The 223,058-nt window shown below is 72.6% G+C and carries 212 protein-coding genes and 2 pseudogenes (1 of these 214 cut by a window edge); 92 read left to right on the top strand and 122 right to left on the bottom strand.

Annotation, left to right across the window (positions count from 1 at the left end):
• The 4 genes from OEIGOIKO_RS07355 to OEIGOIKO_RS07340 form a co-directional block, all read left to right on the top strand.
• Positions 1-491 carry the 3' portion of an IS110 family RNA-guided transposase gene (locus tag OEIGOIKO_RS07355; RefSeq protein ID WP_125053007.1) on the top strand. Its footprint begins 892 nt before the window's first position, so only the last 491 of its 1,383 coding nucleotides appear in the window; its start codon lies off the left edge, out of view; the stop codon is at positions 489-491.
• A 407-nt stretch (positions 492-898) separates the two neighbouring features.
• Positions 899-1,255: an SPDY domain-containing protein gene (locus OEIGOIKO_RS07350; protein WP_371858893.1), complete on the top strand. Its 357-nt coding sequence runs from the start codon at positions 899-901 to the stop codon at positions 1,253-1,255.
• 423 nt (positions 1,256-1,678) lie between these two features.
• Positions 1,679-1,969 carry a hypothetical protein gene (locus tag OEIGOIKO_RS07345; RefSeq protein ID WP_170251614.1) on the top strand — a complete coding sequence of 97 codons (291 nt, stop codon included), beginning with the start codon at positions 1,679-1,681 and terminating at the stop codon, positions 1,967-1,969.
• A 195-nt stretch (positions 1,970-2,164) separates the two neighbouring features.
• Positions 2,165-2,734, top strand: coding sequence for an SPDY domain-containing protein (locus OEIGOIKO_RS07340; protein ID WP_307721218.1), 570 nt, complete (start codon positions 2,165-2,167; stop codon positions 2,732-2,734).
• 78 nt (positions 2,735-2,812) lie between these two features.
• On the opposite strand, the gene OEIGOIKO_RS07335 is transcribed toward OEIGOIKO_RS07340, so the two are convergent.
• The 10 genes from OEIGOIKO_RS07335 to OEIGOIKO_RS07290 all read right to left on the bottom strand — a co-directional run bounded on the left by OEIGOIKO_RS07335 (position 2,813) and on the right by OEIGOIKO_RS07290 (position 12,082).
• Positions 2,813-3,502 carry a hypothetical protein gene (locus OEIGOIKO_RS07335; protein WP_246177249.1) on the bottom strand — a complete coding sequence of 230 codons (690 nt, stop codon included), beginning with the start codon at positions 3,500-3,502 and terminating at the stop codon, positions 2,813-2,815.
• A gap of 81 nt (positions 3,503-3,583) precedes the next feature.
• Positions 3,584-4,018 carry a hypothetical protein gene (locus OEIGOIKO_RS41455; protein ID WP_170251612.1) on the bottom strand — a complete coding sequence of 145 codons (435 nt, stop codon included), beginning with the start codon at positions 4,016-4,018 and terminating at the stop codon, positions 3,584-3,586.
• Positions 4,019-4,101: 83 nt separating this feature from the next.
• On the bottom strand, positions 4,102-5,805 hold the full coding sequence (locus OEIGOIKO_RS07325) for a relaxase/mobilization nuclease domain-containing protein (RefSeq protein WP_125053001.1): 1,704 nt from the start codon (positions 5,803-5,805) through the stop codon (positions 4,102-4,104).
• Between the two features lie 15 nt (positions 5,806-5,820).
• Positions 5,821-6,258 (bottom strand): plasmid mobilization protein, encoded by a 438-nt coding sequence (locus OEIGOIKO_RS07320; RefSeq protein ID WP_246177248.1) that lies wholly within the window; start codon positions 6,256-6,258, stop codon positions 5,821-5,823.
• Between the two features lie 541 nt (positions 6,259-6,799).
• Positions 6,800-6,991, bottom strand: a complete 192-nt coding sequence (locus OEIGOIKO_RS07315; RefSeq protein ID WP_053804461.1) for a hypothetical protein — start codon at positions 6,989-6,991, stop codon at positions 6,800-6,802.
• Entirely contained in the window at positions 6,988-8,313 is a 1,326-nt protein-coding gene (locus OEIGOIKO_RS07310; RefSeq protein ID WP_281288341.1) for a DUF2637 domain-containing protein, read from the bottom strand. The genes OEIGOIKO_RS07315 and OEIGOIKO_RS07310 overlap by 4 nt, the downstream gene beginning before the upstream one ends.
• Positions 8,310-8,924 (bottom strand): WhiB family transcriptional regulator, encoded by a 615-nt coding sequence (locus OEIGOIKO_RS07305; protein ID WP_170251610.1) that lies wholly within the window; start codon positions 8,922-8,924, stop codon positions 8,310-8,312. The genes OEIGOIKO_RS07310 and OEIGOIKO_RS07305 overlap by 4 nt, the downstream gene beginning before the upstream one ends.
• Positions 8,925-9,060: 136 nt before the next feature.
• Positions 9,061-9,762 (bottom strand): ATP-binding protein, encoded by a 702-nt coding sequence (locus OEIGOIKO_RS07300; protein WP_125058544.1) that lies wholly within the window; start codon positions 9,760-9,762, stop codon positions 9,061-9,063.
• Positions 9,763-9,818: 56 nt separating this feature from the next.
• Positions 9,819-10,832, bottom strand: a complete 1,014-nt coding sequence (locus OEIGOIKO_RS07295; RefSeq protein ID WP_125052995.1) for a hypothetical protein — start codon at positions 10,830-10,832, stop codon at positions 9,819-9,821.
• Positions 10,833-11,344: 512 nt separating this feature from the next.
• On the bottom strand, positions 11,345-12,082 hold the full coding sequence (locus OEIGOIKO_RS07290; protein WP_125052992.1) for an SDR family oxidoreductase: 738 nt from the start codon (positions 12,080-12,082) through the stop codon (positions 11,345-11,347).
• Positions 12,083-12,474: 392 nt separating this feature from the next.
• Here OEIGOIKO_RS07290 and OEIGOIKO_RS07285 point away from each other — a divergent pair, with 392 nt between their 5' ends.
• The gene (locus OEIGOIKO_RS07285) at positions 12,475-13,146 is read left to right on the top strand and encodes an MmyB family transcriptional regulator (protein ID WP_125052990.1); all 672 of its coding nucleotides are present in this window, start codon (positions 12,475-12,477) and stop codon (positions 13,144-13,146) included.
• A gap of 15 nt (positions 13,147-13,161) precedes the next feature.
• Here OEIGOIKO_RS07285 and OEIGOIKO_RS07280 read toward each other — a convergent pair whose 3' ends face one another.
• From OEIGOIKO_RS07280 to OEIGOIKO_RS07140, 31 genes are all read right to left on the bottom strand, one after another.
• Positions 13,162-15,150 (bottom strand): ABC transporter ATP-binding protein, encoded by a 1,989-nt coding sequence (locus OEIGOIKO_RS07280; RefSeq protein WP_125052988.1) that lies wholly within the window; start codon positions 15,148-15,150, stop codon positions 13,162-13,164.
• A complete protein-coding gene (locus tag OEIGOIKO_RS07275; protein WP_125052986.1) occupies positions 15,147-15,425 on the bottom strand; it encodes a hypothetical protein in 279 nt (92 codons plus the stop codon). Before OEIGOIKO_RS07275 ends, OEIGOIKO_RS07280 begins: the two co-directional genes overlap by 4 nt.
• A gap of 48 nt (positions 15,426-15,473) precedes the next feature.
• Positions 15,474-15,785, bottom strand: coding sequence for a DUF6087 family protein (locus OEIGOIKO_RS07270; protein WP_246177247.1), 312 nt, complete (start codon positions 15,783-15,785; stop codon positions 15,474-15,476).
• Positions 15,782-16,333: a GNAT family N-acetyltransferase gene (locus OEIGOIKO_RS07265; RefSeq protein ID WP_125058541.1), complete on the bottom strand. Its 552-nt coding sequence runs from the start codon at positions 16,331-16,333 to the stop codon at positions 15,782-15,784. The genes OEIGOIKO_RS07270 and OEIGOIKO_RS07265 overlap by 4 nt, the downstream gene beginning before the upstream one ends.
• Positions 16,334-16,363: 30 nt before the next feature.
• On the bottom strand, positions 16,364-17,935 hold the full coding sequence (locus OEIGOIKO_RS07260; RefSeq protein WP_218039982.1) for an asparagine synthase: 1,572 nt from the start codon (positions 17,933-17,935) through the stop codon (positions 16,364-16,366).
• 69 nt (positions 17,936-18,004) lie between these two features.
• Entirely contained in the window at positions 18,005-18,172 is a 168-nt protein-coding gene (locus OEIGOIKO_RS41450; RefSeq protein WP_170251608.1) for a hypothetical protein, read from the bottom strand.
• Entirely contained in the window at positions 18,169-18,570 is a 402-nt protein-coding gene (locus OEIGOIKO_RS07255) for a hypothetical protein (RefSeq protein ID WP_125052985.1), read from the bottom strand. Before OEIGOIKO_RS07255 ends, OEIGOIKO_RS41450 begins: the two co-directional genes overlap by 4 nt.
• A gap of 62 nt (positions 18,571-18,632) precedes the next feature.
• A complete protein-coding gene (locus OEIGOIKO_RS07250; RefSeq protein WP_125052983.1) occupies positions 18,633-19,481 on the bottom strand; it encodes a helix-turn-helix domain-containing protein in 849 nt (282 codons plus the stop codon).
• A gap of 33 nt (positions 19,482-19,514) precedes the next feature.
• Positions 19,515-20,039, bottom strand: a complete 525-nt coding sequence (locus OEIGOIKO_RS07245) for a DUF6879 family protein (protein WP_125052981.1) — start codon at positions 20,037-20,039, stop codon at positions 19,515-19,517.
• Positions 20,040-20,390: 351 nt separating this feature from the next.
• Positions 20,391-21,380 (bottom strand): hypothetical protein, encoded by a 990-nt coding sequence (locus tag OEIGOIKO_RS07235; RefSeq protein ID WP_125052977.1) that lies wholly within the window; start codon positions 21,378-21,380, stop codon positions 20,391-20,393.
• Positions 21,381-21,640: 260 nt separating this feature from the next.
• Positions 21,641-22,489, bottom strand: a complete 849-nt coding sequence (locus OEIGOIKO_RS07230) for a hypothetical protein (RefSeq protein WP_125052975.1) — start codon at positions 22,487-22,489, stop codon at positions 21,641-21,643.
• A gap of 171 nt (positions 22,490-22,660) precedes the next feature.
• Positions 22,661-24,748, bottom strand: coding sequence for a tetratricopeptide repeat protein (locus OEIGOIKO_RS07225; protein WP_125052973.1), 2,088 nt, complete (start codon positions 24,746-24,748; stop codon positions 22,661-22,663).
• Between the two features lie 251 nt (positions 24,749-24,999).
• On the bottom strand, positions 25,000-25,674 hold the full coding sequence (locus OEIGOIKO_RS07220; protein ID WP_125052971.1) for a hypothetical protein: 675 nt from the start codon (positions 25,672-25,674) through the stop codon (positions 25,000-25,002).
• Between the two features lie 169 nt (positions 25,675-25,843).
• The gene (locus OEIGOIKO_RS07215) at positions 25,844-26,035 is read right to left on the bottom strand and encodes a hypothetical protein (RefSeq protein WP_125052969.1); all 192 of its coding nucleotides are present in this window, start codon (positions 26,033-26,035) and stop codon (positions 25,844-25,846) included.
• Positions 26,036-26,065: 30 nt separating this feature from the next.
• Positions 26,066-26,563, bottom strand: a complete 498-nt coding sequence (locus OEIGOIKO_RS41445) for an NUDIX domain-containing protein (RefSeq protein ID WP_170251606.1) — start codon at positions 26,561-26,563, stop codon at positions 26,066-26,068.
• Between the two features lie 50 nt (positions 26,564-26,613).
• Positions 26,614-27,075: a hypothetical protein gene (locus OEIGOIKO_RS41440; RefSeq protein ID WP_170251604.1), complete on the bottom strand. Its 462-nt coding sequence runs from the start codon at positions 27,073-27,075 to the stop codon at positions 26,614-26,616.
• Entirely contained in the window at positions 27,072-30,170 is a 3,099-nt protein-coding gene (locus tag OEIGOIKO_RS07205) for a lantibiotic dehydratase (RefSeq protein WP_125052965.1), read from the bottom strand. Before OEIGOIKO_RS07205 ends, OEIGOIKO_RS41440 begins: the two co-directional genes overlap by 4 nt.
• 32 nt (positions 30,171-30,202) lie before the next feature.
• A complete protein-coding gene (locus OEIGOIKO_RS07200) occupies positions 30,203-30,466 on the bottom strand; it encodes a hypothetical protein (protein ID WP_125052963.1) in 264 nt (87 codons plus the stop codon).
• A gap of 45 nt (positions 30,467-30,511) precedes the next feature.
• Positions 30,512-30,991: a DUF6624 domain-containing protein gene (locus OEIGOIKO_RS07195; RefSeq protein ID WP_246177246.1), complete on the bottom strand. Its 480-nt coding sequence runs from the start codon at positions 30,989-30,991 to the stop codon at positions 30,512-30,514.
• Between the two features lie 321 nt (positions 30,992-31,312).
• The gene (locus OEIGOIKO_RS07190; protein ID WP_125052961.1) at positions 31,313-31,804 is read right to left on the bottom strand and encodes a hypothetical protein; all 492 of its coding nucleotides are present in this window, start codon (positions 31,802-31,804) and stop codon (positions 31,313-31,315) included.
• Between the two features lie 1,009 nt (positions 31,805-32,813).
• Positions 32,814-33,419 carry a hypothetical protein gene (locus OEIGOIKO_RS07185; protein ID WP_125052959.1) on the bottom strand — a complete coding sequence of 202 codons (606 nt, stop codon included), beginning with the start codon at positions 33,417-33,419 and terminating at the stop codon, positions 32,814-32,816.
• Between the two features lie 2 nt (positions 33,420-33,421).
• Positions 33,422-34,717 carry a cytochrome P450 family protein gene (locus tag OEIGOIKO_RS07180; protein ID WP_125052957.1) on the bottom strand — a complete coding sequence of 432 codons (1,296 nt, stop codon included), beginning with the start codon at positions 34,715-34,717 and terminating at the stop codon, positions 33,422-33,424.
• A gap of 24 nt (positions 34,718-34,741) precedes the next feature.
• Positions 34,742-35,995: a cytochrome P450 family protein gene (locus OEIGOIKO_RS07175; RefSeq protein WP_125052955.1), complete on the bottom strand. Its 1,254-nt coding sequence runs from the start codon at positions 35,993-35,995 to the stop codon at positions 34,742-34,744.
• Entirely contained in the window at positions 35,988-36,614 is a 627-nt protein-coding gene (locus OEIGOIKO_RS07170; RefSeq protein WP_307721217.1) for a GTP-binding protein, read from the bottom strand. Before OEIGOIKO_RS07170 ends, OEIGOIKO_RS07175 begins: the two co-directional genes overlap by 8 nt.
• Positions 36,595-36,933 carry a DUF742 domain-containing protein gene (locus OEIGOIKO_RS07165; protein ID WP_125052953.1) on the bottom strand — a complete coding sequence of 113 codons (339 nt, stop codon included), beginning with the start codon at positions 36,931-36,933 and terminating at the stop codon, positions 36,595-36,597. Before OEIGOIKO_RS07165 ends, OEIGOIKO_RS07170 begins: the two co-directional genes overlap by 20 nt.
• A complete protein-coding gene (locus OEIGOIKO_RS07160; RefSeq protein WP_125052951.1) occupies positions 36,930-37,334 on the bottom strand; it encodes a roadblock/LC7 domain-containing protein in 405 nt (134 codons plus the stop codon). The genes OEIGOIKO_RS07165 and OEIGOIKO_RS07160 overlap by 4 nt, the downstream gene beginning before the upstream one ends.
• Entirely contained in the window at positions 37,331-38,845 is a 1,515-nt protein-coding gene (locus OEIGOIKO_RS07155; RefSeq protein ID WP_125052949.1) for a sensor histidine kinase, read from the bottom strand. The genes OEIGOIKO_RS07160 and OEIGOIKO_RS07155 overlap by 4 nt, the downstream gene beginning before the upstream one ends.
• A 64-nt stretch (positions 38,846-38,909) precedes the next feature.
• Positions 38,910-39,377, bottom strand: coding sequence for a hypothetical protein (locus tag OEIGOIKO_RS07150; RefSeq protein WP_170251602.1), 468 nt, complete (start codon positions 39,375-39,377; stop codon positions 38,910-38,912).
• A gap of 85 nt (positions 39,378-39,462) precedes the next feature.
• A complete protein-coding gene (locus tag OEIGOIKO_RS41435; protein ID WP_170251600.1) occupies positions 39,463-39,975 on the bottom strand; it encodes an STAS domain-containing protein in 513 nt (170 codons plus the stop codon).
• A gap of 41 nt (positions 39,976-40,016) precedes the next feature.
• Positions 40,017-40,733, bottom strand: a complete 717-nt coding sequence (locus tag OEIGOIKO_RS41430; protein ID WP_170251598.1) for a hypothetical protein — start codon at positions 40,731-40,733, stop codon at positions 40,017-40,019.
• A complete protein-coding gene (locus tag OEIGOIKO_RS07140) occupies positions 40,730-41,197 on the bottom strand; it encodes an ATP-binding protein (RefSeq protein ID WP_281288340.1) in 468 nt (155 codons plus the stop codon). The genes OEIGOIKO_RS41430 and OEIGOIKO_RS07140 overlap by 4 nt, the downstream gene beginning before the upstream one ends.
• 828 nt (positions 41,198-42,025) lie before the next feature.
• Between OEIGOIKO_RS07140 and OEIGOIKO_RS07135 the strand changes: the two genes are divergently transcribed.
• The 4 genes from OEIGOIKO_RS07135 (at position 42,026) to OEIGOIKO_RS07120 (ending at position 45,691) form a co-directional block, all read left to right on the top strand.
• A complete protein-coding gene (locus tag OEIGOIKO_RS07135; RefSeq protein ID WP_125052945.1) occupies positions 42,026-42,931 on the top strand; it encodes a helix-turn-helix domain-containing protein in 906 nt (301 codons plus the stop codon).
• Position 42,932: 1 nt separating this feature from the next.
• Positions 42,933-43,139 carry a DUF397 domain-containing protein gene (locus OEIGOIKO_RS07130; RefSeq protein WP_125052943.1) on the top strand — a complete coding sequence of 69 codons (207 nt, stop codon included), beginning with the start codon at positions 42,933-42,935 and terminating at the stop codon, positions 43,137-43,139.
• A 273-nt stretch (positions 43,140-43,412) separates the two neighbouring features.
• Complete coding sequence (locus tag OEIGOIKO_RS07125) at positions 43,413-44,810, top strand: helix-turn-helix domain-containing protein (protein ID WP_125052941.1); 1,398 nt, start codon at positions 43,413-43,415, stop codon at positions 44,808-44,810.
• Positions 44,807-45,691: a phosphotransferase family protein gene (locus tag OEIGOIKO_RS07120; RefSeq protein WP_125052939.1), complete on the top strand. Its 885-nt coding sequence runs from the start codon at positions 44,807-44,809 to the stop codon at positions 45,689-45,691. The genes OEIGOIKO_RS07125 and OEIGOIKO_RS07120 overlap by 4 nt, the downstream gene beginning before the upstream one ends.
• Before the next feature lie 109 nt (positions 45,692-45,800).
• Here the strand turns inward: OEIGOIKO_RS07120 and OEIGOIKO_RS07115 are convergent, their stop codons facing one another.
• The 7 genes from OEIGOIKO_RS07115 to OEIGOIKO_RS07090 all read right to left on the bottom strand — a co-directional run bounded on the left by OEIGOIKO_RS07115 (position 45,801) and on the right by OEIGOIKO_RS07090 (position 52,680).
• A complete protein-coding gene (locus tag OEIGOIKO_RS07115; RefSeq protein ID WP_246177245.1) occupies positions 45,801-47,690 on the bottom strand; it encodes an ABC transporter ATP-binding protein in 1,890 nt (629 codons plus the stop codon).
• A gap of 177 nt (positions 47,691-47,867) precedes the next feature.
• Positions 47,868-48,275 (bottom strand): lasso peptide biosynthesis B2 protein, encoded by a 408-nt coding sequence (locus tag OEIGOIKO_RS07110; RefSeq protein ID WP_246177958.1) that lies wholly within the window; start codon positions 48,273-48,275, stop codon positions 47,868-47,870.
• 5 nt (positions 48,276-48,280) lie between these two features.
• Positions 48,281-48,577: a PqqD family protein gene (locus OEIGOIKO_RS07105; RefSeq protein ID WP_125052935.1), complete on the bottom strand. Its 297-nt coding sequence runs from the start codon at positions 48,575-48,577 to the stop codon at positions 48,281-48,283.
• The gene (locus OEIGOIKO_RS07100) at positions 48,571-50,310 is read right to left on the bottom strand and encodes an asparagine synthase-related protein (protein ID WP_125052933.1); all 1,740 of its coding nucleotides are present in this window, start codon (positions 50,308-50,310) and stop codon (positions 48,571-48,573) included. Before OEIGOIKO_RS07100 ends, OEIGOIKO_RS07105 begins: the two co-directional genes overlap by 7 nt.
• Before the next feature lie 81 nt (positions 50,311-50,391).
• Positions 50,392-50,565, bottom strand: coding sequence for a hypothetical protein (locus OEIGOIKO_RS41425; protein WP_170251593.1), 174 nt, complete (start codon positions 50,563-50,565; stop codon positions 50,392-50,394).
• Between the two features lie 136 nt (positions 50,566-50,701).
• Entirely contained in the window at positions 50,702-51,895 is a 1,194-nt protein-coding gene (locus OEIGOIKO_RS07095; RefSeq protein WP_125052931.1) for a M20 family metallopeptidase, read from the bottom strand.
• Between the two features lie 17 nt (positions 51,896-51,912).
• The gene (locus OEIGOIKO_RS07090) at positions 51,913-52,680 is read right to left on the bottom strand and encodes a helix-turn-helix domain-containing protein (protein ID WP_246177244.1); all 768 of its coding nucleotides are present in this window, start codon (positions 52,678-52,680) and stop codon (positions 51,913-51,915) included.
• A 537-nt stretch (positions 52,681-53,217) separates the two neighbouring features.
• Here OEIGOIKO_RS07090 and fxlM point away from each other — a divergent pair.
• Entirely contained in the window at positions 53,218-54,423 is a 1,206-nt protein-coding gene (gene fxlM, locus OEIGOIKO_RS07085; RefSeq protein ID WP_125052927.1) for a methyltransferase, FxLD system, read from the top strand.
• Positions 54,424-54,759: 336 nt separating this feature from the next.
• A complete protein-coding gene (locus tag OEIGOIKO_RS07080; protein WP_125052925.1) occupies positions 54,760-55,149 on the top strand; it encodes a hypothetical protein in 390 nt (129 codons plus the stop codon).
• Between the two features lie 215 nt (positions 55,150-55,364).
• On the opposite strand, the gene OEIGOIKO_RS07075 is transcribed toward OEIGOIKO_RS07080, so the two are convergent.
• The 3 genes from OEIGOIKO_RS07075 to OEIGOIKO_RS41420 form a co-directional block, all read right to left on the bottom strand.
• Complete coding sequence (locus tag OEIGOIKO_RS07075) at positions 55,365-55,790, bottom strand: NUDIX hydrolase (protein ID WP_125052923.1); 426 nt, start codon at positions 55,788-55,790, stop codon at positions 55,365-55,367.
• A 186-nt stretch (positions 55,791-55,976) separates the two neighbouring features.
• Positions 55,977-57,278 (bottom strand): carbohydrate-binding protein, encoded by a 1,302-nt coding sequence (locus OEIGOIKO_RS07065; protein ID WP_125052921.1) that lies wholly within the window; start codon positions 57,276-57,278, stop codon positions 55,977-55,979.
• A 440-nt stretch (positions 57,279-57,718) separates the two neighbouring features.
• On the bottom strand, positions 57,719-57,943 hold the full coding sequence (locus OEIGOIKO_RS41420; RefSeq protein ID WP_170251591.1) for a hypothetical protein: 225 nt from the start codon (positions 57,941-57,943) through the stop codon (positions 57,719-57,721).
• Between the two features lie 7 nt (positions 57,944-57,950).
• Here OEIGOIKO_RS41420 and OEIGOIKO_RS41415 point away from each other — a divergent pair, with 7 nt between their 5' ends.
• From OEIGOIKO_RS41415 to OEIGOIKO_RS07040, 4 genes are all read left to right on the top strand, one after another.
• Positions 57,951-58,619 (top strand): hypothetical protein, encoded by a 669-nt coding sequence (locus OEIGOIKO_RS41415; protein WP_170251589.1) that lies wholly within the window; start codon positions 57,951-57,953, stop codon positions 58,617-58,619.
• A 406-nt stretch (positions 58,620-59,025) separates the two neighbouring features.
• A complete protein-coding gene (locus OEIGOIKO_RS07055) occupies positions 59,026-59,808 on the top strand; it encodes an aminotransferase class IV family protein (protein WP_170251587.1) in 783 nt (260 codons plus the stop codon).
• Positions 59,809-59,817: 9 nt separating this feature from the next.
• Positions 59,818-60,093, top strand: coding sequence for a hypothetical protein (locus tag OEIGOIKO_RS42545; RefSeq protein WP_246177243.1), 276 nt, complete (start codon positions 59,818-59,820; stop codon positions 60,091-60,093).
• Between the two features lie 103 nt (positions 60,094-60,196).
• Entirely contained in the window at positions 60,197-60,631 is a 435-nt protein-coding gene (locus OEIGOIKO_RS07040) for an NUDIX hydrolase (RefSeq protein WP_125052917.1), read from the top strand.
• Between the two features lie 276 nt (positions 60,632-60,907).
• Here OEIGOIKO_RS07040 and OEIGOIKO_RS07035 read toward each other — a convergent pair whose 3' ends face one another.
• The 4 genes from OEIGOIKO_RS07035 to OEIGOIKO_RS41410 are packed head-to-tail and all read right to left on the bottom strand — an operon-like array spanning position 60,908 to position 63,804.
• Positions 60,908-61,600 (bottom strand): HAD family hydrolase, encoded by a 693-nt coding sequence (locus OEIGOIKO_RS07035; protein WP_125052915.1) that lies wholly within the window; start codon positions 61,598-61,600, stop codon positions 60,908-60,910.
• Positions 61,601-61,634: 34 nt separating this feature from the next.
• Positions 61,635-62,273 carry a class I SAM-dependent methyltransferase gene (locus OEIGOIKO_RS07030; protein WP_170251585.1) on the bottom strand — a complete coding sequence of 213 codons (639 nt, stop codon included), beginning with the start codon at positions 62,271-62,273 and terminating at the stop codon, positions 61,635-61,637.
• Entirely contained in the window at positions 62,270-63,166 is an 897-nt protein-coding gene (locus OEIGOIKO_RS07025) for a phosphotransferase (RefSeq protein WP_125052909.1), read from the bottom strand. The genes OEIGOIKO_RS07030 and OEIGOIKO_RS07025 overlap by 4 nt, the downstream gene beginning before the upstream one ends.
• A complete protein-coding gene (locus tag OEIGOIKO_RS41410; protein ID WP_170251583.1) occupies positions 63,163-63,804 on the bottom strand; it encodes an AAA family ATPase in 642 nt (213 codons plus the stop codon). The genes OEIGOIKO_RS07025 and OEIGOIKO_RS41410 overlap by 4 nt, the downstream gene beginning before the upstream one ends.
• A 94-nt stretch (positions 63,805-63,898) precedes the next feature.
• On the opposite strand from OEIGOIKO_RS41410, the gene OEIGOIKO_RS41405 reads away from it, so the two are divergent.
• The gene (locus OEIGOIKO_RS41405) at positions 63,899-64,915 is read left to right on the top strand and encodes a phosphotransferase (RefSeq protein ID WP_170251581.1); all 1,017 of its coding nucleotides are present in this window, start codon (positions 63,899-63,901) and stop codon (positions 64,913-64,915) included.
• On the opposite strand, the gene OEIGOIKO_RS07010 is transcribed toward OEIGOIKO_RS41405, so the two are convergent.
• From OEIGOIKO_RS07010 to OEIGOIKO_RS43450, 3 genes are read right to left on the bottom strand one after another with little or no spacing between them, the layout of a single operon-like run.
• Positions 64,902-66,173 (bottom strand): glycosyltransferase family A protein, encoded by a 1,272-nt coding sequence (locus OEIGOIKO_RS07010; protein WP_125052901.1) that lies wholly within the window; start codon positions 66,171-66,173, stop codon positions 64,902-64,904. The two genes, OEIGOIKO_RS41405 and OEIGOIKO_RS07010, sit on opposite strands and share 14 nt — an antisense overlap.
• Positions 66,174-66,190: 17 nt before the next feature.
• On the bottom strand, positions 66,191-67,732 hold the full coding sequence (locus OEIGOIKO_RS43455) for a glycosyltransferase family 2 protein (RefSeq protein ID WP_170251580.1): 1,542 nt from the start codon (positions 67,730-67,732) through the stop codon (positions 66,191-66,193).
• Positions 67,729-68,418 (bottom strand): PIG-L deacetylase family protein, encoded by a 690-nt coding sequence (locus tag OEIGOIKO_RS43450; protein ID WP_125052895.1) that lies wholly within the window; start codon positions 68,416-68,418, stop codon positions 67,729-67,731. The genes OEIGOIKO_RS43455 and OEIGOIKO_RS43450 overlap by 4 nt, the downstream gene beginning before the upstream one ends.
• Before the next feature lie 210 nt (positions 68,419-68,628).
• Here OEIGOIKO_RS43450 and OEIGOIKO_RS43445 point away from each other — a divergent pair, with 210 nt between their 5' ends.
• The 5 genes from OEIGOIKO_RS43445 (at position 68,629) to OEIGOIKO_RS06975 (ending at position 75,586) form a co-directional block, all read left to right on the top strand.
• On the top strand, positions 68,629-70,041 hold the full coding sequence (locus OEIGOIKO_RS43445) for a helix-turn-helix domain-containing protein (protein WP_125052892.1): 1,413 nt from the start codon (positions 68,629-68,631) through the stop codon (positions 70,039-70,041).
• 1,197 nt (positions 70,042-71,238) lie between these two features.
• Positions 71,239-72,444 carry a tyrosine-type recombinase/integrase gene (locus OEIGOIKO_RS06990; RefSeq protein WP_246177242.1) on the top strand — a complete coding sequence of 402 codons (1,206 nt, stop codon included), beginning with the start codon at positions 71,239-71,241 and terminating at the stop codon, positions 72,442-72,444.
• 304 nt (positions 72,445-72,748) lie between these two features.
• A complete protein-coding gene (gene pcaDC / locus OEIGOIKO_RS06985) occupies positions 72,749-74,047 on the top strand; it encodes a bifunctional 3-oxoadipate enol-lactonase/4-carboxymuconolactone decarboxylase PcaDC (RefSeq protein ID WP_125052889.1) in 1,299 nt (432 codons plus the stop codon).
• A 75-nt stretch (positions 74,048-74,122) separates the two neighbouring features.
• A complete protein-coding gene (locus OEIGOIKO_RS06980; RefSeq protein WP_125052886.1) occupies positions 74,123-74,776 on the top strand; it encodes an MBL fold metallo-hydrolase in 654 nt (217 codons plus the stop codon).
• Between the two features lie 30 nt (positions 74,777-74,806).
• Entirely contained in the window at positions 74,807-75,586 is a 780-nt protein-coding gene (locus OEIGOIKO_RS06975) for an exodeoxyribonuclease III (RefSeq protein WP_125052883.1), read from the top strand.
• 66 nt (positions 75,587-75,652) lie between these two features.
• Here OEIGOIKO_RS06975 and OEIGOIKO_RS06970 read toward each other — a convergent pair whose 3' ends face one another.
• Complete coding sequence (locus tag OEIGOIKO_RS06970) at positions 75,653-77,452, bottom strand: SGNH/GDSL hydrolase family protein (RefSeq protein WP_125052880.1); 1,800 nt, start codon at positions 77,450-77,452, stop codon at positions 75,653-75,655.
• Positions 77,453-77,584: 132 nt separating this feature from the next.
• Here OEIGOIKO_RS06970 and OEIGOIKO_RS06965 point away from each other — a divergent pair, with 132 nt between their 5' ends.
• Positions 77,585-78,007: a DUF6278 family protein gene (locus OEIGOIKO_RS06965; protein ID WP_125044210.1), complete on the top strand. Its 423-nt coding sequence runs from the start codon at positions 77,585-77,587 to the stop codon at positions 78,005-78,007.
• 27 nt (positions 78,008-78,034) lie between these two features.
• On the opposite strand, the gene OEIGOIKO_RS06960 is transcribed toward OEIGOIKO_RS06965, so the two are convergent.
• A complete protein-coding gene (locus OEIGOIKO_RS06960; RefSeq protein ID WP_125052877.1) occupies positions 78,035-78,790 on the bottom strand; it encodes a GntR family transcriptional regulator in 756 nt (251 codons plus the stop codon).
• A 260-nt stretch (positions 78,791-79,050) separates the two neighbouring features.
• Here OEIGOIKO_RS06960 and OEIGOIKO_RS06955 point away from each other — a divergent pair, with 260 nt between their 5' ends.
• Genes OEIGOIKO_RS06955 through OEIGOIKO_RS06940 form a run of 4 tightly spaced genes read left to right on the top strand, consistent with a single transcriptional unit; the run spans position 79,051 to position 82,246 of the window.
• Entirely contained in the window at positions 79,051-79,794 is a 744-nt protein-coding gene (locus tag OEIGOIKO_RS06955) for an amino acid ABC transporter ATP-binding protein (RefSeq protein ID WP_125058525.1), read from the top strand.
• A gap of 14 nt (positions 79,795-79,808) precedes the next feature.
• Entirely contained in the window at positions 79,809-80,723 is a 915-nt protein-coding gene (locus tag OEIGOIKO_RS06950) for a glutamate ABC transporter substrate-binding protein (RefSeq protein ID WP_125052874.1), read from the top strand.
• Positions 80,724-80,738: 15 nt separating this feature from the next.
• Positions 80,739-81,383 carry an amino acid ABC transporter permease gene (locus tag OEIGOIKO_RS06945; RefSeq protein WP_125052871.1) on the top strand — a complete coding sequence of 215 codons (645 nt, stop codon included), beginning with the start codon at positions 80,739-80,741 and terminating at the stop codon, positions 81,381-81,383.
• Positions 81,380-82,246 (top strand): amino acid ABC transporter permease, encoded by an 867-nt coding sequence (locus OEIGOIKO_RS06940; RefSeq protein WP_125052868.1) that lies wholly within the window; start codon positions 81,380-81,382, stop codon positions 82,244-82,246. The genes OEIGOIKO_RS06945 and OEIGOIKO_RS06940 overlap by 4 nt, the downstream gene beginning before the upstream one ends.
• Before the next feature lie 185 nt (positions 82,247-82,431).
• Here the strand turns inward: OEIGOIKO_RS06940 and OEIGOIKO_RS06930 are convergent, their stop codons facing one another.
• The 4 genes from OEIGOIKO_RS06930 to OEIGOIKO_RS06915 form a co-directional block, all read right to left on the bottom strand.
• The gene (locus OEIGOIKO_RS06930; protein ID WP_170251578.1) at positions 82,432-82,821 is read right to left on the bottom strand and encodes a MetQ/NlpA family ABC transporter substrate-binding protein; all 390 of its coding nucleotides are present in this window, start codon (positions 82,819-82,821) and stop codon (positions 82,432-82,434) included.
• Positions 82,822-82,890: 69 nt separating this feature from the next.
• On the bottom strand, positions 82,891-84,504 hold the full coding sequence (locus tag OEIGOIKO_RS06925) for an alpha/beta fold hydrolase (protein WP_125052862.1): 1,614 nt from the start codon (positions 84,502-84,504) through the stop codon (positions 82,891-82,893).
• A gap of 157 nt (positions 84,505-84,661) precedes the next feature.
• Complete coding sequence (locus OEIGOIKO_RS06920; protein ID WP_125052859.1) at positions 84,662-85,876, bottom strand: globin domain-containing protein; 1,215 nt, start codon at positions 85,874-85,876, stop codon at positions 84,662-84,664.
• A gap of 135 nt (positions 85,877-86,011) precedes the next feature.
• The gene (locus OEIGOIKO_RS06915) at positions 86,012-86,458 is read right to left on the bottom strand and encodes an RrF2 family transcriptional regulator (RefSeq protein ID WP_125052856.1); all 447 of its coding nucleotides are present in this window, start codon (positions 86,456-86,458) and stop codon (positions 86,012-86,014) included.
• Between the two features lie 275 nt (positions 86,459-86,733).
• Between OEIGOIKO_RS06915 and OEIGOIKO_RS06910 the strand changes: the two genes are divergently transcribed.
• Positions 86,734-87,141 carry a hypothetical protein gene (locus OEIGOIKO_RS06910; protein ID WP_125052853.1) on the top strand — a complete coding sequence of 136 codons (408 nt, stop codon included), beginning with the start codon at positions 86,734-86,736 and terminating at the stop codon, positions 87,139-87,141.
• Positions 87,142-87,205: 64 nt separating this feature from the next.
• Here OEIGOIKO_RS06910 and OEIGOIKO_RS06905 read toward each other — a convergent pair whose 3' ends face one another.
• Complete coding sequence (locus OEIGOIKO_RS06905; protein ID WP_125052850.1) at positions 87,206-87,607, bottom strand: DnaJ family domain-containing protein; 402 nt, start codon at positions 87,605-87,607, stop codon at positions 87,206-87,208.
• A gap of 211 nt (positions 87,608-87,818) precedes the next feature.
• Here OEIGOIKO_RS06905 and OEIGOIKO_RS06900 point away from each other — a divergent pair, with 211 nt between their 5' ends.
• A complete protein-coding gene (locus OEIGOIKO_RS06900; protein ID WP_125052847.1) occupies positions 87,819-89,387 on the top strand; it encodes a carboxylesterase/lipase family protein in 1,569 nt (522 codons plus the stop codon).
• 32 nt (positions 89,388-89,419) lie between these two features.
• Here the strand turns inward: OEIGOIKO_RS06900 and OEIGOIKO_RS06895 are convergent, their stop codons facing one another.
• Entirely contained in the window at positions 89,420-90,163 is a 744-nt protein-coding gene (locus OEIGOIKO_RS06895) for a hypothetical protein (RefSeq protein ID WP_125052844.1), read from the bottom strand.
• 250 nt (positions 90,164-90,413) lie between these two features.
• Here OEIGOIKO_RS06895 and ggt point away from each other — a divergent pair, with 250 nt between their 5' ends.
• From ggt to OEIGOIKO_RS06870, 5 genes are all read left to right on the top strand, one after another.
• Positions 90,414-92,258, top strand: a complete 1,845-nt coding sequence (gene ggt, locus OEIGOIKO_RS06890) for a gamma-glutamyltransferase (protein WP_125052841.1) — start codon at positions 90,414-90,416, stop codon at positions 92,256-92,258.
• 143 nt (positions 92,259-92,401) lie between these two features.
• Complete coding sequence (locus tag OEIGOIKO_RS06885; RefSeq protein WP_246177241.1) at positions 92,402-92,875, top strand: MarR family winged helix-turn-helix transcriptional regulator; 474 nt, start codon at positions 92,402-92,404, stop codon at positions 92,873-92,875.
• A gap of 155 nt (positions 92,876-93,030) precedes the next feature.
• The gene (locus OEIGOIKO_RS06880; protein ID WP_125052838.1) at positions 93,031-94,605 is read left to right on the top strand and encodes an amidase; all 1,575 of its coding nucleotides are present in this window, start codon (positions 93,031-93,033) and stop codon (positions 94,603-94,605) included.
• A gap of 62 nt (positions 94,606-94,667) precedes the next feature.
• Positions 94,668-95,303, top strand: coding sequence for a TetR/AcrR family transcriptional regulator (locus OEIGOIKO_RS06875; RefSeq protein ID WP_246177240.1), 636 nt, complete (start codon positions 94,668-94,670; stop codon positions 95,301-95,303).
• 112 nt (positions 95,304-95,415) lie between these two features.
• Positions 95,416-96,006, top strand: coding sequence for a hypothetical protein (locus OEIGOIKO_RS06870; RefSeq protein WP_125052835.1), 591 nt, complete (start codon positions 95,416-95,418; stop codon positions 96,004-96,006).
• Between the two features lie 241 nt (positions 96,007-96,247).
• On the opposite strand, the gene OEIGOIKO_RS06865 is transcribed toward OEIGOIKO_RS06870, so the two are convergent.
• Complete coding sequence (locus OEIGOIKO_RS06865; protein ID WP_125052832.1) at positions 96,248-96,952, bottom strand: beta-ketoacyl-ACP reductase; 705 nt, start codon at positions 96,950-96,952, stop codon at positions 96,248-96,250.
• A 356-nt stretch (positions 96,953-97,308) separates the two neighbouring features.
• On the opposite strand from OEIGOIKO_RS06865, the gene OEIGOIKO_RS06860 reads away from it, so the two are divergent.
• A complete protein-coding gene (locus OEIGOIKO_RS06860; RefSeq protein ID WP_125052829.1) occupies positions 97,309-98,109 on the top strand; it encodes an MmyB family transcriptional regulator in 801 nt (266 codons plus the stop codon).
• Here the strand turns inward: OEIGOIKO_RS06860 and OEIGOIKO_RS06855 are convergent.
• The 4 genes from OEIGOIKO_RS06855 to OEIGOIKO_RS06840 all read right to left on the bottom strand — a co-directional run bounded on the left by OEIGOIKO_RS06855 (position 98,091) and on the right by OEIGOIKO_RS06840 (position 103,942).
• On the bottom strand, positions 98,091-99,023 hold the full coding sequence (locus OEIGOIKO_RS06855; RefSeq protein WP_170251576.1) for an MBL fold metallo-hydrolase: 933 nt from the start codon (positions 99,021-99,023) through the stop codon (positions 98,091-98,093). The genes OEIGOIKO_RS06860 and OEIGOIKO_RS06855 overlap by 19 nt on opposite strands.
• 281 nt (positions 99,024-99,304) lie before the next feature.
• The gene (locus OEIGOIKO_RS06850; RefSeq protein WP_125052823.1) at positions 99,305-100,924 is read right to left on the bottom strand and encodes a VWA domain-containing protein; all 1,620 of its coding nucleotides are present in this window, start codon (positions 100,922-100,924) and stop codon (positions 99,305-99,307) included.
• A 12-nt stretch (positions 100,925-100,936) separates the two neighbouring features.
• On the bottom strand, positions 100,937-102,136 hold the full coding sequence (locus OEIGOIKO_RS06845; protein WP_125052820.1) for an AAA family ATPase: 1,200 nt from the start codon (positions 102,134-102,136) through the stop codon (positions 100,937-100,939).
• 249 nt (positions 102,137-102,385) lie between these two features.
• Entirely contained in the window at positions 102,386-103,942 is a 1,557-nt protein-coding gene (locus OEIGOIKO_RS06840; RefSeq protein WP_125052817.1) for an FAD-dependent oxidoreductase, read from the bottom strand.
• Between the two features lie 286 nt (positions 103,943-104,228).
• On the opposite strand from OEIGOIKO_RS06840, the gene OEIGOIKO_RS06835 reads away from it, so the two are divergent.
• The 3 genes from OEIGOIKO_RS06835 (at position 104,229) to OEIGOIKO_RS06825 (ending at position 107,672) form a co-directional block, all read left to right on the top strand.
• Positions 104,229-105,308 carry a hypothetical protein gene (locus OEIGOIKO_RS06835; RefSeq protein ID WP_125052814.1) on the top strand — a complete coding sequence of 360 codons (1,080 nt, stop codon included), beginning with the start codon at positions 104,229-104,231 and terminating at the stop codon, positions 105,306-105,308.
• Positions 105,309-105,474: 166 nt separating this feature from the next.
• Positions 105,475-106,329 (top strand): nitrilase-related carbon-nitrogen hydrolase, encoded by an 855-nt coding sequence (locus OEIGOIKO_RS06830; RefSeq protein WP_125052813.1) that lies wholly within the window; start codon positions 105,475-105,477, stop codon positions 106,327-106,329.
• Positions 106,326-107,672: an aspartate aminotransferase family protein gene (locus OEIGOIKO_RS06825; protein WP_371858892.1), complete on the top strand. Its 1,347-nt coding sequence runs from the start codon at positions 106,326-106,328 to the stop codon at positions 107,670-107,672. The genes OEIGOIKO_RS06830 and OEIGOIKO_RS06825 overlap by 4 nt, the downstream gene beginning before the upstream one ends.
• 182 nt (positions 107,673-107,854) lie before the next feature.
• On the opposite strand, the gene OEIGOIKO_RS06820 is transcribed toward OEIGOIKO_RS06825, so the two are convergent.
• Positions 107,855-108,058: a cold-shock protein gene (locus OEIGOIKO_RS06820; protein ID WP_030020385.1), complete on the bottom strand. Its 204-nt coding sequence runs from the start codon at positions 108,056-108,058 to the stop codon at positions 107,855-107,857.
• A 297-nt stretch (positions 108,059-108,355) separates the two neighbouring features.
• Complete coding sequence (locus OEIGOIKO_RS06815; protein WP_125052811.1) at positions 108,356-109,411, bottom strand: NAD(P)-dependent alcohol dehydrogenase; 1,056 nt, start codon at positions 109,409-109,411, stop codon at positions 108,356-108,358.
• 211 nt (positions 109,412-109,622) lie between these two features.
• Here OEIGOIKO_RS06815 and OEIGOIKO_RS06810 point away from each other — a divergent pair, with 211 nt between their 5' ends.
• Positions 109,623-110,582, top strand: coding sequence for a helix-turn-helix domain-containing protein (locus OEIGOIKO_RS06810; protein WP_125052809.1), 960 nt, complete (start codon positions 109,623-109,625; stop codon positions 110,580-110,582).
• A 257-nt stretch (positions 110,583-110,839) separates the two neighbouring features.
• Entirely contained in the window at positions 110,840-111,421 is a 582-nt protein-coding gene (locus OEIGOIKO_RS06805) for a TerD family protein (protein WP_031009892.1), read from the top strand.
• Positions 111,422-111,472: 51 nt separating this feature from the next.
• Here the strand turns inward: OEIGOIKO_RS06805 and OEIGOIKO_RS06800 are convergent, their stop codons facing one another.
• On the bottom strand, positions 111,473-112,051 hold the full coding sequence (locus tag OEIGOIKO_RS06800; RefSeq protein WP_125052807.1) for a TerD family protein: 579 nt from the start codon (positions 112,049-112,051) through the stop codon (positions 111,473-111,475).
• Between the two features lie 368 nt (positions 112,052-112,419).
• On the opposite strand from OEIGOIKO_RS06800, the gene hydA reads away from it, so the two are divergent.
• Complete coding sequence (hydA, locus tag OEIGOIKO_RS06795) at positions 112,420-113,811, top strand: dihydropyrimidinase (protein WP_125052805.1); 1,392 nt, start codon at positions 112,420-112,422, stop codon at positions 113,809-113,811.
• A 20-nt stretch (positions 113,812-113,831) separates the two neighbouring features.
• Positions 113,832-114,854 carry a TIGR03842 family LLM class F420-dependent oxidoreductase gene (locus OEIGOIKO_RS06790; protein WP_125052803.1) on the top strand — a complete coding sequence of 341 codons (1,023 nt, stop codon included), beginning with the start codon at positions 113,832-113,834 and terminating at the stop codon, positions 114,852-114,854.
• A 101-nt stretch (positions 114,855-114,955) separates the two neighbouring features.
• Here OEIGOIKO_RS06790 and OEIGOIKO_RS06785 read toward each other — a convergent pair.
• Positions 114,956-115,120: pseudogene (locus OEIGOIKO_RS06785) on the bottom strand (transposase); the annotation flags it as partial.
• A gap of 268 nt (positions 115,121-115,388) precedes the next feature.
• On the opposite strand from OEIGOIKO_RS06785, the gene OEIGOIKO_RS06780 reads away from it, so the two are divergent.
• Together OEIGOIKO_RS06780 and OEIGOIKO_RS06775 are read left to right on the top strand one after the other, a co-directional pair.
• On the top strand, positions 115,389-116,495 hold the full coding sequence (locus OEIGOIKO_RS06780) for an NAD(P)/FAD-dependent oxidoreductase (RefSeq protein ID WP_125052801.1): 1,107 nt from the start codon (positions 115,389-115,391) through the stop codon (positions 116,493-116,495).
• A gap of 179 nt (positions 116,496-116,674) precedes the next feature.
• Complete coding sequence (locus tag OEIGOIKO_RS06775) at positions 116,675-117,376, top strand: DEAD/DEAH box helicase family protein (protein WP_125052800.1); 702 nt, start codon at positions 116,675-116,677, stop codon at positions 117,374-117,376.
• Positions 117,377-117,472: 96 nt separating this feature from the next.
• Here OEIGOIKO_RS06775 and OEIGOIKO_RS06770 read toward each other — a convergent pair whose 3' ends face one another.
• Positions 117,473-118,540: a lipoate--protein ligase family protein gene (locus OEIGOIKO_RS06770; protein WP_125052798.1), complete on the bottom strand. Its 1,068-nt coding sequence runs from the start codon at positions 118,538-118,540 to the stop codon at positions 117,473-117,475.
• A 160-nt stretch (positions 118,541-118,700) separates the two neighbouring features.
• A complete protein-coding gene (locus tag OEIGOIKO_RS06765) occupies positions 118,701-119,468 on the bottom strand; it encodes an SIR2 family NAD-dependent protein deacylase (protein ID WP_125052796.1) in 768 nt (255 codons plus the stop codon).
• Between the two features lie 173 nt (positions 119,469-119,641).
• Between OEIGOIKO_RS06765 and OEIGOIKO_RS06760 the strand changes: the two genes are divergently transcribed.
• The 3 genes from OEIGOIKO_RS06760 to OEIGOIKO_RS06750 all read left to right on the top strand — a co-directional run bounded on the left by OEIGOIKO_RS06760 (position 119,642) and on the right by OEIGOIKO_RS06750 (position 124,045).
• On the top strand, positions 119,642-121,489 hold the full coding sequence (locus tag OEIGOIKO_RS06760; protein ID WP_125052794.1) for a gamma-glutamyltransferase family protein: 1,848 nt from the start codon (positions 119,642-119,644) through the stop codon (positions 121,487-121,489).
• Positions 121,490-121,680: 191 nt separating this feature from the next.
• Positions 121,681-122,586, top strand: a complete 906-nt coding sequence (locus OEIGOIKO_RS06755; RefSeq protein WP_125052792.1) for an inositol monophosphatase family protein — start codon at positions 121,681-121,683, stop codon at positions 122,584-122,586.
• 40 nt (positions 122,587-122,626) lie between these two features.
• Entirely contained in the window at positions 122,627-124,045 is a 1,419-nt protein-coding gene (locus tag OEIGOIKO_RS06750; protein ID WP_125052790.1) for a phytoene desaturase family protein, read from the top strand.
• A gap of 67 nt (positions 124,046-124,112) precedes the next feature.
• Here OEIGOIKO_RS06750 and OEIGOIKO_RS06745 read toward each other — a convergent pair whose 3' ends face one another.
• On the bottom strand, positions 124,113-125,021 hold the full coding sequence (locus OEIGOIKO_RS06745; RefSeq protein WP_125052788.1) for a PDR/VanB family oxidoreductase: 909 nt from the start codon (positions 125,019-125,021) through the stop codon (positions 124,113-124,115).
• 23 nt (positions 125,022-125,044) lie between these two features.
• Positions 125,045-125,677, bottom strand: coding sequence for an MSMEG_1061 family FMN-dependent PPOX-type flavoprotein (locus OEIGOIKO_RS06740; protein ID WP_125052786.1), 633 nt, complete (start codon positions 125,675-125,677; stop codon positions 125,045-125,047).
• A gap of 177 nt (positions 125,678-125,854) precedes the next feature.
• Here OEIGOIKO_RS06740 and OEIGOIKO_RS06735 point away from each other — a divergent pair, with 177 nt between their 5' ends.
• From OEIGOIKO_RS06735 to OEIGOIKO_RS06725, 3 genes are all read left to right on the top strand, one after another.
• Entirely contained in the window at positions 125,855-126,478 is a 624-nt protein-coding gene (locus OEIGOIKO_RS06735) for a TetR/AcrR family transcriptional regulator (RefSeq protein WP_125052784.1), read from the top strand.
• A 180-nt stretch (positions 126,479-126,658) separates the two neighbouring features.
• Entirely contained in the window at positions 126,659-127,195 is a 537-nt protein-coding gene (locus OEIGOIKO_RS06730; RefSeq protein ID WP_125052782.1) for a GNAT family N-acetyltransferase, read from the top strand.
• A 40-nt stretch (positions 127,196-127,235) separates the two neighbouring features.
• Positions 127,236-127,766: an O-acetyl-ADP-ribose deacetylase gene (locus OEIGOIKO_RS06725; protein ID WP_125052780.1), complete on the top strand. Its 531-nt coding sequence runs from the start codon at positions 127,236-127,238 to the stop codon at positions 127,764-127,766.
• A 96-nt stretch (positions 127,767-127,862) separates the two neighbouring features.
• On the opposite strand, the gene OEIGOIKO_RS06720 is transcribed toward OEIGOIKO_RS06725, so the two are convergent.
• A complete protein-coding gene (locus OEIGOIKO_RS06720; RefSeq protein WP_125052779.1) occupies positions 127,863-128,624 on the bottom strand; it encodes a GNAT family N-acetyltransferase in 762 nt (253 codons plus the stop codon).
• Positions 128,625-128,902: 278 nt separating this feature from the next.
• Between OEIGOIKO_RS06720 and OEIGOIKO_RS06715 the strand changes: the two genes are divergently transcribed.
• Both OEIGOIKO_RS06715 and OEIGOIKO_RS06710 read left to right on the top strand, forming a co-directional pair.
• On the top strand, positions 128,903-130,375 hold the full coding sequence (locus tag OEIGOIKO_RS06715) for a DNA-3-methyladenine glycosylase 2 (RefSeq protein ID WP_125052777.1): 1,473 nt from the start codon (positions 128,903-128,905) through the stop codon (positions 130,373-130,375).
• Between the two features lie 7 nt (positions 130,376-130,382).
• Complete coding sequence (locus tag OEIGOIKO_RS06710) at positions 130,383-130,955, top strand: methylated-DNA--[protein]-cysteine S-methyltransferase (RefSeq protein WP_125052775.1); 573 nt, start codon at positions 130,383-130,385, stop codon at positions 130,953-130,955.
• Positions 130,956-131,002: 47 nt separating this feature from the next.
• Here OEIGOIKO_RS06710 and OEIGOIKO_RS06705 read toward each other — a convergent pair whose 3' ends face one another.
• From OEIGOIKO_RS06705 to OEIGOIKO_RS06685, 5 genes and pseudogenes are all read right to left on the bottom strand, one after another.
• Positions 131,003-131,860 (bottom strand): nucleotidyltransferase domain-containing protein, encoded by an 858-nt coding sequence (locus tag OEIGOIKO_RS06705; RefSeq protein ID WP_125052773.1) that lies wholly within the window; start codon positions 131,858-131,860, stop codon positions 131,003-131,005.
• 56 nt (positions 131,861-131,916) lie between these two features.
• Complete coding sequence (locus tag OEIGOIKO_RS06700) at positions 131,917-132,852, bottom strand: LLM class flavin-dependent oxidoreductase (protein WP_125052772.1); 936 nt, start codon at positions 132,850-132,852, stop codon at positions 131,917-131,919.
• Positions 132,853-132,885: 33 nt separating this feature from the next.
• A pseudogene (locus OEIGOIKO_RS42525) lies at positions 132,886-133,223 on the bottom strand (NUDIX domain-containing protein); the annotation flags it as partial.
• 13 nt (positions 133,224-133,236) lie between these two features.
• Entirely contained in the window at positions 133,237-134,511 is a 1,275-nt protein-coding gene (locus OEIGOIKO_RS06690; RefSeq protein ID WP_371858891.1) for a tyrosinase family oxidase copper chaperone, read from the bottom strand.
• Positions 134,512-134,636: 125 nt separating this feature from the next.
• Positions 134,637-136,358, bottom strand: a complete 1,722-nt coding sequence (locus tag OEIGOIKO_RS06685) for a BCCT family transporter (RefSeq protein WP_125052769.1) — start codon at positions 136,356-136,358, stop codon at positions 134,637-134,639.
• A gap of 188 nt (positions 136,359-136,546) precedes the next feature.
• On the opposite strand from OEIGOIKO_RS06685, the gene OEIGOIKO_RS06680 reads away from it, so the two are divergent.
• Positions 136,547-137,671 carry a glycerate kinase gene (locus tag OEIGOIKO_RS06680; protein WP_125058516.1) on the top strand — a complete coding sequence of 375 codons (1,125 nt, stop codon included), beginning with the start codon at positions 136,547-136,549 and terminating at the stop codon, positions 137,669-137,671.
• A 257-nt stretch (positions 137,672-137,928) separates the two neighbouring features.
• Here the strand turns inward: OEIGOIKO_RS06680 and pssA are convergent, their stop codons facing one another.
• The 9 genes from pssA to OEIGOIKO_RS06635 all read right to left on the bottom strand — a co-directional run bounded on the left by pssA (position 137,929) and on the right by OEIGOIKO_RS06635 (position 149,128).
• Positions 137,929-138,783: a CDP-diacylglycerol--serine O-phosphatidyltransferase gene (pssA, locus tag OEIGOIKO_RS06675; RefSeq protein WP_174857133.1), complete on the bottom strand. Its 855-nt coding sequence runs from the start codon at positions 138,781-138,783 to the stop codon at positions 137,929-137,931.
• Positions 138,770-139,417, bottom strand: a complete 648-nt coding sequence (locus OEIGOIKO_RS06670) for a phosphatidylserine decarboxylase (RefSeq protein ID WP_030020415.1) — start codon at positions 139,415-139,417, stop codon at positions 138,770-138,772. Before OEIGOIKO_RS06670 ends, pssA begins: the two co-directional genes overlap by 14 nt.
• 169 nt (positions 139,418-139,586) lie before the next feature.
• Positions 139,587-140,795: an acyl-CoA dehydrogenase family protein gene (locus OEIGOIKO_RS06665; RefSeq protein WP_125052763.1), complete on the bottom strand. Its 1,209-nt coding sequence runs from the start codon at positions 140,793-140,795 to the stop codon at positions 139,587-139,589.
• A 1-nt stretch (position 140,796) separates the two neighbouring features.
• Positions 140,797-141,318 carry a MaoC family dehydratase gene (locus OEIGOIKO_RS06660; protein ID WP_125058514.1) on the bottom strand — a complete coding sequence of 174 codons (522 nt, stop codon included), beginning with the start codon at positions 141,316-141,318 and terminating at the stop codon, positions 140,797-140,799.
• 5 nt (positions 141,319-141,323) lie between these two features.
• Positions 141,324-142,283 (bottom strand): HpcH/HpaI aldolase/citrate lyase family protein, encoded by a 960-nt coding sequence (locus OEIGOIKO_RS06655; protein WP_125052760.1) that lies wholly within the window; start codon positions 142,281-142,283, stop codon positions 141,324-141,326.
• A complete protein-coding gene (locus tag OEIGOIKO_RS06650; RefSeq protein ID WP_281288339.1) occupies positions 142,280-144,424 on the bottom strand; it encodes a protein meaA in 2,145 nt (714 codons plus the stop codon). Before OEIGOIKO_RS06650 ends, OEIGOIKO_RS06655 begins: the two co-directional genes overlap by 4 nt.
• Positions 144,327-145,664: a crotonyl-CoA carboxylase/reductase gene (gene ccrA / locus OEIGOIKO_RS06645; protein WP_125052755.1), complete on the bottom strand. Its 1,338-nt coding sequence runs from the start codon at positions 145,662-145,664 to the stop codon at positions 144,327-144,329. Before ccrA ends, OEIGOIKO_RS06650 begins: the two co-directional genes overlap by 98 nt.
• Positions 145,665-146,313: 649 nt before the next feature.
• Positions 146,314-147,120: a TetR family transcriptional regulator gene (locus OEIGOIKO_RS06640; protein WP_218039981.1), complete on the bottom strand. Its 807-nt coding sequence runs from the start codon at positions 147,118-147,120 to the stop codon at positions 146,314-146,316.
• Positions 147,121-147,256: 136 nt separating this feature from the next.
• Positions 147,257-149,128, bottom strand: coding sequence for a 3-hydroxyacyl-CoA dehydrogenase family protein (locus OEIGOIKO_RS06635; protein WP_125052750.1), 1,872 nt, complete (start codon positions 149,126-149,128; stop codon positions 147,257-147,259).
• A gap of 358 nt (positions 149,129-149,486) precedes the next feature.
• Here OEIGOIKO_RS06635 and OEIGOIKO_RS06630 point away from each other — a divergent pair, with 358 nt between their 5' ends.
• Positions 149,487-150,113, top strand: a complete 627-nt coding sequence (locus OEIGOIKO_RS06630; RefSeq protein WP_125052747.1) for a HEAT repeat domain-containing protein — start codon at positions 149,487-149,489, stop codon at positions 150,111-150,113.
• 3 nt (positions 150,114-150,116) lie between these two features.
• Here the strand turns inward: OEIGOIKO_RS06630 and OEIGOIKO_RS06625 are convergent, their stop codons facing one another.
• Positions 150,117-150,668, bottom strand: a complete 552-nt coding sequence (locus tag OEIGOIKO_RS06625; protein ID WP_246177239.1) for a GNAT family N-acetyltransferase — start codon at positions 150,666-150,668, stop codon at positions 150,117-150,119.
• Between the two features lie 108 nt (positions 150,669-150,776).
• On the opposite strand from OEIGOIKO_RS06625, the gene OEIGOIKO_RS06620 reads away from it, so the two are divergent.
• Positions 150,777-151,661: a GNAT family N-acetyltransferase gene (locus OEIGOIKO_RS06620; RefSeq protein ID WP_125052744.1), complete on the top strand. Its 885-nt coding sequence runs from the start codon at positions 150,777-150,779 to the stop codon at positions 151,659-151,661.
• Between the two features lie 45 nt (positions 151,662-151,706).
• On the opposite strand, the gene OEIGOIKO_RS06615 is transcribed toward OEIGOIKO_RS06620, so the two are convergent.
• Complete coding sequence (locus OEIGOIKO_RS06615) at positions 151,707-152,429, bottom strand: GntR family transcriptional regulator (RefSeq protein WP_125052741.1); 723 nt, start codon at positions 152,427-152,429, stop codon at positions 151,707-151,709.
• A 151-nt stretch (positions 152,430-152,580) separates the two neighbouring features.
• On the opposite strand from OEIGOIKO_RS06615, the gene OEIGOIKO_RS06610 reads away from it, so the two are divergent.
• The gene (locus tag OEIGOIKO_RS06610; RefSeq protein ID WP_125052738.1) at positions 152,581-152,775 is read left to right on the top strand and encodes a hypothetical protein; all 195 of its coding nucleotides are present in this window, start codon (positions 152,581-152,583) and stop codon (positions 152,773-152,775) included.
• A 280-nt stretch (positions 152,776-153,055) separates the two neighbouring features.
• Here the strand turns inward: OEIGOIKO_RS06610 and OEIGOIKO_RS06605 are convergent, their stop codons facing one another.
• Positions 153,056-154,162: a helix-turn-helix domain-containing protein gene (locus tag OEIGOIKO_RS06605; protein ID WP_125052735.1), complete on the bottom strand. Its 1,107-nt coding sequence runs from the start codon at positions 154,160-154,162 to the stop codon at positions 153,056-153,058.
• 140 nt (positions 154,163-154,302) lie between these two features.
• Here OEIGOIKO_RS06605 and OEIGOIKO_RS06600 point away from each other — a divergent pair, with 140 nt between their 5' ends.
• From OEIGOIKO_RS06600 to OEIGOIKO_RS06585, 4 genes are all read left to right on the top strand, one after another.
• A complete protein-coding gene (locus OEIGOIKO_RS06600; RefSeq protein WP_125052732.1) occupies positions 154,303-154,497 on the top strand; it encodes a hypothetical protein in 195 nt (64 codons plus the stop codon).
• Entirely contained in the window at positions 154,497-154,694 is a 198-nt protein-coding gene (locus OEIGOIKO_RS06595; RefSeq protein WP_125052730.1) for a hypothetical protein, read from the top strand. The genes OEIGOIKO_RS06600 and OEIGOIKO_RS06595 overlap by 1 nt, the downstream gene beginning before the upstream one ends.
• 232 nt (positions 154,695-154,926) lie before the next feature.
• Positions 154,927-155,373 carry an SRPBCC family protein gene (locus OEIGOIKO_RS06590; protein WP_125052727.1) on the top strand — a complete coding sequence of 149 codons (447 nt, stop codon included), beginning with the start codon at positions 154,927-154,929 and terminating at the stop codon, positions 155,371-155,373.
• Positions 155,374-155,618: 245 nt separating this feature from the next.
• Positions 155,619-158,102, top strand: a complete 2,484-nt coding sequence (locus tag OEIGOIKO_RS06585) for an MFS transporter (RefSeq protein WP_125052709.1) — start codon at positions 155,619-155,621, stop codon at positions 158,100-158,102.
• An 87-nt stretch (positions 158,103-158,189) separates the two neighbouring features.
• Here OEIGOIKO_RS06585 and OEIGOIKO_RS06580 read toward each other — a convergent pair whose 3' ends face one another.
• Both OEIGOIKO_RS06580 and OEIGOIKO_RS06575 read right to left on the bottom strand, forming a co-directional pair.
• The gene (locus OEIGOIKO_RS06580) at positions 158,190-159,038 is read right to left on the bottom strand and encodes a dioxygenase family protein (RefSeq protein WP_125052707.1); all 849 of its coding nucleotides are present in this window, start codon (positions 159,036-159,038) and stop codon (positions 158,190-158,192) included.
• Positions 159,039-159,144: 106 nt separating this feature from the next.
• Positions 159,145-160,086, bottom strand: a complete 942-nt coding sequence (locus tag OEIGOIKO_RS06575; RefSeq protein ID WP_125058511.1) for an AraC family transcriptional regulator — start codon at positions 160,084-160,086, stop codon at positions 159,145-159,147.
• A 365-nt stretch (positions 160,087-160,451) separates the two neighbouring features.
• On the opposite strand from OEIGOIKO_RS06575, the gene OEIGOIKO_RS06570 reads away from it, so the two are divergent.
• The 7 genes from OEIGOIKO_RS06570 to OEIGOIKO_RS06540 all read left to right on the top strand — a co-directional run bounded on the left by OEIGOIKO_RS06570 (position 160,452) and on the right by OEIGOIKO_RS06540 (position 172,453).
• Positions 160,452-162,995 (top strand): SpoIIE family protein phosphatase, encoded by a 2,544-nt coding sequence (locus OEIGOIKO_RS06570; RefSeq protein ID WP_125052704.1) that lies wholly within the window; start codon positions 160,452-160,454, stop codon positions 162,993-162,995.
• A 53-nt stretch (positions 162,996-163,048) separates the two neighbouring features.
• Positions 163,049-163,771: a class I SAM-dependent methyltransferase gene (locus OEIGOIKO_RS06565; protein WP_125052701.1), complete on the top strand. Its 723-nt coding sequence runs from the start codon at positions 163,049-163,051 to the stop codon at positions 163,769-163,771.
• A gap of 1,110 nt (positions 163,772-164,881) precedes the next feature.
• Positions 164,882-165,715 carry a M55 family metallopeptidase gene (locus tag OEIGOIKO_RS06560; protein WP_125058510.1) on the top strand — a complete coding sequence of 278 codons (834 nt, stop codon included), beginning with the start codon at positions 164,882-164,884 and terminating at the stop codon, positions 165,713-165,715.
• Positions 165,708-167,096, top strand: a complete 1,389-nt coding sequence (locus tag OEIGOIKO_RS06555; protein ID WP_125052699.1) for a M20/M25/M40 family metallo-hydrolase — start codon at positions 165,708-165,710, stop codon at positions 167,094-167,096. Before OEIGOIKO_RS06560 ends, OEIGOIKO_RS06555 begins: the two co-directional genes overlap by 8 nt.
• A 222-nt stretch (positions 167,097-167,318) precedes the next feature.
• Positions 167,319-169,307 carry a S9 family peptidase gene (locus tag OEIGOIKO_RS06550; protein WP_125052696.1) on the top strand — a complete coding sequence of 663 codons (1,989 nt, stop codon included), beginning with the start codon at positions 167,319-167,321 and terminating at the stop codon, positions 169,305-169,307.
• Positions 169,304-170,272 (top strand): S66 peptidase family protein, encoded by a 969-nt coding sequence (locus tag OEIGOIKO_RS06545; protein ID WP_125052693.1) that lies wholly within the window; start codon positions 169,304-169,306, stop codon positions 170,270-170,272. Before OEIGOIKO_RS06550 ends, OEIGOIKO_RS06545 begins: the two co-directional genes overlap by 4 nt.
• Before the next feature lie 270 nt (positions 170,273-170,542).
• Positions 170,543-172,453: a CocE/NonD family hydrolase gene (locus OEIGOIKO_RS06540; RefSeq protein WP_125052690.1), complete on the top strand. Its 1,911-nt coding sequence runs from the start codon at positions 170,543-170,545 to the stop codon at positions 172,451-172,453.
• Positions 172,454-172,474: 21 nt separating this feature from the next.
• Here the strand turns inward: OEIGOIKO_RS06540 and OEIGOIKO_RS06535 are convergent, their stop codons facing one another.
• The 3 genes from OEIGOIKO_RS06535 to OEIGOIKO_RS06525 all read right to left on the bottom strand — a co-directional run bounded on the left by OEIGOIKO_RS06535 (position 172,475) and on the right by OEIGOIKO_RS06525 (position 174,892).
• Positions 172,475-172,669, bottom strand: a complete 195-nt coding sequence (locus OEIGOIKO_RS06535; protein WP_031010843.1) for a ferredoxin — start codon at positions 172,667-172,669, stop codon at positions 172,475-172,477.
• 53 nt (positions 172,670-172,722) lie between these two features.
• Positions 172,723-173,910, bottom strand: coding sequence for a cytochrome P450 (locus OEIGOIKO_RS06530; protein WP_125052688.1), 1,188 nt, complete (start codon positions 173,908-173,910; stop codon positions 172,723-172,725).
• 307 nt (positions 173,911-174,217) lie between these two features.
• Complete coding sequence (locus tag OEIGOIKO_RS06525) at positions 174,218-174,892, bottom strand: TetR/AcrR family transcriptional regulator (protein WP_125052685.1); 675 nt, start codon at positions 174,890-174,892, stop codon at positions 174,218-174,220.
• Positions 174,893-174,943: 51 nt separating this feature from the next.
• On the opposite strand from OEIGOIKO_RS06525, the gene OEIGOIKO_RS06520 reads away from it, so the two are divergent.
• The 4 genes from OEIGOIKO_RS06520 (at position 174,944) to OEIGOIKO_RS06505 (ending at position 177,897) form a co-directional block, all read left to right on the top strand.
• Positions 174,944-175,915 (top strand): DUF2867 domain-containing protein, encoded by a 972-nt coding sequence (locus OEIGOIKO_RS06520; RefSeq protein WP_125052682.1) that lies wholly within the window; start codon positions 174,944-174,946, stop codon positions 175,913-175,915.
• A 110-nt stretch (positions 175,916-176,025) separates the two neighbouring features.
• On the top strand, positions 176,026-176,787 hold the full coding sequence (locus tag OEIGOIKO_RS06515) for a 4'-phosphopantetheinyl transferase family protein (RefSeq protein ID WP_125052679.1): 762 nt from the start codon (positions 176,026-176,028) through the stop codon (positions 176,785-176,787).
• 166 nt (positions 176,788-176,953) lie between these two features.
• Positions 176,954-177,496 (top strand): GNAT family N-acetyltransferase, encoded by a 543-nt coding sequence (locus OEIGOIKO_RS06510; RefSeq protein ID WP_125052677.1) that lies wholly within the window; start codon positions 176,954-176,956, stop codon positions 177,494-177,496.
• Positions 177,496-177,897: a glyoxalase superfamily protein gene (locus OEIGOIKO_RS06505; protein ID WP_125052674.1), complete on the top strand. Its 402-nt coding sequence runs from the start codon at positions 177,496-177,498 to the stop codon at positions 177,895-177,897. Before OEIGOIKO_RS06510 ends, OEIGOIKO_RS06505 begins: the two co-directional genes overlap by 1 nt.
• A 42-nt stretch (positions 177,898-177,939) precedes the next feature.
• On the opposite strand, the gene OEIGOIKO_RS06500 is transcribed toward OEIGOIKO_RS06505, so the two are convergent.
• A complete protein-coding gene (locus OEIGOIKO_RS06500; protein ID WP_125052671.1) occupies positions 177,940-178,275 on the bottom strand; it encodes a DUF6204 family protein in 336 nt (111 codons plus the stop codon).
• Positions 178,276-178,423: 148 nt separating this feature from the next.
• Between OEIGOIKO_RS06500 and OEIGOIKO_RS06495 the strand changes: the two genes are divergently transcribed.
• The 3 genes from OEIGOIKO_RS06495 to OEIGOIKO_RS06485 all read left to right on the top strand — a co-directional run bounded on the left by OEIGOIKO_RS06495 (position 178,424) and on the right by OEIGOIKO_RS06485 (position 183,004).
• The gene (locus tag OEIGOIKO_RS06495; RefSeq protein ID WP_125058509.1) at positions 178,424-179,329 is read left to right on the top strand and encodes an arginase family protein; all 906 of its coding nucleotides are present in this window, start codon (positions 178,424-178,426) and stop codon (positions 179,327-179,329) included.
• A gap of 172 nt (positions 179,330-179,501) precedes the next feature.
• A complete protein-coding gene (locus OEIGOIKO_RS06490) occupies positions 179,502-181,523 on the top strand; it encodes a DUF5107 domain-containing protein (RefSeq protein WP_125052668.1) in 2,022 nt (673 codons plus the stop codon).
• Positions 181,524-182,080: 557 nt separating this feature from the next.
• The gene (locus OEIGOIKO_RS06485) at positions 182,081-183,004 is read left to right on the top strand and encodes an NADP-dependent oxidoreductase (protein WP_125052665.1); all 924 of its coding nucleotides are present in this window, start codon (positions 182,081-182,083) and stop codon (positions 183,002-183,004) included.
• A 143-nt stretch (positions 183,005-183,147) separates the two neighbouring features.
• On the opposite strand, the gene OEIGOIKO_RS06480 is transcribed toward OEIGOIKO_RS06485, so the two are convergent.
• The 6 genes from OEIGOIKO_RS06480 to OEIGOIKO_RS06455 all read right to left on the bottom strand — a co-directional run bounded on the left by OEIGOIKO_RS06480 (position 183,148) and on the right by OEIGOIKO_RS06455 (position 188,655).
• A complete protein-coding gene (locus OEIGOIKO_RS06480; RefSeq protein ID WP_125052662.1) occupies positions 183,148-183,825 on the bottom strand; it encodes a TIGR03086 family metal-binding protein in 678 nt (225 codons plus the stop codon).
• Entirely contained in the window at positions 183,825-184,175 is a 351-nt protein-coding gene (locus OEIGOIKO_RS06475; RefSeq protein ID WP_125052659.1) for a VOC family protein, read from the bottom strand. Before OEIGOIKO_RS06475 ends, OEIGOIKO_RS06480 begins: the two co-directional genes overlap by 1 nt.
• 151 nt (positions 184,176-184,326) lie before the next feature.
• Complete coding sequence (locus OEIGOIKO_RS06470) at positions 184,327-185,490, bottom strand: CapA family protein (protein ID WP_125052657.1); 1,164 nt, start codon at positions 185,488-185,490, stop codon at positions 184,327-184,329.
• Between the two features lie 89 nt (positions 185,491-185,579).
• The gene (locus OEIGOIKO_RS06465; protein WP_125052654.1) at positions 185,580-186,455 is read right to left on the bottom strand and encodes a class I SAM-dependent methyltransferase; all 876 of its coding nucleotides are present in this window, start codon (positions 186,453-186,455) and stop codon (positions 185,580-185,582) included.
• A gap of 81 nt (positions 186,456-186,536) precedes the next feature.
• Positions 186,537-188,018, bottom strand: a complete 1,482-nt coding sequence (locus OEIGOIKO_RS06460; protein ID WP_125052651.1) for a bifunctional phosphatase PAP2/diacylglycerol kinase family protein — start codon at positions 188,016-188,018, stop codon at positions 186,537-186,539.
• Positions 188,019-188,199: 181 nt separating this feature from the next.
• Entirely contained in the window at positions 188,200-188,655 is a 456-nt protein-coding gene (locus OEIGOIKO_RS06455) for a CBS domain-containing protein (RefSeq protein ID WP_125052648.1), read from the bottom strand.
• Positions 188,656-189,036: 381 nt separating this feature from the next.
• Here OEIGOIKO_RS06455 and OEIGOIKO_RS06450 point away from each other — a divergent pair, with 381 nt between their 5' ends.
• Positions 189,037-189,333, top strand: coding sequence for a DUF6158 family protein (locus tag OEIGOIKO_RS06450; RefSeq protein WP_125052645.1), 297 nt, complete (start codon positions 189,037-189,039; stop codon positions 189,331-189,333).
• Between the two features lie 264 nt (positions 189,334-189,597).
• Here OEIGOIKO_RS06450 and OEIGOIKO_RS06445 read toward each other — a convergent pair whose 3' ends face one another.
• Positions 189,598-189,858: a hypothetical protein gene (locus OEIGOIKO_RS06445; protein ID WP_125052643.1), complete on the bottom strand. Its 261-nt coding sequence runs from the start codon at positions 189,856-189,858 to the stop codon at positions 189,598-189,600.
• Positions 189,859-190,196: 338 nt separating this feature from the next.
• Entirely contained in the window at positions 190,197-190,445 is a 249-nt protein-coding gene (locus OEIGOIKO_RS06440) for a hypothetical protein (RefSeq protein WP_125052641.1), read from the bottom strand.
• A gap of 318 nt (positions 190,446-190,763) precedes the next feature.
• Between OEIGOIKO_RS06440 and OEIGOIKO_RS06435 the strand changes: the two genes are divergently transcribed.
• Entirely contained in the window at positions 190,764-192,095 is a 1,332-nt protein-coding gene (locus OEIGOIKO_RS06435) for a tetratricopeptide repeat protein (RefSeq protein WP_125052638.1), read from the top strand.
• 153 nt (positions 192,096-192,248) lie between these two features.
• On the opposite strand, the gene OEIGOIKO_RS06430 is transcribed toward OEIGOIKO_RS06435, so the two are convergent.
• Entirely contained in the window at positions 192,249-193,340 is a 1,092-nt protein-coding gene (locus tag OEIGOIKO_RS06430) for an enolase C-terminal domain-like protein (protein ID WP_125052635.1), read from the bottom strand.
• Positions 193,341-193,708: 368 nt separating this feature from the next.
• On the opposite strand from OEIGOIKO_RS06430, the gene OEIGOIKO_RS06425 reads away from it, so the two are divergent.
• Positions 193,709-194,569, top strand: coding sequence for a SigB/SigF/SigG family RNA polymerase sigma factor (locus OEIGOIKO_RS06425; RefSeq protein WP_246177238.1), 861 nt, complete (start codon positions 193,709-193,711; stop codon positions 194,567-194,569).
• A gap of 45 nt (positions 194,570-194,614) precedes the next feature.
• On the opposite strand, the gene OEIGOIKO_RS06420 is transcribed toward OEIGOIKO_RS06425, so the two are convergent.
• Entirely contained in the window at positions 194,615-195,985 is a 1,371-nt protein-coding gene (locus OEIGOIKO_RS06420) for a PAS domain-containing protein (protein ID WP_125052632.1), read from the bottom strand.
• Between the two features lie 181 nt (positions 195,986-196,166).
• On the opposite strand from OEIGOIKO_RS06420, the gene OEIGOIKO_RS06415 reads away from it, so the two are divergent.
• From OEIGOIKO_RS06415 to OEIGOIKO_RS06405, 3 genes are all read left to right on the top strand, one after another.
• Entirely contained in the window at positions 196,167-196,985 is an 819-nt protein-coding gene (locus OEIGOIKO_RS06415) for an ANTAR domain-containing response regulator (protein ID WP_125052629.1), read from the top strand.
• A 269-nt stretch (positions 196,986-197,254) separates the two neighbouring features.
• Positions 197,255-198,469 (top strand): aminotransferase class I/II-fold pyridoxal phosphate-dependent enzyme, encoded by a 1,215-nt coding sequence (locus OEIGOIKO_RS06410; protein ID WP_125052626.1) that lies wholly within the window; start codon positions 197,255-197,257, stop codon positions 198,467-198,469.
• Positions 198,470-198,683: 214 nt separating this feature from the next.
• Positions 198,684-199,781, top strand: coding sequence for an MBL fold metallo-hydrolase (locus tag OEIGOIKO_RS06405; RefSeq protein ID WP_125052623.1), 1,098 nt, complete (start codon positions 198,684-198,686; stop codon positions 199,779-199,781).
• Positions 199,782-199,820: 39 nt separating this feature from the next.
• Here OEIGOIKO_RS06405 and OEIGOIKO_RS06400 read toward each other — a convergent pair whose 3' ends face one another.
• From OEIGOIKO_RS06400 to OEIGOIKO_RS06390, 3 genes are all read right to left on the bottom strand, one after another.
• Positions 199,821-200,441 carry a DedA family protein gene (locus tag OEIGOIKO_RS06400; RefSeq protein WP_125052620.1) on the bottom strand — a complete coding sequence of 207 codons (621 nt, stop codon included), beginning with the start codon at positions 200,439-200,441 and terminating at the stop codon, positions 199,821-199,823.
• Positions 200,438-201,256 carry an MBL fold metallo-hydrolase gene (locus OEIGOIKO_RS06395; RefSeq protein WP_125052617.1) on the bottom strand — a complete coding sequence of 273 codons (819 nt, stop codon included), beginning with the start codon at positions 201,254-201,256 and terminating at the stop codon, positions 200,438-200,440. The genes OEIGOIKO_RS06400 and OEIGOIKO_RS06395 overlap by 4 nt, the downstream gene beginning before the upstream one ends.
• 108 nt (positions 201,257-201,364) lie before the next feature.
• Entirely contained in the window at positions 201,365-202,297 is a 933-nt protein-coding gene (locus OEIGOIKO_RS06390) for a LysR family transcriptional regulator (RefSeq protein WP_125052615.1), read from the bottom strand.
• An 86-nt stretch (positions 202,298-202,383) separates the two neighbouring features.
• On the opposite strand from OEIGOIKO_RS06390, the gene OEIGOIKO_RS43855 reads away from it, so the two are divergent.
• The 8 genes from OEIGOIKO_RS43855 (at position 202,384) to OEIGOIKO_RS06355 (ending at position 212,234) form a co-directional block, all read left to right on the top strand.
• The gene (locus OEIGOIKO_RS43855; protein ID WP_359130615.1) at positions 202,384-202,578 is read left to right on the top strand and encodes a putative leader peptide; all 195 of its coding nucleotides are present in this window, start codon (positions 202,384-202,386) and stop codon (positions 202,576-202,578) included.
• Between the two features lie 312 nt (positions 202,579-202,890).
• Complete coding sequence (gene sfnG, locus OEIGOIKO_RS06385) at positions 202,891-204,024, top strand: dimethylsulfone monooxygenase SfnG (RefSeq protein ID WP_125052613.1); 1,134 nt, start codon at positions 202,891-202,893, stop codon at positions 204,022-204,024.
• Positions 204,025-204,084: 60 nt separating this feature from the next.
• On the top strand, positions 204,085-205,302 hold the full coding sequence (locus tag OEIGOIKO_RS06380) for an acyl-CoA dehydrogenase family protein (protein ID WP_125052611.1): 1,218 nt from the start codon (positions 204,085-204,087) through the stop codon (positions 205,300-205,302).
• Between the two features lie 69 nt (positions 205,303-205,371).
• The gene (gene ssuE / locus OEIGOIKO_RS06375) at positions 205,372-205,926 is read left to right on the top strand and encodes an NADPH-dependent FMN reductase (RefSeq protein ID WP_125052609.1); all 555 of its coding nucleotides are present in this window, start codon (positions 205,372-205,374) and stop codon (positions 205,924-205,926) included.
• 21 nt (positions 205,927-205,947) lie between these two features.
• Positions 205,948-207,207, top strand: coding sequence for an SfnB family sulfur acquisition oxidoreductase (locus tag OEIGOIKO_RS06370; protein WP_246177237.1), 1,260 nt, complete (start codon positions 205,948-205,950; stop codon positions 207,205-207,207).
• A 41-nt stretch (positions 207,208-207,248) separates the two neighbouring features.
• Positions 207,249-208,439, top strand: a complete 1,191-nt coding sequence (locus OEIGOIKO_RS06365) for an LLM class flavin-dependent oxidoreductase (RefSeq protein WP_246177236.1) — start codon at positions 207,249-207,251, stop codon at positions 208,437-208,439.
• Between the two features lie 132 nt (positions 208,440-208,571).
• Positions 208,572-210,695 (top strand): phage holin family protein, encoded by a 2,124-nt coding sequence (locus tag OEIGOIKO_RS06360; RefSeq protein ID WP_125052607.1) that lies wholly within the window; start codon positions 208,572-208,574, stop codon positions 210,693-210,695.
• Positions 210,696-210,782: 87 nt separating this feature from the next.
• Positions 210,783-212,234, top strand: coding sequence for an amino acid permease (locus tag OEIGOIKO_RS06355; RefSeq protein WP_125058506.1), 1,452 nt, complete (start codon positions 210,783-210,785; stop codon positions 212,232-212,234).
• Here the strand turns inward: OEIGOIKO_RS06355 and OEIGOIKO_RS06350 are convergent.
• The 3 genes from OEIGOIKO_RS06350 to OEIGOIKO_RS06340 all read right to left on the bottom strand — a co-directional run bounded on the left by OEIGOIKO_RS06350 (position 212,224) and on the right by OEIGOIKO_RS06340 (position 214,247).
• A complete protein-coding gene (locus OEIGOIKO_RS06350; protein ID WP_125052605.1) occupies positions 212,224-212,991 on the bottom strand; it encodes an SDR family NAD(P)-dependent oxidoreductase in 768 nt (255 codons plus the stop codon). The two genes, OEIGOIKO_RS06355 and OEIGOIKO_RS06350, sit on opposite strands and share 11 nt — an antisense overlap.
• Before the next feature lie 145 nt (positions 212,992-213,136).
• Complete coding sequence (locus OEIGOIKO_RS06345) at positions 213,137-213,718, bottom strand: TetR/AcrR family transcriptional regulator (protein WP_125044107.1); 582 nt, start codon at positions 213,716-213,718, stop codon at positions 213,137-213,139.
• 85 nt (positions 213,719-213,803) lie between these two features.
• A complete protein-coding gene (locus OEIGOIKO_RS06340) occupies positions 213,804-214,247 on the bottom strand; it encodes a helix-turn-helix domain-containing protein (RefSeq protein ID WP_125052603.1) in 444 nt (147 codons plus the stop codon).
• Between the two features lie 92 nt (positions 214,248-214,339).
• On the opposite strand from OEIGOIKO_RS06340, the gene OEIGOIKO_RS06335 reads away from it, so the two are divergent.
• Both OEIGOIKO_RS06335 and OEIGOIKO_RS06330 read left to right on the top strand, forming a co-directional pair.
• A complete protein-coding gene (locus OEIGOIKO_RS06335; RefSeq protein WP_246177235.1) occupies positions 214,340-216,235 on the top strand; it encodes an FAD-dependent monooxygenase in 1,896 nt (631 codons plus the stop codon).
• A 137-nt stretch (positions 216,236-216,372) separates the two neighbouring features.
• On the top strand, positions 216,373-216,774 hold the full coding sequence (locus OEIGOIKO_RS06330; RefSeq protein ID WP_125052601.1) for a nuclear transport factor 2 family protein: 402 nt from the start codon (positions 216,373-216,375) through the stop codon (positions 216,772-216,774).
• A 49-nt stretch (positions 216,775-216,823) separates the two neighbouring features.
• Here OEIGOIKO_RS06330 and OEIGOIKO_RS06325 read toward each other — a convergent pair whose 3' ends face one another.
• On the bottom strand, positions 216,824-217,645 hold the full coding sequence (locus tag OEIGOIKO_RS06325) for a helix-turn-helix domain-containing protein (protein ID WP_125052599.1): 822 nt from the start codon (positions 217,643-217,645) through the stop codon (positions 216,824-216,826).
• 209 nt (positions 217,646-217,854) lie between these two features.
• Here OEIGOIKO_RS06325 and OEIGOIKO_RS06320 point away from each other — a divergent pair, with 209 nt between their 5' ends.
• On the top strand, positions 217,855-218,214 hold the full coding sequence (locus OEIGOIKO_RS06320) for a YciI family protein (RefSeq protein WP_125052597.1): 360 nt from the start codon (positions 217,855-217,857) through the stop codon (positions 218,212-218,214).
• Positions 218,215-218,260: 46 nt separating this feature from the next.
• Entirely contained in the window at positions 218,261-219,490 is a 1,230-nt protein-coding gene (locus OEIGOIKO_RS06315) for an RNA polymerase sigma factor (RefSeq protein ID WP_125052595.1), read from the top strand.
• A gap of 19 nt (positions 219,491-219,509) precedes the next feature.
• On the opposite strand, the gene OEIGOIKO_RS06310 is transcribed toward OEIGOIKO_RS06315, so the two are convergent.
• Positions 219,510-221,339 carry a hydroxysqualene dehydroxylase gene (locus OEIGOIKO_RS06310; protein WP_125052593.1) on the bottom strand — a complete coding sequence of 610 codons (1,830 nt, stop codon included), beginning with the start codon at positions 221,337-221,339 and terminating at the stop codon, positions 219,510-219,512.
• 219 nt (positions 221,340-221,558) lie between these two features.
• Here OEIGOIKO_RS06310 and OEIGOIKO_RS06305 point away from each other — a divergent pair, with 219 nt between their 5' ends.
• Positions 221,559-221,870 (top strand): 4a-hydroxytetrahydrobiopterin dehydratase, encoded by a 312-nt coding sequence (locus OEIGOIKO_RS06305; RefSeq protein WP_031010939.1) that lies wholly within the window; start codon positions 221,559-221,561, stop codon positions 221,868-221,870.
• Positions 221,871-221,913: 43 nt separating this feature from the next.
• On the opposite strand, the gene OEIGOIKO_RS06300 is transcribed toward OEIGOIKO_RS06305, so the two are convergent.
• Positions 221,914-223,002, bottom strand: coding sequence for a YihY/virulence factor BrkB family protein (locus tag OEIGOIKO_RS06300; protein WP_125052591.1), 1,089 nt, complete (start codon positions 223,000-223,002; stop codon positions 221,914-221,916).
• Between the last annotated feature and the right edge of the window lie 56 nt (positions 223,003-223,058).

Below are 223,058 nucleotides of genomic sequence, written 5' to 3'. Positions count from 1 at the left end.
AACGGTTCGGCAGCGGACGCTCCCTCGCCGCCTACGCAGGAGTGGCCCCGGTCACCTGGGCATCTGGCCGGACGGCTCGCGTCGCGTTCCGCCGCGCGTCGTCGACACACCTGCGAAGCACCCTTCATGCGGTGGCCTTCTCCATGGTCAGTCACTCGCCGGGTGCCCAGACGTACTATCGGCAGCGTCGCACCGCCGGCGATGCGCACGCCACGGCATTGAGAAAGCTGGGGCGCAAGATCATCCTGTGCCTCTACCACTGCATGGCCACCGGCGTGCCCTACGACGACGCCGTCGCGTTCGGCTACAACCCTGCTGTGGCCGATGCTCCCACTCTCCGACGGGAGAAGCCGCTCAACGAGGTCGAGATCGTGCGTGCCCGTGACATGCTCGCCGCCCCCGGCGCGACCGTCACTGCCACAGCGCAGGCCCTCGGCGTGAGCCAGCAGACGGTCTACCGCCACGTCCTCGGCCGCCCCCGAGGGCGGTGACCGGCCGTCAGGGCAGGCTCTGGGCGAGGGCGGAGGTGTTCACCGTACGGCGGTGAAGGCCCCCGCTCTCGGCCGGAGCGGGAGAGGCGGGCGGACCGTGGTACGCCCGAAGACAGCCCCGGGCCCCGAGCCCCAACGTGGGAATGGCGCCCACGGGCCCGCCCGCCTCGCCGACTACTGCAACACCACGGGTAGGGCGCACAACCGCGGGGACAGAGGGCAATCAGGTGTCGGCGGGAGCCCAACAGGCGCGTCCACCTGACTCTTTCGGCGCGTCACGCGCCCGGCTTGCCGAGTTCGCCGGCGGCAGACGGTGAAAGCGCCCAACCGACTGGTACAAGGCCGCAGGGGCATGTCAAGGTTGACGCTTCTTCGAAAGCTGCAGGCCAGAGGAGGGTTTGCCAAACGTGAGCATTGCACAGCCTGGTTTCTCGACCACCGTGGACGCGCTGGGTGTACGGACATGGCAACTGGGGCCGGGGCAACCCACCGACGTCATCGACCAGTTCCGCGAGGAGGGATTCAAGCTCGTCGTCGATGACCGGGCGGACGTCCATATCAATTCCCGCGACGGCCGGTTCTACCTCGGCTGGTTTCCGGGCGGACGGCCCGGAACACACAACGAGGGCTGGAAACTGGCGGTCACCGGCACGGCCAAGGCACCGGGCTACAGCGTCTCGTTCGACACCGAGACGCCCGCCGAAATCGTGGCCGCGGCCGTAGCCGTCGTCCTGGCGGCCGCCCACCCGAGTCGCTCCTCCTGACCAACGCCTCGGTGGACATCATTGCTTCCACCAGTTCTCCCCAACTGCCCGATGGACATCGCAGGGCGCCGTGCGATGGCCTTGTGACCGTCCGGCCCGGCCGACGCATAGACCTTGACGTCGACGCCCTTGAGCGGACTGGCTCGGTATCTCCGCCGAACACCTCAATGCCATCACTCCCGAGCAAGTAGGCCGGTGCCGCCGGCGGGTTTGGTCTCTACTCGCTACGCCTCGCCATCAACGCCAGTACCGCCACGATCACCGCGAACGGTTTCCCCCAGGCCACCGTCACCCACCACGCTGCGCCACGAGCACACCCGTGACCAGGCCCTTCTACGCATCCGCACCATGCCACCGGACCACCGCCCGTGCCCTACCTCGGACCGCCCGCTCAACCGGGCCTTTCCCGCCAAGGAGAACAGCGTGAGCCACAACCTCGACATCACCGTTGGCGACTTCATCGACCAGCTCTCCGCCCTGGACCAGGACGCCGTCATGCGGCTGGCCGTCAACCCCTTCTTCCCCATGTCCCACCACATCCGCGCCGTAGTCCCCGGCACAGACCAACGGGGCCGTCCCGTGGTCTACGTCGCCGACGGGCAGCAGGAGGGCCACCTGCCGCCTGCGGTCGCCCGCCGGCTCACGTGGCACCCGGACACCGAGGCGCCTCGGCGCACTCGCCGCGGCGCCCGCCCGGCCGATCTCGACCAGTAACCGTTCCCTCGACCGCCGGAGGCGCGCCTGAATCCGCACCACCCCTTCGACGACCCGTCCACCCCCGATTCCGACCCGGTCTATTGGGTCGTTCCCCGGCACCTGGCCGGAGATGACGGCGCACTGGCCCAGCAGGCCAGTGCCACCCTCACCGCGGCGGGCTGGTCGTGTTGGACCACAGCCCGGCGCACCCTGGTGTACGTCAGCCCGGATGCTCTGCGCGGCGCCGAATGGGTCCTGCCCGACGTACCGCTCCTGCTCGGCGGCCTGCCGGTGGCCTGGGAGGTCTCGGCCCGGGCCGAGCCGGACCAGGCGCTGGTGGCATGGACGGCCTACTTCACCACCGGCACCCCGCCCGAGGCGCTGAGCGCCTTCGCCCTGGCCCTCGACGCCCGCCCCGATCCGGCCCAGGACACCGGCAGCCCTGACACCGTGGTGGCCGCGCTGACGGCTCAGGGCTGGCAACCGGATGTGGATTACCCCGAGACCACTGCCTGGGATACCGGGCTGACGAGCTGCTTCACCTTGTGCACGCTGCCTGAGCTGATCGAGGACCAGGACCCGCGCGAGGGCCTGGCCGGCTGGCAGGCGTGGGCCGAGCCCATCGCCGGCCAGCCGCACTTGTGGTGCGCCACGTTCAGCCACTCCACGCCCCACGACCTCGTCAGTGCCTTCGCCGACGCCCTTGCCTCACCCGCTCCGGTGATGCGACGTGTCCTGCCGGAGGCAGCGGCCGGCCAGCTCACCCTTGTCTCACCGGATTGACCGCACCCCTACGGCCGATGCGCCGGTGCCCGCCAACCGAAAACGGTTGGCGGGCACCGGCGCATCGGCGTATCCGCGTCAGGTTGCCGCGCGTGCGGTGCTGACAGCCTTGTGCACATGAGCGTCGACCAGGCCCGGGGAACCGGAAACCACCACCAGCACGGTGCCGGTCCGTACGGCCGTCTGCTTGACGACACTGCTGCGCCCGCTCACCGTGAAGGTGAGCGTCTGGCTCCAATGCTCCTCGCCCAACCGGGGAGCGGGCACCTTCTCGGTCGCGACCTCGACGGGGGTGCTGCCGATCGTGACCCGGTAGGCCGGACACGACGCCATCGCGGCGAAGATGCGCCGGCTTGCGGCCGAGAGCTTAGGGGCGCTGTCGCTGTAGAGGTCCTCGCTCACCTCGGAGTCCGCTTCGCCGGTGTAGGCGAAGGACACGCTCGCGCGGCGCGGGAAGTCCAGCACCCCGCCGGCTGCGGCTTCCCCGCCGAGCTTCTCCAGCGCTGGACAGCCCACCACCGTCACTTTCTCGTGGCGGGCTTCCCGTACGGGTTTGACCGTGTAGCCCCGGCCGAGGTCGGCAGCCGTCAGCAGCCGCTCCTGCAACTGGCCAGCAGACAGCGGGGAGGCCGGCTTGTCACCGGTGGAGCGGGCAGGGGAGGCAGCCGCCTTATCCGCCGCGGCGGTCGAAGCGGTCGCGGAACAACTGGACATGGCGAGCACGGAGACCGCGGCGAGGCTGAACAGGGCAGTGGGACGCAGACGCACGGAAGAACCCCCAGGGATAGGCGACAGGGCTGACAGGCCGAGGCGGAAGCAGGCTTCCGCCCGGCGAGCGGGGGCTCGTGGTCAGCGTCCGAGGTGCTTCAGGCCGTCTTGAACCGTGTCGTGCAGACTGTTCAACGGGCCGCTGTTGCGGTTGTACCAGGCGGCATCGAGGCGCGGTTCGAGCGTCTCGTGGCCGGCGGGGCAGCGCAGCCAGATGCTCTCGCGCATCAGGAAGACGACCCAGTCCCGGTACGCTCCGCACTCGGGACAGGCGTGGACCTCACCCTCGACCACCAGCGGCCCGTCCCAGCGCATCATCAGCCCGGCCAGCTTGTCACGCGGGGGCACGCGCAGGTCCCGGGGCAGGAAGTCCTGCTCCGCGTCTTGGCCAGGGGCCGTTTCGGGAAAGTCCGGGATCTCGGCCAGGGCCGGCACCAGGTGCGCGGTCTGCGTCAGCTCCTCGTACTCCCGTTGAGCCGCCTGGTGATTACGGCGTTCACGTATGCGCCGGAACATGTCGCCTCCCTCTCCTCGTCCTGCGGGCCACGAAGATCCTCTCGCACGGGCCGGGCCGGGTTCTACTCACAAACCGGTGACGGTCATCGCGCGCGCCGCCGGGCCCGCTGGCGGCTGGGCTGGGCGGGCGAGGGCGTCGTCGACGCGGCGGTGGGCATCGCGGAGGTGTCCGCGGGCAGGTCCGCCGCTCGGCGCAACCGCCAGACCAGCACATCACTGACCGATTCTGCGCTGGCCAGCTCCCGGCGGGCAGCGGCCTCCGACAGCAAGCCGGCGGGCTCATGCCCTGCGGCCTCCGCGTCGGCAAGGGTGGCGGCCAGCGCGAACCAGCCCGGTTCTGCCAGGATCTGTCCGGCCAGCTCCGGTACGGCCTGCCGGACGAAGTCGGCCTGCCGCTGCTGCAGCGGCTGGGCGAGCTGGCGTCCGCGGCGGTAGAGCACCCCCATCGGCTGGCCGGCTGCGTTTTGGTAGGCGGTGCGCAGGTGTTCGGCGGCCCGTTGGGCGGCGGCGGCCTGCTGGGCGTGGTGGTGCTTGCCGTGCCAGCTCGCGGTCGCGACGGCAAGGAAGAACAGCATGTCGATCAGCATCGCCGTCGTGGCGCCGTCTTCCCCGCGCCCGAGTGCCGGGCCGCTGTGCACGAGGTCGCGAGCGGCTCGGCGCAGGGCACGGTCGTGTTGGCGTACAGCCCGTACGTGCGAGCGCGAGGCGCGTTCGAAAGCGAAGGCGGCGTCACGAAGCTCGCGACGGGTGTGGGCGGCGGACGTCTTGGCGAGCGCGTCGAGAATCTCTCCGCCGGCGGCGATCTGGGCAGCGGCGGCCCCGTCATCACCTCGGTCGATGACCAACACGGCCTGCCAGGTGGCCTGCGTCGCCGCACGGCGCGCGGCGGCCGGGGCCCCGCGCGAAGCCTTCCTTTCCTGTTTCCTGCCGTCCGCACCAGACTGCGTCGTCTCCCCGAAGCGTTCACGGATCCGGGGCAGCGACAGGTCCGGCGCCAGCTTGGAGCCGGAAAAGAACACAGGCTCGTCCTCCCGGTTGCAGTTGTCCGGCAGCGCCACGGTGTAGCCCAGCAGATCACCGGAAGGCGCCACCCGGCGTCGGACCAGCAGGCCCGAGGAGGCGAGCCGGTCGAAGAACTCCGTCTCGTCGGCGGCGCCGGCCACTGCCCGCCGCACGGTCTCCCGCAACTCCTCCCGGGCGGTCCGCTGCTGGCCCTGGCGCGCGGCCTTGTGACGTTCGGCGCTGGTGGGCCGTTGTGCGGCGGTCCGGTCGCCCTTGTTCAGGCGGCGCAGCCCCAGTTCCGTTTCCAGGGCACGGGCGGCGGCCTGGACGCGGGCGGCATCGCGGTCCAGGTCGGGCTTGTAGCCGTCTTCGCGAACCAGGGTGGCGACGATGTGGATGTGGTCGTCGGCATGCCGTACGGCCGCCCATCGGCAGCCCGCACCATCGTGATCGGGGTCGTCGATGCCGGCTGCGGCGACCATGCGGCGGGCGATGTCGCCCCACTCCTCGTCGGTGAGAGGGCGATCCTCGGCGGCGTTGCGGACGGACAAGTGCCAGACGTGTTTCCCCGGCCGCTCGGAGGCGTCGATGTTCTCCAGAGGCTGGTCGAGGAGCTGCTGGAGCTGCTTGAGGGAGGCAGCCTCGTCGAGGCCGGGGTCGGGTGCGTTGTCATCCCAGGATGCGACGAGCCGCGGATTGACGTGTTCTTCGTATTTTCCGGGTCCGTACAGGTAATAGAGGAGACCGAGAGTGCGCTGCCCGCGCTTGTGAATCCTGGGGACCATGCCGGTCGTGCGTTCCTAGTCTTGATCGAGTAGCTGGTCGGTGGCGTGCTGGACGCGCCGGACGGCCCGTTCGGTGGCCGCAAGCACGGCGTCGAGTTCGGGCGGATGGGCGCCGGCGTTGATGGCGCGGGTGAGCTGGTTGAGGTTGTTGCCGACGCGGCCGAGGTGACGGCGGGCGGCGAAGAACTCGGCGATGATCTCTCGTTCGCCGGCGAGCGTGCTGGCGGTCCGGCCGAGATCGCGAGCGGCGCTGAGGGCCGACCGCGCGAGGAAGCCGGCGAGCGTGAGGCCGGCTGCGTAGGCGCCTGCGGTTACGCGAGTGAGTTCGTCGTCACTGAAGCGGGTGTTGCGTACATGGGGGCGCTGGCGGCGTTGGTACTTGCGGCGGCGGGAGCGGTTCTTCGTCGAAGAGGCACACTCGGTGTGGTCTTGCTCGGTGTCCCTCTCCTGCATCTGTGGCTGCGATCCGCCCTCGGTCGCAGCCTCCTCGTCCGGCGTCCCCCGGCGCCGGACACCCCCTTGTCCCGACGGGGCGAGGGGGCCCTTGGATACTCCGCCTCGGGCGGAGTATCCAAGGGGATAACTTGCTCGCGTCACGGTCGAGTTGTCCTGCGTCCGCGCCTGGTCGGATGCTGGGGTGGTACGCGGGTTCGTCATCGGTTGGGGCGCTCCGGGGCGTAGATGCGACGTTGGATCGCGGCGACGAGTTCGAGGACGGCCTGTGGTCCGGCGAGCAAGCACGCGGACCGGGGTGTCGGGGTGGTGCTGGACGAACCACTGGCCGGTGGGCAGGGCAGTAGCCGTGTGCAGGAGGCCGAAGCGGACCAGGACGGTCGTCCAGGCGTCGGCTTCGGCGAAAATGCCAGGGTCGGCGGGTGGGCGAGGCTGCGGCATACGGTGGGATCCGTTACGGAAGTTGCAGGGTCGTGGCCCGGTGCGTGGCCACGGCCGTGAGGTGGGGGAAGACGGCGCGTGACGTGCGCCTATGTCGGTCTCAGCCGCATTCGCGGCAGTGTTGGAAGTGGCGGCTGAGGGCCTTGGCCATCCGCTGACGGGCTCCGAGGGCACTGGTCTGACTGACCTTGCCGGACGTCGAGCCCTGGTGGCGCTCGGCGTGATTGAGCATGAAGCGGATGTCCCGCTCGAACCCGGACTTGATGCGCTCGAAGCGCCGGCATGTTCTCACTGGGACTTCCTTTTCGGGCGGGGGAGATGCGCCAGAGCCTGGTCCGTGTAGAGACGTTCCTGCAGTTCTCGGAAGCGTTCGTTGCTGATCGGGATGTTGCGCTCGCGCAGGTAGGGGCGCAGCGCGGCCCGGGTCATGCGTCCTTCCTCCAGCGCGGCCTGACGCGCGATGGGCAGGAGCACGCTCAGCGGGACCGGATCGCCCGTACCGGTCTGGGCGGTGGGCTTGTCGTTCTGCTCGGACCGGTCCGGGTTCGGTCCGGTGGTCCGGTCTGCGGACAGTGCGGTGGTGCGGTCCGGACCCGGACCGGCCTGGCGGGCAGACTGACCGGAGGGCTGGTCCGGGGCCGGAGCGTCTGCCTGGGCTGCGGACCGGACGTTGGAGAGGTCCGGTGCCGGCCCGGTGGCGCGGTCCGCAGACCATCCGGCGCTCCGGTCCGGGGTTGAAGCACCTTGCCGGTCCGCAGACCGTGCGCTGGGTTGGTCCGCCCGCGATTCCTCGGCACTGTCCGGCCATGCGTGAGCCCGCGCTGCGAGGGCGCTTTCCGCCGGGTGGCCCGCAGTGTCGGACGATGCGGTGCTGTGTCGCGAAGCGGGCCTGGTCCGCCCGTCCGCTTGAACTGTTGGGGCCGGATGCTTGGTCTGCGCCGCCGTGCTGGTCCGCAGTCGGTTCCGTGAGGCGTGGCTGTCCGGGGCCGAGGCGGTCTGCCGGTCCGCCGAGTGGTCCGGCAGACCGGTCCGGCTTGGCTGGTCCGCTGGTGCGCAGACCATCCCAGTCTGCCGGACCGCCTGGTCCGCGGTCCGCGCGCCGCGTGGAGTTCCCCTCCGGGCCGCGGTTTCGGTCCGCCCGTCCGCGGTCCGGCTGGTCCGGGAGCTTTGGTCTGCGGGGTGATGGCGGGTGATGAGGATGTACAGGTGGACCGCGCCGGCCAGGGCGAGCGGGGCGAGGGTGGACAAGATGGCGACGACCATGTCACCGAGTCGCAGACCGGTCTGGTTGGTCTGCTGGTTGAGGCGGACCGCGTGCAGGGCGTTGGCCCAGATGCTGGCGAAGGTGGCGGTGCCGAAGAGCGTCCAGACATACAGCCGGGCCCGCAGGGGGGCTGCGGACAGCACCAGGAGGGCGCGTACGCCGTAGGCGATGAACCCGTCGATGACCAGCGGGAAGAGGTAGGTCAGGAATCCGCGCACGTGGATGGCGACAGCCATCTGCTGCAGGGCGTCGTAGCTCAGGGCGCATCCGGCGGCGCCCAGGGCGATGATGGCCAGCCGGTCCCAGGAACCGATGGGGGCGACGGCGAGTGCCGTGGGGGGCTGCGTCACGCGGCCTCCCGGAGTTCCTCGACCAGCTCGTGGGTGTGGCGCTGAGGCGGAACCTCCACGTTGGGAAGGTCCGTCAGGTCGATGCCGTCCTCCTCGGCCTGCTGGTGGACGGCCCAGCACAGGTCCCGGTACGTGATGTCCTGGCGGGCCTCGCGCAGCAGGTCGCTGGCCCACTCGGTGTTCACGCGCAGCAGGCGAGCCAGGCGTCGAGGGGACCAGTTCCGGCTCGCGGCGTGGCGGGCGACGGTGTTCCGCTCGGCGGCGCTCAGGCGGATGTCGCGGCCGTTGAGGACGGCGTGGATGCGGGCGTAGTCGAGGCGGTGCTCGGCCTTCTCGTGGAAGGGCCGGCGCTCAGCTTCGGTCAGGCCGCCCCAGATGCCTTCCTTGGTATCCGTGTCCAGCGCGGTGGTCAAGCAGAGCTGGCGTACCGGGCAGGTGCTACACATCTGCTTGGCCCGGGCGATGGCCGCTCGGTTGCGCGGCCCGGGGAAGAAGAGGCGGTCTGCGGTGGCAGGGGCCAGGCCGTGGCACCGGCCGCGCCGGTGCCAGCTGTGGTCGGCGAGCCCGCGCAGGCCGCTGAGCGGGTGGTCGCCGGGGGTGATGTTGCGCAAGGGGAGTGCTCCGATGTGCCGTGTGGCCGGCGCGCGGCGCCACGAGCGCCCGTGGCGGGCGAGACATGGCAGGCCGGGGTGCGGCGGGGAAGGCGCGGGGCGAAGGCCGCGCCGAGTGGGCTAGGGCAGGGAAGGGTCAGCCGCGGGGGGCGAAGCGCCGGTCGGGACCGTGGAATTCGACGGCGGTGCACATGCCGGACAGACGGGACAGGACGCGGTCGCCGACCTTGTCGCGCAGGACGGGCTGGCGCGGGTCCATGGCGGTGGTGCGCACCGGTGCCAGGTTGCTGGTGACCAGTGTCGGCAGGCGGTTCTCGTCGCGCCAGGCCAGGAGCCTGAAGGTCAGCTCCTCGGTCCACTCGCTGTTCTTGGCGGCGCCGAGGTCGTCCAGGAGCAGCAGGGGGATGCGCACGATGTCGCGCAGCATCCACTCGACGTCGACTCCCGGGCGCGGGCGCATCTGACCATAGAGGTCGGCGGCCTTGACGGCGTGCCAGCGCACCGCGCAGCCCATGGCGGTCAGCGAGCGGATCGCCCCGTACGCCTGGTGGGTCTTGCCGGTGCCGGTCGGGCCCCACAGCAGCAGGGAGGGCCCGCGGGCGACCACCCGGCGCCCCCCGCCGCCGTGGTGCGGGTGCAGGGAATCGGTGTGCGGGGCGACGGCCGCCGCGGCGATCATATGCACCCACGCGGCGACGTCGGGGTGGTCGGCGCCGGCCTCGCGGTAGGCGTACGGGATGCGGCGCTGGGCGGCCTCCAAGGCGGGCACCGGCTCCGGGGTGTCCGGCAGTTCGGGCCCGTCCGGTGCGATGCCGAGAGCGGCCAGTTTGGCCCGCATCCAGGTCACGCCGGGGCTCTCGGCGGCCGACTGGGGGTCCTGCAGACGTGCGCGGGTCACGGGCGGCCTCCGAAGGTCGTCGGGGCGGGGGCGGCGTTGAAGTACGGGACGTAGGAGGCGGAGTGGTGGCTGGCCCAGGGCCCCGCGCCGGAGGCGGAGGGCGGCACCCCGGCGTTGAGCACCTCGTCCACCAGGCTCGGCAGGACGCTCGGGTGCAGCCCCTTGACCCGCAGCCGCTCCAGGGCGGTACGGATCGGCTCCGGCCGGAAGCCCTCGTCCAGCAGCCGGCGCACCTGACGCCCGAGGTGGCCGAGCTTGTCCTTCGGCGGGCGGTGGGCACAGGCGCTGACGTACTCGGCGACCAGGTGGTTGGCCGTAACCGGCTCCGCAGCGGCATCGGGCGCGGGCGCGGGGCGCCCCGAAGGTACTGATCCAGGATCCGAGATCCTAGGTCCAGACGGCGAACCCTCGCGAGGGCTCGTCGAACCTTCGGCGACAACCTTCTGACCAGCAGGTTCGTCGGGCACTTCCGTGGCTCCTTCGCCAGGTGCCGCCGATTCGCGTGTTCCGCTCACATCGGCGGGCTGCTCGGCCTCGGTTGCGTCCGGTTCACCGGGCGAACCGGACGATACGTGGCGATCGAACCCTCGACGAATGGGACCAGGCGCTGTCGGTACCGCTGCCGGGCACGGCTCGCCGGCACACCCGCCGCACTTCTGCCGCGCCTGGTGCTCGGGGCAGCGGGGCACCCGCGAGGCCGACGGGCGGTCGATCTTCTGGTGCCGCTGCCACGTCACGATGTGCAGGTAGGTACGCCCGTCACAGCCGGTGTAGCGACAGATGAGGCCGGCGTCGGCGAGCTGTTCCAGGTCGGCGGCGACGTGGGCCGCGGTGTGCTCGGCGCGCAGTGCCCACAGCCGCCCGGCGATGATCGCCGGGTGGTCGCGAAAGCGCCCCGAGTCGTCGGCCAGCGTCAGCAGGCCGTAGAAGGTGCGCTCCGCGGTGACGCTGACCGAAGCCAGGTCCTCGGACTCGAAAGCCTCGGGCTTGATCGTTCGGATACGTGCCATCAGGCACCACCCCCACACAGCGGCCCCCACGGCTGCTGAGGAGATACCGACGCGGGGTCGGCAATCAAGGAAGGGGGGTGGACCGCTGCGGAGGCCGGGGCTTTCGGCCTTTTGCGCAGGGCAGTCAACATGCGACACTCTCCCGTGTGATAGCGCCGCTCCGGTTGGTCCTGTGGAAAGGCCCGGGCGGTGCTGGTAGGTGATCTCGCGCCCTTGCCTGGGCGCCACGGTCATCAGCGGTCGGCGTCTGAGAGTTGCCTCTCTCAGACGCCGACCGTGTCCCGTGCGTCAACGCTGCGGGTGTCGGGCTGCCGTAAGGGGACCTTCATGAAATCGCCTTTCTCTGCGTATCCAGCGGGCCTGTTGCCCGGAGGGGGACCAGCAACATACGCAGACAACTGCCCAAGATCCATACTTAGCTCTGCAGAAGCCGAATCGACGGCTAACCGCAGCCAGAACACGTCGACTTGACGAGCAGGGCAGGCCGAGATGCAAGGGAACGGTGGTGAAGCTCAGTGGCCCGCGCCGGCACCGCCGTCAACGGGCAGCACCGCGCCGGAGATATACGACGCTTCGGCGCTGGCGAGGAACTGTACGGCGGCGGCGACTTCGGCGCACAGGCCCGGGCGGCCCAGCGGGATGTCCATCCGGATTTCCTCCCAGAAGGCTGCCTTGCTCAGCTCGTTATGCGTCTTCGTCAGGTAGTCCAACCCGTCCTCGGTCAGGCCGGGGGAGACGACGTTGACGGTGATGGAGCGCTGGCCCAGTTCGCGCGTCAGGGAGCGGGCGAAGCCGATGAGGCCGGCCTTGGCGGCAGCGTAATCCGGCCGGCAGCCCCCGGTCAGGGCACCGGATGAGGCGATGAGAACGATGCGGCCCCGGTGCGCAGGCAGCATGCTGCGCACCGCCCGCTTGACCATTCGGAACGTGCCGGTCAACGCTGTGTCCACAGTTCCCGCGAAGTCGGCCTCGTCGATACGGTTGAGTACCTGGTCACCGTCTAGGTCCGCATGCGAGATCAGCACTTCCACAGGTCCGTGCGCAGCTTCCGCCTGCTTGAAGGCCAGTCCCACCTCTTCGGTGTCCGTGGTGCCGCAGCGGATGGGCAGGCATCCTAGCTGGAGGAGGTCGGCTGGGGGCTCGCCGACGGAGTACAGGATCGCGACCTTGTCCCCCGCCTGAGCGAACAAACGGGCCACGGCGTGCCCTACTCCCAAGTTGCCGTCGGTGACCAGAACCGAGCGCGACACGAGGCGCCTCCGATGAACATAAAGAACGATCGTTTTGCTGCCGACGACCCTAAAACGCGCTGGTCAGGAGAGGAACCGGACAGTAACCAGGATGGGAACTGGCCACTTCCCACGGCGGCGCCATCCGTTCGGGCTAACCGGACCTGGCGTGCCCCGACGCGCCCCTGACCAGCGAAAACGTTCCCCCGTGAGGGTTGTGCGGGCAGGGTCGTGTGTGGCGCACGTCTCCCGGCTGTGCTTTCTGTTCGAATATGGGACAAAGGCGACGCGAGCCAATGATTACGCCTGTACTCAGGAATGCCCGTAAGCGCCGACAACGGAGCGATATTCCCGTTTCCGGATCCCGCCCCGGCGGGCAGGGTGACCGCGGCGTATCCCAGGCAGAAGTGGCCATGCTCATCGGCAGCAAGAACCGACGCTGGTACGGCAATTTGGAGCGAGGGGAACCGGGGAACTATTCCGACGAAATGCTCGACCGTGTCAGGGAAGAGCTGGGGCTGACCAATGCCGAGTGGATCATCGTCTACAAGCAGACCCATCTGGGCCAGGCGCCACCTGAAGAGCGCTTCCCCACTTCCGCGGACACACCGCCGCCCGATGAGCTCTGTATGCTCGTCGAAAAGCTGCAACCATGGCCCGCTTGCCTGTGCGACCAGCGATGGGACGTCGTCCATTACAACGATGCCGCGCTGAACGGAATGCCATGGCTGCGATCCAGGAACAACCTCCTGGAATGGTCCCTGACTGCTCAGGAGGCGCGCCGCCAGCTCACTGGCTGGGAGGAGCACTGGGCGCTCTGGCTGATCAGTCAACTTCGCCAGCAGGCGGACCTGTGGCCGGAGGACTCCCGGCTGCAAGGTGTCGTCGATGTGGCGCTAGCTGACCCGACCGTGCGCCGATTGTGGGACTCCCCCGGCCTGGCGGCAGCAGCCCAGTCCGGTCAGTCCCAGACGCGACGCTTGCTCTTCCCTCGAAAGAAGGGCCAAGAGCCCGAAGGGGCATTCATGCGCCTGCAACTTGCCGATGTGTCACCGTACCGACTCTTTTTCGCCATGCCTATGTAGTCACCGGAGGTGGCCTCATCTCTGGAGGGGCGCAGGTTGCGCCTCATCGTCTGCGGCGAACTGGGCGCGCTGAATCTCGTACATGTCCCGAAATCTGCCGTACGGGGCGGTGGCCGGGTCCATGAGTTCGGTGAACGTGCCGGACTCGGCGACCCGGCCGTCTTCGAGGAGGTAGATGAGGTCGGCGGAGCGTACGGAGTGCAGGCGGTGGGTGATGAGCACGACGGTCTGCCCGCCGGCGGCGAGGGTGCGGATGTTGGCGAACGCCTGCTGCTCGGCCTTCGCGTCGAGGGCGGCGGTCGGCTCGTCCACCACGAGAACCTGTCCGTTGCGGTAGTGGGCCCGGGCGATTCCGAGTTTCTGCCACTGTCCGCCGGAGAGGCTGTGGCCGTCCTGGTAGCCGCGGGCCAGCAGTGTGTCCCAGCCGCGCGGCAGGTCTGCGATCAGGGCCTCGGCGTCCGCGTGCCGGACGGCCGCGGTCAGCCGTTCCTCGGTGACCTCGGCATCGGAGCGGCCGATCGCGACGTTCAGGCGGGCGGTCAGCGGCCAGTGATAGAAGTCCTGGGAGACGTTGGCGATGCGGGAGAACCAAGCTTGCCGGTCGATCTCGCTCGTCGGTACGTCCCCGACGAGGACCTGGCCGTCGTCGGGGACGTAGAGGCCGGCGAGGAGCTTGGCGGCGGTGGTCTTGCCGGAGCCGTTCTCCCCCACCAGCGCCACCGTCGCCCCGGCGGGGAAGTGCAGGTCGATACCGTCGAGGGCGGGCTTGTTGTCCTTGCCCGGGTAGGTGAAGGACACCTTCTCGAAGCGGATTCCGCCGATGTGCTCGGGTACGGGACGGCCGGTGGTGGGAATGGCGCGCCGGTCGGCCTCGTTCTGGATGTGCTCCAGGTCGCCCACGAAGAGCGATTCTTCGTTGAGGAAGTTGATCTGGCGGACGAGGCTGGTCAGGGAGCTGGTGGCGGTGCGGATGGCGATGATGGCGGTGCCGCCGACCGCCAGCGGCATGGCGCCCGTCCACAGCAGCAGACCGAGCACGCCGAAGGTCGCCGCGTACGCGACGCCGGTCAGGGCCGACGCGAGGATCCCCGTACGGGCGGCGAGGCGGGCGAGACGTGCTTGCTCGTCTTCGGCGGTCTCGGACATGCTGCGGAAGTGGTGCAACAGGAAGGCGGCGATGCCGTGCAACCGAATCTCGGCCGCGGCATGGGTGGAGGTCAGCAGTTCCGAGATCAGGCGCCCGGCGCGGGCATGCTGCGTCCACACCTTGAAGGACAGGTAGCGGCGCCGGGCGGTGACCAGGGCAGCCCACGCGCTGGGCAGCGTCATCGTCACGATCATCGGCAGCAGCGCGGGGTGCAGCACGGTCAGCACGCCGATGGAGGCGAGCAGCGACATCAGGGCAGTGATCACCGAGGTGCTGTACTGGATCATGCGGCGGGCCGAGGAGGCGCCGAAGCGGGCGGACTCCGCACGCCGGTGGTAGTCAGGGTCTTCGAAGGCGGCCATCTCCACCTTGGCGGAGGCGGTCAGGTAGATCTCGGTGGCCACGCGTTCCACCGCGGGCTCCAGCCGTCCGGTGGCGGCGGTGGACACCGCGCGCAGTCCGGCGCCGATCACGCTGCACACCGCGACCGCCACCAGCGCGGGCAGCGCGGCGCTCAGGCGCTGCGTCACCGGCCCGGCGGCCAGGAGCACGGCGAGAACGTGGTTGATCGCAATCAGGGTGGCGGCCTGCACCGCACCGCTTCCCACCTCGGCGCCGACGACCTGACCCAGGGCCCGGGCGTTGGCCTGGCGGGCCAGGCGGGCGCTCAGGGCCAGCAGGCGGGGCAGGCGTACGATCATGCTGCGCAGGTTCAGGTCGAGGAGGGCGTCCTCGTGCCGCAGCCAGGCCAGGTCCAGGCGCAGCCGGCAGCCGAACAGCAGCCGCTCGGACTCGGTGAGCGTGTCGGTGTCCGGGGCCGGCCCGGTCTTCGCCGGGCGTGGGCGCGGCCACTTCATGCGGTGCCCTCCTGCGGTTGAATCCTGCAGACATCGGATGCAGCGTCCGGGTGCGGATACACCAGCACCGGCACGGTCGTGCGGTCGGTGCGGTGTTCCTCGGCCCGGCCCCAGGCAGCGGCCGGCACGGTGACTTCGCGGTCGGCCAGGGCCCTGACACCGGGCGGGGCGGGCGGGTGGTCAGCGAGGAAGCAACCCTCCGGCTCGATCAGCGGACGCACGCCGCGGCCGTCGGCGAAGGGGCGGTCCCACTGGTCGCGGGTGGTGTGTTCCACGGTCATCCTTCTTGTCGGGGGCCGGGACAAGACGCGGTGCCGCGCCGCTCAGGCGGGCTTGCGGTGTCTGCCGGTGCCCGCGGTCCCGCCGGCCGGGTGGGCAGACGGCTCACCAGACGGCGGGCCATGAAGAAGCTGTTGCGCGGCGGCGTAGTTGGCCGCTGCCGCCAGGGGCGTCCACTGGTAGCCGTCATGGCGCAGGATCAGCCGCGGCGCCTGCGGATGCAGATGAGCGGCCCGCTGCGCGCCCGGCGCGAGCACCAGGACCCGTAACCGGCCCGCCAGCTTTCGGCGGGTCTCCGCTTGGCGCGCGGCGAGCTGTTCCAACGACTCGGCCGGGGGCTCGTCTTCGGCCCTCATCGGACGTGCCCCGGGGAGCGGAGATGCCGGAAGTCCGCGCGCAGCAGCGCCCCGGTGATCGTCTCGGCGTTGACCGGGCCGGCGGGGCAGGCCATGAGGTAGGCACGCTTCGTAGTGCGCTGCACTTCGCGGATCAGGCGGAAGCGCTGCGCCTGGTAGTAACGGACCAGCTCCGGGTGGAAGCAGCCGCGCCGGACCCACTGTTTTCCGTGCAGGGCGGCGCGGTGGACGGCCCACCAGGCGATGAGGGTGCCGGGCTTGTGGGCGCGGTAGGCCGGGTCCGTGCACGTGGTGTACAGGTAGTCGGCGGGCTCGGCCAGCTCCTGTTCCGTCCACCCCCAGGGCGGCGCGGCGGACTGAACGGTGGTGCAGCCGACCAGGTGCTGGCCGTCCTTTTCCAAGAGCCACATGTCCCCGTCACCGGCCTGGCCGGCGATGTTCTCGGCGGAGCCGCGCCAGCTCGGCAGGCCGCGGTCCTCCTGCCATCGGCAGCGGTTGAGGATCATGGTGGTGAGGGCGGGGGCGTCGGCGGCGGTGGCCGGGCGCATGGCGAACACGGGCTCTCCAGCGGGGTGGGGTCACAGGAAGGCTTCGGCGGCGAGGTGCAAGGTGGTCACTTCCAGCAGTTGCGCGTCGCCGTCCTCGCGGTAGTCGCCCGAGCTGAGCCGGTTGACGGCGCGGCGCAGACCATCGGGGTCAACGAGTTTGTCGTCGAACAGGGGGGAGCCGTCGCGCAGCATCCGGGCGAACAGCGGCCGGGCGTGGACGGTCAGGGCGTGCTGGACCACTTCGGCGAACGACTCCCGCAGCCTGGGCTGGGTGACGTCCTCGTCCAGTGCGAGGGCGGCCAGGCGGCGGCGCTGGAGTTGCTTGAGTTCGCGCCAGTCGATCGGCAGCCACTCGCCGAGCTGGACCATGACCGGGTCGGTGAACGGGTGCACCGGCCAGATGCCCTGCCGCAGCAGGAGCGGGGCGGTGGTCTCCAGGGACAGCAGCGTCATGCTGTTGACCACGGCCGGCGGGGCGATGCCGACGTCACCGAACTGGGCTGCGTTGCGGCCGTGCTCGCCGATCCACGGCAGGTGGGCGGTGTCCGCCGGCTCGCCCATGGGCCGGTGCGGATACTCGTCCTGGGACAGGGCCACCATCTCGTCGCCGCCCAGGCCGGTGACCACGGCGCGGGCGCCGTTCGCGGCCAGCCCTTCGGCCAGCCGCTGGAACGGGTGGTACAGCGGTTCCTCGTAGGGGCTGATCAGTTCCCCGTTGACGCGGGCGCAGTCGCGGTGCAGCGGCGCGGTGACCATCGCGTCCAGCAGGAGGTCGGGCTCGGCGAACCGTACGGCCTCGCGCATCTGCTGGCGGCGGCGCAGCTGCTGGGCGCGGCCGGGCCCGCCGATGAGCAGGGCCGCGGTGGCAAAGCGGTCCGGGAAGCGTTCGGCCACGCGGGTGGCCAGGACGCCGCTGTCGAAGCCGCCGGTCAGATGCAGGGCCGTGGTCACTGTGTCGAGGGGACGCAGGTCCCAGGCCCCGTCCATCGCCCCCACGAACGCCCCGAGCACGTCAGCGTCCTCGGCGAGCTGGCGGGGGCCGCTGTGCAGAGCGGGCTCGGGATAGCGCAGGAACAGGGCGCCGCCGAAATGTGCCGTGGCCCGCTCGGTCAGACGCTGGATGCCGGTGAAGACGGTGTCGCTGCTGTAGCGGGGACGGTAGAGCAGCAGCCGGGCTACCTCCTGAGCGTTCAGGCCACCCGCGAACGGTGCGAGGTCCCCCATCTCCCAGGAGCCGTGCAGCGTACTGCCGCCTGCGGCGAGATACAGCGGGGTGGTGCGGCACGGGCCCGCGGTGACTTGCACCGGCTCATCCGGCACCCACTCGACGAGCACCCAGTCCGCCGGCCACCGCTCGGCCGCCCGCCGGGCCTGGTCGTACTCGGCCCTCGGCACCTGCTGCACGTCAGTCCGTGACGCCGGGTGTCCCGCCACCCGCTCCCGGACCATGATCAGGGAGCGGCGCCCGTCACTGACGGCGGCCTGTTCCACCAGCGGGTGCGCGTAGGGCACCACCTGGTCGTGCCCGCCGCTGGAGGCGTAACGGGTGCCGTCCCACCGCCAGCCTCCGCTGCTGTACGGAGTCAACCGGAACTTGATCACGCAGCCTCCCGGCCACCACCAGAGGCCGGGGCACAGCCACAAGGGCCGCGCCCCGGCGAGAATCGAGGATCAGACGGCCGTCGTGTCGTAGGTTCTCGCCGCATCGGAGGAGCCGGCCACCTTCTTGTACTCGTGGCACTCCCACGGCGCCTGAACCCGGCGCACGACCTTGGTGGTGAACAACGCGTTCACCCGCGAGATGCGGTGCTTCGGCAAGGGCGCGATGAAGTCGTTCATGAGCCTCCCTGGGCAGGCGGGGTACACCGGCCGGACTCCGCGGCAGGCGGGGCCGGTGGGCGGTGCGGTTCGAGGAGGATCAGACACAACTGCGCCAACGCGCGGAGCCGGTGGCATGCCGTCGCGCCCTCGGTGCAGTCAGCAAGTCCCAGCAGCCGGGTGGCGTCCTGGGCGGCGTCCTGGGCCAGGGGCGTCAGCGCACCCGGGTCCTGCGCAAGGAGCAGCTTGAGGTGGCCGTGCAGTGCCTGCGCCGTCTCCGCCAGGCCGGCCTGCGTCAGCAGGCGCCGGGGACGAAGGGCGCGGGCGCAGGTCCCCTCGATCGAGGAGACATCGATGGGCAGCGCGTCGGCTTCCTCGGCCGGCAGTTCAGGGGCGAGCGACGCGGCGACCTCTTCCATGCCAACGAACCTAGAAGGCCACGGTGTTGGGTCTCAAGGAAGTTCTACGAAGTTGCACGCCTTCACTCGAAGGTGGCACGGGCGCCCAGCACCAGGCGCCGGGCCGCATCGCCGTACACCGCCATCTGCTGCAGCTGGTCGAACGCCCTGAGGTACACGCTGATCTCGCCGGGGGCGGTGATGTTGATCTCGGCGGAGAGAGTTTCCACCTGGACCCGCTCCTCGTCGAAGACCATGAACGTCTCCAGGGGCCACATCGAGCGCTGCGTGCTGACGGGGATCACGCCCAGGGAGACGGCGGGAAAGGCCATGGCTTCGAGCAGGAAGTCGAGCTGGGCGGTCATCGGCCCGGGCCCGGTAAGGCGGTAGCGCAGGACGGCTTCCTCGACCAGCAGCAGGAAGCGATGGCGGCCTTCGCGGATGACGTGCGAGCGGGACAGCCGCGCGTCAGCGGCCTCGCAGCCGTCATCGGGGGTGCCCTGGAACCGGTTGATCGCCGACAGTAGCGCGGCGGCGTAGGCGTGGGTCTGCAGCAGCCCGGGGATGACGTTGGAGCAGTACACCCGAAACAGCCGGGTGCGCTCGTAGAGGGGGACGGCCGCTTCCTGGTGGTGGCGGATGCCGCTGCGGTGCAGGCGGCGCCACTCGGCGTACATCGACTCCGCCGTACGCGCGGCCGCGAGCAGATCCTCTACCTGATCGAGCGCCCCGCACGCCGCGCACCAGGCCCGGATGTCCGAGTCCGAGGGCGGCGTGCGGGCGTTCTCCAGCCGCGAGGTCTTCGACTTGTGCCAGCCGCACCGCGCCGCCAGCTCGCTGGTGGTCAGGCCACTGGCGCGCCGCATCTCCCGCAGGCGCACCGCCAGGGCACGGCGGGCTTCTTGTACGGCCGAAGACGAAGATGCGGACACGCGCAGCGTTCCAGTGAAGGCGAGGTGGTCGGATCAGGTCAGCGTGTACTGGTCGTGTGGTACGGCACGCTCCCACACGGCGGTGAACGCCTGCGTGCACAGCCGGGCCACCGCCGCCTCCTCGGTGAACTGCGGGGTGACGGCCCGGCCGTCACCGGCGAAGATGTTGAAGCGCACGGCCCGCTCGTCGATGAGCCAGAAATCGTTACCCGGCAGCGCCAGGCCGGAGGCGTGCGCACGGGGCAGCCACCGCACCTGCTCGCCGGCCGCCACATTGACCGGAGTGATCGCGTGCTCGAAGCGGATGTACGGGCTCACGGGCTCCGAAACGATCCGTGCCCGGCGCATCGTGACCCCGCGAGCGGTGGTCCGCTTCACCAGCTCCACCCACGGCCGCCAGAACGCCGAGTCGGCTGCCGGCACTGTTCCCTCGCGCCGCCAGGCGTCCACCGTCGCCGTCTCCTCCTCGACGGCGTAGACATCGCGCATCTCCAAGTGCACGGCCGAGTGCCGCGCACCGTCGAGCAGTTCAGTGAAGTCCGGCACCGTCTGCGACATCACACGCCTTTCTGAGCTGGGCCGCCATACGGGCGGGGATACGGACCACAGCCTCCCCTTCGGGCCGGGGGCTGTTCACCGCGCACTCCTGGAGCGTCGCGCCGTCAGCGCACCAGCCCTGCACAATGATCTCCCCTCTGGCCTCGTCCACCCACACCGCGGGGCAATTCCCGCCGCCTGTCTCCGGATCGATACCGATGAACCGTAATGCCATTACTGCCTCCCTACCTCCGTGTACTGCTTGACGCGCCTTGGTCGCCATATCGGGGGACCTGGCGACTTCGATGCCGTGTGGGCTTGGTGACCGCCATGAAGCTGTGGGGCGCACATTGTGGTGTTCACGGCGTTTGCTCAGGAGGCGGGAGGCGATCCCGGCTGCGCCGGGCCTGCCGGCATCCGATCGAGGTCGTAGTCGGTGGTCACCAGCAAGTGGTCGCTGGCGGCTTTCGCCTTCGGCCCGTGATGGGTGGTGTGCGCGTAGGCGGTGCGGGCCAGGCGGAGGGTGGCGCGGGTGGTGTCGATACGACGAGGGCCGAAGGCGTCGGGGCGGCCCTGCCCGTCAAGCCAGTGGCCGCAGCTTGGCTCCCAGGCAACGTCGAGCAGCGGAGCCGGGTCGTGCAGACCGCCGGGCTCCTGGCTGAGGAATACGGCCGCGTCCCGGTTCGCCACCGGCGGCGCATCAGGGCGAGCCGGATCGAAGTCGACCTGGTACCGGAGTTTGCGGTGCTGCTGGCCGGCGTAGCGGTCCGCGTCGTAGTAGGAACCGTCGGCTCGCCGGGAGGCGTCCAGACTGTTCCAGTCGGCTCCGATCGCGCCCTGGTCGTCTTCGCCCTGGAAGGCGGACAGGACACGACGCGCCTCTTCGACCCGCCGCGTCGGAGAAAACGGATTCGCATGGTACGCGCCCCACTTGGTGGGGGTCGGGCCGCCAGCATCGAGCGTCACCGTGACCATGCCGTGCCAGAAGTCCACTCCGCCGTCGTAGCGGCGCAGCGAGTTGGGTACGGCTTCGACGTCGGGGGTCCACAGCAGGGCCACATGGAAGCGGACGCTGTCGCAGGTTCCCGGATGCTGGCTGGCCAGGGCGGGGACGATGCGACGCCCCTGCGGCCGGGAGGCTTGCGCCACCAGGCCGGTGTCGTCGGCGAGCATCCTCAGCACCCGGCTGGCGTCGGCCCGGCTGTCACCGGTGATCTCCTGGACCGCCAGTGCTCCCTGGCGGTTGCGGAACGCTTCGGTCACTGTCTCGACGAGATAGCCGTAGCGTTCCTTCTCCTGGGCCGAGCGGGGAAGGCCCAGGTTGAGGAGGTTGTAGGTGCCGAACCGGAACTCTTTTGTCATCGGGTCTCCTGGTGCAGGGGGTACGGGCATGGCGTTTGGGGAAGGCACATACGGTGTCACGGCTGCGCCGGCCAGCGCGGTGACGCGTTTGTGGCTGAGCTTGTTGGCCCGGAAGTTCCGGCGTTGTTTGGTGACGGTTGAAGAGGTGCGTGGCTTGGGCGATCGCGGACGTCCGGCCGATGGTGATCAGTCGCAGACCAGTGGAGCGGCCGTGCAGGTTCGCCCGTCCGTCCGCTCCGGCCACGGCCGGATGCATGCGATCACTGGTGCGGTCGAGGCCGCCCCGCCGGCCTGGTGCCGTTGCTGCCACCGTGGGCGCGCACCCGTGTGACTGGACCATCGGCGGTTCGGATCTGGGTGACGGTGGGTTTGCTCTGGTGGGGCTCTACGGCAACACGCCAGCGCAGCCGTAGAGGACCTTGATCATCGATCCAGTACGCGTCATGCCTCTGCGGCAGCGAATTCATGACAGGAGCAAGACGGTGGGCCCGCCCAGCGGCAGTGAGGTAGGTGCTGCCGAGGGTATGTGGAGCAAGGGGCCGGCCACTGGTCCGGGCTGCGAAGTCCTCAAGGGCTGGCCAGGTGATGCGCACCGGTGAGGTGGCGCTGGCGCGCAGGACGTGACGCCATCCGGACAGGTCAAGTCCTGGCGGCGGGAAGCCTTCCTGCTTTCGTGGCGCGGGCAGCCACAGCCGCGGTGCGCGGGCGGGAAGGGAGACGCCGCAGTCGTATTCTCCATGGTGAGTCCCGTAGGAGAAAATGGCTTTGGACAGGGGGTTGAACAGCACGCAGTGGCACTGCGCGCCCGGCGGGCCGGGCCACAGGCCCGCGTACATGCCGTCCCCGCTGATCTTCCAGAGGCCGATGCTGAGCAGCTCGGCCAGCATCGGCTGCACGAGCCGCTCGGCGAGCCACGGCTCAATCCGGTGTACCCCGATGATCCGCTTCAGCATGGCATCGGTGCACTTGGCCCTGCGGGCTTCCCTCGGCCAGAGGGGAGGCAGGCAGTCCTGCCAGTTGCCCTGGGCGATCGCGTGCAGGGGGGCTGGCTGAAAGGTCACGGCATGCTGATTACGGTTCGCGCCGGGCGGCTGGGGTTGATGCGACATGGACTTCAGTTCCTGAGTGACGCGGATCGATGGGGCGCGGTTCGGGCGGCCGAGTACCGCTCGCGCTGACATACCGGTGTCATCTCCCGAGGGTGCTGGCTGAGCAAGTCAGGTCGCCTGGTGCGGCTCCTGGCCCATGCGATCGGTGCAGCCCGGGCTTGAGGCTGCCGGTCACAGCGCTTGCAGCAGTCGTCGGATGCGGTCGGCCTCGGCGGGGCGGATTTGACGGTACAACTCCGCGCTGCGCCGGTAGTGAAGTCGTGCGCGCTCGCGGGCGCCGGTGGCCTGGTGGGCCTGGGCCAGCAGCTCCAGGGTGCGGGCCTGCCAGAGGGTGCTGCCGGCTTGGGTGACGGTCTCCAGAGCGGCTTCCATCTCGGTGATGCCGTCGGCGATGCGGCCGAGGAGGACGTGCGTGTGGCCGTGGAGAGCGAGTGCGCGGGCGGCTTCGTAGGGCTCCTGGGCGTCCAGGAGGAGCGTGCGGGCGCGGTCGAGCCGGGACAGGGCCTGGCACGGCGCGTCGGTGGCGAGCGCGGTCTCGCCCAACACGATGAGGGCGAGGCCGACCCCGCGGAGGTAGCCGCACTCTTCCCAGCGGGCGACGGCCTGGTCAAGGTGCTGCTCGGCGTCGTGCGGGCGTCCGGCGTGCAGGTGGCAGCTGCCGAGGCCGAGGTGGGCCTGCCCCTCGTCGCGGTCATCAGCGCTGTCGCGGGCGGCGTTCAGCATCCCGGTGTACCAGTCGATGGCGTCGTGGCTGCGGCCTGCCGCGGCCAGGCCGATGGCTCCGGAGGCGAGCATCTGGCGTTGGGCGGCAGGGTTGTTCGTGCTGCGGGCGGCGGCGAGCCCGATCTCGTGGGCGGCGGTCCACAGGGTGTAGGGGTGGCGGAGCTGGAAGAGGGGCCAGAAGGCGTCGACCATCTTCCAGGCAGTGTCGTACCAGGCGGCCGTCTCGGCGGCGCGCAGAAGGCCGAGGAGGTTGTGCTGGTGGGAGTCCAGCCAGTTCAGTGCTCCTGCGTCGTCGGTGAAGGGCAGGCGGGCCGGGGGCGGGGGGCCTTCGGTGGCGCGGCGCAGCGTGGCCTGGGCCGGGGTGAGCCGGGCTTGGGCGTGGGTGGCGATCAGGAGCATCCACTCGCACAGCCGGCGGCGGACGCCCGTGCGTTCCTGTTCCGAATCGTGCTCGGCGGCCAGGGTGCAGGCGTGTTCCCGGACTGCGGCGGGCATCCGGTAGCGCACGAGGCGGGCGGAATCGGCAGCGAGCGGTTCCAGCAGCTGCTCGTCGGCCAGGACTTCCAGGAGCCAGTCGGCGGTGGCCCATGTCAGTGCGCCGGCCGCGGCTGCGAGGTCCGGGTCGATGTCGTCGGTCGGCAGCAGGCCCAGGTACCGGTACAGGCGCTGGGCGTCCGCATCCAGGCTGGTGTACGTCGCGGTCAGAGCGGTGGTGATGGCCATCCGGACACGGTCCTCGGGGTGAGCAGGGGTATCAGCGGGGGCGGTGAGGGCGTCGGCGGCGCAGCGCAGGGGGCGCTCGGGGCGGGCCGCCAGCCGGGCGCCGGCCAGTACCAGGGGCAGGGGCAGGTGGGCGCAGGCGTCGGCGATCGCGGCGGCAGCCTCGGGGTCGGCAGCAAGGCGGGGGGTGCCCGCGACTCGGCCGAGCAGTTCGATCGATGCGGTGGGGGCCAGGGGCCCGACGCGGGTGAAGGCGGCGCCGTCCGCGGCGAGTTCGCCGAGCGTGGTGCGGCTGGTGACGACGGCAAGGCTCGACGCCCCGCCTGGCAGCAGCGGCCGGACCTCGGCGGCCGAGGTGGCGTTGTCGAGCAGGAGCGCCACGGCCAGGTCCGCGGTGGCCGAGCGCCACAGGCCGGCCAGTTCCTGGAGGTCATCGGACGGGACGGGCAGGCCGAGGGCGCGCAGCCACCGGGACAGGACCGCTTGCGGAGCGGTACTCGCGGCGTGGGTGCGCAGGTCGGCGTAGAGGTGTCCGTCGGTGTAGGCGCTCTGGTTGTGGAGCCAGTGGGTCGCAAGGCCGGTCTTGCCGGCCCCGGCCAGACCGGTGATCGCCACGATCGTTGCTCCGGCCGTGCGTGCCGTCTCCAGAGCGTGGAGCTGTTCGGTGCGGTTGGTGAAGTACGGCGGTGGCGGGGGCATCTGACGGGGCACCGGGTAGGGCGCAGCGGGGGCATGGTGGTGGATGCCGCCGAAGACGGCCTTGGCCTGCACGGCCAGGCCGTAGATCGCCGAGCCGTTGATCCCGTTCGTCGTCATCGCGCGGTCCCCTTCGCTGTCGCGGCGCCGGCGGCAAGGTGGGCGGGGATGCGCGGCGGTCCGTGCGTGGGGAATGCCGCTGCCGGGCCGGCCTGTGCCTGCGGTGGCCGCGAGGCCGCCAGCAAGGGGCGAAGAAGGCGAGCCGCCACAGGGGCTGTCGCCCGCAGGGCGGGTGCGGTCTTGGTCACTGAATATGCTCCTGAGTGCCGGTGCGTACGGGGCGGTGCAGGTCGACGGAGGATCTCGAAGGTTCAGACCGCGGCCTTGATCCGCGTCAGCCTCCGGACGAGCCGGTCGGCGACGACCCAGCGCCCTCGGGCCCGCTCGTAGGGCACAAGGACGGGGACGTCAACAGCCTCGAAGGCGGCGTCGGCGAACCGGTACCGCTGCCCGCTCACGCCGTACGGGACGGGATCGGCGGACCGGACCGCGGCGTAGCCGTGCCGCAGGTCGGGACGGGCGCACGCGTAGGCGCCGATGTGCGCCAGACACACCGGGGGCCACATGGTCAGCTGGCCTTCGGCGTAGCGCTGGGCCCGCGGCACCAGGAACAGCCAGCCGTCGTCCGCCCGGTGGGCAGGACAGGCGCAGATGGGACAGGTCAGGAGACTCATCGCCTCCCGGAGCCGGCCCGGGTGAACTCGCCCGGCCACCGGCTCGCCGGCCAGTCTGCCTGCGGCGTCGCGACGCTGGTGGTATCGGCGCCACAGCACACCGTGGCTGTCGCGGTCGGCGAAGGTCTCATCGGCGTAGGACAGGACACCGATTCCGTCATCGTCGCTGCGCAGTTCCAGTTCTGCGGTGGCGGGGCCTTCGCCGGTGCGCCGCGTGATGAAGGCGACAGGGGGTTGCCGCGGCGCCCGGGGCGTGTGGAGCTGGGCGCGGCGGGCGAACGTTACGACGTGGGATGGGGTGAGGGTGGGCATCGGCCTGCCTGGGAAAGGAGCTTCGGGAGGGTGGGTGCCCCGGCCGCAGGGCGGGTGGTTCTGTGGCCGGAGGCAACTCGGTGGTCGCCAGCGTCCGCTGGGGGCTGGGAGGCCGGCGCCCGGCAGTACTCGCACGAGGTTTCTTGAGGGGCGTCGGCGGCTGACCGGTTCACAATCGCCAGGTGCCGAGCGCCTGTGTGATTGCGGTGACCAGTCGTTCGATGGGAGTGGCGAGGTGGGTGTCGCGCAGGTAGAAGCCGAGCAGAATGGCGGCCACGGCGTGCCCGGCCTTCAGCCCGCACTTCTTGATCAAGAACCAGACGACGGCCAGCAGCGCGACGACGAGTGACACGTGCACCATGACGGGAGGCGTGGTCCTTGGCTGTCGTCGTTACCCGGCATGGCCGGCGAGGTAGCCGTTATGACCGCGGCCCAGGGCTTGCAGCGCGGCATCGATCCGCTCCACCAGGCTGTCGCGGGCGAAGGCGGTGAGTTGCTTGCGCGGCACGAACCGGTACTGGGTGACTTCATCGGTGGCGAGCTGGAGTTCGGTGTGCGAGCTGATCACACCGCCGTCCCACACGTAGTTGTGCCCCTCGACGGTGTCGTCCTTGGGGGGCTGCCAGTGCATGACCAGCAGCTTGCCGGGCTCTATGAGCAGGCCGGACTTTTCCTGGATCCGGCGTCGGCAGGCTGCCTGGGGGTCCTCGCCGCCCCTGGCGCAGCCGCCCGGCAGATTCCAGGTCAGTACGTCCCCGCGCTCCACTCGGCGGCGTGACTCGAAAAGCAAGATCGCGCCCTTCTCGTCACGGGTCAGGGCCTGGGAGCCGATGCGGCGCTGGGGTGCGGCGGTGAAGTGGTCGGTGTCGAGGTGGTTCGGGATGTTCACGGGTGCCTCCGTGTCCGGTGGTCGGGATGGGAGCTGGGGGTGCGTGGGTTTCAGGTGGCGGTCTCGGGGAGGGCGGGGGCGAGGAAGCCGCCGTGGGTTCGCAGTCGTCGCAGGGTGGCTTCGTAGTGGTCGTCGTAGGGGGAGATGTCGGTGCGGGAGGCGATCACGATTCCGTTGATCTCGCCGTGGGTGACGGCGTGGCAGGCGCGGGCCAGTTGCGGGCGGGTGGCCGGATCGGTGGGCCCGGTGCGGTCGAAGGTCCGAAAGGAGACCGCCCAGCCCTGGGCCGCGGCCAGGCCGTGGGCGGTGGCCAGCCGGGTCGCCGGGTCCTGGCCGTCGTCGACCAGTACGTACAGGCCCACGCACAGGGGCCGGGTGAGGTCGGCCGTGACCTCGGCGAAGTACGTCTCGCGCAGTCCGCGCAGCCAGTGCGCGCCCTGGAGACGGTCGCCGGGGCGGGGCACGGCAGGCACCGGCCGCCGGGGCACCGTGGTGGAGGCCAGGGATGTCATCGTGCGCCTCCGGCGGCCAGGGGACGGGCGCGGTGGGCGAGGGCGACGGCGCGGGCCAGGCGCAAGGCGCCCTCGCCGTCGGCGCCGGTGCGGCGGTGGTGCTCGTCCAGCAGGCCGGCCAGCACCAGCTCCGGGGCGGTGCCGGGCGCCGGGCCGAGCGCGGTGCGGTAAGCGGCGAGCGCCTGGTGGCGGGTCTCCCAGCGGTCGGCGAGGCCGTCGCCGCCGGGCAGGGTGCGCAGGACCGCCCACCGGCCGTCGGTGGTGATCAGGCGCAGTGCGCTCCGGTGCACGGAGCGCGGCAGCGGCGTGGGGGTGGCAGTGGATTTGGGCTGGGTGGCAAGCCAGCGCAGGCCGGCGTCGATGTCCCCGCAGAACCCGGCCGCGATGGCGACGGCGTTGGCCGCTGCCAGCACCCGGGAGTCGGCCCCGCGGACGCGCAGCAGTTGGTGGAGGACGGCGGCGGAGTCGGCCGTGAAGCAGCTCTCGGCGGCCTTGACCTGGCTTTCGCTGCCCCAGCGGCCGGGGTGCGGCCGGTAGGGGATGACCTCCATCGCGCCGAGGGCGCCGGACTTGACCAGGCGGGCGGCCCAGGCACCGACCATCTGTATGGCCGGGCCGACAGCCCGGTCTTGCGGGAAGCGGAAGACCAAGGTCATCGCTGCTGCTTGTTCGGGGAGGAACCACCGTGGGATTCCGGCGAAATCGGCCAGCAGGATGGGCAACTGGCGGAGCACCCCGTCGTGGCTGGGCCTGCGGGCTCCGGACAGCCGGACGCACAGGTACGGGCTGGCCCCCGGCACCTGGCCACCGGGATGGGGAGGCGGAGCGTCGGCGGGCACGGGCGGGCCGGGAGCTGGCGGTGTGGTGGAGCGCAGCAGCGTCACGATCTCGGTGGGACGGCCCTGGCACCAGCCCCAGGCACGCTCGTCCGGTGCCTCGGTGAGAGCGAGGGGGTGCTTGGCCCGGTGGAGGTGGTGGCGCAGCAGCGCGAGGTGTCCGATGTCGTCGAGGTGCAGGGGCAGGCGCTGGTCGAAGTCCTCCAGCAGCACGGCATCGGGCAGCCGCCGCCGGGTGCGCAGGTCGGCGAAGGCGTCCTCCCAGGCGGCGGGGGCGGCGTCGGGGCCGGGCAGGGCGGCGCGGTCGAGGGCCCAGGTGGCCGGGCTGAGCACGGTGCGTTTGTGCCGCAGCCGGGGCAGGACCGGCAGCGCGCCGGCGGCGCCCCAGTTGAAGGCCCGGACCAGCGCGGTCAGCACCGCGGTGTGCCCACGGGCGAGTTCCTCGCAGAAACGGCCCAGCCAGGGGGTGTGCCACTGCCGCTGCAGCGAATGCGGGATGGACGGATCGAGGATCTGGCCGCGCGAGCGGGAGACCAGGTGCAGGCGCTGGCCGTCGCACAGCACGGCGAGGTCGTCGGGGGTGAACGTGTTCTCCGGCTCCGGGGCCCGGTGCTCGGAGAAGCTGACGAGGTGCTGCTGGAGGCGGGGCAGGCGGGCGAGGTGGCTGGCGCCGGAGGCCAGGGAGGGGAAGGCGAGCTGGACCGGCAGCGCGCCCGCGGTACCGGCGGGCGGACGGGCCAGCGCGGTGAGCAGGGCGCTGGCCGGGTCGTGGGCGAGCAGGGCGGCGAACCGGCCTCCGCTGAGGTGACCGTAGCCGCGGGAGACGCCGCGCAGGATCAGCGCGAAGTCGCCGTGGTCGAGCGCGGCGGGGGAAGGGCTGTGCAGTTCGGCCAGCAGCTCGGTGTGCGGCGGGATCTGCATACGTGCCGGATCGCCGACCGCCAGCTGCTCGATCAGGCGGTCGTCCAGCTCGATGTCGCGGTCTTCGAGCACGGCCTGCTGGGCCAGGGCGAGCAGCCGGCGGTCGCGGGAGGACAGCGGGGGCCGCGGTGCGGGGGCGGCGCTGTGGAAGCCGGCCGGCAGGCCGATGCCGGTAACCGGATCGGTGCACTGAAGCAGCGGGACCAGCACGTGCGGCCCGTAACGCTCCAGGAAGCGGCCGCGGTAGGCGTGCCAGGCGGGGACGCCGTAGGGGGAGGGCGTGAGCCGGGCCAGGACGGCCGCGGCGGCCTCGGTCTCCCAGGCCACCGCGCGCGGCAGCTGCACCTCGGCATCCAGATGCAGGTCCACCGCCAGCGGCTCCGCGACGTCAGCGTGCTCGCGCATCCGTTGTGTCAGCGCCCTGCGGTGGTCGCGCCCCGCGGAGGCCGGGAGGCGGTTGTGCTCGGACATCAGGCCGTGGACCGCACGCAGGGCCGCGATGAGTTCGGCGGCCGGCGGCACCTGGTGCACGCCGATGCTCTCCAGGCGGCCCAGGAGGCAGCCGAGGGCGTCGGGCTCGGTGGCCGGCGGATGCAGGCAGCTGATCAGTACGTGGTGGGCGATCAGCTCGTCGAGCAGGGCGCAGACGGTGCGTGCATCGACGTCCGGGGAGTCCTCGGCGAGGCGGCGGGCCAGGTCCCGGTACGCAACGGAGGCGCTGGCCATCTCCAGGACGGCGCGCACGGCCGGGGTGTGGCGCACGGAGACCTCCCGGACCGCGGTGGTCCGGGCGCCGGGCCGCCGGGGACGCCAGGGGACCACGAGGCGGTCCCCGCGCACGACGGCGATGGTGTTGGCCACGACCGTCAGCAGGGGCCGGACCTCGGGCAGGGCCTCCAGGGTGGTGATCACGTGGGCCAGCCAGGTGCCGTCGGCCTGGGCCACGGCCCGGTGCTCGGTGCCCCAGCGCACCGTGGTCCGCGGCCCGAAGCGGGCCTCGCTCACCCCGGCGAACAAGCCGAACGGAGCGGCCCGGTGTTGCAGGCGCAGCAGGTATCCGGCCAGGGCGAGCAGCAGCTTGGAGACGGCGGCAGCGTCGCCGGGTGCCGGATCCGCGACCAGGGCGTCGAGTTCGCGGGCGAGGCCCGGGCTGGCGTGGCGTACGGCGTCGGCGATGACGGCGGTTCCCCACACCTGCCCAATCCAGCCCGCCCAGCGCTCGACGCCCGCGGGGGAGGTGTCGGCCAGGTCGGGCCAGGGCGGCACCGTGATGCCCGGGTGGTGCACGGACCGCACCAGAGCGGACTGCTCACACTGGTAGCGCAGCCGAGTACTCATGTCTGTTCTTGTCCCTTGTCTGGGCGTGCGTGTCAGGTGAAGGTGCGGGCTTCGGGGCCGTCGCCGCCGAAGAAGAAGGCGAAGGCGTTCGCGGTGCCCGGCACTTCGGCATCGCACAGGCCGAGCACGAAGTCGTCCTCGGTGTAGAGGCCCGCCGCGGGGACCTGAACACCGGCGCACTGGGGCTGGCGTGCGGCAGGTGCGTCCGTCGCCGGCAGGTGCCCTCGGTCCGGGCCCGGCTGGCGACCCTGCGGCCCGGCGGATCGGTGAGATGGCCCGTGGGGCAGGTGGTCCATGAATCCTTCTCGCTGCTCGGATGCTGACGAAGAGAGGGGCGAGGGTCAGGAGATGAGGAGACGGCGCCGCTGGTGAGCGGCCAGCTCGCCGCTCAAGGGCGGCAGCCCGACGGCGGAGCGCCGTGCCTCGACGCCCTCGGGGTCCTCGATCGGATAGGGCCGCAGCAGCCGGGGGTCGACCTGAGTGCCATAGCGCTGGCGTCGGCCCTGGCGGACGGCGGACAAGTCGTGAGCGTAGGCGCCGTAGGCCGTGTCGCAGGCGCCTTCGGCGACCGCCGCCTGGATCAGACCGCAGCAGGAGAGCACGAAGGCCCGGTCGCTCTCGGGCGCGTGCAGCAGGATCTTCAGGGCGGCCACGGAAGCCTCGCCGCCGACCAGGACGGCGGTCGGCCAGCCGTGATAGTTGACCAGGTGGCGCAGCTCGGCAGTGTGCAGGGCGCAGGCGCCGTACAGATGCTGGCGGCGGTGGGCGGCGCCGGGCAGGGCGTGCACCTCTCGCATCAGCCGGTCATCTTCTGCGGCCATGGCCGTCAGCTGACGGCGCACGGCATCGCGGACCTGGGGCGACATGCCGCGCGGGGCCTGCTGCGCGGGTGCCGGCTCGGCGGAGTGGGACATCGTGGACGCTCTCCAGAGGTGATGCAAGCAGTACGGGGGGTGGTGGTCGACGGAGGGCTCAGGGGGACCGGCCGTCTCGTGGAGCGATGGGGGCCGGGGATCTGTCCGGTGCGCCGTCCCGGCACCGGCGTTCGGCAGGGGCCGGGGGCGGCGGGGCGGCGCCCAGCAGGTTTTGCAGGCGCTGCGCCGACCGCAGGGCCTGCGGCGTGGGGTCCGGAAGCCGGGTGGTCATGCCGCTCGGCCCGCCTTCGCCGACAGGGGCGGGACGCTCAGGTCCTCCCGGCGGGGCAGCGCGCCGACCCGGTGGCCGCGGGCGACGGCGTGCTCGTCGGTGCGCGAGCGCAGCGAGGCCCGCAGCAGCACCCGCAGGTCTTGCGCCTCGGCCATGGACAGGGCGCAGGCGACCGCGAATTCCCTGAGCGTCCATCCCGCGGCCAGCGCCGTCAGCAGACGGCCCTGGGCGGGCGGGAGCGTGATGTCCATGGCCGGGGGGCCGGCGCACAGGCCCCGTACGACTGCCAGGTGGATCAGACGCGGGCGCGTGATGAGCTGCCCGCCGGACAGGGCCGCGCCCAGGGCGTCGACGGTGAACCGGGCGGCCCGGCGTTGTTGGTCGGCGGCCGGTGCTGCCCCCGGGCCGAACCGCCACGGGCTCAGCGTGCCCTCCGGAGTGGACTGGCAGGTCCGGGGCTCGGGCCGGAGCGCATCGCGCGGGTTCACCGTGGCGTTCCCTTTCGGCAGGAAGGCTGTGGGCGGCTGGGGCAGTGGGCGGTCAGGCGGCGTGCCGGCAGTGCGGTCAGGACGGCCCGTCGGATTGAGGTGTGCTGTGGTGATCCCGTGCGCCGGCCCGCTCCCTGAAGCCGTGGGGGTGCGGGCCGGCTGCTCCTTCGGGCCGGGCCCGGACGGATGTGACCCGCAAGGAGCCGCGCGGGCGCGATGACGGTGCTGTGCCGCCTCACCGCGTCTCCCGGACAGCGCGGCGCCGGTGGGCAGCGGCCGTCCGGGAAGCCGTACGGGTGTGTGGTGGGGGCCGTGGTGGCCCGCCAGGGTGATGAGCCCTGGCGGGCCGGCGGGCCGAGCGTGCCCCTCTCGGCCTGGCTGCAGCCCGGCCCTGATCAGGTGGCAGCCGCACGGTGCCGTCCCGGATCTTCCCGCCTCAGCGAAGGCGGGAGCGGCACGAACCGGGGGCGGCGGCGGGTACGGGCGGTCGGCCGGCCGTACCCGGCGCGGGTGCACGAGGCCCGCGCCCTTCCCGCGACGGCGCTCTCGCCCGCCCGGGAAACCGGGAAGGGCGCGCTGACCGGTGCCGGTGAGGCTGGTGATCACGTGGCCTGTCATCGCGCACTCCTCGTAGACGGAAAAGGAAGGGGAGGGCCGGCCCCGGCCAGGGGTGTCCCCTGCTGTCAGCCCTGCCGGGGCCGGCCCGTGTGCCGCAGCGCCGGACAGCCCCAACCCGGATTCCGGCGCCAACCCGGCCAGCCCGTCCCCACGGCGGAGCGGCCGGGTGCCGTCCCGGACGTCGTCGGCCGGGACGGCTGCGGCGCGGCCCCGCCCCGCCATCGCCACCAAGGGCGGGGCAGGGCCGCTGCCTCCCGAAGGGCACGCCCGACTCGGGGCAGGCGTGGTCTTCGGGAGGGCGGCAGCCGTCACGGGGAGACGGCCGCCAGGGCACGGACCTGCCGTGCCCGCCCGCGCGACGGTGGTTGCCCCCACCGCCTGCGGAAGTTCGTCACAGGCGTCTTCGTCTTCGCACGCATGGCGGAAGCTGGGCGTGGACGGTGCCGGTCAGCCGGGGCAGGCGCCGGGTGCGGCGGCGCAGCAGGAAGGCCGACGTGGGGGTGGGCAGGACTTCGAGGCCGTAGCGGTCGCCGAGATCCTCGGCCACCGCCTCATCGGCGGTGTCTGCGGCCAGCCACTGCACGTGCTTGTGCGCGCCGTAGTCGACGAGCCAGCCCACCAGATGCGGCCCGTACCCGTCGCGGTCCGGTCCGTCGCGGTCCTCGTACAGGTCGTCGATCCACAGCGCCCCGCCGGGCATGTCCCGACCGCGCTCATCGCGCATCGGATTCTTGAGCACCAGCGCGCAGCTGCGGATCGTGGTGCCGTCCAGCAGCAGCCAGGTCAGGGGATGGCCCCGGTCGACCGCGCCGAGCATCGACAGCAGCGGGCAGCCGCCGGGCGTGGCGGGCCGGGGCCGGTGGTCCATCCAGTGCGTCGACCGGGCGACGACCTGCTCCAGGGCGTGGCGGTCGGCGTACTCCGCCGGGCGGATGACGCAGCGCGGCCGCCGGGGCCCGTGGACCGTCGCCGCGATACCGGCCGGGGTGCGGGGCATCGTCACACCTCCGCGGGGGTGTCGGCCGTCGGCCGGTCGGCGGACGGTGTCAGGCGGACGGGGAGGCGGGGGTAGGAGTTCATGAGCACGCTGGGCGAGCGGGGCGGCGGGTCGGCCAGCGCGAGGCCGGGAAAGCGGGTGAACAACGCGCGCAGGGCGAGGGCGCCTTCGAGGCGGGCCAGGCGCTCTCCGGGGCACCGGTGCGTCCCGTACCCGAAGGAGAGGTGACTGCGGGGAACGCGGTTGATGTCGAACCGGCCGGCGTCCGGGCCGTAGCGCTCTTCGTCGCGGCCCATGGCGATGTAGGAGAGCATCACCATGTCCCCGGCGGCGATGTCCACGCCGTCCACGGTGACGTCGCGGGTGGCGAAGCGGGCGAGGAAATTCGCGGTGGGCGGCTGCCAGCGCAGGATCTCCTCGACCGCCGTCTCCCAGCTCACCTTGCCGCGCAGCAGCAACTCCAGCTGCTGCGGGTGGCCGCACAGGGCGCGGACGCCGTTGACCAGGAGGTGCACCGTGGTCTCGTGCCCGGCGATGACGAGGACCTGCGCCGTGGGGATCAGCTCCTCGTCGGTGAGCTGCTGGTCGTCGGGCAGGCTCAGCAGCGCGCTGATCAGGTCGTCCTGCGGGGCGCGGCGCCGCAGTGCGACCAGGCGGGTGAGGTAGTCGTGGAACGCCATGAGCGCGTCGGCCGGGTCCTGGGTGTCGTCGAAGATCACCTGGCACCACCGGCGCAGGTCTGCGTGGTCGCGCTGCGGTACGCCCAGCAGGTGGCTGATGACGGTCATCGGCAGCGGCCACGCCAGCGTCTTGCGGAAATCGACGACGCCGCCGCTCGCGTTTGCGGCGGTGGCCGCCAGCACGTTCAGCAGCCGGGCGGTGGTGGTCTCGATGTATGTCCGCAGCTCTTCGACGCGGCGCGCGGTGAAGGCGCTGGCGAGCGGCTTGCGCAGCCGGCGGTGGTCCAGGCCGTCGACGGTGACCAGGCTGCGGCGCGGGACGGCCAGCCCCCGCAGGGACCAGTCCTCGGGAACCTCGCCGTCCTTCAGGGCGCGCCAGTGGGCGCGGTCCGCGCTGAAGGTGCCGGGGTCACTCTGGATGATGCGAGCGCTCGCGTTGCGGGTGACGGCCCAGCACGCCACGTCGCCGGGCAGCGTGACGGGCACGACCGGCCCGGCGGCGCGCATCCGGGCGGCGTCGCGGTGCATGTCGGGGCTGGCCGGGTCGAGGACGAGCACGGGCCGCTTCAGGCTCAGTGGTTGGCCGGCCGTGGCGGGTATGGCGGGGGACAGGTCCATGGAGGTCTCCGAAGAAGGGCGGGGTTACGGGGCGGGGAAGAAGCACACGGGCAGGGCTTTCAGGCCCCGCATCCAGATCGAGGGATCCCAGCGCAGTTCCTCTGGACGGCAGGCCAGGCGCACGCCCGGCAGGGCGTCGAGGAGCACGTCGATGCCGGTGGTAGCCATCACCTGCGACAGGTCCCGGGCGGCGTGCGGGCAGCTGTGCTCACCGTGGGAGTAGGACAAATAGGCCCGGCTGCCGTCCAGGTCGGCGCTCACGTCCGGGCGGATGAACGGATCCCGATTGGCGGCGGCGAAGCCGAGCAGAACCAGGTCGCCCTCGGGCAGGGTGTAGCTGCCCAGGGAGACCGGACGGGCAGTGAACCGGCCGGCGTAGGTCTGGGTGGGAGTGTCGTCCCACAGCACCGCGTTGATCGCCTCCTGCACGGGCAGGTGGCTGCGCAGGAACGCATCGGTGTGACGCGCGTCGGTGAGCATCAGCCGCAGCGCGTTGCCGATGAGATAGGCCGTGGTCTGATGCCCGGCCGTCAGCGTCACCAGCAGATCCTCGACGAGCTGCTCACGGCTCAGGCCCGCGGCGTCGGCCGCCAGCCGCGCGGTGACGTGCCTGCCGGGCCGGCCACGGCTGTCGTCGACGAGACGGGCGACCATTTCGCGCGAGCGCTGATGCGCGGCGATCGCGTCCGGCCCCCCGGCGATCATGGTGACGAAGTCCTCGACCAGAACCGGGCCGTACTCGGCCGGCACCCCCAGAGCCCAGCTCATCGCCATGACCGGCAGCCGCATGGCGTAGTCGGCCATCAGCTCGGCACGGCCCACTGCGGAAAAGCGGCGCACCAGCTGCTCGCCGAACTCCTCACAGCGCGCCGCGAACTCCTTGCGGTCGATGCCGTCGAGGGCAGCGTTGAGCGCGCCGGCGCGCCGACGGTGCGCTTCCTTCTCGGCGTACATCAGTGAGTGGCCGGCCTGGCCGCCGCCCAGCAGCGGCCACAGCGGCCAGTCGGGCGGCAGTTGGTGGCCCAGCCGCCAGCGGGCCGAGTCGCGCGCGAAGGTGTCCGGATGGTCGGTCACCCACAGCAGCTCGCGGTAGCCCAGGACCAGCCAGGCCGGGACGCCACCGTGCAGCAGCACCGGGGCGAGCGGACCGTGGGCCTGGCGCAGCGTACGGAAGACGGCCGCGGAATCGCTCTGGTAGCGCGGATCTCCCAGGCACACCGCGCCACGGTGGGTGGCGGGCAGCTCAACCAGCGCAGGGCCCAAGGTGGGATCAGACACGGCTTGGCTCCTGACCGGCCGGGGCCGCGTAGAACTCGCCGGCGTGGGTGGCCCAGTTGATGAGGACTTGCCGGGCGGAGCCCGGCTCCCGGGCGTCGCAGCGCATCAGCGGTACCCCGCTGTCCAGGTCCAGCGCCTCCCGGATGTCCGCGAGGGAGTAGGTGTCGTCTTCGCCGGCCCACACGTTGTGCGCCACGACGAAGGGCACCTGATCGGCCTCGAACTGGTCGATGTGGACGAATGCGGCATCGAACCGGCGGGTATCGACCAGCACGACCGCTCCCAGCGCACCGGCGAACAGGCCGTCGAACAGAAAACTGAAGCGCTCCTGTCCCGGCGTGCCGAACAGGTAGAGCACGAGGCCGTCGTCCACGGTCTTGCGGCCGAAGTCGAACGCCACGGTGGTGGTCGTCTTGCCGGGAACGCCGGCGACATCGTCGACGCCGGTACTCGCTTCGGTGATCTCCGCTTCGGTGCTCAGCGGCGTGATCTCACTGACGGCGCCGATGAAGGTCGTCTTGCCGACGCCGAAGCCCCCGGCGACGATCACTTTGGCCGCCATGCTGGCGCTCGCCGGCAACAGGACGTCCGGGGCGGGATCAGAGCTTTTGAAGACCACGGAGGACCCTTTCGCACAGTCGGGCTTTGTCGTCGGAGGCGGCGGTGAGGGCCGGGGCCCGGGTATGGACCCGGTGCTCGTCGAGCAGGCGGGAGATGAGCACCTTGGTCACGCCCAGCGGCGCCTCCAGGCGGGCGGCGATCTCCGCGACGGCCAGCGGCCTGTGGCACAGGGCGATGATGCGGGCCTCTTCGCCCTGGAGCCCCGCGGTGTCCCCGCGTTCGGTGACGACGAGGGTGATCGCATCAAGGGCGTGGTCAGGGCGGGTGCGTCCGCCCGTGATCACGAACCATCGGTCGGGCACGTCCGGGCGGCTCATGACGAGGTGCGCTCCGGGGCCCGCGCCGCGGTGCCCAGGTGCTCCGCCAGCTTCTCCACCATCTGCATCATGGCCGTGCCGATCATCGCGGGATCCGCGTCGGCGTCGGCGACGACGGCCAGGATCGATCCGGCTCCGGCGTTGACCACGGCCAGCTGGTGGCGCTTCAGGTCGATGACCACCGTGCGCAGGGAGCGGCCTTCGTCGTAGAGCTTGCCGAAGGCCAGGCTGCTGGAGACCAGGCTGCTGCACAGTGCCGCCAACGTTTCCGCCTTACCCCTCTCGAAGTGCTCGTCCGATGCCCTCAGCAGCCCGTCGCTGCTGGTCAGCAGCACGTTGTGGCAGCCGGGCAGGTCGTTGCGCAGCTGGGTCATCAGCCAGGCCAGGTCGGGGGTGCTCATGCGGAGGTCTCCGGGGTGTCGGTGGAGGGGGAACAGGGCGGTGCGGGCCGCACGGCAGCGCGCCAGGCGCCCATGCGCCGGCCGGTGTCCGGCCGCAGCGGGACTTCGGCGTCGGCGGTGGTCTGCGGGCGTGGCGAAGGCAGCGTGGCGCCCCGCCTGCGGACGGGCAGCCGCAGGCCGGAACCGGACGGGGGCGGGGGTGACGCTGCAGGCGGGTGTTCGTCGGCGTGCGACAGCGCGAGGGGGTGGCTGGGGTGTTCCGAAGCGGGGGGAAGCTGCTGCGGCGGTGCGGCAGGCGGCGACGGACGGTCCGCGGGCACGGCCGTCACCCACTCCCAGGGGATGAGGACGCTGGCCTCGGTCCCGCCCAGCCGGTGCGAGATGCCGAAGGCGATCCTCATGCTGAAGCGTTCGGCTGCCTTGCGGGCGCTGGCCAGCCCGAGCTGGGCTCCCGACAGCTCGGCGAAGGTGCGCGGGCAGCGGTCCAGGTCCACCGTGCGCGCCACCCGCTCGTGTGTCTCGGGAGGCAGGCCCAGCCCGCTGTCCTCGACACGGATGGACAGCCCGGCGGCGAGAGGCATGACGCTCACACTGACCTGCGTGTTCGGGGGGCTGTACCGCAGCGCGTTGTCGATCAGCACAGACGTGGTGTGAATGGCCGCGTTGACCGCTCGGGCGTGCACCGCGTGCCGGGCGTCCTGGGGGATCGACCACCGCACCCGCTGATGGCCCTCGTTCTGCCCGACCGCGGCCCGCACGATCCGCTCCACCTCAATGGGACGGGGCCACCGGCGGCCGACGGTGCGGGCATCGGTCAAGGCGAGCAGAGCCTGGCTGTGGCGTCCCAGCCGCGACAGCCGGGCATCGAGCGCATTGAAATCCTCAAGAACATCCGCGCAGGTGATCACTTCGAGCCGGCCGTCCTGGTACGGCCGCGCCCGGTCAGAGAGCAGGGCGAGCAGAGCGGTCACGCCGGTCTGCACCCCGCTGGCACAGGTACGCAGCACATCCACCGCACCGTCCCGCTCACGCCGCTCCCGGCACACCGCCGTGACCACCGCCTCGACCAGATCCCGCACCTCCTGGTCCTCGGGCAGCGCACGCTCGGCATCGAGCCGCTCCATGATGGTCCGGGCGGATTCGCGCTGCTCCAGACGCCGGAGAACCTCGGGAAGCAGCCGGGCCCCGACCCAGCGGACCTCGTCCCGGACCCGGGCCACCTCTCCTTGCAGCCGAGCGGCCCGGGCATTCGCCTCCCGGCGCTCCCGGGATATCCGGGCCACACGGAGCTCCATCACGGTGACCAGCACAACGACCACAGCCCCCGCCACCGCGACGCACCAGGCCATGGCCTTCCAGACCGCCAACGGAGCGGACAGCCAGGTGGCGGTCCCGACGATCAGGACCAGGGCGAGGGCGGTGAGCGCCCGGAAGGTGACGGTGGTGTGCGGCGCCGCCCGATGGCGCGCGGCAGGCGCACCGGTAGCCGACGTCGGGACAAGGACAGGCATGACAACCTCACGGACGAGCTGAACTGAGATGTGCACGAGCGGGTGGACAGCGGTACTGCGGGCGTCACCAGGCAGGAGGTCTGCCTGGTGCGAGGGCCGGACGGCGCTCGAAGTGGCTCGCCGGGGGCCGGGGCCCTGCCTCGTGCCGCCCACGCCGGGCCAGGTAGGCGTCGTGCAACGCCCGGCTGTCGGTGGTGGTGCTGCTTCCTCGACCGGGGTCCAGCCACAGCCGGTGGCAGCGGGATCCGGCGGAAGCGGTCGCGCAGTGCATCAGGGGGCTGCACACCGATTGCGGCGCGTGCCACCGGTCGGCGGCCTGCGCCGGCACGGGCACCAGCACCTGGTGGTGGACCAGACAGCACAGCACAGGCCCGACACGGTGGTGGACCGCGAGCAAGTCCTCCACTGCCTGCAGCCCTATTCGCAAGCCGAGTTGGACCGTGGCCGGGGGGAACTCCGGCGTGCGGTGCGCTGCCGCAGCCCGATCGTCGAAGCGGACGAACCAAGGCAACGTGGTGGTGGCGGCTGACATGAAGATCTCTCCGGTACAGAGGCCGCGGTCCGGCCAGCCGGGCCGCGGACAAGATGAGTGGTGCCAGAAACAGAAGGGGTGCGGGTCAGGTGCCGGGCGGGCCGCCGCTGTGCGCACGGTGTTCGGTGGGAGCTGTCCGGCCGGCCCGCGCGCTGGCGGCCTCACCCGTCCCCGCGCCGTTCCCAGCCAGCTCCGCCAGAGCGTCCTCCAGCCGGTCGAACAGCGGGAAGATGCTGGTCATACCCGTCTGGCGCACCAGCTTGCGGAGGTGGCTGCCGGGATCGGCCTCCACGATGCGCACGCCGTGGCCCGTACGGCGCAGGCGCTTGCGGACGAAGACGAAGGCACCGAGGGCGGTCTCATCGACGTAGCCGATGTCCGCCAAGACGATGACCATGTCGCCGCAGCCGCCGGCCACCAGGTCCCGCAGCCGGTCCCGGAAGACGGGAGCGTTGTACAGATCCAGCCCCCCGCGTATCCCGGTGAAGGTGACCACCGTGCACTCCGGGCGGCAGGCGTACGACATCCGGACACCGTCGACGGCGATGGCCGGGTTGCCGTCGGCGTCAAGGAACTCCCTCGGCGCGGTCCGCTCCACGGCTTTCTCCTCGGTCCGTCGCTGACAGGCAGCAGAAACGCTCATCGGGGCAGGCGCGCGGCCACGGCCTCGGCGAGCCGCAGAGCCTGAGCAGGCTCCAGATCGCCGAGGTCCAGCCCGGCCGCCTGACCGCAATGCCCGCAGCTCGCGTCCACCGTCGCGGCGAGCCGCAGTAAGCGCTGGGGCAGGTCCCCGAGCTGGCCTTCGTGATCCGAAACGGCGTCGGTGGCGGCCTCCAGGAGCGCCAGCAGCCGGCCCGCTAGGTCTGCCCGGATGCGGCCCAGCACCACCCGGCTGGCCGGGACCTCCCAGGAGCCGTCGACCGTGACACGCTGCTCCAGTCCGGCGGCGCGCAGCGCGGTGCGCAGACGGTGCGCGGCGGCGTACACCGGCGGCAGCTGCTCCACGACGGCGTCGGCCAGACGGATGGCGTCCTGCACGCTGCTCGGGCGCACCACCGTGCGCCAGGCACCCTCCGGGCCGTCGAGGGCGATGATGTGCGCGACGACGCCGCGCCGCATCAGGGCCTGGCGCAGAATCTCGGCGGCCTGCGCCTTTCGGAGGGGCGCCAGATTCACGCTGGCCAAGGGCAGCGCCGAATACCTCAAGCGCGCCGTGACCTCCAAGGCCGGTGCCCCCGGAGCGGGGAATTCCACCGTGGCACCGGCAGCTTCCAGCGCCGCGACGACGGCCTGACGCGGGTCCTGCTGGTGTGCCGGGCTCGCCACACCGGGCGGCGCGGGGATGTCCGTGGTCATGTGGTCGGCTTCCTGGAGAGAAGGGGAAGAAGGGGCGCGGATCTCGAACGGGCATCGGCGCCCGCCAGTTCGCACCAAGTCGCGGCGCCGTTATCGCTGGTGCCCCACGAGCCGCCTCTCTCGTGGGCGATCGACTGCACGAGGAACAGACCGCGGCCGTGCTCGTCGGCGTCACCGGACGAAGCGGGAACCGGCTGGTATCCCGTAATTCCGTCACGCACGACGATCCGCAAGAAGCCATCGCGAAGGGCAAGGACCACGGTGATCTCGCAACCTCCGCTGTGCTGGATGGCGTTGCTGACCAATTCGGAGACGACCAGCTCGGCTGCGTCCACCAGGTGAGCCAAACCGTGACCAACCAGGCATACGCGGGTCCGGCGCCTCATCGCGCTGACCTGCGCGCTGTCCTGAGCGGGGGGCTCATCGTCTGGAGGCCGTTTCTCGATGGGGAATCGAGCATTCATCAGTTCGGCGTCACGACGAGGGGCGCGGCGGCGCCGTGCGGCAGTCGTTGTCATCACGTCCTCTGGGGGGCTCGGACGGCCGCCCGGGCTGCGGAATCCGTCCTGCTCGCGAAGGGTCCGCTCGCCGTCGGGGGAGAGGGAGCACACTTCGCCGAGGGACCGGTCGAAAGGGCCCGGGCTCGTGAGCAGAGCTTCGTCCGTCGCGGACTCAGCGCTCGGCACTTGGAGCCACGCGGTGTCAGCGCGCGCGGCGGTTTCCAGCCAGCACCGCGCGATGAAACCCTGCGCTCGGTGGCCGGCCACACCGACGTCGCCGACCGACAGCCCACAGAACGCCCTGGGCAGAGGGCATGTGGACCAGGACATATACGCGAGCGCCGGCATCGACGCGCCGCGCGCTGCGGCGTCGCGTTCTGACGACCGGCCCCGAGACGAGGATGTGCCGTCCCAAACGCGTATTTCCCCGCCGGCGTACTGCCGCGCCACGCGACTCGCTGCGTCAAGGCCCGACAACGCCGTCGCACCAGCGCAAGCCGGAGAAAGCTCTGGCGCCGATGAGCTGGTCATATGTGTCTCCGAGGGCCGGTGCGAACGGGTGAGCACGTGAGGCGAGTTCCATGACCGGCAGGTGCGAGGTCTGGGTGGCTGCCGATAGCGACGGAGTATACAGCGCTGACCGCTCTGCATGTAACGCTCACGGCGGAACTGTCCGCATGAGCGATCCGCGATGGGGTTGCGCAGAGCAGTCCTGTTCCGCCGTGTAACTTTCTTGTGGCTCCGGCGAGCCAGCACTGACACTGGTGGGATGCGGACGAGGGGGCTGAAGTGATGAAGAAGACGAGCGCCACCGCCGGTGCAGGCGGCCCGGCCCCGGCATCCGGGCCGACGACGCGGCGCCGCCAGGTCGGCTTCCGCTTGCAGGCGCTGCGCAAAGCTGCAGGTCTGTCAGCGGAAGAGGCCGGTGAACTGGCCGGGATATCGAAAGCAACGGTCAGCCGCTACGAGACCGCCAAGGGCAACGTCCGGTGGAACCAGGTCGATCACCTGTGCCGGGCCTACAACGCCTCGGACGATGAGCGCGCTGCACCTGTAGAGCTGGCGAAGAACTCCAAGGTCACGGACGCTTGGTGGGTGTCGCAGGTCAGCTCCATGCCGAGCGACCTGGGGATGCTGATCGCCCTCGAAAGCGAAGCTCAGCGCATCAGCCAGTTCGCATCGAGCGTCGTCCCCGGCCTCCTGCAGACGCACGACTATGCCCGAGGGATCACCGCGACCCCAGGCTATGAAGTGGCTCCGGATGACCTCGCGGCCCTTCTGAACACCCGTATGCAGCGTCAGACGCTCCTTCGACGGGACGCCCCTCCGCGCTACCGGGTCATCCTGGACGAGTCTGTGATCCGCCGGGCGGTGGGCGGGCCGACGGTGATGGCCGCTCAACTGGACCACCTGCTGGAACGCGCGGAGGACCCCGACATCACCATCCAGGTCCTGCCCTTCGCCCGAGGCGCCTATTCGGGGGCGCTGAGCGGCTTCATCACCATCGGAGGGCCGGACCCGAACCTCGATGTCGTCTACACCGAGACCATCAGCGGATCGCTCTACCTGGAGAAACCGGAAGAGCTCACCATGTGCGCCGCGGCCTTCGAGTACCTGCTCGGCGAGGCCCTGCCCCCGAACTCCTCGGCCGAGATGATCGCCGAGGTCCGCAAGCAGCACCTGAAGAGCGAGGAATGAAGTGAACCATCAGCTTGACCAGTTCAACTGGTTCAAGAGCAGTTACAGCGGTCAGCCGAGCACCGACTGCGTAGAGGCTGCCTTCACCGACCAGGCGGTCGCCGTACGCGACTCGAAGGACCCTGACGGCCCGTTCCGCCTTTTCCCGCAGGACGCCTGGGTGTCCTTCATCGGAGGGGTCAAAGCCGGCGCGTTCGGCTCCCGCTGAGCCATACAGCTCCTCAGCGTCGCGGCCCGGTACTCGGCAGTGCCGGGCCGCGACGCTGAGGACGGACCTCGCCCGGCAGATGGAAACCGAGCACAGCGAGCCCCCTTGCCCGTCGTCGGCCACATATCTTCGCGCGAACAGGCGGGTTGGCAGGCCCCGTTGGCGGGGGGTAGGAAACACCATGCGTAGACGAAACCGTCCCCGCGCGGGCCGGGGATGCGGACAGTCTGCCGCTGGCCCCGTTGTCCGCATCAAGATGCTGAGGTGGTAGCCGTGCCACAGAAACCGAAGGCGCTGGATGACACGCAGTCCATGGCCGCTTGGTTCGGGAAAGAGCTCCGGAACTGGCGCGGGGTCCGGGGCCTGTCCTCCAACGCACTCGGCTCGAAGGTGCACCTCAGCGGGGCGTCGATCGTGAGGATCGAGAAGGCCGAGCGATCGTGTACTGCCGAAGTCGTGGCCGAGATGGACAAGGTTCTTGGTGCCGGGGGCGCCCTATGCCGACTGTGGTGCCGCGTCGAAGAGGAGATTGCCGAGCGCCGCGATGCGGACAAGTCGAAGACTGCGGCTTCCGGGTCGGCCTCTGAGATGGATGGAATGGGCATCCTTGTGGCTGACCCGCAATCCATCCCGGATGGGAGCCTGTCAGCCGTGGAGCGCCGAGCCTTCTTCGCCGTAGGCGGCTTAGCCGCCGTCAGCCCCGCCACCTTCGCTCATTTGATCTCGCAGCGCGGGACCGTCCCGCTGCCCAAAACGATCCGTCCAGAAGAGATCGCCCAGCTCTGGACCGCGTCCCACCAGCTCGCCCAGTGGGACAACCTCTACGGCGGTGCGGGGATGGTCCGCCGGGCATCTACCGGCCTCTTCGCCTGGGCCACCGAGTTGCTGAGCGTGGACTGCCCCGACGACCGGGTGAAGAAGGACCTTTTCGCGGCCGTCGGCCGGCTGGCCATCGTCATGGGTGCCTCCGCCTTCGACGCCTACGAGCACCACAACGCTCAGGGCTACCTCCGAATCGGAACCGAGTGCGCGGAGCGCGCCAACAACTGGCACCTGCGGGCTGCGGCCCTGAACTGGAGAGCGCGGCAGGCCATCTGGCTGGGCGCCCCCGACGAAGGACTCACCTACGCTGAGAGCGGGCTTCTGCGCGCTGACCGGCTGACACCCCGGGAACGAGCGATGCTCCATAACGCATCTGCGCGAGCACTGGCGAAGATGGGCCGGATAAAGGAAACACTCGCGGCGATCGGCTACTCCGATGACGCGGTCGACAAGGCCCGGCCAGGCCAGGACGCGCCCTGGATGGCGTACTACGACGAGGCCCAGCACCACGGTGACACCGGGCACGCCTTATATGACCTCACACTCATCGGCGGCCACGCGCCGCAGCGGGCGTCAGAACGCCTGCAGACCGCCATCGACAAACACACCGATGCGTACGTACGCTCCCGAGCCCTGTCCGGCGCCAAGCTCGCGTCGCTGACCATGGCCACCGGCGACCCCAGGGAAGCTGCTGCGCTGGGCATGCGGGCCCTCGATGAGGTGGGGCGGCTGAACTCCCGGCGAGCGATCGACGACATACGGGCCCTGCGACGAATCTGCGCACAGCGGAGCCGGATCTCCGAGGTGGCCGAATTGCGGGACCGAATCCGTACTACCGTCGGCACATGACGCCCACGCGCACCGCAGAGTCCTTCGCCCTCCTCGAAGAGATCACCGCGACCGCTGGCTTGCCGTCGGCGGGCGCCTCGCCCATCCGACTGGCGGAGAACGATCTGTGGCGCCTGCCAGGCCAGATCGTCGTTCGCATAGCTCGGGCAGGGCAGGACGGCGCATCCGCGCGCGAGGTTGCCGTTGCCCGCTGGCTGCTGCAGCACCGCGTTCCGGCGGTCCGCCCCATCGCGATGGACCAGCCCATCGTGGTCGGGGGGCGCTCGGCGACATTCTGGGAGGAGCTGCCGCCTCACAAGGCCGGGCGCGAGTCGGACCTCGCGCCGCTCCTCCGCCAACTGCATGAGCTGCCGAAGCCTCCGTTCGCCATCGGAGAGATGGACCCCTTCATCCGGATCCGGTACCGCCTGATCGAGGCCCGTGTGATCGCTGAAACGGACCGATCCTGGCTGCTGGGGCAGCTCGATGAGTTGGGCGAAGCCTGGTCGAACCTTCCCGAGGGACGACCCTCATGTGTGATCCATGGCGACGCTTGGGGAGGCAATTGCGCCGTGACAGCCGAGGGCGCTGTTCTGCTGGACTTCGAGCGCGCCTCCCTGGGGCGCCCCGAGTGGGACCTGACGTCAACAGCGGTGGCCGTAGACACCTTCGGCAGCCTGTCACGCGAGTCATATAAGCGCTTCTGTGACGCCTACGGGTACGACGTGATGGCTTGGCCGGGATACCCCGTCCTTCGCGCGATCCGAGAACTGCGACTTGTCACCTTTGCCCTACAAGTGGCAAACGACACATCAGAAACGGCGGAACAGGCCCAGTACCGGCTGGCCTGCATTCGAGGCACTCGTGGCCCTCGGCCGTGGGGATGGACCGCGGTGGGCTAGCGCCAGCGGCGCGGAGGCGAACAGCCGCCAAGGTCAGGTCAGCGGAGGCGGGAGTCCGGGGAGCAACCCGGGCGCGGCCGTCGAATCGCGGCTTTCGCAAGTCGACGGGTCAGCCCCGGCCCTCCTGCAACTTCACCATTTCGAAGAAGCCTCTGGCCTGCGCCATCAGCTCTTCGTATGTGCCCATCTCGGAAACCCGGCCCTGGTCGAGGACGACGATCCGGTCGGCGAGGCGGGTGTTGGCCAGCCGGTGGGTGATGAAGACTGTGGCGCGGCCGGCGGCCAGGGCCTTGAGCCGGGTGTAGATCCGGTGCTCGGCGCGGGCGTCGAGTGCGGCGGTCGGTTCGTCCAGCACCAGCACGGGAGCATCGCGGTGGAAGGCGCGGGCGACCGCGATGCGTTGCCACTGTCCGCCGGAGAGGTCGTGTCCGCCCCACCACGAGCGTGCGAGGGAGGTGTCGAGGCCGTGGGGGAGGGTGGCGAGGACGGCGTCGGCGCCGGATGCTTCGGCAGCGGTGTGCACGGCGGTGTCGCCTTCGGGGCGGGGCTGGCCGAGGGTGATGTTCTCGCGGGCGGCCAGTGGCCAGCGGGTGTAGTCCTGGGGAACCAGCGCGACTTTGGACAGCACTGCGGCCGGGTCGGCGTCGGCCAGGTCCACGCCGTCCCACCGCACCGACCCCGTCGTGGGGAGGAAGAGGCCGGTCAGGACGCGGGCGAGGGTGGTCTTGCCGGCGCCGTTCTCGCCCACCAGAGCGATCACCTCACCCCGCTTGAAATCCAGGCTGACACCGTCGAGCGCGGGCCGCTCGGCGCCCGGGTAGGTGAAGGAGACACCGGTGGCGGTGATGACCTGCGGTCCGTCCTCGGCGATCTGAGCCGGTCCGCGGCGGGCCGCCCACGGCTTAGCCACCGCCAGGAAGCGGGCCCAGTCGTCCAGGGACAGTGACGTGCGAAACAGCCGGGCCCCGGCCCGGACCGTCGTGCTCAGCGCGGCGCCGGATGTCCGTACGGCCAGGGCTGCCGTCCCGGCCGCGGCCAGCTCCATGCGGCCGGTGGCCACGAGCAGCACGAGGACGCCCCAGGTCGCGGCGGTGCCGAGGGCGGTGAGCGCATCGCCGATGCCCTGCACCATCAGGGCCTGCCGGGTCGCTGTGAGCTGTTCGGCCTCCAGGCGGCCGGAGACGATGCGGTACTGGCGGATCAGGAAGCCGGCCATGGTGCCGGCGCGGACCTCGTCGGCGGTGGTGCGCTCGGTGGTGTAGGAGCGAAAGACGCTGCGCAGCCGGGAGTCGGCGAGGTTGCGGTGGTGTGCGGCGTGCTCGATCCGCGCCCCGCGCACGGCCCCCCACGCGCAGGGGATGACCGAGGCGACCAGCAGGGGCAGTGTCACGGGGTGCAGGACGGTGACGACGGTGGCCGCGGCGGCCATCTGGGCCGCGGCGGAGGTCAGCAGCTGGGCGTCGAGGATGAGGTCGCCGGTTTTCTGCGCGCCGTCCGAGGCGGCGGCGTGGGCGTCCTCGAAGCCGGGGTCTTCGTAGGCGGCGAGCTCGGCTGCGGTGGCGGCGGTGATGACCTCAAGGTCGGCCTCGCGTACGGCCTGCGGCGCGAGCCGGGCCGCTGCCGCGCGGGCGAAAGCATCCAACAGATAGCGGCCACAGGCGGCGAGGGCGAGGACCCCCACGGCGGTCAGGTTCCCGCGCAGCCCGGCGGCGATGCCGGGGCCGGTGAAGACGGCAGCCAGCACCCGGGTGGTGGCAGCAAGAGCGGTCGCGGTCAGGGCTGCAGCACCGATCTGGCAGATGAGCAGGACCAGGACGGCGCGGCGGTCGGTACGCCAGCCCAGCCGGGCGGCCTGGGCGAGAGTGGCCGGCAGGCGCCGCGCTATCGCGAGCGTGGACAGGCTGACGCTCGCCTCGAAGTGCCGGTCGCAGGCCAGGCGCATCACGGGCGGCTGCCCCGCCGGGGCCACCGGCGGCAAGGAGGGTGCAGAAGAGCTCACGCCCCCATGAAGAAGCCGCCGCCCACTGCCGGGCAACGGGTTTGTCGCCGCGCTCTGGGTGTTGTTCCTGGTCGCCCGTCGGTGCGCCGCCAGGAGGTTCATCCGATCGGGTGAGGCCGTGGTCCGGGCGGGGAGGCGCGGGGCCGGACCACGGCGGTCCGTGACGCTCTGCTGGGGCTACGGCACGGTCAGGACCGGTGTCCAGGGCCGGTCCACGGCGTCGCCGGTGTCCCGGCCGGCGGCGCCGTCAGGCACCTGGGCCCAGGCGTGGGCGGCGTTCGGCAGGAAGCGGGCGCCCAGGACCCAGTGGGCCTGGTGCCCGGTGAGGGCGGCCGCGATGACGGTGGCGAAACTGATCTCCATGCACGCGATGCGGCCGGGCCACCACGCGGGAATCACCGACAGGACCGCCATGTGGAGGGCCTGCAGCCGGTCCAGGCGGGCGTGCGGCAGGCCCCGCAGCGCCCGGACGGCGGCGATCTTCCAGCGCAGCGGCAGCAGGCCGACCGTCAGCGAGCAGGCCAGCGCGAGCGCGGCGATCAGGCGGTCACGCCAGGGGGCGGTGGGCCGGGCGGCCGGGACCATGACCGTCACCGGCGCCACCGCCCGCGCCATGCCCGCTGGGGCCGACTGGTGTCGATGAGTACGCCGGCGGCCACCAGCTCGTCGAGGAACGCTGTGATCCGGCCGCTGACCTGCTGGGGGTCTTGCCCGGTGGGGACGGCGATCTCGTCGGCGAGTCCGGCGGTGCCACCGCGGACGGTGACGGCGCGCCAGATGCGGGAGGCGTCGGCGTCGAGCATGAGCCACCGTCCGCGGCGAACATCGAGCACGGCCGTGCCCTGAGGGCCAGTGGCATGGTGGATGTGGTCGGCCGGGGTCAGCATGCCGCCTCCAGCGGGGTGCTGTGGCCGGTCAGCCACCAGCTCGTCACCAGCAGCTGGTGCAGGTCGGCGATCGCCGTGGCGCTCTGCCCCCGGGCCGCCTGCCCGAGCGCCGTGCGGACGGCGGCGGGGGCGATGAGCCCGCTGGTCACGAGCGGGCTGGCGGACACAAGGGCATCGAGCCGGTCGTGGTGGCGGGCCAGAGCTGCGATGCGCTGGGCGGTGAACGACCCTTTCGAGCGGCGGGCGGTGAGCCAGGCCGGCAGCTGCGGCAGTGCGGCCCGCAGCAGGGGTTTGTAGGCCACCAGGCCGCGCCGGGCGAGGGCCGGTACGGCGAACGCCGCGCGGACGACCTGGTTGTCCAGGTACGGATACACCGCTCGCACGCCCAGCGCACCGCCGTAGGGCGCCCAGCCGCGGGCCGAGGCGCCGACCGACCGCAAGGCAGCCCACTGATCGAAGTCGTCCGCCCGCTGCGGCTGCCAGTCGCCGGCGGCCTGCCGCAGCTGCAGGGCGACCTGGTGACGGCCGAAGCCGGTCAGCCAGGACGCCCCGGCCCCCATCCGGCACCAGGACCAGCCGGCTGCGGCGGACCGCGGTGTGAGCGGCCCGCGCTCCAGCACCTCGGCGGCGCGTTCGAGGGAGCCGGCCCGGCCCAGGGCGGCGGCGTCCTTCAGGGCCTTCCAGTACGGGCCCGGCGCGGTGTTGCGCAGCCTGGCGTACGCCACGGCCTGGCGGTGGGCCTCCCGCCTGCGGCCGTCCTGCAGGAGGCGGACCCAGCACGAGCCGGAGGCGTCCAGCACGATGTCGCCGCCGTGCCCCGTCAGGTGCAGCGGCAGCCCGCGTACCGGGCGCAGATACGCGGCGTCCATGGCATACATCGCCGCCTCCAGCACCGGCTCGCTCCCGGTGGGCTGCCCGGCCGGGAAGGAGAACGGCAACTGCTCCCCGGTGCCGGCGGCGACGGTGTGCTGGACTTGGGTGTGCTCGGCGACGCGGGCGGCGAAGGCCATGTCCTCGCCGCTGGTGTAGCCGTCGGTGTAGGTGACCGCGTGCACGGGCCCGGCAGCGGCCGCGAGCACGACGGCCGCCGAGGAGTCCAACCCGCCGGACAGGTCCGCCCCCACCGGCCCGTCGGCGGCGCCAACCCGGTGCTGGACCGCGTCGGTGAACGCCTGCCCGAACCGCTCGGCGCCTTCGCGCAGATCCTCCACAGGCTCCACGCAGGCGATGTCGAGAAGCTGCGGCGGCGCTCCGGGCGCGAGCAGCAGCCCGAAGCCGCCGGGTACCAGCCGGATCTCCTCGTACGGGGTGCGGTGGGGCCAGTGCTGCTCGCCCGCGGCCAGCCGGGCCGCCAGGTGCGGCAGGTCCGGCACGAGCGGGCGCCCCAGCAAGTCCGCCGTGGTTGCCCATGGTGTTTCCTGCCCGCCGCGGGTGTAGTAGACGGCCCGGGTGCCGGCCAGATCTCCGCACACGAACTGCTGGCGCCCGTTGTCCGCGACCACCCAGTACGAGCCCGCCCACCGGGTCAGTTCGGCCCAGTATCCCGCCCGGACAGCCGCAAGGGCGGCGTGCAGCTCGTGGTGTGTGGCCGGGCAGTCACCCATGATCGCGAGGGCGGCCGGCCCTTCGGCTGCCGCCCGCACCACTGTGCCGGGGGCGCTGCGGACGCCGCCGAGCCCGTCGACGGCCATGCCGTTGCCGTCACTGCCGCTGGTGATCCATTCATGTTCCATCGGTCCGCCTCCCAGGTCAGATCGTCATGGGCCGGGGCCAGCCGTACGGCTGGCCCCGGGTCCTGCGACGCGCGCTGGGCGTCAGGAGGATTCGAAGTAGTTCGACTTGTCCGAGTCGTTGGCGTTCTGGCGCCCCAGGGTGAAGGTACCCACCGGGTGGGTGTCGGCCTGCGGCGCGAAGCCGCCGGTGCGCGGCGCCGCGCCGGAGGTGTCCACGACGGCGGGCGGGGGGATGACGGTGGTCTGCTCGGTCATGACCGGCTCCCTGGAGATCGGGGGATGTGAAGGGGTGCTGACTCCATGTCACCGCGATCGCATTGCGTTTCCCAGAGACGGAGTTGGGCGCTTTCTGGGAGTGGATCTGGGAGAAAGCTGGGATGTCCCTGGGACGTCAGCCGCCGAGGAGGTCGAGCACCGCCTGCCGGTAGACGGTGTAGACCGCGGGGAGCGCGGCGAGGTGCGCGCGCTCGTCGATGCCGTGCAGTCCCTCGTACGGCACCCCGAAGCCGGCCGTGACACCCGTGATGCCCTCCCCGGCGAGCAGATTGCCGATGTTCGACGGGCCCGCCGTTTTCGACCCTACCGTCAGCCCCGCACGGGCGGCGGCGCCCAGCAGGGCAGCGGCGGGCTGCTCGTCCTCACCCAGCCGGAAGGGAGGCCAGGAGGCCACCAGGGAGATCACGGTCGGGCGCGGGGCGGGCAGCTCCGCGTCGAGTTCGGCGACGGCCTTGCGCAGGAGGGTCTCGGCGTCATGGGCGTCGAAGCCGGGCGTCGTGCGCACGTCGACGTTCAGCTCACACCGGTCGGGGGTGACCGAGAAGCCCTGGCCGCCGTGGATGGAGGTCACCGACAGCTTCGGCGGCAGCGGGAACTGCGAGCCGCCGTCGACGCCCGGCAGTTCGGCGGAGTCCAGCAGGCGTACCAGGCGGGCGGCCCGGGAGACGGCGCCGACCACGGTCTTGCTGGACCCGGAGTGCCCGGACGGGGCGTGCACGGCAACCGATACCCGCCACAGGCCCCGGCCGCCGACCACGACCTCGTCCAGCCCCGGGTAGCCGATCATCACGCCGGCCGGGCGGGCCGCGGCCTCATCGGCGAGGTAGGCGCGGGCGCCGCCGAAACCGCCGGTGTGCTCGTCCACGTCCAGGAGCACAGCCAGCCCGCCGTGCAGCTCCGGCGCGCGGGGCAGCAGGTCGGCGGCGATGTGGCAGAACATGGCCGCGGCGAGCTTGGAGTCCGCCGAGCCGCGGCCGAGCAGCCACTCTCCCCGGACGTCGCCGGACGCTGGCGGGAACGACCAGGCGCTCTCGTCGCCGTACGGGGCGGTGTCCACGCACGCGTCCAGCGTCCACCACTTCCCCGGCCGGCCGCCGGGGATCTCCACCAGCAGCCCCACCAGCTCGCCCGCTTCGCCGTGCAGGCGCCGGTGCGGCAGGCTGCGGACTGCGAGCCAGTTCTCCAGCACGGTAAGGACGGGCCCGTAGTCGTCGATCCCGCCGCGACTGGGCCGACGGATCAGCTCCTGGGCGAGCTCGACCACGGACGCGGTCCGGGCCTGGGCGGCCTGCGGCAAGTTCTCGCTCACGTCATCCCCTCAACAGGTCAGTTGTGCCGTACGGGCAGCGCACGGACAGCTTCGATCGTCTCCACCGGACGCGCGGACGCGCACGCCTCCCGGCCATGGTGGACCAGCCCGACGGCCGCCTCGCGACTGAGCAAAACACCGCAGTCGAACCCCTCGGCACCGTGGAAACTCGGCAGCGGCACGACGGCCTGCGTCTCGGAGGCAACGAAGAAGCGCTCCAGCGCCTGCGCGGGCTCGACGAGCCCGATGTGCAGCGTCTTGACGCCATTGCGACGCGCGGACGGGTCACGCAACTCCAGCAGCCGCACCAGATGGTCGCCGAGTGCCCGGTGCCGCGGCGGCCCGTACAGCACCCGGTAGTGGACCAGGTCGGGGCGCTGAGCCACGGCCGTCTCGATCGCCGCCAGATACGCCTTCTCCCGGCTCCTGGATCCGGTGACGACCAAGTGCTCACGCGCCCCGGTGGCCACGTCCACCATCGCCTCGACGAGTTCCGTCCAGCGGGTGAGTACCTTGACCACCACCGTGGTGCCGGAGCTTTCCAGCACACTGGTGGCCGCCCCGTCCTGATGAGCGAACAGCACCTCCGGACGCTCGCGGTACAGCTCGCACAACGCGGCCCGATTCCGCTTGCCGGTCCGACGGCGGCCGGACTCCCACGCGCTCATCAGACTCGCGTCCGAGGCACCCCCAGTGATCGCGTTCAGGGCGTCAGCTGTCTCCTCCAGCGTCATGTTCCGTGCCACCCGAGCCCGCTTGAGTGCCGAGTCCCAACTATCGCCCACGGACATCGCTCCCTCTCCGCTGTCGGCATGTGCTCCAAGGCTTCCCCACACGAGAGACGTTCAGGTGCTCATTGCTTGCCGCTTCCGCTTCATTCCGCTTTCCAAGTGCGGACTCGCACCGAAGTGTCCTGCGGCCGACCGCGACAATCTCGCCGATGCCTTGGCCGTACCAATCTGACCTTGGCTGTCGCTTGGACGTGGCGGATAACGACGTTGGCAGCCGGTGAACTGGCACTGGGGCGGCACGAATCTGTCCGCGCGGTGTTCTCGCCAGCCAGGCTCCGGCCCAGCTCGCCCTCCGCAAGTGCGGTCGTCGCCCCCGACACTCCGCCCGGCGAGGGCCTTCAGAGGCTGGCCTGTTCACCGAGGAAGACTGCGGCCCGGCCATGCCACCCGTGCTCCCGAGGGCGGCGCGGCCCGCGTGCTTTGGCGCGTGCTTGCAGCGTCAACTTCCGTGATCACGCCGCCCCATACGAGTCGGGAGCCAGATCGTCCAACTATCCCCGGAACGCGATCACGGATGTCTAGGGTGATGTCATGTCTACGGTCCGAGAAGCGGATGGCACGGCGGCCTCGCTCCGCGCGGCCATGGTGAGCGAGCTGCACGAGATGGGCGTCCTCCAGTCCGAGGCGGTGGCGAAGGCGGTCGCGACGGTGCCCCGGCACCTGTTCGCGACGGAGGAGTCGCTGGAGTCGGCGTATGCCGCGAACAAGGCTCTCGTGATCAAACGTGACGCCGACGGCCGTGCTCTGAGTTCGCTGTCGGCCACGCATATCCAGGCGGTGATGCTGGAGCAGGCCGAGATCGAGCCGGGGATGCGCGTTCTCGAAGTAGGCTCCGGCGGCTACAACGCGGCCCTGCTCGTCGAGCTGGTCGGGGACACCGGCACGGTGGTCACCGCCGACATCGACGCGGAGATCGTGGAGCGCGCCCGCGGCTGCCTGGACGCGGCTGGCTACGACCGGGTCCAGGTCGTATTGGCCGACGCCGGCTCCGGCGTGCCCGAGCACGCGCCGTTCGACCGGATCATGGTGACTGCGGCAGCATGGGACATCCCGCCGGCGTGGCGGGACCAGATCTCCGAGCGAGGCCGGATCGTCGTTCCCTTGCGCATGCGGGGGATCACCCGGTCGGTCGCGTTCGACCGCGACGGCACCGGGCTCGTCAGCGCCAGCTACCGGCTGTGCGGTTTCGTGCCGATGCAAGGGAACGGCGCTTACGCGGAGCGGGTGCTTCCGCTCGGGGAGGGAGCCACGCTTCAGCTCGATGACCAGCGTCAGACGGTCGACGCGGAGGCTCTGGCCGCTGCCGTGCACGGGCCGCGGCTGGAGGTCTGGTCCGGTGCCGCGTTCGACCTGCCGGACGAGCTGGAGCTGTTCTTGGTGAGCAGTACGCCTCAGATGGTGATGCTGCACGGGAGCAAGCACCTGGTCGACCAGGGGGTGCTCGGGCTGTCGGTGACGCGCGGTGTCCCCGCTCTGGTGGCCGGCGGCAGCTTCGCGTACCGGACCAAGCGGCCCAACGAGGAGACCGGCGGCTTCGAGAGCGGGGTGGTCGCCCACGGACCCGAGGCGCAGATGGTCGCCGCGCGGTACGTGGAGCTGTTGCGGCGGTGGGCGTCCGAGCACCGGCGGCGCGGCGCCGCCCGCATCCGGTACGTGCCGCTGGCCGAGGGAGCGGCCGAGCCGGCCGTAGGAGTCGTGGCGAAGCGGTTCGGGGGCGTGGAGATCACCTGGTCATAGGCTCCCCGGCCCGGGCGAGCCTCGGGGCGGGGCGGTGTGCAGCACTCAACTCTGAGGAGGTTGTTGTGTCCGTGCAGTCCGAGGAAGCGGTGGCTACGAGCCCCGCCGCAGCAGAGGGCCAAGAGCGAACCGTCGAGGACTGGGACTTGGACGTCTCTCCTCGACGGCCGACAGATCACCATCCTCGCCCGTACCCAGAACGGACGACACGACGAGGCGACCACCCTGGTCACTGACAGCCGACCCGCCGAGCCCTGGGAAGACGTGGTCCAGAGCCTGCTGCGTGTCCTGTGCCGACGTGCCACAGACCCCGTACCAGCGACGCACATCGACGACATGCTCACCAAAGCGCTCGCTCTGCAACCGAAACCCGGCACCACCGTCTTCCGGACCCGGCTCGGCATCACCGCGCTGATCCTGGCAGCACCCCACCCCAGCACCCAGGTACCCCCGCTGCATGCAGACGTCCTCGCCACGGCCCACACCGACGGCTATGCGGCACGGGACGCTCTCACCCAACCACAGCTTCGATACGCGATGACAATCAGTCAGCGCCGAACCCTGACCGACCTCGTCCGCACCGCAGGACTCGACGCCGGGACCGTACCGGAACCCTTGCGAAGTGACCTGCTGCGGGCGGCGACGATGGCCCAGAACCGGCTGCGCCTCTGCCTTCAGCGCAGTGCGGTCACCTCGTTGACCACACCTTCCCCCGTGCCTCCCTGAGAATGAAACGTTGCGAGGACCCGGCAGCGAGTCGCCGTACTACGGAGCGCAGTGCCTTGAGGCCCGACGAACGTGACCTGCTGCAGACGATCACCGAATCGTCCAAGCCGGTCTTGCTGTCCGGCGGCTCGGCCCCTACCCACCGCGGCTGCGCCCGGAACTCTTGAGGGCGCCTTCGCGGTCGCCGAGAGGCCAGACGCGCTCAGCGCGAGGTATCACGCTCCACGTTGTGCAAGCTGCAGTGCGAGTGGTCCGGCCGGCAAAAGTAAGCGCCCCGCGGCATTGAGGGCGTCGTCCATCGGCCACCAGCTCAACTTGAAGTCGACTTCGGACGGTGTGAGTTCCTGGGGCCCCAGGGTGAGCTCGCGTGCTGCGAACAGGTGGACCCGGGCGGGAGAGGGCAGGGTGATGGCGTAGGAGCCGAGGGGGCGCCAGACGCGGGCGGTAACGCCGGCCTCTTCCCGTAGTTCTCGGCGGGCGCACTCCTCGGGGCTCTCGCCGTCCTCGCGGCGACCACCCGGCAGGAAGAGGTATTCACCGCCGTGCATCGGGAAGTCGGCGCAGAGCAGGGCGACATGTCCGTCCGCGTCCTGGGCGACTACTACGGACGCATCGCGGGTGGGCCCACCAGGTGTCGTCATGGCGGGAGCGTAGCGGCTCCTTACCGCGCAATTGCGGCGAATGGCACATTCATCACGGCGGGGTGGGAGATGCCGCGTCCGTGGTAGCCGTCGTCGTCGCGGGCGGTGACGTCCACGCCGAGGTCTCCGGCGCCTCCCACCCGGCGCGTGCCGCGAAACCCTCTCCAAGGCCCTCAGCCACAGCGGTCAGCAGTCCACCGACGTGCACGTCTCGCTCGGGTTACCGGACATGTCCTTGGCGTCCTCGGGGCACGCCGCATGAATCCAGGCAGAGTCCTTGGAGGTTCGCACGATCACCTGACCTACGTCGATAGGGTGATCACATCGCTGGCAATGAGCCGCGAACCGTGCCGTGGTGGTCGGCAGGTGCTTGCTCCGCCGGCGCGGCGCCTGGGACGGAGCGGCGGTCGGCTCCGGGGCCGGCTCCATCCACTTCACGATCTCGTCGAGACCCTGCCTTCGCCTTCGCACCACGCCCTCCCCGTAAACGGATCCGGCGCCGCCCAGTTCCTCCTTCAGCGTGCTCAGGAAAGCAACGAGCCGGCTGAGGGCGTTCGCGGGCCGCGAGGCATGTGAGCCGCACCGGTCGCTGATATACGGCAGTCGGTACGCCGTGCACTCGCGGCCCTTTACGGTCAGCCCCATACAACGCGCGCTGGGACTACGCGAGGGCAGGTCGCCCAGAGGCAACTGATCCACGCTGAGTCCCGCTTCGTGACGGGCCCGTTCGAACAGCGTGACCGCTTCGCTGCGCAGTTCCTCCAGGGCGGACCGCGCGGCGTTGCTCAGACCGTCTTCCGGCCACGCCGAATTTTCCACCAGCACATGGGCTTCGTGGTTGCGTAGCAGCACCCGCTGTTCCGGGCAGCCGTACTCGCAAAGGATACGCAGGGCCAAGAGCGCACCGCGGTTGCGAGTCCCGTGCAGGGCCGCGAGTTCGTCGAAGGGAACGTCGAGGAGGCTGTCCTGCGCCGTGAGACCCTCGCGGCGCAGGTCGAAGGAGACGCTGTCCAGAGGCTCGTAGTCCTCGGTGAACACCAGATGCACCTCATCGAGGTGGACACGAGCCTCAAGGCACCTGGGGCAGACCAGAAAGCCGTACTTTCCATCACCGCGAGAATGCAGAAGCGGAATTTCGCGGTAGTACTCGCCCCGTGGATAGGGGATCGACTGGTCAACTGCGATTCCCGAGGCGGGCGCCCCGCCCGGTGTGCCAAGGGAAACGCTCACGTCCCAGACACCACCTGCCGCCTGAGAAACGGCCTCACGCACCGCACGCTCCCCAGCGGCGCTGCGCAGCATGCCGTGCAACTGGCCTTCTTGTACTGTCAGCTGCAGGATCGAGAGACCGTCACCCTGGAGCTGTGTCTGGTACAGCACAGTGGGGTCGACCGGGGCGTCATGAAGCATTTCCCAGAGTTGGGGATTCGCTTTGTTGAGCGCCCGCAGTGCTTCGGGCCACCACGCCGGCGGTTCTGGTGTAGTCATACCGCAACTCCTCAGGGTCAGGGTCGGCAGTGTCCCCTTCTCCGCTTCAACGGCATCCTCGGATGGCTGTGACACCTCGCGCCAGGACATCACCCGGTCGGCGCAGCGGTCGAGGGCCGCGCTGAGGTCACCTTCGTGGCTCCCGGGCGCCGCCGCTCTCGAACGGAAGGCAGCCGCACCGGCGCCGCGGCATCCGTATACCGAGGACGCGAGACGAGCTTGCTCCACCGGCTGTCCAGGACCATGGGCCACCTCGCGGCCCGACCCGCCCGGCACCCGCGCTCGGGCGGACCACGGAGGTCGCTGACACTGCACTCCGCCTGGGGTGGCGCGGCGGCCGGCCCTACGGCGTGACAGCTCGGTCGGAACCGAGAGACCTCACACAGCCCAGCGAGGAGCCGCGCACCTGCCGCATGGCGGGGACACGGTCCGGGACACGGTTAGGAGGCCGGCTCGGGGGCCGGGGCGAAGCGGAGATGAGCGAGGGCCTTGTCGTCGTGGCGCTTGTAGCGGGGCCAGCGCCGGCCGTAGGGATCTTCGGCTTCGGCTTCATGGATGGTCCGCACGACATGATCGGGCCCCTGGGTGCGGCAGGCGTCGGCCATCTCTTCCCAGGTGGAGTACAACCCGTAGTCCTCGACGCCGGAGTTGACGCCGTCCGTCATCACGAGGATGTCGGTGATGCCGGAGGCGGGCCAGCTGCTCGTTGCGGGCGGTCAGACTGCCGCCGGCGACGACGAGCGGCGGTTCGGCGAGTGCATACACGGCGTCGAGAAGCGTGACCATCAGGTTGTGCTGCCCGAACGTCGAGGAAACCCCGAGGATGTCGGGGGCCTCATCACCGACCTTCTTGATCAGGTCCGGAAGGGTGGTGCCGAGCTGCATATCGGCGAGCGTGACCTCGCCCATCAGCGTCGAGCGCGCGGCACGGGCGACATCGCTGATGCCGAGGGGAAAACGAGGCAGGGGAAAGTGCTCCGGGTGGTACAGGGCGGCCAGCAGGACACGCGGTCGCGACAGCCGGTAGAGGGCTTCCGGGGCAAGGCTGGCCACAGACAGCCACTCGGCCGGGGCATCGAGGGCGGTATGCCGCTCCGCCCAGGCGGGCCAGCCCCGTGTGTCATGCGGCTGGCCGGAAAGATCCGCAACGGCCCACCGGCCGTCGCGCCGCTCGACGAATACCAGCCGCCGATCCAGCCCTCCAGTGACATGAACTCGACCGGCATGCCGAGCGCAGTGTCCCATCAGCCACTGCCGCAGCCCGACCGGATCGACCAGCAGAGAGTCCAGGACCGCTACGGCATCGTCATCGGGGCCCAGGGGCTGTGCCACGAACCGTAACGCGTCAGCCAGGCGCTGCGCCTCGGAGGTGCCGGACAGTGCGCCGATCATGCGTCTCGCCCTCCGGAGAAGAAGCCCGGCCGCTGGCCAGGAAGGGGCGTAGGGACTCGGGAGAATGCTGCGGCAGCCGTTCACCCGGCCGCGTACATCGGGGCAGCGGCAGGTGACAGGTGCGGCAGAAGCCGTCGTGCGACCTCCCTGGAGAGCGCAGCTCGAAGAAAGAGGCCGCCTGGCGCAGTTGTTGCGTCGCACCACCGAGGCCGCTGGTTGTTCACCGAGCGTGTTCACGCGCAGACCAGCGAACACCCGGCCCAGCGCCATGGGAATGACTTCGGCATGACGTTGACCCGTCAGTACGTTTGTTGAGGGTGCCGCCGCAGTCGCCACTCCTGCCATGCTGGGCGGCATGGTGACTCTCGATGGAAACCCGGCAGCCGTAGACGACTTGCTTCCCTTGTCGCTCACTAACGTTGGGCACTTCACGTCCATGCGCGTCGACGCCGATGGCAGCATCCGGGGCCTGGACCTGCACATGGAACGCCTGGCACGGGACTGCAAGATCGTATGGGGCGCGGACCTGAACACCGACCGCGTCCGCGCGTACGTCCGCCAGGCCCTGGAGGCCCGGGCCCTTCCGTGCACCGTCCGCATCACGGTCTACGATCCGGCGATCGACCTGGGCCACCCCGCACGGGCCCATGAGCCGCACGTACTGGTGTCCGTGCGCGGGGCCGGCGCCCTGCCACCGCCCCCGCTGCGGGCAAAAAGCCTGGTCTACGAGCGCGACCTGCCCGAGGTCAAGCACTGCGGACTCTTCGGCTCCCTGCACGCCCGCGCGACGGCCCAGCGGGCGGGCTTCGACGATGCCTTGTTCGTCGGCCGCGAGGGGCTCGTCTCCGAAGGGGGCACCTGGAACGTCGCCTTCGTCGACCAGGAGGGCACCGTGGTGTGGCCCAACGCTCCTGTCCTGCCCGGTGTCACCATGGCCCTGCTGCAGCAGCACGCCGACCACCGAGTGGCCACCGTCACCCTGGAACAGGCCAAGGGCATGGCCGCAGCCTTCGCTACGAACACCTCGATCGGCGTCCGGCCCCTGACCGCGATCGACGACGCCCCGTTTCCCGCCACCCACCCCGTCGTGCAGCAACTCCAGGCGACGTACCTGTCCATTCCCGGTGAGAGTTTGTAGGCCGCGACCGTGCCCGGGGCGACCAGGTGGACCGGCCGCGAGGCCGAGCTGCTGCGCCAGGCCATGCGAAAAAAGGGCAAGGAGTTCGCTGAGCTGGTCGGCGTAAACCCGCGCCAAGTTCCCCGATGGAAGCGCCGTGGGGAGACCATCGTGCTCGAACTCGGCAATCAGGCCGGAAGTGCATTCACCTCCCCGTTCGCATGCGCCGCACCGTGCCTGCAGAACACGGCTTATGCGGCTATGAAGGACAATGACACGGGATTCCGCTGTGTCACTGCCGCATAGTGCTGTGGTCATGCGGCCTGCGGCGCATGACAGGGGGAAGTCGATGCCGACACCGTGCTAGGTTCCGCACACATCGGTCAGCCCCCGTCGGACGAGGACCGCGATGACGTACACCCCCTCCGTCTGGCCCGTCTCCGTAAAGGCCGTCGCTCTCGACGCCCGGCACCGGGTCCTGCTGCTGAAGAACGAGCGCGAGGAATGGGAACTGCCCGGAGGCCGGCTCGAACTCGGCAGCACCGGTGCCGCACCGGGCGACCGCACCCCCGAGGAAGCCGTCGGGCGGGAACTGCGCGAAGAGACCGGCTGGAAGATCACCGCTGGACCACTCATCGACGGCGGGGTATGGATCTACGAACCGGTCCCCGGACGCCGAGTCCTGATCGTCACCTACGGCTGCACGGTGCATACCCCCGACCAGACACCCGTCCTCAGCCACGAACACAAGCAGATCGGCCTGTTCACGGCCGACGAAGTGCCGGACCTGACCATGCCTGAAGGGTACAAGCGCTCCATCGCTGCGTGGTACCGGCAGCAGTAGCCCACCGCCCAGAAGGGCCCCGTGCACAGCGACAGGAACCCTCCGGCCCGAGCCAATGTGGCCGACCGAGATGCTCAAGCACTATTGGAACGATGCGGGCTTGCGGTAATCGCCTCTTGGCGTACGAGGTGGTGATTTCGATGAGCGAGCGTAGTCGGACGTACAGCCTGTTGACGCCCCAGTGGACAGGGTAGGAAAGAAGTCCAGACCTTTCGCTACAAGGTCAAGGCCCGTCTGAGCGCCAGGTACGGTTGCTCGGCCGTCCGGAGCAGGATTTCATGCGGTGCGCGAGCGCCTGGCCTCAACACCAAGGTGGTCCCACAGCTCTGGTGCCGTCAGGTCCGGGATGCGTAGGTGGGCCTCGAAGTGGAGATCGGGAGAGGACGGGACGGCGATCAGGTACAGGCCCGCTGCGAGGGCGGCTGCGGCTCCGGTGGGGGAGTCCTCGAAGGCGATCGTACGGTGCGGGTCGGTGCTGATGGCGGCGCAGGCGTCGAGGTAGAGGTCGGGGGCGGGTTTGGGGCGGGCAACGGTGTCGCTGCCGCGGATGGCGTCGAAGGCCGCAAGGTCGAAGTGTGCTTCCAGGTAGGCGCGGACGATCGGCGCGGGGGTGTTGGAGGCGACGGCCAGCGGCCGGGTGCCGGCGAGCGCGTACACGAGGTCGACGGCGCCGGGCATCGGGGCATGCCCGGCGCCGAGGTTGGTCTGAACGAGTTCGTACAGCTGCTGGCCGAGGATGTGCGGTTCGGCGGGGTGGCCGAGGAGGTCGGCGAGGCGGTGGCCGAGGGGGACGAGCTGGAGTCCGACGAGACCGTGCCGGTCGGCACGGGCCAGGCGGCGCCCGTAGTGGGCGAAGAGGGCTTCGTAGGCGCGGTCCCAGGCGCCTTGGGTGTTGACCAGGAGCCCGTCGCAGTCGAAGACGACGGCGGCGTGCGGGGCTGGCGGTTCCGGAAGGCTGATCATGCTCATGTGCTGGTGCCCTTCCTGGTGGTGGGCCGGTGGTTCAGCAGGGTGTGGTCGCGACGGCGCAGGCCAACAGGGGATATCCGGGGTCGTCGCGGTCGAGGGTCCTGGGGGTGAGTTCTTCGGCCGCGTACCCCAGGAGCATCGCCAGGCAGGCGGTGAGGTTGCCGGCCCCGGTGACGGTGACCTCGCCCTCCCAGGTGTTCAGCAGCCGTACCAGGCCGGGCGGGGTCAGGCGCCAGTAGTCGCTGCCAGGGGCACTCAGGGAGAGCCGACCGACAGTGGGGACGGTCAGCAGCAGGGCGCCGCCGGAGGCGAGCGCGCGGTAGCAGTTGTCCAGCGCGGTCTCGGGGGAGGCTAGGAGCTGAAGGGTGTGAGTGAGCACGATCGCGTCGAAGGTGCCGTCCGGCAGACAACCGGGGACGGTGAGGTCGGCGTGCAAAGTCGCGGACTCGTTGGCGGGGTCGATGTCGATGACCGTGGTCGTCGTTATGCCGGTGCCGAAGGCGCGCAGGTAGCCGTCGTCCTTCACTTCGGCGGCATGGCCGCGGATCAGGTGGGCGTGCTGGGCCAGGAACCGGGCGATGTAGTACCGGTCGACGGGGGTGCCGCGGTCGTAGCCGTAGAAGGTGCTGACGGGCGTGGCCGGCAGGGTGACCGCGTCGGTGGGGTGGGTCATCGGAGGCATCCTTCGGTGTCAAGGGTGTGGAGTTGGGTGAGGGCGTGGTCGAGGTCCGCGCGCAGGCGCGGGATGCGGCGCTGCCGGGCTGGGTCGGGGGCCCAGCGCTGGTGGGAGACGAGCTCGCGGCCGGCGTACAGGATCGCGGCGGTCCAGAACGCCGCACGGACGGCAGCCTGTTGGCCGATGGCGCTGAGGACGGTACGGCGGTTGGTCGGGTGGTCGCCGAGCAGGACCCACAGCACGGCGTGGTCATAGCCGGGCAGTCGGCGGGCGAGGAATTCCAGGTCCACCAGGGCCGGCGGGCCGCCGCCCGGCACGGTGAGGGCGTTGCCGGGGTGGCCGTCGCCGAATTCGAGGCGCAGGGGCAGCCGCTGCCGGGCGAGCGCGAAGGCGCGGGCGGCCGTGGCCAGGTGTGCGGGGGTCAGGAGGTGGAGTTCGGCGAGCTGGGCGGGGTAGTCGCTGTCGTTTGGCCACGCGCCGTCCGGCCGCCAGGCGTGCACTGCCTCCAGCGCGCTCAGCAGCGCAGCGAGCGAGGCCGCCGGCAGCGGGGTGCGGGGGTAGCGGTGGGCGGCGAGCGGCACGCCTGGCAGGCGGGAGATGACCAGCACGGGGGCGTCCGCGTCGGCGCCGAGCAGTTCCGGCATCGCCACGGGGGCCCGGCGGGTGCGCAGCCTCCGGTAGATGCCGATCTCGTGCCGGGCCCGCTCCACCCAGAACGGACGCCGGTCCGTCGGCACTTTCGCGAAGGCGGCACGGTGGTCGACGGCGCCGGGCACCAGCAGGGACGTCTCGGTCGCCAGCGGGGCGCCGGCGGGTGTGAAGCCGGGCGTACAGGCGCGGGCCTGCGCCACGGCGTGCGCGGCGGCGGACAGGGCCGGGGCGGTGGTCACAACGCCCTACCCGTGCTCTGTGGAGCGGGCAGCACCCAGCATCCGGCGGCCTGTGGGGCCAGGCGGTGCAGGAAGTCGAGCGCTTGGTCCAGGAGCTGCGGCAGCGGCCGGGTGGCGTCCAGGTGCCGTACCCGCCCGGGCAGGCGGGCGAGCGCCGCGGTGTAGTAGCCGGTCATGGCCGCCCGTACGGGCGGGGCGATCAGGTGCGGCGGCAGCGGCCCGCGGGCGAGCAGCCGCTCGCGGGCGACCGGCTCGGGCACCGTCAGGTGCAGCACGGCGTCCGGCATGGGCGTCGTGGCGAAGAGGCGGGCCGCGTGCGTCACGTCGGCGGGGACGCCCAGCACGCGCATGCCCGCCTCGTGGGCGGCCAGCGACAGCGGGCACCGGTCGAAGACCACTACACGGTATCGGCTGGCCGCACACTGCCGTTCCTGCTCAACGGCGGCGAGGAACTCCAGGGCCGTGCGAACGGCAGCCTCGTCGTTGGGCGGCCAGGCAGGCAGCGGCGCCCAGTCGGCGTATTCGGGCATAAGTTGCGCGCCCAGCCGCCCAGCGAGAGCGGCGGCCAGGGTGGACTTCCCGGCCAGACACAGCCCCTCGACCGCCACCCGCAGCACCTGGCCGCGGCCGGGTCGCACGATCCGGGGGCGCGCCGTGATCTCGCCCGGGCTCGGTACGCTCGGGCACTCCCGCGACCAAGCGGGACGAGCGGGACAGGCGAGGAGCTGGGGCATGGCGATGGCAGACCGCACGCACGAGCAGGTCTGCAGCGCGGTGCTGGCCGCCTTCGGCCTGCCCGCCCCGGATACGGTGCGGCTGATCCCCGAGGGGCTGATGAACCGCAACTGGGAGGTGGCCACGCCCGCCGGCCGGTTCGCGGTGAAGGAGGTCGTCGACGTCGGGCCCGACGTCGCACGCCGCCAGCACGCCGCCGCCCGCGCCCTGGCCGCAGCCGGGCTGCCCGTCCCGGCCCCGCAGGTCACTGCGGACGGAGATACGCTGGCCGCCGTCGGCGGCCACCTGTATGCGCTCACGCCTTGGGCGCCCGGACAGATGGTGCCCGCCCGGTCCTGGAGTCCCCAGCAGGCCGCCGCGGTCGGTGTGCTGCTCGCCGAGCTGCACATCGCACTCGCCGCCGCCCTGCCTCCCGCGCCGCAGACGGTGGCGGTGACCGTCACCTCCCCGGCCACGGCCCGCGCGCGCATCGGGGATTACCGCCGCCAGGCTGCGGCGGGGGGCACCGCCTTCGACGCCGAGACGCGGCGAGCGCTCGCCGAGCGCGACGTCCTGCTGGCCCGGTGGGCCGAGCACCGTCCGCACGGCGGTGAGCGCGGCCCGGCCGGATGGACCCATGGTGACTTCCATGATCTGAACCTCCTGTGGGAGGGGCCGTCGGTCAGTGCGGTGCTGGACTGGGACCGGGTGGGCGTGCGCCCGTACGCGGACGAGGTCGTACGGACCGCCACGCTGCCGCTGGTTTTCGGTGTGGGAGACAAGCACGGCCTCGACCTGGGGCTGGTGGCCGCGTTCGCCGGCGGCTACCGCAAGGCGTGCGGCCTACCCGCCGTGGCCTTGGCGGAGGCCGCCGAGCGGCAGCGCTGGGAGCGGATCTGCGACGTGTGGCAGCTGAAGGTCCACTACGACAAGGGCGATCCCTCGTGTGATCACCTGTTCTGGGGGGCCTCGGCGCTGATCGGCTGGTGGTGCCGCCACCGCAAGCTGGTCACCGACGCACTCACGGCCGACTGAGCGGACCTTCGCCGACAGCGGCCACCGCCTCCTCCGCGATCCGCCAGGCTCTTTCCCCGGCGACGGCCGCGCCGCGGGCCAGGCCCCGGCGCCACAGCACGCGCCGCTGGGCCGGGGCCGGGATGGTGGCCACCATGCGGGAGTGCACGATGCCGCGTACGACGAATTCGCCGTACGTGCGCAGCGCCCAGGCCCGGGCGCCGCGTGCGCTGCGGGAGGCGAAGAACGCGAACAGCGCCCCGGTCTCCTCCTCGAAGAAGGTCTCCGGGCCGGTGCGGCAGCCGGTGTCCGTACGGGGGACGGCGCAGAGGTCGACCAGGTCCCCCAGCAGCCGCCCGCAGCCGGGCACCGGCCGCTCGCGCTCGGCGACCGGGTAGCGGCCGGCGGCGCCGAATTTCAGATGTGCCGAGCCCAGCCGGACGTCCGGGGTGAAGTACACGGTGTACCCGGCTCCGGCCAGGTCGGCGGAGAGCGTCATCTGGTCCGCGTACGAGGTGGCCCAGGCGCTCTGGTCGGCCCACCCGCCGACATCGGTGAGCGCCTGCCGGTCGAGCAGGAGCATCCCGCCGACCAGCTCCACCCGCAGCGGCTCCAGCAGCCCGCCGGCGCCGGGCAGGCGACGCGGCGGCAGGTGGCTGGCGGGCCAGCAGTCGAAGCGCGTGGAGAACCGTGCGCGCTGTACGTCCAGCCGTCCGATGGTGGCCGTGGGGGCGGTCGCGGTGGGGGCGAGGGCGCGGTAGTAGACCGGCAGCATCAGGGCGGCGGCGCGCGCGTCGCGGCGCCGGGCGGCGGCCAGGGTGGCGTTCGCCCCGGCGGCCCACAGCGGCGGCATCACGCAGTCGTCGTCCGCGTACAGCAGCCACCGGCACCGGGCGGCCGCGGCGGCGGCCGTCCGCGCCGCCGCCGAGCCGCGGTGCCCGTCCAGCCGTACCGCCCGAACCGGCACCGGGCCGGGCAGACGCTCGTAACGGGCGAGCACCGCGCCGGTATGGTCGCTGGATCCGTCGTCGGCAACGACGATCTCCGCCAGTGCCGTACCGGTCTGGGCCCGCAGGGAGTCCAGCGCCCAGATGAGCGGGTTGTCCCCGCCGCAGGGGCCGTCGGGGTCGAAGGGGCACCGGTTGTAGGTGGCCAGCACCGCCGAGACGGGGCCGAGGGCGGGCGGTGCGTTCTCCAGCACCCGTGCCAGCAACGCCTCCTCCGTACGGAGCCTGCCCAGGACGCCCGCGAGGTCCGTCCTGTCTGAGGTGGTGTGCATCGTCGCCCGCCTCCCGTTCACCGTTCGGTCTTGGCGTGACGGGCGGTGCACCCGGTCAGGCGGCACCAGGCGGCGCGGGCCAGGCAGTGCCAGGGTCCGGCGGAGAACACCAGCGCGGCCGGTAGCATCCCCCACTGGCGCGTGCTGTTGGTGGCGGGCGCGCGGGCGGCCAGGGCCCGGGCGGGCAGCCCCAGGTAGGCGCCCAGCGCGAGCACCGCGCCGCACGCGGTGGCCACGGTCGAGAGAGGCGACCCGCCGGCGCGGCGATGCAGCAGCGGCAGCGCGAGGGTGGCGGCCACGGCCGGGGACTGGCCCAGCCACAGCGCTCCGCGCCCCAGGCCGGTCGCGGTTAGCCACCACCGCACGGCCGGGGTGCCCAGGCCGCGCGCGGCGGCCAGGCGGGACATGGCCGGGTACTGGGCATAGGACCAGAACCACTGCGACTGCTGCCGGATCAAGGCGAGCGGGCTGGTGGGGGCGTCGCCGATCTCCAGTACCGGCAGCGGGTCGATCGGCACGCCGGCGGCGCAGGCGAGAAAGCTCAGCGCCAGGTCCTCGTTCATCGTCTCGGTCGGCAGCCCGCCCCACGCCGTCCACACATCACCGCGTACGAACAGGCCGTGCCCGACGCAGTGCGCCAACGGCACCGGGCGCCCGGCGCTGCGGGCGGCAGCCGCCTGGCGGTGCAGCCGCGGGATCTCCCGCGCGAGCGTCCACCGCGACTGCAGCCACGCCGCGCCGGCCGCCGTCGCCCCCGCCAGCCCGCGCGGCATCTCCGCGAGGTTGCCGGTGAACAGGGCGGACTGCTGCACGATGCGGGTCCGCGGGTCGGCGGCGCGGGCCGCGACCGCGGCCAGAGTGTCCGGGTGCGGGCGGGAGTCGGCGTTGTACAGCCCGATCCACCACCGGCGGCGCTCCTCCGGCTCCAGCTCGGCCAGGACGCGGTCGGCGGCGTAGTTGACCTGGTGCGCCATCGCCCCGTGCGGGTGCGGGTAGTGCAGGTGCCGCACGTCCACGCCCCGGCCGCGGGCCTGCGCGCACAACGCTCCGGCCAGCTCGGCGGTCGTCGGAAGCGCGTCGAGCGCCTGGCGCGCCCGCTCGGCGCACTGGGCGTACGGACGGCCGGAGCACCGGTCGGCCAGCGCCAGGAGCTGATCGCGCGGCAGCAGGCCCGCGAACCGGGAGGCTACCCGTCCCGGCGAGGCGCCGGTGGCCACCGCGTGCGCGAGGTCCGGCAGGTGCTGCTCGTGCCCGGCGCGCTCGGCTTCCTCCCGCGCGGTGGTCACCACCAGCAGCACCGTGCCGGGCCGGGCCGCCGCCGTCTTCTCGAAGTGGTCCAGCGCCTCCCCGATGATTGTTTGTTCGCGCAGCAGCGGCAGCACCAGCACGCACCGAGTCCCGCTCGCGTCGGCTTGTGCCGTGATCCCCGCGGGGGCCACAGTGGTCAGCCAGGCCAGCGACTGCGCCGTACGAACCGCCCCGCCCACGCCCCGCACCGTCACCGCCGCCGCACCGGCCCACGCCAGCGCCGCGGCCGTGCGTGCAGCCGGGCCGCTCACCACGCCACCGCCCGCGCATCGAGGCGCAGCACCGCGAACGCCTCCCGATACCCGCCGGTGGTCGCCGCGCCCCGCCACCGGGCCATGGCTAGCGCTCCCGAGCTGGTGTGCTCGGCCTGGCCCGGGCCCTTGTGCTGCGAGCCGTAACAGGCCAGCGCCCGCTTCTTGCGCTCGGCCGCCGGGCCGAGGTCGACCAGCAGCGCCGGTAGCGCCACCGGCTCCCACACCTCGTACCCCAGCACGGTCGGCACCCAGTGTGCCTCCCCGCAGTCGGCGTAGTTCCGGCTCCCGGACATCTCCAGGGCCCGCCAGACCAGCAGAAACGCTTGCCGGTGGTCGAAAGAACCGTCGCCGGGGTGCGGCAGGAAGACCACCGTGGGCCGTACCCGGCGCACCAGCGCCAGCACTGCCCGGAACTGCCCGGCGTCCGCGGGGGCGAGGCCGCCATCGGGCAGGTGCAGGAAGTGCAGGTCCTGCTCGCGCACGCCCAGCACCCCGGCCGCCTGCCGCGCCTCGCCCTCCCGCAGCACCACGGCCTCCTGCTGACCGGCGCCAGGTACACCCTGCTCACCGGAGGTGAGGTACACGATCTGCGCCCGGCGGCCGTCTTCCGTGTGCCGCGCGATGCTCCCGCCGCACCCGAGCACCTCGTCGTCGGGGTGGGGCGCGAAGATGAGAGTGGACATGGACCCTCCGAACGTTCGGCGTCCGCCGTCCCGCTGAAGTCAGGACGGCTCTTGTCCTTGCCTGCACAGCGTGCGAGCCCGGCGGGGCACAGCACCATCCCGGCGGCCTATAGGACGCACCGATACGCCCCCGTACGCCCCCTGGCGGGGCGTCACCCCAGCTCTACGCTGGGCAAGCCTGCTCGTGACTCATCCCCGAAGGGGGACACCATGCGGCTCAGCGATGACGCAGCCCAGAACTTCGCGGTACCCGCGGGCCTGTGGGAGCGGGAGGACGCCCGCCGAGCACTGTGCGACCGCGACATCGGCACTGTGCTGAGATTCGTCCGGCGGCACACCGGAGCCAGCCAGACCCGGATCGGCTCCCTCGTCGGACTCGCCCAGTCCGACGTCTCCGACATCGAGCGGGGACTGCGCCAGGTCCAAAGCCTCAGCGTGCTCACCCGCATCGCCGAGGGCCTGCACATCCCGCTTGCCCTGCTCGGAATCACCGACTCACCCGCCACGGTGATGAGGGCGAGTTCGCCCCCCAAGACGCCGGACGAGGAGACTAGGCTGACGCTGGCAGCCCAGGCCCAGGAGGACGATGTGCGACGCCGCACCATGATGGCCAGCGCGGTGGGAATCGGCGCCTCGCTGATGACCGGAACAACTGCGGCCAGCGCCAGCCCTCGTGACCCGGCCGCCGCCCTCGAACAGGCGCTGCTGAACCCCCCGGCCGCGCAGCCCGTACCCTACGAGCAGCTGGCCACGGTGCTCGCCGCCGCCCGCGACGACTTCGCCGCGGCGCACTACGCCGCCCTGGGCCAGATGCTTCCCCAACTGATCGCTGCCGCCGAAGCCACCCGGGATGCGGCCACCGGCCACGCCCGCGAACGCGCCCAGGTCCTCGTCTCACGCTCGTACGTTCTGGCCACCGAGCTGGCCGTCAAGCAGCACGCCGACTCGGCCTGGGCCACCTCCGTCCTCGCCCTGCGCGCCGCCCGCGCCAGCGGCGACCCGGTCCCGATCGCCGAGGCCGCCCGGGTCACGGCCATCACCATGCGGCGGGCCGGCCGCAGCCCTGCCGCCGTCGACTTCCTGACCCGCACCGCGACCTCCCTCGGCGCCGAACGCGGCACCCCCGCCCCCGAGGCCCTGGCCGCCCGCACCTGCCTGATGCTCACCGCCGCCTACACCGCTGCCTCCACAAGCCAGCGCGGCACCGCCCTCGACCTCCTCCAGGAAGCCACCGAAACCTCCGCACGCATCCCCGCCGACGGAAAGCCGCTCGGCCTGTTCACCATCCAGGCCAGCCCTGCGGAGTGCGCGATGTACTCCATCAGCACCCACAACGCTTTGCACACCCCCGACGAAGGCGTACGCCACGTCACCAGCGTCATCCCCACACAACTACCCACCGCCGAACGCCGCGCCCGCTACTTCACCGACTCCGCCCGTATGTGGCACCAGATCGGCGACTCCCGCCGCGCCTACACCGCACTGCGCGCCGTCGAACGAGAAGCCCCCGAAGAAACCCGGCGTCCGGCGATCCAGGCCCTGACGGCGGATCTTCTGTACAGCCCTCGCGCTCTCCCCGGGCTCAAGGAGTTCGCACGGCGCACCGGAGCCGTTGCTTCTTAGGCAGTACCGCGGCGCACGCTACCGAAGTTCGAACAGTTCGATCGGTCTACTACCGCCGCCTCACCCCGTTCCCGAACCAGTTCGCGCACTTGCCTCCACAGCAGCGCGACTTCTCTGCGGCCGAGGCCCGGCACGGCCTCGGAGGACTCCTGTGATTTGGCGAGGTAGTCCGCAGGTGTGGTCAGGCCATTGATGCGAAGCGGGAGGACGAGCTGGCCGCCGCCCTTGGGCTGATCGACCAGGCGGGCGGGAACTCTCAAGAATCGACGGTCACCACGATCGCGTCGTACGGGGCGTGCTTGGGAAAGGCATCCTCGGAGTCTTCGCACGACGAAGCGAAATAGTCGTTGCAGACCCCGACGCGCGGATTGTGCCCGGACAGGCGGCTGAAGGCTCAGACTGGAGCCCGAGGCTGCCGGTCCGCAAGAGCGGCGCGTTGGTGGAGAGCTCATGCTGCGAGGCGGGCTTGAGCCAGCCGTGTTCTATCGAGGCGATGTCGCAGTGGCGGTCCGTGCCCAGTACATGGGGTCGATCGGTTGACGAAACGACAGCCGGGGCTTCGGAGTCCGGCATTCTCGCTTCCCGACCGCATCGCCGGTCGCCAGCTGGCTGATTCGCCCAGGGCGGACGAGAAGAAGCCGCAAAGGACTGGAACTTTTCCCGGGGCTAAGGGAACGTACAACACCCCCGGAAAACCAGGGCTCGCCAGCGGCCCACCGGGCGACATGAGGAGTCTGTTCTGTCGACTTGCGCTCTCCGAGCGGTTCGGGCGGTTGCCGTCGTTCACTTCGGAAGGCTGAACGCGTACCGGCTGCCGGAGAGAGGACGTGTCCCGGGGCGCAGGGAACGCAACATAGCCGACGATCACCGGTTAGCCAAACCGGTGATCACGCGGAGTATTGACGCTGTGCGCGCGGGCACTTGGCGATGGCTTCGGTGCGGACAGGTCAGTGTGCGGCGTTTTCTAACTGGTCCTGGCGGGTGCGGGAGCGTCGGCAAAGGCCAGGAGCGCTACCTGCTGGGTGATCCATAGCAGGTGACCCCCGGTTAGCGAAACCGGGGGCCGTCCGGATCATTGGTGCTGTTCGTTTTCGGCTGTGCTTGGCGGTGGAGTCGTAGCGGACGGTGTAGCCCATTCGCCTATCCCCTTATTGGCATAGGTGATGAAGTGCGATTGTTTCCGTTCATTCGAGGAGAGTGAGCCTTCTGTCCGATCCCATCAAGAAGCTTCCTCCGGACTCCAAAGGGAAGGTCAGGTATCGGTTTGTTGTCGACGTAGGAGTGGACCCTGAAACCGGGAAGCGTAAGCAGTTGAGGCGCACCTTCGATTCGTTGAAGGAGGCGAAGGCTGAGTATGCGAGCATTTCTAACCGGCGGAACGAGAGATCGTTCGTGCCGCCCAGCAAGATCACCGTGAACGAGTGGCTTGACCGATGGCTGGCCATGAAATCCGACGACCTCGAAGAGACCACCATCTATAACTACACAATTACCCTGGAGCGAGTTCGGGGGAAGCTTGGTGAAATCCGTCTTCAGGATCTTACTGAAGAGCACGTGGAAGAGTGGAGGGACTGGGCTCTGGCGCATGGTCGCGTGCGCGGCAAGAGGGCGGGTACGCCACTTGGTGTCACGAGTGTGGACATGAGCCTCGCTCGGCTGAAGGAAGCCCTGGGGAGAGCTGTTACCCGACGGCTGGTGTACGTGAATGTCGCTGCGCATGTCACCATTCCCCGCAGGGCGCGCAAAGAGGAGCGGAAGAACCGGGAGGAGGTGCAGCCTTGGAATGTCCAGGAGGTGCAGAAGTTCATCCACGGCATTATGGGAGAGCGTCTCTACGCTGCGCTTCTCCTTTCGCTGATGGGCCTTCGTCCAGCTGAAGTCTGCGGACTTCGGTGGGAAGACGTTGACCTGGAGAACGCCACGATCATCATCGCCAACACGCGCACGATGATGGGCAACCGCTACGTGGTGGAGAAGGACACCAAGTCTCTTGCAGGTGAGCGGGCTCTGCCGCTGCCGGCTCCGGTGCTAGCTGCCCTCAAGGCGTTCCGGGCTCTCCAGGCCGAGGAGAGGCTCGCCCTGGGGGAGGCGTACACGGCATCCGGCTACGTGCTGGTGCACGAGACGGGAGTTGCCTTCACGATCAAGCAGTTCCGTCGGCGCGCGTACCGGCTCATGCAGCTCCTCGGGCTCCGTCGCGTCAGGCTCTACCTGGCACGTGCGGCATGCTTCACCTACCTGGCCAACTGCGGTGTACCGGACCACATCCTCGCGCGATGGGCCGGGCACAAGAACATCAAGACGACCAAGCGGTGGTACGTCAAGCCGGACGTAGAGGATCTTCGCGGAGCCGCTACCACCTGGGAGGGTCTGCACGGGGGTGCGGCGGAGGGGCAAGCGTGAGCCACGCGGTTTTCCAGCTGGGAGACCCGCCGAGCCGTATGGCCGGCAGGGTTGAGGCGGACTCGGGGTCCGGCCACCGGTTGTGGTCCGGTAGCCATGATCAGGAGGACCAGTCCGGCTGCGGCCAAGTCTCCTACCAGGCGCGCGTTCCCGCTGCCGACGCGGTCACGAGTATGCCAGTGAACAGATACCTGGAGGCTACGGGATCCCGGCAGTGCTCCGGCCCGCCGGTGCAAGGTAGCCAAGAGCCGCTAGGTTCACCCTGGCGATGTGACATCTCGTGACAGATGAGAGGGTCAGGCGGGTGAGTGAGACGACGGTGAAGACCCTGCAATACCGCTCTGACGGGCCAGAAGATGCACCTTGCCTGGTGCTGGGGGCTGCGCTTGGTACCACATGGCACATGTGGGATCGGCAGATACCCGAGCTGACCCGGCAGTGGCGGGTCGTCCGGTTCGATCTGCCCGGGCACGGTGGGTCGCCCGCGTATCCGGCGGCCTCCATAGCCGAGCTGGCCGACCGGCTGGTGGCGACGCTCGATGTGCTCGGTGTGGAGCGGTTCGGGTATGCGGGGTGTTCCATCGGTGGGGCGATCGGTGCGCAGCTGGCGCTCACCCGGCCGCAGCGGGTGACCTCGCTCGCGCTGATCTCCTCGTCGCCGCGCTACGGCACCGCCGACTCGTGGCGGCAGCGCGGGGTGGTGATCCGTACGAACGGGCTGGACCCGATCGCCCGTACCTCGCCCGAGCGCTGGTTCACCCCCGGGTTCGCGGGGGCGCAGCCCGCCATCGTGGAGTGGGCCGTGCAGATGGTGCGCACCACGGATCCGGGCTGCTACATCGCGGCCTGTGAGGCGATGGCGTCCTTCGACGTCCGTTCCTCGCTCCAGCGGATCGGGGTGCCCACCCTCGTCGTCGCCGGTTCCGAGGACCAGGTCACCCCGACCACCGACGCCCGGACCCTGGTGGCGGGCATCCCGGACGCGAGTCTCGCGCTGGTTCCCGGTACGTCCCACCTGGCGCCCGTCGAGCAGCCCGCCGCCGTCACCGAGCTGCTCATCCGGCACTTCACGGCCGCGTGGCACGACAAGCCGGGCACCGCCACCGCACAGACGGCGATCGGGGCGGCCGCGCCCGAGCCGGTGCTCGGGCCGGCGCCGCCGCCCCCGCCGACGGCGCCCGCGGCCATCGAGTCCGGGCTCGCCCAGCCGGAGGCGGTCCGGGGCGGGGCGTACGAGCAGGGCGTCAAGGTCCGCCGTGAGGTGCTCGGCGATGCGCACGTGGACCGGGTGGAGGCCGACACGGACGACTTCACCGGGGACTTCCAGGAGTTCATCACCCGGTACGCGTGGGGCGAGATGTGGTCCCGCGGCGGGCTGGACCGGCGGACCCGCAGCATCATCACCCTCACCGCGCTGGTCGCCCGCGGCCACCAGGACGAACTGGTGCTGCACACCCGCGCCGCGCTGCGCAACGGGCTCACCCCCACGGAGATCAAGGAAGTCCTGCTGCACACCGCGGTGTACTGCGGCGTGCCGGCGGCCGATGCCGCTTTCGCCGTGGCGCAGCGCGTCATCCGGGAGGAGACGACGCCGGAGGGGTGAGGAGGGGAGGGGAGCGCGGGCGGTGGGGGCGTCCCCCTGAGGGCCCGCCGGGCACCCGCGCGGCAAGATGGGGGTATGGAACTCACGAAGAAGACGCATGCCTGTGTCCGGCTGGAGAAGGACGGGCAGGTGCTCGTCATCGATCCGGGTGTCTTCAGCGAGCGGGACGCGGCGGTCGGCGCCGACGCCATCCTGATCACCCACGAGCACATGGACCACTTCGACGAGGAGCGGCTGCGCGCGGGCATGGAGGCCAACCGGGGGGCCGAGATCTGGACCCTGGCCAGTGTGGCCGAGCAGATCTCCGCGGCGTTCCCGGGGCGGGTGCACACGGTCGGTGAGGGGGACGCCTTTACCGCCGCCGGTTTCGACGTCGAGGTGCACGGGCAGCTGCACGCCGTCATCCACCCGGACATTCCGCGGGTGACGAACGTCGGCTACCTGATCACCACCGAGGACGACGGCGCGACCGTCTTCCACCCGGGTGACGCGCTCACCGTCCCGCAGGGCCGTACGGTGGACACGCTGCTGCTGCCCGTGCACGCGCCGTGGAACAAGGTCGCCGAGGTGATCGACTACGTCCGCGAGGTCCGGCCGCGCCGCGCCATCGACGTGCACGACAGCTTGCTGCAGGACCACGCCCGCCCCGTGTACGACGGCCTGATCGACAAGCTCGGCGGTACCGATCACGCCCGCCTCACCCCCGGTGAGCACACCGGTTTGAACTGACTGTCGGACCCCCGCTGTAGGTTTACGGACATGCGCATCGCGACCTGGAACGTCAATTCGATCACCGCCCGCCTCCCGAGGCTGCTGGCCTGGCTGGAGAACACCGGCACGGACGTGCTGTGCGTCCAGGAGACCAAGTGCTCGGCCGAGCAGTTCCCGTACGACCAGCTGCGCGAGCTGGGCTACGAGGCCGCCGTCAACGCCACCGGCCGGTGGAACGGCGTCGCCCTGCTGTCGAAGGTGGGGCTGGAGGACGTGACCACCGGGCTGGCCGGCGGCCCGGAGTACGAAGGGGTGCAGGAGCCCCGTGCCGTCGCCGCGACCTGCGGCCCGGCCCGCGTCTGGTCGGTGTACGTGCCCAACGGCCGCGAGATCGACCATGCGCACTTCGCGTACAAGCTCCAGTGGTTCGAAGCCCTGAAGGCGGCGGTCGCCGAGGACGCTGCGGGCACCCGGCCCTTCGCGGTCCTCGGCGACTTCAACGTCGCGCCGACCGACGACGACGTCTGGGACACCACCGTCTTCGAGGGTATGACGCATGTGACGCCCGCGGAGCGCGCCGCCCTGGCCGCGCTGCGGGAGGCCGGCCTGTCGGACGTGGTGCCGCGCCCCCTGAAGTACGACAAGCCGTTCACCTACTGGGACTACCGTCAGCTCTGCTTCCCGAAGAACAAGGGCATGCGGATCGATCTGGTGTACGGCAACGAACCGTTCGCCAAGGCCGTCTCGGACGCCTATGTCGACCGTGAGGAGCGGAAGGGCAAGGGGGCGTCGGACCACGCGCCGGTGGTGGTGGATCTGGAGGTGTGAGCCGGAGACGCGCACGGACCGGAGCGGGTACCCGGGTGTCGCGGTATGCGGGTGTCCGGTGCCGGGTCACGGCGTGCCGGGCACGAGGGCCCGCAGGTCCACCGACTCCCCGAGCGCCCGCAGCCCCGCGTCGCCGGGGTGCAGGTGGTCGCCGCTGTCGTACGCGGGCAGCAGCCGCTGCGGGTGTGCCGGGTCCCGGAGCACCGCGTCGAAGTCCAGTACGGCGTCGAAGTCCGCGCCGCGTGCCCGGAGGACGGCGTTCACGGCGGTGCGCCGTGTCTCGACCGCCGCCGTGCAGTCCGGGAAGCCCGCGCACGGCGCGATGGTCGCGGCCACCACCCGCAGCCCGTGCTCGTGCGCGCGCCGGGCGAGGGCCCGCAGGCCCGCCACGACCTCGTGCGCCGGAGTGCCGGTGCGTAGGTCGTTGACGCCCTCGAAGAGCACGACCGTACGGACCGAGGGCCGCGCCAGCACGTCCCGTTCCAGCCGGTGCTGTGCGCTGACTCCGCTGACGTCGGTGCTGACGCCGTCACCCGGATAGCGGTCGGTGACGACCCGGTTCCCCGAGATGCCGCTGTTGAGCACGCCGTAGCGCGGGAGCGCGTGCTGGGTGCGGAAACGGCGGGCCAGTACGTCCGGCCAGCGCCGGTTGGCGCCCGCCGTCGAGCCCTGGCCGTCGGTGATGGAGTCCCCGAGCGCCACGACCGTGCCCGGACCGCCCGCGACCTCCACCCCGGTCAGGAACGGCCAGCCGGTCAGCGTGCCGGGGTACGCCGCGGCGCCGCGGTCACCCGTACGGTCGCCGCTGCCCGGCGCGCTCACGTACGAGATCTGCTCGGACCGGCCGTGCGTCGGCGCCGCGCTGACCGGGCCCGGCAGGTACAGGCTGACCAGCAGGTTTCGGCCCGCGGGCACGGTGTGGCGGAGCGGATCGCTGTACGCCTCGGCGCCGGCCGGGACCCGTACGCCGCGCTGTCCGCCGAACGTCAGCGGTACGGGGACGCCGACGGCTCCCGCGCCGCCGTCCGCGCCCTGTACGGCCAGGCTCGCCGCCCCGAAGGTGACCGGCGCCGCCGCGAAGGTGTTCGCCAGCCGGACCCGTACCCGCGGCCCGCCCGCGCCGCTGTGCACGACCAGCCGCAGCGTCCGGCCGCCCCACGGCCCGGCCTTCGCGTACCCGCCCGTGCTCGCTCCCCAACTGCCCGTCCACCCCGCGCCGTTGTCGCGCACCGCCATCGCGAACACGTGCAGGTCCGCAGCGGGACCCGGGTCCCGGGGCAGCGCGACGGCGGCCACCTCACGCCCGCGCGCCACCGGCACGCTCACCGCGTACAGCCGTGCCCGTTCGGCCCGTTGGCCGCCGGGCGTGTTGATGTGCGGCAGCGTCACCGCCTTGGTGGCCGACGGGCCCGTACGCCAGTCCGGGGCGCTCAGCCGGTATGTGCTGCGCGACCCGTCCCGGTAGTGGACCGTGCCGCTGCCGGTCGCCGTCCCGCCCGTCGCGGCCACCAGCAGCGACAGCGCGTCGCCGCGCCCGCGCAGCCGTACCGTCTGGCCGTCCGCCCGTACGTTGTCCGGGCGGCCCGCGGCGGTGCGCGGCCACCGCAGCCGGGCCGCGTCGAGGGTCAGCACCCGGCCCGGTGTCCAGCCCGCCGCGGCGAGGTCCCGCGCGGACAGGGAACGGCCCGCGCCGTCGAAGTCCGCCGAGGCGGGGGCGGACGGCTCGCTGACGGCCCTGTTGTCGAAGAGCCGCTCCAACGGCACCGGCTCGGCGGGCCGTTGGCGCGGTGCCGCCGGGGCGGCCGTGGTGCTCAGGGCGAGGGAGAGGGCCGGGGCGAGTGCCCCGCCCCACAGTCGTACGCGCATACGGGCATTCCTTCCGCGGGTACCGGCGACGAGCACGGGACCGGCCGGAACCGGTCGCCGGGCCGGCGATCCGGCCACCGGCCTGCCGCGCGCCTGTGGCCACCGTCCCGGCCCGGGTGGGACGCTACGCCCATGAACCTGTCTTTCCTGGACAAGTGGCGCAAGCGGCCGGAAGCGGGCCCTGCTGTCGTGGACGACCCCGAAGGCGCGGCGATGCTCCTGGCGGAGTGCGAGCTGCTGCGTGCCCAGGCCCAGACCGAGGGCGTGGAACTGGACGACTCGGTGCACTCGTTGGAGGCGCTGGACCAGCTGCGTCCCGCGTGGCGCGACGACCCCGAGGTGGTGACCTGGCTCGGCAACGACGCGGGCTGCTACCTGGGTACGGTGCTGGTACGGACGGTGCCGGGCGCGGCCTGGAAGGTGTGGCCCGGTGGTGAGCCGGTGGTACGGCTGGCCTCCGGCCGGGAGGTCGACGTGGTGACGGCGGGCCGGGACTGGGCGGCCAACGGCGCGCCCGAGCTGTGCCAGCTGTACGCGGAGGCCGCCGAGAGCTGACCGCCGCGTGCGGGGGCGGCGGTCCGGTCAGACGAATCCGATGTCGTACGCGAGGCGCCACCGGTCGGCCCGTACGACGATGTCCGAGGTCTCGACGGCCCGGCCGTCCGCGTCGTAGTGGGTGCGTTCCACGGCGGTCACACACTGCCCGGGGGAGCAGCCCAGCGCCTCCGCCTCGGCGCTGGAAGCGGGCCGCGAGCCCACGCGCTCCTCGGCGCGCACCACCCGGATCCCGATGGCGGCCATGCGCCCCCGTACCCCGCGCCGGGCGTAGGGCCCGCATTCCGGGAAGACGACGTCCGTGCCCTCGGTGATGGCGAGCGGCTCCCAGCTCGTGGCGAGTTGCACGGGCTGCCGGTTGGCCAGGTATTCGTACACCGACCGGACGACGCCGGTGCCCGGCACGATGCACAGCCGTCGCGCGACCCGGTCGGACGCGGCGTCCGTCGTCGAGGACACCTCCCAGGTCAGCGGCGTGCCCTCGGGTGAGCCCTCCAGGGCGATCCGGGCGGCGAACGGGGAGTCCACGGCGCCCGTGGAGCGCAGCAGCGTACCGATCGGCGCCCGGTCGGCGACGAACACGCCGCGCCCGAACTGGCCTTCCGCGTAGCCGGCGGCCTTCAGTACGCGGACCGCGCGGTCGACCGTCTGGTCACTGGCCTCGTACGCCCGCTTGAGCTCGGACCGGGACGGAATCCGCGCGCCGACGGGCAGGGCCCCGTCGTCGATCTGGCGGCGGAGGTCGTCGGCGATGCGCTGGAAGACGGGTCGGTTGTCACCCATGCCCCACAGGCTAGGTACGCAGGCGGGCACTGTGTACCTAGGGGAGAAGCGTCGGGCAGCCGCCCGCGGAGCGGGACGGGCCGGCGGCGCGACGCGGTCCGGCCGACTGGGCGGTGCCGGGCGCGCGTGGGCGCTTTTACCGGTAATCAGGGGTTATTGCGGTATTCGAGCGTGTCAGGGGGAAAGGGCTGCTTCCGGGCGGGTAGTTTGCGGGGTCTTGCGGTGTCCTGGCGGTACGGATGAGAGTGAGCGGGCTGCACATGGCCGGTGATGCGCTGATCGAGCTGCGCGGGGTCAACAAGCACTACGGAAAACTGCATGTCCTCCAGGACATCGACCTCACCGTCGGCCGCGGCGAGGTGGTGGTCGTCATCGGGCCCTCCGGGTCCGGCAAGTCCACCCTGTGCCGGACCATCAACCGCCTCGAACCGGTCGAGTCCGGCACCATCACCCTGGACGGCCGCCCGCTCCCCGAGGAGGGACGTGAACTGGCCGGACTGCGCGCCGAAGTCGGCATGGTCTTCCAGTCCTTCAACCTGTTCGCGCACAAGAGCGTGCTGGCCAACGTGATGCTCGCGCCGGTCAAGGTCCGCAAGCGCAAGAAGGACGAGGCCGAGCGGCGGGCCCGCCAACTCCTGGACCGGGTGGGCCTGGCCGCGCACGCCGACAAGTACCCGGCGCAGCTGTCCGGCGGCCAGCAGCAGCGCGTGGCGATCGCCCGCGCGCTGGCCATGGAGCCGCAGGCGCTGCTCTTCGACGAGCCGACCTCCGCCCTCGACCCGGAGATGATCAATGAGGTGCTGGAGGTCATGCAGCAGCTGGCGCAGGAGGGCATGACGATGGTCGTCGTCACCCATGAGATGGGTTTCGCGCGCTCCGCCGCCCATCGGGTGGTCTTCATGGCCGACGGCCGGATCGTCGAGGACCGCACGCCGGAGGAGTTCTTCACCGCGCCGGAGAGCGACCGCGCCAAGGACTTCCTGTCCAAGATCCTCAAGCACTGACCGGGGGCGCCGCCATGCACCAGACCCGCACCGCCCTCGTGGCGCTCGCGCTGACCGCGGCCGCGCTGCTGGCCGCCGGCTGCGGCCGGTCCGGCAGCCCGCCGGTCAAGGGCCCCAAGGGCAGCGAACTGCCCCGCTACGCGACCGCCGAGGGCTTCCGGCTGCCCGCCTCCGCGACCTGGCGCAAGGCCGAGAGCCGCGGCCGGCTGGTCGTCGGCGCCAAGGAGGACCAGCCGTACATGGGCGAGCGCGACCCGGCCTCCGGGACGTACACCGGATTCGACGTCGAGATCGCGAAGATGATGTCCGCCTCCCTCGGCTTCGACCCGAAGACGGTCGAGTTCCGCACCATCGCCTCCGCCAACCGCGAGACCGCCCTGCAGAACGGCCAGATCGACTACTACGTCGGCACCTACACCATCAACGCCAAGCGCAAGCAGCAGGTGGGCTTCGCCGGCCCGTACTACATGGCGGGCCAGGGCCTGCTGGTGCGCAAGGACCAGAAGGGCATCGACGGGCCGCGGGACCTGACGGGCAGGAAGGTCTGCTCGGCGGCCGGTTCCACGCCGTACCAGCGCATCAAGGCCGACTATCCCCGGGCCGACCTGGTCGCCTACGACACGTACTCGGTGTGTGTGGACAACCTGCTCACCTACCAGGTCGACGCCGTCACGACCGACGACGCGATCCTCATGGGCTACGCCGCGAAGGTGCCCGACGAGCTGAAGCTGGCCGGCAAGCCGTTCTCCGAGGAGCCGTACGGCATCGGCGTGCCGCGCGGGGACACCGCGCTGCGCCTCGCGCTGGACGACGCGCTCGCCGCCCACGAGAAGAACGGTGACTGGAAGAAGGCGTACGACGCGACGCTGGGCCTGTCCGGCGTCCCCGCTCCGCAGCCGCCCGCCATCGACCGCTACCCGGCGAGCTGAGGACGAGGACCGCCCATGAACGTGCTCACGGACAACTTCTCCCTCTACGGGGAGGGGCTGCTCGGCACCGTCGAACTGACCGTCTTCGCCTCGCTGCTCGCGCTGGTCGTCGGGGTGCTGATGGCGGCCTTCCGGGTGGCACCGGTCGGTTCGCTGCGGGTGTTCGGCACCGTGTGGGTGACGGTGCTGCGCAACACGCCGCTGACGCTGCTGTTCTTCGCGGTGCTGCTCGGCCTGCCGCGCTTCGGGGTCGTCCTGCCCTTCAAGATCTTCGCGATCCTCGCGCTGGGCTGCTACACCTCCGCCTTCATCTGCGAGGCGGTGCGCTCCGGCATCAACACCGTCCCGGTCGGGCAGGGGGAGGCCGCCCGAAGCCTCGGCATGACCTTCTCGCAGACCCTCGGCGACGTGGTGCTGCCGCAGGCGTTCCGTACCGTCATCCCGCCCGTCGGCTCCACGCTCATCGCGCTCGCGAAGAACTCCGCGATCGCCGGCTCCTTCAGCGTCGTCGAACTCCTCGGCACCTACAAGACGCTCAACGAGCTGGGCTACAGCATCATCTGGACCTTCGTCTGGATCGCCGTCGGCTATCTGATCGTGACCCTGACCATCAGCGCGCTGTTCAACGTGCTGGAAAAGCGCTGGGGGGTTCCCCGATGACCGCCACCACCGCCCTCTACGACGTCCCCGGACCGCGCACCAAGCGCCGGCACCTGCTGTACGGGGTGGTGGCGACGGTGGTGATCCTCGCCGTTCTCGCCTGGGCCGTGTACCTGCTGATCGACACCGGCCAGTTCAGTGCCCGCAAGTGGACGCCGTTCGCGTACGTGGGCATCCAGAAGCTGCTGCTCGAAGGGCTGGGCAACACGCTCAAAGCGTTCGCGTGCGCCGCCGTGCTGTCGCTCGCGCTGGGCGCGGTGCTCGCCGCGGGACGGCTGTCCGACCATGCGCCGGTCCGGTGGGTGAGCACGCTGCTGGTCGAGTTCTTCCGGGCGATGCCCGTGCTGGTCATGATCTTCTTCGTGTACGTGGCGCTGAAGGCCGAGCCGCTGTACGCGCTGATCGCGGGGCTGACGCTGTACAACGGCTCGGTGCTGGCCGAGGTGTTCCGCGCCGGGGTGCACTCCGTCGACCGGGGGCAGCGGGAGGCCGCGTACGCGCTCGGCATGCGCAAGACGCAGGTCATGACGTACGTCCTGGTGCCGCAGGCGGTCCGGGCCATGCTGCCCACGATCATCAGCCAGCTCGTCGTCGCCCTGAAGGACACCTCGCTCGGCTTCCTGATCACCTACGAGGAGTTCCTGCACGCCGGCAAGCTGATCGCCTCCAACCTCGACTACGACCTGCCGTTCATCCCGGTCGTCCTGATCATCTCGCCGATCTACATCGGCATGTGCATGCTGCTGTCGTGGTGCGCCTACCGGGTCGCGAAGCGGCAGCGCAGGAGTCTGAAGACGGAGGCGGTGGACGTCAACGCGCCGGAGCCGGGGACGCTGCTGCCGGGGGCGCAGCAGCAGCGGTAGGCCCGGCCGGCCCAGCACGAACGTCGGACCGAGGATCAGCGGCCCGAGCGCCTCGGGGACCAGTACCGCCACCAGGATGGGCACCGGCCGGGTGCCCATCGCGCGGGCCGCCTCGACGACGCCCGGTTCCACGGCGAGCAGGTTGCTCTCCACGATCCGGGCCACGCCGAAGGCGGCGATCACCGTCATCGGCAGGCCGACGGCGTCGTGTCCGCCTTGCCGCGCGCCAGTGTGGCCACGCCGTCGTTGATGACGGAGGTGTCCACGTCCTTGAGCAGCCGGGGCGTCTGCTGGGCGTGGACCGGGGTGAACTTCAGGTGCCGGGGGCTGCCGGCGATGTCGTCGGCGGTGGCGTACAGGCCGGTGCCGGGCTTCAGCGTGATCAGCCCGGCCTTCGAACAGCCGCACGTGCGGTCCTCGTTGGCCGGGTCGTCGGGGTGGGCGATCCGCGCGCCGTCCGGCAGATCGGTGAGCTTCTCGGCCTGCTGGGAGTAGCGGCCGAGCGGGACGACGTCGGTGGCGGCGAGCGGCGTGATGCCGGTGCCGTTCTCGGTGTCGGACCGGGCCAGGAACACCAGGTGCCGGAGACGATCGGCAGGCTGAAGCAGCCGGCGGCCGCGCCGGAGCGCCCCGCCCGCGGGCACTCAGTCGCGTACCGGCACCGACACCCAGGACGGATCGTCCGCCGGGGAGGAGAAGGCCAGCTTCGCGCCGGTCGGGTTGTGCTCGATGTAGAGCGGGTCGACGGAGTCCACGACCACCGCCAGCCGGTGCCCCGCCGGGACGTCGTACGCCGTCGAGAACAGCTCCAGGTCCACGCCGAACGGCTGGCCCGGCGCCTTGTCGTGGAAGGTGAACGGCGCGTGCGAGACCAGCTTGCCGACGCCGAGCGGCCCCACGTCGTACAGGTAGGCGATGCCGGTGCCGCTCCCGGCGGTGCTGGTGACGGTGGTGTGCAGCTTCGCCGTACCGCGGACGTGCTGCGCGGAGGTGTACCGCTCGGACTGCCACACGGCGGCGGCCGAGCGCGGCAGCAGCGGGATCGAGGCCATCGGCGGCAGCCGGAAGAACTGGTCCAGCAGGCTGGAGAGGAAGACCGTGCCGCCGTTGGCACCGGAGTCGCGGTCGGTGCGGATCTGCTGCGTGCCGTTCAGCGCGATCTTCCGGTTCCCGGAAGGCACGTCCTTCCAGCTCTTGTACCCCTCGTAGGCGCCGGTGGAGCGGGACTTCAGCTGTACGGGTGCCTCGCGGTCGACGCCGTTGTCGGCGCCCTTGAGGTAGTGGTCGAACCAGCGCTTGGTGTGGTCCCAGGTGTCGTTCGGCAGCCCGAGCAGACCCAGGCCCTCGGCGGTGGCGTGGTCGCCGGGCCGGAACTCCAGCCGCTTGGGCCCCTTCAGCTTCTCGTAGAAGTCGGCGTACTGGTTGGGCGGGAAGAGCGAGTCGCCCCAGGCGTTGCCCAGCATGATCGCCGCGCCGTTGGCGTTGATCCGGTCGAGGTAGGTGACCGGGGACCGCTTGGCGCCCCACTTGAGCATGTCGCCTTCCTTGGCCAGGTCGGAGGCCAGGAAGTCCTTGAGGATGGTCTTCAGCTCCGGGCTGGGGCGCCCGGTGAGCGCACCGGCGCCGCCCAGCAGGGCGGCCGCCTGCTGATGCTGGGTGCGGCCGCTGTAGATCGAGTCGATCAGGTCGGCCCAGCCGCTCAGCGCCGCGACCGCCTTGACGCGCTTGTCGAACGCGGAGGTCAGCAGGCTGATCCCGGCGCCGTACGACACCCCGCCCATGCCCACCTTCGCCGGGTCGGCCGCGGTGTGGGCCAGCGCCCAGTCGATGACCTTGGAGGCGTCGGCGATGTCCGGGGGACCGGCCGTCTCGATCTGCCCGCCGGACTGCCAGAAACCGCGCGAGTTGTAGCCCACCACCACGTACCCGGCGTCGGCGAGCTTCTTGGCCTGCACGACGTACTCGATCTGCGGCATGCCCCAGCTGGTGGGCAGCACGATCAGCGGATAGCGGCGGCCGGGCACGGCGTCGCCCGGGGTGAAGACGTTGGCCTTCAGGATGATGCCGCCGTCGCCCTCGATGTCGACGAACTTCACGTCGGGGAACTTCGCCGCGAGGTGCTGCTGCGTGGCGGCGACGGTCGTGGGAGAGGGCGCCGCGGAGTTCGCGGCCGGGGCGCCCGCGAGGGTGGAGGTGGCGAGCACGGCCGCGGAGACGGTACCGACGGCGGTGCGCAGCGTGGGGCGTGAGGGCGACATCTACTGCTCCAAGTGCTCCAGGAGGGGGACTGAAGTGACTGGAGAGTAAGGTGCGCTTCTTACCGTTGGTAACCCGTCGGTAGGTTACGGATGGGTAACGTGGGAGGTCCGGGTGCGCGGCGGTGCGCCCGGCCGGTGGGCCGGGCGCGCGCCGTGCTCAGAGGCCCAGGTCCGGCCCGAACACCTCGTAGTGGATGTCCGCCGCCGCTACGCCCGCCTCCAGGAGCTGGGTGCGGGCGTCCTTCATGAAGGGCACCGGGCCGCAGAGGTAGGCGACGGTGCCGGCCGGGACGTCCACCCGGCGCAGGTCGATCCGGCCCTCGTGGAAGGTGACCGGCGCGTCGCTGCCCTCGCCGTCCCCGCCGTCCTCCGGCTGCTCATACCAGACCTCCGCCGTGGCGTTGTCCAGCTTCTCCGTCAGCTGCCGCAGTTCGGCGCGGAAGGCGTGGGTGTACGGGGAGCGGTCGGCGTGCACCGAGACGACGCGCCGGGTGGAGCTTTCGGCGGCGAGCCGGGAGAGCATGCCGATCATGGGGGTGCAGCCGATGCCCGCCGAGGCGAACAGCAGCGGGCGGTCGCCCTCGTCGAGCACCACATCGCCGAACGGCGCGCTCAGGCGCAGGACCTCGCCGCCGTGCACCTGGTCGTGCAGGTGGTTGGAGACCTCGCCGGCGGGCGAGCCGGCCGCGTCGCCGGTGACCCGCTTCACGGAGAACTGGAGGGCGCCGTCCGGCTGTCCGGACAGGCTGTACTGCCGTATCTGGTGGGCGCCGTCGGGGAGTTCGACCTGTACGGAGACGTACTGGCCGGGCCGGGACGCCGGGAGCGGGCCGCCGTCCGCCGGCTGTACGGCGAAGGTGGCCACGTCGTCGGTCTCCTGGAACCGGCCGGTCACGCGGTACTCCCGCCAGACGTCCCCGTCCGGTGTGCCCGCCGCCTCGTACAGGCGCTTCTCGGCGGCGATGAGGGCGTTCGCCATCAGCCAGTACACCTCGTCCCAGGCCGCCGCGACCTCCTCGGTGACGGCCTCGCCCAGGACCTCCACGATGGCCGCGAACAGGTGCTCGTGCACGATCGGGTACTGGTCGGCGCGGACGCCGAGCGAGGCGTGCTTGTGCGCGATGCGCGCCAGCATCGCGTCGGGGCGCTCGTCCGGGTGCTCGACCAGGTACGTGGCGAAGGTGGCGATGGAGCCGGCGAGCGCCTGACGCTGGCTGCCGTTGGCCTGGTTGCCGCGGTTGAACAGGTCGCGCAGCAGCTCGGGGCGGGCCGCGAACATCTTGTCGTAGAAGAGCGGGGTGATCTCACCGATGGCCGCTCCGACCGCGGGAAGGGTGGCGCGGACGGTTGCGGCGGACGTGGACGACAGCATCGGGTGCTCCGGTTCTCGGGAAGTGCTGAGGGGTTGTGGTGGTCGGTGGGCGCGCTGCGACGCAAATAACTTGCATCTCAGATTCGTATTTCGCCGCCAGCGTAGGAGTCGGGGTGGTGGTGCGAGTAGGGCCGTTCAGCCCTCCGGCCGGGGCGTCAGGCTGAGCAGCAGAGGGCCGGTCGGGGTGCCCACCAGGTCCTCGATGGACAGCGGATCGAGCGCGGCGAAGAACGCTTCCTGCGCGGCCCGCAGGGCGCCGCGCAGGCGGCAGCCCCCGCGCAGCGGGCACGGCGGGTCGTCCTCGCACCCCACCACGTCGCCGACCCCCTCCAGTTCGCGCACCAGGCTCCCCAGGGAGCCGGTACGGCCCTTCCGGGTCAGGGACAGGCCCCCGTTGCGCCCGCGCCGGGCCTCCACGACGCCGAGATGCTGGAGTCTGCTCACCACCTTGGCGGCGTGGGTGTACGGGACCTGGACGGCGCCCGCCACCTCGCGGGTGGTCGGCGCGTCGCCCCGGTCGTCGAGGACCGCCAGCCGCATGGCGATGCGGAGCGCGATGTCGGTGCTCTTCGTCAGTCGCACGGTCCCACCGTACTGAATTGGAGTTTTGGATGCCAATTTGGGGCGTGGCGGACGGGGCGGGCGGGGCCGGACCCATCGCGCGTTACGGGGTGAGCCGGTCGGACCGGACAGACCGGGCGTACCGGGGGAGCGGCCGTCGGGACGGGCGGCCGAAGCGCCTGTCCCGCCGCGCCGGGCAGCGGTACGGTCGGCCCGAAGGGCATCCACGGGCCACCCTCCGGCCGCCGGGATGCGGCGCCGGGACCGGCCCGCAACCACCGCGCCTGGAGGCCGCCATGCTCCCGACCCGCACCCTCCTCGACAGCATCACCACCAAGGCCCGGCTCGGCACCGACGTGCTGGCCCCGGCCACCGACGCCCTCGCCGAGTGCGAGAAGGCCGTCCTCGTCTGCGCGACGGGCATGCTCGCCTCCGACGACGCCGACCGGATGCGCGAAGCGGCCCGTGCCGACCTGGACTGCCACGACGTCGTCGGAGCCACCCTGCGGCTGCTGCTCAGGGAAGGCGGCGGCGGGACCCGGCTGCTGGCCGCGCAGCTCGAAGCGTGCGCGATCGCCTGCGAGCGCAGCAACGAACTGTGCCGGGCGCACGCCGGACGTCACGAGCACTGCCGCCTGTGCACCCAGGCCACGACCCGCGCGATCGACGCCTGCCACGGCGTACGGGAGGCACTGCGGCCGTAGCCCAGCCGGCCGGGCCGGGGGCGGGGAAGGGCGCCGCGCCCCCGGTGCGGGCTGCTCCGGCCCGCTACTTCCCGCGCCGTTCGCGCCACTCCCGCACGACGCTCTCCACGTCGTACGGCTCCAGGTTGAGCGGCGGGCCGGGCGGCGGCTGCCGGACCGCCTCCTGGATCTTGGTGTTGATCTCGCCGACGATGCGTCGCACCGCCCGCTCGGAGGGGGCCCGCACCGCGGCCTCCCGGGCGTCCTCGGCCTCCTTGCGCAGGGCGAGGGTCGGCGGCAGGAAGGAGAGATTCTCCCGGCTCATCTTCTCCTTGACCCACCACATGGCGTCGTACGGCTCGTCGAGGCCGGTCAGCGGCTTGCCGAAGCCGGGCAGACCGGCGAACTCGCCGCGCTCGGCGGCCTCGCGGATCTGCCGGTCGGTCCAGGTCTCGAAGCTGACGCCGGGGGGCTTGCGCTCGGTCATCAAGGGCTCCCTGGGACGGGGAATGCGGCCGGTCACCCACGGCCCCGGGGTGCCGGGGCCGTCCGTACACAAGTACCACAGGGGAATGGTGCGGGCGGGGCCGACCGCCGGTGTCCGGGGCGGGCCACGGTGGCGTCGGGTACGCGGTCTGCCGTCGGTGGCGTAGAACGGTCTGTGGGCGGGGGCCGATGCGGAGGAAAGGGCGTGACCGATGGCCGCGGTTGGCGAGTGGTGGCGGGACGTGCGGACGGAGCGGGGGCGGGTGCGCGGCGTGCCGGAGCCGGTGGCGGAGGGCGGGGCTGCCCCGGGGCGGCGGACGGCGGGCGCCGGGACCGGCACTCCGGCGGACGTGCTGTCGGTGGCCGCCTTCCGCGGCATTCCGTACGCGGCGTCGCCGGCCGGCGCGCTGCGCTTCGCGCCGCCGTGCCCGCACGACGGCTGGACCGGCGTCCGGGACGCGGTACGTCCCGGGCCCGCCGTTCCGCAGGGCCCGTCCCGGCTGGAGCGGGTCATGGGGCCCCGTACGCCCGACTGGAGCGAGGACGGCTGTCTGACCCTCAACGTCTGGAGCCCCGCCGAGCCGTCGGACGCGGGACGGCCCGTGCTGGTGTGGTTCCACGGCGGCGGGTTCACCAGCGGGTCCGGCGGCTGGGACTGGTACGACGGCGCCCGGCTCGCGGCACTCGGTGACCTCGTGGTGGTCACGGCCAACTACCGCGTCGGGCCGCTCGGCTGGCTCTTCCTGCCCGAAGCGGGCGTGGCCAACACCGGTCTCCAGGACCAGGCCGCGGCGCTGCGCTGGGTGCACGAGAACATCGCGGCCTTCGGCGGCGACCCCGCCCGGATCACCGTCGGCGGTCAGTCGGCCGGCGCGTACACGGCCCTGTCCCTCGCGGTCGCCCCGGAGACCCGCGCACTGACGCACCGGGTCGTCGCGCAGAGCGGCCCGTGGGGTCTGGCGCCTCAGGACCCGGCCGGGGCGGCCGGAATCACGGCCGACTACCTGCGTCTGCTGGGGCTGCCGGACAAGGCGGCCGTACCTGGCAACGAGGCCGCGGCCCTGCGGGAGTTGCGCGCCCTGCCGGTGGAACGGCTGCTCACCGCGTACGCCCGGCTGGCGGCGGACCGCGCCCGCCCGGGCCGCCTCACCCCGCTCATGTACCCGGTGCTCGGCGGCCCCGGTCTGCCGGTCCCGCCCGTACAGGCCGTGGCGGAAGGCGGCCTGGGTGCCACCGGGTTGCTGATCGGTACGGTACGGGACGAGATGACCGCGTTCCTGGCCTTCGACGCCGAGGCCCGGGCGTTCACCCGGGACGACGTCCTGCGGCTCCTGCGCGAGGACGCCTGCGGCGACTCCGGCGCGGCGGCCGTCGCGTACGACGACCTGGCACGCCTGCGGCCGGACGCGTCCCCCGTGGACCTCCTGGCCGAGGCGGCCACCGGCTGGATGTTCCGGGACGGCGCGACCGGCATCGCCGAGCGGCGCGCCGCGCAGGGGACGCCCGCGTACGTCTACCGCTTCGACCGGGCCCCGGACGGCGACGACGGCACGCTCGGCGCCACCCACTGCGCGGAACTGCCGTTCCTCTTCGGGACGTTCGACGCCTACCCCGACAGCCCGATGCTGGGGCGCACCGGCGCGGAGGACCGCCGCCTGGCGCACGCGTTCGGCGGCGCGCTCGCCGCCTTCGCGGCCACCGGCACGCCCGACGGGCCGGGGCTCGCGGACTGGCGGCCGTACCTCGGCGGGCCGGCGCCCGAGGTGATGTACTTCGGCTGACGGCGCGGCCGCGTGCGGCACCGGGGTGGTCGCTACACCCCCGCCCGGTGCCCCTTCGGCTCGGCCGGTGCCAGCGCGGCCTTCGTCACGTCCGCGACCAGCTCCACCACGTCGGGGCCGTACGCCTGCGAGTTGACGACCTTGAGCAGCAGGCAGAACTGCCCGTCGGCGCCGTGCTTGCGGGCCAGCCGCGCCCGGTTGCGCACCAGGTGCCGTACGGCGGCCCGGTGGGTCACCGGGCGCTGCCCGGCCGCGAGGAAGACCGGACGGCCGCTCTCGACGGCGGTCAGCCGGGCCAGCAGCACGTACTCCACCGCGCCCGGCTCCATCCGGTACGTCGAACCGCCGACGGCGAAGGTGCCGCGCCCGATGCCGTGTTCGTCGCCGGGGTGGACGGCGACGCCCGGCAGCAGGTTCGCCAGGTGCGCCGCGAGCCGCCGGTGCGCGGTCGGGTCGCCCACGCAGAACTCGGTGCGCGCGCCGAAGCCCTGGAGCCCGGTGTCGTGCGGCGCGACCTCGGCGTGCGCGCCGCAGGCCTCCACCACCGAGGCCAGTCCGAGCAGCGCGAGCGCGTCGTGCCGCGGGATGCTCCAGTGGGCCGAGGTGCTGTCCCGGTGGGTGACCAGCACGCATTCCGATCCGTCGGGCAGTCCGAAGAAGCTCTGCTCGCGGTCCAGCCTGCGGCGCGCCACGGCGGCGTGCGCGGCCCAGCCGGCCGCGGCGCCCACGACGAGGGCGGCCGCCGCCACGGTCACGAGGAGCAGGGAGTCGTCCATGGCGGGGGAGCGTAGCGGCTGACCGGGAGTGTGTTCGAACGTGGGGCGGGCGGCTGGGCGGCCTTGCCCGGGTCTGTACGGGCATACGGGACACCGCCCGCTGTACGGCGCCCCGTACCGTTGCGCCCCGGCGGGCCGCTCGGCTGTTCGCACCCCTTTCGCGCCCCGCGCTCGCGCCCTCTGTCGCCCCCTTGATCACGCAGGTAGGCTCCGGCCCCTGCCGCCCGAACAGGCCAGGAGGGAACGCCGCATGACACCTGCCCGACGTCTTTCCGCGCTGGGGGTGGTCGCCGCGCTCGCCGGCTCGCTGACCGCCGTCCCGGCCTCGGCAGCGGTACCGGCCGCCACCGCGCCGGCGCCTGCCGCCCACCCGTCGAAGGCCGCCCCGGCCGCGACCCCGCCGAAGGTTCCGGTGGCGGTCGGCCACGGCGGCGCGGTCTCCAGCGTGGACGCCGACGCCTCCGCCGCCGGTATCGAGGTGCTGCGCAAGGGCGGCAACGCGGTGGACGCCGCGGTCGCCACCGCCGCGGCCCTCGGCGTCACCGAGCCCTATTCCGCCGGGGTCGGCGGTGGCGGCTACTTCGTCTCGTACGACGCCAAGTCCCGCACCGTACGGACCCTCGACGGCCGGGAGACCGCGCCGCTCAGCGCGGACCGCGGCCTCTTCCTGGAGAACGGCAAGCCGATCCCGTTCGACCAGGCGGTCACCAGCGGCCTGTCCGTCGGCACCCCCGGCACACCCGCGACCTGGGACACCGCGCTGGAGCGGTGGGGCACCCGCTCATTGGGCGAACTCCTCAAGCCCGCGGAGAAACTGGCCCGCGACGGCTTCACGGTCGACGAGACGTTCCGCTCGCAGACCGCCGCCAACGAGGCGCGCTTCCGCGACTTCCCCGCCACCGCCCGCCTCTTCCTCCCCGGCGGCAGGCTGCCGGTCGTCGGCTCCACCCTGAAGAACCCCGACCTGGCCCGTACGTACAAGGAACTGGGCGACAAGGGCGTCGGCACGCTGTACGACGGGCGGCTCGGCAAGGACGTCGTACGCACCGTCCGCAAGCCGCCGGTGCGTCCCGGCGCCGAACGCAAGGTGCGGCCGGGGGACCTGACCGCGAAGGACCTGCGGGAGTACGAGGTCCGCCGCCAGGCACCGACCAAGGCCCGCTACCGGGACCTGGACGTGTACGGCATGGCCCCCGGCTCCTCCGGCGGCACCACCGTCGCCGAGGCGCTCAACATCCTGGAGCACAGTGACCTCTCGGAACTGAGCGAGAAGGACTACCTGCACCGCTACATCGAGGCCAGTCGCATCGCCTTCGCCGACCGCGGGCGCTGGGTCGGCGACCCGGAGTTCGAGGACGTGCCGACGCGCGGGCTGACCTCGCAGCGCTTCGCCGACTCCCGGGCCTGCCTGATCAAGGACGACGCGGTGCTCACCAGCCCGCTGGCGCCCGGCGACCCGCGCCACCCGAAGCCCTGCGCGGCCGGCGGCCGGGCCGCCCCGACGCCGTACGAAGGGGAGAACACCACCCACCTGACCGTCGCCGACAAGTGGGGCAACGTCGTCGCCTACACCCTCACCATCGAGCAGACCGGCGGCAGCGGCATCGTCGTACCGGGCCGCGGCTTCCTGCTCAACAACGAGCTGACGGACTTCTCCTTCGCCCCGGCGAACCCGGCTGTGCACGACCCGAACCTGCCGGGCCCCGGCAAGCGCCCGCGGTCCTCGATGTCCCCGACGATCGTGCTGCGGGACGGCCGCCCGGTGGTGGCGCTGGGCTCGCCCGGCGGCGCGACGATCATCACGACCGTCCTGCAGAGCCTGCTGAACCACCTGGAGCGCGGCATGCCGCTGGTCGACGCCATCGCCGCGCCCCGCGCCAGCCAGCGCAACGCGGCCGCCACCGAGCTGGAACCCGGGCTGTGGGACAGCCCGGTCCGCGCACAGCTGGAGGCCATCGGCCACAGGTTCACCCGCAACCCGGAGATCGGCGCGGCGACCGGCGTGCAGCGGCTGCCGGACGGCCGCTGGCTGGCGGCGGCGGAGAAGCAGCGGCGCGGCGGCGGGTCGGCGATGGTGGTACGCCCCAAGGGGTGAGGCCGCTGCCGTGAGCGGCGGAGGGACCGGGTCCGGTGGGTGACGCGCGGCCGTGCGTCACCCACCGGACGCCTCAGGTCCGCCCGAATCGGCACACAGTGGGACCATAAGTGCATTACATAACCGTACGATATGTTTCACGGGTGAACGACGACCTGAACGACCACCCGCCCCCTGCCCCGGACGGCGACCTGGACGTGGACGCCTTCGCCACCGCGGTCGAGTACTTCAACCGCTTCTACGCCCGGCTGCCCACGCCGGAGAAACTGTCCCTGACGACCCTGTCGGTGCTGGACACCCTCGCGTTCGCCGACGGGCCCATGCGGCTCACCGAACTGACCAGGACCGAGCAGGTCAGCCAGCCCGGCATCACCCAGCTGGTCACCCGGCTGGAGCGCGACGGCCTGGTCGAACGCCGCCCCGACCCCAGCGACGGACGCGCCGTCCTGGTCCGCATCACCGAGGCCGGACGGCGGATCGGCCGCTCCCGCCACACGCACCGCACGCGCCACCTGGAACCGCTGGTGGCCCAGCTGACCTCCGGACAACGGCAGGCGCTCGCCGACGCGCTGCCCGCCCTGACCCGCCTCGCGGAACTCGGCCGGCACCGGCCGTGACACTGTGGGCGCGCCCTTGCCGCGGCGCGTCACGGAAGCGGGCGTGCCGTTGCAGCGGGCGCGCCGTTGCAGCGGGCGTGCCGTTGAAGCGCGCGCGGCCCCCGGTTACCGTCGAAGCTGTTCGTTCGAACGAACAGTGCCGCCGAGGGGGAGCCATGGGCATACGGGACACCGGCACCAGGGAGTACGAAGGGCTGGCCGAGCAGGCCGCGGCGCTGGCGGCGGGAGAGGTGTCCGCGGCCGAGCTGGTGCGGCGGTCGCTGGCCCGCATCGACGCCACCCAGGACACGGTCAACGCCTTCCGCCGGGTACGCGCCGAGGCCGCGCTCGCCGAGGCCGCCGCGGCCGACCGGCGGCTGGCCGCGGGCGAGCGGCTGCCGCTGCTCGGCGTGCCGGTCGCGGTCAAGGACGACACCGACGTGGCGGGCGAACCCACCGCGTTCGGCTGTGCCGGGGAGTTCCCGCCCAAGCGGGCGGACGCCGAGGCCGTACGGCGGCTCCGCGCGGCCGGCGCGGTCGTCGTCGGCAAGACCAACGCGTGCGAGCTGGGGCAGTGGCCGTTCACCGAAGGGCCCGCCTTCGGCGACACCCGCAACCCGTGGAACCCGGGCCACACGCCCGGCGGTTCGTCGGGCGGCTCGGCCGCCGCGGTCGCGGCCGGCCTGGTACCGGCCGCCCTCGGCACGGACGGCGCGGGCTCGGTCCGCATCCCCGCCGCCTGGACCCACCTCGTCGGCGTCAAACCCCAGCGCGGCCGCATCTCCACCTGGCCCGATCCGGAGTCCTTCCAGGGCATCACGGTGCTGGGCCCGTTGGCCCGTACGGTCCGGGACGCCGCACTGCTGCTCGACGCCGCCGCCGGTAACCACGACGGCGACCTGCACCGGCCCCGCCCGGTCGCGGCCCGCGCGGCGGCCGACCGCGACCCGGGACGGCTGCGGATCGCGCTCTCCTGGAAGCCGGCCTTCACCGGTACGCCCAAGCCCCTCAACCCGGAGGTCCGGTCCGCCGTCACCGCCCTCGCCCGCACCCTCGCAGGCCTCGGCCACCACGTCGAGGAAGCGGAACCGGACTACGGGCTGATCGGCCTCGCGTTCGTGCCGCGGGCGACGACGGGCGTACGGGAATGGGTGGCGCGGGCGCCCGACCGCGCGCTGCTGGACCGCCGGACGCGCGACGCGGCCCGGCTGGGGCGGCTGCTCGGCGGGCCCGTGCTGCGCCGGGCGCGGGTGGCGGAAAAGCGGCAACATGCGCGCGTGGGCGCCCTGTTCGGCCCGTACGACCTGATCCTGACGCCGACCACGGCCGCGCCGCCGCCGCGCATCGGCACGCTCGCGCGGATGAACGGCTGGCAGACGGACCGGGCCATGATCGCCGCGTGTCCGTACGCCTGGCCGTGGAACGTCCTCGGCTGGCCGGGCGTCAGCGTGCCCGCCGGGTTCACCGTCGGCGGCCTCCCCCTGGGTGCCCAACTCCTCGGGCCCGCCCACTCGGAGCCCCTGCTGATCTCGCTCGCGGCCCAGCTGGAGGCGGAGTTGCGCTGGTACGAACGGTGGCCGGAAGCGGCGGCGGAGAGCACGGTGCCGGTGCCCGCCGCGCAGGGCGGCCCGGGGGTGCGGGCGCGGATGCGCGGTCTGAAGGTGGTGGCCGGCCGGCTCCGGGCGACGGGCGGGTCCGGTGCAGCGGACACGGTGGGCGGGTCCGGTCCGGCGGGCACGGTGGGCCGGTGACGCCGCGCGGGGCCGGGCCAGGACGTACGGAGGCCGGGCCAGGACGTACGGAAGCCTGGCCGGTGCGCGAGCCGGACGGCCCCGCCGGTGCGCCGATCCGGACGGGGGACACCCGGCGTCGCATCATCGGCGCCGTCCTGCGCATCATCGGCCGCGACGGTGTCGCCGCCGTCACCAACCGGCGCATCGCCAAGGAGGCCGGTGTCTCGCCGGGTTCGGTGACGTACCACTTCGCGACCCAGCACGACCTGCTGCGGGAGAGCCTGCTGCGGTTCGTCGGCGAGGAGACCCGGCGTTTCACCGAACTGGCCGAGGACAGCCGCCTCGACCGGATCGGACTCCCCGAAGCCGCCGCGCTGGTCGGCCAGGTAGCGGGCGGTACGGAGTTCGACAGCGAGCACATCGCGCCGTTCGAACTGTACGTCCAGGCGGGCCGCGACGAGCGGCTGCGGGCCGCGGCCGCCGAGTGCTTCGCCGCGTACGACCGGCTCGCCGCCCGCATCCTGACGGCGCTGGGGGTCGCCGACGCCGAGCGGCTGGCGGGCACCGTGGTCGCCCTGGTCACGGGGCAGCAGCTGCGGCGCCTGGCCACCGGCTCGACCGCCGAGGACCTGGTCGACGCCTTGCTGCTGCTGGCCAGGGGCGCGGCACCGGCGGCCCCCGCTCCGGTCCCGGCGGCGCGGGAGCGCGGCGTCTGAGTAGGCGTACTCATGACCGGTACGGCGCATACGGGCACAATGTGCCCCTGTCCGCCATGCCCCGGCCGTATCGGAGTGCCCTGTGAAACGCCTGGCCGCAGCAGGAGCAGCCGTGGTCGCTGCCGCGCTGCTGACGCTGACCGGTTGCGGCACCGAGCATGCCACCGGCCCGGAGCATGCCACCGGCCCGGAACGTACGACCGGCCCGGAGTCTGCCACCGGCTCGGAGGGCGCCACCCGCTCCGGATCCACGGCCGGCTCCCGTCTCTTCCGGGACATCGCCGCCCGCTGCGCGGGCGCGTCCACGCGTCTCCCGAGCCCTCCGGCGAGTGATCCGCCGGACAACGCCGCGCTGAACCCCGAGAACTCGCGCTACGCGGAGAACCACGGCTACAAGCAGACGGCCCGGATCACACCGAACGCCCGCTGCCGGGGCACCGCGCATGCCGAACGCATCACCGCGGAGCTGCGGAAGGCCGGCCCGGCCGGAGTGCGGAACGAGGGGGATCTCGCGGCGTTGCTCGAACGGCTCGCCTACCCGAAGGACGTCACCGGGGTCCACCGCTCGGGCGGCTCCCTCGGCTTCACGCTGTCGCTCCCGGACGGCCCGTGCCTCACCGGCCGCCTGGGCCCGCCGCTCGACATCGAGACGCACGGCGCCTACATGGAGGGCGGCTGCGCGGAGCCCCGGGGCGGCCACTGAGCCCGCGCGTCCGGCGTGTCCGCCGCGCGGCCCGGGACGGGGGCCGGTCGCGGCCGGCCCTGCTGCGCCTGTGAGACGCCGGTGACCGGCGTCTCACAGGCTCCCCGCCGTCCCCCGGTGCGTGAGCGCCTGACCCCCGTCCAAGCACTCACGGCACCGCCCCTCGTGGGGACAGGTCTGTCCGCCCGCGCCGGGGAGGGCGCGGGGAGGTGGTGAAAGTGTGCGGCTGTGCGCGCGGGCCTCAGTGGCCCATGCCGGCGCCGCCGTCCACCGGGACGACGGCCCCGGTGATGTACGACGCCTCGTCACCGGCCAGCCAGCGCACCGCCGCGGCGATGTCCTCGGGGCGGGCCATTCTGCCCAGCGGGATCTGTTCGACCATGGCGTCCAGGCGTTCCTGGGGGAGCGCCGCGGCCATGTCGGTCCGGGTGAGGCCGGGGGCGACCACGTTGGCGGTGATGTTGCGCGAGCCCAGTTCGCGGGCGAGGGAGCGGGCCAGACCGACGAGTCCGGCCTTGGCCGCCGCGTAGTTGGCCTGGCCGGCCTCGCCGCGCAGGCCGACGGTCGAGCCGACGAAGACCATCCGGCCCTTGCGGGCCCGCAGCATGCCGCGGGTGGCGCGCTTGGCCACCCGGTACGCGGCCGTGAGGTTGGTCGCCACGACGGCGTCGAAGTCGTCCTCCGACATCCGCATCAGCAGCGCGTCGCGGGTGATGCCGGCGTTGGCCACCAGGACCTCGACCGGGCCGTGCGCCTCCTCGATCTGCCGGAAGGCCGCCTCGACCTGCTCCGGGTCGGTGATGTCGCAGGGGACGCCCAGGACGCCGGCCGGCGGCTCGCCCGAGCGGTACGTGACGGCGACCTTGTCCCCGTCGGCGGCCATGGCTTCCGCGATCGCCAGCCCGATACCCCGGTTGCCACCGGTGATGAAGACGCTGCGGCTCATGGATGCCTCTCGGTTGCTGCTGGGACGCCCGGCTCCCGCCGGCGGCGCGGTGGCGGCGCGGCCGCGGGGGTGCCGCGGCGCGGGTGCCTCGCGCGGTCAGTCACTCTGGCACAAACCGATTGATCGTTCTCGTCCGGCGCCGGTCACCTGCGGTGACCGGTACCAGGAGTTCCGGTAGGCGGTGTGCCGGTCCGGAGAGTGGGATGGAGTGATTTGATGCGTTTGCGGCGATTTGTGGGATCGAAGGCCCGGGTGGAGTCCGGGGGGAGACGGGTTCGGTACGTAGCGACGCCGGGTTAAAGTCGGCCGTAACTTTTCGATCCCTTTACCGAATCGCGCGGGGAGTTTGGCAACATATGTCCAGTAAGCACCTGCTCGGTGACTTCCTGCGCAACTGGCGCGGCCGCCGGGACCCCACCCAGGTACCCGGTTTCACCGCCACATTCGGCCACCGGGACCGGCGCGGTGTCACCCAGGCCGAGACGGCGGCGCTCACCGGTGTCACCGAGGGCTGGTACCGCCGGCTGGAGTCGGGCCGGATCGAGCGGCCGAAGGCCGAATGGCTGGAGCGCATCGTGCGCATCCTCGACCTCGACGAGGCCCAGCGGCACACCCTCTTCGTCTACGCGCGGGGCCAGGTGCCGCCGCCCCTGTACCGCCCCGACGGCACCGTGGACCCGTCCACGTCCGCGCTCATCCAGGTGCAGCCCTGGCCGGCGTACCTCTCCGACGCGGCCTGGGACGTGCTCCTGTACAACACGGCGTGCGAGCAGGACTGGCCGTGGATGAAGCACGGCGTCAACGTCATGATCTGGGCGCTGACCTACCCCGAGGCCCGCCTCCAGCTGATCGACTGGGAGGAGTCCTGGGCCAAGCCGATGGCGTCCCAGCTCCGGCTGGCCGCCGCCGAACAGCCGGACAACCGGAGGCTGGCGGAGGTCGTCGCCGAGATCAAGGAGCGCGACAAGGTCGCGGCCCGGCTGCTCACCGACGACCTCACGACCGTCACCCACCCCGACGGCGACCGGCGCTGGCTGTACCTGCCCGGCCACGGGGACGAGGAGTTCGAGGTCACCTTCCGCTGCTTCGCGCCGCTCAGCGACCGTACGCAGCGGTTCATGCTGGTGGTGCCGTGCGACTACCCGGCGGCGAGCTGAGCCATCCCCTCGACCAGCTCGAACGTGGTGGACGGGACGTTCTCCGCGCCCGCCTCCCGGTAGGCCGCGGCGACCGCGGTGAACAGCCGCTCGGGGTGCGCCAGATCACCGGCGTACTCCTTCACGACCAGCCGGGCCGCCTCGGCCAGCTCCGTACCCCTGCGGGCGTGGGCGGTGGCGGTGTCCATGATCCGGGACAGCCGGTCGCGGAAGACCGTGACGCCCGCCCGGTCGGTGATCCGGCCGTGGCCGGGCACGAAGGTGGTGGCGCCGGTGCCCAGGAGCGTGTCGCAGGCGGTGATGCAGGACGTGAGCGAGCCGGACCAGACGATCATGTGGCCGCCGTCGAACAGGGCGTCACCGGTGAACACCACCCCGTCCTCGGGGACGTGCAGCGCGACGTCGCCCGCGCTGTGCCCGGGGCCGAGGTCGAGCAGCCGTACCGCGGTGCGCCCGACGGTGAGGTCCAGGCTGCCGGTGAAGGTCCGCGTCGGCGGGGTGACGGTGATGCCGCCGAAGTCGAAGACGCCGAAGTGCTCGACGGCGTAGGCGGTGACCGCGGTGGTCGGCTCGCCGCGGCTGAGGGCCGCCAGCATGTCCGGGGTCATCTCCTGGCACAGGTGCGCCGCGGACGCCTCGGACGTGATGATCTCCGCGTCCGCGATCAGCTCGTTGCCCCAGGTGTGATCGCCGTTCTGATGGCTGTTGACCACGGTGGTCACCCGCGCGTCCGGTACGGCGACGGCGATCGCGTCCAGCAGCTCCCGGGTGGCCTGGAGCGTGAACTGCGTGTCCATCAGGAGCGCTTCGCCGTCGGACGCCACGAGCCCGCAGTTGCTGTACCCCCAGGCGGTGCTGTCGTGCGTCCACGCCCAGGTGGTCGGGGACAGCGGGACGAGGCGGGGCGTGCTCAAGGAAGGTCCATTCTCTCGTGGGCGGGCGGGCCGCCGGCGCGTGGGCGGGCGGCCCGCCGGCGACGCGGCGTACGGACCTGGCGGTGCACCCCGGCGGGAGGGGACACCCCGGCTCCGCAAGGGGCCAATGTACTCACCACCTGGGGGAAACACCCACTCAAGATGGCTGATTGCTCGCGTTGCGGCTGATAGTGCCGCACTGTGCCGGGCCCGGCCCGGCGGTACGGTGATCAGTCTCACCCGCGCGCCGCCCGGGAAGCAGCGTCAGATCACCCGGAACGTCAGATCACCCGGAACAGATCGGCGGCGGCGTGCACATCGGTGAAATCCTCGATGGAGCGGAGGTTGTCGCACAGGGCCTCCAGGACCGAGCCGGTCCCGGCGGCGCCCGGCGCGCCGATGGCCACGCCGAAGACCCGGAAGCCCAGCAGGCGCTTGGCGTCGTTCCAGCCGCGCTGCCACTCCTCGGTGACGTCGCACTCGTCGTCGGTGAGCAGCACGATGTCGCCGCGCTTGCGGGCGGCGTCGTCGAACTCCTCCTCCAGCAGCTCGCGGGCGGCCGACAGGGGCGTCTGGTAACTGGTGCCGCCGCCCAGGAAGGATTCCGCGAACGCGAGCACCCGGTCGATGCCGGGCGGCTCGCCGGCCGGGAAGCGGAAGACCCGGATCTTGCCGGCGGCGGAGAACAGGATGCCGACGAAGTCCCGCCCGGAGTGGCGGGCCTGGTCCAGCAGCGCCAGGGCACAGGCCTTGGCCCACGCCTCCCGGGTGCCGCCGCCGGGCCCTTCCGTGTACATGGAGTGCGAGGTGTCGACGCACGCGATGATCGCGCCCTGACCGGCGGTCTGCTCTCCCTGGCTGTCGTAGAGCATCAGCTCTCCGGCGGCGTAGCGCGCGGCGAACACCGCGCGCAGCGCGGGCAGGCCGAGGTTGGCCAGCTCGGAGGGGACGACGCGGGACAGGTCGTCGCCGAGGGTGACGCCGACCAGCTCCCCGGCGGTGTTCTCGACCTTACGGGCGCGCTCCCCGCTCGCCATCTGCCGGAAGCGGCCGATCAGGTCGGCCCACTGGGCGAGGCGGCTGGTGCGCAGCCGCGCGGCGAGCCGGGCGCGCTCGTCGAACGGCAGCCGTTCCAGTTCGCCGGCCCCGACGCCCCAGGCCCGCATCAGCGCGGCTTCCTCCCGTACGGTCTCGGCCGCCTGCGCCACCGCGTTCCCGGCGGCGGCACGGAGGCCGGGGGCCGCCGCCGTGCGGGCCTGCGCGGCATCCTGGGCGGCTCGCTGCCCGGCGGCCTCGGCGGCTTCCGCGGCCTCGACCGCCTGTTGTACGGCGTCGGCGGCCGGGCCCGGTACGGTGCCGTCCTCGGCGGCCCCTTCGGCGGCCTGCTGAAGTGCCTCGCCCACGGCGGCTGCCGCGCTGTCGGCGGCCTGCTGGGCCTGCTGCGCGCGCTCGGCCCGCGCCTGGGCGTCCCGGGAGTGCTCCAGCATCCGGCGCAGCGCGGCGGCCTGGGCGAGTACGGCCATGGCGGCGGCGTACGGGTCGCCGGCCGTCTCCCGGTGCAGCTCGGCGAATTCCGCCGATTCCACCAGCGCGCCGACGACCTGGTGGTTGACCAGCCGGGACGGGGCCATCTCCGCGAGCCCCCGCAGCCGCGGGCCGGCCTTGTAGGCGGCCAGGAACACATCGGCCAGCAGGTCGGCGGTGCCGTCGTGGCACGCGCCCAGCTCCTCGGCCAGCTCGCGCAGCCCGGCCGACTGCTCGTAGGTGTCGCGCCAGGTGAACCGGTCGAACCGGTCCGCGACCACGGCCGTGGTGCACTGCCCCGGACCCGCGCCGGACCGGCCCAGCCACCTCCCGGCCCGGCTCACCAGCTCGTCGAGCCTGCCCGGCGTCCCACCCATGATCCGTACTCCTCAGCGCCGGTCCTGCACCATGCTCGCGTCCACGCCGAGGGCCTCGGTCAGGACGCGGGCGCGGACCGCGCGTTGGCGCCCGGCCACCCGGTCGATCGCGGCGGTGGAGCGCCCGGCGCCCGCCGCCTCCTCGCGCAGCTTCTCCAGCCGCTGGCCCGCCCTGGCGAGCTTGTTGTGGGCGTTCTTGATGACCCACTCGCTCAGCGCCTCGCGGGACTGCCCGGCCATCGCGTCGAGCTGTGTCTCCAGCTCCTCGATGGTGTCGGCCAGGTCGAGCGCCTCCTTGGCGTCGGGATTGACCAGGTGCAGCACCTCCCGCTCGACGGTGGGGCGCTCGGCGGGGGAGTCCCACAGCACATGCGTCAGTACCGACAGATCGTTCTCGGCGACCGCCGCGCGGCCGTCGAGGTACGCGGACGCCTGGAGCAGGCCCACTGCCTGCCGCCAGCGCCGGTCGGAGGCGACGAGTTCCTTGCGGCGCAGGGCGGCCCGCAGCGTGCACACCGCGTCCACGATCGGGTCGGGCACGTCCACGGCCGGGACCGCCACGGTCACCGCGTGCTGCAACGCGGCCAGTTCGACGGTGGTCCGCCGCGGTGCCGCGGGGCGGCTGACGGCGGAGCGGACCAGCGCGGCGAAGTTCGCCGGGTCTTCCAGGTACCCGACCTCGATCCGCACCAGCAGCCGGTCGTAGATCGCTGCCGTGTCCTCGCCCGCCGGCAGCTCGTTGCTCGCCGTGATGGCGCCGATCAGGGGGCAGCGGATCGGTTCGCCGCCGCTCTCGGGGTGGTAGATCCGCTCGTTGAGGTAGCCCAGCGTCTCGTTCAGCGCCGCTGTGGAGCACTTGAAGATCTCGTCGATGAACGCGACGTGCGCGGTCGTGGCCCGCCCGTCGTACACCTGCCGGTACTCGCCCCGCGCCAGCGCGGCCACGTCGACGGGGCCGAACATCCGCGTCGGCGCGGTGAACTTCGACAGCAGGATCTCCCAGTAGGCCGCTCCCTCGATCCGACCCGTGAGCTCCCTGGCCAGCTCGGACTTGGCCGTACCGGGCGGCCCGAGCACCAGCGAGTGCTGCCCGGCCAGCAGCGCCACCACCAGCGTCCGCACCACGTCGGCCCGCTCGTAGAAGCGGTCGGACAGCTCCTCGCTGATCGCCCGAAGTTTCCCGGCCGTGGCCGGCGCGCCCTCCGCGCCCATCCTCAACTCCCTGCCTGCGACGCCCTGCCGGGCTGACGAGACGGCCCTTCGCCCCGGCGCCACGGCGAAGTGACGCGTGGCTGAGGGGACAGCGGCGACGCCGGGCTGCTCTCGGAAACGGACCTGTGCCCGAGCAAGATAACGCGGAGGCCGGAGGACCCTGCCGGGGCCTCGCTACGTGGGCACGACACCGACCGGCTCCTCCCGGAGACCGGACCGGCCCGGCGCCCCGTCCGCTCCCCGTTCCGCCTACTTCAGGTCCCGCGCCTCCAGCGCCTCGGTGGCCGGACCTTGCAGAACCGAGCCGTCCGGTGCGAAGCGGGAGCCGTGGCAGGGGCACTCCCACGCCTTCTCCGTCGCGTTGAAAGCGACCAGGCAGCCCAGGTGGGTGCAGCGCGCCGACACGGCGCGGGCCGTTCCGTTCTCGTCGCGGTAGACCGCGCAACGGCGGCCCCGCACCCGTACGACCGCCCCGGTGCCGGGGGCGATGTCCGCCGCCGAGTCGGCGTGCGTGGAGCGCAGCCGGTCGCCGACGAAGTGCCGGCCGGTCTCGGCCTGGTGCTTGAGGAAGGCGGGGGCCTCCCGTACGGCGCTCCACAGCCGCCGGGGATCGTACAGGCCGGCCCACGGCGGCGGGTCGCCGGTGATCAGTCCGGCCAGCAGGAGGCCGGCGGCCGCACCGCCGCTCAGGCCCCAGCCGCCGAACCCGGTGGCGACGTAGGTGTGCCGCGCGCCCGGGTGGAACGGGCCGATCAGCGGAACGGTGTCGGTGGCGTCGTTGTCCTGGGTGGCCCACCGGTACGCCACCTCGGTACCGGGGAAGTGCCGCTGCGTCCAGGCGGTCAGCGCCGCGTACTTCTCGCCGGCGTCGGCCGTGCCCGGCTTGAAGGTCTCGCCCGTGACGATGAGCAGCCGCTGCCCGTCCCCGTACGGCGCGGTACGGACGGACCGCTTGCCCTCCTCCTGTGTGATGTACATGCCGCCCGGGTCACGGCCGGCGTCGATCGGGGCGGCCACCACCACCTCCCGTCGCGGCGACAGCCGGGTGAACAGCAGGGCACGGTCGAAGACCGGGTAGTGGGTGGCGACCACGACATCGTGCGAGGTCACGGTGGCGCCGGTCTCCGTCGTCACCCGGCAGGGCGAACCCTCGTGCAGGCCGGTGGCGCGGGTGCGCTCGTGGACGACACCGCCCCGGGAGCGGAAGTCCTCCGCCAGCGCGAGCAGGTACTTGCGCGGATGGAACCGGGCCTGGTCCTCGACCCGCACCGCGCCCGCCACGGGGAACGGCAGCCCGGTTTCGGTGACGAAGGAGGCCGGCAGCCCGGCCGCGCGGGCGGCATCCGCCTCGGCGCGCAGTCCCGCGACGCTCTCCGGGTCCCGTACGTACGTGAAGGCGGGCCCGCGCTCCAGGTCGCAGTCGATGCCGAGGAGCCGGGCGGTCTCGGCGACGTGCTCGACCGCGCCCTGCTGGGACTGCGCGTAGTGGCGGGCGCCCTCGGGCCCGCGGGTGCGGCGCAGCCGGTCGTACACCAGGGTGTGGAGCGCGGAGAGCTTGGCGGTCGTGTAGCCCGTGACCCCGGCGGCGATCCGGTCCGCCTCCAGCAGGACGACACTGCGGCCGCGCCTGGCCAGCTCCCAGGCCGTGCTCAGCCCGGCGATCCCGGCGCCGAGCACCGTGACGTCGGCCTCGGTGTCCTCGGTGAGCGGCGGGTGGGAGGTGCCGGGTGTGGTGGCGATCCAGTACGACTCGTCCAGGCCGGACGGTCCACCATGGTCGGTCGTGCGACAGCCGTAGTCGGTCATGCGACAGCGGGTGCCCCGCGGGGCTCGCCCGAAGCGCGGCCGCGGCCCGGCTCCCCCGAACGGGCCCGCGGCCGGCGGCGGCGGACCGCAGCGTATCGGCCAGGTCGGCGGACCGGCCCCCACCACCGACGACGGCGAACCTCCGCGCCGTCCGCGCGGCAGGCCCGCGCACATCGCCCGCGGTCCGCCCGCAATCCAGGCCGAAACCCGGCTGGTGCCGTGTGCGGAGCGGGCGTGGGGTGGGGGCGGGCGGGTGCACGGGGCCGGGGGGAAGGGAGAGCGGAACGTGGCAGGGGAACAACCGGGGACGCCGGTGGAGGAGTTCGCGCGGTTCCTGCGCGGGCTGACCCGGCTGCTCGACGAGACGGCCGGGTGGTACCGGGTCTTCACGCTCCGCGACCCCGAAGGGCTACGGGCCTGTCTGGACGGGCGGGACGTACCGCCCTGGGACGTCGTGGAGTCGCTGCTGCACGACCTCGCGGAACGGCGTGGCGCACACACCGTACGTACCGCCGGGCCACGGGCGCGCAGGCTCCACCAGGAGGCGGTCGCGGCGTACGACGCGCGGCCGGACGCCTCCGCGCGGCTGGGGGACCAGTTGGACGTGATGCTGCGCGAACGGCAGTACGCGGCGCTCCGCGGCCGGGAACTGCTCGCCGCACTCCGGGCGGCGGCCGGGGGCCCCGAGACGGAGCGGCTCACCGGCGAACTGGCCTGGGCCCGTGACGACCACGCACGGTCGGGGGCCCGGGCTCGGGAACTCCAGGCCCGCATCGACGCGTTGACCGAACAGCCGGCCGCACCCCGCCCGGCCCCGCATCCCGCCCCGGCCTCTGCCCCCACCGCCTCTCGCACCTCCACCAGCGCCGCCCGGCTCGCCCGGCTGCGGGCGGCCGGGCGCGGCGGCGAGGCGCACGCCCTGCTGTGCGCCGCCGCGCACGCGCACGCCGCCGAGCTGCCCGTGCTCATCACGGAGCTGGAGCACGCCGGACTGGTGACAGAAGTGCCGACGCTGCTCTGGGAGGCGGCCTGCCTGCCGCCCGCCCGGCTCGCCGCTGCCGCCGACGCGCTCGCCGCCGCCGGGCGCACGGCCGAGAGCGCGCGCCTGCTGCGCCAGGGCGTCGCCCGCCCCGTCGAGGAAGTGGCGGACACAGCGCTGGCGCTGCTCGGCGCGGGCCGTCCGGCCCAGGCCAGGGAACTGTTCGCGGCGCTCGTGCGGGCCCGTACCCCCGAAGAGGCGGTGGAGGCGACCACGAGCGCGCCGGGCGAGCTGACCCCGCTGCTCCTGGACGCCGCCGCCGGAGTCTCGCCGAACCGGCACCGCGACATCAGCCACGCGCTGCGCGCAGGCGGCCCGAGAAGCTGACCCCGGCCCGGCGGCCGGTCCGGGGCCGCGTTCCGCCCCGCGTTCCGCCCCGCGTCCCGCCCTCGGGGGAGATGGTCTTGCCTCGCCGCTGCACGAGGCCTACGGTCGCCTCCACACGCGTAGATCCGCATGGCCCGTGGCCGACGGCTCGACGAAGGAGCAGCTCATGGCCGATGTTGTCCGTAACGTCGTACGCGCCGCACTGGTTCAGGCGTCCTGGACCGGCGACACCGAATCGATGATCGCGAAGCACGAGGAACACGCCAGGGCGGCGGCCGCGCAGGGCGCGCAGGTGATCGGCTTCCAAGAGGTCTTCAACGCCCCCTACTTCTGCCAGGTGCAGGAGCCGGAGCACTACCGCTGGGCCGAGCCGGTGCCGGACGGCCCCACCACCCGCCGGATGCGGGAGCTGGCCCGCGAGACCGGCATGGTGATCGTGGTGCCGGTCTTCGAGGTCGAGCAGTCCGGCTTCTACTACAACACCGCCGCCGTCATCGACGCCGACGGCACCGTGCTCGGCACCTACCGCAAGCACCACATTCCGCAGGTCAAGGGCTTCTGGGAGAAGTACTACTTCAAGCCGGGCAACCTCGGCTGGCCGGTCTTCGACACCGCCGTGGGCCGGATCGGCGTCTACATCTGCTACGACCGCCACTTCCCCGAGGGCTGGCGCCAGCTGGGCCTGAACGGCGCCCAGCTCGTCTACAACCCTTCCGCCACCTCCCGCGGCCTGTCCGCCTACCTCTGGCAGCTGGAGCAGCCCGCCGCCGCGGTGGCGAACGAGTACTTCGTCGCGGCGATCAACCGGGTCGGTGTGGAGGAGTACGGCGACAACGACTTCTACGGGACGAGCTACTTCGTCGACCCGCGCGGGCAGTTCGTCGGTGACGTCGCCAGCGACACCAAGGAGGAACTGGTCGTCCGCGACCTGGACTTCGGCCTGATCGACGAGGTGCGGCAGCAATGGGCCTTCTACCGGGACCGCCGCCCCGACGCGTACGAGGGCCTGGTCCGGCCGTGACGGCCCCGCACGCGCCCCGGGACGGCGCCGGGGCCCCGGCGCCGGCCGCCGACCTGCGCTCCCGGCACCGCGCCGTCCTGCCCGACTGGCTCACGCTGCTGTACGAGCGCCCCATCGAGCTGACACACGGCGAGGGCCGCCACGTCTGGGACGCGGACGGCAACCGCTACCTGGACTTCTTCGGCGGCATCCTCACCACCATGACCGCCCACGCGCTGCCCGAGGTGACCAAGGCGGTCGCCGACCAGGCGGGCCGCATCCTGCACACCTCGACGCTCTACCTCTCCCGCCCCATGGTGGAGCTGGCGGAGCGGATCGCCGCGCTCTCCGGCATCCCCGACGCCCGGGTCTTCTTCACCACCTCCGGTACGGAGGCGAACGACACCGCGCTCCTGCTGGCGACGGCGTACCGGGGCTCGAACCAGATCCTGGCGATGCGCAACAGCTACCACGGCCGGTCCTTCTCGACCGTCGGCATCACCGGCAACGCCAGTTGGTCACCGACCGGGCTCTCGCCGCTCCAGACGCTGTACGTGCACGGCGGCGTGCGCGGCCGGGGCCCGTACGCCGGGCTGTCCGACGCCGCGTACATCGACGCCTGCGTCGCCGACCTGGAGGACATGCTCGGCCAGACGGCGGGCGTCGCCGCGCTGATCGCCGAGCCGGTGCAGGGCGTCGGCGGCTTCACCTCGCCGCCCGACGGGCTCTACGCGGCCTTCCGGGAGGTACTGGACCGGCACGGCATCCTGTGGATCTCCGACGAGGTGCAGACCGGCTGGGGCCGGACCGGCGACCACTTCTGGGGCTGGCAGGCACACGCCGGGAACGGCCCGCCGGACCTGCTGACCTTCGCCAAGGGCATCGGCAACGGCATGTCCGTCGGCGGTGTCGTCGCCCGCGCGGAGGTGATGAACTGCCTCGGCGCGAACTCCGTCTCCACCTTCGGCGGCAGCCCGGTCACCATGGCGGCGGCCCTGGCCAACCTCGACCACCTCCTCGCCCACGATCTCCAGGGCAACGCCCGGCGCGTCGGCGGCCCGCTCGTCAAGCGGCTGCGGGCGGCCGGAGCGGAGCTCGGGATCGTACGGGAGGTGCGCGGGCGCGGCCTGATGATCGGTGTCGAGCTGGTGGCGCCGGACACCGGTCAACCGTCGCCGCGGGCGGCGAACCTCGTCCTGGAGGCCGCCAGGGAGCGCGGGCTGCTCATCGGCAAGGGCGGCCTGGCGGGCGCCGCGCTGCGCATCGCGCCCCCGCTGTCCCTGACCGCCGAGGAGGCGGCACAAGGCGCGGAAATCCTGACGGAGTCCTTGCGGGCGGCCGAACGGGGACTGTCGTCCGCCTGAAATGTTCCGGCCGGTTCCGAGCGGTTCCGGCTGGTCCCGGCTGGTTCCGGGCTGGGAAATGCCCGAGCCGTGCAAAAAGACGCGAGCCGGAAACTTACCCTTTCGGGTGAAGCTCCGGCTCGCGCCTACGCAGTCCTGCCGTCGCGGCGGCGGTCCGTCGGGACCGGCCGGCCTGCGGGTCGTCAGGCGAGAACGATGTTCTCCGCCTGCGGGCCCTTCTGGCCCTGCGTGACGTCGAAGGAGACCTTCTGGCCCTCGACGAGCTCACGGAAGCCCTGGGCCTGGATGTTCGAGTAGTGCGCGAAGACGTCGGCGCCGCCGCCGTCCTGCTCGATGAAGCCGAAGCCCTTTTCGGAGTTGAACCACTTCACGGTGCCGGTCGCCATGTCTTTATCCTTCGATCGAGGCAGTTGAGGAATCCGCACTGCGCGGTTTCCAGGGTCGCCGCAATTGAGCCCATCCGGATGTGACCGGCAGAAACAAAATGCGCCCGACGGTCACATACCGTCAGGCGCACATAACGTTTATGGGTACCAAAACTGCAACTGATTCGAAGGTAGCACGGAACCTGTCGCCGGGACAGTACCCACGGTGATCTCCGGGTGTCGCCCGGGTCGCGCCGACGGTGTCCCGGGGTGCCGCCGCGGCGGCACCCCGGGCAGCGGGGCCGGGCCCCGCGGCCGTCAGATCGTGGCGGTGTCGATCACGAAGCGGTAGCGGACGTCACTGGCGAGCACCCGCTCGTACGCCTCGTTGATCCGGTCCGCGGTGATCACCTCGATCTCCGAGGTGATGCCGTGCTCGCCGCAGAAGTCCAGCATCTCCTGGGTCTCCTGCAGGCCGCCGATCAGCGAGCCGGCGAAGGACCGGCGGTTGCCGATCAGGGCGAACGGCGCGACGGGCAGCGGGTGCTCCGGCGCGCCGAGCTGGACCAGGGTGCCGTCGGTGCGCAGCAGGCCCAGGTAGGCGTTGAGGTCGAGCTGCGCGGAGACGGTGTTGACGATCAGGTCGAAGGTGTTCGCCAGTTCCTCGAAGGTCTCCGGGTCGGACGTGGCGTAGTAGTGGTCGGCGCCGAGCCGCAGGCCGTCCTCCTGCTTGCGCAGCGACTGGCTCAGCACGGTGACCTCGGCACCCATCGCGTGGGCGATCTTGACGCCCATGTGGCCGAGGCCGCCCAGGCCCACGACGGCGACCTTCTTGCCGGGGCCGGCCTTCCAGTGCGCCAGCGGCGAGTACAGGGTGATGCCGGCGCACAGCAGCGGTGCGGCGGCGTCCAGCGGCAGGCTGTCCGGGATGCTCAGCGCGTAGTTCTCGTCGATGACGAGGTGGGTGGAGTAGCCGCCCTGGGTGGCCACGCCGTCCCGGCCGACGGCGTTGTACGTGCCGACCTGGCCCAGCTCGCCGGTGCAGTACTGCTGGAGGCCGGCCCGGCAGTTCTCGCACTCGCGGCAGGAGTCGACGAAGCAGCCGACGCCGACCCGGTCGCCGACCGCGTACCGGGTCACCTCGGAGCCGACCTCGCTGACCACACCCGCGATCTCGTGGCCGGGGACGATCGGGAAGTGCCCGCCGTCGCCCCACTCCGCCCGCACGGTGTGGATGTCGGAGTGGCAGATGCCCGCGAACTTGATGTCGATGACGATGTCGTGCGCGCCCGGCTCCCGGCGCTCGATGGTGGTGCGCTCCAGGGGAGCCTTCGGGGCGGGTGCTGCGTATGCGGGAACAGAGTTGCGGTTCATGTACTCCAGGGTGGGCTTGCGTGCCTGGGGCAACCAGTGCCCTGTTGAACCTACGCTCGGCGTTCCTACTACTGCGAGGACCACCCTGGCGGCACGGGGGCCGGGGCTCCTGACCGTACGGTGTCCGGCGCCCCGGCCGTGCGGCGGCCGCCCCCTGGCCGCCGCCGATGCCGCTCCCCGTACGACGCCCGGCGCCCGTCATAATTCAGGGATGGACCAGCGCACCGAACTGAGCGAATTCCTCCGCTCCCGCCGCGCCAGGCTCCGGCCGGAGGACGTCGGTCTGGCGCACCACGGCGGCCGCCGCAGGGTGCCCGGCCTGCGCCGGGAGGAGCTGGCGCAGCTGGCCGGGGTCAGCGTGGCGTACTACATACGGCTCGAACAGGGCCGGGGGCAGAACGTCTCCACGGCGGTGCTGGACTCGATCGCGGACGTGCTGCGGCTGACCCGGGCCGAGCGCTCCCATCTGACCCACCTGGTCAGACCGGCTTCCCGGCGCCTGCGCCCCGCCCTCCTGCCGCAGCGGATACGCCCCGCCTTCCAGGACCTGATCGACGCGATGGACGGCGTTCCCGCGTACGTGGTCGGCCGGCGGCTGGACATCCTCGGCTGGAACCGGCTCGCCCGTGCCCTCCTCGGTGACTTCGCCGCGATGCCGCCCGAGGAGCGCAACATGGCCTGGCAGCTCTTCCTCGCCCCCGCCACGCGCGAGCTGTACGCCGACTGGGCGGAGAAGGCGTCGCACGTCGTCGCCCACCTGCGGCGGGACGTCGGCCGGTTCCCGGAGGACCCGAAGCTGTGCGCGCTGATCGACGAGCTGTCCGCGCGGAGCGCCGACTTCCGGCGGATCTGGGCGGCCCACGACGTCCAGGACAAGGGCTTCGGCCGGAAGCGGCTGACGCACCCGGTGGTGGGGCCGCTGTCGCTCGCGTACGAGACGCTGGCCCTGCCGGCCGACCCGGACCAGCAACTGGTCACCTACCACGCCGAACCCGGGTCGCCGTCGGCGCGGGCGCTGCGCCGGCTGGCGGAAGAGGCGGCGGAGCCGGCCACCGGCCTTACGGGAGAGCCGGACGCACGCTTTATGGAAGAGCCGGACGCGCGCCCTGCGGAACAGCCGGGCCTCCGCCTCCCGGAGCGGGCGGCGGAGCGGGTGTCCTCGATGCCGTGAAAGCGGCGACGCGCCCTGTTGTGCGGGCGCCCGGCTGGGTACCGTACGACTGGGCCCCGCTGTGAGCATTCCGGCGGGGCCCGCCAAGCGCCGAACGCCCGGCGCCCGCCGTCCGTACCGGCTGTCGGGCGCCCGCTCCACCGTCGCGTCTTTACTTCTCCATTACCTCTACAGTGCTGTAGATTTTTGATCCCCGGCCGGTGGCGACGGCCGCCGCCTGCCCAAGGCACGCCATCCCGACGCAGGAGTGACAGCACATGACCGTGAACCTGGACAAGGGTCAGAAGATCAGTCTGAGCAAGTCCGGCGGAGGCGAGCTCAGCGTCGTACGGATGGGACTCGGCTGGCAGGCCGCCGCCCGCAAGGGCTTCCTCGCCAAGCTGATGGCCCGCGAGATCGACCTGGACGCCTCGGCCGTTCTCTTCGCCGGGCAGGAGCCCGTCGACGTCGTCTTCTTCCAGCACCTGATCAGCGACGACGGCTCCGTACGCCACACCGGCGACAACCTGGTGGGCGGCGCGGGGCAGGGCGGCGACGACGAGGCGATCCTGGTCGACCTCCAGCGGGTGCCCGCCCGGGTCGACCAGATCGTCTTCACGGTGAACTCCTTCACCGGCCAGACCTTCGCCGAGGTGCAGAACGCGTTCTGCCGCCTGGTGGACGAGACCAACGGCCAGGAGCTGGCCCGCTACACCCTGACCGGCGGCGGCCCGTACACCGCGCAGATCATGGCGAAGGTGCGCCGGGCCGGCGGCGGCTGGGAGATGGCCGCCATCGGCGAGCCCGCCAACGGCCGCACGTTCCAGGACCTGATGCCGGCCATCGCCTCGCACCTGTAAGCACGGCTGAAGGGCGCGCCCGGAGAAGGCGCGCCCTTTCGCGTACCGGGGTCAGCCGACGTTGACGCCGTAATCGGTGGCGATACCGGCCAGCCCCGACGCGTACCCCTGGCCGATGGCCCGGAACTTCCACTCGCCGCCGCGCCGGTAGAGGGCGCCGAAGACCATCGCGGTCTCGCCCGCGGCGTCGTACGACAGCTCGTAGCGGCACATCTCGCGGCCCGTCAGGTTGTCCACCACGCGGATGTACGCGTCCTCGACCTGGCCGAAGCTCTGGCCGCGCCGCTCGGCGTCGTGGATGGAGACGGTGAAGACGACCTGGCCGGTCTCCTCGCCGAGCCGGTCCAGGTCGATGAGGATCTGCTCGTCGTCGCCGTCGCCCGCGCCGGTGAGGTTGTCGCCGGTGTGCCGGACCGCGCCGTCCGGGCTGGTCAGGTTGTTGTAGAAGACGAAGTGCGCGTCGGACAGGACGCGTTGGTCGGTGCCGCAGACCACCGCCGAGGCGTCCAGGTCGAAGTCGGCGCCGGCGGTGGGCCGGGCGTCCCAGCCCAGGCCGACGGTGACGTCCGCGAGGGGAGTGCCGTCCTGGTTGAGGACGACGTTCTGGCCCTTGGTGAGGCTGACGCCCATGATGCTGTGTCTCCTGTTGCGTGTGGATCGGTCGTCGGGTGCGTGCGGTCGTCGGGTGTGCGTGCGGTCCGGTGTGTCGTGCTTTCCCTCATCGGGCAACGCGGCGGCCGAAGACAAGGTTCCCAAGTTGCGCAACCAATGAAATAAGTCCGTTCCGGCGCCCGCCGGCTCCCCTGAACTGCGGTCATGGTGTTGCCACGGTGGGTGACATGCTTCTACGGTCGGCTGCACGGCCGCGCTCTACGGGTGTAGACCGGTCATGACGCGGCGTCACCTGGGGCGGGCCGCCCGGACGGCAGAGCACGCCGGGCCGTGTCCCTTCCGGCGCCGCCGAGCACCACTGGTGTGTGGAAGGGAGAACCGGAAGCATGACCCGTACAGTCGTCCGCGGCGGCCTGGTCGTCACCGCCGCCGAAGAAGTGCACGCCGATGTGCTGGTCGAGAACGGCCGTGTCGAAGCACTGGCCACCCCGGGCAGTCAGCAGTGGGCCGCCGAGCGCGTCATCGACGCCACCGGGAAGTACGTCGTCCCCGGCGGCGTCGACGCCCACACCCACATGGAGTTCCCGTTCGGCGGAACCGCTTCCTGCGACACCTTCGAGACCGGCACGAAGGCGGCGGCGTGGGGCGGAACCACCACGATCATCGATTTCGCGGTGCAGTCGAAGGGCGCCGCGCTGCGCGAAGGGCTGGACGCCTGGCACGCGAAGGCGGACGGAAGATGCGCGATCGACTACGCCTTCCACATGATCGTGTCGGATGTGAACGAGTCCACGCTGAAAGAGATGGACGGGCTGGTCGGCGAAGGCGTGACCTCGTTCAAACTCTTCATGGCGTATCCGGGCGTCTTCTACTCCGACGACGGACAGATCCTGCGCGCCATGCAGCGGGCCGGTGACAACGGCGGCCTGATCATGATGCACGCCGAGAACGGCATCGCGATCGACGTCCTCGTCCAGCAGGCGCTGGAGCGCGGCCAGGCCGATCCGCGGTACCACGGCGAGGTCAGGAAGGCGCTCCTGGAGGCCGAGGCGACGCACCGCGCGATCAAGCTGGCCCAGGTTGCCGGAGCGCCGCTGTACGTCGTCCACGTGTCGGCGCGGGAGGCGGTCGCCGAACTGACGCGGGCGAGGAACGAGGGCCTGCCGGTCTTCGGCGAGACCTGTCCGCAGTACCTGTTCCTGTCGACGGACAACCTCGCCGAACCCGGCTTCGAAGGCGCGAAGTACGTGTGCAGCACCCCGCTGCGGCCGAAGGAGCACCAGGCGGCCCTCTGGCACGGCCTGCGTTCGAACGACCTCCAGGTGGTGTCCACGGACCACTGCCCGTTCTGCTTCTCCGGACAGAAGGACCTCGGCCGCGGCGACTTCTCCAAGATCCCGAACGGGATGCCGGGCGTCGAGAACCGGATGGACCTGCTGCACCAGGCCGTCGTCGACGGCCACCTCACCCGGCGGCGCTGGATCGAGATCGCCTGCGCGACCCCGGCCAGGATGTTCGGCCTCTACCCGAAGAAGGGCACCATCGCGCCGGGCAGCGACGCCGACCTCGTCGTCTACGACCCGCACGCCGAGCAGACCGTCTCGGCGGCCACCCACCACATGAACGTCGACTACTCGGCCTACGAGGGCAGGCGCCTGACCGGCCGGGTCGAGACGGTCCTGTCGCGCGGCGAACCCGTCATCACCGCGCGCGAGTTCACCGGCCGGGACGGGCACGGCGCGTACACCCCGCGCGGCACCTGCCAGTACCTGAACTGAACCGCGGAAGGACTGTCACCATGGACTTCGGACTCGTTCTGCAGACCGACCCGCCGGCCTCCCAGGTCGTCAGCCTCATGCGACGCGCGGAGGCGGCCGGCTTCACCCACGGCTGGACCTTCGACTCGTGCGTGCTGTGGCAGGAGCCGTTCGTCATCTACAGCCGCATCCTGGAGCACACCGAACGCCTGATCGTCGGCCCGATGGTCACCAACCCCTCCACCCGCACCCCCGAGGTCACCGCCTCCACCTTCGCCACCCTCAACGACATGTACGGCAACCGCACCGTCTGCGGCATCGGACGCGGCGACTCGGCGATGCGGGTGGCCGGCCGCGCCCCCAACACCCTCGCGCGGATCAGCGCGACCATGAAGACCGTCCGCGCTCTCGGCCGCGGCGACGAGGCCGATCTGGGCGGCGGCATGGTCGTGAAGTTCCCCTGGGTGCGCGAAGGGGCGCGGCTGCCCGTCTGGATGGCCGCGTACGGCCCCAAGGCGCTCAAGATGACCGGCGAGGAGGCCGACGGCTTCATCCTCCAGCTCGCCGACCCGTACCTCACGGAGTGGATGGTGAAGGCGGTACGCGCGGCCGCCTCGGCGGCCGGCCGCGACCCGTCCGACGTCACGATCTGTGTCGCGGCCCCCGCCTATGTCACGGAGGACGACTCGCCGGAGGCGCTCGCCCACGCCCGGGAACAGTGCCGGTGGTTCGGCGGCATGGTCGGCAACCACGTGGCCGACCTGGTCTCCAAGTACGGCACGGACTCGGGTGCGGTGCCGCAGGAGCTGACCGACTACATCAAGTCCCGCGAAGGCTACGACTACGCCCACCACGGCCGTTCGGGCAACCCTGACACAGCCTTCGTCCCCGACGAGATCGTCGACCGCTTCTGCGTCATCGGCACGGCGGACGCGCACGTCGAGAAGTTGCGCAGACTGCGGGAGCTGGGCGTCGACCAGTTCGCGCTGTACGCGATGCACGACGCGAAGGAGGAGGTGATCGACGCGTACGCGCGGGATGTCATCCCCCGGGTCAACGCCTGAGCGGGGCGCCGCCGGGCCGGTCCGCCGGTGAGACGAAGGGCCCGGGACACACCCGCCGGTGCTTGGGTTCGAGGGGGCGTCACAAACACCACTTGGTGCCAGGTGGTGAGTAGATCACGAAGACGCTCGGCCGGGGTGTCCCAGCCGAGCGTCTTGCGTGGGCGGCCGTTGAGTTCCTGGGCGACGTGTTCGACGTCTTCGGGACTGCGCGGGCTCAGATCGGTGCCTTTCGGCAAGTACTGCCGCAGTAGCCCGTTCGTGTTCTCGCACGTGCATCACTGCCGTCCGGGCAGCGGGCGGGAACTCCCTTGGTACAGCAACTGCGTTCTCGTGCGGTGGTGCTGAGGCGGCGGCACAGAGGTGCCCGAGACGCCCCGGCGTGACGTGGACCTCTTCCGTCAGGGGGCGCGATCACCCAAGATGAGGGACGGCTACGGCGGTTGCCGGGACGGACCGCGGAGCCAGGGAGTCGCGGAGTCGTCATGCGTACCGGACCGGCTCGCGGGGCCGGCCGCCCGCCGGGAGGAGAGGCAGATGCGCGTCGCCGTGGTCGGTTCGGGCATCGTCGGCGCGAGTGCCGCCTGGCACGCGGCCGGACTGGGGGCGGACGTGGTGCTCGCCGGGCGTGCTGCGCCCGGTGAGGCGACCGCGGCCGGTGCGGGCGTCATCTGTCCCTGGGGCTCCGAGAACGACGACCCGGACTGGTTCCGCGCCGCCGCGGAAGGCGCCCGGTACTACCCGGAGCTGATCGGCGGACTCACCGAGGCAGGCGAGCACGGCCTCGGCCACCGGGCCGTCGGCGCGCTCGCCCTGGCCGCCGACGACGCGGACCTGCACCGCATCCGCCGACGGGTGCTCGAACGGCGGCGCGACACCGCGGACACCGGCGAAGTGGACCTCCTCGGCGAGTCCGAGGTACGCGCGCTGTTCCCGCCCCTCGCGCCCGGCTACCGGGCCGTACGCATAGCCGCCGGTGCGCGGGTCGACGGCGGGCGGCTGCGGGACGCGCTGCTGCGGCAGGCACGGCACCGGGGCGTCGATGTGCGTACCGGCCGCGCGGCACTGCTGCGTACGGCGGACCGGGTCACCGGCGTCGAGGTGGACGGCGAGCGCATCGCCGCGGACGCCGTCGTCGTCGCGGCCGGGGCCTGGGCGCCGGAGCTGCTGGCGCCGGCGGGCGTCACCGTACGGGTCGCACCGCAGCGCGGCCAGATCGTCCACCTGTCGCTGCCCGGCACGGACACCGGGAACTGGCCCGTCGTCATGCCCCGAGGCACCGGGCACTATCTCGTCCCGTTCGACGGCTCGCGGATCGTGGCGGGCGCCACCCGGGAGACCGGTACCGGCTTCGACCACCGGGTGACGGCCGCCGGGCTGGCCGAGGTGCTGACCGAGGCCCTGGCCGTCGCGCCCGGACTGGCGGACGCCGGCCACCTGGAGACCCGCGTCGGCTTCCGCCCCGTAGGACCGGACACCCGACCGCTGCTCGGCCGGGTCCCGCAGCTGGCGGGCCTGGTCGTCGCCGACGGCCTCGGTCCGACCGGCCTGACCGTCGGCCCCTGGGCGGGACGTGTCGCCGCGCTGCTCGCGACGGGCGGGGACCCGGGGCTGGACCTGAGCCCGTACGACCCGGTGCGCTGACCGGCGCACGGACCCGGTGCCGACCGGCGCACGGTCCCGGTGGGGGCGCACAGAACGCGCGGAGGCGCGCGGGGGCGCGCACCGACTCAACCGTCCCTGCCAACTCTTTGCCCACTCCTGATGCTCCCCATACGGGGCGGCCTTGGAGCGGCACGGCCGATGCGGGGACCATGGACCGTATGAGGCGCCCTCCATCGGGAACACCCTTCGGTCCTGCTGCCCGGACGACGACCGCCGCGGCCGGCCGGCTCTCCCACGTGCGGTGGATCGCCGGCGGCACCGGAGCGGGCAAGAGCACGCTGGCGATAATCCTGGCCCGGCGCCACGGCGCCGTGATCTACCGCGGTGACCTGGCCCAGCACACCTGGCTGCCCCGCTGCACCCCACGGCAGCACCCGCACTTCCACGCGGCCCGCGACGAGCCGCCCGGCTCCCTGTGGGACAGCCGCAGCCCCGACGAGGCGTGCGGCTTCGCGCAGCGCGTGGTCGCCGAGACCTTCGCCTTCGAGGTCGAGGACCTGCTCGCGATGCCCGCCGACCGGCCCGTCCTGGTGGACTGGTTCGGCAACCTGCCGAGCCAGCTCGCACCGCTGCTCACCCGCCCCGACCAGGCGGTCTTCCTGCTGCCCACCCCCGAGTTCCGGATGGCCGCGCTGCGCGCCCGCCGCAATGTGCCGGTGCGGTCGCTGGTCAGCTGGGGCAGCCGGGCCCCGGAGTCCACCCTGGCCAAGCGGCTGGCCCGGGACGAACTGTGGGACGCCGAGGTGCGCCGCCAGGCCGCCGCCCACGGAAACACGGTGATCACCATGGACGGCGACCGCCCGGCCGGCGAACTCGCGGACGAGGTGGCGGCGCGCTTCCGGCTGGGCACGGCGGCGTAGGAGACGGGGGAGGCGGTGGCCGCCCGGCCGGTGCTGTGACGCCGCCTGCCGCGCACGGAACTCCCCTGCGGAACCCGCCTCGCCCGCGGAACCCGCCTACGGAACCCGCGCCGTCCACTCCGGCGAGCTGAACTTCCCGCCCGCCAGCTCCTGAGCGCGCGTCATCTCCTCCGGGGAGACCTTGCCGTCGCTGCCGCCGTACCGCGCGCGGAACGAGCCGATCATCCGGGCGATGACCTCCGCCCGCGGCAGCCCGGTCTGGCGGCGCAGCGGGTCCACCCGCTTCTTCGCGCTGCGGGTGCCCTTGTCCGACAGCTTCTCCTTGCCGATCCGCAGCACCTCGACCATCTTGTCCGCGTCGATGTCGTAGGACATGGTCACGTGGTGCAGGACCGCCCCGTCGCCCGCCACCATGCGCTTCTGCGCGGCGCCGGCGATCTTCCCGGCGTCGGTGGCGATGTCGTTGAGCGGCTTGTACCAGGCGTTGATGCCCATGTCGCCGAGGGCGGTCAGCACCCAGTCGTCCAGGTAGGCGTAGCTCTCGGCGAAGGTCAGGCCCTGGACGAGTGAGGCCGGTACGCACAGCGAGTACGTGATGGTGTTGCCCGGCTCGACGAACATCGCGCCGCCGCCGCTGATGCGCCGTACGACCGTCACGCCGTGCCGCGCGGCGCCCTGCGGGTCCACCTCGTTGGCCAGGGACTGGAAGCTGCCGATGATGACGGCGGGGCGGTCCCACTCCCACACCCGCAGCGTCGGCGGCCGCCGGCCGGCGGCCACTTCGGCGGTCAGCACCTCGTCCAGGGCCATGTGCAGCGCGGGCGGCTGCGGCGCCTCGTGGATGACCTGCCAGTCGAAGTCCGTCCAGTCGGTGGCCTGGGCGACGGCGCGCCGCACCGCGACGCCCACCGCCTCCGCCGTGAACCCGAACAGCACCGCGCCGGGCGGCAGCGCCGCCTCGATCCGGGCCGCCAGGCCGCGCGCGTCGGTGTCGGCGGGTGCGCCCTCCAGTGCCGCGTTGATGGCGCCGAGCGCCTCGTCCGGCTCCAGGAAGAAGTCTCCCGCGACCCGGACGTCGCGCAGCGTCCCGCCCGTCACGTCGAGATCGACGACCACGAGCTTGCCGCCCGGCACCTTGTACTCACCGTGGTGCTTGCCCTGCACGGCGCATCCTCCCGCTGTCCTGTTCCGGCGCACGGCCCGGGCGGCCGGCAGCCGGGTCAACCGTAGCGCCGCCGGTGGCATTCCCGGCAAAGGGGGCGGTTCGAAGGGCGGCCGCCCAGGGCTTGAGGGCTTCGAGGGCCGCCCAGGGGACGACAGCCACTCAGGGTGTGAGGGTGGCGAGGAGCTCAGGGAGGGCGGTGCCGATGGGGGTGCGAATCGTTTCGGCGGCCAGTTCGTCGTACGGGGTGGGCTCCGCGTTCATGATGACCAGCCGCGCGCCGTGCTCGGCGGCCAGCCCGGCGAGCGAGGCGGCGGGCTGGACCTGGAGGCTCGTGCCCACCGCGATGAACACGTCGGCCGCCTCGGCCACGCTCATCGCCGTACCGAGCACCTCCGGGTCGAGCCGCTCGCCGAACATCACCGTCGCCGACTTCAGGATGCCGCCGCACTCCGCGCACGCCGGGTCCGGGTCGCCCGCGGCCACCCGGGCGATGGCTTCGGACATCGGCGTCCGGGCGTGGCAGCGGGTGCAGACGACGAAACGGCCCGTGCCGTGCAGTTCCAGGACCTTGCGGTCGGGGACGCCGGCGAGCTGGTGCAGGCCGTCGACGTTCTGGGTGATGACACGGACGGGCACCCCGGACCGCTCCAGCCGGGCGATCGCCTCGTGGGCGGCGTTGGGCCGGGCGCGGAGGGCCGGGCTGTCCCGCCGCAGCTGCCAGGCGCGGCGCCGGATCTCCGGGTCGTTCATGTAGTACTCGTACGTGACGAGCTTCTCCGCCTCGGGGTCCTGCCGCCACAACCCCTGGGGCCCGCGGTAGTCCGGGATGCCGGAGTCGGTGGAGATGCCGGCTCCGCTGAGGATCGCCACCAAGGGGCGCCGGGCGCTGTCGGGGCTGGTGGGGCTGAGGGGTCCGGTACCGGTCATACCGGGAGCCTACGGAGCGGCGGCAGGTGGCGGCGAGTCCATTTCGCGGTGCCCGCCGCCCGGTGAATGTGATCAGGAAGGGGCGCGTGCGGGGCATTTCCGGGGGCCGCGCGGGGGAAGGGGCGGAAAGAGACCGCCCGTCCGTCCGTACGACGCGAGGAGAACCGAGAGCCGTGTTCACCACCCGCCCGACCCTCCAGGGAACCTTCGGCATGGCCGCGACCACGCACTGGCTGGCCTCCCAGTCCGCGATGGGCGTGCTGGAGGACGGCGGCAACGCCTTCGACGCGGCGGTGGCCGCCGGGTTCGTGCTGCAGGTCGTCGAGCCGCATCTGAACGGGCCGGCGGGCGAGGTGCCGGTCGTTCTGGCGCCCGCCGGCGGGCCGGTGCGGGTGCTGTGCGGCCAGGGGCCGGCGCCCGCCGGGGCGAGCGTGGCGCACTACACCTCGCTCGGGCTCGGGCTGGTGCCCGGTACCGGACCGCTCGCCGCGGCCGTGCCCGGCGCGTTCGACGCGTGGATGCTGCTGCTCCGGGACCACGGCACCAAGTCCCTCGGCGAGGTGCTCAAGTACGCCGTCGGGTACGCGGAGCACGGGCACCCGGCCGTCGAGCGGGTCGGCGAGACGGTGGCGACGGTCCGGGAGCTGTTCGAGACGGAGTGGATATCGTCCGCCGAGATCTACCTGCCGGAGGGGCGGCCGGTGGCGCCCGGCGGGCTGCTCAGGAACCGGCCGCTGGCGGCCACCTGGCGCCGCCTGATCGCCGAGGCGGAGGGCGCCGGACCCGGCCGGGAGACGCAGATCGACGCGGCCCGGCGGATCTGGCGCGAGGGCTTCATCGGCGAGGCGCTGGCCGGCTTCGCGGCCCGTCCCGCCATGGACACCTCCGGTGAGCGGCACGCCGGCACCCTCACGGGCGACGATCTGGCGGCCTTCTCCGCGACGTACGAGGACCCGGTCACCTACGACTGGAACGGCTGGACCGTGGCGAAGCCGGGCGGCTGGTCGCAGGGCCCGGTCCTGCTCCAGCAACTCGCCCTGCTGCCACCGGAACTGCCTGCCTACGGCAGTCCCGAGTACGTGCACCTGCTGATCGAGGGCTGCAAGCTGGCCATGGCCGACCGCGAGGCCTGGTACGGCGACGCGGCCGAGGTGCCGGTCGGCACGCTGCTGAGCGAGGAGTACAACGCGGCGCGGCGGGCGCTGATCGGGGAGCACGCCTCGTACGAGCTGCGGCCCGGCAGTCCGGACGGCCGTACGCCCCGGCTGAGCAAGCACGCCCTGGCCGTCGCGGCGGGGGAGGACGCCGCCGCGCCGGGCGCCGCCGGTGCCGGGGCGGGCGAGCCCACGGTGGCGACTCCCGGCACCCCCGGCGCCGCCCCCGCCATCGCCCCCGAGGTCGACCGGAGCGGCGCCACACGCGGCGACACCTGCCACATCGACATCGTGGACCGCTGGGGCAACATGGTCTCCGCGACGCCCTCCGGCGGCTGGCTCCAGTCCAGCCCGGTGGTCCCCGCGCTCGGCTTCCCGCTCGGTACGCGCCTCCAGATGGCCTGGCTGGAGGAGGGGCTGCCGAACTCGCTGACGCCCGGCCGCCGCCCGCGCACCACCCTCACCCCGTCCCTGGCGCTGCGCGACGGCGTGCCCGTGATGGCCTTCGGCACCCCTGGCGGCGACCAGCAGGACCAGTGGCAGCTGCACTTCCTCCTCGCCGCCGCCCTGCGTGCCCCCGTACGCGGCGGCCTCGACCTCCAGGGCGCCATCGACGCCCCCAACTGGCACAACGACTCCTTCCCGGGATCCTTCTTCCCGCGCGCCATGCGGCCGGGCAGCGTCACCGTCGAGTCCCGCCTCGGCACGGACGTGATCGGGGAGCTGCGGCGGCGCGGGCACGCGGTGACGGTCGGCGACGCGTGGTCGGAGGGGCGGCTGTCCGCGGTGGCGCGGGATCCGGAGACCGGGGTGCTGTCGGGGGCCGCGAACCCGCGGGGGATGCAGGGGTACGCGGTGGGGCGGTAGCCGGGGCCGGGCCGGGCGGGACGGGTGGGCCGGGACGGCCGGGGCGGGGCGGGTGGGCCGGGACGGCCGGGCCGGGACGGGGCGAGCACCTGCCCGGAACGTGGCCGGTACCCCGCCGGGCCCGGCCCCCGGCATCCGGAATTCACCTTCCGTCCAGCTGCTGTGTCAGTGGGGCGTGGTTCGATGGAGTCATGATCGAAGCGATTCGTACGGATACGGGAGACACGACGGACGTGACGGGCGCGGTGGGCGGTGCCGCGGCGCACACGGCGGACGAGGTGCTGCGCGCGGTGAACCCGGCCGCCGTCGAGGACGCCGTCCGCAAGGCCGCTGCGGCCGAGATCATGCCGCGGTTCCGGCAGCTCGCCGCTCACGAGGTGCTGGAGAAGAACGGCCCGCACGACCTCGTCACGGTCGCCGACCGGCTCGCCGAGGAGCACCTGACCGCCGCGCTGACGAGCCTGCTGCCCGGCTCGCTGGTGGTCGGCGAGGAGGCGGTGCACGCCGATCCGGCCGTACTGGCGGCGCTGGGCGGCGACGCGCCGGTGTGGATCGTCGACCCGGTCGACGGCACCCGCCAGTTCGTGCACGGCGACCCCGGCTTCGCCACCCTCGTCACCCTGGCGCTGCGCGGCGAGCTGCTCGCCTCCTGGACGTACGCCCCGGCCCTGGACCTGATGGCCACCGCCCGCCGCGGCGCCGGCGCCGAGCTGAACGGGCAGCCGCTGCGCCGGAGCGCCCCGGCAGCCGGTGCGGCGCTGGACGTGGCGATATCGCACTACGACTTCACCACCGACGAGCAGAAGCGGGTGCTGGCCGCCCTGGAGACGGACGGCGTCGTCCCGCGCCCCTGCGGCTCGGCGGGCCTGGAGTATCTGTACATAGCCACCGGCGAGCTGGACGGTGTCGCCTTCAGCTGGGAGAACGCCTGGGATCACGCGGCGGGGCTGCTGCTGGTCCACGAGACGGGCGGGGCGAGCGGCACGGTCGCCGGCGAGCCGTTCCGCATCACGGGCGGCAACGCGCTGCCGTTCACCGCGGCACGGGACGCGGAGACCGCCCGGCGTATCCTCGGACTGCTGGCGGCCGCCAACTGATCCTCGACGGCGAGGGTCGCTGACGAGGGGAGTGGCGCAGGTGCCGACGATGCTCGATGCCGTGGTGATCGGGGCGGGCCCCAACGGGCTGACCGCGGCCGTCGAACTGGCCCGCCGCGGCATGTCCGTGGAGGTCTTCGAGGCCCAGGACACCATCGGCGGCGGCGCCCGCACGGAGGAGCTGACCCTCCCCGGTTTCCGGCACGACCCCTGCTCGGCGGTGCATCCGCTCGCCGCGGGCTCGCCCGCCTTCGCGGCCATGGACCTGGAGCGGTACGGCCTTCAGTGGCTGCACCCCGACCTCCCGCTGGCGCACCCCTTTCCCGACGGTACGGCCGCGGTGCTGGCCCGCTCCGTCGGCGAGACGGCGATGTCCCTGGGCGTGCACGACGCCGGGACGTACCGCCGCCTGCTCGCGCCCTTCATCGGCAAGTGGGACACCCTCGCCGCGGACTTCCTGCGCACCCAGTGGCTCGGCCTGCCGCGCGACCCGGTGACGTACGCCCGGTTCGGCCTGGCCGCGGCCCAGCCGGCCGCGCTGCTCAACCGGCGCTTTCGGGACCAGAAGGCGCGCGGCCTGTTCGCCGGCCTCGCCGCCCACGTCATCGCGCCCCTCAGCAGTCCCGGCACCGGCGGCGCCGCGATCATGTTCGCGCTGGCCGCGCACGCGGGCGGCTGGCCGATCCCGCGCGGCGGCTCCCAGGCCATCCCCGACGCGCTGGCCGCGCTGCTGCGCCTGCACGGCGGCGCGGTGCACACGGGGTACGAGGTCAAGCGGCTGGACGACCTGCCCCCGGCCCGCGCGTACGTCTTCGACACCTCGCCGACCGCCCTGGCCCGGATCGCCGGGCTCGGCAACGCCTACCGCGGCGTGCGGTACGGCCCCGGCGTCTTCAAGATCGACTACGCGCTGTCCGGCCCGGTGCCGTGGACCTCCGCCGCGGCCCGCCGGGCGGGCACCGTGCACCTCGGCCCCACCAGCGGCGAGATCGGCACCGCGCTGCGCGCCGCCGCCGACGGCCGCGCCCCGTCCGTACCGTTCCTGATCACCTCGCAGCCCAGCCTGACCGACCCCACCCGGGCCCCCGAGGGCAAGCACACCTTCTGGGTGTACGGACACGTCCCGCACGGCTGGGAGGGCGACGCCACGGACGCGGTCGAACGCCAACTGGAGCGCTTCGCGCCCGGGTTCCGCGACCTGGTCCTGGCCCGCGCCGTCGCCGGGCCGCCCCAGCTGGCCGCCCGCAACGCGAACTACGTCGGCGGGGACATCTGCGCGGGCTCCGCCGCCGGCCTGGGCCTGGTGATCCGCCCCAAGCTCGCGCGCGTCCCGTACACCACCGCCCACCCGGCGGTCTTCCTGTGCTCCCAGTCCGCCCCGCCGGGCCCCGGTGTCCACGGAATGTCCGGCCACCACGCCGCCCGGGCGGTCTGGTCCCGGCTGCGGCCGACCCGCTGACGAAGAGCCCGCCGGGGCCGGACCGTGCCGCGGTCCGGCCCCGGCGGACCTGCGTCCGTCGTACGGCTCAGAGGTCCAGCACCAGCCGCGGGCCGAGCGCGCGGGAGACGCAGGCGAACATCCGGCCCTCGTCGGCGCCGACGTCGTCCCGGTGCTCGACCTCCCCTTCCAGGACGGTGATCTCGCAGCTCCCGCAGACGCCTTCGCGGCACCCCGACGACACCGGGACCCCGGCCTGCTGGAGGGCGTTCAGCAGCGAATCGTCGGCGTCCACCTGGACCGTCCGCCCCGACCGGGCGCACGCGACCTCGAACGCCTGGTCGGGAGCGAACACCTTGGGCGCCGGCTGGAAGCGCTCCGTGCGCAGCTGCTCGGCGGGGAAGGCGGCCTCCACCGCCGTGAGCATGGAGGCCGGCCCGCAGCAGTAGACCAGGGTGCCGGGTGCCGGCTCGGCCGCCAGCGCGGCGAAGTCCGGCCTGCCGTGCTGCTGTGTGGTGACGATGCGTACGGCGTCCCCGTAGGCCGCGCGCAGTTCCTCGGCGAAGGGCATGGTGGCGGCCGCCCGGCCCGCGTACACGAGGGAGGCGGGCAGCCCTGCCGCGGTCGCCGCCCGCAGCATCGGCAGGACGGGGGTGATGCCGATCCCGCCGGCGAGGAAGAGATAGCCCGGCGCGGGATCGAGGGGGAAGTTGTTGCGCGGCAGCGACACGTCGAGCGGACGGCCCCGGCGCAGGAAACGGTGGATGTACTCGGAGCCGCCGCGGCTGAGCGGGTCGTACCGTACGGCGACGCGGTAGGTCTCGCGGTCGGCGGGGTCGCCGCACAGGGAGTACTGCCGGGTCAGCCAGTTCGGCAGGGCCACGTCGACATGGGCGCCCGGCTCCCAGGGCGCCAGCGGGCCGTCGGCGCCGCGCAGGACGAGGGAGACGACGTCCTCGGCGACCGGGTCGATACGGTCGAGGAGGGTCCGCTGCATGGATGATTCCCTTTCCGGCACGGTCAGAAGAGCTTGCGGTAGGACGCTTCGAGGACGGCTTCGAACTGCTCCGGGGCGATGTCGCCCCCGAACTGGGCGGCGGCGATCTCACCGGCCGTCGGCAGTTCGTCGGCGAGGGCCTGGCTCGCCGGGTCCCACATCCGAGAGCGCAGGAGCGCGCGGCCGCAGTGGAAGTACGCCTCGGTCACCTCGACGACGATCGCCAGGGCCGGCGCCTTGGCCTCGGTACGCATCCGGACCAGCACGTCGGGCTCGTCGGTGGGGTAGGCCCGGCCGTTGACCCGCAGCGTCTCCCGCATCCCGGGAACCAGGAAGAGCATCCCCACCTCGGGGTTCTCCACGATGTTGCACAGCGAGTCGGCGATCCGGTTGCCCGGACGGTCGGGTATCGCGAGCAGGTTCTCGTCGAGGACCTTCACGAAGCCGGGGTAGTCGCCGCGCGGTGAGCAGTCGGCCCGTCCGGCCGCGTCCGCGGTGGCCAGCGACATGAAGGGGGAGTGCGCGATGAACATGCGGGCGAACCGGTCGATGTGGTCGATCTTCTTGTTCTCCAGCATCGGTTCGGGTTCACCGATCAGGGCGCGGACCTCGTCCAGGGACAGCCGCCGTGGGCGGGTGCGGACGTGCGTCGTCATGAGGGCTCCTTCCGGGAGGGCGGCACGGTGGACGGGCGCGGACGGCACCGGCGCTCCCGACCCCCTCGCGCTCCGCGGCAGCTCCGGCGGCAACCGCTCCGCCGCAGCTCATGGCACCATTGTGAGCAATTGCTCAGGTCTTTGCTACTCGCATTCGCAGGTGGCCCAGGAGGTGCCATGACCACGGACCGACGCGGCCTTCAGCCACGTAAACAGCCACGTCAGGCCCGCGCCGAAGCCACCCGGCAGCGCATCCTCACCGCCGCTGCTCACGTTTTCGCCGAGTACGGCTACGCCGCGGGGACCACCAACCGCATCGCCGCACGGGCGCGGGTGTCGATCGGCTCGCTGTACCAGTACTACCCGAACAAGGACGCGATCCTGGTGGAGCTGCTGACCCGGCACCTCGACGCCGGGATAGCCGCCGCCGGCCGCCACCAGGACGGCGAGGCTCCCGAGTCCCTCGAAGAGATCATCCGGCTCTTCGTGCGCACCTCGATCGGCAACCACCGCGACGACCCCCAGCTGCTGCGCGTCATGGCCGAGCAGGGGCCCCGGTCCCCGGAGCTGCTCGACAAGATCGCCCGGCACGGGCGGGAGCGGATCGCCTACGCCCACGCGCTGTTCGCCGGGCACCCGGAGGTCCGGGTCGCGGACACGTACACCGCCACCCGGCTCGCGGTGAGCACCATCGAACTCGTCGTCCACCAGCTCCTCGCCGCGCCGGACCCGGTCGACTCCGCCCGGCTGGAGGACGAGCTCGTCACCATGATCACCGGCTACCTCACGGCGGCCCGCTGACGGTACGGGCGGCCGCGGCTCCGACGGGCGGCCGCAGCTCCGACGGACGGCCGCAGCTCGGGCGGGCGGCCACGGGACCGGCGGGCGGCCACGGGACCGGCGGGCGACCGCCGGCTCCGACGGGCGGCCGGGCCGGAAATTCCCGTGCGCCCCGCTCACCGCGCGTGGTAACCCCCTGTCATGAGCGATCTTCAGACAGCGCGGCTGGTGCTCCACCCGCTGACCGCCGCCGAGGCGGAGCGGCTGGTGACGCGCGCCCCGGCGGCCGGGGAGCGGTGGGCGCCCGGCTATCCGACCGACGGGGACGTGGAGTCCGCCACCGATTTCCTGGGCCACTGCGCGGCCACCGGCGACCCGCAGCCGTTCGGGGACTACGAGATACGCCGCCGGGCGGACGGGCTGGCCATCGGCAGCCTCGGCTTCCACCGGCCGCCCGACGCGGACGGCACCGTGACGATCGGCTACGGACTGGTTCCCGCGGCGCGCGGCCGGGGCTACGCGGCCGAGGCGCTGCGCGGGCTGCTACGCCTCGCCAGGGAACGCGGCATCACCCGGGTCAAGGGCGACGCCGACCTCGGCAACGCCGCCTCCCAGCACGTCATGGCCGCCGCCGGGATGCGGCCGGTGGGGGAGGACGAGCGGGTGAGGTACTTCGAGATCACCTGGCCGCCCGGCGGGACCGCGGGCGCGTCCGCCGACGGCGGCAGCGGGCCGTGATGTGCGTACTGCGGGCCGCACGCCGGGCCATGATGGCCGTATGACCGCACTCTCACCTCACCCGCCCGCCCTCACGCTCGTCGCGGGCGACATCACCGAGCAGCGGGTCGACGCCGTCGTGAACGCCGCCAACTCCTCGCTGCTGGGCGGCGGGGGAGTGGACGGCGCGATCCACCGGCGCGGCGGCCCCGAGATCCTGGCCGAGTGCCGCGCCCTGCGCGCCTCGCACTACGGCAAGGGGCTGGCCACCGGGCAGGCCGTGGCGACCACGGCGGGCCGGCTGCCGGCCCGCTGGGTGATCCACACCGTCGGCCCTGTCTGGGCGAAGTCCGAGGACCGCTCGGACCTGCTCGCCTCCTGCTACCGCGAGTCCCTGCGGGTCGCGGACGAGCTGGGCGCCCGTACCGTCGCCTTCCCCGCGGTCTCCGCCGGAATCTACCGCTGGCCCCTGGACGACGCGGCCCGCATCGCCGTCGAGACGGTGCGGGCCACGGAGACGGCCGTCGAGGAGGTGCGCTTCGTGCTCTTCGACGAGCGGGCGTACGCGGCGTTCGCGGCGCGGGTGGGCTGACCCCGGCGCCCGCCGGGAACCGCTCGGGGCGGACCCGCCGGCCGGTGCCGTACGGCCCGCAGCCCAGGCCCTACGGAACCGCCCGCCGCCCGCCGCTCAGGCCGAGACGATCCGCGCGGACACGCAGGGGTCCTCGTTGCGGTAGCCGAGCCGGTCGTAGAGCCGTTCGGCGGGCGCGTTCTCGGCCAGCTGCCACAGTGTGCAGAACCCGTGCCGCCGTACGGTGTGCCGGGTCAGCCACGAGGTCAGCGCGGCGCCGAGGCCCTGGCCGCGCTGCGCGGCGTCGGTCGCGACGGACGCCATCAGCGGCGCGCCGCTGTCCCGCAGGCTGCTCATCGCGCCGCACGCCACCAGCCGCCCGTCCGCGCCGCGGATACCGGCCCAGAGGCTGACGTCCGTGGAGCCGGGGCCGGTGGAGTGGGCCGGACTGTGCTCGTTGAGGAAGGCGAGCAGCTCGTCGTGATGGCTCTCGTCGAGCGTGACCACCCGGTCCTCCGCCGGGTGGACGGCCGGTTCCTCCAGCGTCCAGCGGAAGATCCACTCGACCACGTCGGTCACCGCCAGATGGCGGGCGACCAGCGTCTCGGTGCCGCGCGGCCCGGTGAACTCCCGTACCTGGTCGGGAAAACCCTGCGCGGCACGCAGCACGAGACCGGCGGCGGCATCCGCCTCGCCGACGCTCCACACGTGCCCGCGAGGGGCGTCGAGCCAGGCGACAGCGCCGCTGTTGCACCAACTGCTCCGGTCGGCGGGCCGCTGCCGGGCGGCGCCGAAACGCAGGAGGGCGGCGCCCTCCTGGAGCTCCAGGCCCTGGGTGAACAGGTCCTCGGTCCGGGGGAGAAGAGTCGTTGCCTGCATCACTCTCTGAGAAGGACGTAGGGATGGGAACGACTCCGGACACGCTGGCGGCGCGGCCGGAACCGTTCGTCTGAAGTAGGGGGTCCCGGCAGCGGCTGCGCACCCGTGCGCGCCCGGCCGACCGGGTGGTCAACTCTCGCACACCGCCCCCGGCCCGGCGCAAATCGCCGGCGGGTGCCGTATGCCACCCGGCAGGTCGTCGGCGCCCGGACTGGTCACCGGACGCTGATGTCGGAAAACCGCCAGCCCAACCGGTACGGCTGCCGGATCCTGGAGGCATGCACACCGACTTCGAGCGCTGTCTGCGCGCCGTGCAGTCCAAGGACGCCAGGTTCGACGGCTGGTTCTACACGGCGGTGCGCACCACACGTATCTACTGCCGTCCCAGCTGCCCGGTGGTGCCGCCCAAGCCCGAGAACATGACCTTCTACCCGAGCGCCGCAGCCGCTCAGCAGGCCGGCTACCGCGCCTGCAAACGGTGCCGCCCGGACGCCAGCCCCGGCTCGCCCCAGTGGGACGAGCGCGCCGACCTCGTGGCGCGCGCCATGCGGCTGATCGCCGACGGTGTCGTCGACCGGGAGGGCGTACCCGGTCTGGCCGCCCGGCTCGGCTACAGCACCCGCCAGGTCGAACGGCAACTGCTCGCCGAGCTGGGCGCCGGGCCGCTCGCCCTGGCCCGCGCGCAGCGCGCCCAGACCGCGCGGCTGCTCGTGGAGACCACCGAACTGCCCATGGCCGACGTGGCGTTCGCCGCCGGGTTCGCCAGCATCCGCACCTTCAACGACACCGTACGGGAGGTGTTCGCGCTCGCCCCCACCGAGCTGCGGCGCCGTGCCCGCCCGGGCGCCGCTGCCGCGTTGCCCGGCGCGCTCGCCCTGCGGCTGCCCTTCCGGCAGCCGCTCTGCCCCGACAACCTCTTCGGCCACCTGGCCGCGACCGCCGTACCCGGCGTCGAGGAGTGGCGGGACGGCGCGTACCGGCGCACGCTCGCCCTCCCGTACGGGCACGGCATCGTCGCCCTGTCCCCGCGCCCTGACCACATCGACTGCCGACTGTCCCTCACCGACCTGCGCGACCTCGCCGGGGCCATCGCCCGCTGCCGCCGGATGCTCGACCTGGACGCCGACCCGGAGGCGGTCGACGGGCTGCTGGCCGAGGACCCCGTCCTGGCGCCGCTCGTCCGCAAGGCGCCGGGGCGGCGGGTGCCGCGCACCGCGGACGCGGACGAGTTCGCGGTACGGGCCGTCCTGGGCCAGCAGGTGTCCACCGCCGCGGCCCGTACGCACGCGGGCCGGCTGGTCACCGCGCACGGACAGAAGATCGACGACCCGGCGGGCGGCCTGACCCACCTGTTTCCCTCCGCCGCCGGGCTGGCCGGACTGGACCCCGAGACGCTCGCCATGCCGCGTACCCGGCGCGCCACCCTCACCGGCATGATCGCGGCCCTCGCCGACGGCGCCGTACAGCTCGGCGTCGGCAGTGACCGCGACCGGGCCCGCGCGCAGCTCGCGGCGCTGCCCGGCGTGGGCCCCTGGACCGTCGAGTGCATCGCCATGCGCGCCCTCGGCGACCCCGACGCCTTCACCCCCACCGACCTGGGCCTGCGCCGCGCCGCCGCCCACCTCGGGCTGCCGGCGACCCCGGCGGCGCTCGTACGGCACTCGGCGCGCTGGCGCCCGTGGCGCGCGTACGCGGTCCAGTATCTGTGGGCCACCGACGACCACCCCATCAACCACCTCCCCACCGACTGAGGCGACCATGTCCGATCCCGTGCCCGCCCGTACCGGCGGCGAGCGCTGCCACGCCGTCCTGACCGACACCCCGTACGGCCCGCTGACCCTGGTGGCCGAAGGCGCAGCCCTCGCCGGCCTCTACATGACCGACCAGCGCCACCGTCCGCCGCAGGAGTCCTTCGGCCCGCCGGAGGACCTGGAGTCCCCGCCGTTCGCGGCGGCCGTACGGCAGCTGCGCGCTTACTTCGACGGCGCGCTCACCGCCTTCGACCTGCCCCTCGCGCCCCGGGGGACACCGTTCCAGCGCCGCGTCTGGGCCGCTCTGTGCGACATTCCGTACGGCGGGACGCTCTCGTACGGGCAGCTCGCGGCGCGCCTCGGCCGGCCTTCCGCCGCTCGTGCGGTGGGCCTCGCCAACGGCAAGAACCCGATCGGCATCATCATTCCCTGCCACCGCGTGATCGGGGCGAGCGGCAGCCTCACGGGCTACGGCGGCGGGCTCGACCGCAAGCGCCGCCTGCTGGACTTCGAGCGGAGCGGGAACGGGGAGGAGCCGACGGCCGTGGACCCGGGCGGCCAACAGACTCTCTTCGGCTGAAGGCTGAAGGCTGAAGTGAGCGTGCGGCCCTCCCGGTGCGCGGGTGTTCAGGCGGCACCCTCCACCACGGCGCGCACCTCCGCGACCAGCGACTCCGCAGCCTCCAGTGACCTTCCCAACTCCGCTGCGCTACAGCCCAGTTCACCCAGTAGAGCACTCGCCCGCTCCGCGAACCCGGGCGGCGTGCCGGGCATCGCCGCCGCGGCGGCGAGCGCGCCTTTCTCGTTGATGCACCAGGTCCGGTGGTGGGCGTGCAGCGCCTGGGTCAGGTCGCCCACCGCCCGCGCCAGGCAGAGGGCCACGTGCAGGGTGTCCCCGGACGCCTGGGACTTGCGCGCGACGGTCACGGAGAACCCGGCGTCCCGGACCGCCGTACCGGTCAGCACGGCGCGCAGCGGCTCCGGGTACTCCCGCATCTCCTCCTTGAGGCGGCCCAGCTCGCCGGTGGGGTCGGCCAGTACCCGGGACAGCGCCAGTTCGCCCGCGTACGCGGGGGACCAGAAGCCCAGCGGGTGCCCCACCTGGGCGCCGATCTCGAACCGGCCCGCCCGGCACTCCCGCCACACCCGTTCCACCCGGTCGGTATCCCGCAGGAGCCAGTCCACGGGGGTGCCGTCCGGCATCACCAGCCACGCCCCGCCGTCGACCCACGCGCCCCACGCGCCCGGCGGGTGGATCTCCACCGGCGTCCCGGTGATCTCGGCGGCCAGGTCCGCCAGGCCGGCGAGGCCGACCTCACCGCGGTAGTAGACCCCCAAGTCCCAGTCGGAGTCCGGCCGGTGCGTCCCCCGGGCCCGGCTGCCGCCGAGCGTCACGCCCACGACGCCGGGCACCTCGGCCAGAGCGGCCGCGCCGCTCCTCGTCCAGTGGTCCTCGTGAGCCCCGGCAGCCGCTGCGTTCTCCATACCAGAAGCCTAGGACGCCCGCTTCCCCGCCTACGACAGGGGCGTCCGGGCGCCCGTCAGCGCAACAGGTCCCGTACGTCCGCCAACAGCTCCAACTGACGGCGCCAGTCGCCGCCCGCGATCTCCATCAGGACACGGCTGACTCCCGCGCCGCAGTATCGGTGCAGGCGCTCCGCCGCCTCCCGGGCGCCGCCCGTCACGGGGACGCCGGCGAAGCGTTCGAGCGGGACGCCGTGGGCCGAGGCGAGGTCCGTTGCGAGGTCCGCGCCGGTGGGCAGGCCCGGTTCCGTACCGAGTACGCCGGTGGTGCCGACGATGACGGCCGGGGCCGGGCGGCCGAGCGCGGCGGAGAGTTCGGCCAGGTGCACGGCGCCCTCGGCCACCTGGGCGGCCGATGCCAGGGAAGGAAACCAGCCGTCTCCCAGGAGGGCGGCCCGCCGCACCGCGGCGCGCGAGGTGCCACCGATCCAGACGGGCGGCATCGGCACGGCGGACTCCGGCTCCACCACCGGGTACCCGGGCCCGTACGGCGGCGGCACCCGCTCGCCCGCGAGCAGGCGGGGCAGCAGCCGCAGCACCGCGTCGGTCCGGCGCTCCCGCTCCTCGTACGGGACACCCGCGGCCGCCCACCGCTCCCGGCCGCCGCCCGTCCCCACCCCCAGCACCAGCCGCCCGTCCGCGACCTGCTGGAGGCTCGCGATCTGCTCGGCGGCCTGGGCCGGCGGCCGGAGCCCCGGCGTGTACAGGGCGCTGACGACTGTGATCCGCTCGGTCGCCGCGGCCACCGCCGCCAGCACCACCGCGGTGTCCAGGGCCGGTGCGCCGGCCGCCGGCCGGTCCCCGTACGCGACGAGGTCGAGCCCGGCCAGTTCCGCGTGCCGGGCCGCCTCGGTGAGGGGGAGCTTCTGCTCCCGCCGCACGGCGGGCGAGGGCAGCACCACGCCCACGGCCAGGCGGCCGGGCCGGACCGCGGAATCCGGGAGAAACGTCATACGGTGACGATGCAACTTTAAGTGGGCTTGAGGTCAAGGGGTGGCGGGCGCGATCCCGTCCTCCGGCTCCACCGGCGCGCAGCCCCGCGCCAGCGCGTCGAGCGCGGCCCGGACCCGCAGCGCCATCGACGGCGACAGCCGCGGTTCGGCCTCCTCCCACGTCAGCAGCGACCAGGACAGCAGCTCGGTCTCCTGGAGACGGGCGGCCGCCAACTGGTCCGTGTCCAGCACACCACCGTCGTAGAGGCACGACACCAGTGGTGGCCGGTGCCGCGTACCCAGTCGACGGCCGGCAGCCGGCCCGGCTCGATGTCCGGTCCGATCTCCTCGGCGGTCTCCCGCCGCGCGGCCTGGCGGGGTGTCGCGCCGGACCGCCGCGGTGCCTCAGGCGTCGTAGCGGTAGTACGGGGTGTGGTCGAGGAGGTCGGCGGGCGTCATCGTGTGCCAGGGGGACAGCGGGGTGTGCAGGCCGGGTACGTCCTCGGCGGGCTCCAGCGGGAGGTAGTGCGGGACGCCGGGATTCCGGCGCTGCCAGTCGGCCCAGACCTTGTCGACGAAGCAGTGGTGGAGGAAGAACACCGGGTCGTTGGGCGAGGCGAGGAATTCCATGTGGCCGCCGACGAAGACATGGGCGGAGCCGTGCAGTTTGCCCCAGTCCCGCTCCCACGGGAACTTCGCGTAGCCCTCCAGATGGTTGCGGAAGCTGGGGTACGGCGGCTCCTCGCCGCTCAGGTGGTTCCACGGAGGACAGTCGTAGACGGGCAGCGCGAGGGCCGCCTCCAGCTGACGGGCCGTGGAGAGGGCGCCGGACGGGCGCAGCGCGCGGGTGAGGAAGTCCCGGTCGTCCTGGGTGTAGTAGCCGTTGGCCCACTCCACGTCGTGGCCGGTGGGCCGGGCGTTGACCCGCAGCCGCCAGCCGTTGCGCCGGGCGAAGGGGCCCGAGGTCACCTGCCGGTCGCCGGGCCGCCCGTCGCCGCCCATGAAGTCGTCGGCCCACAGCGGCGAGTCCCGGCCGCGGTCGCTCGTCCAGTCCCAGTACGGCAGGGTGACGGCGGGGTCGATCGCGCGCAGCGCCCGTTCGAAGTACAGCAGGAACTGCCGGTGCCAGGGGAGCAGCGAAGGGGTCAGGTGCGCGGTGCGCAACCCGTGGTCCCGGTGGATGTAGTCGTGGGAATTCGCCCGGACGTGGACGGCGACCAGCGCGTCGTACACGCCGCTGCGCTTGGCCTCCAGGACGGCCCGCACGAAACGGCGCCTCTCCTGTGCGGTCAGGGCCAGGTGGTTCTTGCGGACGTGCGGGCGGCCCGGGACGACGGGGCCGGTCGGCACGACGGGCTCCGGCCACGAGCGAGGCGGCGGGGCCGGCAGCAACCGGGCGCCGCGCAGCCGCCGTACGGCGCGGCGCGCGGCCGCCAGCGGGGTCCGGTCGAACCCGTAGTGGCACAGCGGGGAGAGGTAGGCACCCTCGCCCATCCGCATCAGGTGCAGCTCACGGCCGTCGACCGTCACCCGGGTGCGGCCCTGCGAGGCATCGATGCGGATCGTCCGGCCGAGGTACCGCTCGGTGTACGGTCCCGGGCCGCGCGAGCCGGCCGCCGCGGGCAGCAGCGCCGCCGCACCGGCCGCCGTCGCGGTCACGATCACGTCGCGCCGTCGCACCAGACCCCCTCATCCGGGCCGCCTCACCCTTGTCCGGAGCATCACCCCGGCCCGGGCTCCGGACGCCTTCCCCGGCCGAATCCACTCGAACGGGTGAGCCCCCCCGCCCGTCCCCGTGCCCGGCCCTACGTCCCTGCCGGCCCCTGTCCCGGCGGCCCCGTGTCGTCCCCCGTCCGCTTGGAGTCCGCCGCCCGCCGCAGCCGTGGATGCCGGGTCGGACCCTGCTCGGTGATCGTCTCGCCGACGATGGCGCGCACCGCGTTGCGCAGCCCGTGCAGCGCGTGGTGCCGCGCCGGACCGGCGCCCGGGTCCTCCCGCAGCTCCTTCAGCAGCGCCCAGCACAGAGCCAGCATCACGAACACGAAGGGCAGCGCGACCAGGATCGTCGCCGTCTGGAGCGCGCCGAGCCCACCGGCCACCAGCAGCACCGCGGCGACCGCGGCCATCAGGATGCCCCAGGTGACCACCAGCCACGTCCGCGGGTGCAGCGCGCCCCGGCTGGTGAGCGAGCCCATCACCAGGGACGCGGAGTCGGCGCTGGTGATGAAGTACGTCATGACCAGGATCATCGCCACCCAGGAGGTGACGGTCCCGGCCGGCAGCGCGTCCAGCATCCCGAACAGCGACGCCTCCGCGTCCTTCGCGTTGCTCGCGAGGTCGGCCAGGCCGCTGGCGTCCAGCCGGATCGCGCTGCCGCCCATCACGCAGAACCAGATCATCGTCGCGCCGCTGGGCACCAGCAGGACGCCGATCAGGAACTCCCGGACGGTGCGCCCGTGCGAGATACGGGCGATGAACGTGCCGACGAACGGGGCCCAGGACAGCCACCACGCCCAGTAGAAGATCGTCCAGGTGCCGAGCCAGCTCGCGTCGGTGAAGGCGCCGGTGCGCGAGGCCATCGGCAGCAGGTCGTTGAGGTAACCGCCGACGCTCGCCGGGATGCTGTCCAGGACGTACACCGTCGGGCCGAGGACGAAGACGAACAGCATCAGCAGCGCGGCCAGCACGATGTTCAGGGTGGACAGCCACTTGACGCCCTTGTGCAGGCCGGAGAAGGCGGACGCCACGAAGGCGGCGGACAGCGCGACGATGATGATCAGCTGGACCGCCGTGCTGTCCGAGGTGCCCGTGGTGTGCTGGAGGCCCTTGCTGACCTGGAGGGCGCCGAGGCCCAGGCTGGTGGCCGTGCCGAAGACGGTCGCGAAGACGGCCAGCAGGTCGATCAGGTGCCCCAGCCGCCCGCCGGCCCGCCGCTCGCCGATCAGCGGGACGAAGGCGGAGCTGAGCCGGTTGCTGCGGCCCTTGCGGAAGCCCGCGTAGGCCAGCGCCAGGCCGACGATGCCGTAGATGGCCCACGGGGTCAGGGTCCAGTGGAAGAACGAGTACTCCAGCGCGGTACGGGCCGCGGCGCCGGTGTGCGGGGTGACGCCGCTGGAGGGCGGCGGGGTGACGTAGTGCTGGAGCGGTTCGCCCACGCCGTAGAACATCAGGCCGATCCCCATGCCGGCGCTGAACATCATCGCGATCCACGCGAGATTGCCGAATTCCGGCTCCGCGTCGTCCTTGCCGAGCCGGATACGGCCGAATCGGCTGAAGGCGATGAGGAAGCACAGGACGAGAAAGACGTCGGCGGCCACCACGAACAGCCAGCCGAAATTGCCCAGCACCCAATTCAGCGCGGAATCGGTGACCGATTCGAAATTCCTTTTGCCCAGCGCTGCCCAGGCCACCACCGCGAGCACCGCGGCGACCCCGGCACCGACCAGGACCAGATCGGGCGGCGGATCGTGCGCCGCGTCTCCCGGTACGGAATTCGGCGTCGGCTCCTCGGACGTCTGCACGCTCATGGCGTCCCACTATGGCCGGAAAAACGATGCTTCGCCGGGTTGGCGCGCCGACCGGGGCATCCGCTCCCTGTTCGCCGCGGCCCGTGCCGGATAAGGTCGCAGCGGCGCGACTGCCAGTTCGAAAGCAAGGGGAGACAGTGGCGGACGCAGCAAGGACACCGGCGGCAGACCAGGACCGGGCACCGCGGGTGCTGGTCGCCGCGGACAAATTCAAGGGCTCGCTCACGGCCACCGAGGTCGCCCGGCACGTCACCGCCGGACTGCGCCGGGCCGTCCCCGGCCTGGCGGTCGAGTCCGTCCCGGTCGCGGACGGCGGTGACGGCACGGTCGCGGCCGCCCTGGCGGCGGGCTTCGCCCGGCACGAGGTCCGGGTCACCGGCCCCGTCGGCGATCCGGTGACGGCCACCTTCGCACTCCACGAGGACGGCACGGCCGTGGTCGAGATGGCCGAGGCGTCCGGCCTCCAGCACCTCCCGGAAGGCCGCTTCGCGCCGCTCACGGCCACCACGTACGGCACCGGCGAGCTGCTGCGCGCGGCGCTGGACGCGGGCGCCTCCACCATCGTCTTCGGCGTCGGCGGCAGCGCCACGACCGACGGCGGCGCGGGCATGCTCGCCGCCCTCGGGGCCCGCTTCCTGGACGCCGCGGGCACACCGCTCGCACCGGGCGGCGGGCCGCTGCGCGACCTGGCCACCGCCGACCTCTCGGGCCTGGACCCACGGCTCGCCCGTACGGAGGTGGTCCTCGCCAGCGACGTGGACAACCCGCTCACCGGGCCCAAGGGCGCCCCCGCCGTCTACGGGCCGCAGAAGGGCGCGAGCGAGCAGGACGTCGCGGCGCTGGACGCGGCCCTGGCCCACTACGCGAAGGTCCTGGAGACCGCGGTGGGGCCGCGCGCCGCCGAGCACGCCGTCGCGCCCGGCGCGGGCGCGGCGGGCGGTATCGGTTACGGGGCCCTGGTCGGCCTGGGGGCCGCCTTCCGGCCGGGCATCGACGTCATGCTGGAGGTGCTGGGCTTCGGCCCGGCGCTGGCCCGCGCCACCTTCGTCGTCACCGGCGAGGGGTCGCTGGACGAGCAGACCCTGCACGGCAAGGCCCCGGCGGGCGTCGCGGCGGCGGCCCGTGCGGCGGGCCTGGAGGTGGCGGCGGTCTGCGGCCGCCTGGCCCTGCCGCCGGAGGCCCTGGGCCGGGCCGGCATCCGCCGCGCCTACCCGCTGACCGACCTGGAGCCGGACCCGGCCCGCTGCATGGCCGAGGCGGGCCCGCTTCTGGAGCGGGCCGCGGAGGCGCTGGGACGGGACTTCCTGCTGTGAGGCGCCGCCGTACGGTCTGAGGCCACGACCGTACGGCCGGGAGGCCACGACCGTACGGCCGGAGGCTCCGACGTACGGTTCTGGCCCGCTGACGTACGGCCGGAGGGCGTGCTGCCGTACGGGCCGGGGAGCACGCCGAGGGGCGCAGCGGCCGCACAGCGCGCCCCCTGCGCGCGCGTGCCCCCGGATACGACAAAAGGCCCCCGCCGAGCTGTCGCGCTCGGCGGGGGCCTGTCCGGTCCGGGGACCGGACACCGCTACTGAATCTGTGCGCTGCGCGCCTCGCGTCGGTTGTCGCGGAAGGTGTTGACGCGGCGGGCCGTCGCGAAGACCGGGATCATCGCGCCCAGCACGATCTGGAGCGAGCAGCCGGTCTGCAGCAGCATCTGGCCGCCGGGGGCGTCCAGCGCCCAGGCCGCCAGCATCCCCATGCTCAGCACGATCCAGCTGAGCATCGCCACCGCCAGCCGTCCCCGCGGCTTCGGGTACTCGACCCGGCTCACCATCAGCCAGGCCACCCCGATGATCGCCAGCAGCGTCGGCACGAAGGGCAGCTCCAGCAGGACGATCGCGACGACGGTCAGCGCGCCGAACGGGCTCGGCATCCCCTGGAAGATGCCGTCACGCAGCGTCACGCAGGAGAACCGGGCCAGCCGCAGGATCACCGCCAGCAGCACCACCACCGCCGCGACCACCGAGACCCGCTGGTGCGAGTCCGGGGCGACCATGCCCCAGGTGACGACGAAGTACGCCGGCGCCAGCCCGAAGCTGATCAGGTCGGAGAGGTTGTCGAGCTCGGCCCCCATCGCCGAGGCGCGCAGCTTGCGCGCGACGAGCCCGTCGAACAGGTCGAAGATGGAGGCCAGCAGCATCAGGATCACCGCCATGGCGGCGCTGTGCCGGGCCATCCCGCCGTCCTCGTTGCCCGTCAGGTGCGGGATCAGGACGCCGGTGGTGGTGAAGTAGACGGCCATGAAGCCGCAGATCGCGTTGCCGAGCGTGAGCGTGTCCGCTATCGACAACCGCGTCGACAGCGGCATGTCGTCGGCCGCGTCGTCCTCCTCGACCTCCGCGACCCAGCCGGGCTGTGTGTCGGGATCAATCACGGTCAAGGCGTGTCACCCCCGCGGTGGTGGCCTGGCCGACCTCGACCGCGGCCTCGACACCCGCCGGGAGGTAGACGTCGACACGGGACCCGAAGCGGATCAGACCGATGCGCTCGCCCTGCTCCACCTTCGAGCCCTGGGGCACGTAAGGGACGATACGGCGGGCCACGGCGCCGGCGATCTGCACCATCTCGATGTCGCCGAGCTCGGTGTCGAAGTGCCAGACGACCCGCTCGTTGTTCTCGCTCTCCTTGTTGAACGCCGGGACGTACCCGCCGGGGATGTGCTCCACGGACGTCACCGTGCCGGCCAGCGGCGCGCGGTTGACGTGGACGTTCAGCGGGCTCATGAAGATCGCGACGCGGGTGCGCCCGTCCTTCCACGGCATGATGCTCTGCACCACGCCGTCGGCCGGGGAGATGACCCGGCCCTGAGCGATCTCCCGCTCAGGGTCGCGGAAGAACCACAGCATGCCCGCCGCCAGGGCGGTGGCGGGCACGGCGGCGGCGGCCCAGCGTCCCGAGCGACGGGAACGGGCCAGGCTGACCGCTGCCGTCGCGACGGTCGGCAGAAGCCACGGCGACGCTCCGCGCGCGAGGCGGACACGACCGCGTTGTGCAGAGGATTGGCTGTGGGGCATGGATGACCTTCGTAGCGGAGGATGCCGCATATGCAATGGGGGACGGCGGCTTTCCCGGGATGGTATCGGTTGCGAGCGGCAACTGGCCAAGAGCCAGCGCCAATCCGTGGCCGAAGCGCGCGGGCGGGGTGTGATCTTCGTCCTGAATAAAACACCCCAAATCGGGCGTTCACCCCTGGATTCGGTACTCCTCCAGCAGTCGCCGGCCGATGATCATTTTCTGGATCTCGGCGGTACCTTCACCGATGAGGAGCATCGGTGCCTCCCGGTAGAGGCGCTCGATCTCGTACTCCTTGGAGAAGCCGTAGCCGCCGTGGATGCGGAACGCGTCCTCCACCACCTCCTTGCAGTACTCGGAGGCCAGGTACTTGGCCATGCCCGCTTCCAGGTCGTTGCGCTGACCGGAGTCCTTCTTGCGTGCGGCGTTGACCATCATCGCATGGGCCGCTTCCACCTTTGTGGCCATTTCGGCAAGTTTGAACTGGATCGCCTGGTGCTGGGCGATCGGCTTTCCGAAGGTGTGCCGCTGCTGCGCGTACGAAACGCCCAGCTCGAAGGCGCGCTGCGCGACGCCGCAGCCCCGCGCGGCCACGTTCACCCGGCCGACCTCGACGCCGTCCATCATGTGATAGAAGCCACGCCCGGTCTCCCCGCCGAGGACCCGGTCGGCGGGAACGCGCAGCCCGTCCATGATCAGCTCGGTGGTGTCGACCCCCTTGTAGCCCATCTTGTCGATCTTGCCGGGGATGGTCAGTCCCGGCCGGACCTCACCGAAGCCCGCCTCCTTCTCCACGAGGAAGGTGGTCATCGACTTGTGCGGCGCGGTGCCCTCCGGATGGCCCTCCTCCGTACGGCACAGCACCGCTACGAGAGTTGACGAACCGCCGTTGGTCAGCCACATCTTCTGACCGGTCAGTACATAATCTCCGCCGTCCGCCACGCCTTTGGACGTGATGGCCGAGACGTCCGAGCCGAGCGCCGGCTCCGACATCGAGAAGGCGCCACGGATGTCACCCGCCGCCATCTTCGGCAGGAAATGGTCCTTCTGCTCCTGCGTACCGTGCTGCTTGAGCATGTACGCCACGATGAAGTGCGTGTTGATGATGCCCGACACGCTCATCCAGCCGCGGGCGATCTCCTCCACCGTCAGCGCGTACGTCAGCAGCGACTCGCCGAGGCCGCCGTACTCCTCGGGAATCATCAGCCCGAAGACGCCGAGTTCCTTCAGCCCCTCGACTATCCGCGTCGGGTACTCGTCGCGGTGCTCCAGTTCGGTCGCGACCGGCAGAATCTCTTTGTCGACGAAGTCACGGACCGTCGAAAGGATTTCCCGCTGGATGTCCGTCAGGCCCTCGGTCTGCGCGAGGCGTCCGCTCATCTCACTTCTCCTTACGGGCCGGTTCCCGCAGCTCGGGGCGGCCCGGCTGCTCCCCGCCACGCTCCTTGACGTACGTGGCGGTCGGCACCATCACCTTGCGCCGGAAGACGCACACCAGAGTGCCGTCCTGCTTGTAGCCCTTGGTCTCCACGTACACGATCCCGCGGTCGCTCTTGGACCTCGACGGCGTCTTGTCGAGCACCGTCGTCTCGCCGTAGAGCGTGTCCCCGTGAAAAGTCGGCGCCACATGCTTCAGCGACTCGATTTCCAGATTCGCGATCGCCTTGCCCGACACGTCCGGCACCGACATCCCCAGCAACAGCGAGTAGATGTAGTTGCCGACCACGACATTCTTGCCGAAGTCGGTGGCCCGCTCCGCGTAGTTGCTGTCCATGTGCAGCGGGTGGTGATTCATCGTGAGCAGACAGAACAGGTGGTCGTCGTATTCCGTGACCGTCTTTCCCGGCCAGTGCTTGTAGACGTCCCCGACGGTGAATTCCTCATAGGTACGGCCGAACTGCATCGCGGTCACGCCTCCGGGGCTTCGAACTTCGAGGTACGGGTCATGCCGGCGGCGCGGCCCTTTCCGCTGACGACGAGCGCCATCTTGCGGCTGGCCTCGTCGATCATCTCGTCACCGAGCATCGCGGAGCCCTTCTTGCCGCCCGCCTCGGAGGTGTGCCACTCGTACGCGTCGAGGATCAGCTCGGCACGGTCGTAGTCCTCCTGCGACGGCGAGAAGACCTCGTTGGCCGCCTCGACCTGGCCGGGGTGCAGCACCCACTTGCCGTCGAAGCCCAGCGCGGCGGCGCGCCCGGCGACCTCCCTGTAGCCGTCCACGTTCTTGATCTGGAGGTAGGGGCCGTCGATCGCCTGGAGGTCGTTGGCGCGGGCCGCCATCAGGATGCGCATCAGGATGTAGTGGTACGCGTCCGCGCCGTAGCCGGGCGGCTGCTCGCCCACGACCAGCGTCTTCATGTTGATGGAGGCCATGAAGTCGGCCGGGCCGAAGATGATGGTCTCCAGGCGCGGCGACGCGGTGGCGATGGCGTCCACGTTCACCAGGCCCTTGGCGTTCTCGATCTGCGCCTCGATGCCGATCCGGCCCGCCTCGAAGCCCATCGTCGTCTCGATCTGGGTGAGCAGCAGGTCCAGCGCGACGATCTGCTGGGCGTCCTGGACCTTCGGCAGCATGATGCAGTCCAGGTTCTGCCCGGCGCCCTCGACGACGGTGATGACGTCCCGGTACGTCCAGTGCGTCGTCCAGTCGTTGACCCGCACGACACGGGTCTTGCCGGACCAGTCGCCGTTGTTCAGCGCGTCCACGATGGTGTGCCGGGCGCCTTCCTTGGCCAGCGGCGCGCAGGCGTCCTCCAGGTCCAGGAAGACCTGGTCGGCGGGGAGGCCCTGGGCCTTCTCCAGGAAGCGCGGGTTGCTGCCGGGGACGGCGAGGCAGGAACGGCGGGGGCGAAGGCGGTTGACAGTCACGCGGGGACCTCCAGAGGGTCGAGCTTGTTCGCGGTACGGATCTCGTCGACGATACGGCCGATGATCTCCGTGATACCGAAGTCCTTCGGGGTGAACACGGCCGCCACTCCGGCTTCCCGGAGGGCCGCCGCGTCGGCGTTGGGGATGATGCCGCCGACGATGACGGGAATGTCGTGGCCGTCGGTCTCGCGCAGCCGCCGCAGCACGTCCGGCACCAGCTCGGCGTGCGAGCCGGACAGGATCGACAGGCCCACGCAGTGCACGTCCTCGGCGACGGCCGCCGCGACGATCTGCTCGGGCGTCAGCCGGATGCCCTGGTAGACGACCTCGAAGCCGGCGTCCCTGGCCCGTACGGCGATCTGCTCCGCGCCGTTGCTGTGGCCGTCCAGCCCCGGCTTGCCGACCAGCAGCCGCAGCCGCCCGGTGCCCAGGTCGGCGGCGGTCCGCTCGACCTTGGCGCGGACCGCGGCGAGCGGCGTGCCCGCCTCCGCCGTGACCGCCAGCGGCGCGCCCGAGACGCCGGTCGGCGCCCGGAACTCGCCGAAGACGTCCCGCAGGGCCCAGGACCACTCGCCCGTGGTGACGCCCGCGCGGGCGCATTCGAGGGTCGCGGCGAACAGGTTGGTGTCCCCGGCCGCGGCCTTCTTCAGCGCCGACAGGGACTCCTGCGCCCGTGCCTCGTCGCGGTCGTCGCGCCACCGGTGCAGCGCCCGCACCACGCCCGCCTCGTTGTCCGGGTCGACGGTCATGATGGCGGTGTCCAGGTCGGCGGTGAGCGGGTTCGGCTCCGTCGACTCGTAGCAGTTGACGCCGACGATCTTCTCCTCGCCCGCCTCGATCCGGGCCCGCCGCTCGGCGTGCGAGGAGACCAGCTGCGACTTGAGGTAGCCGGACTCGACGGCGGCCATCGCCCCGCCCATCTCCTCGATCCGGGCCATCTCCGCCAGGCTTTCCTCGACCAGGGCCCCGACCTTGGCCTCGATGACGTGCGACCCGGCGAAGATGTCCTCGTACTCCAGCAGGTCCGACTCGTGGGCCAGCACCTGCTGGATGCGCAGCGACCACTGCTGGTCCCAGGGCCGCGGCAGACCCAGCGCCTCGTTCCAGGCCGGCAGCTGCACGGCGCGGGCGCGCGCGTCCTTGGAGAGGGTGACGGCCAGCATCTCCAGGACGATCCGCTGGACGTTGTTCTCCGGCTGCGCCTCGGTCAGACCCAGGGAGTTGACCTGCACGCCGTAGCGGAAACGGCGCTGCTTGGGGTTCTCCACGCCGTACCGCTCGCGGGTGACCTGCTCCCAGATGCGGCCGAAGGCGCGCATCTTGCACATCTCCTCGATGAACCGGACCCCGGCGTTCACGAAGAAGGAGATCCGCGCGACCACGTCACCGAACTTCTCCGGCGGCACCTGCCCCGAGTCCCGTACGGCGTCGAGCACGGCGATCGCGGTGCTCATCGCGTACGCGATCTCCTGCACCGGCGTGGCGCCCGCCTCCTGCAGGTGGTAGCTGCAGATGTTGATCGGGTTCCACTTCGGGATGTGCGCCACCGTGTACGTGATCATGTCGGTGGTCAGCCGCAGGCTCGGGCCCGGCGGGAAGACGTGCGTCCCGCGCGAGAGGTACTCCTTGACGATGTCGTTCTGCGTGGTGCCCGACAGCTTGGCGATGTCGGCGCCCTGCTCCTCGGCGACCACCTCGTACAACGCCAGCAGCCACATGGCCGTGGCGTTGATCGTCATCGAGGTGTTCATCTGCTCCAGCGGGATGTCCTGGAACAGCCGGCGCATGTCGCCGAGGTGCGAGACGGGGACCCCGACCCGGCCGACCTCGCCGCGGGCGAGGACGTGGTCCGGGTCGTAACCGGTCTGCGTCGGCAGGTCGAAGGCGACCGACAGGCCCGTCTGGCCCTTGGCGAGGTTGCGCCGGTAGAGCGCGTTGGACGCCTCAGCGGTCGAGTGCCCGGCGTAGGTCCGCATCAGCCACGGACGATCCTTGTGACGTTCGGTCATGTTGGTCCGTACTCTCGGGGTCCGTCCGTCCGGATCAGACGTTCCGGAACCGGTTGATGGCGTCGATGTGCTGCGCGCGCTTCTCCGCGTCCCGCACGCCCATGCCTTCCTCGGGGGCCAGCGCGAGGACACCGACCTTGCCCTGGTGGAGGTTGCGGTGCACGTCGTACGCCGCCTGCCCGGTCTCCTCCAGGGTGTACGTCTTCGACAGCGTCGGGTGGATCTTGCCCTTGGCGATCAGGCGGTTGGCCTCCCACGCCTCGCGGTAGTTGGCGAAGTGCGAGCCCACGATGCGCTTCAGCGACATCCACAGGTAGCGGTTGTCGTACTCGTGCATGTAGCCGGAGGTCGAGGCGCAGGTGGTGATGGTGCCGCCCTTGCGGGTGACGTACACGGAGGCGCCGAAGGTCTCGCGGCCGGGGTGCTCGAAGACGATGTCGATGTCCTCGCCGCCGGTGAGTTCACGGATGCGCTTGCCGAAGCGCTTCCACTCCTTCGGGTCCTGGGTCCGCTCGTCCTTCCAGAACTTGTACCCCTCGGCGTTGCGGTCGATGATCGCCTCGGCACCCATCTTCCGGCAGATCTCCGCCTTCTGGTCGCTGGAGACCACACAGACCGGATTGGCGCCGCCGGCCAGCGCGAACTGCGTGGCGTACGAGCCGAGTCCGCCGCTGGCGCCCCAGATCAGCACGTTGTCGCCCTGCTTCATCCCGGCGCCGTTGCGGGACACCAGCTGCCGGTACGCGGTGGAGTTGACCAGCCCGGGGGCGGCCGCCTCCTCCCAGCTCAGGTGGTCCGGCTTGGGCATCAGCTGGTTGGACTTGACGAGCGCGATCTCGGCCAGGCCGCCGAAGTTGGTCTCGAAGCCCCAGATGCGCTGCTCGGGGTCGAGCATCGTGTCGTTGTGCCCGTCGGCGGACTCCAGCTCGACGGACAGGCAGTGCGCGACGACCTCGTCGCCGGGCTTCCAGGAGTTCACGCCGGGGCCGGTGCGCAGCACGACGCCGGCCAGGTCGGAGCCGATGACGTGGTAGGGCAGGTCGTGGCGCTTGGTCAGCGGCGACAGCTTGCCGTAGCGCTCCAGGAAGGCGAACGTGGACACCGGCTCGAAGATCGAGGTCCAGACGCTGTTGTAGTTGACCGAGGAGGCCATGACGGCCACCAGGGCCTCGCCCGGGCCCAGTTCGGGCACCGGCACCTCTTCGACGTGCAGCGACTTTCGGGGGTCCTTCTCCTTGGTGGTGAGGCCGTCGAACATCTCGGCCTCGTCCTTGTGCACGGTCACCGCGCGGTAGGAGTCGGGCAGGGGCAGAGCGGCGAAGTCTTCGCGGGTGCTCTCTGGCGCGAGGATCGCGTCAAGTATCTGGTTCACGGTGTGCCTCCGGCGAAGCCAGTCGAGGGAAACGGCTTGAGGGAACGTCGGGGGTGGTGCAGAGGCGATGCCGTCGGTTCGGCTGAGGGTGTTCCGGCAGCGCTGGTGAGCGCGGTGAGGGTGCCTGTGACGCAGGCGTCCGGGCGGGCAGGCACGAATGGCTTGCTGGGACAGCCGGCGCACGGTGGTTCGCCGCGCGCCGGCCACCCGGACAACATCAACGTATGACACCGCGTGCCAGTCGACAAGACACTGAGTGCCAACAATTTCTCTCAGATGTCATCTGCGGGGCACGCATGAGCGGCTTGGGGGGGCGTCCGTAATGCTGATATGTCGCCTCATGGCGGGCGTGCGACGCCGGGCAGCCCTGGCGCCGGGCGTGGCGTATGCCATCCCAGTGCCAGGGCTGCCGAGCTCTTCGGAGACGCCTGTGCGTTTCCCGGGGGCACACCCGCACGCGCGGGGGCCGCTGCATCACTCGCGGGCCTGTGTAGAGCCTGGGGGGAGCGCCCCCGCACACGCGGGGACCACAGGAGCTGACCTGCCCGTTCACCGTGCCGGACGCGGGTTTTTACTCACTTTCGAGAAGACCGGCAAATCGGCTGATTCGGGGCGCCAAGGCGAATGCGCACGCCAATAGTCCTCCTCATCACCGCTGCTTGAGCGCCTTCTCGATCGTGCGCATGACCTCGTCCAGCGGCGCGTCCGTACGGGCCACCGTGACCAGCACCTCGCCCTGCCGCGCGGCCCGCGCCGGGGGCTCCTGCTGGTCCCCGCCCAGCCCGCGGCCCGCGCCGATCCCCGTGCCGAAGGTGGCGCGGACGATTCCGAAGGCGTGGTCGAGCTGGGCCTCCACGTCGCCCTCGGCGCCCGCCCGCAGCCAGCGCCGCAGTACGTGGTTGTGCGCGGTGACGACCGCGGAGGCGGCGACCTCGGCCAGCAGCGGGTCGTCGTCGCCCTCGTGGTGGGCGCCCTCGTCGAAGTGGCCGAGGAGGTAGCGGGTGAAGAGCCGCTCGTAGCGGGCCACCGAGGCGATCTCGGCCTCGCGCAGGGTGGGCACCTCCCGGGTCAGCCGGTAGCGCGCCACGGAGACGGCGGGGGACGCCGCGTACATCCGCATGACTTCCTTGATGCCGCGGCAGACCGTGTCGAGCGGGTTCTCGTGCGCCGGCGCGGCGTCCAGGACGGCCTCGGCCCGTACGAGGGTGTCGTCGTGGTCCGGGAAGATCGCCTCTTCCTTGGAGCGGAAGTGGCGGAAGAACGTGCGTCGGGCGACGCCGGCCGCGGCCGCGATCTCGTCCACCGTCGTCGCCTCGTAGCCCTTGGCGGCGAACAGTTCCATCGCGGCGGCCGCCAGTTCGCGGCGCATCTTCAGGCGTTGGGCGGCGGCCCTTCGGGTGCCGGGAGTGGTGGCTTCGGATCCGTCGGACGGCTGCGTACGGGCAGGCTGGGACATGTGGGGACGGTACTGCATATTCCCGCGGCCTGCGGCATCAGCCGTCGCACGGGCCCCTGCGCGCGGGCGCGGGCCGCCGGAGGGTTCCAGCAGCCCGCCCCATCCGCCGCCCGCGGGCCGGGCCGTCCGCCGCGCGTCAGCGCCGGGCGTACTCACGGAAGCCGCGGCCGGTCTTGCGGCCCAGGCAGCCCGCCGCGACGAGGTGCTCCAGCAGCGGCGCCGGCGCCAGTCCCGGGTCGCGGAACTCGGCGTGCAGCACCTTCTCGATGGCCAGCGACACGTCCAGGCCCACCACGTCGAGCAGTTCGAACGGGCCCATCGGGTAGCCGCCGCCCAGCTTCATCGCGGCGTCGATGGCGTCCGGGGTCGCGTAGTGCTCCTGGACCATCTTGACCGCGTTGTTCAGGTACGGGAACAGCAGCGCGTTGACGATGAACCCGGCGCGGTCCCCGCAGTCCACCGGGTGCTTGCGGACCTGGGCGCAGACCGCGCGCACGGTCGCGTGCACGTCGTCCGCCGTCAGGACCGTCCGCACGACCTCCACCAGCTTCATGGCCGGCGCCGGGTTGAAGAAGTGCATGCCGACGACGTCCTGCGGGCGGGAGGTGGCCCGCGCACAGGCCACCACGGGCAGCGAGGAGGTCGTCGTGGCCAGCACGGCGCCCGGCTTGCACACCTTGTCCAGGGTGGCGAACAGCTGCTGCTTGATGCCCAGGTCCTCGGCGACAGCCTCCACCGCCAGGTCCACCTCGCTGAAGGATTCCAGCGACCCGGCCGCGGTCACCGCCGCGAGGGCGGTGTCGCGCGCCTCGGCGGTCAGCCGCCCCTTGGCCACCGAGCGGTCCAGGGACTTGGCGATCCGCGCCTTGGCCGCCTCGGCCTTCTCCAGGCTGCGGGCCGCCAGCACCACCTGGAACCCGGCCTTGGCGAAGACCTCCGCGATGCCGCTCGCCATCGTCCCGGACCCGGCCACCCCGACGCTGCGCACCGTGCGCCCGGCGTCCAGGTCGTGGGTCGCGGTGGGCGTCCGGTCGTCCGGCACGGTCACCGCGCTGCCCGGCGCCTCGTACGTGTAGAAGCCGCGGCCCGCTTTGCGGCCGGTCAGCCCCGCCTCGGCGAGCTGGCCCAGGATCGGCGCGGGCGCGTGCAGCCGGTCGCGGGAGGCGGCGTACATGGCCTCCAGGACCGTACGGGCGGTGTCCACGCCGATCAGGTCCAGCAGCGCCAGCGGGCCCATGGGCAGGCCGCAGCCCAGCTTCATCGCGGCGTCGATGTCCTCGCGGGTCGCGTACCGGGACTCGTACATCGCGGCGGCCTGGTTCAGATAGCCGAACAGCAGCCCGTCGGCGACGAAGCCGGGCCGGTCGCCGACCGCGATCGGGTCCTTGCCCAGCTCCCGGGCCAGCTCGGTGACGGCCGTGACGGCGGTCGGCGCGGTCAGGACCGAGGAGACCACCTCGACCAGCTTCATGGCCGGCGCCGGGTTGAAGAAGTGCAGGCCCAGGACGCGTTCGGGGTGCGCCGAGTCGGCGGCCAGCCGGGTCACGGACAGGGCGTTGGTGCCGGTGGCGAGGATCGCGTCGGGCCGCACGATGCCGTCCAGCGCGGTGAAGACCTGCCGCTTGAGCTCGTACTCCTCCGGCACCACCTCGATGACGAGATCGGCCTCGGCGGCGGCCTGGAGATCGCGGAACGTACGGAAGCGCGCCAGCGCGTCCTGCCGCTCGCGCTCGGTGACGCGCTCCCGGCGCACGGCCCGCGCGGTGGACGCCTCCAGCGCCGCGACGGCCCGGCGGGCGGCGGCGTCGTCGATGTCGATGCCGATCACCTCGCGGCCCGCGCGGGTGAGGATCTCGGCGATGCCGGTGCCCATCGTGCCGAGGCCGACGACGGCCACGGTGGCAAGGGCCTGGGGCGCCCCGGCAGGCGGAGAACCGGTGGAGGAGGTGGAGACCTTGGGGTCGGTGGAGACATCGGTTGAGAGGTCAGGGGTGGACTTACGGTCCATCGCGAGACTCCAGAGAATGGATCCCGTGCGAAGGGGGTCCCGAGGAGCGGAGCCCGTCAGCGCAGGCGGGAAGTGACGACTGAGGAGGGGCCCGGCATCTGCGCAAGAGGCAGGTACGGGGCGGGTGTTGCGGCGGCGGGCCCTGTCCCGGGGCCGCGCCGTGAGCGTCGTGCTGGACGCCGAACCGACTGCACGCTGTGGCGGCTGCGTCACCAGGCCGCCCGGGCAGGGGTGCTGCCCGTGCCCAGCAGATTAACTCGCCGGTAACCAGGAGCGCCAGGGGTGGCGCGCGGATTTGGGCTGTGGCCCGGGCCACGTCGGACGTACCGTGAGAAATTCCGCGGGAGGGGAGTCGCACATGGAAGACGAATTCCACGAGTTGACGGACCGGGTGCGGGCCGAACTCCGCTCCCCGCAGGATCTCGTCGCCTATGAGCGGCTCCTCGGGCTGGCCCGCAAGAACACCACGGCGGGACGCGAGGAACTGGCCCAGGTGCTCACCGCCGTCGAGCGCCCGCTGTGGGCCCGCGAGATCGCCGCGTTCATCCTGGGGACCGCGGGCGACCGCCGCGCCTTCGAGACCCTCGTGCTGCTGCTCAACTACCGCGACCCGGTACGGTGCGCCACCGCCGCCCACGCCCTCGGCCGCCTCGGCGACCCGCGCACCGCCCGCGCCGCCGCCGCACTCGCCACCAACCCGCTGCGCACCGCCTACGCCCTGCACCCGGTCCGCCTCCTGGCCGAACTCCGAGCCCCCGAATCCGTACCGGCCCTGATCGCCACCCTGGAACGCCTCCTCACCCCCCACAACCCGTACTGGCGCGTGGCCCTCGCCTGCGTCGAAGGCCTGGGCGCCCTGGGCGACCGCCGCGCGGTCCCCGCCCTCACCGCGGCCCGCGACCATCCCCGCCTGGCCGCCGCGGCGGCCGCCTCCCTGGCCCGGCTGGGCGTTCAGGAGGAGCCCGGGGAGCGGGCGGGGCCCTGAGTTCTAGGACGCCTCGGCGGGCTGGAGGGGCCGCCAGTAGCGCACCTCCGGTACCGCCACCCCCGCGACCTCGTACGCCTCCTCGGCGCCGTCGGCCCGGAAACCGGCGCGCTCGTAGAAGCGCCGGGCGCGCGCGTTGCCCTTGAGCACCCACAGGCACAGCGCGCGGAAACCGTTCCGCCCGGCGCGCGCCAGGCAGGCGTCGATCAAGGCACGCCCGATGCCCGTACCGATGTGCTCCGGCGGCAGGTAAAGGGCGTACAACTCGCCCTCGGACGCCGGAGGTGGCGGTGTGCCGCCCTCGGCCCGGACCGGCCCGAAGACGGCCCAGCCGACCAGGCCGCCGTCCCGCTCCGCCACCAGGTTGACCACCTCCGGCGGCGCGGCGGCGAAGAACTCCCGGCGCCTGGCGGCATCCTCGGCGGCACTCAGCCCGTCCAGGTACGCCTGCGGCATCAGCCCCGCGTAGGCGGCCTGCCAGCCGCGCACCCGGATGGCCGCCACGGCGTCGATGTCGGCCTGTGTCATGTCCCGTATCCGCACCGGTTCCACCATGGCCGCCAGATTAGGCTCAACGGTTCCTCGCCCACCGGTCATTTACCGGTGGCGACCACCCACCCAATTCGGGTGCGCAGGGCTGAGGCGGTGGTGTGAGATGCGGGCATGGCGATGATGCTGGGCAAACCGGGAGCCGACGGGCTGGACGAGGTGGCGGCCGCCCTGCGGGAGTGGCAGGACGACCGGGCGCCGATACAGCTGCATCCGGGAGACCTCGGCTGGTACCGGCGGTTCGGCCCGGCGGCGACGGCCGCGGCGGTCCGGACCTGGAGCCGGGACGGACGGATGCTCGCCGTGGGGCTCCTGGACAGTCCCGGCCTGCTGCGGCTGGCGATCGCGCCGGACGCCCGGCGCGACGGGCAACTGGCGCGGCGGCTGGCCGACGACGCGACCGGCCCGGAGCGCGGCGTCCTGCCGGTGGGGAAGGCACGCGTCGACGCACCGGCGGACGCGCTGCTCCACGACCTGCTGGCCGAGGACGGCTGGGGCGCCGACGAGCCGTGGACGCCGCTGCGCCGCGACCTCACGGAACCGGTCGAGAATCCGGGCGTGCGGATCGAGGTGGCTGGGCCGCGGCAGGCGTCCGTACGGGCCGCCGTGCAGCGGGCGGCGTTCGACGGGTCGACGTTCACGGACGGGAACTGGCACGCGATGGCGGCCGGGACGGCGTACGCCGACGCCCGGTGCCTGATCGCGTACGGCGACCGGGGCGACGCGGTGGCGATGGTGACGGTGTGGTCGGCGGGCCCGGGGAGGCCGGGGCTGCTCGAACCGATGGGCGTGCACCGGGAACACCGCGGTCGCGGCTACGGCAAGGCGATCACCGTCGCCGCGGCGGCCGCACTCCGGCAACTCGGCTCGTCGAGCGCGCTCGTCTGCACCCCGAGCTCCAACACGGGCGCCGTCGCCACCTACGTGTCGGCCGGTTTCCGGCGGCTGCCGGAAGTTCGGGACCGGTACCGGGACGAGAACCGGTACCGGGACCGCTGAGATACGAGGGACGGAACGTGCTGGCAGCACGGCCCGCGTACGGGTTCAGGGCTGGTACTCGTATCCGATCGTGAACCGGGGCGGCAGGCACCATTCCCCGTACTCGATGACCCCTGCGTTGTCCGACCACCTGTGAGCGCCCGCCAGGATCGCAGACCCCACTGGGAGCCCGAGAGCGCCGGCCTCCCGCGCGTCGGCGGTACGGGCGTGCATGTCGTCCCTGGCGTGCGTGATGGTGCGCCCGGTGGCTTCCAGGACCCGCGCGGACAGCCCGTGGTTCCGTCCTGGAGCGGTGTTCAGCAAGTCGGGCACCAGCGCGGCGAACGGTGCCGGGTACCACGTCACGGCGAACACGGTCCGGGTCTTTCCCCGTCCGGCGAGCCACTCCCGACGCACGATCTGATCACCGGCGTCGAGGTCGAAGAGCTCGGCGACGTAGAGCGGCGGGACGACCAGTTCGGCTGCCGTGACCCGGCTCGTCTCGCCCTCTGCCAGGAACGACTTGACCCGTTGGACGCGGGCCAGCCGGTCACGTGCCGAAAGCGTCCACCTGGGGTCGTCGGCGACATAGGTGCCCCTGGGCGTGGTCCTGATGTAGTTCTCGACCTGCAGGGCCTGCAGGGCCCGCGAAACGGTGGCGGCCGCCACCTGCCACTGCCCGGCGATCTCCCGGTTGGTCGGTAGCTGTGCGCCGGGTTCGAGTTCCCCCGACAGGATGCGTTCCCGGAAGTGATCGGCGATCTTGGTGAACGTCTTCGGACTGGCCATGCGGCGGGCCTCTCGGTTGAGTTGACGCTCTGTCAGTATCGGCACACTAGTGCACCGGTAACCGTAGCAAGAGTGCTTCGGCCACTCCGATACTGAACTAGAGCACCGGCCCGAAGGGGGTCGGCCGCAAGACGTTTCGAGGCGACGTGTCATGAGCGAGCCGAAGACATACCCGTCCGCGCCGGTTGAGCTGCCGCTGCGCTTGGACGTGGAGCCGGCCCCGGTGGAGGGCTGCGCGGGGTGCGCCGAACTGGTCAGCGTGCGGGTCCGTGCGCGCGCTGTGGGCGACATAACGACCGTCACCGACTGCAACGTCTACTTGCGACGACACCCCGAGGGGCACTGATGGTCACGCCGGACGACATCGGCAAGCGGGTTCAGGACGACGCCGGGCGCGTCGGCATCCTGTGTGACGTGGTCTAGGAATCCCGAGATCCGGCCGTCCGCACGAGCGGGTGCTCTGCGCAGGGGGTTGCCTTAACGCGAGAATGCAACTTGCGTTCGCGTGAGTCTGCCACCCACCGGGGCCGCTGAACACCGGGACGGGCCCGCCGGGCAGGGCGGCGCCGGACGTGTGCGCCACGCACGCGATGGGCGTGCGTACGGGCTCGCGGTCGGCAGCGTCATCAGGACTGCTCCACCTCGGCCATCAGGAGCCGCAGCGTGAGCGAGTGCTTCTCCGGGGGCAGCGAGTCCAGCGCGTTCTGCGCGTAAGCCACTCCTCCGGAGACGTCTCCGGAACGGGCGAGCATAAGCCCTCGGTGCATCTCCAAGTGGGTCGCGAACCGAGGCAACTCCGCGGGCAATTCGCGCCGTGCCGCGTCCTGTGCCGCTACCGCCGTCGTCTCGTCTCCGAGGCGCGCGGCCAACAGCGAGACGAACACGTTCATGCGCCACCACGGCACCGCGTAGTCGCTGGTCTGCGCGTAGGACCCAGCCTTGTCGAACACGCGCCGCCCGTCGTCCATGAGCTGCTGCGCCGTGGCCACGTCACCCCGGACCGCTGCTGCGTGGGCCTTCCCGAAGATGGCGTTCAAGAGCCCGAGGGACGGCCGCTCGCTGATGGCCATCGCCTGATCGGCCAGCACGTCGGCCACGCCCAGCGACGCCCCCTCGTACCCGAGCGCGATGGCTGCCCGCCCCCGGACCCAGACCCGCGCGTCATCGTCCCCCGACTGGTCCGCCGCCTTCGCCGCCAGGCGATACCACTGCACCGCCTTGGACCCGTCGGAACCGGGAAAGGTCTTGGCGTACAGCGTCATCAGCCGAGCTGTCACGGACCACAGGCGAGGGTTGTCCAACTGCTGCTGCACCACGACCAGTTCCCCGGACACCCGTCGCTGGATGTCGGCAGCGCCCAGGCTCATGTACTCGGTGCCGTACGTGGCGAGCTTGGCCTCCCACGCGTCGGTGGAGGGCCCCCCTTGGAGCCGGGCGGCGAAACCCACGCTGAGGAGGTCCGCGGCGACCACGGGCGCTATCGCGGCTCCGGCCGCGTCGGTCAGGAACGTACGGCGCTTCACTTCACCCTCTAGAGCAGCTAGGGGCACGTCGAGGACGGCCGACAGGCATCGGAGGTAATAAGCCCCCGGAGTCACCTTGGAACGTTCCCAGCGGCTCACGTACTCCCGGTCGAGGTTCGTTCCGAAGGCGTCATTGATTGCTGACGCCAGCCGCCCCTGACTCCAGCCGCGAGCTTTACGTAGGTCCTTGATCAGTGCCCCGATGGCCATGTGCCCATCTTGCCTCCTTCGCTGCCACGAGACCGGGGTGGAGCGGTGACCGAACGCCACTTGCCCCTAGAGGTGCCCCTACCTCGCTCCGTCGGCCGGCGGGAGTATCCACGGGACCGAGACCCGAGGGAGTGGCGGACATGAGCCAGCCGACGCGGTACAGCAGTGCACCGATCGAACTGCCATTGCGTCTGGAGCCGGAACCGGCCCCGGTGGAGGGGTGCGCGGGGTGCGCCGAACTGGTCGACGTGCGGAGCCGTGCGCGCGCCGTAGGCGACATAACGGCCGTGACCGACTGCAACGTCTACTTGCGACGACACCCCGAGGGGCACTGATGGTCACGTCGGACGACATCGGCAAGCGGGTCCAGGACGACGCCGGGCGCGTCGGCATCCTGTGTGACGTGATCGAGGGATATCGGGATCCGACCGTCCGCCCGGACGGGCGTCCTGTGCAGGCGGTCGCCTTTCTGCGGCCGGTGGGCGGGGGGTGCGAGTGGCTGGTTCCGCCCGGCGCGGTGTGCCTCGCCTGAGTCGCTGAGGCTGTGGGCCCCGGCAGCTCGGCCTGAGCGCGATAATAGAACTTGCGTTCGCGCGAGTAGGTCGCTCCGCTCCCGGCGCGCCGCCGGGAGCGGAGCCCTCGGGTCCGGCCGCGGCATCCAGGACGCCGGGCCCCGCCTAAGGTGGTGGTCCTGCGGCACGGCGCGGCGCCGGTACGGCTCGCGGGCCGCGGGAACAGCAGACGAGCACCGGAGGAAGAGACACATGGGCCAGGTCGAGGCCAGTACGCAGCGCGAGATCGCGGCGGACCCGGAAGACGTGTTCGACGCGCTCGCCGACTACAGCGGTACGCGTCAGAAGCTGCTGCCCGGACACTTCAGCGAGTACGAGGTGCGCGAGGGCGGCGACGGCAAGGGCACCCTCGTCCACTGGAAGCTCCAGGCCACGAGCAAGCGGGTGCGGGACTTCCTGCTGGAGGTCGACGAGCCGACCGACGGCCAGCTGGTGGAGAAGGACCGCAACTCCTCCATGGTGACCACCTGGGTGGTCACTCCGGCGGGCCAGGGCCGCGCCAACGTCGTCGTCACCACCACCTGGCAGGGCGCGGGCGGCATCGGCGGCTTCTTCGAGCGGACCTTCGCGCCCAAGGGGCTGGGCCGCATCTACGACGAGCTGCTCGCCAACCTCGCCAAGGAGACGGAGAAGAAGTGACCCGGTGCCGCGCCCCGGGAGGGGCGCGGCACGCTCACCGGTTCGGGTGGTTTCCGTCGGCCCGCCGTCCGTGCCGGAACGTACCGCCACCTCCGGGAAACGCCTGATGGGCGACCGACGGGCGCGCCCGGCACCGCAGTTGGCCCCCCGTGTCGCCCCGTCCACCGCCGCTCGCCGCGCTTGAACGCCGTTGCCCCCGATGCGAGAAAGGGGCGGCGGCGCAGGCGTGACGAGGGGAGCATTACGTGGGCGGTACCACCCTGACCGAACAGGGGCGGTGGGCGGCGGCACCGGACATCCGGCCGGCCTGGGCGGAGGACGGCGGCCCGCCGGGCCCCCGCGGGGCACCGGCCCTCCTCTCCGGGCTGCTGGCGGCGCTGCTGCCCGGCGCCCTCGGCGCGACGGTCGCCGTCACCGCGCTGCCGCGGATCGCGGGCGACCTGGGCGGTCCGGGCACGGTGTCCTGGGTGGTGACCGCGTACCTGTTCGCCGCGGCGGCCGGTCTGCCGCTGCACGGCAAGCTCGGTGACGCCTTCGGCCGCAAGGCGGCCCTGGTCGTCGCCGCGGCCCTGTTCACCGCCGGCTCGGTGCTGGCCGGCCGGTCGCACTCGCTGGGGGAGCTGACCGCTTTCCGCGCTCTCCAGGGGGCCGGTGCGGGGGGCCTGCTGATCGGTGTGCAGGCGGTCGTCGCGAGCCTCGTACCGCCCGGCCTGCGCCGCCGGATCATGGCCGGTGCGGGCGCCCTCTGCGGGCTCGCCTGCGCGGCCGGACCGCTGCTCGGCGGCTTCCTCACGGACCACGCCTCCTGGCGCTGGTGCTTCTTCTCCGGTGTGCCGTTCGGCGTCCTGGCGCTGCTCGTGGCGGCGTTCGTGCCGAGGCTGCCCAAGCCTGCGGTACGAGGCCGACTCGACCTGGCGGGGGCCCTGTTGCTCGCCGTCTGTGCCACTTGCGTCGTGCTGCTGGTGAGTTGGGGAGGTACGGAGTACGCCTGGACCTCGCGGGTCGTCGTCGGCCTGGGGCTGGGCGCACTCGGCACCGCGCTGCTGTTCCTCGCCGTCGAGTACTTCGGCACCGACCCGCTGCTGCCGCTCCGCCCGGCCCGGGACACGGTGTTCGCCGTCCCGGGACTGGTCGGCGCGGCCCTGGGCGTCGCCCTCTTCGGCGCAACCGGGTACCTGCCGAGCTTTTTGCCGGTGGCCGACGGCGCGTCGCCGACCCGCTCGGGCCTGCTGATGCTGCCCGCGACGGCCGGCCTGGCGCTCGGCGCGGTCCTCTGCGCCCACCTCGGCCGCCGCACCGGCCGCCACCGCGTGTTCCCGGTCCTGGGCTGCGTGCTGGCGGGCGGGGCGGTGTGGCTGCTGTGCCGGGCGCCGCAGGACGCCGGGCAGCCCCTGCACGCCCTGGCGACGGGGGTGCTGGGCCTGGGCATCGGCTGCGTACTGCCGGGGCTCGTGCTGGCCGTACGCGACTCCGTACGACGCGCCGAGCCCGCCACCGCCGCTGGTACGGGTACGCACGCCACGCTCCGGCAGCTCGGCGGCTGCGTCGGTGCGGCGCTCTTCCTCACCTTTCTCGCCGACCGGCTCGCCGCGCACGCCGGTCCCGGCCCGCGGGGGGCCACGCTACGCGCCGCCGAGCCGGAGTCGCTCGTTCCGGGGCTGTTGGGCGCCCTGCCCGCCGTACTGCGCGACAGCCCGGCCGCGGCCTACGCGCACACCGTGCCGCGCGTCCTCCTCTACCTCCTCCCGGTGCTCCTTCTGGGCCTGCTGCTCGCCGTCCTCCTGAAAGAGAAACCCCTGGTGACCCACGCTTCACCCTTTCCGCACGTCCCGATCCCCCCGCCCGCCGGGCAGCGGGACGCGCTCTCCGTGCCGCAGGCCCGTACGGAGGCCGCGGTGCCCGGCCTGCCGGAGCGCCCGGAACCGGACCGCGCGCCGCGGGCCCCGGCTGTCGCCGACGACCCGTACGTGCCCGGCGTCCCGATGGGCGGCACGGTCCGGCACCGTGACGGCAGCGCGGTGCCGCACGCCGCGCTCACCCTCGTCGGCACCGACGGCCGACAGGTGGCGCGCGGCGCGACCGGGACGGACGGTCAGTACGCGCTGAGCGCGCCGGGCCCCGGCGCGTACGTGCTGATCGCTGCTGCCGGCGGACACCGGCCGCAGGCGGTCGCCGTCACGGTCGGCGAGCGGCCGGTCGGGCTCGACCTGCTGCTCGGCGGCGCCGGGCGGCTGTCCGGCGCGGTCACCACGGCGGACGGCACGCCCGTGCGCGACGCGGCGGTCACGCTCACCGACGTACGCGGTGAGGTCGTGGCCACCGGGCGCAGCGGGCGTGAGGGCGGCTACGTCCTGACGGAGCTGGTGGCCGGCGAGTACACCCTCGCCGTGAGTTCCCCGGCGCACCGCCCCGCCGCCCTGCCGGTCACCGTCGGGTCGGCGCGGGAGACCCGGCAGGACATCGAGCTGGCGGGCGGCGCGGTGCTGCGCGGCACCGTACGGTCCGGTGGCGGGCGCCCCGTCGAGGACGCCCGGGTCACGCTGCTGGACGCGGCCGGCAACGTGGTGGACTCCGCGACCACCGGACCGGACGGGCTGTTCCGGTTCGTCGACCTGTCGGCGGGCGAGTACACCGTCGTCGCGGCGGGCTACCCGCCGGTGGCGACGGTCCTCCAGGTCACGGGCGGCGGCCGTACCGAGCGCGATCTCCAGCTCGGGTACGGGGACTGACCGGCCGCCCGGCCGGTGCCGGCCCCACCACGGACCGGCACCGGCCTGCCCGGCCCGGGTACGCGGGCCGGACACCGGTGTCCCGGATCAGGTGCGGCGCCACAGCGCCGGGACGGACGGCGGCTCCCATCCGGCGCGCGCCGTGTGCGGCTGGAGGCACGCGTACGTGGCGCCGTCGTAGGTGACCTGGTCACCCGCGCGGTAGTCGGTCCCGGCGGACCAGGTGCCGCCGGGCGGCTCGGTCGGCTTGCCCGTCGGCGTCGGGGTGGTCCCGCCGCGCACCCGCAGGACGAAGTCGAACGACGCCTCCTTGGCCGACCCGTTCTGCCGTACGTTCATCAGCAGCGCGGGGTCGAAGATCGGGTCGGTGTTGTTGCGCGGCTCGCCGGGGAAGTAGAGCTGGGTGGTGAGGATCGGCTGGTTCGGCGCCTGGAGCTTCACGTGCAGGTGCCGGGTGCGGCCCGGGTAGAGGCCCGGCACGATCGTGGTGAGCTTGAACGCGCCGCGCTGGTCGGTGAACTGGTGCCCGCGGAAGCGGAACCCCACGTTGTCGTAGGCGCCGTTGACGTCCGCCTGCCACCAGTCCAGCAGCACGTTGGCCAGCGGCTGACAGGTCAGCCCGAAGACGAACCCGCTCACGGTGAGCCGGGTGCCCTGCGTACCGGGCTGTATCAGCGAGTCCCGCAGGGGCGAGTTCGGTTTGAAGTAGGGGCCTTCCATCTGCGGCGGGGTCGGGTCGTCGCCGTCGTCGCAGTACGGGGTGGGGGTGAGCGGGCCTTCGGAGGGCTTGGTGTCGCGGGCCAGGGCGACGCCGCCGAGCAGCATCGGCAGCGGCACGGCCGCGACGGCGGCCTTGAGCACGTTCTTGCGGCTGATCCGTCTGCGCGGTTCGCCGTCCTGCACCGGCTCGGTGCGGTCTGTGCGTTCGTCGTCCATCGGGCGCTCCTGTGAGCAGGGGGGAAGGGCGGGGCGGCCCCGGTCGCGGGGTGGCAGCAGGAGCCGGGACCGTCCTCGCTCAGGGGCTGGCTGACGGCGACAGACGCTATTCGGGCCGCCGCGGCGCAGCGATGGACTCGGCACCGGGGTCATGGTGAATTCCTCCGGTGCCGTCCGCGGCCCGGCGGAAGTCGCCGGGACTCAGGCCCGTCTCCCGGCGGAAGAAGCGGCAGAAGTACGCCGGGTCCCCGAACCCCACCCGGCGGGCCACCTGGGTCACCGTCAGGTCGGAACCGGACAGCAGCCGCTTGGCCTCCACGGTCTGCGCGTGCCGGATCAGCCGGCCCGGAGTCCGGCCGGTACCGCGCTTGACCAGTTCGGTCAGATGCCCTACGGAGACGCCCAGTTCGTCGGCGTAGGACCGTACGGAACGGCCCAGGGAGCCCGGCTGTGCCAGCAGCCGGGTGAACTCCCGGGCCACCAGGGCGGACCGGCCGGACACGAAGTCCGCACGCCCGGTGCCGGTGCCGCCGGAACCGGGTCCGCCGGCCGGGCCCGGCGCGTCGTGCGGTGCGGACATCCGCAGCGCGCGGGCGATCAGTATGTGCAGCTGCGCCTGGAGCACCGACGTGAACGACGGGGCCCGCTCGCCGTACTCCCGCAGCATCTCGCCGACCAGGCCGGACAGCCGCGCCGCGTCGTCGGGGCCGGGCCGCAGCCAGGGGCGTTCGCCCAGCCGGGCCAGCGCGTCCCGGTCACCGGGGTGGGCCAGCAGGAAGTCGTCGGTGAACAGGACCACCCAGCCGCGCAGGCCGTGCACGCCGTCCCAGTAGTGCACCTGGCCCGGCGTGATGAAGCACAGGTGGGGCGGGCACAGCGGGCGGCGGTCCTCGTCGAGGACGTGGGTGCCGGTGCCGCCCGTCACGTACACGATCTCGTGGAAGGAGTGCCGGTGGGGGAAGCCGGCCCGGGAGAGCGGGCCGATGGTGTCGAAGGAGCCGATGGCGAAGGGCAGCAGGTGGGGGGCGGGCACGTCGAGGCGGTGCAGGGGTACGGGGCCGTCGGCCTGGTCGTTTCCGCCGCGCGGGGCGAAGACGTCCGGTGCGGGGCCCGCCTGCCGCCCGGCCCGGCGGGCGGCGGTCCGGCGGGCCCCTGCGGTCACCTGTTCGGTCCGTCTGGGCACGTCCTCACCATACGGACGCCCGCAAGAGCGCGACCGGTACCGGCAAAAACGATTCGGCTCGGCCGGTGAGGGAAGCGACGGCTGCGGCGCCCGGGACGACCGATCGCCTCACGCCATGGTCGTTCGCGCGGGGCGCACCACCTATTCGGTGAATGCGGCCCGCGCTGTCACCCCACGGTCGTACCGTGGTAGCGGTGGTGCAAGATCGGTGTACGAAGGAGCAACCGCCCATGGAGCGTGGCCCGTCGCACGGCGACGACAGGGTGGGCGCGGCGCCTCAGGTGCCGGCGCCACGGGACCCCGTGCCCGGGCGGATACCGCTCGCCGTAGTGGTGGTGGACGGCGACGGACTGGTCTCCCACTGGAGCACGGGCGCGCGCAGGCTCTTCGGACCCTCCCGCGAGGAGGCGGTGGGGACGCCCGCCGTCGATCTGATGCCGGTCTCCGGCGCGCTCGGCGAGGAGGAGTGGACGGCGCGGAGCTGGGACGAGGAGCCGGCGGGCGGGCCGTGCGACGGGCCCGGCCTGGAGGTGTCGCTGGACGGCCGGGCCGGCTACCCCACCGCGGGGCGCGCCCGTATGGCGGACGAGGAGCGGGGCACGGTCGATCTCCTGTGGTGGGCGTACCCGCTGGTCGGCCCGGGTGCGGAGCGGCTGCTCGTACTGGCGGCGGACGCCGACCGGCTGCACGGCCGCGGCGGCGCGGGCGCGGCGTCCGGCACGGCCGGCGAGGATATCGCGGAGATCGAGCGTTTCGTCCCCGGCTTCGCGCTGCACACGGACTTCGAGGGCTCCGAGGTGCTGGCCGCCCAACTCCCGCAGATCCTGCCGAGCATGAGCCCCCAGGAGAGTGCCCGGATCGTCTCCCAGGTGCTGGCGCTGGGCTATCCGGTGCTGGAGGTCAGCCAGCAGGAGCGCTTTCCGGTCACCCCGGACTGGGGCGTGCCGCGCCGGGTGGAGCGGCGGGCCCGGCTGCAGCGGGCCGCCGGCGGCGACCGGGACGCGCGGGCCGCCGCCGAGGCCGCGGCGGAGCTGGAGGCCGACCTCGAATACGCCGCCGTACGGGAGCGGTTGGAGTTCCTGAACGAGGTCAGCGGCCGGATCGGCTCGTCCCTGGACCTGGCCCACACCATCCAGGAGGTCAGCGAGGCCGTCGTACCCCGCTTCACGGACGTCGCCGGCACCTACCTGCGCGAGCAGGTCATCGCGGGCGAGGGCTTCCCCGACGGCCCGCCGGACGCCACGACCATGTGGCACCGCGTCGCGGTGGAGCACAACGACGAGCCGGGCCGGTGGGACGACGTCGTCCCGGTCGGCGAGTCGATGCCCTTTCCGGTGCACACGCCGTTCTTCCAGTGCATGACCACCGGTGAGCCGGTGCTGATCCCGCGCATCAGCGAGGAGCTGGGCAACGCGATCGCCGCCCAGTTCGAGAAGCGCGACATCAGCCCGCTGATCAACCGGCGCTCGCTGCTGGTGGTCCCGCTCAAGGCGCGCAACGTGGTCCTGGGTTTCATGATCCTGCTGCGCCATCCGGAGCGGATGGAGTTCAACGACATGGACCGGGTCACCGGCGCCGAACTGGCCGCCCGGGCCGGCCTCGTCCTGGACAACGCCCGCATGTACACCTATCAGGAGAACGTCGCCGAGACGCTCCAGGACAGCATGCTGCCGCACATCGCGCCGCGGATGGCCGGCTGCGACACCGCCACCCGCTACCTGCCGGGCACCCGCCTCGGCCGGGTCGGCGGCGACTGGTTCGACACCATCAAACTGCCCGGGTCGCGCACCGCCTTCGTCGTGGGCGACGTGATGGGCCACGGCCTGAACTCCGCCGCGATGATGGGCCAGCTGCGTACGGCGGTGCAGACCATGGCCGCCATCGACATGCACCCGGCCCAGTTGCTGCGCAGCCTGGACGACCTCGCCCAGCGGCTCGGCGACAACTACCTCGCCACCTGCCTGTACGCGGTCTACGACCCGATCGGCCAACGGCTGGTGATGGCCAACGCCGGGCACATCCCGCCGGTCCTGGTGCGGGCCGTGGACGGCCGCAGCGAGCTGCTGGAGCTGCCGACGGGCGCGCCCATCGGCGTCGGCGGGGTGCCGTTCGAGGCGGTCACGGTCCCGGTGGCGCCGGGTGACCGGCTGGTGCTGTGCACGGACGGCCTGGTCGAGGTGCGGGGCGAGGACATAGGCGTGGGCCTGGCGGCGCTAGCCGAGTCCGCCGCCCACCCGGCCGCGTCCATGGACGCGGCCTGTGACGCCATCATCCGCGCGCTGAACGTGCGCGGCGGCCGCAAGGACGACGTGGCGCTGCTGATGGCGCGGCTCAACGGCATCGCCCCGCAGGACGTTGCCGAGTGGCGGCTGGCCATCGACGCGCGCGAGGCGGGCCGCGCCCGCCGTCTGGTCCGCCGCCGGCTGGCGCAGTGGGGGCTGGAAGCGGCCTCGGAGACCGCCGAGCTGCTGGTCAGCGAGGTCGTCACCAATGCCGTACGGCATGCGCACACCCAGCACGTGGTGCTGCGGCTGGTGCGGACGGACGCCCTGCTGTGCGAGGTGTCGGACGACGACCACGCGCTGCCGCAGCTGCTGAGCGCGGCGGACGACGACGAGTTCGGGCGCGGGCTGCGGGTGGTCAGCAGGCTCGCGCAGGAGTGGGGCACGAGCCGGACGGCGACCGGCAAGACGGTGTGGTTCGAGCAGAATCTGTCACGTACCGGAAGCACCTGGCCGCGCGACGGGCGTACGCCGGTCCGCGACAGCGCATGAAAGAACGGTCAACAGTCTTGCGGGGGTGTCGCGCGCCGCAGTAGCAATGGGCCATGAGCGCTTCGAGCCACTACCTGCGGGCCTGGGAAGGCTTCTGGCGGGACGCCCCGGCGGGTGCGGGCGAGGTCTTCTGGGACTCCGACCCCTCCCTGACGGCCGAGCTCCACCTGCCGCTCTTCGCCGGCCACTTCGACGCCGCGCTGCCGGTTGTCGACCTGGGCTGCGGGAACGGCACCCAGACCCGCTTCCTGGCGGGGCGCTGCCCGCGCGCGATCGGCGTCGACCTCTCGCAGGCGGCCGTCGCCCGCGCCCGCGCGGACGACCCGTCGGGCATGGCCGAATACCGCTGCCTGGACGCCGCCGACCCGGCGGCCGGGCGCGCTCTGCACGGCGAACTGGGTGACGTCAACGTGTACCTGCGCGGGGTCCTGCACCAGTGCGCCGCCGAGGACCGGCCCCGGATCGTGCGTAACGTGGCGACGCTGCTGGGCCGGCGTGGCCGGATCTTCGCCGTCGAACCGGCCGAGGCGTCCAGGGACGTCTTCGCCTCCCTGGCGCAGAGCCCCGGCGGCCCGCCGGGCAAGCTCCGCGCGGTCCTCGCGCACGGCATCGCGCCCGGCGAGATGGCCGACTCGGTCGTCCCCGAACTGCTCGCCGACCACGGGCTACGGGTGATCGCCACCGGTCGGCTCCCGCTGACGACGACCGAGTACCGGGCGGACGGCTCCCGCATCGAGATCCCGACCAACTGGCTGGTGGCGGGGGCGGCGGACTGACCGCAACGGCACCGGTCAGGGCTGCGGGGGGTGGAGTCCGGTGGCGCGGAGAGCCCGGTTGGTCGGATCGGGCCGGGCGGACCGGGGCGCGCGGGTTGTACGCCGTCAGGGCGGGGCCGTGGTGTGCTGGGCGGAGTGGTGCGCTGGGGGTCGTCGCGCTGGGCACCGTAGGGCCGGGCGCCGTGGCGCGTTGGGGTCGTTGTGCGCCGGAGGCGGTGTGCCGGGCGCCGTCCTGTTGGGCGCCGCAGTGCCGGGTGCAGTCCTGCCGGGCGCCGCAGGGCTGGGTGCCGTAGGGCCGGGCGCCGTCCTGCCGGGCGGGTCGGCGAGCCGCCCTACGGGGTAAATCGAACGCGGGCGTTCCCCCAGCGGGGGGATACCCGAGGGCGGCGAACGGGAACCGCGCGAGCCGTGTGCCGATAGGTGGGATTCCGTTCTGCCGGACACGTCGGCCCGCCCTACGCGCCGAATTCAGCGGCCCCGCCCTGCCGTGCCCGCTCCTACCGTGCCTGGCCCATCGCGCCCGTCCCATCGCGCCCGCCCTACGGGGCAAATCGAACGAGATCGTCCCCCCGGCGGGGGGATACCCGGAGGCGGTCGGCGTAATCCCGCAGCCGTCCGCCGACAACCGTCCCCCCACAGCCGTCCCCCCCGCAGTCGTCCACCCCACCCCCCGGCCCTCCCCACGCACCCTCCCGCATCCCCCTCCAGGCCCCCCGTCCTTCCCCCGCACGGCGGAGACGCCCCGCCCCGCAGTGGGATGCGGGGTGCGGGCGGCGGACGGCACGGTGGTGCACGGCCGGGAAGGCGGACGGCACGGTGGTGCACGGTCTGGAGTCCCGGCCGCCGACGGGGACGTCCCCGGGTGGCATGCCTGCCCGGGAGGGGCCCCGGCCGGGTGCCGGGCCCACACGGGGGTGGGGCCCGGTACGGCCCGTGGGGGCCGGGGCGCGGCGCCGCCCCGGCCGTACGGATGGAGTTGGGCCGAGGCCGGGAGTGCGGTGGCCGGTCCTGGTTATGGTGGGAAGCCTGCCCGGTGGCGCGTCCGACGGCGCGGTCGGCCGGGGCGGTGCCGGAGCGGTCCGCCTGCTAGCTGTGACGGGACGGTGCGTGGTGAAGATCCTCATTTCCGCGGACATGGAGGGCGTCACCGGAGTGACCTGGCCGGACGACGTGCTGCCGGGCCACGCCCAGTGGCAGCGGTTCCGGCCGGTGTTCACCGGTGACGTCAACGCGGCGATCGCCGGGTTCTTCGACGGCGGCGCGGACGAGGTGCTGGTCAACGAGGCCCACTGGTCCATGCGCAACCTGCTGCTGGAGCAGCTCGACGAGCGGGCCCGGCTGCTCACCGGCAAGCACAAGGCGCTGAGCATGGTCGAGGGCGTCCAGTACGGCGACGTGGACGGTGTCGCGTTCGTCGGGTACCACACGGGCGCCGGCACGGAAGGCGTGCTGGCCCACACGTACCTCGCCAACTCCCTGACGGGCGTGTGGGTGAACGGCACGCGCGCCAGCGAGGGATACCTCAACTCCCTGGTGGTGGCCGAATACGGTGTGCCCGTGGTGCTGGTGACCGGCGACGACCGGACCTGTGAGGACGCCGCCGGGTATGCGCCCGGGGCGCGCGCCGTGGCGGTCAAGGACTACGTCTCGCGGTACGCGGCCGTGTGCCGGCCCCCGGCCCGTACGGCGGCGGAGATCAGAGCCGCCGCGCGCGAGGCGGCGGCCCTCGCGGTGCGCACCGAGCCGGTGCACGGCGGTCCGTTCACCGTCGAGATCGAGTTCGACGCCGAGCACCTGGTGGTCCAGGCGGCCTGCGTCCCCGGCGTCGAGCCCGCCGGTGAGCGGCGCGTCGCGTACACCAGCGAGAACATGTACGAAGCGATCCGCTGCTTCAAGACGGTCACTACCGTCGTGTCGTCGGCGGTGGAGGAGCAATATGGCTGACAGCGCCGACGGCACGGCGGACCGCGACGGTGACGCGGTGGACGGACAGACCCTCGACGAGGTCGTGCGGTTCACGTCCGATCTGATCCGTATCGACACCACCAACCGCGGCGGCGGCGACTGCCGGGAGCGCCCGGCCGCCGAGTACGTCGCGGAGCGGCTCGCCGAAGCAGGTCTGGAGCCGGTGCTGCTGGAGCGCAGCCCGGGGCGCACGAACGTGGTCGCGCGCGTCGAGGGCGCCGACCCGGGCGCGGCGGCCCTGCTGGTGCACGGGCATCTGGACGTGGTGCCCGCCGAGCCCGCCGACTGGAGCAGGCACCCGTTCTCCGGCGAGGTCGAGGACGGCGTCGTCTGGGGCCGGGGCGCCGTGGACATGAAGAACATGGACGCGATGGTGCTCGCGGCCGTCCGGCAGTGGGCGCGTACCGGTGTCCGGCCGCGGCGCGACCTGGTGCTGGCGTTCACGGCCGACGAGGAGGCCAGCGCCATCGACGGCTCGGGATTCCTCGCCGACCACCACCCCGGCCTGTTCGAGGGCTGTACGGAGGGCGTCAGCGAGTCCGGCGCCTTCACCTTCCACGCGGGCGGCGGCATGCGGCTGTACCCGGTCGCGGCGGGGGAGCGGGGTACGGCCTGGCTGAAACTGACCGCCGAGGGCAAGGCCGGGCACGGCTCGAAGGTGAACCGCGCCAACGCGGTCAGCCGGCTCGCGGCGGCCGTGGCCCGTATCGGCGAGCACCGCTGGCCGGTACGCCTGACCGACACGGTGCGGGCGGCGCTCACCGAACTGGCCGCCCTGCACGGCATCGAGGCCCGCCTGGACGCCCCGGACTTCGACGTGGACACGCTGCTCAGCAAGCTCGGCCCGTCGGCCGCACTGGTCGAGCCGACGGTCCGCAACAGTGCCAACCCGACGATGCTGGAGGCCGGCTACAAGGTCAACGTCATCCCGGGCAACGCCGTCGGGTACGTGGACGGCCGGGTGGTGCCCGGCGGCGAGGCGGAGTTCCGCACCACCATGGACCGGCTGACCGGGCCCGAGGTGTCCTGGGCGTACGACCACGGCGAGGTGGCCCTCCGGGCGCCGGTGGACGCGCCGGTGTACACGGCGATGCGGGACGCGATCGAGCGCTTCGACCCGGACGGTCATGTGGTCCCGTACTGCATGTCGGGCGGCACGGACGCCAAGCAGTTCTCCCGGCTGGGCATCGCCGGATACGGCTTCTCGCCGCTCAAGCTGCCCGAAGGCTTCGACTACCAGGCGCTGTTCCACGGGGTCGACGAGCGCGTCCCGGTGGAGGCCCTGCACTTCGGCGTGCGGGTCCTCGACCACTTCCTGCGGGCGTCGACGGGGCGGCCGCGGCCCGGGGCGGGCGGCTGAAGGAAACGTCGGGGCCGCCGGACGGCCCGTGAACCGCCCGGCGGGCCCGCGAGCCGCCCGGCGGACCGGCGCCCCCTGGAGGCGCGCCGCCGCCCGCCGGTTCCCGCCCGGACCGGTCGAATTCGGCCAGGCCAGGACCTCCGTGCGGAAACCGTACGGGTTGATGCCCGGCCCCGCGTACGACAGGCTTGGCGGCTCCAACGCCTGAGGAGGAACGCCACCATGGTCACCACGGCCCCCTACGGAGCCTGGCCGTCCCCGATCGACGCCCGGCTGGTCGCCGAGCACGAGGGCCGGCCCGAGTACGTCGGCGTGGTCGGGGACGAGGTGTGGTGGACCGAGGGCCGCCCCGCGGAGGGCGGCCGGCGCGCGCTGGTCCGCCGACGTCCCGACGGCACGGAACAGACACTGCTGCCGGAGCCCTGGAACGTCCGCAGCCGGGTCATGGAGTACGGCGGCCAGCCGTGGGCCGGCGGCGTGGACGCGGACGGCCGCACGTTCCTGGTGTTCTGTCACTTCGCCGACCAGCGGCTGTACGCCTACGCGCCGGACGGCGACGCGGCTCCCCGCCCGCTCACCCCGGTCTCGGCCGTCGGCGGCGGACTGCGCTGGGCCGACCCGGTCCTGCGGCTGGACCGGGGCGAGGTGTGGTGCGTCCTGGAGGAGTTCACCGGCCCCCGCCCGACCGACGTGCGCCGGGTGATCGCCGCGGTGCCGCTGGACGGCTCGGCGGCCGGGGACCGCGCGGCCGTACGGGAACTGAGCGACGACCGCAACCGTTTCGTCACCGGGCCGCGGATCTCGCCGGACGGGCGGCGGGCCGCCTGGATCGCCTGGGACCATCCGCGGATGCCGTGGGACGGCACCACCGTCCTGCTCGCCGACATCACCGGCGACGGCGCCTTCACCGGCGTACGGCCGTTCGCCGGCGGCCCCGAGGAGTCCGTACCGCAGATCGAGTGGGACACGGACGGAACCCTGCTGTACGTCTCCGACGCGGACGGCTGGTGGGAGCTGCGCCGCGCCGACCCGGACGCCGGGACACCGGGCCGGCGCCTGTGCAGACCCCGCCAGGAGGAGTTCGGCGGCCCGCTGTGGCAGCTCGGGGTGCGCTGGTTCCTGCCGCTGGACGGCGGCACGATCGCGGTGCTGCACGGCCGCGGCGCCATGGCGCTCGGCATCCTCGACCCGGTCAGCGGCGAACTGGTGGACGCGGCCGGGCCGTGGACGGAGTGGGCGTCCACGCTGGCCGTGCACGGCAGCCGGGTGGTCGGCGTCGCCGCCAGCCCGCGCAGCGCGTTCGAGATCGTGGAACTGGACACCTGCACCGGCCGGGCCCGGGTGATCGCGGCCCGGCACGCCGACGCGGTGGACCCGGTGCACTACCCCGAGCCGCAGATCCGTACCTTCACCGGCCCGGACGGCCGCGACATCCACGCCCACATCTACCCGCCGCACAGCCCCGGCCACCGCGCCCCCGACGGCGAACTGCCGCCCTACGTGATCTGGGCACACGGCGGCCCCACCGGCCGTACCCCGCTCGTGCTCAACCTGACGATCGCCTACTTCACCTCCCGCGGCATCGGGGTCGCCGAGGTGAACTACGGCGGCTCCACCGGCTACGGACGTGCCTACCGCGAGCGGCTGCGCGAGCAGTGGGGCGTGGTGGACGTCGAGGACTGCGCGGCCGTCGCCGAGGCGCTGGCCGACGAGGGCACCGCCGACCGGCGCCGGCTGGCGATCCGCGGCGGCAGCGCGGGCGGCTGGACCGTCGCGGCCTCGCTCGTGACGACCGGCCTGTACGCCTGCGCCACGATCAGCTACCCGGTCCTCGACCTGGTGGGCTGGGTCCGGGACGGCACCCACGACTTCGAGTCGCAGTACCTGGCCAGCCTGATCGGCCCGTACGACGAGGTGCCCGACCGCTACCGCGACCGTTCCCCGCTGCGGCACGCGGACCGGATCACCGCGCCCTTCCTGCTCCTCCAGGGCCTCGACGACGCCGTCTGCCCGCCCGACCAGTGCGAGCCCTTCCTCGCGGAGGTCAGCCGGCACGGCACCGCCCACGCCTATCTGGCGTTCGAGGGCGAGGGCCACGGCTTCCGCCGCGCGGAGACCATCGTCCGCGCCGTGGAGGCGGAACTGTCGCTGTACGTCCAGGTCTTCGGCATCGCCCGGACGGACATCCCCGTGCTGGAACTGACGAAGTGACGGCCGGTCATCCCCGTACGCGGGCGGCGGAGCGCCCCCGGTGCCTGGCGCCCGGCGACCGGGTCGCCCTGGTCGCGCCGAGCGGCCCGATCGCCCCGGAGCGGCTGGACGCCGGGGCCGACCTGCTGCGCGGCTGGGACCTCGACCCGGTCGAGGCACCCCACGTACGCGGCCGGCACGCCACCCTGCCGTACCTGGCGGCCACGGACGGGGAACGCGCCCGCGACCTCCAGGAGGCGCTGTGCGACCCGGACATCGCGGCGGTCTTCGCGGCGCGCGGCGGTTACGGCGCACAGCGCATGGCCGACCTCGTGGACTGGACGGCCGTACGGGCCGCCTTCCGCGCGCACGGCCCCAAGCCGCTGGTCGGCTTCAGTGACGTCACCGCGCTGCACGAGGCGTTCGCGGTGCGCGCCCGAGTGGCCACACTGCACGGCCCGGCCGTCGCGGGTGAGGTGTTCCTCAAGGACGAGCCGACCCGCGAGCACCTGCGGCGCACGCTCTTCGAGCCCGCTTCGGTGCGGGCCGTCACCTCACCGACCGCCCGGCCGCTGGTGCCGGGGCGGGCGAGCGGCGTCACGCTGGGCGGCTGCCTGTCCCTGCTCGCCGCCGACCTCGGCACGCCGCACGCCCGCGCGGGCGCGGCCGGCGGCCTGCTGCTCCTGGAGGACGTGGGCGAGCCCGCGTACCGCGTCGACCGCGCGCTGACCCAGCTGCTGCGCGCCGGGTGGCTGTCCGGCGTCGCGGGCGTCGTCCTCGGCTCGTGGGCCCGCTGCGGCCCGTACGAGGAGATCCGCGCGGTGCTGCTGGACCGCCTCGGGCCCCTCGGCGTCCCGGTGGCGGAGGAGTTCGGCTTCGGGCACGGCGACTCGGCGCTCACCGTGCCGCTGGGTGTACGGGCGGAACTGGACGCGACGGCCGGCACCCTCACGTACGACGAACCGGCGCTGCGCGCACGCTCCTGAGGCTGAATCCACCCGGACGAGCGATACGGCCTGCCCGCCGCGCCCCGGTGCCGAACTCGTACGGGTGATCCGCCGGAGCCCGGCCCCGGTGTTCGTGCAGCCCAACGGGTGGTCCGGGCGGAGCCTTTCGGATGGACCTGGCGCGGCTCGGGAGACAATCCCCGGTGCGAGCGTCGACACCTTGTTACTCGTTACTCGTGGTTGCTCGTGTCACGACATGAGCCGGCCGTCACCGACCGCCAGGTGCGGCGTGCCTTTGTGGAGGAATGCGTGCCCAGCGTGTCCAGAGCCCTGCCCCGTGCCGCGGCCCGGCCCGTCCGGCGCGCGGCGCGGTCCCGGCACGTCCGGCTGCCGGTCTCCGCCTCGGTGTGCCTCGCGGCGTGCGCGGCGCTCATCGGGCCGGTGAGCGCCGCCGGGGCGGCCGGCGCGGCGGGGAACCGGCACCCCGGATACTCCGTCACCGCCTTCAAACTGCCGGTGCGGGCCGGCGGCCGCGACTGCGCCCTCGACGCCGACCTGTACCGCCCCACGGGAGTGGACGCCGCGCACCCGGCACCCGCCGTCCTGACCACCAACGGGTTCGGCGGCAGCAAGTCGGACGGCTCCACCGACGCCATCGCCCGCGCCTTCGCCGCCCGCGGTTATGTCGCGCTGGCCTACTCCGGCCTCGGCTTCGGCCGTACCGGCTGCCCGATCTCCCTCGACGACCCGCGCGTCGACGGGCGGGCGGCGAGCCGGCTCCTCGACTTCCTCGCCGGGAAGCGGACGGCGCGGGACGGGACGCGCGTCGACTACGTCACCCAGGACGGCCCAGGGGACCCGAGGGTGGGCATGTTCGGCGGCTCGTACGGCGGCGCCATCCAGTTGGCCACCGCGTCCGTCGACGGGCGGCTGGACGCCCTGGTCCCGCTGATCACCTGGCACGACCTCGGGTACGCCATGGCGCCGAACCACGCCGACCGCACCTCCGGCGTGACGGGCCCGGGACCGGGCGCGTACAAGTACCAGTGGACCAACGGCTTCTACCTCATCGGCGAGGCGCAGGGCCTGCTGCGGCCGCGCATGGATCCCTCGCGCGGCGGCGGCTCGGGCTGTGTGCACTTCGTCGCGCAGGCGTGCGAGACCAAGAAACTGCTGAACTCCGGCCGCTACCCGGCCGCCCGCACGGAGGCCGTGCTCCGCTACGCGCGCAGCGTCTCCCCGGTCTCCTACCTCGGCTCGGTCCGCACGCCGACCCTGCTCGTGCAGGGGCAGGCGGACACCCTCTTCACCCTCAACGAGGCGGCCGCGACGTTCGAGGCCCTGCGGGCACAGGGCACCGACACCGCCATGATCTGGCAGTCCTGGGGGCACAGCGGCGGCATGGCCGACCCCGCGCAAGGTGAACTCGACCTGTCGAAGGGCAACTTCGAGAGCAGCTACGTCGGTCGGCGGGTCCTCGCGTGGTTCGGCCGCTACCTGCGGCACGAGTGGGACGCCGACACCGGGCCGGCTTTCGCGTACTACCGGGACTGGGTGCGCCACGGCCCGGTGTACGGCACCTCGGAGGTCTTCCCCGGGGGCGTTCCGCACCGGCTGTACCTCTCCGGCGACGGCCGGCTGGTGGGCAGCCGCGCCGACGTGGTGCCCGGCAGCCGCTCGTACCGCAACTGGCGGGTCTCCTCCAGCCATTCGGAGAGTTCGCTGGCCGAACTGCTGAGGCTGCCCAACCCCAGGCCGTACGACACCCGGGGCACCTACCTGGACTGGACGTCCGACCCGGTCCGGGGGCGGCCCGTGGACGTGGTCGGCGCACCGCGGGCCACGCTGCGGGTGCACGCGCCCGCGGCCGAACGGGCGCAGCACTCCGGCGACGCGGCCGACAAGCTGGTCCTGTTCGCCAAGCTCTACGACGTGGCGCCGAACGGCGCCAAGACCCTCGTCCACCGCCTGGTGGCGCCGGTCCGGGTGCCGGACGTGACACGGGAGTTCACCGTCGACCTGCCCGCGATCGTGCACCGCTTCGAGCCGGGGCACCGGCTGCGGTTCGTGGTGGCCGCCAGCGACAACGCGTACTTCGGCAACCGCGGCACCAAGCAGGTGACCGTACGCAGCTCCCACGGGCACACCGGCACGCTCGAACTGCCGGTAGTCATGGAGCTGCCGGACGGGGCCGACGCGGCGGGGGAGCCGGACGGCTAGCGGCGCCCGGTCGCGGGCCGGTCAGCTCTCGGTGACCGAGATGGCCTGGACCGGGCAGGCGCGGGCGGCCTCCCGCACCAGCGGGTCGCCCGCGCCGTCCTCGCGGCCCGGCAGCAGGGCGCTGAACCCCTCGTCGTCCTGGGTGAACACCTCCGGCGCGGTCAGCGCGCACTGACCCGAGCCGATGCACACGGACGTATCGATGTCGATCTTCATGGCGGCTCTCTTCCGTTCGTCGGCGGACACGCGGGGTACGGCCGGCCGTCCGCTCACCAGGTGACGGGCAGTTCGACCAGACCCTGAAGAGTGTGGCCGGGCTTGTGGGGGACCTCGGCGGCGGGCACCGCCAGCCGCAGGCCGGGGAAACGGGCGAAGAGCGTCCCGAAGGCGATCTCCATCTCCGCGCGGGCCAAGTTCTGGCCCAGGCACTGGTGGACGCCGAAACCGAAGGCCACGTGGTGGCGGGCGGAGCGCTGCCAGTCCAGGGTGTCCGGCGCGTCGTAGGCGGCGCCGTCCCGGTTGACGACCGAGGTGGAGAAGATCACGCCGTCGTCCGCCCGGATCGTCTCGCCGCCCACCTCGATGTCCTCGGTCGCCACCCGTACCAGTCCGTCGGCGATGGACAGGAACCGCAGCAGCTCCTCCACCGCGTCCGGGACCAGCGACGTGTCGGCACGCAGCGCGGCGAACTGCTCCGGGTGTTCCAGCAGCGTGAAGGTGCCCAGCGAGAGCATGTTGGAGGTGGTCTCGTGGCCGGCCACCAGCAGCAGCAAGGCCATGCGCGCCAGCTCGTGGTGGCTCAGCTCGCCGGTTTCCAGACGCTCGGTGATCAGCTCGTCCAGCAGCCCGTCGCCCGGCTGTGCGCGCTTGCGGGCCACCAGGCCGGTGAAGTAGTCCTCCAGCCGGTCGCGGGCCTCGGTGACCTCTTGCGGATCGACGCTCTGCAGGAGGGTGCGGGACAGCTCTTCGAAGAGTTCGTGGTCGGCGTACGGGACGCCCAGCAGCGAGCAGATGACCATGGACGGCACGGGCAGCGCGAAGGCGGACACCAGTTCCGCCGGGGGGCCCTGCTCCTCCATGGTGTCCAGCAGCCGGTCGACGGTCTCCTGGATACGGGGGCGCAGCGCGGCGACGCGCTTGAGGCTGAAGCTCGGGATCAGCATCCGGCGCTGCGTGTTGTGCTCGGGGTCGTCGACCCCCAGCAGCGGGGTCCGCACGGTGCGCAGCGACTCGAAGCGGGGCGCGGGGGCGGGGAAGGCCGGATTCTGCCGGTCGGCGGACAGGCGCGGATCGGTGAGCAGCGCCCGGGTCTCGGCGTGGCCGGTCACCACCCAGGCGGTGCGGCCGTTGTAGAGCCGTACGCGGGACAGCGGCCGGGCGTCGCGCAACGGCTGGTAGCCGACGGGTGGTTGGTACGGACAGGTGCGGTCCTGCGGGAAGGGCAGCGCCTCGGTCATGGGACCTCCTGGCAGAAGGCTGCGGGGGCGACGGGGTCGACGGGCTCCTGTGACAAGGCTGGCGGACGGCGGGTCGGGGGGAGATAAGGGCGGGGAACGGACAGGACGGGGCCGGCCCGGAGGTGGTCCGGTCCGGACCACCCTCCACTCCATGCCCTATGCACGTAATACGTCCATGCGCAGACCGGCCAATTCCGGCCGGGCCGTGCCGTGCCGCACGATGCCGGTCGGCTCAGGCCGCTACCGGCGGCTTTCGGCCATGCCCGGCCATGCCCGGTTGCTCCCAGTCGTTGCCGGTCGCTCCCGGTCATTCCCGGCAGAGCAGGGTGTCGATCACCGAGTCCAGGTAGCGGTCGCGGTCCGCCCCGTCGGGCAGACTCTCCGGGACGGCGTGCCCCAGTTGGGTGTGGCCGAGATATGCCGTGTACGCGAGCAGGCCCCGGCGGCGCGCCTCGGCCGCCGGGAAGCCCAGCGCGGCGAACAGCTCCGCGACATAGCCGACCCGGCGGTCCGTCACCCGGCGCAGGACCGCCGTGACGCGTGGCTCCGCCGCCGTCGCCAGCAAGGAGACCTCCAGCGGGTCCGCGGCCGACGCGGCGGACGCGTACGCGAACAGGCCGCGCAGCCGCCGCTCCGGGTCGGGTTCCGCCTCGACGGTGGTGATGACGGCTTCGGTGTGCAGTTGCTCCCAGCGTTCCAGCGCGGCGTCGACCAGCGCGTCCCGGTTGGCGAAGTGCCAGTAGAAGCTGCCCTTCGTGGTGCCGAGCCGGGTGGCGAGCGGTTCGACGGCCACCGCCGCCAGGCCGCCTTCCCCGATGGCCGCGAGGGCGGCTGCGGCCCAGTCGTCGGCGGTCAGGCGGCGACGGCCGCCGCCGGTCTTCCGGTCGCGGCGGGGCCCGTCCGAAGGGGCGCCGTCCGAAGGGCCGCCGTCCAGGGATGTGCCGCCGGTGTCCTGAGGGTCGTCCGTGCTCCGTCGCGCCATGACCATACGCTACCGTACGGTCAAACATACGCCACCGTATGGAGGTGCCCGATGCGCCCGGTCCGCGATGTCCACACCCGCACCGTCCAGGCCCCTGCCGCCACGGTCGGAGCCCTGCTCGACCGGCTGGCCGGCGACGACGACCCGCTCTTCCCGGTGCCCGTCTGGCCCGCCATGCGCTTCGACCGCCCGCTGGGCGTCGGCGCGACCGGCGGCCACGGCTTCGTCCGCTACCGCGTCACCGCCTACGAGCCGGGCCGCCGCGTCCGGTTCGACTTCCCGGAGGGCGGCCACCACGCCGTCGAGGTGACCCCGCTCGACGCCGGTAGCTGCCGGGTGACCCACGTCCTGGAGGGCCGGCTCAGGGGTGCGAAGCGGGTGGCGTGGTCGCTCGCGGTGTACTGGATGCACGCCACCGTCGTCGAGGAGATACTCGACAACGTCGAACGCGCCGCCACCGGCACGGTCCGCGCCCCGGTCCGCCGCTCGCGGTGGGTGCGGCTGCTGCACCGGCTCCTGTGGGAACGCCCCGTCGCCGTACCCGTGCCGCCCGCCGCCCGGCTGGCCCGTACCGCCTTCGCGCGTACGGACTTCCAGGACGCCTGGCAACTGCCGCTGCCGCCCGGCATGCCGGGCGACCCGGCGGCCTGGAAGGGCGTACTGCGCGGCGCGTTCCCCGAGAAGGGCCGCACCACGACCGAGGACGGCGGGGAACTCCTGCTCGGGCAGGACGCCCGGCACCTGGACTTCCGGGCGTCGCTCCTGGTCGAGAGCCCGGCCGTGGGAGCGGACGGGCGGACCGTCGGCCACGGCGGCCGGGTGACGCTCAGCACGGTCGTGCGCACCCACCACACGGGCGGGCGGCTCTACTTCGCGGTCGTCCGGCGTGTTCACCCGGTCCTCGCCCGCGCGATGCTCCGCCGTACGCACCGCAGGCTGGCGCTGGCCGCACCGAGCGCGGGAGAGCGGGAGCCGGCGGCACGCTCTCCGCGCGCCGGGTACCGTCACCGGACACGGCCGTAACGGCTCCCGGCATCCGCACCGCGCCGGACCGCCCGCACGTGCCGCCGACGGACGGACGGACCGGATGACTCCGGGCGGCCGCGCAGGACGACGACGAGGGAGTGCGACCGATGACCACGGGCGATACCTGGACCCTGAGCGAGGAGAGCGGCGCCGTGCGGCCTGCCCTGACCCCCGAGGTGTACGACGCGTCCGCGCTGCCGGGCCCGCTGCCGGCGGACGGCGCCCGGGAGGTGGCGCTGTGGCTGGTCCGCAGCGTGCCCGAGGCCGGGCTGCACGACACGGCGGTGCTGGACGCGGCCGAACGCAAGCGGACCGCCGCGTTCGTCCGGCCCGGCGACCGCGACACCTACGCCACCTCGCACGGCGCGCTGCGCCGCCTGCTCGGCGCGTACCTGGACCGTGACCCGGCCGCCATACGGTTCGTCCGCGAGCCCTGCCCCTGCTGCGACGAGCCGCACGGCCGTCCGGCGCTGGCGGGGGCCGGGGTACCGCTGCACTTCTCGCTGTCCCACACCGGCGACATGGCGCTGATCGGCTTCGCCCGTACGCCCGTCGGCGTGGACATCGAGCGGCCGGCCTCGCCCCGGACCGTGGCGGAGGTGTCGGGCATGCTGCACCCGCAGGAGCGCGCGACGCTGGACGCCCTGCCCGAGCACAGGCGGCCGGCCGCGTTCGCCCGCTGCTGGACCCGCAAGGAGGCGTACCTGAAGGGCACGGGCAGCGGTCTGGCGGGCGATCTGATGACCACGACGCTGGTCGGCGCCGGGCCGGAGCCGGTCACGGTGCCGGGATGGGAGATGGTGGACGTGGCGGTGCCCGAGGGGTACGCGGCGGCCTGCGCGATCCGCGCGGCGGCTGCGACCGACTGACCGGCCCCGACCGGAGCGGCCCGGCCGCCGACCGCCGGAATCCCGACTTCCGCCGGAATGCTGAATTTCGGCGGAATCTCGGGTTCCGGCGGGCCGCCGAGACGTCGGCTCGCTCGCCCGATCGATATACCTGGCGGCCCGGCCCGTGGCTTCGTACGATCGGACGATGGCTGACGATCACTACCTCGCCACCGGCCCGCGGGTCGGGCTCCGGCACTTCACGGCGGAGGACCGGGCGGAGTTCACGGCGCGGGCCCGGGAGAGCGTACGGCTGCAGCGGCCGTGGCTCTCCTCGCCGACCACCGACGCGGCCTACGACAGCTACTTCGCCAAGCTCCAGGAACCGTCGCGCGAAGGGTTCCTGATCTGTGAGCTGGAGAGCGGCCGGATCGCCGGTTTCCTGACCGTCAACAACATCGTGCACGCCGCCTTCCGCTGCGGAGCGGTCGGGTACGGCGCCTTCGCGCACGCCGCCGGGCGGGGGCTGATGAGCGAAGGGCTGCGGCTCGCCATGGGCTACGCCTTCGGCGAGCTGGGGCTGCACCGCCTGGAGATCAACATCCAGCCGGCCAACGAACGCTCGATCGCCCTGGTCAAACGCGCGGGCTGCCGGCTGGAGGGCTACTCGCCCGACTTCCTGTTCATCGACGGCGCCTGGCGGGACCACGAACGCTGGGCCATCACCAGCGACATGTTCGAAAGGACCTGATGTCCGAGACCACTCCCGAGGCCACCTCCGGAATCACCTTCCGGCACCCCGTGCCGGTGCTGCGCGTCTTCGACGTGGCCAAGGCGCACGCGTTCTACCTGGGCTACCTGGGCTGCGCCGTCGACTGGGAGCACCGCTTCGCCCCGGACCTGCCGCTCTACACGCAGGTGTCCCGAGGGGGCCTGGTCCTGCACCTGTCCGAGCACCACGGGGACGGGACGCCGGGTTCGGTGGTGTACGCCGAGCTGAGCGGCGTCCGGGCGCTGCACGCCGAACTGACGGCGAAGGACTATCCGTTCCAGAAGCCCGGCCTGGAGGAGGACGCCGAGATCGGCCTGTCGCTGACCGTCAGCGACCCGTTCGGCAACCAGCTGCGGTTCAACGAGCCGCCGGCGGAATGAGCGGGCGCCTGGAGGCCGTCCTTCGTCCGTCCTGCGACCGGTTCAACGCCCCTTGCGGTTGACCTTCATGGTGTCCATGTCGGTGGCGGACGAACGCAGGTCCCGGTACCCGTACCCGGCCGCCGCCAGCGCCGCCTCCGCCTTCTCCTCGGCGAGGGCGGCCGCCAGCTCCTCCCCGTCCGCCGCGTCCGAGACGATCACGTACCGGTACGTGAACGACCGCAGCGCCGCGTCGTAGGCGAGCGAGCCCTCGGGCGTGAACCGCAGCCGGGTCAGCCCGTGCTCGTCCACTTCGGCCAGCAGCCGCGCCCTGGCCTCGTCCGTCAGTCCGTCCCACCGGCCCCGCACGATCACCCGGTAGGTGTGCTCCGTCGCCATCGCCTTCCCCGTCTCCGTCTCCGGTCCGGCGGCCCTCGCCGTACCGATGCGGTTGCAACGGTACGGCATGCCGGGGCGCGGCGCGGCAGCCGCCCGGCACCGCAAAAACCTGGTTGAACTCCGCGGGCCCGTGCGGTGGGATGGCCGGATGCGCCGCATCGTGCTCCTCGACGCCCCCTCCAACCTCGGGCTGCGTCCCCCCGCGCCGGGCACCGTGCCCGGCTGCTACAAGCTGGCGGGCGCCCTGCGCGAACAGGGGCTGCTGCGGCGGCTCGGCGCCCTGGAAGGCGGCGTCGTGACGCCGCCCCGCTACGACCTCGGCGGCTGGCGGGAAGGCGAGGGTGACTTCAACGCCGCCGCTATCGCGGACTACACCCGCCGGCTCGCCGCCCGTGTCGAAGCGCACGTGCGCGCGGGCGAGTTCCCGGTCCTGCTGGGCGGTGACTGCTCCATCCTGCTCGGGGCCGTCCTGGGGCTGCGCCGCGCCGGCCGGTACGGCGTCGCCTATCTGGACGGGCACGGCGACTTCCGCCACCCCGGCAACACCGACCGCACCGGCCCCGTCGGAGCGGCGGCCGGCGAGGGCACCGCGCAGATCACCGGCCGCGGACAGGCCGACCTCACCGGCATCGACGGCCTCGGACCGTACGTACGCGACAGTGACCTGCACATCCTCGGCATCCGCGACGACGACGAGGACCGCGCCGAGCTGACCTCGCTGGGCATCGCCCATCGCACGGCGGGCGAGATCCGGCGGCAGGGCCCGGCGGCCGTCGCCCGCACGACCCTGCGCGACCTCCAGGACACGGCGCCGGACGGTTTCTGGATCCATCTGGACGCGGACGTGCTCGATCCGAACGTGATGCCCGCCGTGGACAGCCCTGACCCCGGCGGTCTGTCCACCGGGGAACTGCGCGACCTGCTCGCCCCGTTGGCGGCCTCACCGCGCTGCGCGGGGCTCGACCTCACCATCTACGACCCGGACCTCGATCCGGAAGGAACCGGGGCGGCGCTGCTCGCCGGTCTCCTGGAAAGCGTCCTCGCGCAGTCCTGACTGACTTTCGGCAATACTGACCGTCTCTGGTCTATGTGCGGCCAGCACCTGACCGTATGCGACGGCACACATGGCCTCAACAGGCCCTTTTCAGGCACGCGCGGACAGGGTTCCATGGTCAACAGGCGGCCACCGCACCCGAGGTGGCCCGGTACAACCCTGCGAGGCAGCCGTGGCCACTGGCGTACGACGCACGACTCTGACCTTTCCCGCGGCGCCCGTCGGCCCGGCCAGTCCGCTGCCCGCCGTCCGCACGCCGGGCGACGTCCACCGCGTCGAGCTGCCCGAGGACCTGGAGCTGCCGCCCGACATGGCCCGTCAGCTCCGTTACGCACCGCTGGACTCGCTGCTGCCCGTAGCCGTGCGCGACGGTTACGGCCGTACGCGCGCCGAGACGACCCTCGACGCCCTCGTCATCGAGAACGACCGGCTGCGCGCCACCGTCCTGCCGGGCCTGGGCGGCCGCGTGCACTCCCTTCACCACAAGCCCACCGGCCGTGAACTTCTCTATCGCAACCCCGTCCTGCAACCCGCCAACTTCGCCCTCAACGGCGCCTGGTTCTCCGGCGGCATCGAGTGGAACACCGGCGCCACCGGACACACCGCCCTGTCCTGCGCCCCCGTGCACGCCGCGACCGTACCGGCACCCGACGGCGGCGAGATGCTGCGCCTGTGGGAGTGGGAGCGGCTGCGCGACCTGCCCTTCCAGGTGGACCTCTGGCTTCCGGACGGCTCCGACTTCCTCCTCGTCGGCGTCCGCATCCGCAACCCGCACCTGAACGCGGTGCCCGCCTACTGGTGGTCCAACATCGCTGTCCCCGAGGACGAGCACACCCGCGTCCTCGCCCCGGCGGACGGCGCCTGGCACTTCGGGTACGAGCACACGCTGCGCCACGTCCCCGTACCGGAGTCCGGCGGCGTTGACCGCACGTACCCGCTGCGCAGCGAACACCCCGCCGACTACTTCTACGAGATCCCGGACGGCGACCGCCGCTGGATCGCCTCGCTCGACGCCACCGGCCACGGCCTCGTCCACACCTCCACCGACACGCTGCGCGGCCGCAAGCTGTTCCTGTGGGGCGCCGGACGGGCCGGGCGCCGCTGGCAGCGGTGGCTCACCGAGCCCGGCACCGGCGGCTACGCGGAGATCCAGGCGGGGCTGGCCCGTACCCAGCTGGAGCACGTACGCCTCGAAGGCGGCGCGGAGTTCGCCTGGCTGGAGGCGTACGGGCCGCTCGCCGCCGATCCGGCCGGGGTGCACGGCGCCGACTGGGCCGCGGCCCGCCGTGCGGCCGGCGACCGGCTCGAAGCGGTACTGCCGCGCGAGCAGGTCGACGCGGCTTTCGCCGCCTGGCGCCCGTACGCCGACGCCGAGCCCAAGGAGACGCTGGCCACCGGCTCCGGCTGGGGCGCCCTGGAACGGGCCCGCACCGGCCACGACCTGCCCGGCACCCCCTTCGCCGAGTCGACGATCGGCCCCGACCAGCAGCCCTGGCTGACGCTGCTGCACACCGGCGACTTCCCGCGCGGCGGCGGTGTGCCCGCGGCGCCCCTGGTCGCGGCGCCGTGGCGCGACCTGCTGGAGTCCGCGCCGCCCGGCCCTGGTACCGACTACCACCTCGGCATCGCGCAGTGGCACGCGGGCGACCGGGCCCAGGCCGTCCGCAGCTGGGAACGGGCCCTGGCCCATGGCGCGGACTGCCGGCCGCTGTACTGCCTCGCTGTCGCCGAGGAGAGCGAGGGGGAGACGGCGCGCGCGGCGCAACGGTACGCGGAGGCGCTGGACTGCGTACCCGACGAGGAGCCCGCGGACGGTACGGAACACATCGGGCCGCTCCTCCCCGCCCTGGTACGCGCCGCGGTCCCCGCGCTGCTCGCCGCCGGCCGTGCCGACGAAGCCGCGGCCGCTCTCGGCCGGCTGCCCGAGGCGGCCCGCACCGACGGCCGCTTCGCCCTGCTGACCGCCCAGGTGGCCTTGGCGCAGGGGGACGCGGCCGCGGCCCGCGCCGTCTTCGACCGCGGCTTCGAAGTGCCTGACCTGCGGGAGGGCGACGAGTCCCTCAGCGACACCTGGTTCGCCGTCGCCGAAGCCCTGGTCGCGGGGGCCAGGCCCGTCACCCCCGACGTCCGGGCCCGGGCGCGTGCGGAGCATCCCCTTCCGGACCGCTACGCATTCCGGATGCGGGCGGTGTGAAGCGCCGGAAAGCCGTAGAAGGTGCATCGGGCGGCGCGCCCGCGCACGCCGACGGCGCGGCCGGTTCGGCCGAGGGCGCGGTGGCGGAGCTGGAGCGGCGGGTGGGGCGACGGTGGACGCGCTGGCGGAGATGATCTACGTCGAGCTCAGGGTCCGACGGCTGCTGCCGCCCCCGGCGGGCTCTGGCACTCTCGGCGCAGGCCGTCCCTTCGGCCTCGCGGGAGTCGAAGCCGAAGGTCATGTCCGTGAAGGACACGGCCCCGCTGCCGGCTTTCCTGGAGGTCAGGCCGCCGTCGGCCGGAACGGTTCCCGTACTGAGGTCCAGTGCGGACTCACCCCGGGGCATCGGCAGCCGCACACACCGGCGGCCGTCGACGTCGACCACCCGCCCCGGACTCCGCGCCTCCAGCATGGCAAGGACATGACGACTCCCGTCGACGACGCTCAGGGACCAGCGGTCCGCTCCGCCGCACCGGCCCGCCGCCCCGTAAGGCCACGGATTTCGCGATGTCGCACTGGGGCGGAACGAATCGAGGTCGTCACGCGTTGTAGCGATCATGAAGGCAATCATCACTCACAGCTATGGCGATCCCGGCCAGCTCACCTGGACCGACCGGCCCGACCCCAAGGTGGGGCCGGACTCGGTGCTGGTGCGGGTGAAGGCGGTCGGGGTCAATCCCGTCGACTGGAAGGTCCTGGCCGGTCATCTCGATCCGCTGATGAACGTGCACTTCCCGCTGATCCCCGGCTGGGACGTGGCCGGGGTGGTCGAGCGGACCGGCCTGGACGCGACCGAGTTCGCCGTCGGTGACGAGGTCGTCGGCTATGTGCGCAAGGACGAGGTCCAGCACGGCACCTTCGCCGAACTGGTCGCCGCTCCGGTGCGGACCCTCGCGCGCAAGCCCGCCGCCCTGAGCTGGCAGCAGGCCGCCGGGCTGCCGCTCGCCGGTCTCACCGCCCTCCAGGTGCTGGACCGGGTCGGCGTGACCAAGGGCGAGACGGTCCTGGTGCACGCCGCGTCGGGCGGCGTCGGGTCGCTCGGTGCGCAGATCGCGGTGGCCCGCGGCGCCCGCGTCATCGGCACGGCCAGCGAGCGCAACCACGACTTCCTGCGCTCCCTGGGCGCCGAGCCGGTGACGTACGGCGACGGCCTGGCCGGCCGGGTGCGCGAGCTGGCGCCCGACGGGGTGGACGCGGCCGTGGACTTCGTCGGCAACGGCGTCATCGACGTCTCGCAGGAGCTGCTGCGCGACACCTCGCGGGTCGCCTCGATCGCCGACAACGACGTGCTGGAGAAGGGCGGGCACATGGTGTGGGTGCGCCCGGACAGCGCCGGCCTGGCCGCGCTGGGCGACCTCGCCGACGCCGGAAAGCTCACCGTCCACGTCGACACGGTGCTGCCGCTGTCGCAGGCTGCCGAGGCGTTCCGCCGCAGTCAGGAGGGCCGTACCCGCGGGAAGATCGTGCTGGAGGTCTCCTGACGGACGGGCGGACGGGCGGACGGGCGGATGGGGGGATGGGCGGACGGGCGGATGGGCGGGGTGCGGAGCATGAGGGAGCAGGAGGGGTACGGCCGACTGGGCTCGGCAGGCCGTCCGGGCTCGGCCGGCCGGATTCCGGCTGGTCAGGCCGTGTCCGTCCGGTCTCCGTCCGTCCGGTCTCCGCCCGTCCGGTCTCCGTCCGGCCAGGCGGGGGAGCGGCCGAGGAGGGCCAGGATCTGGTCCAGGGCGGGCGCTGGGCCGGGGGCGGTGGCGGATGTCTCCCGTACGGGCCCGAAGGCGGCGTCCGGCTGCTCCCGTGCCGCCCCGCCGGGCACCGCGCGGGCGATCTCCAGGGCGGGCGTCAGGATCTCGGCGGGAAAGGTGACCGTCGTCCCGAGGGACCGGGCCACGTCCCAGGTGTGCACGACGGTGTCCACGAAGTGGAAGCCGATGCCCCGCTGGGCCCGGACCGTGACGTCCGGTCCCAGCTCGGGCAGCGCGAACCGGCGCGCCGGCACGCCCGGTTCGGCGAACGCGGCGGCCACCTCGCGTGCCGAGGCCGCGAACCCGGCGCCGGGCGCGTCACTCGCCGGGCGTGGCGCGAAGTCGGCGGCCGAGGTGACCTGTCCACGCGCGGCGGCGGCGAAGCCGAGGTTCTGGCCCGTCATGTGGGCGACCAGCTCGCCCAGGTCCCACGCGGCGCACGGCGTGGGCAGACCGAGGTGCTCGGGGCGCACCCGGCCCACCAGTTCGGTGGCGGTGTCCAGCACGGCGCGGTGCAGGGGGCGTAAGTCGGCCGCCGGGGCCGGAGTGCCGGACATCAGGCCGCTTTCCGGTCGACGTACTCGAAGACCGAGCCGTCCGGGTGGACGGCGACGAGGTTGCGGCCGATCGGCGTCGGCAGCGGGCCCGCGATGATCCGGGCGCCGACCGCCGTCAGGTCGGCCACCGCGTCGTCCACGTCCTGGACCGCGAGCGTCGCGGTGATCTTGCTGAGCACCTCCAGCTGTGCCTCCGGGCCGCTCATCAGGAAGAAGCAGCCGACGGCCGCGACCGAGACGCCGCCGTGCTCGAAGCGCATCGCCTGCGCGCCGGTCAGCCGTTCGTACACACCGATCGCCGCGTCGAGGTCGGTCACGCACACCCGCAATGAGGTCCCCAGAATGTCCATGGAACGAGCGTAGTTGGGGTGCCTCGCCGTACGCGATCAGTTGGATGATTCCGCGGGATCCCGATGCTTGCGTGGGCGGAATCGGGGCGCGGCCCGGTAGGCCCTCCCGGCCCGCCGGTCGGTCAACCGGACCGGCCGATCCGCCGGACGGTCAACCGGTCGTCGTCAGACCGTCGTCGGCGGCGCCACGGGAGAGCACCACCTCGCGTACGGCGTTCCTGGCCCGCGCGTGCGCCGAACCGCCGGGCGCGCTGCCGTCCAGCGGTACGACGCGGAACGCCTGGCCCACATCCGTGAGTTGCGGCGTGAACTCCGCCTTGGTTACGGTCCAGCGCCGGCCCGCCGCGTCCGGTGGCGCGAAGGTGAAGCGGGCCATCGAGCTCTGGTTGCCGCGGGAGTCGACCGCGCCCTGCGGGTTGTACATGTAGCCGGCGAGCTGGTCACCCATGCCGTACACGACCCAGGTGCCGTTGACCTTCTCGTACGCCTGCGGGACATGGGCGTGGGTGCCGAGCAGGAGGTCGATGTCCGGGCGGCCGCCGGTGCGGGCGGCGGTGAGGGCCTGGGCGAGGGTCTGCTGCTGCTCGTCGGGTTCCTGCTGCCACTCGGTGCCCCAGTGGAGGCTGACCACGACCACGTCGGCTCCCGCGCGCCGGGCGGCCCGCGCGTCGGCGAGGATCCGGTCCCGGTCGATGAGGTTGACCGACCAGGGCTGTCCTTCGGGTACGGCGATGCCGTTGGTGCCGTAGGTGTACGCGAGCTGGGCGACCTTCGCCCGTCCGGCCTTGAGGAGGGTGGGCCGGGCGGCCTCGTCGGCGGTACGGGCCGAGCCGGCGTGCCGTACGCCTGCCGCGTCCAGGGCGCCGAGGGTGCGGCGGATTCCGGCGGGGCCGTCGTCCAGGGTGTGGTTGGAAGCGGTGGAGCAGGAGTCGTAGCCGGTGGCCTTGAGCGCGGCGGCGACCTGGGGCGGCGACTTGAACGCGGGGTAGCCGGTGAACGGGCCGCCGTCCTCGCCGTACACCGTCTCCATGTGACAGATCGCGAGGTCGGCACCGGAGACCAGGGGCCGGACCCCGGCGAGCATCGGACCGAAGTCGTGGCCGCGGCCGTGCGCGTCCTTGCGGGCCTGCTCGATGATCTCGGTGTGCGGGAGCACGTCACCGGTGGCCAGGAGGGTGAAGCCGCCGGGCGCGGCGGCCCGTGCCGGCTGCCCGGTGGTCGCGCCGTGGCGTCCCGCGGCGGGCTGCTGGGGACCGCAGCCCGCCGCCAGGAGTGCCAGTACGGCCAAGGCGGCCGGTCCGTGCGTTCTCGTCACGCATTCTTCATACCGGGTGGGACGGGAGAGTTCGTGCCGGCTGTGGCGGTCGGGTCACGCCCCGTGCGGGGGTGTGCCCGGCGGGCGTCTCACACCCGGCAGAGGATCTCGCCGTTCAGCACGCTGAACCAGGCGTCCTCCTGCGCGCCCCACTCCCGCCACACGGCGGCGATCCGGTGCAGCCCGGCCTCCGTGGCGTGGCCGCCGTCCACCGCCCGCCGGGCGTACGTGGAGGCCACGGTCCGGTCCGCCCACAGGCCGCTCCACCAGGAACGTTCCTCCGGCGTCGCATAGCACCACGCGCTCGCCGTCGAGGTGATCGCGGCATCGGCGAAGCCGGCCTCCCGGGCCCAGGCGCGCAGGCGCCGTCCCGCGTCCGGCTCGCCGCCGTTGGCGCGGGCGACCTTGCGGTAGAGGTCCAGCCAGTCGTCCATGCCCTCGGTCTCCGGGTACCAGGTCATGGCGGCGTAGTCGGCGTCCCGTACGGCGACCAGGCCGCCCGGCTTGGTGACGCGCCGCATCTCGCGCAGCGCCCGGACCGGGTCGCCCACGTGCTGGAGGACCTGGTGGGCGTGGGTGACGCAGAAGGAACCGTCCGGGAAGTCCAGTGCGTGGACGTCGCCGGTCACGAAGCGGACGTTGCTCAGGCCGCGCCGCTCGGCGGTGGCCCGCGCCTGCTCCAGTACGTCCGGTGCGTGCTCCAGCCCGGTGACCCGGCCGTCCGGCACCAGCGCGGCCAGGTCGGCCGTGATGGTGCCGGGGCCGCAGCCGATGTCCAGGATCTCCATGTGCGGCTCGACCGCGTCCAGCAGGTACGCGGCCGAGTTGGCGGCGGTGCGCCAGGTGTGCGAGCGCAGGACGGATTCGTGGTGTCCGTGGGTGTACACGGCGGTCTCACGGTGGCCCGGGGTGCGGGCGGCGGATCCGCGGTGCTCCTGGATGTGGACGGCGGACTCGTGCGGCATGGCGGACGGCTCCTTCGCGCTCCCGGACGGCAGGTGTCAGCACCCTACGCCGGGCAACCGCATGATGAGAACGCCGTCTCGTCATTCGGGCAGCAGGCGGTAGACGGTCAGCGCCTCGTTCTCCTTGCAGATCGTCAACTCGCGCGGCGCGGGCGACACTTCACCGTCGTACGCGAGCACGCTGCCCTCCGTCAGGCCGCCCAGGCGCACCGAGCGCATCCGGGACTCGCTCAGCACGGGTGAGTGCCGCAGCGCGCCCGTCAGGGCCGCGGTCAGCAGCCGCGTACGGGCCAGCCGCCCGCCGTGCACCACCCGTACGTCCAGCACGCCGTCCGCCAGGTCGTGCCGGCGCACCGGCGCCAGCCCCAGCCCGCGGTACGCGCAGTTGCCCGCGAACAGCAGCCACACCTCCCGCCGCTTCCCGTTCACCTCCACCGTCACCGGATCGGCCGTCCGCAGCACCTTCCAGGCGGCCAGCACCCCGGCCGGCCAGGCACCGATCCGGCCCGCCCACTCCTCCCGTACGCGCACCAGCTCCGGGTACGCGCCGACGGAGAAGGTGTTGAGGAAATAGGTGGGGTCCTCGCCCGGCGCGGTACGGAACCCGGCCAGGTCCACCGCGACCGCCTCGCCGCTCTCCACCGCCCGTGCGGCGTCCGTCAGCGTCTCGATGCCCAGGTCGTACGCGAAGTGGTTGCGGGTGCCGCCGGGCAGCACCGCCAACGGCAGCCCGTGCCGTACGGCGACCGCCGCCGCGGCGCACACCGTGCCGTCGCCGCCCAGCACCCCCAGCGCGCCGCCCGCCTGCTTGGCCTGCTCCGCGGCCTGCTCCAGCGCCTTGTCCATCGGCGGGGACTCCGGGTCGCCGCACAGCACCACCTCGGCCTCCGGCAGCACGCCGCGCACCTCCTGCACCCGGTCCGGGCGCGGACCGGTGCGCTGCCCGGACGCGTGGTTGGCCACCACGAACAGCCCGCGGCCGCCCGGCAGCGAGGGCGCGTCGGCCGCCGGCCGCGCCGGGGGCGCCAGCTGCGCCCGGGTCGGCGCCAGCCCGCGCACCGCGAGGGCGGCACCCACACCGAGCGCGGCTCCCGCCAGGACGTCACCGGGGTAGTGGACGCCCGTGTAGACGCGGGAGAACGCGACGGAGGCGGCGACCGGCGCCAGCGCCAGGCCCCACCACTTGTTCTCGAACGCGACCCCCGTGGCGAAGGCCGCGGCGGACGCCGCGTGACCGGAGGGGAAGGAGGTGGTGAAGGGCTGCCGGTTCAGCTGCCGTATGACGGGCACCGCGTCCAGCAGCGGCCGGTTGCGCCGTACCGAGCGCTTGCCCAGGGTGTTGACCGTCGCCGACGCCGCGGCCAGCGACGCCACCCCGCGCAGCGCGGCCCTGCGCATCGGCCGCCCGCCGAGGGCGGCCGCGCCCGCCGCGATCCCCATCCACAGCAGCCCGTGGTCGGCGGTGCGCGTCAGCCGTGGCAGCACGCGCTGCGCGCCCGGCCAGTGCCGTGACGCGACGCTGTCGAAGATCTCGCGGTCCCAGGTACTCAGCAGCTTTCGCATGGGCCACCTGTACCCCGAAGAAGGAGGCACATACAGCAGCCCCACCGTTCCCCGTGTCGTCCGCTTCATCGGCAGCCGCTCCTGTCGGTCGGGTCGGTCGGGTCGGTCGCACGGGAGGCTCGGGTCCCCGTTCTACGGGGGACTCAGGTCTCCGTTCTACGGGGGACTCAGGTCTCCGTTCTCAGGCGATCCCCGGCCCCCCGTTCCCGATGTCCGGCCAGCTGTCCGGCGCGGCCCGGCTGATGTCCGCGAGCGCCGAGTCCGGTTCCTGCGCACGGGCCAGGTCACCGATGCTGATCACCCCCACCGGCGTCCCGTTCTCGACCACCGGAAGCCGCCGCACCGCGTTCGTACGCATCAGGACGACCGCCTCGCTGATGTGGTCGTCGGGGCCGACGCAGACCGGCTCGGGGGTGCACACCGAGCGGCAGGACACGGCGAGCGGGTCGACCCCGTCGGCCACCGCGCGCAGCGTGATGTCCCGGTCGGTCACCACCCCCAGCAGCACGCCGTCCTGCGTCACCAGGACGTCCCCGATGTCCTGGGCGCGCATCAGCTGTGCCGCCTCGACGAGCGAGGCGTCCGGCAGGACCGCCGCGACGTCCGGGGTCATGACGTCCCTTACGAACTGTGCCATGGCTGTTCGCCTTCTCTCGGTCGGGCCGGCGGGCGGCAGGAGGAGCCGGGGCCCGGGGCACGGGAGCGCCCCGGGGCCCGTCACCCCGGGGCATCGTGCGCCAGAGCGCCGACGGCGCCGTACAGCCTGTGGCGGTGCCGGTCGCCGCGCCGAGCCGCAGCGGTCCTCGTACGATCGAAGGAGGCGACCGGGCGGACCGGGTGGTCCGAGGTACCGGAACGGCCCGCGGGGCCGGGGCCCGGCCTGGTAGTGAGTGGGGTGAGGAATCCGAGTTCCATGCCTGCCTCCGGGGCTCGCTCCGAGCCTGCCGCCGGACGTGTCCGGGTGGTTGTGCCAGCGGGTACCCGAAGGGACGCACCCGACACGGAGGGAGAACCCCCGATGCCGTCCCACGACACGCCCACGGACTCCCCGCGGCCCACGGAGACGCCGACTGCCGCACCGGGCACCGCGACCCCGGGAGTCCCGCCCGCCCGGCTGGACGAACAGCAACTGCTGCGCGAGCTGGAGACCATCCACCGCACCCGCCACGACACCCTCCTGCACGGTTCCACCGACGCCCTGGCCACCCACAACGCACGCATGGCGGAGCTGGAGGGCGAGTACCTGCGCCGCCACCCGCGCCGCTGGGTCGCCTCCGGCCGCACCCGCTCCGGAGCCCGCGCCCGCACCGGCTGACCGCCCCTGGGCACCGCCCGGCGACATCGGGACGTTTGACCGGCCGCCGGGCAGGTACCCGGTGACCGGCCGAGCGGCCACGGAGAAGGCCCCGGAAACGCCAGGGCGGGCGACGGGGCAGTGGGGAGGAGCGCCCGGGCACGGAATGTGGGGTTCCGCGCCCGGGCCTCTGCCGTTCACGGGGCCACCCAAGCAGTGAGACTTGCACACGGGCCCTGCCCGGCGTCTCAGGGAGAGACGCCGGGACAGGGCCGGTTCGGGCGGTCAGTTTCCGTTGGGCGGGATGATGGAGCCCCGCGTAGGCCCACCGTCAGCGCGCCGGAGCGGTTCGGGGCCGGCTTCCCTGAACTGGGCGACAACAGCCGCCAGGATGTCAGCGGTGGTGTCCTTCCGCGTACTGGGAACGGGACTGTCGTACACGCGCCAAACCCCTGCCGCGTTGTCCGGATCCTCCGGAGCGACGATGCCAGGGATACCCAGGAGCCTCAACGTGGCGTCCACCTGCCGGGCCTCTTCCGCGTCCATGCCCCGTCCATGCCGGGGTTGTTGTCAATCACCGTTGTGACGGCACCCCCGAATGCAGCAAAGGTGAGTAGTGCGTGTGGCTCTCGCATGTGCGGTGCCTCCCTGTTGTGCGTCGGCCTGTCCGGCTGCTGGCCGTCCTCCAACGAGAGCAGCCGGACGGGCGTTCAGGCGGGGGCGCCGTTGTGAGTTCTTATCCCGTTACGGCGCCCCTGACCCGCCCAGGTGGGGTTTTCCGGACGGGGGTCTTGGCGGGTCATTTGCGGGTGAGAGCGGCCCGAACAGCGCTGCGGCAGCGACCACAAGCGAGCGGAAGGCAGTCACTACAATCCGCCGCTCTTTCACCTGACCCTCGCAGGCTCCGTGAAGGTGGTGACGTCTTCTTCCGCGTGCTTCTTGAACTTCGTGTGCCCCTCCACGTCGGAGTGGGCGCGAATCCACGCGTTCGCCGGCAGGGGGCTGTCCCAGTCGGAGGAGCGACCGCCGCACATCTCGCCGTCGTCCTGCTCGGTGACGCACTCGGCGAAGTGCTTCCGGATGCCGGTGATCTGAATTTCCATACGGGTCGGCACGGGGGCGGGGTTTGCCATGGTCGTACCTTCGGCCTGGGGGATGTTGAGGGCAGCGGCACTGCTGCCACTGGTGCGCATATGGAGCACGCCGTCTCGTCCGCACGAGTTCATGAGTCGGGTGAGGGCTTCCCTGGCGGGCGTGGGGTGGGGGTTGGTCACTTGTGGTCACCGTTCCTGGGGGCGTTGGTGCATGATCAGGCCGCGAAGTCCGCCAAGCGGGGTGTGGGGGAGCGCGCGAGCCGTAGCGTTTGCTCAACCAGTCAACTCCCCTACGGGCAGTGCGGGTACCGTTGGCCGGGAAGCACGTGTTTAAAGCCTTTAAACCGGGAGTTGAGCATGGCGCGGACAGCAAATACCGAGCTGCGCAGGCTGTTCACGGAGAGCGGTTGGACGTTCGATCAGTGCGCGCGAGCCGTGAATCGCGCGGGTACCGAGAGGGGAACGCCCCTGCGATACAACGGCAGTGCTGTGCATCATTGGCTCGGTGGCACGATGCCGCGCGAGTCGGTCCGTTCCCTCGTCGTCGAAGCATTCACCCGTCGGCTGAACCGCCGAATCACACGAAGTGAAGCGGGCTTTCCCGATCCAATCGATCAGGCGTCCGAGCCGACGGGTACGGTGGAAGGGCTGATCGAGCTGGGGAGGACGGACGTGGACCCGTCGCGGCGTGGTGTGCTCGGTGCTGGTCTCTTCTCCGTCGCGTTGACGATTCCTGGGTGGCCTGACGTTGTTGCCAGGGCCGAAGGTATACAGACTGGGAAAACGGCGCGGATCGGCATGGCTGACGTTCAGATGGTCGTTGCCATGACGGAGCGTGTATCAGACCTGGATGACGAGTTCGGGGGACGCTATGCGCGCCCCATGGCAGCGAGTTTCCTGATCAACACTGTGGCCCCTGCACTGAACGCAGCCGGAACGGAAGAAGTCCGGGCAGCGATGCGATCCGCCGCATCCGACCTGTGCTACCTGACTGGCTACATGGCCGTGGATGAAGGGGAACATCATCTCGCACAGCAGTACTACATTAAGGCGCTCGAACTTGCGGGAGCGGCAAACGATCACCTTACGTACTGCACCACCTTGCGCGGCATGAGCGTCCAAGCTGTTGACCTTGGGCACGGAGCGGAAGCGTTGCGGCTCGCCGATGCCGCGGCCGCCGCGTCCCCTCAGGCAGGACCGCGGATGCGGGCCTTCCTGGCGGGTCAACAAGCACATGCTTATGCGCAAACAGGCAATCGGCACGACGCGCTGTCGTACATGAAGGAAGCCGAGATTGCCATGGAGAAAGCGGAATCTCGCGCAACAACCTTCGCTTCCTACAACCCCTCGTCGCTGCTTTACCACGTTGGGCAAGTGAAGTACGAGCTGGGGGACGTGCGTGGTTCCATCGTGGCTCTCGGCGAGTCCGACGCGGTTCGGCATCGATCATTCCAGCGCAACCGCTCCCGTTTCTTGTCCATCATGGCCGAGCGACAGCTGGAGATCGGGCACCTGGAGGCAGCGTGCGAAACGTGGGGCAAGGTGCTGGACATCTACCCCCACGTGCGGTCAGGCCAGTGCGACCACCGAATCGCAGTGATGCGGACGAAGATCCGCCCGTACGTCAAGAACCGGCTGGCTCAAGCGCTTTACGAGAGGGCCAAGGTTGTGAAACCCCTAGCCATCTGAGTCCCGGGGTGGTTTGTGTGGCCAGCCCCGCCACCTTGGGAGAGCCCGAAGGCAACAAGTTCTGCGTCTTCGCGCCTCCGGATGCCACCACGGCGCCCACCGAGGGGAGTTGGTGGCCGCGCATCGGGCCGCCCGCCCGTGCGGCCCGCCCCCTCACAACACCCGATACGGCGTAGCCTCCTCATGACGGAACTGGAGTCCGTGGCCCGGTAGTTGTTTCGCGCCGGGATGGACCGTGCCGCCGGACGGGTCCAGGCCGCCGTCGAAGAACATCGACTCGATGCGTACGTGGTCGTGGAACCACTCGATGTGCCGCAGGTTCGGTACGCAGGCGGCCGGGTGGGCGTGGACGTGGGGTGCGCAGTGGGCGGAGACCTCCAGGCCGTGGGCTTCGGCGAGGGCCGCGGCGCGCAGCCAGACGGTGAGGCCGCCGCACCGGGTGGCGTCGATCTGGAGGCAGTCCACGACCGGGGCCATGCGCGCGAAGTACGGCAGGTCGTAGCCGTACTCGCCGGCTGTCACGTCGCACACCACCAGGTCACGGACGACCCGCAGGCCCTCCAGGTCGTCGGAGGAGACCGGCTCCTCGAACCAGCCGACGCCCTGGTCGGCCAGGGCCCGGCCGATCCGTACGGCCTGTTTGCGGGTGTACGCGCCGTTGGCGTCCACGTACAGCTCGGCGCGCGGTCCGATGGCCGCACGGGCGTTGCGGACGCGGGACAGGTCGCGCTCGACGGCCCGGCCCCACTCCTCGCCGATCTTGATCTTGACCCGTTCGATGCCCTGCCCGTGCACCCACCCGTTCAACTGCGTCGCCAGGTGCGTGTCGTGGTACGTGGTGAACCCGCCCGACCCGTAGACCGGCACCGCGCTGCGCACGGCGCCGATCAGATGCAGCAGCGGCAGTTCCAGCAGCCGGGCCTTGAGGTCCCACAGGGCGATGTCCACCGCGGACAGCGCGCAGGCGACCAGTCCGGGCCGGCCGGCGTTGCGCACCGCCCGGCTCATGGCCTCGTAGGCACCCTGGACGTCCAGTACGCAGCGGCCGAGGACCGGGCGGGCGAGCAGGTCGCGGACGACCGAGCCGGCGTCGGCGGCGGCGTAGGTCCAGCCCAGGCCGGTGGTCGTCCCGGAGCGGGCCTCGACGACGATGATGGTGGTGGTGTCCCAGGCAAGGGTGCCGTCGGCTTCCGGCGCGTCGGTGGGGACGGTGTAGGCGGTGACGTCCAGCCGCTCGACTTTCATGGTGACGGAGGGCTCCTCTTCGGTCTCGGCGTGGACCCGGGGCTCGTGCTCGTTCCTGCCGCTTCGCGCCGCTCGCAGGGGGTGCGCCGGTGTGCGTACACCGCCGGCCGGCCCGGCCGCCCGGCCGGTGACCGGGGGCAGCAGGCCGTCCCGCACGGGTTACCTGACCCGCGGGCCGGAAACCTCCCGTACCGGTGTGCGCCGCGGCCGATTCGGCCCGACAGGCGTTTACCGGCACCGGCTCCGGGCACGCGATCCGTGTGCTTCGGACCGGAGGCACGCCCGTGGGAGCGAACCTGCTCTCCGAGCGTGCACTCCGGCTGCGCTCCCGCGGAGGACCCCAGTCCACCGATCAGGGAGCCGAGACCATGCCCTCTGTACGCACACCTCATCTCGCGAGCACCCCGCGCGGCCGGCCCGCCGACCGCCCGCTGGGCCCGCGCCGCACCCAGAAGAAGCACCCGCACGACGACGCGCCGGACACCGGCGCCGACTTCCGCAAGCTGACGGCGCTGCCCGACGGGCCGGAGCGGGACGCGCTGCGCCAGAGCATCGTCTGTGCCTGGCTGCCGATGGCCGAACGTCTCGCGCGGCAGTTCCGCAACCGCGGGGAGACCACCGAGGATCTGACCCAGGTCGCCTCGCTCGGCCTGGTCAAGGCCGTGGACCGGTACGACCCGGACCGCGGCTGCGCCTTCGAGAGCTTCGCCGTGCCGACCATCGTCGGCGAGGTCAAGCGGCACTTCCGCGACCACATGTGGGGCCTGCACGTGCCCCGGCGCGTCCAGGAACTGCGCAACCGCGTCCGTACGGCCACGCTGGAGCTCACCCACGCGCCCGACGACCACCGCCCCGCCGCCCGGGACATCGCCCGCCACACCGGTATGACGCTGGAGGAGGTCCTGCTGGGCATGGAGGCACTGGAGAGCTACTCGACGCTCTCCCTGGACGCCGAACTGCCCGGCGCGGACGACGGATACGCCATCGTGGACACCCTCGGCGGCCCGGAGCCAGGCTTCGACCTCGTCGTGGACCGCGAGGCGGTCAGGCCCAAGCTGCAGATGCTTCCCGAGCGTGAACGGCAGATCCTCTACCTGCGGTTCTTCTGCGACATGACGCAGAGCCGCATCGCCGACCGGCTCGGCATCTCGCAGATGCACGTCTCCCGGCTCATCAACCGCACCTGCACCCGGCTGTGCGACCAGGTGGGCGAACGCGAAGCGGCCTGAGGCAAGAGCGGCAAGGGCTCAGGAGCCCGTAGAGGGTTCCGGGGCTCAGGGGTGCAGCGCGCGCCCCAGGTGGCGGGCCAGCCGGTCGACGGCCCCCGCCTCCGCCAGGCTGAACGCCCGCCGCCCGCCCGTGCGCAGCAGCGACAGGACACCGCGCACCGGCCCCGTCCTCGCCTGCAGCGGCACGCACAGCAGCGAGGTCACCTCGGCGCGGGCCAGGATCGGCGCTCCCGCGGCGTCGTGACCGAACGCACCGAGATCCTCCGGGCGGACCTGGAGGGTGGCGTTGCCCGCGCGGGCCGCCTCGACCACGACCGGGCAGTCCCCGGGCAACTGCGCGGCCAGGACGGCCGTGAGGGTGTCCTGAGGGTGCGGGCCGCCGGAGCCGCCCGGGTCCGCCGCCGGGCCGTACGCCTCGTCCCCGGCGTACGGCCCGGATCTCTCCGGCCCGTGCACCGCCACCCGCTTCAACGGTCCCCCGCCACGGGTCACCAGATCGGCCGTCACCCAGTCGGCGAAGCGCCCGCGCAGCACCCGGCAGGCCCGGTCGAGCACGGCGGTGGGCTCCCGCGGCGACTCCAGGAGCGCCATGGTCATGTCGTCGAGGAGGTCCATCAGTTCGGTGTTGCGGGTCACCTCGGAGAGGCCGGGCCGCGGCGTGTCCGTGCGGTCCGATTCCCGCGTCCGGCCCGATTCCCCCGCACGGTCCGCTTTCCCGGTACGGCCCGGATTCGCCGGGCGGTCCGTGTCACCCGTGCGGTCCGCTTCCGCCGCGCGGCCCGGGGCATCGACCTCCGTACGCTCCGTACGCTCCGCGCCTCCGGGCCGGTCCGCCGCCGGCGCCTCCGGGCCGGTGAGGAAGACGGTGAGGACGGAGGTGCCCGGCTCCCCCTGGGGCCGCAGCGCCGTCATGGTGGCCCGCAGCGACTCGTCCGCGCGCCGGACCCCGTCCGGCGGCGGCAGCAGCCGTACGACCAGGCTGCGGTCGCCCTCGTTGCGGGCGACCGCGGCCACCTGGGAGCGGAAGGCGGCCCGTTCCTCGGGGGCGAGCGAGGCGGTCAGCGGGCGGCCCGCGGCGTAGCCGGCGCGCATGCCGAACAGCCGGGTGCCGGCGAAGTTCAGCCGCCGGATCACCGCGTCCGGATCCAGCAGCACCACCGCGAACGGCAACCGCTGGAACAGCGCGCGCAGCAGCTGGTGTTCCTCGGCGGCCCGCCGGGCGCCGTTGTCCCGTTCCGCCGGCAGGCTCCGTTCGAGGCGGGGCAGCATCACGTCGACGACGTGCTGGAGTTCGAAGAGAGCGGCGTCCAGGACGGACAGCCGCTCGGTGGAGGGCAGGGCGCGTGCGGCGCGCAGCTCTTCGACCCGTCTGCGGAAGTCCGCGAGTTCCGCAGCGACGCGCTCGACCTCGGCCATGCCCTCAACCTAACCGGTGCGCCACCGGACCGTACCCCGCCTGCGGCAAGCCGACCGGCCGCCGGGCCCGGGCACCCGAACTCGACGGGAAACAGGTGTTTTTGTCCGCCCCCACCGGGCAGCCGACCCAGTGCAGGGTCCACGACTTCCCGTCTACGGACCCGAAGGGACTGACCACACAGTGGACGCGACAACGCCGACCCGTACCCCCTTCGAGACCGGGACGCCCGACCTCGCCGAGGGGTCCTCCGCCCGCAGCCTCGCCCACCTCGCCGAACAGGCCGCCTGGTGCACCCCGGACAGCTGCGGCGCCGCCGCGACGGTCAGCTCCGCCGACGGCTCCGCCGCAGGCCCGGCCGCGGTGACCCACCCCGACCTGTCCGCCCTGGTCAGCGTGCAGTGGGAGTCCGGTGAGGGACCCATTCCCGCCGCGCTGGACACCGGCCGGGCCACCGGCACCGACGACCTGCTGCACGAGAGCCGCTGGCCCGAGTACCGCGCCAAGGCGCTGGAGGCCGGAGTACGCTCCAGCGCCACCCTCCCGTACCGCCGGGACGGCATCACCCTCACCCTCACCGTCTACGGCTTCCGGCCGGGCCTGAAGGTCGAGAAGGGCTGTACGGCGACGGACGTGCTGGGTGAGCTGGCCGCGACCGGGCTGGCGCGGGAACGCCGCTACCGCGAGGCGCTCGTCGAGGTGGACCAGCTCGACACCGCCCTGCGCACCCGGCCGGTGGTCGACCAGGCATGCGGCATCCTCATGTACGTCCTGGGGTGCGACGCGGACACGGCCTTCGACACGCTGCGCCGGCTGTCCCAGCGCACCAACCGCAAACTGTCCGACCTCGCCGGCGCCCTGGTCCGTACCCGCGGGCACGGGCTGGAGGCCGAGCTGCGGTGCCTCGGCGAGAAGGGCCGGCGCCCCCACCGCCCGGCCGCCCGGGGCAAGCGCGCGGACGCCGCCGGCACCGACGCGCCGGACGCCGGCCACACACCGTAGCGGCGGCCTGGACCGATCCCTGCCAAGGCCTCACGTCCGGACACCCGGACGGACCGGTGCCGCGCGCCCGGGTCCCGCTGCGCCCTGCGCCCGGCATCTCTGACGGAACCGGTGTCCGCGTCCGGTTCCCGCCGCGCCCGGACACCCGCACTCGGCCGACCGGTGACGTGTCGCCCCGCCTCCCGGCCCCCGCGATCTGCAAAGGTGGTCGGGGCCCGCACTCATGTGATGGGCCCACGATCGACCTGCCGTGGAGTGTGGAGGTACGGATGCAGCGGACGGCCCTGGATCCGGAGCCGGCCCCGGAGCCGGATCCGCCGGCGGGGCTGCCGGTCCTCCCGGAACTCGCCGCGCACCTCGCCGCCGCCGCGGACCGCACGGAACCCGAGCCGCCCGGCGGCTCCCGGCCCCTGCGCGCCGCCGCCTGCGACTACTGGGCGCGCCGCGGCCTGGAGACCGCGCCGGAACGGGTACTCGCCGCACCGGGCGCGCCCGCCCTGCTCCTCGCGCTGCTCGCGGCCGCGGGCGGCGACGTGCTGCTGCCGCGGCCCTGCGCCCAGTGGTACGCGCCGCCCGCCGGCCTGCTCGGCCGGGCGGTGCACCGCGTTCCCGTACCGGCCGAATCCGGTGGCGTACCGGACGCGTTCGCGCTGCTCGAAGCCGTCCGCCGGGCCCGGCTGACCGGCGCGGGGCCACGGGTCCTGATCGTCTCCGTGGCCGACGACCCCAGCGGCACCTGCCCGCCGCCCGAGCTGGTGCACGAGGTGTGCGAGGCGGCAGCGGCGGACGGACTGTGGGTCGTCAGCGACGAGACCGGCCGCGACCTGCTGCACGACCCCCACGACACGGTCGTGCTGAGCCCGGCCGAGATGCTGCCGGACGACGTCGTCGTCCTGGCCGACCTGCGCGCCACCCTGGCACCGGCCTCCTGGCCCGCCGCACTGGCCCGCTTCCCGGACACCGGACGCGGCGCCGCACTGCGCGCCGCGACCCTGGAACGGCTGGAAGCGCTGCGCACCCCGATGGCCGGGCCGGTCGCCGCCGCCGTCACCCGCGCGCTCACCGAACCGGAGCCCGTACGGGCCCGCACCGCCGCCGCAGCCCGTGTGCACGGCACACTCGCCGGAGCGCTGCACCGCACCCTCACGGAAGCGGGCGCCGTCTGCCGTCCGCCGCACGCGGGCAGTCACCTGTACGCCGACTTCGACCCGCTGCGCCCGCGACTGGCCACCCGGGGCGTCACCGGACCGGCCCAACTGGAAGGCGTTCTCGCGCACTGGGCGGCGCGCGGCGGGCACCGCTTCGGCGACGATCCGCGCGCGCTGCGCGTACGGCTGAGCACCGAAGTGCTGCTCGGCCCCGACGCCGGCCACCGGAGACGGGTCCTCGAAGCTCCCGACCCAGCGAGCCTTCCCCATGTGACCGAGGCGCTGAGCGCCCTGTCCGCCACCCTTGCCGCGCTCACGGACACCGGCTCCTCGTAGCCCGCCGTCATGCCGCCGCCCGCGCGCCCTCTCCGGCCTTCGCCCCTCCGGCATCCCTCCCCGACCGCCCTCCGCCCCTCCACCCCGCGCCTCTCCGGCCTTCCTCCCCTCCGGCACTCCTCCCCTCCGGCCTTCGTCCCGGCCCCCGCCCGTACCCCGGTGGCCGTCCCGACCGGCAGCACGGCCGGTCATGCCCACCGAATGGAGCCCCTCGATGACCGAACAGACCGAACGTTCCCTCACCGAGCCTCTCCCGCCGCCCGCCGGCCCGCACCCGGCCGGCACCGCGCCCGCGCCGGTCCGCCCGACGGGCGAGGTCCGCACCTGGCCCCGCGACTTCACCGACCGGCTCACCGCCCCGCTGCCCGGCGTACGCGCCCTGGCCCGCATCGCCCGCGAGGGCAAGCTGCGGCCGTCCGCCCAGGCCCTCCTGGACATCCCCGAGCTGCCCTTCGAGCCCGGCCCCCTGCCGGAGCCCGGCCCCCTGGACATCGCCGTCACCTGGGCGGGCCACGCCAGCTGGGTGCTGCGCATCGGCGGCCTGACGGTGCTGACCGACCCCGTGTGGTCCCGCAAGATCCTGGGCACCCCGCCCCGCGTCACCCCGGTCGGCGTCCGCTGGCAGGACCTGCCGCCCGTCGACGCCGTCGTCATCAGCCACAACCACTACGACCACCTCGACGCCCCCACCCTCAAACGGCTGCCGCCGCACACCCCGCTCCTGGTGCCCGCCGGACTCGCCCGCTGGGCCCGCCGGCGCCGCTTCACCCACGTCACCGACCTGGACTGGTGGGAGGCGGTCGAACTGCCGGGCCCCGCCGGTCCGGTCCGCTTCGACTTCGTCCCGGCCCACCACTGGAGCAAGCGCACCCTGACCGACACCTGCCGCTCGCTGTGGGGCGGCTGGGTGCTGACGGCACCGGACGGGCGGCGGGTGTACTTCGCCGGCGACACCGGGTACGGCCACTGGTTCGAGGAGATCGGCGGCCGCTACCCGGGCATCGACCTGGCGCTGCTGCCCATCGGCGCCTACGACCCGCGCTGGATGCTGCGCCCGGTGCACACCGACCCTGAGGAGGCGGTCCGCGCCTGCCAGGACGTGGGAGCCCGCGCGATGGCCCCGATGCACTGGTCGACGTTCCTGCTGTCCGCCGAGGCGCCCCTGGAGCCACTGCACCGCGTACGCGCTGCCTGGGAGGCCGCGGGGCGTCCGCGTGCGGATCTGTGGGATCTGGCGGTGGGCGGGTCGCGGGTTCTGGAGGCCGGGGCCGAGGCCGGGGCTGGGGCCGGGGAGGGGGAGGCGGCCGGGTAGTCGGGTGCTCCGGGCGCGACCGGTGACGCCTACGCCCGCTCAGCCGCCCTTCCCGTGTCGCAGCCGCCGCCACACCGCGGGCGCCCCGCTGATCACCAGCGTCAGAGCGACCGCCGCCGCCACGCCCTGCCACGGCTCGCCGAACAGGGAGCCGCCCAGCAGGCCGATGAGCTGGTACGTCGCCGCCCAGGCCAGGCAGGCCGGCAGGTCGCCGCGGGCGAAGCGCCGCAGCGGCATCCGGGACAGCAGGCACGCCAGCATCACCGGGATCCGCCCGGCCGGCACCAGCCGGGACAGGACGAGCACCAGCACCCCGTGCTCGCGCAGCTTGGTCTGCGCCTGCGCCAGCCGTTCCGGTGCCGCGCGGTCGCGCAGCCGCTCCAGCCAGCGCGATCCGTTGCGCAACCGTACGCCGCGCTGCCCGAGCCAGTACAGCCCCAGGTCGCCGAGGAAGGCGGCGAGTGCGGACAGCCCGAAGACGATCAGCAGGGCCCACGGCGACCGCTGGTGGAAGGCGACCACGGCGGCGGAGCTGACCACCGCGCCGGTCGGCACCACCGGCACCAGCGACCCCAGCACCACCAGCAGGAACAGTGACGGATAGCCCACCACCTGCTGGGCCGACTCGGGGGGCACACCGCCCGCCGGCCCGCCGATCACCGCGCCGCCGCCAGCCGTACGGACTCGCCGTGCGCGAGCCGGTGCACCGCCACCCGGGGCGCCAGCAACCCGGTCTGCCGGGCGAACTCGTCACCGGGGGAGTGGAACTCGTGCGGGCGCACCGCGTCCAGGCCGATCGGCCAGTACGTGCCGTAGTGCACCGGCACCGCGCTGACCGGCGCCAGCCGGGCCGCCGCCTCGGCCGCCCGCCGGGCGTCCAGATGGCCGTGTCCGAGGAACGGCCCCCAGCCGCCCACCGGCAGCAGCGCCACGTCGACGGCGCCGACCTCCTCGGCCATGGTGTCGAAGAGCCCGGTGTCGCCCGCGAAGTACGTCGCCGCCGCGCCGTGCACCACATAGCCGAGCGCCGGCACCCGGTGCGGGCCGTACGGCAGCCGCCGCCCGTCGTGCGCCGCGCGCACCGCGCGGACGGTCACCTCACCGGCCCCGGGCCCGTCCCCGTTCGGGTGGGCGGCGCGGACCGTTGCCGTCTCGCCGGGCCGCAGCTCCGTGACCGGCAGCCCCCGCGCCGCCGCCACCCGCCGCAGCCCCGGTACGGCGGCGACGGCGCCGCGCGGCACCACCACCCGGGTGCCCGGCGCGAGGCGGGCGAGGGAGGCCGGGTGCAGGTGGTCGGCGTGCAGGTGGGAGACGAGTACGGCGTCGGCGCGGGCCGCGGCCGGCGGCGGCAGTTCGCCCCGGCGGCGCCGCAGATGCGCCAGCCGCCGTGTGAACAGCGGGTCGGTCAGTACCCGTACGCCCGAATCGGCGACCGTGACGGTGGCGTGTCCCCACCAGGTGACCTCCACCGCCACGATGACCTCCCGACCGGAAACGGAAACGGCGTGCCGTGCGCGGGCGCACGGTCTCCGTCCGCCGCACGCTCCACTCTCCGATCCTGCCTCATTCCGCTCCGGCACCGGTCAGGCCGGGCCGTGTCCGCCGGCCGGCCCGCCCGCCGGACGCTCCCCGGCCCGCCGGACGAAGATGGCGTGCAGATCCCGCGCGGCCCGTGGCACCGAGCCCGCCCGGCGGCGCTGGATCACCATGCGGACCTCGGTGGCGTCGTCCGCCAGCGGACGGCAGGTGATCGCGCCGCTGCGCTCCAGCGGGTCGCCGAGCACGCTGTAGTCGGGCAGCACGGTGGCGCCGAGCCCCTCGGCCACCATCAGCTTGCCCATCTCCGCGCCGTCGGCCGAGTACGAGAAGGACGGCGTACGGCCCCTGAGCAGCCGGTGGACGTAACGGTGCATGACGTACCCGGACCGCATCACGATCAGCGGCCCGGCCAGCAGATCGGCGACGGTGACCGCCTCCAGCGCGGCCAGCGGGCTGTCCGGGCGCACGCAGACGACCGGACGGCCGCGCAGCAGCTCGGTGGTGTGCAGGTCGGGCGGCAGGTCGTCGCCCCGCAGGTAGTTGACCAGCCCGAGGTCGAAGCCGCCCTCCGCGAGGCCCTGCTGGATGCCGTCCTGCTGGGCCGCGACCACCTCGACCTGCGTCAGCGGGTGGGCGGCGCGGAACTCGCGGACGGCCGGCACGAGCAGCGGCACCGTGGCCGCGTTGACCGTGCCCAGCCGCACCATCCGGCTGACCTGGTGCTGGTCGTCGGCCGCCCGGCGCAGCCGGTCGACGGCGTCCAGCACCCCGGTGATGTGCGGCAGCAACTCCCGGCCCTCGTCACTGATCTTCGCCCCGGACCGCTTGCGCTCCAGCAGCTCCACCCCCAGCTCCCGCTCCAGGTTGCGGACCGTCTCGCTCAGCGCGGGCTGCGACAGGTGCAGTTCCTCCGCCGCGCGGCGCAGCGACCCCAGCCGGGTGACCGCCGCCAGGTATTCCAGCTGTTCCATCCGCACGTGAGCCGCCTCCAACCGACAAGGGGAACCGGCGAATTCACCGGTCGACGGGGTGGTGGAAGGGGGACCCTATCACCACCTCGCGAATGCCTTGTCGACCTGCGGCGGCCGCCTGGGTAAACTCCGGGACAGGGCGGGAACGAACGGCCGGCCGCGGCCGTACCGCCGAATTGTTGCGGGGAGGTGACGTGTTGATGAAAAAGCCGGGACAGCTCACTCAACGGCGTCATGTGGACCTCGTACGCGTCTCCAGCGCTCTGTGTCGGCGCTCCGGCCGGTAGCGACGCGCCGGCGGGCCGGTCTCCCGGCAGCTGCCGGGCGGGCCGGTTGATCCGTTAGGTGATCCGTATTCGGAATCCCGCGCACTTCGCGCCGCATTTCCCCTTCCCCTTCTGGTGCCTCTCTGAGTGACCAGTCGCGGGCCCCGCTATCCGATTTCCGGGATTCCGGGGCCGGTGGGGCAGTGGAAATGATCGCGGGACGGTGCCGCATTGCCGCATTGCCGCATTTCCTCTTTTGTTCTTCAGGGCCGATCGCGCACCCGTGACCGCGCGCCGCCCCGCACGCTCTTCCAGACCTGCCGGGAGCCCCCCATGTCCGCACCACCCCTCTCCGAGCCGCTCCGCTTCGCCTACTGGGTGCCCAACGTCAGCGGCGGCCTGGTCACCAGCACCGTCGAGCAGCGCACCGACTGGGGCTACGACTACAACCGCGAACTCGCCGTCCTCGCCGAGCGGAACGGCTTCGACTACGCCCTGACCCAGGTCCGCTACATGGCCAGTTACGGCGCCGAACACCAGCACGAGTCCACCGCGTTCAGCCTTGCGCTGCTGCTCGCCACCGAACGCCTGAAGGTCATCGCCGCCGTGCACCCCGGTCTCTGGCACCCCGGCGTGCTGGCCAAGCTGGGTGCCACGGCGGACCGGCTCTCCGGCGGCCGGTTCGCGGTCAACGTCGTCAGCGGCTGGTTCAAGGGCGAGTTCACCGCGCTCGGCGAACCCTGGCTGGAGCACGACGAACGCTACCGGCGGGCCGAGGAGTTCATCACCGCGCTGCGCAGCATCTGGACCCAGGACCGCGCCCGGCTGGCCGGTGACTTCTACCGCATCCGCGACTTCTCGCTCAAGCCCAAACCGCTGAACACGCCGCAGCGCCCGCACCCGGAGATCTTCCAGGGTGGCAACTCCACCGCCGCCCGCGCCATGGCCGGACGCGTCTCCGACTGGTACTTCAGCAACGGCAAGGACTTCACCGGTGTCACCGAACAGCTCACCGACGTCCGCGCCGCGGCGGCAGCCGCCGGGCGGCCCGCGCCCCGCTTCGGGCTCAACGGCTTCCTGATCGCCCGGGACACCGAGGCGGAGGCCCGCGAGGTGCTGCGGGAGATCGTCGCCCACGCGGACACCGAGGCCGTGCACGGCTTCGCGGCCGCCGTCACCCAGGCGGGCCGGTCCACGGCGGACGGCAAGGGCATGTGGCAGGACTCGTCGTTCGAGGACCTCGTCCAGTACAACGACGGGTTCCGTACGGGGCTGATCGGCACCCCGGAACAGATCGCCGAGCGCATCGTCGCGTACAAGCGGCTCGGTGTGGACCTCTTCCTGCTCGGCTTCCTGCACTACCAGGAGGAGGTCGAGTACTTCGGCGAGCGCGTACTGCCGCTCGTACGCGAACGTGAGGCTCAGCTCACGGGTGAACCTGGGCATTCCGTCGCTGCCCCCGCCTGACAGGCCCGGTCCCGTACTCCGCACACATCGCGCCACCACCCACGCACGAAGGAGCGACCCATGAGCGCCGTAACCCCCGCCACCTGGCAGTCGCGGCCCGCCCCCGCCGAAGCCCGCGGATGGACCGACCGTGCCGCCGAGGTCGCCGCGATCCTCGCCACCGACGCCGCCGCCCGCGACCGCGCGGGCGTCACCCCCCACGCCGAGGTGCGGCTCCTGAAGGACGCGGGGCTGGTCACCCTGCTCGGCCCGGTCGCACACGGCGGCGGCGGACAGGACTGGACCACCGCCTACCAGGTCGTACGCGAGGTCGCCAAGGCGGACGGCTCGATCGCCCAACTGCTCGGCTACCACTACCTGTGGAACTGGGCGGCCCGGCTGGTCGGCACCCGCGAGCAGTGGGAACGCATCGAGGCGGAGGCGGCCCGCGGCCGGTGGTTCTTCGGCGGCGCGGTCAACCCGCGCGACGCCGACGTGGTCGTCCGGGACGAGGGCGACACGCTGGCCTTCAGCGGCCGCAAGTCCTTCTCCACCGGGAGCAAGGTCTCCGACGTCACCGTCCTCGAAGGCGTCCTGGAAGGCACCGACGATCATGTCTTCGCCCTCGTGCCCTCGGACAGCGATGGCCTGGCCTTCCACGACGACTGGGACAACATCGGCCAGCGGCTCACCGAGAGCGGCGGTGTCACCCTCGACCATGTCCGGGTCGGCTGGGACAGCGCGGCGGGCTACGTCGACAAGGTCTTCCAGCCGCGTGTCTACAACACCCTCAACGTCCCCACCATCCAACTGGTGTTCGTCAACCTCTATCTGGGCATCGCCGCGGGCGCCCTGGAGACCGCCGCGGGCTACACCCGCGACACCACCCGGCCCTGGCTGCACGGTGGCTACGACCGGGCCGTCGACGAGCCGTACGTCATCGACGTGTACGGCGGCCTGACCGCCCGCCTGTGGGCGGCCCAGGCGTTCGCCGACCGGGTGGCCGAGGAGGGACAGCGGCTGCACGACGACCCCGACGCGGTCACCGAGCGGGACCGCGGCGAGTTCGAGGTGCGGGTCGCCGCGGCCAAGGCACACGCGACCGACGTGGCCCTGGACACCGCCAACCGGATCTTCGAGGCCACCGGGGCCCGCTCCACCGCCACCGCCGAAGGGCTGGACCGTTTCTGGCGCAACGTACGGACCCACACCCTGCACGACCCCGTGGCCTACAAACGCCGCGAGGTCGGCCGCTACGTGCTCACCGGCGAACTGCCCACGCCTACTTGGTACTCCTGACCGGCCGCACCCGCTCCTCCTGATCGATCTCACCCGCTCCCGCTGACCGCTCCACCCGAGGTGACCGCCATGCCCACCGTCCTGTCCGTCTCCGGAAGCCCCTCCGCCACCTCCCGTACCGCCCGCCTGCTGCGCCACCTGGACACCAGGCTCACCGCCGAAGGCCACCGCGTCATCGAGCTCGACGTCCGTACGCTGTCCGCCGAAGCGCTGCTCGGTGCCGACTTCCAGCACCCGGACATCGTCACCGCCACCCGGCTGTTCGCGCAGGCCGACGGGGTGGTCATCGGCACGCCCGTCTACAAGGCCGCCTACTCCGGGCTCCTCAAGTCGCTCCTCGACCTGCTGCCCCAGTACGCGCTGGCGGGCAAGACCGTGCTGCCGCTGGCCACCGGCGGCAGCACCGCCCATGTCCTGGCCATCGACTACGCGCTGCGGCCGGTGCTCTCCTCGATGGGCGCCGCGCACATCGTCCAGGGCTGGTTCGTCCTGGACCGCCACCTCGACGTACGGGAGGACGGCACGCTGGGTATCGAGACCGGCACCGCTGAAGCCCTCCACCAGGTCCTCGGCCAGTTCTCCGGCGCCCTCGGCCGCGCACCGCTGCTCGCCGCCGCGAGCTGAACCGGCACCGGGAGAACGCACATGACCACCACCGCACCCGTCGAACCCACTGACCCCACCGCTCCCACTGACTCCACCTCACCCACCGCGCCACCGGGCGGCACGGCGCACGTCATCGCCGACGACGCCGAAGCGCTCACCGTCGCGGCCGGACTGGCCGACGCCTTCCGCCCCGGCGCGGCGGAGCGGGACGCCCGGCGACGGCTGCCGCGCGGCGAACTCGACCGGCTCTCGGCCAGCGGCCTCCTCGGCATCACCGTGCCGCGCGCCCACGGCGGCGCCGAGGTCTCGGCCGCGACCCTGACCGAGGTCTTCCGACTGCTCGCCACAGCCGACCCGAGCCTCGCACAGATCCCGCAGAGCCACTTCGTGTACATCAACGTGCTTCGTGCGCGGGGAAGTTCCCGGCAGCGGGAGTTCTTCTTCCGCGAGGTGCTGGCCGGACGCCGCTTCGGCAACGCGCAGTCCGAGGCGGGCACCCGGCACGTCCAGGACCTCCGGACCCGCTTGGAGCCCACCGGGGACGGTTACGTACTGACCGGGACCAAGCACTACTCCACGGGCGCCCTGTTCGCCGACTGGATTCCGGTACTGGCCCGCGGCGCCGGGGACAGGCTGCACGTCGCGTACGTACCGCGCGACGCGCCCGGCGTCACCGTCGTCGACGACTGGGACGGCATGGGGCAGCGCACCACCGCCAGCGGCACGGTCCAACTGGAGGCGGTCGCCGTACCGGCCGACCGTGTCGTTCCGCACCACCTCACCTTCGAGGGCCCGCAACTGCACGGTGCGGTCGCCCAGTTGCTGCACGCCGCCATCGACACCGGCATCGCCCGCGGAGCGCTGGCCGAAGCGGCGGAGTTCGTCCGTACGCAGAGCCGGCCGTGGTTCGAGAGCGGCTTCGACACGGCCGCCGAGGATCCGCTGCTCGTCCAGCGCTTCGGTGAACTGGAACTGCGGGTCCGGGCCGCGCACGCCCTTCTGGAGGCCGCGGCCCGCGCCGTGGACACCGCCACCACCCGCCTCACCGACGACACCGCTGCCGAGGCGTCGATCGCGGTCGCCGCGGCGAAGGCGCACGCGGGGGAGACGGCGGTGGAGACCGGCAGCGCGCTCTTCGAGGTGGCCGGCACCCGGGCCGCCCTGGACGGGCTCAACCTGCACCGGCACTGGCGCGACGCGCGCACCCACACGCTGCACGACCCGGCGCGCTGGAAGGTGCAGCACCTCGGCCGTCACGTCCTCAACGGCACCCGGCCGCCCCGGCACGGCCTCCTCTGACACCCCTTTTCCGCCGTTCCTCCTCTGCTCCCGGAGACCTCGTGACCCTCACCTTCCACTGGTTCCTGCCGACCTACGGCGACAGCCGGCACGTCGTCGGCGGCGGACACGGCGTGCCCGTCGGCGCCGCGGGCGGGCAGCGCGCCGCCACCCTCGGGTATCTCACCCAGATCGCCCGCGCCGCCGAACAGCTGGGCTTCGAGGGCGCGCTCACCCCCACCGGAGCCTGGTGCGAGGACGCCTGGCTGACCACGGCGATGCTGGCCCGGGAGACCGAGCGCCTGAAGTTCCTGGTCGCCTTCCGGCCCGGCGTCATCGCGCCCACCCTGGCCGCCCAGATGGCGGCCACTTTCCAGCGGCACGCGCCGGGCCGGCTGCTGCTCAACGTCGTCACCGGCGGTGAGAGCCACGAGCAGCGCGCGTACGGGGACTTCCTCGACAAGGAGGCCCGCTACGCCCGCACCGGCGAGTTCCTCGGCATCGTGCGGGACCTGTGGCAGGGGCGGACCGTCGACTTCGCCGGGGAGCACCTGCGGGTCGAGCAGGCGCGGCTGGCCCGCGTCCCCGACCCCGTACCGCCGGTCTACTTCGGGGGGTCCTCGGCGGCGGCCGGAGAGGTGGCCGCCCGGTTCAGCGACGTGTACCTGACCTGGGGCGAACCGCCCGAGCAGGTGGCGGAGAAGATCAGTTGGATACGGAAGCTGGCCGCCGATACCGGGCGTACGGTCCGCTTCGGCATCCGGCTGCACGTGATCACACGGGACACCGCGGACCAGGCGTGGGCCGAGGCGCGCCGCCTGCTGGACGGCTTCTCGCCGGAGGCGATCCGTGCCGTGCAGAAGGGGCTGGCCCGCAGCGAGTCCGAGGGGCAGCGGCGGATGCTGGCCCTGCACGGCGGCAGTACGGACGGGCTGGAGGTCGCGCCCAATCTCTGGGCGGGCATCGGGCTGGTACGCGGCGGCGCGGGCACCGCCCTGGTGGGGAGTCATGCCGAGGTGGCGGAGCGGATCACCGAGTACCACCGGCTCGGTGTCGAGGAATTCGTGCTGTCCGGGCATCCGCACGTCGAGGAGGCGTACTGGTTCGGGGAGGGCGTGCTGCCGCGCTTGGCGGACGCGGGGCTGTGGAGGCGTTCGGGGGCGGGTGCCGCGGGGGTGGCGGCCACGGCGTCGGGCGGGCCGGACGTGCCCGACGTGCCGGACGTACAGGTTCCGTTCGCCGGGAGAGCTTGAGGCGGGTGCCGGGGCCGACACCTCCCGGCGCCGTCGTCCGGCCGCGCTGTCAGTGGGCTGTGACACGCTGTATGCGTGACGCCCGGCGAGGGTGTCGGAGCGTGACGAGCGCGGGAGCGAGGTGAGCGCGCCATGCGGCGGCCCCGGTGGCGGACGGCGGGCGGAGCCCTGCTGCGGGTGACGGCGGTCTGGGTGGTGTCGTCGCTGACGCTCCTGGTGCTCGCCGCCCTGCTGCCCGACTTCCGTCTCCAGTCCGCGAGCGGTGACAGCCTCACCCGTACGTTCCTCACCGCCGCGCTGGGCGCCGGAGCCTTCGGCCTGCTCAGCGCCCTGGTCTGGCCCCTGCTCGTACGGGCCCTGCTGCTGGTGCCCGCTCTCGTCCTCGGACTGCTGGTCTTCTTCCTGAACGGTTCGCTGCTGCTGGTCGCCCTCGGACTGATCCCCGAGGGACGCGGCCAGGCCGCGCCCGAGACGGCCGTGATCGTCGCCGCCGTGATGTCCGCGACCTCGTCCGCCACCTCCACCTTCCTCGCCGTGCGGGACGACGAGGCGTACCGCCGCCGCCTGGTGCGGCTGGCCGGCCGCCGGCACGGCCGCCGCCGCGGCGCCCCCGGCGACCAGGGCCCCATAGCGCCCGGCACGGTCTTCCTCCAGCTCGACGGCCTCGGCCACGACCTGCTGCGGGAGGCGACGACCGGCGAGCGGCCCCTGATGGGGACGGTCGCGGACTGGCTCGGCGGCACCCACCGGCTGACCCCGTGGCGTACGGACTGGTCCAGCCAGACCGGCGCCAGTCAGCTCGGCATCCTGCACGGCACCAACCACGACCTGCCCGCCTTCCGGTGGTACGAGAAGGAGACCCGCCGGCTGATCGTGAGCAACCGGCCCAGCGGCGCGGTCGAGCTGCAGAAGCGCGCCGAGGCCCGTACGGGCGACGCCGGGCTGCTCGGTTTCGACGGCGCGAGCCGCGGCAACCTCTTCAGCGGCGGCGCCGACCAGCTCGCCCTGGTGATGTCGGTGGCCGCCCGCCGCGGCCGGCACAACCGCTCCCGCGCCGGCTATTTCGCGTACTTCTCCGACCCGGCCAACGCGACCCGTACGGCGGTGTCCTTCCTCGCCGAGATCTTCCGCGAGATCGGCCAGTCCCTGCGGTCCCGGTTCCGCCGGGAGACCCCGCGCGTCAAACGCGGCGGTCTCTACCCGTTCATCCGGGCCTTCGCGACCGTCGTCGAGCGCGACGTGGTGGTCGCCGCCGTCATCGGCGACCTGCTGGCCGGCCGGACCGCCGTCTACGCCGACCTGGTCGCCTACGACGAGGTGGCCCACCACTCCGGCCCCCGGCACCGCGACACCCACCAGGTGCTGCGCCGCCTGGACCGCGCCGTCGGGCTGATCGCCGACGCCGCGCAGTACGCCCCCCGCCGCTACCGGATCGTCCTGCTCTCCGACCACGGCCAGAGCCCCGGCGCGACCTTCCTGGACAGCTACGGCCTCGGCCTGGAGGACCTGGTGCGGGCCGGCTGCGGCCTGCCGGTCTCCCGGCGCGCCGGGCGGACCGCGAGCGGTGCCGAGGCGCGCGAGGCGGCCCGCGCCGCGCTGCACCGCCCGGAGGGGGAGGACGGCTGCGGCCCGTCCGACCCCGTCGTGCTGGCCTCGGGCAACCTGGGCCTGGTGTCCTTCCCCGACCTGCCCGGGCGGGTCACCCGCGAGGAGATCGAGCGCCGCCACCCCGCGCTGCTGGCCACCCTCGCCAACCACCCCGGCATCGGCTTCCTGCTGGTCCGCTCCGCCACGGACGGCGCCGTCGTGCTGGGACCCGGCGGCGCCGAGCACCACCTCGGCACCGGCCGGATCGTGGGCCACGACCCTCTGGCCGGCTTCGGCGCGGGCGCCGCGGACGCCGTACGGCGCACGGACGGCTTCCCGCACACCGCGGACATCATGGTCAATTCCTCCTGCGACCCGGCCACCGGCGCGGTGCACGCCTTCGAGGAGCAGATCGGCTCGCACGGCGGGCTGGGCGGCGAGCAGAGCAGACCCTTCCTGCTGTGGCCCGCCGAGCTGTCCCCGCCCTCCGCCGACGGCGCGGAGCCGACCGGTGCCGAGCAGATCCACGCCGTCCTGCGGCGCTGGCTGCGCGAGGTCGACGGACCGCAGATACCCCTCGGGGGTCCGGCGGACGAACTGCGGCCGGGAGGGCCCACGCCCGAAGTATTTTCACCGGCCGACGGTGCCGTGCGGGACAAAACCCGCTGATTTTGTGCAACGTTGCAGGTCGAAGACGATGAGCAGCCGCCCGGCACCTCCGGGCGCGCACAGCACGACGAGAGGCTCACCCCAGCCATGCACGACCGGCACACCCGCCGCTTCGGTCTAGGGACCGCCATCTGTCTGGTGATGGGCAACATCATCGGCGGCGGCATCTTCCTCCTGCCGGCCTCGGTAGCCCCCTACGGCACCGTGAGCCTGGTCGCCTTCGGCGTCCTGACCGTCGGCGCCATCGCGCTGGCCCTGGTCTTCGGACGGCTGGCCGCCCGCCACCCGGACACCGGCGGCCCCTACGTCTACGCCCGCGAGGCGTTCGGCGACTTCGCGGGCTTCCTGTCGGCCTGGTCCTACTGGACCATGACGTGGGTCAGCAACGCGGCCCTCGCGGTCGCCGCGGTCGGCTACGTCCACGTGCTCTTCCCCGGGCACGACTCCAAGGGCATGGACCTGCTGGTGGCGCTGGTCGCGCTCTGGCTCCCGGCGCTCTCCAACTTCGCCGGCACCCGCTACGTCGGCGCGGTCCAGCTGGTCTCCACCGTCCTGAAGTTCGTCCCGCTGCTCTTCATCGCGATCGTCGGACTGTTCTTCTTCGACCCGGACAACCTGGGCTCCTTCAACGAGGGCGGCGGCAGCGCGATCGGCGGCATGTCGGCGGCCGCGGCCATCCTGCTCTACAGCTACGTCGGCGTGGAGTCCGCGGCGATGAGCGCGGGCGAAGTGCGCGACCCCGAGCGCAACGTGGGCCGCGCCACCGTCCTCGGCACGATCGGCGCCGCCGTCGTCTACCTCCTCGGCACGGTCTCGGTCTTCGGCACGGTCGCCCACGACAAGCTGGTGGACTCCAAGGCGCCGTTCTCCGACGCGGTCAACGCCATGTTCGGCGGCCAGTGGGGCGGCACGGTCATCGCGATCGCGGCCGTCGTCTCCATCGTCGGCGCGCTCAACGGCTGGACGCTGATGAGCGCCCAGTCGCCGTACGCCGCCGCCAAGGACGGCCTGTTCCCGGCCGCCTTCCTGAAGAAGCAGCGCGGCGTGCCGACCTTCGGCGTACTGGCCGCCTCGGTGCTGGCCACCGCCCTGACCGTGCTCAACTACCTGATCGGCGCGGGCGGCGTCTTCGAGATCCTCGTCCTGATCACGACGTTCTCGGCGACCGTGCCCTACCTGCTCGCCGCGGGCGCCCAGATCTACTTCCTGCTGACCGGCGAGCGCGACAAGGTCCGCCCGGCCCGCTTCGTGCGGGACCTGGTGCTCGCGCTGGTCGCCTTCGGCTTCACCTTCTGGCTGGTGGCCGGCGCCGGGTACGCCGCGATCTACCAGGGCGTGCTGTTCCTGTTCGCCGGCATCCTCGTCTACGCCTGGATGGCGGCCCGCCGCACGGGCCGCCGCCGTCGCGCGGAGGAAGCGGCGGCCGGGGGAGCCGCGGCGGCCGAAGGGCCGGAAGCGGCCGAGGTGTCCACGGCGGCCGGGCAGCCCGCGGCCGTCGAGCAGCCCGCGGCCGGAGGGCCGGAAGAACCTAGGCGGTGACACCGCCGTCCACCACCAGCTCCGCGCCCACGGTGAACGCCGCCGCGTCGGACGCCAGGTGGAGCACCGCCGCCGCGATCTCGGCGGTGGCGGCCGAACGGCCCGCGGGCACCTCGCGCCGCATCCGCTCGGCCTTCTGATCCGCGGTCTCGCCCGGCAGCGTCGACATGGGAGTGTCGACCTTGCCGGGCGAGACCGCGTTGATGCGGATGCCGTCCTTGATGTGGTCGAGCGCGGCGTTGCGGGTCAGGGCGCTCACGGCGGCCTTGGCGGCGACGTACGCGCTGATCCCGGGGCGGCGCAGGGAGGCGCCCAGGTTGGAGGCGATGTTGACGATCGCGCCGCCGCCGTGCTCCCGCATGTGGCCGATCTCGTGCTTCATCGACAGGAACGTGCCGGTGAGATTGGTGTCCAGGGCGCGCCGCCAGTCCTCCTCGGGGATGTCGGCGGTCGGTGCCGGGGGCACGAACACCCCGACGTTGTTGACGGCCACGTCCAGCCCGCCGAAGCGGCGGACGGTCTCCTCGACCAGAGCGGCCACGTCCGCACCCCGGGTCACGTCGGCGGTGACGGCCGCCGCCCGGCCTCCCGCGGCCGCCACCAGGGCGACCGTCTCCTTCAGCGGCCCTTCGGTACGGCCGGCGACCACGACGTTCGCGCCCTCCCCGGCGAACGCCAGGGCGACCGCGCGGCCGATGCCGGTGCCGCCGCCGGTGACGAGCACGGTCTTTCCGGTGAAGCGTGCGGTGGTGTCCATGGTGGTGAGCCCTTCTCTGGTCGTGTGCGGTGAAGTCGCTATGAAGAACGATCGGTCTAGAATCGAGTCATGAGACGGCGGGGCCGGAAGTCGCTCCGGTCCCGTCAGGCCCTGCGTCAGACTGCCCCTGCCCCTGCCTCGCCCCTCAGTCCAGCAATGCCAGCGCCTGCTCCGCCGCGTCCCGGAGCCGGCCCGGCTCCTGGCCGGACTTGCCCATCAGGCGCAGCCCCTGCATCAGGACGAGCAGCATCCGGGCCAGCGCCCGCGGGTCACGGCCGGCGGGCAGCTCGCCCTGGGCCCGCGCCCGGGTGAGCGCCGAGGTGAGCGCCGTCTCCAGTACCGTCCAGCTCGCCTCGACCTGCCGGGCGGCGTGCCGGTCGTGCGCCGCCAGCTCGGCCGCCGTGTTCGTCACGAAGCAGCCGCGCCCCAGGTCGTCGCGGGCGGCCTCGTCCGCGAACCGGGTCACCAGCGCCCGTACGGCGGGCAGCGCGGGGCCCGGCTGGGACAGTTCCTCGATCAGGCCCGGGTCCGAGAGCCGGCTGTACCGCTCCAGGGCCTTGAGGTAGAGGTCGTGCTTGCTGCCGAAGGTCGCGTAGAGGCTGGCGCGGGCGATGCCGAGGTGGCTGACGAGGTCGGCCATCGACGTCGCCTCGTAGCCGCGCCGCCAGAACAGTTCGAGGGCTGCCTGGAGAGCGGCGTCCGGATCGAATTCCTTGGTCCGCGCCATGGGAAGGACTCTAGGCTTTCGAGACCGACCGGTCAATAATGATGAGTGCGGGCGATCAATAGTGATGAGTGCGGGCGACGTGCCGTCAGCGGCCCAGCGCCTGCGTGACGTTCCGGTCCAGTTCGGCGCGCAGCTGTGTGCACTCCCGTACCGGATCGTCCTTCGGGCAGGTCAGCAGGTGGGCGAGGCGCTGCTGCGCGGCCCGGAGATCCGCCGTCCGGTCCTCGATGAGCTGGATCGCACCGGTCAGCACCGCCCGCCCGGCAGGCCGCCGCACCCCGTCCGGCCCGCGTTCGCCGAGCGCGGCGGCGGTGTCCGCGAGGCTCAGCATGCCGCCGTGGTGCAGATGCTGTATCAGCGCGAGCCGTCGCAGCTCGCGGCGGCCGTAGTGCCGTACGTTGCCGCGGCGCCCGGCGGGCGGCAGCAGCCCCAGTTCGTCGTAGTACCGCAGCGTGGCGACCGACAGGCCGAAGCAGCGGGCCACTTCGCTGATCGCATGCAGTTCGTCGTCCTCGTCGCGGGGCGGCACGGTCCCATCTTGCGCTCAAGTCGGCTTGAGCGTCCAGGCTGGGCGGGCCGGGCCCGGCGACGGACCGGGCCGGGGACCGAGGACGGTGTGCTGTGCGCGGACGCGACACGAAGACGGAAGCGGAGCCCGTGGTGGCGGGCCCGGAGGCGACGGAAGGGCGACGGCCGACGGCGGGGCGGCCGCTCCCCGCGACCGTTCCGGTGCTGGTGGCCGGTGCCGGACCGGTCGGACTGACCACGGCGATGTTCCTGGCCCAGCGGGGCGTGCCCGTCCTCGTGGTGGACAAGCGGAATCCGTTCACGGGCCCGCCGCGGGCGCTGAGCAGCATCCGCACACTGGAACTGCTCCGGTCGGCGGGCCTCCAGAAGGCCGTCGAACGGACCGGCTGGTACGGCCCCGAGCCGTTCCAGGCCGTGTTCACGAACAGCGCGCTGGGCGGCGACCGGCAGCACGTGGCGCCTCCCGAGCCGTACGTACGGTGGCTGCGGAACTGCAGTCCGGTCGACAGCCGGCTGGTGCTCAACCACCTCCAGGTGCAGCGGCTGGCGTCGGACGAGCTGCTGCGGTGCGGCGGCGACGTGCGATTCGGGATCGCTGTGACCGGTCTCGAACAGGACCCGGACGCAGATGCCGATGCGGAGGCAGATGCATACCCGGACCCGGACCCGAACCCGAACCCGGAGAACCCGGACCCGAACCCGGACTCGGTCTTCGGCGGTGTACGGGTGCGGCTCGCCGACACCGCGACCGGCGAGGAGTACGGCATCACCGCGCGGTACGTGATCGGCGCCGACGGCGCGCACAGCACCGTACGGCGCCTCCTGGGCATCACCGTGCCCGACCGCGAGGTGGTCGCCCGGCTGCACACCGCCTTCTACCGGGCCGACCTGCCGACCGAGGCGGCCGGACTGCGCGACTGCGCGTGCTTCGTGCGGAACGCGGACGTCTACGCGACGGTCTTCTGCGTGAACGGCCGCGACCAGTGGGTCTCCCACCTCATGGACTACGCGGGCCGGCCGGACGACACGGACGGCATCGCGCCGCTCCCCACGGACCGCGCCCTGGTCCTGCTGCGGTCCGCCGTCGGTGACCCCGGCCTGCCCGTCGACCTGACGGCGGTGAACGCCTGGGAAGCGGCCGTGGGCGTGGCCTCGGCCTTCCGGCGCGGCCGGGTCTTCCTCGCGGGGGACTCCGCGCACGTACAGAGTTCGGCCGGCGGGCTCGGGATGAACACCGGCGTCCAGGACGGCCACAACCTCGCCTGGAAACTCGCCGCCGTGCTGCGCGGACAGGCCACCGAACGGCTGCTGGACACCTACGAGCCGGAACGCCGCGCCGCGGTACGGGCCTCCCTGGCGCTCTCCCGCACCCTGCACCACGGCTACCGGTCCCTCGGCGGCGGCGACCCGAACGCGCTGTACGAGCTGGCCGTACGGGACTACATCCGGGCGATGATGCGCTACGCGTACCCCGAGGGCGCGGTGGTCCCGCCCGACACCGCGCCCGCGCCCGCCCCCGGCCTCCTCGCCGACCACGCGGCCCCGGGCCACCGCCTGCCGCACCGCCTCCTGGAGCACCTGGAGTCCTTGGAGCACCTGGAGTCCCTGGAGCACCTGAAGCCCCCGAAGACCCCTGAGAACGGCCGGACCTCCACCCTCGACCTCGCCGGCGCCGACTGGGCCCTGTTCGCCGGGCCGCACGGCGCGCCCTGGCTGCCCGCCGCCACGGAGGCGGCCGCCGCCCTCGGCATCACCCTGAGCACGCACCGCGTCCCCGACGGCGCCCTCCCCGGACTGGCGCCCGACGGAGCCGTACTCGTCCGCCCCGACCACTTCGTGGCCTGGCGCGCCGACCGCCTCGCCACCGACCCGGGCACCGCCGTCAAGCGGACGCTGGCCGCGCTGCTCGGCCACGAGGTGAGCCGGACGCCGACGGACGTCCGGCCACGGCAGGACGCCACCCGGTCCGGCCCATTACCTGGCACGTAATCGACCCGCCCGCCGTGCCCCGGCATCTTTGAGTCACCGGTTCACGGGCCGGCGCACTCCGGCCCGCGAACCGGCCCACCAGGGTCGCGGCACACCCGCGGACCCGTACCGGACGACGAGACACGAGGAGAGTCGCCATGACGCAGACGGACACCCGGCAGGCGGGCACGGAGCGCTACCAGGACGCGGTCGAGCGGTACCTGGCGGCGTGGAACTCGGCCGGCCAGGACGCCGACGGCGCCGTCGAGGCCGTTGCCGCTGCCTTCACCGAGGACGCCACCTACACCGACCCGCTCGCCGACACCGTGGGGCACGACCAGCTCGCCGCCGTCATCGCCGGGGTCCACGCCCAGTTCCCCGGGTTCGTGTTCCGGCGGCTGGGGATGCCGGACGGGCACCACGACCTGGTCCGCTTCGGCTGGGAGCTGGTGGCGCCGGACGGCTCGGCGCCGGTCGCCGGGTTCGACGTCGCCACGCTCGCGGCGGACGACCGGATCCGTACCGTCTCCGGCTTTCTGGACCGCGTACCCGCCATGTGAGCCGGAGCCGGGGCCGGAGCCGCAGCCGCCCGCCGCGGGGGAGCGGGCGTCACGGCAGCCACGTCCGCAGATGTCCGGCCGTCTCCGGGTCCGCCGGGAGGAAGGTCTCCAGGGCGAGTTCGGAGACGGTCACGTCCGTCGGGGTGTTGAAGGTGGCGATCGTGGAGATGAACGACAGCACCCGGCCGTCGTGTTCGAGGAGCATCGGCAGCGCGTACGGCGCGTGCTCGCCGCCCGCGGCGGTCTCCCGCCCGCCCTCGGGCAGCGGATAGGCGCTGACCTCCTCGTAGACCGCCCGGAGCGGCGCGGACCGCAGGACCGCCAACTGCCGTTGCATCTGCGTCAGCAGGTGTTCCCGCCACTCCCGGAAGTTGCGGATGCGTGGGGCCATCCCGTCGGGGTGCAGGGTGACGCGCATGGCGTTCAGCGGCGGTTCCAGCAGCTTCGCGTCGACGCCCGCCAGCATCGCCTGGATGCCCCGGTTCGCGGCGACGACGTGGTAGGTGGCGTCGACGACCAGGGCAGGGAACGGCTCGTAGCCCGTCAGCAGCCGCTCCAGACCGCTGCGCAGCGCGTCCATCGACGGATCGTCCAAGGGGGTCTCCGGGAAGCCGGGGGCGTAACCGGCGGCGATCAGCAGCGCGTTGCGTTCCCGTACGGGGACGTCGAGATGCTCGGCCAGCCGCAGCACCATCTCCTGGCTGGGCCGGGCGCGGCCGGTCTCGATGAAGCTGATGTGCCGGGCGGAGGACTCGGCGCGCAGGGCCAGGTCGAGCTGGCTGACACGGCGCCGCACCCGCCACTCGCGCAGCAGCGCGCCCACCCCCGTCGTGTCGGACGCCTTCTTCGAGGAGACCGCAGCAGTCGTCATGGCCGAACCGTAACCGATTCCGTACGCGTGTACGGGTACCTGCCGGTGGGGTGCGTACGGGCCGGGTGCGGGCCTCACCGCCGTGGCGCGGCACCGCCCGAGAGAAACTCTGCGAAAAAATCCGGCGGACCTGTCGATCCGGCGCTCTCCCGTTCGACGCAGGGGTGAGAGGCGGGGAACGGCCCCGCCCGCACGACCGAGGAGTCACCGTGCCGCGCTTCCTGACGCTGATCCGCATCGACGAGAACGACGCCCCCGAGGGCGGTCCCAGCCCCGAACTCCAGAAGCGTATGGGCGTGCTGATGGCGGAGATGACCAAGGCCGGGGTCATGCTGGACAACGCCGGGCTCACCCCCACCTCCCAGGGCACCCGGGTCACCTGGTCCGGCGGGAAGCTGAGCTCCACCGACGGGCCCTTCACCGAGACCAAGGAGGTCGTCGGCGGCTATCTGCTCATCCAGGCCAAGGACAAGGCCGAGGCGCTGGAGTGGGCGAGCCGGTTCCTGCGCGTCCACGAGGAGCACTGGACCGTCTCCGTCGAGATCCGCGAGATCGCCGCGAACTGCTGACCCGGCCGTGCTTGTCGCTCCCGCGCACGGCTGATCTGATGGGGCCGTGACGGGAGCGGGCACGGCCGACGCGGTCGAGACGGTGTTCAGGATCGAGTCCGCGCGGATCATCGCCGGTGTCACCCGCATCGTGCGGGACGTGGGCATCGCCGAGGAACTCGCGCAGGACGCGCTGGTCGCCGCGTTGGAACAGTGGCCGCAGTCAGGTGTCCCGGACCGGCCGGGCGCCTGGCTCATGGCCACCGCCAAGCACCGCGCCGTCGACCTCGTCCGCCGCAAGGAGACGTACGCGCGCAAGCTGGCCGAGGTCGGGCGGGCGCTGGAGGACGTGCCGCCGCCCGAACCGGCGGACGTGGAGGACATCGACGACGACCTGCTGCGGCTGATCTTCACCGCCTGCCACCCCGTGCTGCCCGCCCCGGCCCGCATCGCGCTCACCCTGCGGCTGCTGGGCGGGCTGACCACGCCGGAGATCGCCCGCGCCTTCCTCGTCGCGGAGTCCACGGTGGCGCAGCGCGTGGTGCGCGCCAAACGGACGCTCGCCGAGGCCCGGGTGCCCTTCGAAGTCCCGTACGGCACCGAGCGGTCGGCCCGGCTCTCCTCCGTCCTGGAGGTCATCTACCTCGTCTTCAACGAGGGGTACGCCGCGACGGCCGGCGACGACCTGGTGCGCCCGGCCCTGTGCGAGGACGCGCTCCGCCTCGTCCGGGTCCTGGCGAACCTGATGCCGGACGAGCCCGAAGTGCACGGCCTGGCGGCGCTGCTGGAGTTCCAGGCGTCGCGCATCCCCGCCCGTACGGGGCCCGACGGCGAGCCGGTGCTGCTCGCCGACCAGAACCGCGCGAAGTGGCACCGGCTGCTCGTCCGCCGTGGCGTCGACGCCCTGCACCGCGCCGGGCACGGCCCGTACTCGCTCCAGGCCGCGATCGCCGCGCACCACGCGCTGGCCTTCCGGTACGAGGACACGGACTGGGCCGCCATCGCCGCCCTCTACGACCGGTTGCTGGCGCAGTGCCCGTCCCCGGTGGTCGAGTTGAACCGGGCGGTCGCCGTCTCGATGGCCGAAGGACCGGCCGCCGCCCTGAAACTGGTGGACGCGCTGGCCGACGACCCCGCCCTGAAGGGTTACCACTTGCTGCCGAGCGTCCGCGGTGACCTGCTGGAACGCCTGGGGCGGTGGCCCGAGGCGCGCGAGCAGTTCGAGCGGGCGGCGGCCCTGGCCCGTAACGCGCGGGAGCGGGAACTCCTCCTGGCCAGGGCGGCGCGCTCCGGCTGATCCGTTCGACGCCCCCGCGTCACCCCAGGTCGAAGACGTTGCGCAGCCCGAGCCGGTGCCGCGTCTCGTCGTGTCTTCTGAGCGGCGCGAACTCCGGTGCGCGGTACAGCGGAATGACGGCGCACCGTTCGGCGGCGGAACCGGAAGCGTCCAGCAGCGCGTTCACGGCCTGGCGTGCGGACGCGTTGGCGCCCTCCATCGTCGCCAGGTCGATGTCGACGGCCACATAGTCCCCGGCCAGGAAGAGGTTGGGGATCGCCGTACGGGAAGCGGGCCGGTTCAGCCAGGAGCCGGTGGGGTGGATGAGCAGTTGCTCGTCGTTGGCGGGGTGCGGGGTGCCGAGCCCGGACACCGCCGGGTCCAGGAACCAGGAGTGCAGCGTCGCGTCACGCAGCACGGTCTTGCCGGTGTCGTTGAGGCCGGCCTTCATCTGGGCCCAGACCTCCCGCGCGACCTCCTCGCGCGTGCACTGCTTGGCCGTCTTCCCGTACAGGATGCCCGGCTGGTCCCACTCCGAGATGTCCACCGACAGGCAGTCGGCGGCCTGCCCGTCGCCGTAGTCGGCCGGGAAGTCACGGTTCTTCCAGTACTGCGCCTGGCCGACCGCGGTCAGTGACCAGGGTGAGTCGATGTGGTTGACGTGCCCGTGGATGATGGGCGTGGGCTCGGTCAGATAGAACTGGATGCCCGTCATCCAGTCGGTGGCCAGCTTGTCGCAGCGCGCCAGCTGCGGGTCGGCGGCCCGTACGGCGGCGTTCCAGGTGGCGCGGGCGTGTTCGACCGGCATCGCCTGTACGAAGTGGTCGGCGACCGTCGTCTGCCGTACGCCCTGCGGGTCGGTGACGACCGCCTCCGCGATCCGGCCGCCCGCCAGCCGCAGGTCCCGTACGGCCCAGCCGACCTTGAACTCCACCCCGAGCGACCGCAGGTACGCCACCCACGGGTCGATCCACGCCTCGTTGGTGGGCAGGTTCAGCACCCGGTCCGGCTGTCCGTCCGCGCCCCGCCCCAGCAGGTTGAAGACGAAGGCCTCGGCGCAGGTCGCGACGGTGCGGGTGGAGGCGATCTCCGCCTTGGTCGCGACGATGTTGCGGGTCAGGCCGATGGCCAGCAGGCGCTGGTAGTCGGGGGACATCGACGCGGCGCGCAGGAAGCGCCACCAGGGTGTGTGCTCCCAGACGTCCAGCCGGCGCCGGTCGCAGCTGGTGAGGAAGACCAGCAGCCGGTTGGCGAAGTAGGCGATCTCGTGGGCGGGCAGGCGGGTGGCGGTGTCCAGCAGGCCGGTCAGCATGCGCAGGAACGCGTCGGGGGTGAGGACCGGCGGGGGAGTGCCGACGGCGGAGAACGGGATACGGATGTCCTCCCGGCCGCGGGTACGGGCGAACATCACCTCGGTGGAGGCCACCAGGTTGTCGTGACAGCCGTTGGCGTTGCCGGGGAACGGAATGCGGCGCAGGGTGTCCGGGAGGTTGTGGTAGATGCCCGGGATGAAGCGGAAGCCGTGCTCGCCGGGCAGCGGCTTGCGGCCGCCGCGCGCGCTGTCCGGCACGTCCATGCTGCGGGCCTTGCCGCCGAGGCCCTTGGGCTTGCGCTCGTACACGGTGACCTGGAAACCGCGTTCGGCCAGTTCGTGCGCGGCGGTCAGCCCGGCCACCCCGCCGCCGAGGACGGCCACGGTCCGGCCGGCGGCGCGGCGCCGGGCGGCGGCGGACGCGGGCGCGGCGGCCGCCGTACCGCCGGTTCCCAGGGCGAGCGCGCCGCCCACCGCCGCCGCCCCGCCCAGGAACGCCCGCCTGGGCTGCCCGCCGCCGGCTTCGCGCGTGTGCTCCGTACGGCCTTCGGTGTCCACGGCTGCTCCCTACTACCCCCGGTAACGGACGGCCCGTCAGGCGCAGGAGCTTAGAAGCGGCCCCTCGGCCCCGGAAGTCCGCGGCGTGGCCGTCCGCACATTGGCGGGAAAGCGTCCTCGGCGTGCCACGCTGGAACTGCTGCAATCGACAGTGCGCGGACGGCCCGGTGGTACGGGCGGTACGCGCGGCCATGCGCTGTGACGGAGAGGCGGAGCGAGATGGACGCTCAGGTGGACCTGCTGACGGACAAGGAGATCGAGGACCGCCTCGCGGAGTTGCCCGGCTGGTCGGTGACGGACGGCAGTCTGACCCGCACCTACACCTTCGAGCGGCACCTGCCGGCGGCCGCGATGGTGATCCACGTCGCCCAGATCCAGGAGGAGCTGAACCACCACTCCGAACTGACCCTCGGCTACAACACGCTGACCGTCGCCGTGAACACCCACAGCGCCGGCCACGCCGTCACCGCCCTCGACTTCACCCTGGCCCACCGGGTCGAGGAGATCGCCACCGGCCACGGGGCGAGCTGAGCGGCGGGCGGCGGGCCGGCCGGGGAGAGCTGGGCGGGCGCGCTCAGCTCTTCCCTTCCGTGCTGCCGCCGGACGCACCGGAACTCTCGCCCTCGGACGCACCGGAGTCCCCGCCCTCGGACGCACCGGAGCCCGCACCCTCGGACGCACCGGAGTCGCCGCCCTCAAGCGCATCGCTGTCCGCGTTCCCGACCGCATCGTCCGACGCATCGCCGTCCGCGCTCTCCATCCGGGCCAGCTCGGCGTTGAACTGGGCGCCGCTCAGCAGGGACAGGTGGGAGAACCACAGCCATATCAGGAAGACGACGGGCCCGGCGAGCGACCCGTACAGCCGGTTGAACGTGCCCACGTACGAGGCGTAGAACGTGAACCCCGCCGAGGACACCAGCCACATCAGCACCGCTACCACCCCGCCGGGCACCGCGCGCCGCCCGCGCGTCCGGGACGGGCCCGTACGGAAGAGGACCATCACCAGCACGACGGCCAGCAGCAACAGCAGCGGCCACTGCACCAGGTTCCACGTCTCCGCGCCTGCCTCGCCGAGCCCCAGCCCCCGCCCGGCCGCAGTCGCTATCGGCCCGCTGACCAGCAGCACGACCGCACTGCTGATCAGCAGCGCCAGCAGCAACAGCGCCGTCGCGAGAATGCGCGGCGCCTTGCGCCACGGCGGCCGGTCGTCCTTGACGCGGTACATCGCGTGCAGGGCCCGCCGGAACACCGCCAGGTAGCTGCACGACGACCACAGGGCGCTGACCAGCGCACCCCCGACCAGCATCCACACGGCGGTGCGCTGCTGCGCCATGGTGACCAGGGCCCGGCGGACGGTGCCGCCCGACCCGGCGGGGGCGAGGGCGCTGATGTGGTTGATCAGCTCCTCGGTGGAGGCGGGATTGGCCAGGCCGACCAGCGAAATGGTGACGATCACCGAGGGCAGCAGGGCCAGCACCGAGTAGTACGTCAGGCTGGCCGCCCAGTCGGACACGTCGTCGTTCCAGATCGAGACCGGGGTACGGCGGGCCGCGGTGCGGATCCGGGGCCAGCTGGGCAGCGCGGCGCGGCGTGCGCGTGACCTGCCGGCGCCGGCCGAGAGCGCCGTCGGATGCAGTCCGCGGTCCGTACCGCCACCGCCCATGGGTGTCCGTCCTCTCCTCGTGCCGCGCGCGCCGTGCGCCCGGTCCGTCTGCCCGT

Source organism: Streptomyces paromomycinus, from assembly GCF_003865155.1.
Taxonomy (GTDB): Bacteria; Actinomycetota; Actinomycetes; order Streptomycetales; family Streptomycetaceae; genus Streptomyces; species Streptomyces chrestomyceticus.
The sequence above is the reverse complement of the archived record's forward strand: the minus strand, read 5'-3'. Positions and strand labels throughout refer to the sequence as shown.

Bases quoted from the DNA above. Each gene is read 5' to 3' on its own strand.
- OEIGOIKO_RS41455 (WP_170251612.1), bottom strand. From the start codon at position 4,018: ATGTTCCGGCGCATACGTGAACGCCGTAATCACCAGGCGGCTCAACGG.
- OEIGOIKO_RS07325 (WP_125053001.1), bottom strand. From the start codon at position 5,805: ATGGTCCCCAGGATTCACAAGCGCGGGCAGCGCACTCTCGGTCTCCTC.
- OEIGOIKO_RS07320 (WP_246177248.1), bottom strand. From the start codon at position 6,258: ATGCAGGAGAGGGACACCGAGCAAGACCACACCGAGTGTGCCTCTTCG.
- OEIGOIKO_RS07300 (WP_125058544.1), bottom strand. From the start codon at position 9,762: ATGCGGGCCAAACTGGCCGCTCTCGGCATCGCACCGGACGGGCCCGAA.
- OEIGOIKO_RS07295 (WP_125052995.1), bottom strand. From the start codon at position 10,832: ATGGCACGTATCCGAACGATCAAGCCCGAGGCTTTCGAGTCCGAGGAC.
- OEIGOIKO_RS07285 (WP_125052990.1), top strand. From the start codon at position 12,475: ATGCTCATCGGCAGCAAGAACCGACGCTGGTACGGCAATTTGGAGCGA.
- OEIGOIKO_RS07280 (WP_125052988.1), bottom strand. From the start codon at position 15,150: ATGAAGTGGCCGCGCCCACGCCCGGCGAAGACCGGGCCGGCCCCGGAC.
- OEIGOIKO_RS07270 (WP_246177247.1), bottom strand. From the start codon at position 15,785: ATGAGGGCCGAAGACGAGCCCCCGGCCGAGTCGTTGGAACAGCTCGCC.
- OEIGOIKO_RS07265 (WP_125058541.1), bottom strand. From the start codon at position 16,333: ATGCGCCCGGCCACCGCCGCCGACGCCCCCGCCCTCACCACCATGATC.
- OEIGOIKO_RS41450 (WP_170251608.1), bottom strand. From the start codon at position 18,172: ATGAACGACTTCATCGCGCCCTTGCCGAAGCACCGCATCTCGCGGGTG.
- OEIGOIKO_RS07255 (WP_125052985.1), bottom strand. From the start codon at position 18,570: ATGGAAGAGGTCGCCGCGTCGCTCGCCCCTGAACTGCCGGCCGAGGAA.
- OEIGOIKO_RS07245 (WP_125052981.1), bottom strand. From the start codon at position 20,039: ATGTCGCAGACGGTGCCGGACTTCACTGAACTGCTCGACGGTGCGCGG.
- OEIGOIKO_RS07235 (WP_125052977.1), bottom strand. From the start codon at position 21,380: ATGACAAAAGAGTTCCGGTTCGGCACCTACAACCTCCTCAACCTGGGC.
- OEIGOIKO_RS07230 (WP_125052975.1), bottom strand. From the start codon at position 22,489: ATGTCGCATCAACCCCAGCCGCCCGGCGCGAACCGTAATCAGCATGCC.
- OEIGOIKO_RS07225 (WP_125052973.1), bottom strand. From the start codon at position 24,748: ATGACGACGAACGGGATCAACGGCTCGGCGATCTACGGCCTGGCCGTG.
- OEIGOIKO_RS07220 (WP_125052971.1), bottom strand. From the start codon at position 25,674: ATGCCCACCCTCACCCCATCCCACGTCGTAACGTTCGCCCGCCGCGCC.
- OEIGOIKO_RS07215 (WP_125052969.1), bottom strand. From the start codon at position 26,035: ATGGTGCACGTGTCACTCGTCGTCGCGCTGCTGGCCGTCGTCTGGTTC.
- OEIGOIKO_RS41440 (WP_170251604.1), bottom strand. From the start codon at position 27,075: ATGACATCCCTGGCCTCCACCACGGTGCCCCGGCGGCCGGTGCCTGCC.
- OEIGOIKO_RS07205 (WP_125052965.1), bottom strand. From the start codon at position 30,170: ATGAGTACTCGGCTGCGCTACCAGTGTGAGCAGTCCGCTCTGGTGCGG.
- OEIGOIKO_RS07200 (WP_125052963.1), bottom strand. From the start codon at position 30,466: ATGGACCACCTGCCCCACGGGCCATCTCACCGATCCGCCGGGCCGCAG.
- OEIGOIKO_RS07195 (WP_246177246.1), bottom strand. From the start codon at position 30,991: ATGGCCGCAGAAGATGACCGGCTGATGCGAGAGGTGCACGCCCTGCCC.
- OEIGOIKO_RS07185 (WP_125052959.1), bottom strand. From the start codon at position 33,419: ATGCCCCGCACCCCGGCCGGTATCGCGGCGACGGTCCACGGGCCCCGG.
- OEIGOIKO_RS07180 (WP_125052957.1), bottom strand. From the start codon at position 34,717: ATGGACCTGTCCCCCGCCATACCCGCCACGGCCGGCCAACCACTGAGC.
- OEIGOIKO_RS07165 (WP_125052953.1), bottom strand. From the start codon at position 36,933: ATGAGCCGCCCGGACGTGCCCGACCGATGGTTCGTGATCACGGGCGGA.
- OEIGOIKO_RS07160 (WP_125052951.1), bottom strand. From the start codon at position 37,334: ATGAGCACCCCCGACCTGGCCTGGCTGATGACCCAGCTGCGCAACGAC.
- OEIGOIKO_RS07155 (WP_125052949.1), bottom strand. From the start codon at position 38,845: ATGCCTGTCCTTGTCCCGACGTCGGCTACCGGTGCGCCTGCCGCGCGC.
- OEIGOIKO_RS07150 (WP_170251602.1), bottom strand. From the start codon at position 39,377: ATGTCAGCCGCCACCACCACGTTGCCTTGGTTCGTCCGCTTCGACGAT.
- OEIGOIKO_RS41430 (WP_170251598.1), bottom strand. From the start codon at position 40,733: ATGACCACGGACATCCCCGCGCCGCCCGGTGTGGCGAGCCCGGCACAC.
- OEIGOIKO_RS07140 (WP_281288340.1), bottom strand. From the start codon at position 41,197: ATGAATGCTCGATTCCCCATCGAGAAACGGCCTCCAGACGATGAGCCC.
- OEIGOIKO_RS07135 (WP_125052945.1), top strand. From the start codon at position 42,026: ATGAAGAAGACGAGCGCCACCGCCGGTGCAGGCGGCCCGGCCCCGGCA.
- OEIGOIKO_RS07120 (WP_125052939.1), top strand. From the start codon at position 44,807: ATGACGCCCACGCGCACCGCAGAGTCCTTCGCCCTCCTCGAAGAGATC.
- OEIGOIKO_RS07110 (WP_246177958.1), bottom strand. From the start codon at position 48,275: ATGGTCCCGGCCGCCCGGCCCACCGCCCCCTGGCGTGACCGCCTGATC.
- OEIGOIKO_RS07105 (WP_125052935.1), bottom strand. From the start codon at position 48,577: ATGCTGACCCCGGCCGACCACATCCACCATGCCACTGGCCCTCAGGGC.
- OEIGOIKO_RS07100 (WP_125052933.1), bottom strand. From the start codon at position 50,310: ATGGAACATGAATGGATCACCAGCGGCAGTGACGGCAACGGCATGGCC.
- OEIGOIKO_RS41425 (WP_170251593.1), bottom strand. From the start codon at position 50,565: ATGACCGAGCAGACCACCGTCATCCCCCCGCCCGCCGTCGTGGACACC.
- fxlM (WP_125052927.1), top strand. From the start codon at position 53,218: ATGTCTACGGTCCGAGAAGCGGATGGCACGGCGGCCTCGCTCCGCGCG.
- OEIGOIKO_RS07080 (WP_125052925.1), top strand. From the start codon at position 54,760: ATGCTCACCAAAGCGCTCGCTCTGCAACCGAAACCCGGCACCACCGTC.
- OEIGOIKO_RS07075 (WP_125052923.1), bottom strand. From the start codon at position 55,790: ATGACGACACCTGGTGGGCCCACCCGCGATGCGTCCGTAGTAGTCGCC.
- OEIGOIKO_RS07065 (WP_125052921.1), bottom strand. From the start codon at position 57,278: ATGACTACACCAGAACCGCCGGCGTGGTGGCCCGAAGCACTGCGGGCG.
- OEIGOIKO_RS41420 (WP_170251591.1), bottom strand. From the start codon at position 57,943: ATGACGGACGGCGTCAACTCCGGCGTCGAGGACTACGGGTTGTACTCC.
- OEIGOIKO_RS41415 (WP_170251589.1), top strand. From the start codon at position 57,951: ATGTCGGTGATGCCGGAGGCGGGCCAGCTGCTCGTTGCGGGCGGTCAG.
- OEIGOIKO_RS07055 (WP_170251587.1), top strand. From the start codon at position 59,026: ATGGTGACTCTCGATGGAAACCCGGCAGCCGTAGACGACTTGCTTCCC.
- OEIGOIKO_RS07040 (WP_125052917.1), top strand. From the start codon at position 60,197: ATGACGTACACCCCCTCCGTCTGGCCCGTCTCCGTAAAGGCCGTCGCT.
- OEIGOIKO_RS07035 (WP_125052915.1), bottom strand. From the start codon at position 61,600: ATGAGCATGATCAGCCTTCCGGAACCGCCAGCCCCGCACGCCGCCGTC.
- OEIGOIKO_RS07030 (WP_170251585.1), bottom strand. From the start codon at position 62,273: ATGACCCACCCCACCGACGCGGTCACCCTGCCGGCCACGCCCGTCAGC.
- OEIGOIKO_RS41405 (WP_170251581.1), top strand. From the start codon at position 63,899: ATGGCGATGGCAGACCGCACGCACGAGCAGGTCTGCAGCGCGGTGCTG.
- OEIGOIKO_RS07010 (WP_125052901.1), bottom strand. From the start codon at position 66,173: ATGCACACCACCTCAGACAGGACGGACCTCGCGGGCGTCCTGGGCAGG.
- OEIGOIKO_RS43450 (WP_125052895.1), bottom strand. From the start codon at position 68,418: ATGTCCACTCTCATCTTCGCGCCCCACCCCGACGACGAGGTGCTCGGG.
- OEIGOIKO_RS43445 (WP_125052892.1), top strand. From the start codon at position 68,629: ATGCGGCTCAGCGATGACGCAGCCCAGAACTTCGCGGTACCCGCGGGC.
- OEIGOIKO_RS06980 (WP_125052886.1), top strand. From the start codon at position 74,123: ATGGAACTCACGAAGAAGACGCATGCCTGTGTCCGGCTGGAGAAGGAC.
- OEIGOIKO_RS06975 (WP_125052883.1), top strand. From the start codon at position 74,807: ATGCGCATCGCGACCTGGAACGTCAATTCGATCACCGCCCGCCTCCCG.
- OEIGOIKO_RS06970 (WP_125052880.1), bottom strand. From the start codon at position 77,452: ATGCGCGTACGACTGTGGGGCGGGGCACTCGCCCCGGCCCTCTCCCTC.
- OEIGOIKO_RS06965 (WP_125044210.1), top strand. From the start codon at position 77,585: ATGAACCTGTCTTTCCTGGACAAGTGGCGCAAGCGGCCGGAAGCGGGC.
- OEIGOIKO_RS06960 (WP_125052877.1), bottom strand. From the start codon at position 78,790: ATGGGTGACAACCGACCCGTCTTCCAGCGCATCGCCGACGACCTCCGC.
- OEIGOIKO_RS06955 (WP_125058525.1), top strand. From the start codon at position 79,051: ATGGCCGGTGATGCGCTGATCGAGCTGCGCGGGGTCAACAAGCACTAC.
- OEIGOIKO_RS06950 (WP_125052874.1), top strand. From the start codon at position 79,809: ATGCACCAGACCCGCACCGCCCTCGTGGCGCTCGCGCTGACCGCGGCC.
- OEIGOIKO_RS06945 (WP_125052871.1), top strand. From the start codon at position 80,739: ATGAACGTGCTCACGGACAACTTCTCCCTCTACGGGGAGGGGCTGCTC.
- OEIGOIKO_RS06940 (WP_125052868.1), top strand. From the start codon at position 81,380: ATGACCGCCACCACCGCCCTCTACGACGTCCCCGGACCGCGCACCAAG.
- OEIGOIKO_RS06925 (WP_125052862.1), bottom strand. From the start codon at position 84,504: ATGTCGCCCTCACGCCCCACGCTGCGCACCGCCGTCGGTACCGTCTCC.
- OEIGOIKO_RS06920 (WP_125052859.1), bottom strand. From the start codon at position 85,876: ATGCTGTCGTCCACGTCCGCCGCAACCGTCCGCGCCACCCTTCCCGCG.
- OEIGOIKO_RS06910 (WP_125052853.1), top strand. From the start codon at position 86,734: ATGCTCCCGACCCGCACCCTCCTCGACAGCATCACCACCAAGGCCCGG.
- OEIGOIKO_RS06905 (WP_125052850.1), bottom strand. From the start codon at position 87,607: ATGACCGAGCGCAAGCCCCCCGGCGTCAGCTTCGAGACCTGGACCGAC.
- OEIGOIKO_RS06900 (WP_125052847.1), top strand. From the start codon at position 87,819: ATGGCCGCGGTTGGCGAGTGGTGGCGGGACGTGCGGACGGAGCGGGGG.
- OEIGOIKO_RS06895 (WP_125052844.1), bottom strand. From the start codon at position 90,163: ATGGACGACTCCCTGCTCCTCGTGACCGTGGCGGCGGCCGCCCTCGTC.
- ggt (WP_125052841.1), top strand. From the start codon at position 90,414: ATGACACCTGCCCGACGTCTTTCCGCGCTGGGGGTGGTCGCCGCGCTC.
- OEIGOIKO_RS06880 (WP_125052838.1), top strand. From the start codon at position 93,031: ATGGGCATACGGGACACCGGCACCAGGGAGTACGAAGGGCTGGCCGAG.
- OEIGOIKO_RS06865 (WP_125052832.1), bottom strand. From the start codon at position 96,952: ATGAGCCGCAGCGTCTTCATCACCGGTGGCAACCGGGGTATCGGGCTG.
- OEIGOIKO_RS06860 (WP_125052829.1), top strand. From the start codon at position 97,309: ATGTCCAGTAAGCACCTGCTCGGTGACTTCCTGCGCAACTGGCGCGGC.
- OEIGOIKO_RS06850 (WP_125052823.1), bottom strand. From the start codon at position 100,924: ATGGGTGGGACGCCGGGCAGGCTCGACGAGCTGGTGAGCCGGGCCGGG.
- OEIGOIKO_RS06845 (WP_125052820.1), bottom strand. From the start codon at position 102,136: ATGGGCGCGGAGGGCGCGCCGGCCACGGCCGGGAAACTTCGGGCGATC.
- OEIGOIKO_RS06840 (WP_125052817.1), bottom strand. From the start codon at position 103,942: ATGACCGACTACGGCTGTCGCACGACCGACCATGGTGGACCGTCCGGC.
- OEIGOIKO_RS06830 (WP_125052813.1), top strand. From the start codon at position 105,475: ATGGCCGATGTTGTCCGTAACGTCGTACGCGCCGCACTGGTTCAGGCG.
- OEIGOIKO_RS06820 (WP_030020385.1), bottom strand. From the start codon at position 108,058: ATGGCGACCGGCACCGTGAAGTGGTTCAACTCCGAAAAGGGCTTCGGC.
- OEIGOIKO_RS06815 (WP_125052811.1), bottom strand. From the start codon at position 109,411: ATGAACCGCAACTCTGTTCCCGCATACGCAGCACCCGCCCCGAAGGCT.
- OEIGOIKO_RS06810 (WP_125052809.1), top strand. From the start codon at position 109,623: ATGGACCAGCGCACCGAACTGAGCGAATTCCTCCGCTCCCGCCGCGCC.
- OEIGOIKO_RS06805 (WP_031009892.1), top strand. From the start codon at position 110,840: ATGACCGTGAACCTGGACAAGGGTCAGAAGATCAGTCTGAGCAAGTCC.
- OEIGOIKO_RS06800 (WP_125052807.1), bottom strand. From the start codon at position 112,051: ATGGGCGTCAGCCTCACCAAGGGCCAGAACGTCGTCCTCAACCAGGAC.
- hydA (WP_125052805.1), top strand. From the start codon at position 112,420: ATGACCCGTACAGTCGTCCGCGGCGGCCTGGTCGTCACCGCCGCCGAA.
- OEIGOIKO_RS06790 (WP_125052803.1), top strand. From the start codon at position 113,832: ATGGACTTCGGACTCGTTCTGCAGACCGACCCGCCGGCCTCCCAGGTC.
- OEIGOIKO_RS06780 (WP_125052801.1), top strand. From the start codon at position 115,389: ATGCGCGTCGCCGTGGTCGGTTCGGGCATCGTCGGCGCGAGTGCCGCC.
- OEIGOIKO_RS06775 (WP_125052800.1), top strand. From the start codon at position 116,675: ATGAGGCGCCCTCCATCGGGAACACCCTTCGGTCCTGCTGCCCGGACG.
- OEIGOIKO_RS06765 (WP_125052796.1), bottom strand. From the start codon at position 119,468: ATGACCGGTACCGGACCCCTCAGCCCCACCAGCCCCGACAGCGCCCGG.
- OEIGOIKO_RS06755 (WP_125052792.1), top strand. From the start codon at position 121,681: ATGATCGAAGCGATTCGTACGGATACGGGAGACACGACGGACGTGACG.
- OEIGOIKO_RS06745 (WP_125052788.1), bottom strand. From the start codon at position 125,021: ATGCAGCGGACCCTCCTCGACCGTATCGACCCGGTCGCCGAGGACGTC.
- OEIGOIKO_RS06740 (WP_125052786.1), bottom strand. From the start codon at position 125,677: ATGACGACGCACGTCCGCACCCGCCCACGGCGGCTGTCCCTGGACGAG.
- OEIGOIKO_RS06735 (WP_125052784.1), top strand. From the start codon at position 125,855: ATGACCACGGACCGACGCGGCCTTCAGCCACGTAAACAGCCACGTCAG.
- OEIGOIKO_RS06730 (WP_125052782.1), top strand. From the start codon at position 126,659: ATGAGCGATCTTCAGACAGCGCGGCTGGTGCTCCACCCGCTGACCGCC.
- OEIGOIKO_RS06725 (WP_125052780.1), top strand. From the start codon at position 127,236: ATGACCGCACTCTCACCTCACCCGCCCGCCCTCACGCTCGTCGCGGGC.
- OEIGOIKO_RS06720 (WP_125052779.1), bottom strand. From the start codon at position 128,624: ATGCAGGCAACGACTCTTCTCCCCCGGACCGAGGACCTGTTCACCCAG.
- OEIGOIKO_RS06715 (WP_125052777.1), top strand. From the start codon at position 128,903: ATGCACACCGACTTCGAGCGCTGTCTGCGCGCCGTGCAGTCCAAGGAC.
- OEIGOIKO_RS06710 (WP_125052775.1), top strand. From the start codon at position 130,383: ATGTCCGATCCCGTGCCCGCCCGTACCGGCGGCGAGCGCTGCCACGCC.
- OEIGOIKO_RS06705 (WP_125052773.1), bottom strand. From the start codon at position 131,860: ATGGAGAACGCAGCGGCTGCCGGGGCTCACGAGGACCACTGGACGAGG.
- OEIGOIKO_RS06700 (WP_125052772.1), bottom strand. From the start codon at position 132,852: ATGACGTTTCTCCCGGATTCCGCGGTCCGGCCCGGCCGCCTGGCCGTG.
- OEIGOIKO_RS06685 (WP_125052769.1), bottom strand. From the start codon at position 136,358: ATGAGCGTGCAGACGTCCGAGGAGCCGACGCCGAATTCCGTACCGGGA.
- OEIGOIKO_RS06670 (WP_030020415.1), bottom strand. From the start codon at position 139,417: ATGCCCCACAGCCAATCCTCTGCACAACGCGGTCGTGTCCGCCTCGCG.
- OEIGOIKO_RS06665 (WP_125052763.1), bottom strand. From the start codon at position 140,795: ATGAGCGGACGCCTCGCGCAGACCGAGGGCCTGACGGACATCCAGCGG.
- OEIGOIKO_RS06660 (WP_125058514.1), bottom strand. From the start codon at position 141,318: ATGCAGTTCGGCCGTACCTATGAGGAATTCACCGTCGGGGACGTCTAC.
- OEIGOIKO_RS06640 (WP_218039981.1), bottom strand. From the start codon at position 147,120: ATGTCCCAGCCTGCCCGTACGCAGCCGTCCGACGGATCCGAAGCCACC.
- OEIGOIKO_RS06635 (WP_125052750.1), bottom strand. From the start codon at position 149,128: ATGGACCGTAAGTCCACCCCTGACCTCTCAACCGATGTCTCCACCGAC.
- OEIGOIKO_RS06630 (WP_125052747.1), top strand. From the start codon at position 149,487: ATGGAAGACGAATTCCACGAGTTGACGGACCGGGTGCGGGCCGAACTC.
- OEIGOIKO_RS06625 (WP_246177239.1), bottom strand. From the start codon at position 150,668: ATGGTGGAACCGGTGCGGATACGGGACATGACACAGGCCGACATCGAC.
- OEIGOIKO_RS06620 (WP_125052744.1), top strand. From the start codon at position 150,777: ATGGCGATGATGCTGGGCAAACCGGGAGCCGACGGGCTGGACGAGGTG.
- OEIGOIKO_RS06615 (WP_125052741.1), bottom strand. From the start codon at position 152,429: ATGGCCAGTCCGAAGACGTTCACCAAGATCGCCGATCACTTCCGGGAA.
- OEIGOIKO_RS06610 (WP_125052738.1), top strand. From the start codon at position 152,581: ATGAGCGAGCCGAAGACATACCCGTCCGCGCCGGTTGAGCTGCCGCTG.
- OEIGOIKO_RS06605 (WP_125052735.1), bottom strand. From the start codon at position 154,162: ATGGCCATCGGGGCACTGATCAAGGACCTACGTAAAGCTCGCGGCTGG.
- OEIGOIKO_RS06600 (WP_125052732.1), top strand. From the start codon at position 154,303: ATGAGCCAGCCGACGCGGTACAGCAGTGCACCGATCGAACTGCCATTG.
- OEIGOIKO_RS06595 (WP_125052730.1), top strand. From the start codon at position 154,497: ATGGTCACGTCGGACGACATCGGCAAGCGGGTCCAGGACGACGCCGGG.
- OEIGOIKO_RS06590 (WP_125052727.1), top strand. From the start codon at position 154,927: ATGGGCCAGGTCGAGGCCAGTACGCAGCGCGAGATCGCGGCGGACCCG.
- OEIGOIKO_RS06580 (WP_125052707.1), bottom strand. From the start codon at position 159,038: ATGGACGACGAACGCACAGACCGCACCGAGCCGGTGCAGGACGGCGAA.
- OEIGOIKO_RS06570 (WP_125052704.1), top strand. From the start codon at position 160,452: ATGGAGCGTGGCCCGTCGCACGGCGACGACAGGGTGGGCGCGGCGCCT.
- OEIGOIKO_RS06565 (WP_125052701.1), top strand. From the start codon at position 163,049: ATGAGCGCTTCGAGCCACTACCTGCGGGCCTGGGAAGGCTTCTGGCGG.
- OEIGOIKO_RS06555 (WP_125052699.1), top strand. From the start codon at position 165,708: ATGGCTGACAGCGCCGACGGCACGGCGGACCGCGACGGTGACGCGGTG.
- OEIGOIKO_RS06550 (WP_125052696.1), top strand. From the start codon at position 167,319: ATGGTCACCACGGCCCCCTACGGAGCCTGGCCGTCCCCGATCGACGCC.
- OEIGOIKO_RS06535 (WP_031010843.1), bottom strand. From the start codon at position 172,669: ATGAAGATCGACATCGATACGTCCGTGTGCATCGGCTCGGGTCAGTGC.
- OEIGOIKO_RS06530 (WP_125052688.1), bottom strand. From the start codon at position 173,910: ATGACCGAGGCGCTGCCCTTCCCGCAGGACCGCACCTGTCCGTACCAA.
- OEIGOIKO_RS06525 (WP_125052685.1), bottom strand. From the start codon at position 174,892: ATGGCGCGACGGAGCACGGACGACCCTCAGGACACCGGCGGCACATCC.
- OEIGOIKO_RS06520 (WP_125052682.1), top strand. From the start codon at position 174,944: ATGCGCCCGGTCCGCGATGTCCACACCCGCACCGTCCAGGCCCCTGCC.
- OEIGOIKO_RS06515 (WP_125052679.1), top strand. From the start codon at position 176,026: ATGACCACGGGCGATACCTGGACCCTGAGCGAGGAGAGCGGCGCCGTG.
- OEIGOIKO_RS06510 (WP_125052677.1), top strand. From the start codon at position 176,954: ATGGCTGACGATCACTACCTCGCCACCGGCCCGCGGGTCGGGCTCCGG.
- OEIGOIKO_RS06505 (WP_125052674.1), top strand. From the start codon at position 177,496: ATGTCCGAGACCACTCCCGAGGCCACCTCCGGAATCACCTTCCGGCAC.
- OEIGOIKO_RS06500 (WP_125052671.1), bottom strand. From the start codon at position 178,275: ATGGCGACGGAGCACACCTACCGGGTGATCGTGCGGGGCCGGTGGGAC.
- OEIGOIKO_RS06495 (WP_125058509.1), top strand. From the start codon at position 178,424: ATGCGCCGCATCGTGCTCCTCGACGCCCCCTCCAACCTCGGGCTGCGT.
- OEIGOIKO_RS06485 (WP_125052665.1), top strand. From the start codon at position 182,081: ATGAAGGCAATCATCACTCACAGCTATGGCGATCCCGGCCAGCTCACC.
- OEIGOIKO_RS06480 (WP_125052662.1), bottom strand. From the start codon at position 183,825: ATGTCCGGCACTCCGGCCCCGGCGGCCGACTTACGCCCCCTGCACCGC.
- OEIGOIKO_RS06475 (WP_125052659.1), bottom strand. From the start codon at position 184,175: ATGGACATTCTGGGGACCTCATTGCGGGTGTGCGTGACCGACCTCGAC.
- OEIGOIKO_RS06465 (WP_125052654.1), bottom strand. From the start codon at position 186,455: ATGCCGCACGAGTCCGCCGTCCACATCCAGGAGCACCGCGGATCCGCC.
- OEIGOIKO_RS06460 (WP_125052651.1), bottom strand. From the start codon at position 188,018: ATGCGAAAGCTGCTGAGTACCTGGGACCGCGAGATCTTCGACAGCGTC.
- OEIGOIKO_RS06455 (WP_125052648.1), bottom strand. From the start codon at position 188,655: ATGGCACAGTTCGTAAGGGACGTCATGACCCCGGACGTCGCGGCGGTC.
- OEIGOIKO_RS06450 (WP_125052645.1), top strand. From the start codon at position 189,037: ATGCCGTCCCACGACACGCCCACGGACTCCCCGCGGCCCACGGAGACG.
- OEIGOIKO_RS06445 (WP_125052643.1), bottom strand. From the start codon at position 189,858: ATGGACGCGGAAGAGGCCCGGCAGGTGGACGCCACGTTGAGGCTCCTG.
- OEIGOIKO_RS06440 (WP_125052641.1), bottom strand. From the start codon at position 190,445: ATGGCAAACCCCGCCCCCGTGCCGACCCGTATGGAAATTCAGATCACC.
- OEIGOIKO_RS06435 (WP_125052638.1), top strand. From the start codon at position 190,764: ATGGCGCGGACAGCAAATACCGAGCTGCGCAGGCTGTTCACGGAGAGC.
- OEIGOIKO_RS06430 (WP_125052635.1), bottom strand. From the start codon at position 193,340: ATGAAAGTCGAGCGGCTGGACGTCACCGCCTACACCGTCCCCACCGAC.
- OEIGOIKO_RS06425 (WP_246177238.1), top strand. From the start codon at position 193,709: ATGCCCTCTGTACGCACACCTCATCTCGCGAGCACCCCGCGCGGCCGG.
- OEIGOIKO_RS06420 (WP_125052632.1), bottom strand. From the start codon at position 195,985: ATGGCCGAGGTCGAGCGCGTCGCTGCGGAACTCGCGGACTTCCGCAGA.
- OEIGOIKO_RS06410 (WP_125052626.1), top strand. From the start codon at position 197,255: ATGCAGCGGACGGCCCTGGATCCGGAGCCGGCCCCGGAGCCGGATCCG.
- OEIGOIKO_RS06405 (WP_125052623.1), top strand. From the start codon at position 198,684: ATGACCGAACAGACCGAACGTTCCCTCACCGAGCCTCTCCCGCCGCCC.
- OEIGOIKO_RS43855 (WP_359130615.1), top strand. From the start codon at position 202,384: ATGCCTTGTCGACCTGCGGCGGCCGCCTGGGTAAACTCCGGGACAGGG.
- sfnG (WP_125052613.1), top strand. From the start codon at position 202,891: ATGTCCGCACCACCCCTCTCCGAGCCGCTCCGCTTCGCCTACTGGGTG.
- OEIGOIKO_RS06380 (WP_125052611.1), top strand. From the start codon at position 204,085: ATGAGCGCCGTAACCCCCGCCACCTGGCAGTCGCGGCCCGCCCCCGCC.
- ssuE (WP_125052609.1), top strand. From the start codon at position 205,372: ATGCCCACCGTCCTGTCCGTCTCCGGAAGCCCCTCCGCCACCTCCCGT.
- OEIGOIKO_RS06370 (WP_246177237.1), top strand. From the start codon at position 205,948: ATGACCACCACCGCACCCGTCGAACCCACTGACCCCACCGCTCCCACT.
- OEIGOIKO_RS06360 (WP_125052607.1), top strand. From the start codon at position 208,572: ATGCGGCGGCCCCGGTGGCGGACGGCGGGCGGAGCCCTGCTGCGGGTG.
- OEIGOIKO_RS06355 (WP_125058506.1), top strand. From the start codon at position 210,783: ATGCACGACCGGCACACCCGCCGCTTCGGTCTAGGGACCGCCATCTGT.
- OEIGOIKO_RS06350 (WP_125052605.1), bottom strand. From the start codon at position 212,991: ATGGACACCACCGCACGCTTCACCGGAAAGACCGTGCTCGTCACCGGC.
- OEIGOIKO_RS06345 (WP_125044107.1), bottom strand. From the start codon at position 213,718: ATGGCGCGGACCAAGGAATTCGATCCGGACGCCGCTCTCCAGGCAGCC.
- OEIGOIKO_RS06330 (WP_125052601.1), top strand. From the start codon at position 216,373: ATGACGCAGACGGACACCCGGCAGGCGGGCACGGAGCGCTACCAGGAC.
- OEIGOIKO_RS06325 (WP_125052599.1), bottom strand. From the start codon at position 217,645: ATGACGACTGCTGCGGTCTCCTCGAAGAAGGCGTCCGACACGACGGGG.
- OEIGOIKO_RS06305 (WP_031010939.1), top strand. From the start codon at position 221,559: ATGGACGCTCAGGTGGACCTGCTGACGGACAAGGAGATCGAGGACCGC.
- OEIGOIKO_RS06300 (WP_125052591.1), bottom strand. From the start codon at position 223,002: ATGGGCGGTGGCGGTACGGACCGCGGACTGCATCCGACGGCGCTCTCG.